General features: G+C 68.2%; 217 protein-coding genes, 3 tRNA genes, 1 other RNA gene and 2 pseudogenes (2 of these 223 cut by a window edge). 85 read left to right on the top strand and 138 right to left on the bottom strand.

Annotated features, from left to right (window positions below; genetic code table 11):
• The 28 genes and pseudogenes from ACFQRE_RS16085 to ACFQRE_RS15950 all read right to left on the bottom strand — a co-directional run.
• Positions 1-90 carry the start of a DNA-3-methyladenine glycosylase gene (locus tag ACFQRE_RS16085; protein WP_380124210.1) on the bottom strand. The gene continues 543 nt to the left of window position 1, outside the view, so the window shows 90 of its 633 coding nt (coding positions 1-90); its start codon is at positions 88-90; the stop codon falls past the left edge of the window.
• Entirely contained in the window at positions 87-1,535 is a 1,449-nt protein-coding gene (argH, locus tag ACFQRE_RS16080) for an argininosuccinate lyase (RefSeq protein ID WP_380124207.1), read from the bottom strand. Before argH ends, ACFQRE_RS16085 begins: the two co-directional genes overlap by 4 nt.
• Positions 1,532-2,035, bottom strand: coding sequence for an arginine repressor (locus ACFQRE_RS16075; protein WP_380124204.1), 504 nt, complete (start codon positions 2,033-2,035; stop codon positions 1,532-1,534). The genes argH and ACFQRE_RS16075 overlap by 4 nt, the downstream gene beginning before the upstream one ends.
• A complete protein-coding gene (gene argF, locus ACFQRE_RS16070; protein ID WP_380124201.1) occupies positions 2,032-2,988 on the bottom strand; it encodes an ornithine carbamoyltransferase in 957 nt (318 codons plus the stop codon). Before argF ends, ACFQRE_RS16075 begins: the two co-directional genes overlap by 4 nt.
• Positions 2,989-3,044: 56 nt before the next feature.
• Positions 3,045-4,259, bottom strand: a complete 1,215-nt coding sequence (locus tag ACFQRE_RS16065) for an acetylornithine transaminase (RefSeq protein WP_380124198.1) — start codon at positions 4,257-4,259, stop codon at positions 3,045-3,047.
• Positions 4,256-5,140: an acetylglutamate kinase gene (gene argB / locus ACFQRE_RS16060; RefSeq protein WP_380124195.1), complete on the bottom strand. Its 885-nt coding sequence runs from the start codon at positions 5,138-5,140 to the stop codon at positions 4,256-4,258. Before argB ends, ACFQRE_RS16065 begins: the two co-directional genes overlap by 4 nt.
• Before the next feature lie 10 nt (positions 5,141-5,150).
• On the bottom strand, positions 5,151-6,302 hold the full coding sequence (gene argJ / locus ACFQRE_RS16055) for a bifunctional glutamate N-acetyltransferase/amino-acid acetyltransferase ArgJ (RefSeq protein ID WP_380124192.1): 1,152 nt from the start codon (positions 6,300-6,302) through the stop codon (positions 5,151-5,153).
• A complete protein-coding gene (locus ACFQRE_RS16050; RefSeq protein WP_380124304.1) occupies positions 6,299-6,706 on the bottom strand; it encodes an ACT domain-containing protein in 408 nt (135 codons plus the stop codon). Before ACFQRE_RS16050 ends, argJ begins: the two co-directional genes overlap by 4 nt.
• A 5-nt stretch (positions 6,707-6,711) precedes the next feature.
• A complete protein-coding gene (gene argC / locus ACFQRE_RS16045) occupies positions 6,712-7,755 on the bottom strand; it encodes an N-acetyl-gamma-glutamyl-phosphate reductase (RefSeq protein WP_380124190.1) in 1,044 nt (347 codons plus the stop codon).
• Positions 7,756-7,801: 46 nt separating this feature from the next.
• Positions 7,802-8,530 carry an SDR family oxidoreductase gene (locus ACFQRE_RS16040; RefSeq protein ID WP_380124187.1) on the bottom strand — a complete coding sequence of 243 codons (729 nt, stop codon included), beginning with the start codon at positions 8,528-8,530 and terminating at the stop codon, positions 7,802-7,804.
• Positions 8,527-11,064 (bottom strand): phenylalanine--tRNA ligase subunit beta, encoded by a 2,538-nt coding sequence (pheT, locus tag ACFQRE_RS16035; protein ID WP_380124184.1) that lies wholly within the window; start codon positions 11,062-11,064, stop codon positions 8,527-8,529. The genes ACFQRE_RS16040 and pheT overlap by 4 nt, the downstream gene beginning before the upstream one ends.
• Entirely contained in the window at positions 11,064-12,158 is a 1,095-nt protein-coding gene (gene pheS, locus ACFQRE_RS16030; protein ID WP_380124182.1) for a phenylalanine--tRNA ligase subunit alpha, read from the bottom strand. The genes pheT and pheS overlap by 1 nt, the downstream gene beginning before the upstream one ends.
• 215 nt (positions 12,159-12,373) lie before the next feature.
• Positions 12,374-13,564, bottom strand: coding sequence for an MFS transporter (locus ACFQRE_RS16025; RefSeq protein WP_380124178.1), 1,191 nt, complete (start codon positions 13,562-13,564; stop codon positions 12,374-12,376).
• 81 nt (positions 13,565-13,645) lie between these two features.
• A complete protein-coding gene (locus ACFQRE_RS16020; RefSeq protein ID WP_380124175.1) occupies positions 13,646-14,731 on the bottom strand; it encodes a PAS domain-containing sensor histidine kinase in 1,086 nt (361 codons plus the stop codon).
• Positions 14,732-14,762: 31 nt separating this feature from the next.
• Entirely contained in the window at positions 14,763-15,557 is a 795-nt protein-coding gene (locus ACFQRE_RS16015) for a TrmH family RNA methyltransferase (protein ID WP_380124172.1), read from the bottom strand.
• A 40-nt stretch (positions 15,558-15,597) separates the two neighbouring features.
• Positions 15,598-15,984, bottom strand: a complete 387-nt coding sequence (gene rplT, locus ACFQRE_RS16010) for a 50S ribosomal protein L20 (RefSeq protein ID WP_380124170.1) — start codon at positions 15,982-15,984, stop codon at positions 15,598-15,600.
• A 42-nt stretch (positions 15,985-16,026) separates the two neighbouring features.
• Complete coding sequence (gene rpmI / locus ACFQRE_RS16005) at positions 16,027-16,221, bottom strand: 50S ribosomal protein L35 (protein WP_009775194.1); 195 nt, start codon at positions 16,219-16,221, stop codon at positions 16,027-16,029.
• 435 nt (positions 16,222-16,656) lie between these two features.
• Positions 16,657-17,235, bottom strand: a pseudogene (gene infC / locus ACFQRE_RS16000) (translation initiation factor IF-3); the annotation flags it as partial.
• A 362-nt stretch (positions 17,236-17,597) separates the two neighbouring features.
• On the bottom strand, positions 17,598-18,284 hold the full coding sequence (locus ACFQRE_RS15995) for an SseB family protein (RefSeq protein WP_380124168.1): 687 nt from the start codon (positions 18,282-18,284) through the stop codon (positions 17,598-17,600).
• Positions 18,281-19,015 carry a bifunctional 1-(5-phosphoribosyl)-5-((5-phosphoribosylamino)methylideneamino)imidazole-4-carboxamide isomerase/phosphoribosylanthranilate isomerase PriA gene (priA, locus tag ACFQRE_RS15990; RefSeq protein WP_380124166.1) on the bottom strand — a complete coding sequence of 245 codons (735 nt, stop codon included), beginning with the start codon at positions 19,013-19,015 and terminating at the stop codon, positions 18,281-18,283. The genes ACFQRE_RS15995 and priA overlap by 4 nt, the downstream gene beginning before the upstream one ends.
• Before the next feature lie 67 nt (positions 19,016-19,082).
• Complete coding sequence (hisH, locus tag ACFQRE_RS15985; RefSeq protein WP_380124163.1) at positions 19,083-19,727, bottom strand: imidazole glycerol phosphate synthase subunit HisH; 645 nt, start codon at positions 19,725-19,727, stop codon at positions 19,083-19,085.
• Entirely contained in the window at positions 19,724-20,350 is a 627-nt protein-coding gene (locus ACFQRE_RS15980; RefSeq protein ID WP_380124160.1) for a hypothetical protein, read from the bottom strand. Before ACFQRE_RS15980 ends, hisH begins: the two co-directional genes overlap by 4 nt.
• Positions 20,351-20,353: 3 nt before the next feature.
• Positions 20,354-20,959 carry an imidazoleglycerol-phosphate dehydratase HisB gene (gene hisB / locus ACFQRE_RS15975; protein ID WP_380124157.1) on the bottom strand — a complete coding sequence of 202 codons (606 nt, stop codon included), beginning with the start codon at positions 20,957-20,959 and terminating at the stop codon, positions 20,354-20,356.
• Positions 20,956-22,089: a histidinol-phosphate transaminase gene (locus tag ACFQRE_RS15970; RefSeq protein WP_380124155.1), complete on the bottom strand. Its 1,134-nt coding sequence runs from the start codon at positions 22,087-22,089 to the stop codon at positions 20,956-20,958. Before ACFQRE_RS15970 ends, hisB begins: the two co-directional genes overlap by 4 nt.
• A 55-nt stretch (positions 22,090-22,144) precedes the next feature.
• The gene (gene hisD / locus ACFQRE_RS15965) at positions 22,145-23,461 is read right to left on the bottom strand and encodes a histidinol dehydrogenase (RefSeq protein ID WP_380124153.1); all 1,317 of its coding nucleotides are present in this window, start codon (positions 23,459-23,461) and stop codon (positions 22,145-22,147) included.
• A gap of 10 nt (positions 23,462-23,471) precedes the next feature.
• Positions 23,472-26,480 (bottom strand): bifunctional [glutamine synthetase] adenylyltransferase/[glutamine synthetase]-adenylyl-L-tyrosine phosphorylase, encoded by a 3,009-nt coding sequence (locus ACFQRE_RS15960; protein WP_380124151.1) that lies wholly within the window; start codon positions 26,478-26,480, stop codon positions 23,472-23,474.
• A gap of 10 nt (positions 26,481-26,490) precedes the next feature.
• The gene (gene glnA / locus ACFQRE_RS15955; protein ID WP_380124149.1) at positions 26,491-27,828 is read right to left on the bottom strand and encodes a type I glutamate--ammonia ligase; all 1,338 of its coding nucleotides are present in this window, start codon (positions 27,826-27,828) and stop codon (positions 26,491-26,493) included.
• Between the two features lie 98 nt (positions 27,829-27,926).
• Positions 27,927-30,245, bottom strand: coding sequence for an immune inhibitor A domain-containing protein (locus ACFQRE_RS15950; RefSeq protein WP_380124146.1), 2,319 nt, complete (start codon positions 30,243-30,245; stop codon positions 27,927-27,929).
• Positions 30,246-30,401: 156 nt separating this feature from the next.
• Between ACFQRE_RS15950 and panB the strand changes: the two genes are divergently transcribed.
• Positions 30,402-31,271, top strand: a complete 870-nt coding sequence (gene panB / locus ACFQRE_RS15945; RefSeq protein WP_380124143.1) for a 3-methyl-2-oxobutanoate hydroxymethyltransferase — start codon at positions 30,402-30,404, stop codon at positions 31,269-31,271.
• A gap of 68 nt (positions 31,272-31,339) precedes the next feature.
• Here panB and ACFQRE_RS15940 read toward each other — a convergent pair whose 3' ends face one another.
• Positions 31,340-31,537 (bottom strand): methionine aminopeptidase, encoded by a 198-nt coding sequence (locus tag ACFQRE_RS15940; RefSeq protein WP_380124141.1) that lies wholly within the window; start codon positions 31,535-31,537, stop codon positions 31,340-31,342.
• A gap of 48 nt (positions 31,538-31,585) precedes the next feature.
• On the opposite strand from ACFQRE_RS15940, the gene map (ACFQRE_RS15935) reads away from it, so the two are divergent.
• Positions 31,586-32,449, top strand: a complete 864-nt coding sequence (map, locus tag ACFQRE_RS15935) for a type I methionyl aminopeptidase (RefSeq protein WP_380124139.1) — start codon at positions 31,586-31,588, stop codon at positions 32,447-32,449.
• 49 nt (positions 32,450-32,498) lie between these two features.
• Positions 32,499-33,269: a polyphosphate--glucose phosphotransferase gene (ppgK, locus tag ACFQRE_RS15930; RefSeq protein ID WP_380124137.1), complete on the top strand. Its 771-nt coding sequence runs from the start codon at positions 32,499-32,501 to the stop codon at positions 33,267-33,269.
• A 133-nt stretch (positions 33,270-33,402) separates the two neighbouring features.
• Here ppgK and ACFQRE_RS15925 read toward each other — a convergent pair whose 3' ends face one another.
• The 4 genes from ACFQRE_RS15925 to ACFQRE_RS15910 form a co-directional block, all read right to left on the bottom strand.
• A complete protein-coding gene (locus tag ACFQRE_RS15925) occupies positions 33,403-33,588 on the bottom strand; it encodes a hypothetical protein (RefSeq protein ID WP_380124135.1) in 186 nt (61 codons plus the stop codon).
• Positions 33,589-33,654: 66 nt separating this feature from the next.
• Positions 33,655-34,305 (bottom strand): MBL fold metallo-hydrolase, encoded by a 651-nt coding sequence (locus ACFQRE_RS15920; RefSeq protein WP_380124133.1) that lies wholly within the window; start codon positions 34,303-34,305, stop codon positions 33,655-33,657.
• Positions 34,306-34,398: 93 nt separating this feature from the next.
• An RNA gene (rnpB, locus tag ACFQRE_RS15915) (RNase P RNA component class A) lies at positions 34,399-34,773 on the bottom strand.
• Positions 34,774-34,886: 113 nt separating this feature from the next.
• The gene (locus tag ACFQRE_RS15910; protein WP_380124131.1) at positions 34,887-36,332 is read right to left on the bottom strand and encodes an RNB domain-containing ribonuclease; all 1,446 of its coding nucleotides are present in this window, start codon (positions 36,330-36,332) and stop codon (positions 34,887-34,889) included.
• Between the two features lie 43 nt (positions 36,333-36,375).
• Between ACFQRE_RS15910 and ACFQRE_RS15905 the strand changes: the two genes are divergently transcribed.
• A complete protein-coding gene (locus ACFQRE_RS15905) occupies positions 36,376-37,122 on the top strand; it encodes a YaaA family protein (protein ID WP_380124129.1) in 747 nt (248 codons plus the stop codon).
• Here ACFQRE_RS15905 and ACFQRE_RS15900 read toward each other — a convergent pair.
• The 10 genes from ACFQRE_RS15900 to ACFQRE_RS15855 all read right to left on the bottom strand — a co-directional run bounded on the left by ACFQRE_RS15900 (position 37,109) and on the right by ACFQRE_RS15855 (position 43,883).
• A complete protein-coding gene (locus tag ACFQRE_RS15900; protein WP_380124127.1) occupies positions 37,109-37,456 on the bottom strand; it encodes a hypothetical protein in 348 nt (115 codons plus the stop codon). The genes ACFQRE_RS15905 and ACFQRE_RS15900 overlap by 14 nt on opposite strands.
• Complete coding sequence (locus ACFQRE_RS15895; protein ID WP_380124125.1) at positions 37,456-38,664, bottom strand: O-succinylhomoserine sulfhydrylase; 1,209 nt, start codon at positions 38,662-38,664, stop codon at positions 37,456-37,458. The genes ACFQRE_RS15900 and ACFQRE_RS15895 overlap by 1 nt, the downstream gene beginning before the upstream one ends.
• 1 nt (position 38,665) lies before the next feature.
• On the bottom strand, positions 38,666-39,076 hold the full coding sequence (locus tag ACFQRE_RS15890) for a rhodanese-like domain-containing protein (protein ID WP_380124123.1): 411 nt from the start codon (positions 39,074-39,076) through the stop codon (positions 38,666-38,668).
• A gap of 43 nt (positions 39,077-39,119) precedes the next feature.
• On the bottom strand, positions 39,120-39,857 hold the full coding sequence (locus tag ACFQRE_RS15885; RefSeq protein ID WP_380124121.1) for a zinc ribbon domain-containing protein: 738 nt from the start codon (positions 39,855-39,857) through the stop codon (positions 39,120-39,122).
• The gene (locus ACFQRE_RS15880) at positions 39,854-40,681 is read right to left on the bottom strand and encodes a Nif3-like dinuclear metal center hexameric protein (protein WP_380124119.1); all 828 of its coding nucleotides are present in this window, start codon (positions 40,679-40,681) and stop codon (positions 39,854-39,856) included. Before ACFQRE_RS15880 ends, ACFQRE_RS15885 begins: the two co-directional genes overlap by 4 nt.
• Before the next feature lies 1 nt (position 40,682).
• Positions 40,683-40,755 (bottom strand) — tRNA-Val (locus tag ACFQRE_RS15875).
• 59 nt (positions 40,756-40,814) lie between these two features.
• Positions 40,815-41,288, bottom strand: coding sequence for a peroxiredoxin (locus ACFQRE_RS15870; RefSeq protein WP_380124117.1), 474 nt, complete (start codon positions 41,286-41,288; stop codon positions 40,815-40,817).
• Between the two features lie 24 nt (positions 41,289-41,312).
• Positions 41,313-41,753, bottom strand: coding sequence for a DUF3052 domain-containing protein (locus tag ACFQRE_RS15865; protein WP_380124114.1), 441 nt, complete (start codon positions 41,751-41,753; stop codon positions 41,313-41,315).
• Between the two features lie 7 nt (positions 41,754-41,760).
• Complete coding sequence (locus ACFQRE_RS15860; RefSeq protein WP_380124111.1) at positions 41,761-43,347, bottom strand: PH domain-containing protein; 1,587 nt, start codon at positions 43,345-43,347, stop codon at positions 41,761-41,763.
• A gap of 32 nt (positions 43,348-43,379) precedes the next feature.
• Positions 43,380-43,883 (bottom strand): PH domain-containing protein, encoded by a 504-nt coding sequence (locus tag ACFQRE_RS15855; RefSeq protein ID WP_380124109.1) that lies wholly within the window; start codon positions 43,881-43,883, stop codon positions 43,380-43,382.
• Between the two features lie 131 nt (positions 43,884-44,014).
• Here ACFQRE_RS15855 and aceE point away from each other — a divergent pair, with 131 nt between their 5' ends.
• Positions 44,015-46,780 carry a pyruvate dehydrogenase (acetyl-transferring), homodimeric type gene (aceE, locus tag ACFQRE_RS15850; RefSeq protein ID WP_380124107.1) on the top strand — a complete coding sequence of 922 codons (2,766 nt, stop codon included), beginning with the start codon at positions 44,015-44,017 and terminating at the stop codon, positions 46,778-46,780.
• 270 nt (positions 46,781-47,050) lie between these two features.
• On the opposite strand, the gene ACFQRE_RS15845 is transcribed toward aceE, so the two are convergent.
• Entirely contained in the window at positions 47,051-48,178 is a 1,128-nt protein-coding gene (locus ACFQRE_RS15845; RefSeq protein ID WP_380124105.1) for a glycerophosphodiester phosphodiesterase family protein, read from the bottom strand.
• A gap of 134 nt (positions 48,179-48,312) precedes the next feature.
• Between ACFQRE_RS15845 and argG the strand changes: the two genes are divergently transcribed.
• The 8 genes from argG to ACFQRE_RS15805 all read left to right on the top strand — a co-directional run bounded on the left by argG (position 48,313) and on the right by ACFQRE_RS15805 (position 56,775).
• Positions 48,313-49,740 (top strand): argininosuccinate synthase, encoded by a 1,428-nt coding sequence (argG, locus tag ACFQRE_RS15840; RefSeq protein WP_380124103.1) that lies wholly within the window; start codon positions 48,313-48,315, stop codon positions 49,738-49,740.
• A 79-nt stretch (positions 49,741-49,819) separates the two neighbouring features.
• Positions 49,820-50,089, top strand: coding sequence for a hypothetical protein (locus ACFQRE_RS15835; protein WP_380124101.1), 270 nt, complete (start codon positions 49,820-49,822; stop codon positions 50,087-50,089).
• Positions 50,090-50,157: 68 nt separating this feature from the next.
• On the top strand, positions 50,158-51,372 hold the full coding sequence (locus ACFQRE_RS15830; protein ID WP_380124098.1) for a PucR family transcriptional regulator: 1,215 nt from the start codon (positions 50,158-50,160) through the stop codon (positions 51,370-51,372).
• 78 nt (positions 51,373-51,450) lie between these two features.
• Positions 51,451-52,629, top strand: a complete 1,179-nt coding sequence (locus tag ACFQRE_RS15825) for an acyltransferase domain-containing protein (RefSeq protein ID WP_380124096.1) — start codon at positions 51,451-51,453, stop codon at positions 52,627-52,629.
• A 5-nt stretch (positions 52,630-52,634) separates the two neighbouring features.
• Positions 52,635-53,636 carry a beta-ketoacyl-ACP synthase III gene (locus ACFQRE_RS15820; protein ID WP_380124094.1) on the top strand — a complete coding sequence of 334 codons (1,002 nt, stop codon included), beginning with the start codon at positions 52,635-52,637 and terminating at the stop codon, positions 53,634-53,636.
• A 117-nt stretch (positions 53,637-53,753) separates the two neighbouring features.
• Positions 53,754-54,002, top strand: coding sequence for an acyl carrier protein (locus tag ACFQRE_RS15815; protein WP_009775234.1), 249 nt, complete (start codon positions 53,754-53,756; stop codon positions 54,000-54,002).
• Between the two features lie 80 nt (positions 54,003-54,082).
• Entirely contained in the window at positions 54,083-55,327 is a 1,245-nt protein-coding gene (gene fabF, locus ACFQRE_RS15810) for a beta-ketoacyl-ACP synthase II (protein WP_380124090.1), read from the top strand.
• Positions 55,327-56,775: an acyl-CoA carboxylase subunit beta gene (locus ACFQRE_RS15805; protein ID WP_380124088.1), complete on the top strand. Its 1,449-nt coding sequence runs from the start codon at positions 55,327-55,329 to the stop codon at positions 56,773-56,775. The genes fabF and ACFQRE_RS15805 overlap by 1 nt, the downstream gene beginning before the upstream one ends.
• 102 nt (positions 56,776-56,877) lie before the next feature.
• On the opposite strand, the gene ACFQRE_RS15800 is transcribed toward ACFQRE_RS15805, so the two are convergent.
• Positions 56,878-57,393, bottom strand: a complete 516-nt coding sequence (locus ACFQRE_RS15800; RefSeq protein WP_380124086.1) for a DUF3145 domain-containing protein — start codon at positions 57,391-57,393, stop codon at positions 56,878-56,880.
• Between the two features lie 420 nt (positions 57,394-57,813).
• On the opposite strand from ACFQRE_RS15800, the gene ACFQRE_RS15795 reads away from it, so the two are divergent.
• On the top strand, positions 57,814-58,995 hold the full coding sequence (locus ACFQRE_RS15795) for a hypothetical protein (RefSeq protein ID WP_380124084.1): 1,182 nt from the start codon (positions 57,814-57,816) through the stop codon (positions 58,993-58,995).
• Between the two features lie 62 nt (positions 58,996-59,057).
• Here the strand turns inward: ACFQRE_RS15795 and ACFQRE_RS15790 are convergent.
• A tRNA-Ile gene (locus ACFQRE_RS15790) sits at positions 59,058-59,131 on the bottom strand.
• A gap of 140 nt (positions 59,132-59,271) precedes the next feature.
• Here ACFQRE_RS15790 and ACFQRE_RS15785 point away from each other — a divergent pair.
• The 4 genes from ACFQRE_RS15785 to ACFQRE_RS15770 all read left to right on the top strand — a co-directional run bounded on the left by ACFQRE_RS15785 (position 59,272) and on the right by ACFQRE_RS15770 (position 62,653).
• Positions 59,272-60,012, top strand: a complete 741-nt coding sequence (locus ACFQRE_RS15785; protein ID WP_380124082.1) for an amino acid ABC transporter ATP-binding protein — start codon at positions 59,272-59,274, stop codon at positions 60,010-60,012.
• Between the two features lie 83 nt (positions 60,013-60,095).
• The gene (locus ACFQRE_RS15780) at positions 60,096-60,938 is read left to right on the top strand and encodes a glutamate ABC transporter substrate-binding protein (RefSeq protein ID WP_380124080.1); all 843 of its coding nucleotides are present in this window, start codon (positions 60,096-60,098) and stop codon (positions 60,936-60,938) included.
• 96 nt (positions 60,939-61,034) lie between these two features.
• On the top strand, positions 61,035-61,712 hold the full coding sequence (locus ACFQRE_RS15775) for an amino acid ABC transporter permease (RefSeq protein ID WP_380124078.1): 678 nt from the start codon (positions 61,035-61,037) through the stop codon (positions 61,710-61,712).
• Positions 61,709-62,653 carry an amino acid ABC transporter permease gene (locus ACFQRE_RS15770; RefSeq protein ID WP_380124076.1) on the top strand — a complete coding sequence of 315 codons (945 nt, stop codon included), beginning with the start codon at positions 61,709-61,711 and terminating at the stop codon, positions 62,651-62,653. The genes ACFQRE_RS15775 and ACFQRE_RS15770 overlap by 4 nt, the downstream gene beginning before the upstream one ends.
• A 64-nt stretch (positions 62,654-62,717) precedes the next feature.
• On the opposite strand, the gene ACFQRE_RS15765 is transcribed toward ACFQRE_RS15770, so the two are convergent.
• The 3 genes from ACFQRE_RS15765 to dnaG form a co-directional block, all read right to left on the bottom strand.
• Positions 62,718-62,790 (bottom strand) — tRNA-Asn (locus ACFQRE_RS15765).
• Between the two features lie 112 nt (positions 62,791-62,902).
• Complete coding sequence (locus ACFQRE_RS15760; RefSeq protein ID WP_380124074.1) at positions 62,903-63,424, bottom strand: hypothetical protein; 522 nt, start codon at positions 63,422-63,424, stop codon at positions 62,903-62,905.
• Positions 63,421-65,385: a DNA primase gene (gene dnaG, locus ACFQRE_RS15755; RefSeq protein WP_380124072.1), complete on the bottom strand. Its 1,965-nt coding sequence runs from the start codon at positions 65,383-65,385 to the stop codon at positions 63,421-63,423. The genes ACFQRE_RS15760 and dnaG overlap by 4 nt, the downstream gene beginning before the upstream one ends.
• A 186-nt stretch (positions 65,386-65,571) precedes the next feature.
• Here dnaG and ACFQRE_RS15750 point away from each other — a divergent pair, with 186 nt between their 5' ends.
• Positions 65,572-66,990, top strand: coding sequence for a phytoene desaturase family protein (locus tag ACFQRE_RS15750; RefSeq protein WP_380124070.1), 1,419 nt, complete (start codon positions 65,572-65,574; stop codon positions 66,988-66,990).
• A 105-nt stretch (positions 66,991-67,095) separates the two neighbouring features.
• Entirely contained in the window at positions 67,096-67,653 is a 558-nt protein-coding gene (locus ACFQRE_RS15745; RefSeq protein ID WP_380124068.1) for a dihydrofolate reductase family protein, read from the top strand.
• Between the two features lie 18 nt (positions 67,654-67,671).
• Here the strand turns inward: ACFQRE_RS15745 and ACFQRE_RS15740 are convergent, their stop codons facing one another.
• Genes ACFQRE_RS15740 through dusB form a run of 3 tightly spaced genes read right to left on the bottom strand, consistent with a single transcriptional unit; the run spans position 67,672 to position 70,809 of the window.
• A complete protein-coding gene (locus ACFQRE_RS15740) occupies positions 67,672-68,898 on the bottom strand; it encodes a deoxyguanosinetriphosphate triphosphohydrolase (protein WP_380124066.1) in 1,227 nt (408 codons plus the stop codon).
• Between the two features lie 27 nt (positions 68,899-68,925).
• The gene (locus ACFQRE_RS15735; RefSeq protein WP_380124064.1) at positions 68,926-69,585 is read right to left on the bottom strand and encodes a YdeI/OmpD-associated family protein; all 660 of its coding nucleotides are present in this window, start codon (positions 69,583-69,585) and stop codon (positions 68,926-68,928) included.
• Between the two features lie 12 nt (positions 69,586-69,597).
• Positions 69,598-70,809: a tRNA dihydrouridine synthase DusB gene (gene dusB / locus ACFQRE_RS15730; RefSeq protein ID WP_380124062.1), complete on the bottom strand. Its 1,212-nt coding sequence runs from the start codon at positions 70,807-70,809 to the stop codon at positions 69,598-69,600.
• A 35-nt stretch (positions 70,810-70,844) separates the two neighbouring features.
• On the opposite strand from dusB, the gene ACFQRE_RS15725 reads away from it, so the two are divergent.
• The gene (locus ACFQRE_RS15725) at positions 70,845-71,705 is read left to right on the top strand and encodes a sulfurtransferase (protein WP_380124060.1); all 861 of its coding nucleotides are present in this window, start codon (positions 70,845-70,847) and stop codon (positions 71,703-71,705) included.
• Here the strand turns inward: ACFQRE_RS15725 and ACFQRE_RS15720 are convergent.
• From ACFQRE_RS15720 to ACFQRE_RS15700, 5 genes are all read right to left on the bottom strand, one after another.
• Positions 71,661-73,340, bottom strand: coding sequence for a sigma factor-like helix-turn-helix DNA-binding protein (locus ACFQRE_RS15720; RefSeq protein ID WP_380124058.1), 1,680 nt, complete (start codon positions 73,338-73,340; stop codon positions 71,661-71,663). The genes ACFQRE_RS15725 and ACFQRE_RS15720 overlap by 45 nt on opposite strands.
• Positions 73,341-73,478: 138 nt before the next feature.
• Positions 73,479-74,138 (bottom strand): FMN reductase, encoded by a 660-nt coding sequence (locus ACFQRE_RS15715; protein WP_380124055.1) that lies wholly within the window; start codon positions 74,136-74,138, stop codon positions 73,479-73,481.
• A gap of 1 nt (position 74,139) precedes the next feature.
• The gene (locus ACFQRE_RS15710; protein WP_380124302.1) at positions 74,140-75,237 is read right to left on the bottom strand and encodes an LLM class flavin-dependent oxidoreductase; all 1,098 of its coding nucleotides are present in this window, start codon (positions 75,235-75,237) and stop codon (positions 74,140-74,142) included.
• 75 nt (positions 75,238-75,312) lie between these two features.
• Positions 75,313-76,143, bottom strand: coding sequence for a hypothetical protein (locus tag ACFQRE_RS15705; RefSeq protein WP_380124053.1), 831 nt, complete (start codon positions 76,141-76,143; stop codon positions 75,313-75,315).
• Positions 76,144-76,221: 78 nt separating this feature from the next.
• A complete protein-coding gene (locus ACFQRE_RS15700) occupies positions 76,222-77,637 on the bottom strand; it encodes a glycine--tRNA ligase (protein WP_380124051.1) in 1,416 nt (471 codons plus the stop codon).
• A gap of 120 nt (positions 77,638-77,757) precedes the next feature.
• Here ACFQRE_RS15700 and ACFQRE_RS15695 point away from each other — a divergent pair, with 120 nt between their 5' ends.
• The 6 genes from ACFQRE_RS15695 to ACFQRE_RS15670 all read left to right on the top strand — a co-directional run bounded on the left by ACFQRE_RS15695 (position 77,758) and on the right by ACFQRE_RS15670 (position 82,486).
• Positions 77,758-78,039, top strand: a complete 282-nt coding sequence (locus ACFQRE_RS15695; RefSeq protein WP_380124049.1) for a DUF6703 family protein — start codon at positions 77,758-77,760, stop codon at positions 78,037-78,039.
• Positions 78,040-78,203: 164 nt separating this feature from the next.
• On the top strand, positions 78,204-79,136 hold the full coding sequence (locus ACFQRE_RS15690) for a metal ABC transporter substrate-binding protein (RefSeq protein ID WP_380124047.1): 933 nt from the start codon (positions 78,204-78,206) through the stop codon (positions 79,134-79,136).
• Positions 79,133-79,945, top strand: coding sequence for a metal ABC transporter ATP-binding protein (locus ACFQRE_RS15685; RefSeq protein ID WP_380124044.1), 813 nt, complete (start codon positions 79,133-79,135; stop codon positions 79,943-79,945). The genes ACFQRE_RS15690 and ACFQRE_RS15685 overlap by 4 nt, the downstream gene beginning before the upstream one ends.
• Positions 79,942-80,958, top strand: coding sequence for a metal ABC transporter permease (locus tag ACFQRE_RS15680; RefSeq protein WP_380124042.1), 1,017 nt, complete (start codon positions 79,942-79,944; stop codon positions 80,956-80,958). The genes ACFQRE_RS15685 and ACFQRE_RS15680 overlap by 4 nt, the downstream gene beginning before the upstream one ends.
• The gene (locus ACFQRE_RS15675) at positions 80,955-81,371 is read left to right on the top strand and encodes a Fur family transcriptional regulator (RefSeq protein ID WP_380124040.1); all 417 of its coding nucleotides are present in this window, start codon (positions 80,955-80,957) and stop codon (positions 81,369-81,371) included. The genes ACFQRE_RS15680 and ACFQRE_RS15675 overlap by 4 nt, the downstream gene beginning before the upstream one ends.
• A gap of 158 nt (positions 81,372-81,529) precedes the next feature.
• On the top strand, positions 81,530-82,486 hold the full coding sequence (locus ACFQRE_RS15670; protein WP_380124038.1) for a hypothetical protein: 957 nt from the start codon (positions 81,530-81,532) through the stop codon (positions 82,484-82,486).
• Positions 82,487-82,563: 77 nt separating this feature from the next.
• Here ACFQRE_RS15670 and ACFQRE_RS15665 read toward each other — a convergent pair whose 3' ends face one another.
• From ACFQRE_RS15665 to recO, 4 genes are read right to left on the bottom strand one after another with little or no spacing between them, the layout of a single operon-like run.
• Positions 82,564-83,349 (bottom strand): TIGR03943 family putative permease subunit, encoded by a 786-nt coding sequence (locus ACFQRE_RS15665; protein ID WP_380124036.1) that lies wholly within the window; start codon positions 83,347-83,349, stop codon positions 82,564-82,566.
• Positions 83,350-83,383: 34 nt separating this feature from the next.
• Positions 83,384-84,454, bottom strand: coding sequence for a permease (locus ACFQRE_RS15660; protein ID WP_380124034.1), 1,071 nt, complete (start codon positions 84,452-84,454; stop codon positions 83,384-83,386).
• On the bottom strand, positions 84,451-85,248 hold the full coding sequence (locus ACFQRE_RS15655) for an isoprenyl transferase (protein ID WP_380124032.1): 798 nt from the start codon (positions 85,246-85,248) through the stop codon (positions 84,451-84,453). The genes ACFQRE_RS15660 and ACFQRE_RS15655 overlap by 4 nt, the downstream gene beginning before the upstream one ends.
• Positions 85,245-85,970 carry a DNA repair protein RecO gene (gene recO, locus ACFQRE_RS15650; RefSeq protein ID WP_380124030.1) on the bottom strand — a complete coding sequence of 242 codons (726 nt, stop codon included), beginning with the start codon at positions 85,968-85,970 and terminating at the stop codon, positions 85,245-85,247. The genes ACFQRE_RS15655 and recO overlap by 4 nt, the downstream gene beginning before the upstream one ends.
• Before the next feature lie 69 nt (positions 85,971-86,039).
• Here recO and ACFQRE_RS15645 point away from each other — a divergent pair, with 69 nt between their 5' ends.
• The 5 genes from ACFQRE_RS15645 (at position 86,040) to ACFQRE_RS15625 (ending at position 93,689) form a co-directional block, all read left to right on the top strand.
• Complete coding sequence (locus ACFQRE_RS15645) at positions 86,040-86,726, top strand: hypothetical protein (RefSeq protein ID WP_380124028.1); 687 nt, start codon at positions 86,040-86,042, stop codon at positions 86,724-86,726.
• An 89-nt stretch (positions 86,727-86,815) separates the two neighbouring features.
• The gene (locus tag ACFQRE_RS15640) at positions 86,816-87,838 is read left to right on the top strand and encodes a peptidoglycan-binding protein (RefSeq protein ID WP_380124025.1); all 1,023 of its coding nucleotides are present in this window, start codon (positions 86,816-86,818) and stop codon (positions 87,836-87,838) included.
• 124 nt (positions 87,839-87,962) lie between these two features.
• Positions 87,963-88,586, top strand: coding sequence for an alpha-ketoglutarate-dependent dioxygenase AlkB (locus tag ACFQRE_RS15635; protein ID WP_380124023.1), 624 nt, complete (start codon positions 87,963-87,965; stop codon positions 88,584-88,586).
• A gap of 237 nt (positions 88,587-88,823) precedes the next feature.
• Positions 88,824-92,279, top strand: coding sequence for a phosphodiester glycosidase family protein (locus ACFQRE_RS15630; RefSeq protein ID WP_380124021.1), 3,456 nt, complete (start codon positions 88,824-88,826; stop codon positions 92,277-92,279).
• 45 nt (positions 92,280-92,324) lie between these two features.
• A complete protein-coding gene (locus ACFQRE_RS15625) occupies positions 92,325-93,689 on the top strand; it encodes an MFS transporter (protein WP_380124019.1) in 1,365 nt (454 codons plus the stop codon).
• Between the two features lie 63 nt (positions 93,690-93,752).
• Here ACFQRE_RS15625 and leuA read toward each other — a convergent pair whose 3' ends face one another.
• Positions 93,753-95,495 (bottom strand): 2-isopropylmalate synthase, encoded by a 1,743-nt coding sequence (gene leuA, locus ACFQRE_RS15620; protein WP_380124017.1) that lies wholly within the window; start codon positions 95,493-95,495, stop codon positions 93,753-93,755.
• Between the two features lie 9 nt (positions 95,496-95,504).
• Positions 95,505-95,669: a hypothetical protein gene (locus ACFQRE_RS15615; protein WP_380124015.1), complete on the bottom strand. Its 165-nt coding sequence runs from the start codon at positions 95,667-95,669 to the stop codon at positions 95,505-95,507.
• A 125-nt stretch (positions 95,670-95,794) separates the two neighbouring features.
• On the opposite strand from ACFQRE_RS15615, the gene ACFQRE_RS15610 reads away from it, so the two are divergent.
• Positions 95,795-96,373, top strand: a complete 579-nt coding sequence (locus ACFQRE_RS15610; RefSeq protein WP_380124013.1) for a hypothetical protein — start codon at positions 95,795-95,797, stop codon at positions 96,371-96,373.
• 12 nt (positions 96,374-96,385) lie between these two features.
• Here ACFQRE_RS15610 and ddaH read toward each other — a convergent pair whose 3' ends face one another.
• From ddaH to ACFQRE_RS15560, 10 genes are all read right to left on the bottom strand, one after another.
• The gene (ddaH, locus tag ACFQRE_RS15605; RefSeq protein ID WP_380124011.1) at positions 96,386-97,153 is read right to left on the bottom strand and encodes a dimethylargininase; all 768 of its coding nucleotides are present in this window, start codon (positions 97,151-97,153) and stop codon (positions 96,386-96,388) included.
• A 20-nt stretch (positions 97,154-97,173) separates the two neighbouring features.
• The gene (locus ACFQRE_RS15600; RefSeq protein WP_380124009.1) at positions 97,174-98,454 is read right to left on the bottom strand and encodes an MFS transporter; all 1,281 of its coding nucleotides are present in this window, start codon (positions 98,452-98,454) and stop codon (positions 97,174-97,176) included.
• Positions 98,451-99,053, bottom strand: a complete 603-nt coding sequence (locus ACFQRE_RS15595; protein WP_380124007.1) for an ArsR/SmtB family transcription factor — start codon at positions 99,051-99,053, stop codon at positions 98,451-98,453. Before ACFQRE_RS15595 ends, ACFQRE_RS15600 begins: the two co-directional genes overlap by 4 nt.
• Before the next feature lie 356 nt (positions 99,054-99,409).
• On the bottom strand, positions 99,410-100,444 hold the full coding sequence (locus tag ACFQRE_RS15590; protein ID WP_380124005.1) for an aspartate-semialdehyde dehydrogenase: 1,035 nt from the start codon (positions 100,442-100,444) through the stop codon (positions 99,410-99,412).
• A gap of 43 nt (positions 100,445-100,487) precedes the next feature.
• Positions 100,488-102,338: a BCCT family transporter gene (locus ACFQRE_RS15585; protein ID WP_380124003.1), complete on the bottom strand. Its 1,851-nt coding sequence runs from the start codon at positions 102,336-102,338 to the stop codon at positions 100,488-100,490.
• A 228-nt stretch (positions 102,339-102,566) separates the two neighbouring features.
• Entirely contained in the window at positions 102,567-103,520 is a 954-nt protein-coding gene (gene era, locus ACFQRE_RS15580; protein ID WP_380124001.1) for a GTPase Era, read from the bottom strand.
• Entirely contained in the window at positions 103,513-104,814 is a 1,302-nt protein-coding gene (locus ACFQRE_RS15575) for a hemolysin family protein (RefSeq protein WP_380123999.1), read from the bottom strand. Before ACFQRE_RS15575 ends, era begins: the two co-directional genes overlap by 8 nt.
• Before the next feature lie 51 nt (positions 104,815-104,865).
• Positions 104,866-105,333, bottom strand: coding sequence for an rRNA maturation RNase YbeY (gene ybeY / locus ACFQRE_RS15570; RefSeq protein WP_380123997.1), 468 nt, complete (start codon positions 105,331-105,333; stop codon positions 104,866-104,868).
• The gene (locus ACFQRE_RS15565) at positions 105,330-106,400 is read right to left on the bottom strand and encodes a PhoH family protein (RefSeq protein ID WP_380123993.1); all 1,071 of its coding nucleotides are present in this window, start codon (positions 106,398-106,400) and stop codon (positions 105,330-105,332) included. The genes ybeY and ACFQRE_RS15565 overlap by 4 nt, the downstream gene beginning before the upstream one ends.
• A gap of 25 nt (positions 106,401-106,425) precedes the next feature.
• Complete coding sequence (locus ACFQRE_RS15560) at positions 106,426-106,773, bottom strand: histidine triad nucleotide-binding protein (RefSeq protein WP_380123991.1); 348 nt, start codon at positions 106,771-106,773, stop codon at positions 106,426-106,428.
• Between the two features lie 50 nt (positions 106,774-106,823).
• Between ACFQRE_RS15560 and ACFQRE_RS15555 the strand changes: the two genes are divergently transcribed.
• Both ACFQRE_RS15555 and ACFQRE_RS15550 read left to right on the top strand, forming a co-directional pair.
• Positions 106,824-107,360 (top strand): SigE family RNA polymerase sigma factor, encoded by a 537-nt coding sequence (locus ACFQRE_RS15555; protein ID WP_380124299.1) that lies wholly within the window; start codon positions 106,824-106,826, stop codon positions 107,358-107,360.
• On the top strand, positions 107,357-108,454 hold the full coding sequence (locus tag ACFQRE_RS15550) for a Gmad2 immunoglobulin-like domain-containing protein (protein ID WP_380123989.1): 1,098 nt from the start codon (positions 107,357-107,359) through the stop codon (positions 108,452-108,454). The genes ACFQRE_RS15555 and ACFQRE_RS15550 overlap by 4 nt, the downstream gene beginning before the upstream one ends.
• 12 nt (positions 108,455-108,466) lie before the next feature.
• On the opposite strand, the gene ACFQRE_RS15545 is transcribed toward ACFQRE_RS15550, so the two are convergent.
• From ACFQRE_RS15545 to hrcA, 3 genes are all read right to left on the bottom strand, one after another.
• Positions 108,467-109,210, bottom strand: coding sequence for a 16S rRNA (uracil(1498)-N(3))-methyltransferase (locus tag ACFQRE_RS15545; protein ID WP_380123987.1), 744 nt, complete (start codon positions 109,208-109,210; stop codon positions 108,467-108,469).
• Positions 109,211-109,215: 5 nt separating this feature from the next.
• Positions 109,216-110,346 (bottom strand): molecular chaperone DnaJ, encoded by a 1,131-nt coding sequence (gene dnaJ, locus ACFQRE_RS15540; RefSeq protein WP_380123985.1) that lies wholly within the window; start codon positions 110,344-110,346, stop codon positions 109,216-109,218.
• Between the two features lie 73 nt (positions 110,347-110,419).
• Positions 110,420-111,451 carry a heat-inducible transcriptional repressor HrcA gene (hrcA, locus tag ACFQRE_RS15535; protein WP_380123983.1) on the bottom strand — a complete coding sequence of 344 codons (1,032 nt, stop codon included), beginning with the start codon at positions 111,449-111,451 and terminating at the stop codon, positions 110,420-110,422.
• Between the two features lie 70 nt (positions 111,452-111,521).
• Between hrcA and ACFQRE_RS15530 the strand changes: the two genes are divergently transcribed.
• Together ACFQRE_RS15530 and ACFQRE_RS15525 are read left to right on the top strand one after the other, a co-directional pair.
• Entirely contained in the window at positions 111,522-112,394 is an 873-nt protein-coding gene (locus ACFQRE_RS15530) for a DUF3097 domain-containing protein (protein WP_380123981.1), read from the top strand.
• A gap of 163 nt (positions 112,395-112,557) precedes the next feature.
• On the top strand, positions 112,558-113,136 hold the full coding sequence (locus tag ACFQRE_RS15525; protein ID WP_380123978.1) for a DUF4870 domain-containing protein: 579 nt from the start codon (positions 112,558-112,560) through the stop codon (positions 113,134-113,136).
• 111 nt (positions 113,137-113,247) lie between these two features.
• On the opposite strand, the gene ACFQRE_RS15520 is transcribed toward ACFQRE_RS15525, so the two are convergent.
• On the bottom strand, positions 113,248-114,015 hold the full coding sequence (locus ACFQRE_RS15520; RefSeq protein ID WP_380123976.1) for an SDR family oxidoreductase: 768 nt from the start codon (positions 114,013-114,015) through the stop codon (positions 113,248-113,250).
• Positions 114,016-114,037: 22 nt separating this feature from the next.
• A complete protein-coding gene (gene hemW / locus ACFQRE_RS15515) occupies positions 114,038-115,264 on the bottom strand; it encodes a radical SAM family heme chaperone HemW (RefSeq protein WP_380123974.1) in 1,227 nt (408 codons plus the stop codon).
• A 293-nt stretch (positions 115,265-115,557) separates the two neighbouring features.
• Between hemW and ACFQRE_RS15510 the strand changes: the two genes are divergently transcribed.
• Genes ACFQRE_RS15510 through ACFQRE_RS15500 form a run of 3 tightly spaced genes read left to right on the top strand, consistent with a single transcriptional unit; the run spans position 115,558 to position 117,896 of the window.
• A complete protein-coding gene (locus ACFQRE_RS15510) occupies positions 115,558-116,496 on the top strand; it encodes an ornithine cyclodeaminase family protein (RefSeq protein WP_380123972.1) in 939 nt (312 codons plus the stop codon).
• A gap of 18 nt (positions 116,497-116,514) precedes the next feature.
• A complete protein-coding gene (locus ACFQRE_RS15505; protein WP_380123970.1) occupies positions 116,515-117,336 on the top strand; it encodes a tyrosine-protein phosphatase in 822 nt (273 codons plus the stop codon).
• Entirely contained in the window at positions 117,333-117,896 is a 564-nt protein-coding gene (locus ACFQRE_RS15500) for an NUDIX hydrolase (protein WP_380123967.1), read from the top strand. The genes ACFQRE_RS15505 and ACFQRE_RS15500 overlap by 4 nt, the downstream gene beginning before the upstream one ends.
• Positions 117,897-117,981: 85 nt before the next feature.
• On the opposite strand, the gene ACFQRE_RS15495 is transcribed toward ACFQRE_RS15500, so the two are convergent.
• From ACFQRE_RS15495 to lepA, 3 genes are all read right to left on the bottom strand, one after another.
• Positions 117,982-118,422 (bottom strand): nitroreductase family deazaflavin-dependent oxidoreductase, encoded by a 441-nt coding sequence (locus ACFQRE_RS15495; RefSeq protein WP_380123965.1) that lies wholly within the window; start codon positions 118,420-118,422, stop codon positions 117,982-117,984.
• 35 nt (positions 118,423-118,457) lie between these two features.
• A complete protein-coding gene (locus ACFQRE_RS15490; protein ID WP_380123963.1) occupies positions 118,458-118,919 on the bottom strand; it encodes a hotdog fold domain-containing protein in 462 nt (153 codons plus the stop codon).
• Positions 118,920-119,056: 137 nt separating this feature from the next.
• Entirely contained in the window at positions 119,057-120,925 is a 1,869-nt protein-coding gene (lepA, locus tag ACFQRE_RS15485) for a translation elongation factor 4 (protein WP_380123961.1), read from the bottom strand.
• A gap of 221 nt (positions 120,926-121,146) precedes the next feature.
• Between lepA and ACFQRE_RS15480 the strand changes: the two genes are divergently transcribed.
• Positions 121,147-121,470 (top strand): hypothetical protein, encoded by a 324-nt coding sequence (locus tag ACFQRE_RS15480; protein WP_380123959.1) that lies wholly within the window; start codon positions 121,147-121,149, stop codon positions 121,468-121,470.
• A gap of 81 nt (positions 121,471-121,551) precedes the next feature.
• Here ACFQRE_RS15480 and ACFQRE_RS15475 read toward each other — a convergent pair whose 3' ends face one another.
• The gene (locus ACFQRE_RS15475) at positions 121,552-122,274 is read right to left on the bottom strand and encodes a FadR/GntR family transcriptional regulator (protein ID WP_380123957.1); all 723 of its coding nucleotides are present in this window, start codon (positions 122,272-122,274) and stop codon (positions 121,552-121,554) included.
• A gap of 98 nt (positions 122,275-122,372) precedes the next feature.
• On the opposite strand from ACFQRE_RS15475, the gene ACFQRE_RS15470 reads away from it, so the two are divergent.
• From ACFQRE_RS15470 to ACFQRE_RS15445, 6 genes are all read left to right on the top strand, one after another.
• A complete protein-coding gene (locus tag ACFQRE_RS15470; RefSeq protein WP_380123955.1) occupies positions 122,373-123,701 on the top strand; it encodes an aminotransferase class V-fold PLP-dependent enzyme in 1,329 nt (442 codons plus the stop codon).
• 8 nt (positions 123,702-123,709) lie between these two features.
• Positions 123,710-125,035 carry an ABC transporter substrate-binding protein gene (locus ACFQRE_RS15465; RefSeq protein ID WP_380123953.1) on the top strand — a complete coding sequence of 442 codons (1,326 nt, stop codon included), beginning with the start codon at positions 123,710-123,712 and terminating at the stop codon, positions 125,033-125,035.
• Entirely contained in the window at positions 125,020-126,009 is a 990-nt protein-coding gene (locus ACFQRE_RS15460; RefSeq protein WP_380123949.1) for a carbohydrate ABC transporter permease, read from the top strand. Before ACFQRE_RS15465 ends, ACFQRE_RS15460 begins: the two co-directional genes overlap by 16 nt.
• Complete coding sequence (locus ACFQRE_RS15455; RefSeq protein WP_380123947.1) at positions 126,006-126,842, top strand: carbohydrate ABC transporter permease; 837 nt, start codon at positions 126,006-126,008, stop codon at positions 126,840-126,842. The genes ACFQRE_RS15460 and ACFQRE_RS15455 overlap by 4 nt, the downstream gene beginning before the upstream one ends.
• A gap of 45 nt (positions 126,843-126,887) precedes the next feature.
• A complete protein-coding gene (locus ACFQRE_RS15450; RefSeq protein WP_380123945.1) occupies positions 126,888-127,331 on the top strand; it encodes a type II toxin-antitoxin system PemK/MazF family toxin in 444 nt (147 codons plus the stop codon).
• Between the two features lie 100 nt (positions 127,332-127,431).
• The gene (locus ACFQRE_RS15445) at positions 127,432-128,181 is read left to right on the top strand and encodes a lysozyme (RefSeq protein ID WP_380123943.1); all 750 of its coding nucleotides are present in this window, start codon (positions 127,432-127,434) and stop codon (positions 128,179-128,181) included.
• Positions 128,182-128,319: 138 nt separating this feature from the next.
• Here the strand turns inward: ACFQRE_RS15445 and rpsT are convergent, their stop codons facing one another.
• The 5 genes from rpsT to ACFQRE_RS15420 all read right to left on the bottom strand — a co-directional run bounded on the left by rpsT (position 128,320) and on the right by ACFQRE_RS15420 (position 135,855).
• Positions 128,320-128,580 carry a 30S ribosomal protein S20 gene (rpsT, locus tag ACFQRE_RS15440; protein ID WP_009775331.1) on the bottom strand — a complete coding sequence of 87 codons (261 nt, stop codon included), beginning with the start codon at positions 128,578-128,580 and terminating at the stop codon, positions 128,320-128,322.
• A gap of 213 nt (positions 128,581-128,793) precedes the next feature.
• Positions 128,794-129,789: a DNA polymerase III subunit delta gene (holA, locus tag ACFQRE_RS15435; RefSeq protein WP_380124297.1), complete on the bottom strand. Its 996-nt coding sequence runs from the start codon at positions 129,787-129,789 to the stop codon at positions 128,794-128,796.
• Positions 129,790-129,874: 85 nt separating this feature from the next.
• A complete protein-coding gene (locus ACFQRE_RS15430) occupies positions 129,875-132,151 on the bottom strand; it encodes an ATP-dependent DNA helicase (RefSeq protein ID WP_380123941.1) in 2,277 nt (758 codons plus the stop codon).
• Positions 132,152-132,346: 195 nt separating this feature from the next.
• A complete protein-coding gene (locus ACFQRE_RS15425; RefSeq protein WP_380123939.1) occupies positions 132,347-133,138 on the bottom strand; it encodes an SDR family oxidoreductase in 792 nt (263 codons plus the stop codon).
• Entirely contained in the window at positions 133,135-135,855 is a 2,721-nt protein-coding gene (locus tag ACFQRE_RS15420; protein ID WP_380123936.1) for an MGH1-like glycoside hydrolase domain-containing protein, read from the bottom strand. The genes ACFQRE_RS15425 and ACFQRE_RS15420 overlap by 4 nt, the downstream gene beginning before the upstream one ends.
• Positions 135,856-135,893: 38 nt before the next feature.
• On the opposite strand from ACFQRE_RS15420, the gene ACFQRE_RS15415 reads away from it, so the two are divergent.
• From ACFQRE_RS15415 to ACFQRE_RS15395, 5 genes are all read left to right on the top strand, one after another.
• Positions 135,894-138,488 carry a DEAD/DEAH box helicase gene (locus tag ACFQRE_RS15415; RefSeq protein ID WP_380123934.1) on the top strand — a complete coding sequence of 865 codons (2,595 nt, stop codon included), beginning with the start codon at positions 135,894-135,896 and terminating at the stop codon, positions 138,486-138,488.
• A gap of 305 nt (positions 138,489-138,793) precedes the next feature.
• Positions 138,794-138,943, top strand: a complete 150-nt coding sequence (locus ACFQRE_RS15410) for a hypothetical protein (protein ID WP_380123931.1) — start codon at positions 138,794-138,796, stop codon at positions 138,941-138,943.
• Positions 138,944-138,967: 24 nt separating this feature from the next.
• Positions 138,968-139,252, top strand: coding sequence for a DUF4279 domain-containing protein (locus ACFQRE_RS15405; RefSeq protein WP_380123929.1), 285 nt, complete (start codon positions 138,968-138,970; stop codon positions 139,250-139,252).
• A gap of 161 nt (positions 139,253-139,413) precedes the next feature.
• Positions 139,414-139,773, top strand: a complete 360-nt coding sequence (locus tag ACFQRE_RS15400; protein ID WP_380123927.1) for a hypothetical protein — start codon at positions 139,414-139,416, stop codon at positions 139,771-139,773.
• 129 nt (positions 139,774-139,902) lie between these two features.
• Positions 139,903-140,574 carry a DUF4304 domain-containing protein gene (locus tag ACFQRE_RS15395; RefSeq protein WP_380123925.1) on the top strand — a complete coding sequence of 224 codons (672 nt, stop codon included), beginning with the start codon at positions 139,903-139,905 and terminating at the stop codon, positions 140,572-140,574.
• A 141-nt stretch (positions 140,575-140,715) separates the two neighbouring features.
• Here ACFQRE_RS15395 and ACFQRE_RS15390 read toward each other — a convergent pair whose 3' ends face one another.
• The gene (locus tag ACFQRE_RS15390) at positions 140,716-141,348 is read right to left on the bottom strand and encodes a PGPGW domain-containing protein (protein WP_380123923.1); all 633 of its coding nucleotides are present in this window, start codon (positions 141,346-141,348) and stop codon (positions 140,716-140,718) included.
• 108 nt (positions 141,349-141,456) lie between these two features.
• On the opposite strand from ACFQRE_RS15390, the gene ACFQRE_RS15385 reads away from it, so the two are divergent.
• The gene (locus tag ACFQRE_RS15385; RefSeq protein ID WP_380123921.1) at positions 141,457-141,738 is read left to right on the top strand and encodes a hypothetical protein; all 282 of its coding nucleotides are present in this window, start codon (positions 141,457-141,459) and stop codon (positions 141,736-141,738) included.
• Positions 141,739-141,837: 99 nt separating this feature from the next.
• Here ACFQRE_RS15385 and ACFQRE_RS15380 read toward each other — a convergent pair whose 3' ends face one another.
• From ACFQRE_RS15380 to hflX, 3 genes are read right to left on the bottom strand one after another with little or no spacing between them, the layout of a single operon-like run.
• Positions 141,838-142,908: a GNAT family N-acetyltransferase gene (locus ACFQRE_RS15380; RefSeq protein ID WP_380123917.1), complete on the bottom strand. Its 1,071-nt coding sequence runs from the start codon at positions 142,906-142,908 to the stop codon at positions 141,838-141,840.
• A gap of 9 nt (positions 142,909-142,917) precedes the next feature.
• Positions 142,918-143,502: a GNAT family N-acetyltransferase gene (locus ACFQRE_RS15375; protein WP_380123915.1), complete on the bottom strand. Its 585-nt coding sequence runs from the start codon at positions 143,500-143,502 to the stop codon at positions 142,918-142,920.
• A 3-nt stretch (positions 143,503-143,505) separates the two neighbouring features.
• On the bottom strand, positions 143,506-144,987 hold the full coding sequence (hflX, locus tag ACFQRE_RS15370; RefSeq protein ID WP_380123913.1) for a GTPase HflX: 1,482 nt from the start codon (positions 144,985-144,987) through the stop codon (positions 143,506-143,508).
• Positions 144,988-145,008: 21 nt separating this feature from the next.
• On the opposite strand from hflX, the gene ACFQRE_RS15365 reads away from it, so the two are divergent.
• Positions 145,009-145,632, top strand: coding sequence for a class I SAM-dependent methyltransferase (locus ACFQRE_RS15365; RefSeq protein ID WP_380123911.1), 624 nt, complete (start codon positions 145,009-145,011; stop codon positions 145,630-145,632).
• A gap of 38 nt (positions 145,633-145,670) precedes the next feature.
• Here ACFQRE_RS15365 and ggt read toward each other — a convergent pair whose 3' ends face one another.
• From ggt to def, 4 genes are all read right to left on the bottom strand, one after another.
• Entirely contained in the window at positions 145,671-147,494 is a 1,824-nt protein-coding gene (gene ggt / locus ACFQRE_RS15360) for a gamma-glutamyltransferase (protein WP_380123908.1), read from the bottom strand.
• Between the two features lie 209 nt (positions 147,495-147,703).
• On the bottom strand, positions 147,704-148,606 hold the full coding sequence (gene dapF, locus ACFQRE_RS15355; protein ID WP_380123906.1) for a diaminopimelate epimerase: 903 nt from the start codon (positions 148,604-148,606) through the stop codon (positions 147,704-147,706).
• Entirely contained in the window at positions 148,599-149,528 is a 930-nt protein-coding gene (miaA, locus tag ACFQRE_RS15350; RefSeq protein ID WP_380123903.1) for a tRNA (adenosine(37)-N6)-dimethylallyltransferase MiaA, read from the bottom strand. Before miaA ends, dapF begins: the two co-directional genes overlap by 8 nt.
• A complete protein-coding gene (def, locus tag ACFQRE_RS15345; RefSeq protein ID WP_380123900.1) occupies positions 149,518-150,171 on the bottom strand; it encodes a peptide deformylase in 654 nt (217 codons plus the stop codon). Before def ends, miaA begins: the two co-directional genes overlap by 11 nt.
• A 110-nt stretch (positions 150,172-150,281) precedes the next feature.
• On the opposite strand from def, the gene ACFQRE_RS15340 reads away from it, so the two are divergent.
• The gene (locus ACFQRE_RS15340; RefSeq protein ID WP_380123898.1) at positions 150,282-150,470 is read left to right on the top strand and encodes an antitoxin; all 189 of its coding nucleotides are present in this window, start codon (positions 150,282-150,284) and stop codon (positions 150,468-150,470) included.
• Positions 150,471-150,534: 64 nt separating this feature from the next.
• On the opposite strand, the gene miaB is transcribed toward ACFQRE_RS15340, so the two are convergent.
• Positions 150,535-152,052 carry a tRNA (N6-isopentenyl adenosine(37)-C2)-methylthiotransferase MiaB gene (gene miaB, locus ACFQRE_RS15335; protein ID WP_380123894.1) on the bottom strand — a complete coding sequence of 506 codons (1,518 nt, stop codon included), beginning with the start codon at positions 152,050-152,052 and terminating at the stop codon, positions 150,535-150,537.
• Positions 152,053-152,155: 103 nt separating this feature from the next.
• Between miaB and ACFQRE_RS15330 the strand changes: the two genes are divergently transcribed.
• Positions 152,156-152,779: a YceI family protein gene (locus ACFQRE_RS15330; protein ID WP_380123892.1), complete on the top strand. Its 624-nt coding sequence runs from the start codon at positions 152,156-152,158 to the stop codon at positions 152,777-152,779.
• Positions 152,780-152,858: 79 nt separating this feature from the next.
• Here the strand turns inward: ACFQRE_RS15330 and ACFQRE_RS15325 are convergent, their stop codons facing one another.
• From ACFQRE_RS15325 to ACFQRE_RS15310, 4 genes and pseudogenes are all read right to left on the bottom strand, one after another.
• Positions 152,859-153,848, bottom strand: coding sequence for a homocysteine S-methyltransferase family protein (locus ACFQRE_RS15325; protein ID WP_380123890.1), 990 nt, complete (start codon positions 153,846-153,848; stop codon positions 152,859-152,861).
• A 76-nt stretch (positions 153,849-153,924) separates the two neighbouring features.
• Positions 153,925-154,488: a regulatory protein RecX gene (locus ACFQRE_RS15320; protein WP_380123887.1), complete on the bottom strand. Its 564-nt coding sequence runs from the start codon at positions 154,486-154,488 to the stop codon at positions 153,925-153,927.
• Positions 154,489-154,680: 192 nt separating this feature from the next.
• Positions 154,681-155,688 (bottom strand): annotated as a pseudogene (recA, locus tag ACFQRE_RS15315) (recombinase RecA); the annotation flags it as partial.
• A gap of 227 nt (positions 155,689-155,915) precedes the next feature.
• The gene (locus ACFQRE_RS15310; RefSeq protein WP_380123885.1) at positions 155,916-156,374 is read right to left on the bottom strand and encodes a GNAT family N-acetyltransferase; all 459 of its coding nucleotides are present in this window, start codon (positions 156,372-156,374) and stop codon (positions 155,916-155,918) included.
• A gap of 35 nt (positions 156,375-156,409) precedes the next feature.
• Here ACFQRE_RS15310 and ACFQRE_RS15305 point away from each other — a divergent pair, with 35 nt between their 5' ends.
• Entirely contained in the window at positions 156,410-157,318 is a 909-nt protein-coding gene (locus tag ACFQRE_RS15305; protein ID WP_380123882.1) for an RNase H family protein, read from the top strand.
• Positions 157,319-157,352: 34 nt separating this feature from the next.
• Here the strand turns inward: ACFQRE_RS15305 and ACFQRE_RS15300 are convergent, their stop codons facing one another.
• Positions 157,353-158,360, bottom strand: coding sequence for a nitronate monooxygenase (locus tag ACFQRE_RS15300; RefSeq protein WP_380123880.1), 1,008 nt, complete (start codon positions 158,358-158,360; stop codon positions 157,353-157,355).
• A 3-nt stretch (positions 158,361-158,363) separates the two neighbouring features.
• Positions 158,364-158,588: a DUF3046 domain-containing protein gene (locus ACFQRE_RS15295; RefSeq protein ID WP_380123878.1), complete on the bottom strand. Its 225-nt coding sequence runs from the start codon at positions 158,586-158,588 to the stop codon at positions 158,364-158,366.
• 120 nt (positions 158,589-158,708) lie between these two features.
• Here ACFQRE_RS15295 and ACFQRE_RS15290 point away from each other — a divergent pair, with 120 nt between their 5' ends.
• From ACFQRE_RS15290 to ACFQRE_RS15275, 4 genes are read left to right on the top strand one after another with little or no spacing between them, the layout of a single operon-like run.
• Positions 158,709-159,296 carry a helix-turn-helix domain-containing protein gene (locus tag ACFQRE_RS15290; RefSeq protein WP_380123876.1) on the top strand — a complete coding sequence of 196 codons (588 nt, stop codon included), beginning with the start codon at positions 158,709-158,711 and terminating at the stop codon, positions 159,294-159,296.
• Between the two features lie 38 nt (positions 159,297-159,334).
• Entirely contained in the window at positions 159,335-160,546 is a 1,212-nt protein-coding gene (locus tag ACFQRE_RS15285) for an MFS transporter (RefSeq protein ID WP_380123874.1), read from the top strand.
• Positions 160,547-160,561: 15 nt separating this feature from the next.
• Positions 160,562-165,316, top strand: a complete 4,755-nt coding sequence (locus ACFQRE_RS15280) for an ATP-dependent helicase (protein WP_380123872.1) — start codon at positions 160,562-160,564, stop codon at positions 165,314-165,316.
• A gap of 42 nt (positions 165,317-165,358) precedes the next feature.
• The gene (locus ACFQRE_RS15275) at positions 165,359-166,225 is read left to right on the top strand and encodes an Fpg/Nei family DNA glycosylase (protein ID WP_380123870.1); all 867 of its coding nucleotides are present in this window, start codon (positions 165,359-165,361) and stop codon (positions 166,223-166,225) included.
• Here the strand turns inward: ACFQRE_RS15275 and ACFQRE_RS15270 are convergent.
• The 5 genes from ACFQRE_RS15270 to rimO all read right to left on the bottom strand — a co-directional run bounded on the left by ACFQRE_RS15270 (position 166,210) and on the right by rimO (position 169,808).
• Positions 166,210-166,806 carry a GrpB family protein gene (locus tag ACFQRE_RS15270; protein WP_380123868.1) on the bottom strand — a complete coding sequence of 199 codons (597 nt, stop codon included), beginning with the start codon at positions 166,804-166,806 and terminating at the stop codon, positions 166,210-166,212. The two genes, ACFQRE_RS15275 and ACFQRE_RS15270, sit on opposite strands and share 16 nt — an antisense overlap.
• Before the next feature lie 11 nt (positions 166,807-166,817).
• Positions 166,818-167,120, bottom strand: coding sequence for a helix-turn-helix domain-containing protein (locus ACFQRE_RS15265; protein WP_380123866.1), 303 nt, complete (start codon positions 167,118-167,120; stop codon positions 166,818-166,820).
• 120 nt (positions 167,121-167,240) lie between these two features.
• The gene (locus ACFQRE_RS15260; protein ID WP_380123864.1) at positions 167,241-167,747 is read right to left on the bottom strand and encodes a CinA family protein; all 507 of its coding nucleotides are present in this window, start codon (positions 167,745-167,747) and stop codon (positions 167,241-167,243) included.
• A 7-nt stretch (positions 167,748-167,754) separates the two neighbouring features.
• Positions 167,755-168,411 (bottom strand): CDP-diacylglycerol--glycerol-3-phosphate 3-phosphatidyltransferase, encoded by a 657-nt coding sequence (gene pgsA, locus ACFQRE_RS15255; protein ID WP_380123862.1) that lies wholly within the window; start codon positions 168,409-168,411, stop codon positions 167,755-167,757.
• Positions 168,408-169,808 carry a 30S ribosomal protein S12 methylthiotransferase RimO gene (rimO, locus tag ACFQRE_RS15250; RefSeq protein ID WP_380123860.1) on the bottom strand — a complete coding sequence of 467 codons (1,401 nt, stop codon included), beginning with the start codon at positions 169,806-169,808 and terminating at the stop codon, positions 168,408-168,410. Before rimO ends, pgsA begins: the two co-directional genes overlap by 4 nt.
• 69 nt (positions 169,809-169,877) lie before the next feature.
• Between rimO and ACFQRE_RS15245 the strand changes: the two genes are divergently transcribed.
• Positions 169,878-171,062 (top strand): dipeptidase, encoded by a 1,185-nt coding sequence (locus ACFQRE_RS15245; RefSeq protein WP_380123858.1) that lies wholly within the window; start codon positions 169,878-169,880, stop codon positions 171,060-171,062.
• 6 nt (positions 171,063-171,068) lie between these two features.
• On the opposite strand, the gene ACFQRE_RS15240 is transcribed toward ACFQRE_RS15245, so the two are convergent.
• Positions 171,069-171,776: an ion channel gene (locus tag ACFQRE_RS15240; RefSeq protein ID WP_380123856.1), complete on the bottom strand. Its 708-nt coding sequence runs from the start codon at positions 171,774-171,776 to the stop codon at positions 171,069-171,071.
• Positions 171,777-171,830: 54 nt separating this feature from the next.
• On the opposite strand from ACFQRE_RS15240, the gene ACFQRE_RS15235 reads away from it, so the two are divergent.
• A complete protein-coding gene (locus ACFQRE_RS15235) occupies positions 171,831-172,895 on the top strand; it encodes a MauE/DoxX family redox-associated membrane protein (RefSeq protein ID WP_380123854.1) in 1,065 nt (354 codons plus the stop codon).
• A 4-nt stretch (positions 172,896-172,899) separates the two neighbouring features.
• Here the strand turns inward: ACFQRE_RS15235 and ACFQRE_RS15230 are convergent, their stop codons facing one another.
• The 6 genes from ACFQRE_RS15230 to dapA all read right to left on the bottom strand — a co-directional run bounded on the left by ACFQRE_RS15230 (position 172,900) and on the right by dapA (position 181,987).
• Positions 172,900-175,674, bottom strand: a complete 2,775-nt coding sequence (locus ACFQRE_RS15230) for an FtsK/SpoIIIE family DNA translocase (protein WP_380123851.1) — start codon at positions 175,672-175,674, stop codon at positions 172,900-172,902.
• 143 nt (positions 175,675-175,817) lie between these two features.
• Positions 175,818-176,594: a succinate dehydrogenase/fumarate reductase iron-sulfur subunit gene (locus ACFQRE_RS15225; RefSeq protein ID WP_380123848.1), complete on the bottom strand. Its 777-nt coding sequence runs from the start codon at positions 176,592-176,594 to the stop codon at positions 175,818-175,820.
• Positions 176,595-176,670: 76 nt separating this feature from the next.
• Positions 176,671-178,536: a fumarate reductase/succinate dehydrogenase flavoprotein subunit gene (locus ACFQRE_RS15220; protein WP_449274550.1), complete on the bottom strand. Its 1,866-nt coding sequence runs from the start codon at positions 178,534-178,536 to the stop codon at positions 176,671-176,673.
• Entirely contained in the window at positions 178,536-179,333 is a 798-nt protein-coding gene (locus ACFQRE_RS15215) for a hypothetical protein (RefSeq protein ID WP_380123845.1), read from the bottom strand. The genes ACFQRE_RS15220 and ACFQRE_RS15215 overlap by 1 nt, the downstream gene beginning before the upstream one ends.
• A gap of 84 nt (positions 179,334-179,417) precedes the next feature.
• Positions 179,418-181,103: a ribonuclease J gene (locus ACFQRE_RS15210; RefSeq protein ID WP_380123843.1), complete on the bottom strand. Its 1,686-nt coding sequence runs from the start codon at positions 181,101-181,103 to the stop codon at positions 179,418-179,420.
• On the bottom strand, positions 181,100-181,987 hold the full coding sequence (gene dapA / locus ACFQRE_RS15205; RefSeq protein ID WP_380123840.1) for a 4-hydroxy-tetrahydrodipicolinate synthase: 888 nt from the start codon (positions 181,985-181,987) through the stop codon (positions 181,100-181,102). The genes ACFQRE_RS15210 and dapA overlap by 4 nt, the downstream gene beginning before the upstream one ends.
• 71 nt (positions 181,988-182,058) lie before the next feature.
• Between dapA and ACFQRE_RS15200 the strand changes: the two genes are divergently transcribed.
• Both ACFQRE_RS15200 and ACFQRE_RS15195 read left to right on the top strand, forming a co-directional pair.
• Positions 182,059-182,850, top strand: a complete 792-nt coding sequence (locus ACFQRE_RS15200) for a thymidylate synthase (RefSeq protein WP_380123838.1) — start codon at positions 182,059-182,061, stop codon at positions 182,848-182,850.
• A gap of 99 nt (positions 182,851-182,949) precedes the next feature.
• Complete coding sequence (locus tag ACFQRE_RS15195) at positions 182,950-183,465, top strand: dihydrofolate reductase (protein ID WP_380123836.1); 516 nt, start codon at positions 182,950-182,952, stop codon at positions 183,463-183,465.
• Here ACFQRE_RS15195 and ACFQRE_RS15190 read toward each other — a convergent pair.
• Complete coding sequence (locus tag ACFQRE_RS15190) at positions 183,402-184,223, bottom strand: FAD-binding oxidoreductase (RefSeq protein ID WP_380123833.1); 822 nt, start codon at positions 184,221-184,223, stop codon at positions 183,402-183,404. The genes ACFQRE_RS15195 and ACFQRE_RS15190 overlap by 64 nt on opposite strands.
• A 33-nt stretch (positions 184,224-184,256) precedes the next feature.
• Between ACFQRE_RS15190 and ACFQRE_RS15185 the strand changes: the two genes are divergently transcribed.
• From ACFQRE_RS15185 to ACFQRE_RS15170, 4 genes are read left to right on the top strand one after another with little or no spacing between them, the layout of a single operon-like run.
• On the top strand, positions 184,257-184,985 hold the full coding sequence (locus ACFQRE_RS15185) for an enoyl-CoA hydratase-related protein (RefSeq protein WP_380123831.1): 729 nt from the start codon (positions 184,257-184,259) through the stop codon (positions 184,983-184,985).
• Entirely contained in the window at positions 184,982-185,599 is a 618-nt protein-coding gene (locus ACFQRE_RS15180) for a GNAT family N-acetyltransferase (RefSeq protein ID WP_380123829.1), read from the top strand. Before ACFQRE_RS15185 ends, ACFQRE_RS15180 begins: the two co-directional genes overlap by 4 nt.
• A gap of 2 nt (positions 185,600-185,601) precedes the next feature.
• Positions 185,602-186,369 (top strand): AzlC family ABC transporter permease, encoded by a 768-nt coding sequence (locus ACFQRE_RS15175; RefSeq protein ID WP_380124290.1) that lies wholly within the window; start codon positions 185,602-185,604, stop codon positions 186,367-186,369.
• Complete coding sequence (locus ACFQRE_RS15170) at positions 186,366-186,680, top strand: AzlD domain-containing protein (RefSeq protein ID WP_380123827.1); 315 nt, start codon at positions 186,366-186,368, stop codon at positions 186,678-186,680. The genes ACFQRE_RS15175 and ACFQRE_RS15170 overlap by 4 nt, the downstream gene beginning before the upstream one ends.
• Before the next feature lie 2 nt (positions 186,681-186,682).
• Here ACFQRE_RS15170 and dapB read toward each other — a convergent pair whose 3' ends face one another.
• Positions 186,683-187,429: a 4-hydroxy-tetrahydrodipicolinate reductase gene (gene dapB, locus ACFQRE_RS15165; RefSeq protein WP_380123824.1), complete on the bottom strand. Its 747-nt coding sequence runs from the start codon at positions 187,427-187,429 to the stop codon at positions 186,683-186,685.
• 169 nt (positions 187,430-187,598) lie between these two features.
• Between dapB and ACFQRE_RS15160 the strand changes: the two genes are divergently transcribed.
• Together ACFQRE_RS15160 and ACFQRE_RS15155 are read left to right on the top strand one after the other, a co-directional pair.
• On the top strand, positions 187,599-187,739 hold the full coding sequence (locus ACFQRE_RS15160) for a hypothetical protein (RefSeq protein ID WP_380123821.1): 141 nt from the start codon (positions 187,599-187,601) through the stop codon (positions 187,737-187,739).
• 162 nt (positions 187,740-187,901) lie between these two features.
• On the top strand, positions 187,902-189,536 hold the full coding sequence (locus ACFQRE_RS15155; RefSeq protein WP_380123819.1) for a hypothetical protein: 1,635 nt from the start codon (positions 187,902-187,904) through the stop codon (positions 189,534-189,536).
• 12 nt (positions 189,537-189,548) lie between these two features.
• Here ACFQRE_RS15155 and ACFQRE_RS15150 read toward each other — a convergent pair whose 3' ends face one another.
• From ACFQRE_RS15150 to ACFQRE_RS15140, 3 genes are all read right to left on the bottom strand, one after another.
• Positions 189,549-189,761 carry a hypothetical protein gene (locus ACFQRE_RS15150; protein ID WP_380123816.1) on the bottom strand — a complete coding sequence of 71 codons (213 nt, stop codon included), beginning with the start codon at positions 189,759-189,761 and terminating at the stop codon, positions 189,549-189,551.
• A 164-nt stretch (positions 189,762-189,925) separates the two neighbouring features.
• Positions 189,926-191,545, bottom strand: a complete 1,620-nt coding sequence (locus ACFQRE_RS15145; RefSeq protein ID WP_380123814.1) for a serine/threonine-protein kinase — start codon at positions 191,543-191,545, stop codon at positions 189,926-189,928.
• Between the two features lie 64 nt (positions 191,546-191,609).
• Positions 191,610-192,464: a glycosyltransferase family 2 protein gene (locus ACFQRE_RS15140; protein ID WP_380123812.1), complete on the bottom strand. Its 855-nt coding sequence runs from the start codon at positions 192,462-192,464 to the stop codon at positions 191,610-191,612.
• Between the two features lie 173 nt (positions 192,465-192,637).
• On the opposite strand from ACFQRE_RS15140, the gene ACFQRE_RS15135 reads away from it, so the two are divergent.
• Positions 192,638-193,939, top strand: a complete 1,302-nt coding sequence (locus ACFQRE_RS15135) for an MFS transporter (protein ID WP_380123810.1) — start codon at positions 192,638-192,640, stop codon at positions 193,937-193,939.
• A 549-nt stretch (positions 193,940-194,488) separates the two neighbouring features.
• Here ACFQRE_RS15135 and ACFQRE_RS15130 read toward each other — a convergent pair.
• From ACFQRE_RS15130 to rpsO, 3 genes are all read right to left on the bottom strand, one after another.
• A complete protein-coding gene (locus ACFQRE_RS15130) occupies positions 194,489-194,704 on the bottom strand; it encodes a hypothetical protein (protein WP_380123808.1) in 216 nt (71 codons plus the stop codon).
• A 221-nt stretch (positions 194,705-194,925) separates the two neighbouring features.
• Positions 194,926-197,322 carry a polyribonucleotide nucleotidyltransferase gene (locus ACFQRE_RS15125; protein WP_380123806.1) on the bottom strand — a complete coding sequence of 799 codons (2,397 nt, stop codon included), beginning with the start codon at positions 197,320-197,322 and terminating at the stop codon, positions 194,926-194,928.
• 151 nt (positions 197,323-197,473) lie between these two features.
• Positions 197,474-197,743: a 30S ribosomal protein S15 gene (rpsO, locus tag ACFQRE_RS15120; RefSeq protein WP_380123804.1), complete on the bottom strand. Its 270-nt coding sequence runs from the start codon at positions 197,741-197,743 to the stop codon at positions 197,474-197,476.
• Positions 197,744-197,918: 175 nt separating this feature from the next.
• Between rpsO and ACFQRE_RS15115 the strand changes: the two genes are divergently transcribed.
• On the top strand, positions 197,919-199,373 hold the full coding sequence (locus ACFQRE_RS15115) for a M16 family metallopeptidase (protein WP_380123802.1): 1,455 nt from the start codon (positions 197,919-197,921) through the stop codon (positions 199,371-199,373).
• Between the two features lie 32 nt (positions 199,374-199,405).
• Here ACFQRE_RS15115 and ACFQRE_RS15110 read toward each other — a convergent pair whose 3' ends face one another.
• Positions 199,406-199,987, bottom strand: a complete 582-nt coding sequence (locus ACFQRE_RS15110; RefSeq protein ID WP_380123800.1) for an arsenate-mycothiol transferase ArsC — start codon at positions 199,985-199,987, stop codon at positions 199,406-199,408.
• 108 nt (positions 199,988-200,095) lie between these two features.
• Here ACFQRE_RS15110 and ACFQRE_RS15105 point away from each other — a divergent pair, with 108 nt between their 5' ends.
• Positions 200,096-200,860 (top strand): hypothetical protein, encoded by a 765-nt coding sequence (locus ACFQRE_RS15105; RefSeq protein WP_380123798.1) that lies wholly within the window; start codon positions 200,096-200,098, stop codon positions 200,858-200,860.
• Entirely contained in the window at positions 200,857-201,114 is a 258-nt protein-coding gene (locus ACFQRE_RS15100) for a hypothetical protein (protein WP_380123796.1), read from the top strand. Before ACFQRE_RS15105 ends, ACFQRE_RS15100 begins: the two co-directional genes overlap by 4 nt.
• A 32-nt stretch (positions 201,115-201,146) precedes the next feature.
• Here ACFQRE_RS15100 and ACFQRE_RS15095 read toward each other — a convergent pair whose 3' ends face one another.
• The 3 genes from ACFQRE_RS15095 to ACFQRE_RS15085 form a co-directional block, all read right to left on the bottom strand.
• Entirely contained in the window at positions 201,147-201,755 is a 609-nt protein-coding gene (locus ACFQRE_RS15095; protein ID WP_380123793.1) for a hypothetical protein, read from the bottom strand.
• A 136-nt stretch (positions 201,756-201,891) separates the two neighbouring features.
• A complete protein-coding gene (locus ACFQRE_RS15090; RefSeq protein WP_380123791.1) occupies positions 201,892-202,167 on the bottom strand; it encodes a hypothetical protein in 276 nt (91 codons plus the stop codon).
• The gene (locus ACFQRE_RS15085) at positions 202,164-203,039 is read right to left on the bottom strand and encodes a nucleotidyltransferase family protein (RefSeq protein WP_380123789.1); all 876 of its coding nucleotides are present in this window, start codon (positions 203,037-203,039) and stop codon (positions 202,164-202,166) included. Before ACFQRE_RS15085 ends, ACFQRE_RS15090 begins: the two co-directional genes overlap by 4 nt.
• Before the next feature lie 89 nt (positions 203,040-203,128).
• On the opposite strand from ACFQRE_RS15085, the gene ACFQRE_RS15080 reads away from it, so the two are divergent.
• Both ACFQRE_RS15080 and ACFQRE_RS15075 read left to right on the top strand, forming a co-directional pair.
• The gene (locus tag ACFQRE_RS15080; protein WP_380123787.1) at positions 203,129-204,085 is read left to right on the top strand and encodes an NAD-dependent epimerase/dehydratase family protein; all 957 of its coding nucleotides are present in this window, start codon (positions 203,129-203,131) and stop codon (positions 204,083-204,085) included.
• Between the two features lie 51 nt (positions 204,086-204,136).
• Positions 204,137-205,138, top strand: coding sequence for an O-antigen ligase family protein (locus ACFQRE_RS15075; protein WP_380123784.1), 1,002 nt, complete (start codon positions 204,137-204,139; stop codon positions 205,136-205,138).
• Here the strand turns inward: ACFQRE_RS15075 and ACFQRE_RS15070 are convergent.
• Complete coding sequence (locus tag ACFQRE_RS15070) at positions 205,091-206,071, bottom strand: GNAT family N-acetyltransferase (protein WP_380123782.1); 981 nt, start codon at positions 206,069-206,071, stop codon at positions 205,091-205,093. The two genes, ACFQRE_RS15075 and ACFQRE_RS15070, sit on opposite strands and share 48 nt — an antisense overlap.
• A 98-nt stretch (positions 206,072-206,169) precedes the next feature.
• Between ACFQRE_RS15070 and ACFQRE_RS15065 the strand changes: the two genes are divergently transcribed.
• Positions 206,170-207,321: a glycosyltransferase gene (locus ACFQRE_RS15065; protein ID WP_380123780.1), complete on the top strand. Its 1,152-nt coding sequence runs from the start codon at positions 206,170-206,172 to the stop codon at positions 207,319-207,321.
• A 6-nt stretch (positions 207,322-207,327) separates the two neighbouring features.
• Here ACFQRE_RS15065 and ACFQRE_RS15060 read toward each other — a convergent pair whose 3' ends face one another.
• The 3 genes from ACFQRE_RS15060 to ACFQRE_RS15050 are packed head-to-tail and all read right to left on the bottom strand — an operon-like array spanning position 207,328 to position 211,034.
• The gene (locus ACFQRE_RS15060) at positions 207,328-208,140 is read right to left on the bottom strand and encodes a polysaccharide deacetylase family protein (RefSeq protein WP_380123778.1); all 813 of its coding nucleotides are present in this window, start codon (positions 208,138-208,140) and stop codon (positions 207,328-207,330) included.
• Positions 208,127-209,455: a hypothetical protein gene (locus ACFQRE_RS15055; protein WP_380123776.1), complete on the bottom strand. Its 1,329-nt coding sequence runs from the start codon at positions 209,453-209,455 to the stop codon at positions 208,127-208,129. The genes ACFQRE_RS15060 and ACFQRE_RS15055 overlap by 14 nt, the downstream gene beginning before the upstream one ends.
• Before the next feature lie 22 nt (positions 209,456-209,477).
• Entirely contained in the window at positions 209,478-211,034 is a 1,557-nt protein-coding gene (locus ACFQRE_RS15050; protein WP_380123774.1) for an AAA family ATPase, read from the bottom strand.
• 205 nt (positions 211,035-211,239) lie between these two features.
• Between ACFQRE_RS15050 and ACFQRE_RS15045 the strand changes: the two genes are divergently transcribed.
• Both ACFQRE_RS15045 and ACFQRE_RS15040 read left to right on the top strand, forming a co-directional pair.
• On the top strand, positions 211,240-212,445 hold the full coding sequence (locus ACFQRE_RS15045; RefSeq protein ID WP_380123771.1) for a glycosyltransferase family 4 protein: 1,206 nt from the start codon (positions 211,240-211,242) through the stop codon (positions 212,443-212,445).
• 13 nt (positions 212,446-212,458) lie between these two features.
• Complete coding sequence (locus tag ACFQRE_RS15040; RefSeq protein ID WP_380123769.1) at positions 212,459-214,228, top strand: ABC transporter ATP-binding protein; 1,770 nt, start codon at positions 212,459-212,461, stop codon at positions 214,226-214,228.
• Here the strand turns inward: ACFQRE_RS15040 and ACFQRE_RS15035 are convergent.
• Positions 214,225-215,118, bottom strand: coding sequence for a class I SAM-dependent methyltransferase (locus tag ACFQRE_RS15035; RefSeq protein WP_380123767.1), 894 nt, complete (start codon positions 215,116-215,118; stop codon positions 214,225-214,227). The two genes, ACFQRE_RS15040 and ACFQRE_RS15035, sit on opposite strands and share 4 nt — an antisense overlap.
• Positions 215,119-215,161: 43 nt before the next feature.
• Between ACFQRE_RS15035 and ACFQRE_RS15030 the strand changes: the two genes are divergently transcribed.
• The 3 genes from ACFQRE_RS15030 (at position 215,162) to ACFQRE_RS15020 (ending at position 218,561) form a co-directional block, all read left to right on the top strand.
• Positions 215,162-216,094: a glycosyltransferase family 2 protein gene (locus ACFQRE_RS15030; protein WP_380123765.1), complete on the top strand. Its 933-nt coding sequence runs from the start codon at positions 215,162-215,164 to the stop codon at positions 216,092-216,094.
• Complete coding sequence (locus ACFQRE_RS15025) at positions 216,091-217,755, top strand: glycosyltransferase (RefSeq protein ID WP_380123762.1); 1,665 nt, start codon at positions 216,091-216,093, stop codon at positions 217,753-217,755. The genes ACFQRE_RS15030 and ACFQRE_RS15025 overlap by 4 nt, the downstream gene beginning before the upstream one ends.
• A gap of 83 nt (positions 217,756-217,838) precedes the next feature.
• Positions 217,839-218,561: a class I SAM-dependent methyltransferase gene (locus tag ACFQRE_RS15020; protein WP_380123760.1), complete on the top strand. Its 723-nt coding sequence runs from the start codon at positions 217,839-217,841 to the stop codon at positions 218,559-218,561.
• A 42-nt stretch (positions 218,562-218,603) separates the two neighbouring features.
• On the opposite strand, the gene ACFQRE_RS15015 is transcribed toward ACFQRE_RS15020, so the two are convergent.
• The 6 genes from ACFQRE_RS15015 to ACFQRE_RS14990 form a co-directional block, all read right to left on the bottom strand.
• Positions 218,604-219,596 (bottom strand): glycosyltransferase family 2 protein, encoded by a 993-nt coding sequence (locus tag ACFQRE_RS15015; protein WP_380123758.1) that lies wholly within the window; start codon positions 219,594-219,596, stop codon positions 218,604-218,606.
• A gap of 28 nt (positions 219,597-219,624) precedes the next feature.
• Entirely contained in the window at positions 219,625-220,626 is a 1,002-nt protein-coding gene (locus tag ACFQRE_RS15010; RefSeq protein WP_380123756.1) for a glycosyltransferase, read from the bottom strand.
• Between the two features lie 87 nt (positions 220,627-220,713).
• Positions 220,714-221,457: a glycosyltransferase family A protein gene (locus ACFQRE_RS15005; protein ID WP_380123753.1), complete on the bottom strand. Its 744-nt coding sequence runs from the start codon at positions 221,455-221,457 to the stop codon at positions 220,714-220,716.
• A gap of 275 nt (positions 221,458-221,732) precedes the next feature.
• Positions 221,733-223,058 (bottom strand): Vi polysaccharide biosynthesis UDP-N-acetylglucosamine C-6 dehydrogenase TviB, encoded by a 1,326-nt coding sequence (tviB, locus tag ACFQRE_RS15000; protein WP_380123751.1) that lies wholly within the window; start codon positions 223,056-223,058, stop codon positions 221,733-221,735.
• Entirely contained in the window at positions 223,055-224,842 is a 1,788-nt protein-coding gene (locus ACFQRE_RS14995) for a polysaccharide biosynthesis protein (protein WP_380123748.1), read from the bottom strand. The genes tviB and ACFQRE_RS14995 overlap by 4 nt, the downstream gene beginning before the upstream one ends.
• Before the next feature lie 199 nt (positions 224,843-225,041).
• Complete coding sequence (locus tag ACFQRE_RS14990; protein WP_380123747.1) at positions 225,042-226,547, bottom strand: amidohydrolase; 1,506 nt, start codon at positions 226,545-226,547, stop codon at positions 225,042-225,044.
• Between the two features lie 53 nt (positions 226,548-226,600).
• Here ACFQRE_RS14990 and ACFQRE_RS14985 point away from each other — a divergent pair, with 53 nt between their 5' ends.
• Together ACFQRE_RS14985 and ACFQRE_RS14980 are read left to right on the top strand one after the other, a co-directional pair.
• Complete coding sequence (locus ACFQRE_RS14985; protein WP_380123746.1) at positions 226,601-226,975, top strand: ArsR/SmtB family transcription factor; 375 nt, start codon at positions 226,601-226,603, stop codon at positions 226,973-226,975.
• Positions 226,972-227,127 (top strand): hypothetical protein, encoded by a 156-nt coding sequence (locus ACFQRE_RS14980; RefSeq protein WP_380123744.1) that lies wholly within the window; start codon positions 226,972-226,974, stop codon positions 227,125-227,127. The genes ACFQRE_RS14985 and ACFQRE_RS14980 overlap by 4 nt, the downstream gene beginning before the upstream one ends.
• 134 nt (positions 227,128-227,261) lie before the next feature.
• On the opposite strand, the gene map (ACFQRE_RS14975) is transcribed toward ACFQRE_RS14980, so the two are convergent.
• Positions 227,262-227,752 carry the 3' portion of a type I methionyl aminopeptidase gene (gene map, locus ACFQRE_RS14975; RefSeq protein WP_380123742.1) on the bottom strand. The gene runs 283 nt beyond the window's last position, so only the last 491 of its 774 coding nucleotides appear in the window; its start codon lies beyond the right edge, outside the window; it ends in the stop codon at positions 227,262-227,264.

Here is a 227,752-nt window from a genome sequence, read left to right as displayed (position 1 = left end):
GACGCCGCCGTGCGTGAGGTGCGCGCCAAGGAGTTCGCGCGTCACGTCGAGGACGGGGCGCGCGAAGAACTCTCTCGGCAGGCGGGTCACCGGATGGTCGGCTGGCTCGCTGCCCAGGTGCGGGCCTCGTCACGGTGGGCTGCGGCCCGAGTCACCTGTTCGGCCACCCGCACCGGTGCAGTTCCACCCTTGGCGTCGCGTGAGGCGAGCGAGCCCTCGACCGTCAGTACCTCGCGCACCGCGGGGGTGAGGTGCCCCGAGATGCCCGCAAGGTCCTCGTCGGTGAGGTCCCACAGCTCGATACCCCGGCCCTCGCAGACCCGCACGCACTCCCCCGCGACCTCGTGGGCGATGCGGAAGGCAACGCCCTCTCGGACCAGCCATTCGGCGATGTCCGTGGCGAGCGAAAAGCCCTGAGGTGCAAGGGATTCGAGGCGTTCTGTGTTGAAGACCAAGGTGTCGACCATCCCGCTGAAGGCCGGCAGCAGGACTTCGAGCGTGTCGATGGAGTCGAAGACCGGCTCCTTGTCCTCCTGCAGATCACGGTTGTAGGCCAGCGGCAGTCCCTTGAGGGTCGTGAGCAGCCCTGCAAGGTTGCCGACGAGCCGCCCTGCCTTGCCTCGAGCGAGCTCGGCGACGTCGGGGTTCTTCTTCTGCGGCATGATGCTCGACCCCGTGGAGTAGGAGTCGTCGAGCGTGACGAAGCCGAACTCCTTTGTCGCCCAGAGGATGACCTCCTCCGCAAAGCGCGAGAGGTCGATCGACACCATCGCGGTGACGAACGCGAACTCAGCCACGACGTCGCGCGCAGCGGTTCCGTCGATGGAGTTCTCGACGGCGGCGGTGAAGCCAAGGTCCGCGGCAACGGCTTCCGGGTCGAGGCCCAACGAGCTGCCGGCCAGGGCACCGGAGCCATAGGGGCTGAGCCCGGCGCGGGCGTCCCAGTCACGCAGACGGTCGACATCGCGCAGGAGGGGCCACGCGTGCGCGAGCAGGTGATGGGCCAGCAGCACCGGCTGGGCGTGCTGGAGGTGCGTGCGGCCGGGCATGGCCACGGTGGGGTGGCGCTGGGCCTGGGCGATGAGGGCGTCGACGACGTCGAGGACCAGGCCAGCGACGGCGCGGGCGTGCTCGCGCAGATACATGCGCACGAGCGTCGCAACCTGGTCGTTGCGTGAGCGACCGGCTCGCAGGCGTCCCCCGACGTCGGCTCCGGCGCGCTCGATGAGGCCACGCTCCAGTGCCGTGTGGACATCCTCGTCGCCGGGAGCCGGCACGAACGACCCCGACTCGACGTCCGTGGCGAGCTGCTCAAGTGCGGCGAGCATCGCAGCCAGGTCGGCGTCGACCAACAGACCTGCGGAATGCAGGACACGGGCGTGTGCGCGCGAGCCGGCGATGTCGTGCAGGGCCAGTCGCCAGTCGAAGTGCGTCGAACGCGACAGCTCCGCCAGGGCGTCGGCCGGGCCGCCGGTGAAGCGACCTCCCCACAGGCTCAGGCCAGACTGAGGCTGGTTGACGTCCGTCGAACTCACGCGTTCTCCTTGCGGGTGTAGGCCATGAGGCGTGCGGCGACCTTGCGGGACGCCGCCGTGCCTGTCGTGATCACCATGATCGTGTCATCCCCGGCGATGGTGCCGACGATGCCCGGCACGGTCGTGTGGTCGATCGCCGAGGCGAGGAAGTTGGCTGCGCCCGGTGGTGTGCGAAGGACGACGAGGTTCGCCGACACCTCCGCAGACACGAGGAGCTCGTGGCAGCGCTGCGCCAGACGGTTCGTCGTCTCCTGACCGTCGGGAGCGACGCGGACGGTGCGGTCACCGCCCTCTCCGGGTACGGCATACACCAGGAATTTGCCCACGCGGACCTTCTCCGCGCCGACGTCCACGAGGTCGCGCGAGAGCGTCGCCTGGGTGACGTCGATGCCGTCCTCGCCCAGGATCTCGAGGAGCTCGGTCTGCGATCGGACAGATCGGCTCGACAGGATCTCGATGATGCGCTGCTGGCGCGCCGTGCGGGTGCCGGAGACGGTCATCGGCGATCTCCGCCGGACTTCTCGATCAGCCAGGACAGGACGGCCTTCTGCGCGTGGAGCCGGTTCTCGGACTCGTCCCACACCACGGACTGCGGGCCGTCGATCACGGAGGCATCCACCTCGAAGCCGCGGTAGGCGGGCAGGCAGTGCAGGAAGATCGCGTCCGGCTTGGCCTTCGCGAGCAGTTCGGCGCTCACCGCGTAGGCCGCGAATGGGCTGGCCGAGCCCTGACGGGACTCCTTCTCCTTCTCGAAACCCATCGAGACCCAGGTGTCGGTCGCGACGACGTCGGCGCCTGCGACGGCCTCGGCGGGGTCCTCGACGATCGTGATCGATCCGCCCTGCGTCGCGGCGATCTCCGTCGCGCGCGTCAGCACGGAGGGGTGGGGCTGGTAGTCGAGGGGCGTGCCGATGCGCACGTGGAGTCCGGACATGGCCATGCCGAGGAGGTAGCTGTGGCTCATGTTGTTGGCGCCGTCACCGACGTAGGCGAACGTGAGACCGGCCAGCGTTCCCTTGTGCTCCTTGATGGTGAGAAGGTCGGCCAGGATCTGGCAGGGGTGGAACTCGTCGGTCAGCGCGTTGATCACCGGCACGCTGGAGTGGGCGGCCATCTCCTCGATGCGCTCCTGCCCGTAGGTCCGCCACACGATCGCACGCGCTTCACGGGTCAGGACTCGGGCGACGTCGGCGATCGACTCACGCACGCCGACCTGGGCGAGCTTGCCGTCGATGACGAGCGGGAAGCCGCCAAGGTGGGCGATGGCGCCGGCGAAGGAGACCTGGGTGCGCAGGGTCTGCTTGTCGAAGAGGACCGCGACGACCTCAGGCCCGGCGAGGGAGCGGTCGCTGAACGGGCGCGCCTTGATCGCCGCGGCGCGGTCGAGGATCTCGGCCTGCTCCTCGGGTGTGACGTCGTCGTCCCGTAGGAAATGTCGGACTGTTGCGGTCATGCGGGGTCCCCGCGAAGTATCGGAGGAGCGAAGCGGGGGAGAACTTTGTGGGGTACTCATGGGGTCGACTCCTTGGCAGTGGCGATGAGGGCCGGCAGAGCGGCGACGAACAGATCGAGCTCGTCGCTCGTCACGACGAGGGGTGGCACGAGGCGAATGGCATTGGGCGCCACCGGATTGATGAGGAATCCGGCCTCGCGTCCTGCCGCCGCGACAGCCGCGGAAAGGTCGGAACGCAGGACGATCGCGCGCAGCAGACCGCGTCCACGCACCCCCTCGATGTCGGGGTGACCCAGCGCCTCGACGGCCCCGACGAGGTGCTCGCCCATCTCGGTCACGTGGTCCAGCAAGCTGTCGGCCTCGATGGTGGCAAGGACGCTCAGACCTGCGGCAGCGACGAGGGGGTTGCCACCGAACGTCGAGCCGTGCTGACCTGCCGTGAGTAGACCTGTGACGGCAGGCCCGAAGGTCACGAGGGCACCGATGGGCAGGCCGCCTCCGAGTCCCTTGGCGAGGGTGATGGCGTCCGGGACGATGCCACTGCTCTGGAATCCGAACCAGTCGCCCGTGCGACCGACGCCGGTCTGCACCTCGTCGATGATGAGCAGGGCGCCCGCCGCTGTGGTGATCTCCCGAGCGGCCTGCAGGTATGCCGGGTCCGCGACGATCGCTCCCGCCTCACCCTGGATGGGTTCGAGGACAACCGCCGCGGTGTCTGACGTGACCGCGGCCCGCAACGCCTCGGGGTCGTTGTAGGGCACGTGCGACACGTCGGGGATGAGTGGTGTGAACGGATCCCGGTAGGCCGCCTTGTGCGTGAGCGCCAGGGCACCGGTGGTCCGTCCGTGGAAGGCACCCTCGGCCGCAACGATTCCAGTGCGACAGGTGCGTCGGGACAGCTTGATTGCGGCCTCGATCGCCTCGGCGCCGGAGTTGGCGAAGAAGACACCGGAACCCTCAGGAGCCTGGGCGATCTCGAGGATCCGCTCGGCGAGCTCAACCTGGACGCGCGAGGTGTAGAAGTTCGAGATGTGGGCCATCTCCCCCACCTGCTTGGAGACGGCGGCGACGAGCGCGGGGTGGTTGTGCCCCAACGCATTGACGGCGATGCCACCGACGAGGTCGAGGTAGCGCTTGCCGTCGGTGTCCCACACCCAGGCACCATCACCTCGCTCGAGGACGAGCTGCGGTGCCCCGAAGACCGTGATGAGTGAGCGGGCGTAGCGGTGAAGGACCGCCTGCTGTGACTCGGTGCTGTCGCTGGTCGTCATGTGTCCTCCTCGATGAGGGTGCCGATGCCGTCGGAGGTGAAGACCTCGAGCAGCAGGGAGTGTGGTTCGCGTCCGTCGATGACATGCGCTTGGGGCACGCCCTCGGCGACGGCCCGGATGCAGGCCTGGAGTTTGGGGATCATGCCGGCGTCAACGGTCTTGACGAGTTCGCGCGCCTGGCTCAGTGGCAGGGTCGAGAGAAGGGAGGACCGGTCGGGCCACGCGGCATACACGCCTTCGACGTCCGTCAGGACGACGAACTTGCGCGCACCGAGCGCGACCGCGAGGGCGGCCGCTGCGGTGTCGGCGTTGACGTTGAGCACCTGTCCCTCGTGATCGAGATTGGGTGCGATGGTCGACACGACGGGGATTCGGCCCACGTCGAGCAGGTCCATGACGGACTGGGTGTTGACCGAGACCACGTCGCCGACGAGCCCGAGGTCCTCCTCGACACCGTCGATGACCACACCGCGGCGGCGGGCTCCGAAGAGCGCACCGTCCTCGCCGGAGAGGCCAACGGCAAGGGGTCCGTGCTGGTTGAGCAGGCCGACGAGCTCACGACCGACCTGGCCGGTGAGCACCATGCGGACAACGTCCATGACCTCTGGCGTGGTGACGCGCAGGCCGCCCCTGAACTCGCTCTCCAGGCCCAGGCGGTCGAGCATGGACTTGATCTGCGGGCCGCCGCCATGCACGACGACGGGGCGCAGACCGGCATAGCGCAGGAACGCGATGTCCTGGGCGAAGGCGAGCTTGAGCTCGTCATCGATCATGGCGTTGCCGCCGTACTTGATGACGACGAGGGCTCCCCGGAAGCGCTCGAGCCAAGGCAGGGCCTCGACGAGCGTGCTCGCCTTGAGCTTGGTCAGGTCGTCGGTCACCGGGGCATCCTCATGAGCTGTAGGCGGAGTTCTCGTGGACGTAGTCGTGGGTGAGGTCGTTGGTCCAGACCGTGGCCGTGGCGTCGCCGGCGTGCAGGTCGATGACGACGCGCACCTCCCGCGGTTCGAGGTCGACGAGCTCCCGGTCGTCACCGATGCTCGCGGCGCGGCACACCTGGACACCGTTGATCGCCACGTCGAGAGTCGTCGGGTCGAACTGCGCCTGCGTCGTGCCCACAGCGGCGAGGACTCGGCCCCAATTCGGGTCCTTGCCAAAGATGGCGGCCTTGAACAAGTTGCTGCGGGTCACGGACCTGGCGACGTCAACGGCGTCGGACTCCGTTGCGGCAGATCGCACTTCGACAGCGATGTCGTGGCTGGCGCCCTCGGCGTCCTCAATGAGCTGACGGGCCAGCGAGTCGCAGACGTCCGTCACAGCGGCGGTCAGTTCAGCCATCCCGACGGTCACGCCTGAAGCGCCGGAGGCCATGAGCACGACCGTGTCGTTGGTCGACATGCACCCGTCGGAGTCGACGCGGTCGAAGGTCACCGCTGTGGCAGCGCGAAGCGCCTCGTCGAGGGCGGCAGCGTCGGTCACGGCGTCGGTGGTGATGACGCAGAGCATCGTCGCGAGGCCGGGCGCGAGCATTCCCGCGCCCTTCGCCATGCCACCCACGGTCCAGCCGTCACCGGTGGCGGTCGCCACCTTGTGGACCGAGTCCGTGGTCATGATGGCGCGAGCGGCGTCGACGCCGCCGTCGCGCCCGAGTGCGACCGAGGTCAGTTCGACACCGTTCTCGATCTTGCCCATCGGCAGGAACTCTCCGATGAGCCCGGTGGAGCAGACGACGACGTCCATCGCACTGCAGGACAGCGCGTCGGCCACGATCTCGGCCGTCCGGTGGGTGTCCTGGAAACCCTGGGGACCGGTGCACGCGTTCGCGCCACCGGAGTTGAGGAAGACCGCGTCGGCCCGTCCGTCGCTGACGACCTGACGGGACCAGGTGACGGGGGCCGCCTCGACCCGGTTGGACGTGAAGACGGCCGCGACGTGGTGGTGCGGACCGTCATTGACGACGAGAGCCACGTCGCTGGACCCCGAAGCCTTGATGCCCGCGGTGGCACCGGAAGCGCGGAACCCCTGTGCCGCAGTGACGCTCACGATCCGCTCCGTCCCGTGAGCACGGTCGGTGTCACGATGAGTCCGGCCTTGCGCCAGACCTCTCCCGCCCTGTCGATCTCCCCCTCGGGGACGAGGATCCAGTCGGTGTCGTAGGTCGACATGGCAAGGACACTGATGCCCGCAGGCACGAGCGGAGCGAGAATGCCCGCCATCACACCAACGGCATCGAAGGCCAGGGGTCCTGCGACCTCGACGGCACGGAACGGGCCCTCGGTCACCACGCCTGCCGGCACGGCGTCCGCGAGGCACACGATGGAGGTCTCCAGGGGTGATCGGCTGAGGGAGGCGAACGGGCCCGCGGTCCAGTCCCACGTCGGCTCGGTGCCGGCGTCGAGCCGCGCCATGCCGAGCGACTCGGGGTGGGTCATGAGGTGCAGGCGCATGGCGCTCACGGCGCCACCCCCGATCCGAGAAGGCCGGTCGACTCAGGGAGGCCGACGGCGAGGTTGAGGCACTGCACCGCGGCTCCGGCAGTGCCCTTGGCGAGGTTGTCGATGGCGGCGACGGCGACCACTCGGCCGACCCGCTCGTCGAGTGCGATCTGGACCGTGACGTGGTTGCTGCCGATGACGTGCGCGGTGGTTGGCCATGTGCCCGGCTGGAGGAGGTGGACGAAGGTCTCGTTCTCGTATGCCGCGTGCCAGGCCTCACGGACCTGCGCAGCGGAGACTCCGGGCACGACCTTGGCCGTGCAGGTCGCGAGAATGCCGCGGGGCATGGGGGCCAGCGTCGGCGTGAAGGACACCGTGACCGGCGAGCCCGCAGCGGCACCGAGGTTCTGCTCGATCTCGGGCGTGTGGCGGTGCCCTCCGCCGACGCCGTAGGGCGACATGGAGCCCATGACCTCGGAGCCGAGCAGGTGCGGCTTGAGCGATTTGCCTGCCCCAGACGTCCCCGACGCCGCGACGACGACGACATCGTCGGTCTGCACCACTCCGGCGGCGAATCCCGGAGCCAGTGCCAGAGTCACTGCCGTGGGGTAGCAGCCCGGAACCGCGATCCGGTTCTGCCCAGCAAGAGCGACCCGCCCAGAGCCACCACCGGTCAGCGCAAGCTCGGGCAGACCGTAGGCCCACGACCCGGCATACGGAGTGTCGTAGAAGGTGGTCCAGGCGGACTCGCTGCGCAGCCGGAAGTCGGCGCCGCAGTCGATGACCACTGTGTCGTCCCCGAGAGCCTCGGCCACCGCGGCCGAGTGTCCGTGAGGAAGGGCGAGCACGACGACGTCGTGCCCGGCCAGGACGTCGGCCGTCGTCTCGTCAAGGACTCGGTCGGCGAGATGGAAGAGGTGTGGGTGGATGTCACCCAACCGCGAGCCGGCGTTGCCACCAGCCGTCACGGCACCGATCGTGACTTCAGGGTGGTGCAGCAGCCAGCGGAGTGCTTCGCCTCCGGCATAGCCGCTTGCTCCAGCAACTGCGACGCTCACCATGTGCATAGTCTTGCATGAGATGGCAACTCTATGCAAAGACGTTTCGTCAGCGCAGGGGGTCGTCGTCTCCCCATGGAACCAGACCCAGGGTCCGATCGCTTTCTGCCAGACCGGCTTCCGCGCGGGCGTGCAGTGATGCCACGGTGTCGCTCCCCGCTCGCATCATCCGGCCACTCCACGCATCGAGCTCTCCTCGCGCGATGGCGAGGAGCAGATCGGTGACCTCTGCGGGGGACGTCCACTCGGTGCGGTCGCGGTGGGCTTCCATGGACTTGGTCATGTCGGTGCGGACCACACCCGGAGCAAGGTCGAAGATCAGGGCTGTGCGATGCGGCCCCAGCCCCAGCCCGGAGGTGATGCGGGCCAGCGCACCCTTGCTCACGTTGTAGGCCGTGGCGATGTCGTAGTTCTTGTAGGCAGCGCCGGAGTTGATGTTGACGATTCGGCCCGCCGGACCAAGGTGCGGCAGGACCGCACGAGTCATGAGGTAGGGCCCGCGCACGTTGGTCTCGACGGTCGCCCACCACTCATCGGGGTCACTGTCGGCCAAGGCCACCTCGGCGTCGATGACACCGGCGTTGTTGACCAGCAGGTCGATCCGCCCGTGGCGTGCCACGACGGTAGCGACCCACGCGTCCACGGCCACCCGATCGGTCACCGGCGCCGTGGAGCGTGAGCCGCGCTCCACGGCATACCCGGTGTCCTGCAGGGCATCGGCGATGTGCGCACCGATCCCTCGTGAGGCTCCGGTGACGATCGCGACCGGCTGGGTCATCGCTGGACGGCTCCCGTTGCCGACGCGGCCGAGGCGACTGCCGCGTCACGCAGGACCGACACCTCGTCGGTCTTGAGGGTGCGATCGGCACGGAAGGTCAGCCGGTAGGCCAACGACTTCCTGCCTGCATCGAGCTGGTCACCGCGGTAGATGTCGAAGAGGGACACCGACTCCAGGGACTCCCCCGCACCGGCGCGCAGGGCAGCCTCGACGTCAGCGGCCGCAGTGGACTCCTCGACGACCAGCGCCACGTCCGTGTGCGCCGCCGGGAAGGTGGACAGCTGGTGCGCCTGAACGGCAGTGCCCGTCGCAGCGACGAGGACGTCGACATCGAGCTCTCCCCCGACGGTCGCCACGGGCAGATCGAGGGCCGCGACGACCTTGGGGTGCAGCTCGCCGACGTGGCCGACTGCTGTGCCATCGGTCAGGGTGATGGCCGCGCACCGTCCCGGGTGGAACGGCGCACGGTCACGGGCTGCGACAACGGACAGCTCGAGCCCCAGGGCGCGGCCCACTGCCAGCGCCCAGCCGACGGCGTCCGAGGCCTCTGCCCGGCGCGATGGCCCCCACGGGCCACCGCGTTCGATGTCGCCCGCAGCAGCGAACGCGACGTGCCGAGGCTGTGCAGGCACGGCCCCGAGAATCTGCGCCAGGGTCGCGTCGTCAGGCCGCGCGTCAGCAGTGGGAACCGGTGCCGACATCGGGGATGCCGAGCCGACCGTCACGAGGCCCACCTCATAGACCGCGACATCACGAGAACCACGGGAGACATTGCGGCGCAGCGCATCGAGCAACGTGTCAAGGATCGAGGTGCGCATGAGCGGCGCCTCGTCGGACAACGGATTCGCGATGCGCACCGTCGAGCGGCGAGCATCGTCCGACGCATAGCCGAGCTGGTCGAACCTGCCCTCGCCGATGAAGGGGTAGGTCAGCACCTCGACGAGACCCTGGTGCGCCAAGGTGTTGGCGACGGTCCGCCGGACGCGCTGCCCGTGGGTGAGGCCACGACCCGCGCTCTTGGGCTGCGGCAGGACGGAGGGGATCTGGTCGTAGCCACGGACCCGGGCCACCTCTTCGACGAGCTCTGGTCCGTCGGTGAGGTCGGGTCGCCACGTCGCTGCTGCAACGGAGACGACATCGCCGTCGCGTTCCTCGACCTCGCACCCGATCGCGCGCAAGGTGGTGAGGACCTCGTCACGCGAGTAGTCCAGACCGATGTAGCGCGTGGGCTGCGTGACGTCGAAGTCAAAGGCTCCACGGTCAATACGGTTGTCGACGTCGGTGACACCGGCATCCGCAGTGCCGCCACCGTGCTCGACGAGCAGGTCGACGGCCAACTGGGCCGCGGCCGCCGTGACCGCCGGGTCCACGCCACGCTCGAAGCGCTTGGATGCCTCGGTCGTGAGCTTGTGCCGACGGGACGAGCGCGCCACGGTAACAGCGTCAAAGTGAGCGGCTTCGATGAGCACGTTGGTGGTCGAGTCACTCACCTCGGAGGACTCGCCACCCATGACCCCGGCGATCGCCAGGGCCGTGTCGGAGCCGTCGACGATGAGCAGGTCCTCGGGGTCGAGGATGCGCTCGACGTCGTCGAGGGTCGTGAGCCTCTCCCCCGCCCTGGCACGACGCGTGCCGATCGACCCCGAAAGTGTGTCGAGGTCGAAGGCGTGCAGCGGCTGGCCGAGCAGCATCATCACGTAGTTCGTCACGTCGACCGCGAGCGAGATGGGACGCATCCCGACCTGGGTCAGGCGCTTCTGCATCCAGGCCGGGCTCGTGGCCGTGGTGTCGACCCCGCGAACGACCCGGGCCACGTAGCGGTCGCAACCCGCGCGGCCGTCGAGCGGACCCTCGTCAGCCAGCGACACGGCATACCCGTCGCCGTTGGCCTCGGCCACGTCAAGGCGAGCCGGGTCACGGAACTCGCGCCCGGTCGACAGGGCGTACTCACGCGCGATGCCACGCAGGGAGAAGCAGTAGCCGCGGTCGGGCGTCACGTTGACCTCGACGACCTCGTCAGCGAGACCGAGAAGGGCGATGGCGTCGTCGCCCGGCTGCAGGCTGGAACCAGCTTCCGCGCCCAGCAACTCGGTCAGCACGATGATGCCGTCGTGGTCCTCACCGAGGCCCAGCTCAGCGGCCGAGCAGATCATGCCGTTGGAGACGTGCCCGTAGGTCTTGCGCGCCGAGATCTCGAAACCGCCGGGCAGCACGCCACCGGGCAGCACCGTGACGACCAGATCACCCGGAGCGAAGTTGTGGGCGCCGCAGACGATCTCCTGGGCCTTGCCCTCGGTGACCATCTGGCCGTGGTCGCCCACGTCGACGGTGCACCAGTTGATCGTCTTGCCGTTCTTCTGGGGTTCGGGCTGGACGGTGAGGACGCGGCCGACGACGAGCGGACCGGCGATGTCACCACCGTGCAGGCCCTCCTCCTCGAGGCCGACGCGGACGAGGGCGGCCGCGATGTCGACACCCTTGGCGTCGGCCGGGACGTCGGCGAGCTCACGCAACCACGAGACGGGGGCGTGCATCAGATCTCCATTCCGAACTGGCGGGAGAAGCGAACGTCTCCCTCGACGATGTCGTGCATGTCACCGATCCCGTGACGCAGCATGAGCGAACGCTCGATGCCGAGGCCGAACGCGAAGCCCGTGTAGCGGTCCGGGTCGATCCCGGCGCTGCGCAGCACGCGACGGTTGACCATGCCCGAACCACCGAGTTCGATCCACCCGGTGCCGCCGCAGGAGCGGCACGACGGGTCCTGACCACGGCAGATCCAGCACTGGCAGTCGATCTCGGCGCTGGGCTCGGTGAACGGGAAGTAGTTGGGTCGCAGGCGCGTGACGATGCCGTCACCGAACAGCCGCTGGACGAAGGCGTCGAGCGTTCCTCGCAGGTGCGCCATGGTGATGCCCTCGTCGACGACCAAACCCTCGAACTGGTGGAACACGGGGGTGTGCGTGGCATCGAGATCGTCGGTCCGGAAGGTCTTGCCCGGGCAGAGGACATAGATCGGCGGCTCGCGATCGAGCATCGAGCGCACCTGGACGGGCGAGGTGTGCGTGCGCAGGACCAGCCCGGAACCTGTCGGCGCGACATAGAAGGTGTCCTGCTCCTGACGTGCCGGGTGATCCGGTCCGATGTTGAGAGCATCGAAGTTCAGCCACTCCGACTCGACCTCCGGTCCCTCGGCGATCTCCCAGCCCATGGAGACGAAGATGTCCTCGACGCGCTCGGAGACGAGGTTGATCGGGTGGCGGGCACCCACCGGCCGACGGCTGACGCGGACCGTGAGGTCCTCGGTCTCCTCGACGAGGACGCGTTCGTCGCGCTCGGCCTCGAGCTCAACCTGGCGCGCGGCGAAGGCCTGGTTGACACGACCGCGCGCCTGACCGACGCGCTTGCCGGCCTCGGCCTTCGCGCTCGGGGGCAGGGCGCCGATCTCACGGTTGGCCAGAGCAAGCGGCGACTTGTCACCGGTGTGCGTGGGGCGCAGGGTCTTGAGGTCGTCGAGCGAGGTCGCTGCGGCCACTGCCTCGAGCGCGCCGGTGACGGCCGCGTCGATCGTCTCGGGGTCGAGAGCTGCAACCTCGACGGGATCGAAGTTCGTGTTGGGTCCAGACATGGCTTCCACTCTCATCGCGGGCGCACCTCGTGGGCGCCCTGCGGGCTGGGACATCGGATGCGTGAAGGAGGTCACGCGCCCCCGGGCCGGACGTGGGACGCCGGCCTTCGATCGGGCGAAGTCAGGCGGTCCGCGTCACCGCGCCCGAGGGCACGGTAAATCGGCGCACGGCACGGGGAGTGCGCGAAGCCGAGGCGGGAGACATGGCAGCCAGCCTAGCGCGCGGGCGCATGCCGGCGTCGGCGGGTTTGTGCGGCCACGGCCCCGAGGACCGCGACGACGAGGCCCACTGCGGCCGGGGCCACGAAGCCTCCACCGGCGCCGACCTCGTCGATGGCGAGACCGGCAAACGGCGCGCCCATCGCGCCACCCAACGTCAACGACGAGCCGTGCCACCCCATCGCCTCGCCGCGCGCCGATGCCGGGACGATCCGGCTGGCCTGGTCGACGCTCGCCGTGATCGTGGGCGCGCAGAGCAGCCCGGCGATGAAGGCCAGCACCGACAACGAGACGAGCCCGTGGGCCAGTCCCATCGGCAGAGTCACGAGGGCGAGGGCTCCGAGCAACCAGAAGGTCGAGATCGGGCGGCTCAAACCTCCGTAGACAAGGGCACCCACCAAGGAGCCGAGCCCCCAGAGCCCAAGGACGATGCCGATGGCCGTGGGCGACCCCAGCTCGCGCATCCGGGCGACGATGCCAAGGTCGGTGCCCGACAACACGAAGGTCGCACATGCCGCCGCGCAGCAGACCGCGATGAACGGCACACCGAACCATGCCGATCGGGGTGGATGCTCCCCCACGCCCTCCTCCTCGGCGTCGCTGCGCAGCGGCAGGTTGACGAGCCACAGAGTCAGCCCGCCGACCACCCCGAGCATCTGGATGGCGAACAGCACCCAGCGGGTGTTCCACTGCGAGGCGGCCCAGATGGAGGCCGCTGGCCCGATGATGAAGGCGATCTCGACGGCCACGGCATCGAGTGAGATCGCGGTCCGACGTTCCTGGCTCGGGACGGCAGCGATGACGGCCTGCCGAATGATCGAGAAGCTCGGGATGACGAACAGGCCTGCGACACCGGCGAGGACGAGCAGTGGCAGGTAGTCGACCCACGGGGCCACCGACCAGCACGCGAGGGCGACCACGGTGGAGGGCAGGACGACCCGGCGCAGACCGATACGGTCAAGGAGGCGTCCACGCCACGGTCCGCTGATGGCCACGGCGATGGTCGCGACGGAAGCGAGCAGGCCCGCAGCGGCATACGAGCGGTCGAGGGTGGTGACGACGTGGACGGTGAGCAGCACGCCGGCGGAGAACACGGGGATGCGGACGAACGACCCGAGCAGCAGGGCCAGCCGCAGGTCTCGGCTCGCCAGCGCCACCCGGTAGGGCGCGATGGACACGACCGACACCGGACACCCCTCTCCCTCAATAGGATTCGTTGCTGATCTCTTGGAGGGTATGCCGTGTGGCTCGGTCAGCCCAACTGTCACTCAGACGGGCTCACTCGGCAGGTAGACCCGGACGACCGCTCCTCCACCCTGGGCGTCGTCGATCTGGGACCAGCCGCCGTGCGCCTCGATGACGCCCTTGACGATGTAGAGGCCCAGACCCGTGCCGGTGCCGCTCGGACCGTGCCAGAAGCGACCAAAGACCGCCCGGCGCTGCTCAGCCGGGATCCCCGGCCCGTCGTCGGCCACGCTGATGACGACTCCGGTCTGACCATCCGCCGAGTGCGGCGCTGCGGAGAGGGTCACCTTGCTCTCGCAGTGCCGGATGGCGTTCTCGACGAGATTGGAGATCACCTGGTCGAGCCGATCGCTGTCGGCGTAGAGCTCTTGGGCTCCGCTCTCGACGCTGACGGAGAAGCTGTCTCGGTCCTGCCCCCCGGCAACGGCGCGGTCGACGTGACGGGTCAGCATCGTCTCGGTAGGGACAGGGACCTCGTGGATGCGCAGCTTGCCGGTGTCGATGCGCGAGACATCGAGGAGATCGGTGATGAGCCGGGTGAGGCGGTCGGCGTCGGAGTCGATCGCCTCGAGCATCGTGATGCGTTGCTCCTCGGTGAACTGGTCCCACCGGCGAAGCAGGGTCGAGCTGAACCCCTTGACGCCGGTCAACGGGGAACGAAGCTCATGGGCGATCGTCGAGATGAGCGCGGCGTGGTCGAGTTCGGCACGCCTGCGCGCCTCGGCGTCGCGCACGCCCACCATGATGGCGCCCAGCGGCCCGGCCCGGCCCGTTCGGAGGTACTTCGAGGTGATGAGCAGCTCCGTGCCGTCTGGCAGGAGCAGGAGCTTCTCGCGGTGACCCGTGCGGATGCGCAGCCCACCCCAGGGATCGGTCAGCGTCCACCACGACTCACCGTTGCGCGTCTCGAGCGGCAGCACCACCCGGATGTCCCGCCCGATGAAGTCAGCGGCTGGACGGCCGAGGATCTGCTCGGCCCGATGGTTCACCAACAACACCACGCCCGCCGCATCAGCGCTGATGAGGCCGTCGGGGAGCATCTCCGCGGCCGACGAGGCAACTGAGCTCGGAACGGTCAGGAAGGATTCGGACGTGGGCGGTGCATCCATGTGGATATCCCACCACGTTCGGCTCGCGTCGTCAGGACCGACGCGTCGCTCCCGCCGACGTGGCCAGGCAGATCGTCGCCGCCATGGCGAGATTGAGGGATTCGACGCGCTCGTGGATCGGCACCCGGACCACGTCAGTGCACCGGTCGCGAATCTCCGCCGGCAGGCCCCAGGCCTCGTTGCCCATCACCCAGGCATGCGGCTGGCTCACGTCGACGTCGGGCAGCGCAGTCGTGCCGACTCCGTCGGCGGCATACGTGCGTATGCCGTGTGCCGCCAGGGCCTCCAACGTCTTGTCCACGTCGAGTCCGGTGACCACCGGCAGGTGGAAGAGGGACCCCACGGTCGAACGGACGACCTTGGGCGAGAGGACGTCGACCGACCCGTCGGAGACGAGCACAGCATCGGCGCCGAAGGCATCGGCACCACGGATGACCGTGCCGGCATTGCCGGGGTCACGAACGTTGGTCAGCAGCACGACCAGTCGCGGCATGTTCGCGAGCACCTGCTCGAGGGTGTGGGCCTGTGCGACAACCACGGCGAGCACACCCTGCGGCGACTCGGTGTCGGACATCGCATCCAGGACGGCGTCATCGGTCTCGTGCAGGTGGATGTTGGCATCCTGCGCGGCGGCGATGAGGCCCTGGTGACGCTCGATCGCATCGGCGGCGACGTAGATGTCGTCGACGCGCTCCGCGGCATACCGGATCGCCTCGCGCACGCCCTGCGGACCGTCGACGACAAAGCGACCAGTGCGCTCACGCGCCGAACGCCGGGAGAGCGATCGCACTGACTTGACCCGATCGGATCGGATGTTGGTCAGCACGGCTCTCCCGGCGTTCGGTGGTGCGAGCGGGCTCGCAGGCTCAGACGGCAGCCTTGTCGACGACCGGCTGGGCCGGAACGTTCGCCTTGGCGATCTCGACGAGGGCCACGAAGGCCGGCATGTCGTTGACGGCGAGCTCGGCGAGCATGCGACGGTCGACCTCGATCTCAGCGATCTTCAGACCCTGGATGAGGCGGTTGTAGGTCATGCCGTTGGCGCGGGCCGCAGCATTGATGCGCTGGATCCACAGACGACGGAAGTCACCCTTGCGGGCGCGACGGTCGCGGTAGGCGTAGCCGAGGGAGTGAGTGACCTGCTCCTTGGCCTTGCGGTAGAGACGGGACCGCTGACCGCGGTAACCACTCGCGCGCTCGAGGACGACCCGGCGCTTCTTATGGGCATTGACTGCCCGCTTCACGCGTGCCACGTGATGCCTCCTTGCTGTTCTTGGACGTTGGGGGGTGCCGGCTCAGATGCCGAGAAGCTTCTTGACCTTCTTGACATCGGCCTTGGACACGAGAACGTCCTTGCTGAGGGCGCGGGCCTTCTGGGGGGTCTTCTCGTGGAACTTGTGGACGTGACCGGCCTGCTCGCGCATGACCTTGCCGGAACCGGTGACGCGGAAGCGCTTCTTGGTGCCGCTGTGGGTCTTGTTCTTCGGCATGGCTGCCGATCTCCTTCGCTGTCGGTGGTGCCGTGGTGCTGCTGTGAAATCTGTGGTTGACGCCTATTCGGCGGCAATGGCCTTCTTGGGGGCCTTGGGCTTCGAGTCGACCTTCACGGCCGGCTTGGGCTTCGCAGCCGGCTTCGGCTTGGCCGGCGCGGCGACCGGCTTGGCCTGGGCGACGGGCTTTGCCTCGACGGGCTTTGCCTCGACGACCGGCTCGGCTTCGACGACCGGCTCGGCTTCGACGACCGGCTCGGGCTCGACGACCGGCTCGGGCTCGACGACCGGCTCGGGCTCGACGACCGGCTCGGGCTCAACGACGGGCTCGGGCTCAACGACCGGCGCGGTCTCGATGACCTCGACGGACTGCTCTGTCTCCATCGCCGCAGCGATCTCGTCATTCAGCTCGTCCTGCGAGTCCTGCACGTCGGCTGCGGCTGCCGAGTTGGCGTCCGCAGTCTCGTCGTGCTTCTTGCGACGCTGCTCGGCGCGAGCCTCGGACTTCTTCTTGGTCGGTCCCAGCACCATGATCATGTTGCGACCATCCTGCTTCGGAGCCGACTCCACGGTGCCCAGCTCGATGACGTCCTCGGCCAGCTTCTGGAGGAGGCGGTAGCCGAGTTCGGGGCGCGACTGCTCGCGACCACGGAACATGATCGTGACCTTGACCTTGTCGCCGCCACCGAGGAACCGAACGACGTGGCCCTTCTTGGTGGCGTAGTCGTGCGGGTCGATCTTCGGGCGGAGCTTGATCTCCTTGATGACCGTGTTGACCTGGTTCTTGCGCGCTTCTCGGGCCTTCATGGCGGCTTCGTACTTGTACTTGCCGAAGTCCATGAGCTTGGCGACCGGCGGCTTGGCCATCGGGGCCACCTCGACCAGATCGAGGTCTGCCTCGGCCGCGAGACGCAGAGCATCCTCGACGCGGACAATGCCGACCTGCTCGCCGTTGGGGCCAACCAACCGCACTTCCGGAACCCGGATGCGGTCGTTGATACGAGGCTCGCTGATGTCGAACTCCTTCTGAAGGGAACTGAAGACTGTGCTGTGGCCCGAAACGAGTCCGCCACTCAAAAATGAGAAAAGAGGCTTCTCGCGCAGCGCACGAGAAGCCTCACATCCGTCCACGAAGAGCACCCACGACACAAACTTCTGCCGTGGACCGTGTGGAGAAACCCGGCGACCTGAGGTCGACGCGGGTGGAAGCGAACTTCACTTGCGCACTGTGTTCATCACCTGGAGGGTGGCGACACAGCCGGTCCGGCAGCAAGGTTAGCAGTCCCCCGCCATGGGACCAATTCGGCGTATGCCGAACCCCTCGTGATCATTCAGAACCGCACGACGCAAGGGGCGAAGCCGAGGGGCGCGGCGGGTCAGGTGATGCGGAAGGCGAGGCCGTCGATGCGGACGCGGAGCTCGCCATCCGTGGCGAGGCGCTCCCCCACCCGGGTGGCGATTTGCTGGATGTCGGCGGGGTCGAGGCCTTCCGTCAGTTCAAGGACGAGGCCCAGGATGCCCTGGCCTGCGGGGGCGCCCTCCTCGATCCGGTGGCTTCTCACGGCGCTCTCCTCGGCGAGGGCTGCTGCCACGGCCTTGTCGACGAAGGGGTCGAGGTGCGGGATGAGCCAGTCGCGTTCCTGGGCGAGGGCCCACACCATCGATGGTCGCAGCACGGTGGTGCGGGGGCCGGCGACGTCGATGACGATGACGTCGCAGAGCTCGCTGACCGCGGCCTGCCCGGCTCGCGCCGAGGTGACGGGGACGGGTCGGGCCTGCGGGTCCCAGGCCGCGAGGGCAGCGAGACCGGTGAAGACGGGCAGGGCGCGTTCGCCGTCGGGGGCGAGGAGGGTGACGGCGGCCAGGTCGGTCTGCTTGTCGACGGCGAGCCCGTCCTGGACCTCGGTCTCCACGGGTTCGGAGACGATCGGCACAAGCAGTCGTGCCCCCTGCAGCGCAGCCATGAGGGCGCTCGGGTCAGCCGCCTCAAGGGCAGCGGCGAGGGCTGGGTCGGCGGCACCGTCGTCGCCCGCGAACCCGGTGAAGACGAGGTCGCGGGTCACGGGCGGCCGGCGACGTCGAGTGCGTCAGGCAGCGTGAAAGCACCGCGGTAGAGCGCCGAGCCGGTGATGGCTCCCTCGACCCCGTCGCCCACCATCGTCCGGAGGGCTTCGATGTCGGCCAGGGTCGAGACTCCGCCGGAGGCGATGATCGGCCGGTCGGTGCGGGCGCAGACGTCGCGCAGGAGGTCGAGGTTGGGGCCCTTGAGCATGCCGTCCTTGTTGACGTCGGTGACGACGTAGCGAGCGCAGCCCTCGGAGTCGAGGCGCGCGAGGGTCTCCCACAGGTCGCCGCCCTCCTGCGTCCAGCCACGCGCGGCCAGGGTTGTGCCGCGCACGTCGAGCCCCACGGCGATGCGGTCACCATGCTCGGCGATGGCGCTGGCCGTCCACTGCGGGTTCTCGAGGGCCGCGGTGCCGAGGTTGACGCGCCGGCACCCGGTTGCGAGGGCCCGGTCGAGGGTCTCCGCGTCGCGGATGCCGCCACTCATCTCCACATCGATGTCAAGCTGTCCGACGATCTGGGCGAGCAGCTCCGCGTTGTCGCCACGGCCAAACGCGGCGTCGAGGTCGACGAGGTGCAACCACTCGGCGCCCTCCTCCTGCCAGCGCAGGGCGGCCTCGACCGGCTCACCGAACTCGCCGCCGGACCCGGCAACGCCCTGGACGAGTTGGACGGCACGCCCTCCGGCGACGTCGACGGCGGGCAGGAGCTGGAGGCGAGGGGTGGTCATGGCACCTTCACTGTTGTGGTCACGCTCTGCGCGTGGGGACGGGGTTATGGCAGTTGGGGGGGCTGGGTCAGAGTGACCGGACCCAGTTCTCGAGCAGGTGCAGCCCAGCCTCGCCCGACTTCTCGGGGTGGAACTGGGTGGCTGACAGGGGGCCGTTCTCCACGGCGGCGACGAAGCGCTCGCCGTGGGTCGCGTGCGTGACTCGGGGTGCGACGGCGGCGAAGGCACCCGTGGGTTCGGGAAGCATCCAGGTGCGGACGGCATACGAGTGCACGAAGTAGAAGCGCTCGGACTCGACCCCGGCAAAGAGCGAGGAGCCGTCAGGCACCTCGACCTCGGTCCAGCCCATGTGCGGGACGATCGGCGCCTGCAACCGCTCGACGGTGCCCGGCCACTCGGCGAGGCCCTCCTCGGTCGTGCGACTGGGCTCGGTCGAGGACTCGAACAGTGCCTGCATGCCGACACAGACGCCGAGCACGGGCCGACCACCGGCGAGGCGAACGTCGACTATGCGGGGAGCTTCGGCTGCACGCATCCCGCGGACGCAGGCATGGAAGTTGCCCACGCCCGGCAGAAAGAGCCCGTCGGCGTCGAGCGCCCGACCGCGATCGGCGGTGAGTTCGACCTGGGCGCCGACCTGCTCGAGAGCCCGAACCGCGCTGTGGACGTTGCCGCTGCCATGGTCGAGGACGACGACCCGGCGGCCACTCATCGCTCGGTCTCCGAGCGGTGCGCTGCCTCCTCGGCGACGAGCGCGTCGAAGGCTGCGATGGATCGGGGGCTGGGGTCGATGCGCTCGTGGCTCTCGTCGGTCGCGCCGAGGAGCAGTTCCTCTCCGGGCAGGCCGAGCAGTCGCATGAGTCCGATGAGGACGTCGATCGGCTGCCCCTGGGTGTCGGCGAAGTGCTCGGTGATCGCGGCGGCGGTGGTGCGGGAACGCGCACCGGCCACGTCGACGACGAGTCCAGCTGGCAGGGCGGGGAGGTCCGGGGTTCGGCGGATACCCGTGCCGGGCTCCCAGACGATCCACCGTTGCTCGAGGCGCCATCCGCGTGCCTGGACCGTCACCACGGCACACCCGTCGATGACGAACAGCCCGATGGCCGGCCGGTGGCGAGTGGGCACGCGTCGGGCGGCGAGGATCTCGAGCCCGACGTCATAGGGCGCGACCGACAGGGCCCGGTCCTCGGCGAGATAGACGCCGGTCCACCCGGAGAGGGGAACGACGCGCACGGCCACGAGACCGCGACGCACCCAGCGAGCCGAGGCCGCAGCCCCACCTCGGACGAGGACGACACCGTGCCCGAGTTCTGGTGTCTGGTCAGGTGTGGCCACGGCTCAGAGCGCACCCTTGGCACTGGGGATGCCGTCGACGCGGGGGTCGCGCTCGATGGCGGCACGAAGCGCGCGGGCGACGGCCTTGAACTGGGCTTCGACGATGTGGTGCGGGTCGCGGCCGGCGAGGACGCGCACGTGCAGCGCGATGCCCGCGTGGTAGGCGAACGACTCAAGGACGTGACGAGTCAGCGAGCCGACATAGTTGCCGCCGATGACGACGTACTCCTGCCCCGCAGGCTCACCCGTGTGCACAACATAGGGGCGACCGGCGACGTCGACAACCGCGTGGACCAGCGCCTCGTCGAGAGGCACGGTGGCGTCACCGAAGCGGGAGATGCCGCTCTTGTCGCCGAGCGCCTCACGCAGGGCGTCACCCAGGATGATGGCGACGTCCTCGACCGTGTGGTGCGCATCGACGTCGACGTCACCCGTGGCCCGAACGCGCAGGTCGATGAGCGAGTGCTTGGCCAGCGAAAGGAGCATGTGGTCGTAGAACCGGACTCCGGTGCTCACGTCGCCGACACCGGTGCCGTCGAGGTCAAGGGTGAGCTCGACGCTGCTCTCGGAGGTGGAACGCGTCACCGTCGCGGTGCGGTTGATGGTCACGACTGTCCTTCCAGGTGTTCGGGGCACAGGTGGTCGGGCGGCAGTGCGGCCACGGCATCGAGGAAGGCTGTGGTCTCCGCCGGTGTCCCGGCAGTCACTCGAAGATAGTGCTCGATCCCCACATCCCGAACGAGAACCCCCCGGTCGAGCAGCGCCTGCCACGTCACGTGGCTGTCGCGCAGTCCGCCGAACAGGACGAAGTTGGCGTCGCTGGGTACGGGGTCGAGGCGCAGATCCGTGAGTTCCGCGACGATCCGGTCACGCTGGTGCTTGATGACATCGACGGTAGCCAGCATGGCGTCGGCGTGCCTGAGCGTCGCGCGAGCGATCGCCTGCGCGGGTGAGGACAGGTGATAGGGCATGCGCACGAGCCGGAGCGCATCGACGAGCTCGGGGTCCGCGGCCAGATAGCCCAGCCGTCCACCGGCGAACGCGAACGCCTTGCTCATCGTGCGCGTGACGACGAGCCGCGGACGCCCCTCGAGCAGGCTCAGCGCGCTGGGCGTCCCCGGCCGGGCGAACTCGGCATAGGCCTCGTCGACGACGATGATCGCCCGCGGCGCGGCATCGTGGACCGCCGTGACCACGTCGAGGGTGAGCGCCGTGCCGGTCGGGTTGTTGGGCGAGCACAGGAAGACGACGTGCGGATCGTGCTGCTGCGCCTGCGCCACGGCGGACTCGACGGAGAGGTCGAAGGCTCCCCCTCCCTCCACGCCACGCAGACCATCGACCCATGTCGTGCCGGTGGTGGCGGAGATGATCGGGTGCATCGAGTACGCGGGAGTGAAGCCGAGGGCGGTCCGTCCCTGGCCACCGAAGGCCTGCAACAGGTGCAGGAGAACCTCGTTGGAGCCGTTGCCGGCCCAGACCTGCTCCGGGCTCACCGGTGTTCCGCTGCGCGAGAGGTATGCCGCGAGGTCACCTCGCAGGTCCGTGAACTCGCGATCGGGGTAGCGATTCAGACCCGAGGCCACCCCGGCCACAGCGGCGACGATCTCGTCGACGACAGCCGGGGGCACGGCATACGAATTCTCGTTGGTGTTGAGGGCGACGGGGACCTCGAGCTGAGGGGCGCCGTATGCCGTCCGGCCGCGCAGGTCCTCGCGCAGCAACTGCTCGATTTCGCTCATCGGGGTCCCCGCGAAGTATCGGAGTGACGAAGGAGCGCAGAACTTCGTGGGGTGATCATGCGAGCTCGGGCAGACGCGCGATGACGGCCTCGCCGTGGGCGGGCAGGTCCTCGGCGTTCGCGAGGGTGACGACGTGGGCGCCGACCTCACGCAGGGCGGCCTCGGAGTACTCGATGACGTGGATTCCGCGCAGGAACGACTGCACCGACAGGCCGCTCGAGTGCGCAGCGCACCCCCCGGTCGGCAGGACGTGGTTGGAGCCGGCGCAGTAGTCGCCGAGACTCACGGGCGACCATGTGCCGACGAAGACCGCGCCCGCGTTGCGTACCCGTGCCGCGACTGCGGCTGCCTGCGCCGTGTGGATCTCGAGGTGCTCGGCGGCATACGCATTGACGACATCGAGGCCGACGTCGACCGAGTCGACGAGAACGACCGCCGACTGGCGGCCCGTGAGGGACTCGATGACGCGCTCGGAGTGCTTGGTCGCGGCGACCCGACGCTCCACGGCGACCTGGACGGCGTCGGCCAGGTCGGCGCTGTCGGTGACGAGGACGGCGGCCGCCAACGGGTCGTGCTCGGCCTGGCTCATGAGGTCAGCGGCGACGTGTTCGGGGTCGGCGGTGGCGTCGGCGAGGATGGCGATCTCCGTGGGGCCGGCCTCGGAGTCGATGCCGATGAGTCCCTTGAGCAGACGTTTGGCTGCGGCGACGTAGATGTTGCCCGGACCGGTGACGAGGTTGACCGGCTCGAGCGGCTCGGCACCGTCGAGTCCGTGGGCGAAGGCCGCCACGGCCTGGGCGCCACCCATGGCCCACACCTCATCCACTCCGAGCAGCGCGCAGGCGGCCAGGATCGTGGGGTGCGGCCAGCCGCCGAAGTCCTTCTGGGGCGGGCTCGCGACGGCAACCGACCCGACCTCAGCGAGAAGTGCCGGGACGACGTTCATGACGACACTGCTCGGATAGACGGCTCGCCCACCGGGGACATAGAGGCCGACCCGATCGACCGGCACCCAGCGCTCGGTGACCGTGCCACCGGTCGTCACCGTGGTGGTCGACTCGGTGCGGCGCTGCTCGGAGTGGACCACTCGGGCCCGGCGGATGGACTCCTCCAGTGCCGCGCGCACCTGCGGGTCGAGATCGACGAGCGCCCCCGCGAGGACCTCGGCCGGGACGCGCAACGAGGCCGGGCGCACGCCATCGAACCGCTCGGAGGCGTCGAGGACGGCTTCACGACCGCGGACGGCGACGTCATCACACACAGGACGGACCGCGGCCAGGGCCGCTTCGACGTCCAGCTCGGCACGCGGCAGGGTGCCCCTGAGTTCGCGGACAGAAGGCGTGCGTCCGCGAAGGTCGAGAACGGTGATCATGGATCCCAGTCTAGGTAGCGTCCCCGTAGAAGACGTGCTCGGCCGCATGTCGGGCACGACGCGCGACCCGGCGGTAGCGGTTGGCCAGCTCCTGTCCCGATCGAGCCGGCAGACCCATGATGCGAGCCATGCCGTCGGCGTCGCGCACGTCCGACGGGACGGAGTCGACCGTCCGCCCTCGAGAGAGCAAACCGGCATTGCGCATCTGGGACGCGAGCCGCCATGCCTCGGCCAGAGCCACGGCGTCTTCAGTCCCGATGAGACCCTCGGCCTGGGCCGCGGTCAGAGCCTCGAGCGTCGACGTGGTTCGCAGACCCTCATGGGCGTGCGCGTGCTGCAACTGGATGAGCTGCACACACCACTCGACGTCGCTCAGGCCGCCGTGACCCAGCTTGAAGTGGGTCTTGCGGTCGGCTCCGCGCGGGAGGCGCTCTGACTCCATGCGCGCCTTGAGGGTGCGAATCTCACGCACCTGTCCGGCGTCGATGCCGCCCTCGGGCCAGCGCAGCGGGTCGATGAGCTCGATGAACGCAGCGCCGAGATCCATGTCGCCCGCCACCGGCGCCGCGCGCAGCAGCGCCTGCGACTCCCACACGAGGGACCATCGTTCGTAGTAGGCGCGATAGGAGTCGAGCGAACGCGTCAGCGGACCGTTCTTGCCCTCGGGTCGCAACCCGGCGTCGACCTCGAGCCGGGGATCGGGCGCCGCGAGACCGAGGAGGCGGATGAGCTCCTTGACGACGTCGAGCGCCTGCTCCTGGGCCGCCCTCGCCTCGACGCCCTCGGTGGGGTCATGGACGAAGAGCACATCGGCGTCGCTGCCGAATGCCGACTCACCACCGCCGAGCCGACCCATGCCGACGACGAGGTGGCGGCTCAGCGGCGGAGCGCCCGTCTGCTTCTCGACCTCCGCGAGCACCACCTCAAGGGTGACGTCGATGAGTGCCCCGCTGAGGTCGGCGAGGGCCCTGCCGAGATCGTCGAGGGTGATGTGCCCGAGGAGCGAGGCCACCGCGAGCCGGAAGAGTTCCGAACGCCGGACGGCTCGCGCGGCGAGCACGGCCGGCTCTGAGCCGTCCTTGCGTCGGGCCGCAGCGCGCATGCGCACCTGGACCTCGTCGCGGGTGCGTGGCCGCAGGCCGGTGGACTCGCCGAGGAACTGAACCGACTCAGGTCCCTGCTCCAGGAGCTCGGCGGCATACCGGCTCCGACCGAGGGTGTGAGCGAGCCGCTCGGCGGCACTCCCCTCGTCGCGCAGCAGCCGCAGGAACCACGGCGTCGTGCCGAGCTCGTCGCTGATGCGTCGGAAGGCGAGGAGACCGGCGTCGGGGGCGGCCTCGTCGGCGAACCAGCCGAGCATGACGGGCAGCAGCTGTCGCTGGATCGAGGCTCGTCGGCTCACTCCCCCGGACAGGGCCTCGAGGTGGCGAAGCGCTCCACGAGGATCCGTGAAACCCAAAGCGGCCAACCGTTCGCGCGCGGCCTCGGGAGCGAGACGCACCTCGTCGGGGCCCAGTCGGGCCACCGCGGACAGCAGCGGGCGATAGAAGATGCGCTGGTGCAGGCGGCGGACCTCGCGAGCAGCCGCCCGCCATTGGGCCGTGACCGAGTCCTCGGGGTCCCGCTGGTGACCCAGCGCCCGTCCCAGCCGCCGCAGGTCGCTGGGGGCCGTGGGCATGAGGTGGGTGCGGCGCATGCGATAGAGCTGGATGCGGTGTTCGAGAGTGCGCAGGAGCCGGTATGCCGCCTCGAGAGTCTGTGCGTCCTCTCGCCCGACGTAGCCACCCTGGGAGAGGGCGGCCAGGGCGGTCAGCGTGGTGCCCGAACGCAACGACTTGTCGGCGCGACCGTGGACGAGCTGGAGCAGCTGCACGCTGAACTCGACGTCACGCAGCCCGCCCGGACCGAGCTTGAGCTGACGGTCCGCCTCACCCGAGGGGACGTTGTCCTCGACGCGACGACGCATTGCCTGGACGTCCTCGACGAAGTTCTCGCGCGAAGCGGCCGACCAGACGAACGGCGCAACGGCCTCGACATAAGTCCGGCCCAGGGCCCGGTCACCGGCGATGGGGCGGGCCTTGAGCAGGGCCTGGAACTCCCACGTCTTGGCCCAGCGCTCGTAGTACGACACGTGGGACTTCAGGGTGCGGACCAGTGGGCCGTTCTTGCCCTCCGGGCGCAGTGCGGGGTCGACCTGCCACAGGGCACCTGCGGCTGTCTGGCTGGAGCAGATCTTGATGATGGCGGTGGCGAGCTCGGTGGCGGCGGCCAGGGCAGCGTCCTCATCACAGCCCTCGGACGGCTCGGCGACAAAGATGACGTCGACGTCGCTGATGTAGTTGAGCTCGCGTCCGCCTGTCTTGCCCATGGCGATGACGGCGAAGCGGCACTGGTCGGCGGTGGGCCCGAGTGCGGCACGAGCCATGACCAGCGCGGCTTCGAGAGCTGCCTCGGCCAGGTCCGCGAGGGCCGCCGCGGTCTCGGGGAGGCGGGCCTGCGGGTCCGGTCGCGACACGTCGAGGGCAGCGATCCCGAGGAGTTGGCGGCGATACTCGATGCGCAGCGCGTCCTCGGATGTGGTGCCCTCGTCGGGACTGGTGACCGCAGCCGTGAGGAGTTCGATCCGTTCCTCGACCTCGAGCTGGACGGCGTCGACGACGGCGGTCCAGTGCTCGGGGCGGGCAATGAGGTGATCACCCAGGGCGGTCGATGCGCCCAGGACGGAGAACAGTCGGTCACGGGCGCGACCGGGCTCGCGCAGAGCGGGGACGAGCGCCTCACGCAGGGCGGTCTGGGCCGGGGTGGCGACGCGTTCCATGAGCCTGACGAGGGTGAGGAGGGCCTGGTCGGGGTCGTTGACCCGGGCCAGCGTCACGGCGAGTCCGTCGGTCTCGACGCGCTCGCGATCCTTGACCAGGGGTGCCAGGGCGGGGTCCGCGAGCAGCGTGTCGGCCCGCCGGGGTTCGGCGAAGCCGAGCCGGGTCAGGTCGCCGGGCACGGACGGCACACGAGCGCTCACAGTGCGCTCCTCACAGTCGCGGGAGGTACCGCTCGAGCTCGAACGCGGTGACCTGTCCGCGGTAGTCGGCCCACTCGGCGCGCTTGTTGCGCAGGAAGAAGTCGAAGGTGTGCTCGCCCAGTGTCTCGGCGACGAGCTCGCTCTCCTCCATGACCTCGATCGCCTCGCTGAGGCTCGCCGGCAGGGGGCGGATGCCCATCGCCTTGCGCTCGGAGTCGGTGAGGCCCCAGACGTCGTCCTCGGTCTCGGGGGCGAGCTCGTAGCCCTCCTCGATGCCCTTGAGGCCAGCTGCGAGCAGCACAGAGAACGCGAGGTAGGGGTTGCACGCGGGGTCGAGGGAGCGGACCTCCACGCGGCTGCTCTGACCCTTGTTGGGCTTGTACATGGGGACTCGCACGAGGGCGGAGCGGTTGTTGTGTCCCCAGGTGAGGTGCGCGGGAGCCTCGCCACCACCCCAGAGCCGCTTGTAGCTGTTGACCCACTGGTTGGTCACGGCGGTGATCTCGGCACCGTGGTGGAGCAGACCGGCGATGAACTGCCGACCCGTCCTGGACAACGAGTAGGGCGCACCCGCCTCGTAGAAGGCGTTGCTGTCACCGTCGAAGAGCGACATGTGGGTGTGCATGCCCGACCCCGGGTGCTCGGCAAGAGGTTTGGGCATGAAGGAGGCGAAGATGCCCTGCTCGAGCGCGACCTCCTTGATGACCGTGCGGAAGGTCATGATGTTGTCGGCCGTCGAGAGGGCATCGGCGTAGCGCAGGTCGATCTCGTTCTGACCCGGTGCGCCCTCGTGGTGGCTGAACTCGACGCTGATGCCCATCGACTCGAGCATCGTGATCGCGGCGCGGCGGAAGTCCTGGGCCGATCCGTGCGGCACGTGGTCGAAGTAGCCGGCCTGGTCGATCGGCGTCGGCTGCTCCCCCGGCCTGAAGCCCCTCTCGAAGAGGAAGAACTCGATCTCGGGGTGTGTGTAGAACGTGAAGCCTTGGTCGGCCGCCTTGGCGAGCGTGCGCTGCAGGACGTGGCGCGGGTCGGCCATGCTCGGCGCGCCGTCAGGAAGGGTGATGTCGCAGAACATCCGCGCGGTCCCCGGGTTGTCGCCACGCCACGGGAGCACCTGGAACGTCGACGGGTCCGGCTTGGCCAGCATGTCTGCCTCGTAGACCCGCGCGAAGCCCTCGATCACCGAGCCGTCGAAGCCGATGCCCTCGGAGAAGGCCCCCTCGAGCTCGGCCGGGGCGACGGCAACGGACTTCAGCCCACCGAGGACGTCGGTGAACCAGAGGCGGACGAAGCGGATGTCCCGCTCCTCGATGGTGCGGAGAACGAACTCCTGCTGGCGATCCATGTTCGGCATCCTAGGGGAGGCAGGCCAAGGGCCCCGAAGCATCTCGCTTCGGGGCCCTTGTCCTTTGTGGCAAGTGATCAGCTCACAGGGAGCTCAGGTCACTTGAAGGAGACCTGCACCTGCAGCTCGCTGCCGTCGGCGCTGGACTTGTTGACCTTCAGGACGGTGCCCGAGCCGGCGACCTTGACCGAGTTCCACGGGTTCGTGGCGTCCCAGTAGGCGTTCGGGTTCGAGTCGTCGAAGGTGGCGATGCCCGGACGCGACGGAACGAGCGTCGGAACACCGTTGCGGTGGAAGGTCACCGCGTCGGTCTTCTCGAGGCCGAACGTGGCGTCGAAGGGCTGACGACGGTTGCCGAGCTTGACCCCTCCGTCGAGCACGACGGGAGCCGGACGAGCGTCGACCGGGAGCGACTGACCGCCACCGGGGTGACCCGACGTGTTGTTGTCGGTGAACTCACCGTTCACGTACCAGACGAGCATGCCGTTCTGGTACGGGAAGCGCTCCACCCAGTCGGGCCGGGTGTTGGCGAACCCAAAGTTGTACGGGCCCGTCCTGAGCGTGGCGTCGTAACCGGTGTAGGTCCGGTTCTCGGCCAGGTAGTAGTGGCTGACGACCTCGGACGTGGAGCCGCCCATGCGGGTGAACCCCTTGGCGGTCCAGCCGTTGGTGCCACCCTCGACGTCGTCGGTGACGGTGGTGCCGCCCACGGTGATGGCCAGGTCATCGAGGAACGGGCCCTGGAAGTGCGTGCCACCGTCGGTGGCGTAGCGGAAGCGGAACTGCACGGACTTGCCGGCGTAGGGCGTGAGGTCCCACGTCTTCTGCGCCCACGGGGTCAGACCCGCGTTGTCGGCCGGACCGGAGATCGGCGCCGCCGCGTCCTTCCAGGTCGCACCGGCGTCGGTGCTGACCTCGGCGTAGAGGTAGTCGTAGTCCTGCTCGATGTTGTACTGCAGCCAGGCCGAGACCGAACCCGTGGTCGCGCCGGTGAGGTCCACCGTGCGGGTCAGGGTGTTGTTGAGGCTGTCGTTGGCCCCACCCCACCACTCGAACGAACCCGAGCGAGGCGTGTTGTAGTCGGCCTTGACCGTCTTGTCCGGCAGGGTCACTGCGAGGGCCTGGTAGCTGGACTTGGAGGCAGGCTTGTCGGCCGGGCCGAGCTTGACCGCAGCGTCCGTGCCGTACTTGACCGTCTTGACGTCGAGCCAGCCGAGCTGGAGCTTCTCGAGCGGGCCCATGTAGCCGGGGGTGGTGCCGATCGAGTCGGTGCCGTGGTTCAGCCACGAGCCACCGGACATGAGGGTCCAGAAACCGGTGCCGTTGTCGCCACCCGCGGTGTCGTAGTAGTCCGGGAGACCGAGGTCGTGACCGAACTCGTGGGTGAAGACGCCGAGGCCACCGTTCTCGGGCTCGGTGGTGTAGTCACCGATCCAGATGCCGGAGTTGCCGAGCGGCACGCCGCCGAGCTTTGCGCCCGCCGGGCCGGTCTTGCCCTGGTCGGTGGAGTAGGCGTACCAGCGGTGCGACCAGATGGCGTTGGTGCCCTGGGCTCCGCCGCCGGCCTCTTCGCCCTCACCGGCGTGGATGGCCTGGAAGTGGTCGATGTAGCCGTCGGGCTCGTTGAAGTTGCCGTCGCCATCGGCGTCGTACCGGTCGACCTTGTCGAACTGCTTGAGGTATGCCGTGATCTGGGCGTCGGTCTTGCCCGCTGCCTTCTCGGCGTTGTACCAGGAGGTGGCGGTGTCCTTGACGTAGTTCCAGTAGCCATCGGCGTCGTTGCTCTTGCCGTAGCGGGCCTCGTTGAACGGCACGGTGACCCAGTTGGAGACGTCGCCCTTGGCGAGGAAGCGGCCGTTGGACTGCTTGAGGTAGAAGTCCTTGAAGGACTCGCCCTCGCCGAACATCATCTCCTGGTAGTGGTCGCGGTTGAAGTCCGCGGTCCACGCCGTCGAGTTGTCGTCGGTGGCGTTGCCGTCCCAGTTGCGGTCGGGCGCGGGGATCTTGTTGTGGACCGGGCCGGGCGTCGCGTCGAAGCCCGCCTTGGTCTGGGTGCCGAAGTCGGTGAGGACGGTGAAGATGTCCTCCTCGCGCTCGACCGGGTAGGAGACGTAGCGGGGCTTGCCCGAGCGGCTGCCCTTGGGAGCGTGCTTGTTGCCGGCGAGCTTGATGACGCGCTGGCCACCGCGCATCTCGGTCGTCGCCTCGCCCTTGACGAGCTTGTCGACGGCCTCCTTGCGCAGGGCGCGCTGGGCGTCGCCGAGCGGGTTGGGCAGGTCGTCCTGCTGCTTGGTCGAAGCCTTGGTGTCCGAAGCCGGGGGCGCGGCGTCCTTCGCCTGCGCACCCATGGGGGCGAGGCTCACCAACAACGCAGCTCCGGCCAGTCCGGCCAGGGAGCGACTGTGTCGTCTTGTCACGGTTCCTCCGAGTGTGATCGCTCGCCAGGGGTCAGGCGTGCCTCTGCAGAGAAACATGTGCAATCGGATTGCACAATGGTTTGTGCGGTTCTTTACCTGCCCTTTACCTTCCGGGCGCGGGGCCGAGCGTGACCGGGACTCTGACAGGATCGGCCCATGAGCGATCAGCCGACTCCCCCCGCCGAGACGATCAACCCCTACGGCACCGGCGCGCAGGCAGCCCCCCAGAGGCGCATCCGCGTCCCGCATCTCCAGAAGATGAAGGAGACCGGCGAGAAGTGGGCCATGCTCACGGCCTACGACATGTACGCCGCCGAGATCTTCGACGAGGCCGGCATCCCCTGCCTGCTCGTCGGTGACTCGGCCGGCAACAACGTCTACGGCTTCGAGACGACCGTCCCGGTGACGGTGGACCACCTCGTGCCGCTGTGCCGCGCCGTGACCTCGGCCGCCAAGCACGCCATGGTCGTCGCCGACCTGCCCTTCGGCTCCTACCAGGCCAGCCCGCAGCAGGCGCTGGCCACGGCCACCCGCTTCATGAAGGAAGGCCTTGCGCACGCCGTCAAGCTCGAGGGCGGCAAGGCGATGGTCCCCGAGATCGAGCTGCTCGTGCGCGCCGGCATCCCCGTCATGGGGCACATCGGCTTCACGCCGCAGAGTGAGCACGTCCTCGGCGGCTACCGCGTCCAGGGACGGGGCGACGGCGCTGACCGACTCCTCGAGGATGCCCTCGCCCTTGAAGCGGCCGGCTGCTTCGCCATCGTCATCGAGATGGTCCCGGCACCCGCAGCCAAGAGGGTCGCGGAGGCGCTGCGCATCCCGATCATCGGGATCGGCGCCGGACCCGACTGCGACGCGCAGGTCCTCGTCTGGCAGGACATGGCCGGGCTGCGTGGCGGCCGCGCCCCCCGCTTCGTCAAGAAATACCTCGACATGCGCACCGACCTCGGCACCGCCGCCAAGGAGTATGCCGCCGAGGTCGCCTCGGGCGCGTTCCCCGCCCCCGAGCACAGCTTCGAGGAGTAGGCGACCCAAGACACCACGAGAGGCGGGTATGCCGGGTGCGCACCCGGCATACGCCCCTCTCGTGTGGTCTAGTCCTCGAGGTCCTCGTCGGTCCCCTTGTCCCAGGCGCGGTCCTCCGCGTCCCACTTCTCGGTGTTCTGGGCGGCGGTGGCCAGGGCGTTGCGCGCCTCGTCCTCGGTGTCGTAGGGACCCAACACGTCGTCGTTGCGGCTGCGGCTCTCGTCGGCCTCAACCTGCTTGGTGGTGGTGTTGTACCAGTACGCCATGGTGTCCTCCTGAGTGTCTGAGCAGGCGCTCTGCCTAGACTCCACCGTATGCCGATGACGTACGGAAGTGTCGCTCCCGGTGAGGTCTCCGCAAGGCGCGCCGTCCCCTCGAGCATCGAGCGCCCCGAGTACGTCGACAAGCCGACGCCGGACAAGAACCTCTCCCCCGAGGTCAAGGACGCCGAGACGATCGAACTGATGCGGGTGGCCGGTCGCATTGCGGCTCAGGCGATGGAGGCCGCGGCCGCTGCGATCGCCCCGGGAGTGACCGCGGACGAGATCGACCGTGTCGGTCACGAGTTCCTCCTCGACCACGGCGCCTACCCATCCACCCTTGGCTACCGCGGCTTCCCCAAGTCGCTCTGCACGTCGGTCAACGAGGTCGTGTGCCACGGCATACCGGACTCTCGTCCTTTCGAGGACGGCGACATCGTCAACATCGACATCACGGCCTACATCGGGGGCGTCCACGGTGACACCGACGCGACCTACCTGTGTGGCGACGTCGACGAGGAGTCGCGGCTGCTCGTCGAGCGCACCCGCGAGGCGATGATGCGCGGCATCAAGGCCGCCATCCCCGGCCGCCAGATCAACATCATCGGGCGAGTCATCGAGAGCTACGCCAAGCGCTTCGGCTACGGCGTCGTGCGTGACTTCACCGGTCACGGCATCGGTCGTTCGTTCCACTCCGGGCTCGTCGTGCCGCACTACGACGCGGCGCCGTCGTACGACACGGTCATCGAGCCCGGGATGACCTTCACCATCGAACCGATGCTCAACCTGGGCACCGAGAGCTGGGAGATGTGGGAGGACGACTGGACCGTCGTCACCGCGGACCGCCAGCGCTCGGCCCAGTTCGAGCACACCATCCTCATCACCGACACCGGCAACGAGATCCTCACCCTCCCCTGACCTCGTCGCCCAGCACCCTCCACCCACACCACGGACGAAGGAGTCCCCCATGAGCAAGAAGAATGTGCTGCCCCTCGGAATCGACGTGGGCGGGAGCGGCATCAAGGGCGCACCGGTGGACCTCCAAAAGGGTGAGTTCGCGAGCAAGCGCAAGCGGATCGACACCCCGGCGAAGTCCACCCCCGAGGCGGTCGGCGACATCATCGGCGAGATCGTCGAGCACTTCGACGACGTGCGCGGCGACTCCCCCATCGGCATCACCATCCCGGGCGTCGTGACCAGGGGCGTCGTGCGCTCGGCCGCCAACATCGACAAGTCCTGGCTCGACTTCGAGGCCGAGAAGATGCTTGAGAAGAAGCTCGGTCACGACATCGTCCTCGTCAACGACGCGGACGCCGCGGGTGTCGCCGAGCTGCACTACGGCGCAGCCAAGGGCCAGAAGGGGCTCGTCATCGTGACGACCCTCGGGACCGGCATCGGCACCGCCCTCATCTTCGACGGCACGCTCATCCCCAACTCCGAGCTCGGCCACCTCGAGATCGACGGATTCGACGCCGAGAAGCGCGCCGCCTCGTCGATCAAGGACGTCGAGGGCCTGACCTATCCCGAGTGGGCCGAGCGCCTCCAGCGCTACTACAGCCACCTCGAGAACCTGCTGTGGCCGGACCTGTTCGTCGTCGGCGGTGGGGTCTCCAAGGACCACGAGCAGTTCCTGCCGCTGCTCAAGCTGCGGACCAAGATCGTGCCGGCGGTGCTCGAGAACAAGGCCGGCATCATCGGGGCTGCCCACCTGGCGCAGGAGTACCACGACTCACACTGACACCTCGACCTCGTGCCCCGCACGGACAAGTCGCTGGCACTCCCCCCTGCTCTTGAACTCGTCTTCGTGCCCCGCACGGACAACTCGCTGGCGCTCGCCGTCCGTGCGGGGCACGAAGACGAGGTGGGTTGGATCAGCGCTGGCGCGCGACGACCAGCGCCTTCTTGGGGATGTTCTTCTCGACCTCGTACTTCGCCTTCTTGCCGGTGGTCAGCTGCTCCGCGTAGCCCATCCTGGAGAGCCGCATGAGGACAACCGGACACGCTTTGCAGCGGGGCTTGTCCTTGCAGCACTTCTTCTTGGCGGAGACCTTGGGCACGCGTCCAGCGTAGGTGAGCCTTACCTACATCTCCAAACCGCGTCCGGCGTGTGGGTGTGGTCAGGCTCAGACGGTGAACGTCGCGGTCCCGGCATCGGCCAGGTCACGGATCTCGGTGTCCGCCCCTCCGAGGAGGTCAGCCTGCCTGAGGTAGAGGGCGCGGCCTGCCTCGCTCAGGAGGCTGTCGTGGATGGGCACCGCCACGGCGGGGTTGAGCCGCCGGAGGAAGTCGGTCATCTCTCGGCTGCGCTGCCACGGGGCGTTGAGCGGGAACGCAATCACGTCGATGGGGCCCGGATCCTGGTCGAGGGCGTCGCCGGGGTGAAACAGGCTGGGTTCCCCGTCGGCGCGCAGGACAACACCGACGTTGGGCACGCGCGGAAGATCGTCGTGGACGAGCGCGTGGATCTCACCCACCGACGTGAGTGTGACCGCACCGATGGCCGCCTCACCCTGGTGGGCCTCGCCGTCGAGCCCGAGTTCGGCGAGCACCTCGACGCTGCCCGGGTCGCAGAGCAGGCGGACCGCGGGGTTCGCGCGCACCAGGGCCGGCAGCCGCTCCGGGTCGAGATGGTCCGGATGCTGGTGGGTGATGACGACGGCCGACAGGTCGTGCAGGTCATCGAACCCGGCACTGAAGTTGCCGGGGTCGATGAGGATGCGCTCGTCACCGATCTCGACGAGGAGGCAGGCGTGGCCGAGGTGCGTCAGAAGCATGCCTTCACGGTATGCCGTGTGGCCGCGGTTGTGCGACCGTCGTCGGGACGCCGATGGCGAACGCGGCACCGCGGAGGATCATCACTGTGAGGGCGGACGAGTCAGTCATAAGCCGGGTTCTGTCGTGTGGCCGGTTGCCCGGGTCACACTGACGGTCATCCATCTCGGACCACTGTTGCCAGTGGCCTCCAGCGCTCTACCCGTGTACTCGGGCGGGCCGCCCTCGAACGCACACTGTCTGAGCTTGCTCCGGGTGGGGTTTACCTAGCCGACTCCGTCACCGGAGCCGCTGGTGGTCTCTTACACCACCGTTTCACCCTTACCGCCCGACCGGAGTCGGGAGGCGGTTTGTTTTCTGTGGCACTGTCCCGCGGGTCACCCCGGGTGGCTGTTGGCCACCACCGCGCCCTGTGGAGCCCGGACTTTCCTCGACGTGGTTGCCCACGCCGCGACCGTCGGACTGACTCGTCCGCCGGCACAGCATACGCGGCAGACGCCGGGCCTCCCCGCAACGTCTGCGAATGTGGCGGCTGGAGCCGCCGAATCCGCAGACGCATCGGAAGGGTTCAGGGTCGGCTGAGTCAGGCGAGGACGAACTTCGTCTGGCCCGCGGTCAGGTCGACCGACTCAAGACGCACGGAGACCGAGGCTCCGAGCTCGGCCTCGCCCTTGGCGCGCACGATGACGGGCAGCTCGAGCAGCTGGACCTCGAGGCCTCGGTCGTCACGCTCGACGACGACCGCGTCGAAGGCCTGACCGACGCGCGGCTGGAGCACCGCGGCCTCGACGGCGTCGGCGCACATGCGCTCGGCTGACCCGGCGCGGCGGGCGGACTCCTTCATGATCTCGGGGATCGTGGGCAGGGCCTCGCGGACCCAGCCGGGGATCTCGGTGCCGCTGCTGATGGCCTCACAGATGACCAGACCGAAGCGGTCGACGAGCCGGCGCAGCGGTGCGGTGACGTGCGCGTAGGCGTCAGCCACTGCTGCGTGTTCGGCCTGCTCGGGCACATCGCCCTCGAACGGCGTGTAGCCGGCCCCCCGGAAGAGCGCCGTCGCGGAGTGGATGAGGGCGAGGTGGTGAGGGTTGTTGCGGTCCAGTTCGCGCAGGAAGTCGCCGTAGTTCTGCTCCGCCGGCCACGGGGCACCCAAGGCCTTGGCCTGGCGTCGGAAACGCGCCACCGCGTGGTGGTCGGCGTCCGGCATCGTGCGCAGGATGCCGACTCCGGCGTGGAGCATCATGTCGGCCGCGACCATGCCGGTGAGCAGCGAGATCTGGGCGTTCCAGTCCTCGGAGCTGCGCGGCGGTCGGAAGGCGAGGGTGAAGCTGCCGTCGTCGCCGAGGTGGACCTCCTGCTCGGGCATGGGCAGGCTCGCGCCACCACGCAGTTGCTCCTGCCGGACACGCTTCTCGCCGATCTCCTTGAGGAGGACCCAGCGCTCGTCGGTCGTGCCGGCGTCGATCTGCTCCTGCACGCCGACGTAGTCGAACCGCTCGACCGACTTCACCAGCGCTCGGTACAGCTCGGCGCCGGTCTGCTCACCCTCGGCGTCGAGCCGGATGTCCCAGACGAACGCCGGCCGGACCTCGCCGGGCAGCAGGCTGGCCGCGCCCTCGCTGAGCACCGGCGGGTGGAGCGGCACCCGGATGTCGGGGCAGTAGATCGTCTGGCCACGCCGGCGGGACTCGGTGTCGATCGCTCCACCGGGCGCCACGAAGGCGGGGACATCGGCGATGGCGTAGCGGACCCGATAGCCCCCACCGTCGCGCTCGAGACACATCGCCTGGTCGAGGTCCATCGACGTCGCGGGGTCGAGCGTCACGAACGGGACCGAGGTCTCGTCCCGCTCCGGCAGTGCGGGCGGGGAGCCCGCGACCTGCTCTGCCTCGGCCTCGACCTCCGGCGGGAAGGCCTCACTCGCCTGGACCTCGGCGCGGATCGCCGCGAAGCGGGCGAGCAGCGCCTCCCTCACGGTGTCGGTCGTCGTGGCGTCGGCCGGGGCAAGGCTGATCTGGCGCTGAGGCATGCCAGCCAACCTACAAGGGGTGCGTCCCGCATAGGGTGACCGCGTGCTCATCGTCCTTCCCCCGTCGGAGTCCAAGTCGAACCGCCGCCGAGGCAAGCCCGTGGACCCGAGCACGTGGTCGTTCCCGGAGCTGGCCGACACGCGCAGCGCCGTGGCCGCCCACTTGCGAACGGCGAGCGAATCCCCCACTGCCACAGTCGATCTCGGCGTCTCCCCCGGGCTCGCCGGGGAGGTCGCCCGCAACCTCATCCTCGACACGGCGCCAGCCACGCCCGCCGCCGAGGTCTACACCGGTGTCCTCTACGACGCCCTCGACCTCGACTCGATGGATGCCTCGGCGCGTCGCCGGGCCAACCAGTGGGTCGTCATCGTCTCCGCACTCCACGGTGCCGTGCGACTCAAGGACAGGATCACGGCATACCGACTCTCCATGGACGTGAACCTCGCCGGGCTCGGTCCGGTCGCGGCCGTGTGGCGGCCGGTCCTTGACGACGTGCTCGCTCCCGCTGCCGGGCGCGAGGTCGTCGTGGACTGCCGAAGCTCGACGTATGCCGCCGCGTGGACTCCCACGGGCGACGTCGCCGACCGCTGGGTGCAGATCCGCGTGCCCGGCGCCAGCCACATGGCCAAGCACACCCGGGGACTCGTGGCGCGCCACCTCTGCCTGAGTGGTGAGCGGGCGCGCACACCGGCCAGGCTCGCCGCGATCGTCGGCGAGGCGTTCGACGTCGAGCTCACTCCCCCGGCTCGCCGTGGAAGGCCGTCGATCCTCGACGTCATCGCTCGCTGATCGCGACCCCCGTGGCCATGAGCCGCCATCTGCGTCCGGGCCCTCGCCGGAGCTCCCAGCGGCCGCAGCGGGCGAACTCGTCGAGGTCGTCGACCAGCACCCCCGCCACCGCCTTGGCCTCCGCGTCCTCCGTGCCCTTCTCGGTAGCCGGCACGAGGAAGCGCAGGTGGAGTTGCGGCTGCGGGCGACTCGAGGTTGCATGCGCGACGTCGAGCAGTCGGTCCTCGACCTGATGCGTCCGCCCGAGAATGCCCTCTGCTGCTGGAAGCACGTCCTGGGGCCGCACTCCCGCACGGACATCGAGGATGTCGACCGTCACGCGGTAGGACGGCATCAGGCCGTGAGCGCCCCGGCCAGCGCCGCTTCGACGTCCTCGATCAGGTCCTCGACGGCCTCGAGCCCGACCGAGATCCGGATGGTGCCGTCGGTGATTCCGACAGCGGCCCGGGCTTCTGGCGTGAGTCGGCGATGGGTCGTCGTGGCCGGATGCGTCACGAGGGACTTGGCATCGCCGAGGTTGTTGGAGATGTCGACGAGCTGCAGGGCGTTCATGACCTTGAACGCGACGTCCTTGCCACCCTCGACCTCGAAGGTGATGACGGTGCCACCGCCCGTCATCTGCCGCTGGGCCAGCTCGTGCTGCGGGTGGCTCTCGAGCATGGGGTAGATGACCTTGACGATGCCCTCTCGCCCCTCCAGGTGCTGGCCGAGCCTGAGCGCGTTGGCGGACATCTGGGCGACCCGCAGCGACATCGTCTCGAGGCCCTTGACGAGCACCCAGGCGTTGAACGGCGACATGGCCGGGCCCGTGTGCCGCATGAGGTTCTTGACGGGACCGTCGATGAACTCGGCCGGGCCGAGGACCGCTCCACCGAGGACGCGCCCCTGGCCGTCGATGTGCTTGGTCGCCGAGTAGACGACGATGTCGGCGCCGTGCTCGAGGGGACGTGAGAACACCGGTGTGCCGAAGACGTTGTCGACGACGACCTTGGCACCGGCTGCATGCGCCAGGCGGGACACGGCCTCGATGTCGACGAGTTCCTGCATCGGGTTGCTCGGCGTCTCGAAGAACACCGCAGCCGTCGGGACGGACAGCGCCTCCTCCCACTGGGCCAGGTCAGGGCCGTCGACGAAGACCGCCTCGACACCGAACCTGGGGAGGATCTCGTCGATGATGACGAAGCACGACCCGAAGAGGGCACGCGAGGACACGATGCGATCGCCCTTGCCGCACAGGGCCGCGAGGGCGACCCAGACTGCGGCCATCCCCGACGCGGTCGCGAAGCACGCCTCGGCACCCTCGAGCAGACGAAGCCGCTCCTCGAACATGCTCACCGTGGGGTTGCCGTAACGGCTGTAGATGAACTTCTCGATCTCGTCCTTGAACGCCGCCTCGGCCTGTTCGGCCGACTCGTAGACGAACCCGGAGGTGAGGAACATCGCCTCGCTGGTCTCGTCAAAATCGCTGCGGGTCAACCCTCCTCGCACGGCGAGGGTCTCGGGGCGGAAGGAACGACCGGCGTCGCTCAGTGCGTCACCCATGTCAGCCCTGCTTCCACGGGAGGCCGGCGACCTTCCAGCCGGCCACGGTGCGGTGGCCCTCGGAGTCGTGCGGACCCTCGAAACCTTCGAGCACGTTGTATGCCGGCCCGAGGCCTGCCGCGGTGGCCGCCTCCGCCGCCGCGATGGAACGCACGCCCGAGCGGCACAGGAAGTAGATGGCATTCCCGTCGCCCACTCCCGCTGCTCGCAACTCGTCAACGAAGGAGTCATTGATGCTGCCGTCGGGGTAGCGCTGCCACTCGACGAGCACCGCCTCGTGAGACGAATCCACTTGCGGGACACCGACATAGGACCATTCGGCGCGCGTGCGCACGTCGACGAGGACAGCGTCCTCGCCCTGGGTCACCGCGGCAAAGGCCTCGGACGGAGTGACATCACCGGCATAGCTCATGGCGCCAGCGTAGGTGCGCCTCTCCAGTTGAGGGAGGGCTGGTTCAGAGACCGGACTCCGCCGTGCGCACGAGAATGCGACGGCATTCCTCGCACCGGTGGACCTCGTCCTGCGGGGCGGACTTGATCACCCGGAGAGCGACCGGGTTGAGCTCCAACTGGCAGCCACCGCAGCGGCGCTGCCGAAGCGGTGCCGCACCCGTGCCGCTCGTCGCGCGGATCTTGTCGTAGAGCGCCACCAGCTCGACACCCGCAGAGACCACGAGATCGTCGCGCGGGGCGGCCACCTCGGCCTCATCGGCGTCGAGTTCGGCAAGGCGCTTGTCGCGAGCCGACTCCAGTTCGGTGAGCCGGTCGGTGATCTCACTGCGGCCCCGCTCGAGCTCGGACACGTCGGACTGGACGGCTTCGGCGCGCTCCATGACCTCGAGCTCGACGTCCTCGAGTTCCGACTGGCGACGCGCGAGCGACTCGAGTTCGTGCTGGATGGCCGTCAGGTCCTTCGCGCTGCCGGTGCCCGAGTCCAGGCGCTGCTGGTCGCGGGTGGCGCGGTCGCGCACCTGCTGCACGTCGCCGTCGGCCTTGATGACCTCGCGCTGGATGTCGCTGAGCTCCGTGCGCGAACGGACGAGCTGGTCATCGAGCAGGCTCGCCTTGCCCTCGAGGTCGGCGATCTCGGCCAGCTGCGGGAGGGTGTTGCGAGCGTGGGCGATCTGGGACAGGCGGGTGTCGAGGGCCTGGAGGTCGAGAAGTTTGGCCTGTTGGCCCGGTTCGGCTTTCACGGCGATCCTCCGGCTGTTGTTGCTCCGACCGTGAAGGTCCACGGGTCGGTGCGCACTGTGCTGATGTCGATGTCCACCCTAAGGGCAGAGGCGAGGGCGTCTCGCACGGTTGGCAGCCACACGGATTCGCTCGACCAGTGGCCCGCGTCGACGAGGTAGGGCGTGCCTCCGCGCGCCTCTTCGCGAGCCTCCAGCGCCGGGTGGTGGCGCAGGTCGGCGGTGACATAGACGTCAGCGCCGCACGCCCGCACCGCGTCGAACTGGTCGTCTCCCGCTCCCCCGAGGACCGCCACGGTCTCGACCAGCGCGTCGGCCGGACCAGCAACACGCAGGCCGGCAGCGGCAGGCGGGAGGGCGGCATACAGGGCCGTTGCGAAGTCGCCCAACGTCATGGGTGAGGCGAGGCGGCCCATGCGACCCAGCGGCTGGTCCTCGACGAGGACGAGGGGCTCGCTGTCGGTGAGGCCGGCCGCGGTGGCGAGGGCTTCGCACACTCCGGCCACTGCAACGTCGGCGTTGGTGTGCGCGACGTACAAGGCGATGTCACCGACGACGAGTCCTGTGACGCTCGCGCCCTTGGCCGTCGTGGTGGCGACCGAGTGGATGCCGCGCAGGAGGAGAGGGTGGTGGGTGATGAGCAGGTCGGCCTGTGTGACACGGGCCTCCTCTATGACCGCGAGAGTCGGGTCGAGGGCGAGCAGGATCCGCTCGACCGGCTGCTCCGGGTCGCCGGTCACGAGGCCCACCTGGTCCCACGACTGCGCGGTGTGCGGCGGGTAGAGGCGTTCGAGAACGGCAACGACATCCCGCAGGAGAAGGGTCATGTGGGCCCGGCCGGCCTCGAACCGACGACACCCGCGGTGTAAACGCGGTGCTCTACCAACTGAGCTACAGGCCCCGACACGGCGCAGGGCCGTGATCGGTCGCCCATTCTGTCAGGCGATGACGAAGATCGGGTCAGGCGTGCGACATCGCCGTGTGATAGCCGCTGAAGTCCCGTCGCTCACCGATGCCCGTGACGAGGGACCAACGGATGACGCCCTCACGGTCGATGAGGAAGGTGCCACGGCGAGCGACCCCCGCCTTCTCGTCGAAGACGCCGTAGGCCTTGGCCACCTGACCGTGGGGCCAGACGTCCGAGAGCAGCGGGAAGAAGTAGCCGTCGCGGTCGGCGTAGGCCCGCAGCGAGAACATCGCGTCACACGAGATCGTGAGCACCTGGACGTCCTCGGAGACGAAGCGTCCGAGGTCGTCGCGGATCTCGGTCAGCTCGCCGGTGCAGATGCCGGAGAACGCCCATGGGTAGAAGACGAGGAGGACGTTGCGTCGCCCGAGATGGTCAGCGAGCGAAACGTCAGAACCGTTCTGGTCGCGCAGCGTGAAGTGAGGGGCGAGCTGCCCCACCTCAAGGCCCGACATGGCGTCCGTCATGCCCTGCAGTCTGCCGCAGAAGGATCAGAGCCGTCCCTTGGGTGCGCCGAGCTTGATCGCGCGCCAGTGGGGGGACGCGTGGAAGGCGCCACCGGAGTGCAGACCGGCGGTGGCCGCAGCCTCGTCGATCTCCGTCGCGTCGACGGCGCCGTCCTTGGCGTCCTTGGGGGTGAGGACGACAACGAAGCCTCCCTCGGCGAGAACTCCGACCAGGTCGACGAGCGCGTCGGTGAGGTCGCCGTCGTCGGCGCGCCACCAGAACACGACCGCGTTGGCCTCACCGGTGTAGTCCTCGTCCTCGAGGTCGGATCCGATGACGTCCTCCACGGCGAAGCGGAAGTCGTCGTCGACGTCGTCGTCCCAGCCGAACTCCTGCACGGTCTGCTCAGCGGCAAAGCCGAGGCGCTCGACGGCACCTGAGCCCTCAGGCCCGGGGTCGGCGGGCGGTGGTGCAGCGGTGTTCACGGTGGGGCTACCTCTCGTCGTTTTCGTCTGGGGGCACTAGTTGACTAGGAAGATCGTCGCTGGTGCAAGCGGTTCTCGACATTTGCCGGGCATCACGCGCTCGCGCGGCCTCGTCCCGCATGAAGTCTGTGGCGGTCCGGAGGTCGAGATGGGGCACCCGGACGTCGACGGGTCCCGGGGTCGAGACCAGCGTGACGCCCGCGAGATCGAGGCGACGCTCGAGGGGCCCCTGAGCGAGGGTGAGGGACTGCACTCGGGCGTGCGGCATGACGGAGACCCGGCGCGACAGGCGCCCGGCTCGGACCATGACCGACTGCGGCGACACGGCAAATCCCGAACGTCGCCAACTCAGCCAGTCGAACCTCTTGGCCCGGGGCGACACGAGGGTCCAGCCACCATCGGAGCCGTCGCCGAGCGCGGCCCGTCGCAGGTCGGCCTCGGAGAGCGCCGGATCGAGCAGGGTGAGGACGTCCAGTGCCTGGTCGAGCGTCCCGACGGGAAGCACCGTCGTCTCGTTGTCGTCGTCGCCCGACGGGTCGTGGGCGATGCCGGCGACGTTGACCTTGACCCGCCACCAGCCGAGCGGACGCCACCACAGCGGCTGCACCATCCCGACCGCCTGGATGCGGTGCAAGGGCACCGTCGTTGTCCGCTTGTCGGTGAGACCGTGCTGGATTCGCACCGATGTGCCGGTGTCGGCGAGACGGAAGTTGCCGTGTTTGAGCAGCTCGCCGATGCGGTTGACCGCGATACCAAAGGCGATGGGCCCCAGGGCCGGAAGGGCGATGGCGGCACCGGTGAGCGCCTCGAACCTGGATCCGTAGGCCGCGAGCGCAACGCTTCCGGTGAGGAGCCCCATGACGCCGAGGAAGATCGTGCCGCCGTGGAGGATCGTCGCGACGAAGAGTCGGGAGTTCGCAACGCGCAGCACCTCACGCCCCTCATCGGTGCCGAACGGCGTGCGCTGGCCAGGGCCCGGGGCGCCCGCCACGTCACTGGCGCCGACAGGTGTGTCCACCGGCCGGGCCGGGCCAGCTTCGTCACGGCGGCCGGCGAGCGCCAGGAGCTCACCGCGGACCTCGTCGGCGCGACCCGCACCGAGGAAGGCGAGTTTGAGTTGGGAGTCGCCACCACCAGCTGACTGGACGATGACCTGGGACAGGCCGGTGAACTGGGCGAGCAGGGGCCGGCTGATCTCGATCGCCTGGACGCGCTCAAGGGGAACCTGGCGGTGTTCGCGGAAGATCCACCCCTTGCGGAACTCGATCTGCCCGTCGGCCACCCGGAACTTCGCGAACCGCCACGAGAGCCAGCCCACGAGTCCGACCACACCGAGGATGGTGAGAAGGACGGCACCGGCGATGAGCGAGTGGTCGAAGAGCACCCCGAGACCCTCACGAAGGCCCGGGTCGGTCTCTTCGTCTCCACCGCCGCCCCCGCCACCCAACGAACGGAAGATGTCGTCGACAAATTGCGTCGCGGCATACCCGAGGATCGCGACGCCGACCACACCGCCACGCAGGATGGGCGACAACGGGTGAAGGTGCTGCCACTCGTGCAGCCCGAGGTCACGCCTGATCGGGGACGACGCCACGACAGGAGTCCCTGGAGCTGAATTGGGCTGTGTCACAAGCCCGCTCGCTGAGCCTCGCCGTGGGCGGCAAGGCGTCCCCGCAGCGCTTCGGCCTCATCAACGGGAAGTCCCGGCAACGTGCCACCGCTCTCGGGAGACGCGGTGTGGAACTCGCACGAAGCGATGCCGCGCGAGCGCATCAACGGACCGGACTCGACGTCGATGTACTGCAGGCGGCCGTAGGGGATGCTCACGAGCGAACGGAACAGTCGCCCCTTGCGGATGACGATCTCGTCAGGCAGCTCGATCCAGGTGATGGCCGAGACCTGTCGGACGATGAGCCACGCGCCCCAGCCGAGGAGCACCGCGGCCACGGCGGCGCCGATGCAGAACCACGGTGACACGAGCATCGCCAGGACGACGAAGCCCACGAGGAACGGCGCGAGCCACGCGAAGAGCGTGATGAGCCGCACCGTGCGCAGCGCCGGACTCACGGGGCGCCAGGGAAGCTCGTCGCCGCGAAGAGTGACAGCGGCCGGGTCGAGCGGAGTGGTCATGGCCCCAGCCTGCCATTCGAACCCGGGGTGCCTGCCATGTGAACCCCACTGTGACCGTCGCCACTCCCAGTGGAAGGATGGATGGGTCGGCCCCACCGGGTCGGGATCCGCAAGCATGAAGGAGCATCGTCGTGACGTTTCGCGAGGAAGCCGGACCAATTCTCAATGGCCTTCCCAGCAGCCTCACCGACATCGACCCCGAGGAGACCTCGGAGTGGTTGGCATCGCTTGACCAGGTGATCGACGAGGGCGGTCGCAAGCGGGCGCGCTACCTCATGCTCCGCCTGCTCGAGCGGGCGCGCGAGAGCCAGATCGGTGTCCCCTCCCTCACGGCGACGGACTACGTCAACAGCATCGACCAGGAGCAAGAGCCCTGGTTCCCCGGTGACGAAGAGGTTGAGCGGCAGTACCGCCGGTGGATCCGTTGGAACGCCGCGGTCATGGTGCACCGCGCTCAGCGGCCCGGCGTCTCCGTCGGTGGGCACATCTCCACCTATGCCTCTGCGGCCACGCTCTACGAAGTCGGCATGAACCACTTCTTCCGCGGCCAGGACCACCCCGGCGGCGGGGACCAGATCTTCTACCAGGGCCACGCCTCCCCCGGCATGTACGCCCGCAGCTTCCTCGAGGGCCACCTCAGCGAGACCGACCTCGACGGTTTCCGCCAGGAGAAGAGCCACATCGTCGACGGCAAGATCCGGGCACTGTCGTCCTACCCGCACCCGCGGATGATGCCGGACTACTGGCAGTTCCCGACCGTGTCGATGGGCATCGGCCCGATGAACGCGATCTACCAGGCGCAGTTCAACAAGTACCTGCAGAACCGTGGCATCAAGGACACGTCCGAGCAGCGGGTGTGGGCCTTCCTCGGCGACGGTGAGATGGACGAGCCCGAATCCCGCGGTCTGCTCCAGCTCGCCGCCAACGAGGAGCTCGACAACCTCACGTTCGTCGTCAACTGCAACCTGCAGCGCCTCGACGGCCCAGTCCGTGGCAACGGCAAGATCATCCAGGAGCTCGAGGCGTTCTTCCGCGGCGCCGGCTGGAACGTCGTCAAGGTCATCTGGGGCCGTGGCTGGGACCCGCTGCTCGCGGCGGACCGCGACCACGCGTTGAAGCACATCATGAACACCACGACCGACGGGGACTACCAGACGTTCCGCGCCAACGACGGCGCCTACGTCCGGGAGGAGTTCTTCGGTCGCGACCCGCGCACCCGCAAGATGGTCGAGAACCTCACCGACGAGCAGATCTGGCACGACCTGCAGCGTGGCGGCCACGACTACCGCAAGGTCTTCGCCGGCTACCAGGCCGCGGTCAACCACACCGGGCAGCCGACGGTCGTCCTCGCCCACACGATCAAGGGCTATGGCCTCGGCAAGGGCTTCGCTGGCCGCAACGCGACGCACCAGATGAAGAAGATGTCGGTCGACGACCTCAAGAACTTCCGTGACGTCCTGCGCCTGCCGATCACGGACGCGCAGATCGAGGAGAACCCCTACCAGCCGCCGTACTTCCACCCCGGCGAGAACGACTCGACGCTCGACTACATGCTCGAGCGTCGCCGGGCCCTCGGTGGCTCGATCCCGCAGCGCCGCAGCAAGTACACGCAATTGTCGCTCCCGGGCGACGAGGCCTACGCCCAGGTCCGCAAGGGCTCGGGCAAGCAGACCATCGCGACGACCATGGCGTTCGTCCGGCTGCTCAAGGACCTCATGCGCGACAAGGAGTTCGGCAAGCGCATCGTGCCGATCATCCCCGACGAGGCCCGCACGTTCGGCATGGACTCGTTCTTCCCGACGCTCAAGATCTACAACCCTCACGGGCAGAACTACACGCCGGTCGACCACGACCTGATGCTCAGCTATCGCGAGTCGGTGTCCGGGCAGATCCTCCACGCCGGCATCAACGAGGCCGGGTCCGTGGCGGCCTTCACGGCGGCCGGCTCGAGCTACTCGACGCACGGCGAGCCGATGATCCCGATCTACGTCTTCTACTCGATGTTCGGGTTCCAGCGCACCGGCGACTCCATCTGGGCCGCCGCCGACCAGCTGAGTCGCGGCTTCCTCATCGGGGCCACCGCCGGGCGCACGACGCTGACCGGCGAAGGCACCCAGCACGCGGACGGGCACTCGCCGCTGCTCGCGTCGACCAACCCGGGCGTCATCACCTACGACCCTGCCTACGGCTACGAGATCGCGCACATCATGCGTGAGGGCCTGCGGCGGATGTATGGCGACGACCCCGAGAACGTCATCTTCTACCTCACCGTCTACAACGAGCCCAATGTGCAGCCGAAGGAGCCCGAGGACCTCGACATCGACGGCCTGCTGCGCGGCATGTACCTCCTCGAGAAGGCCGACACCTCCGGCTGGACCCACACCCCCGCCCGCGCCCAGCTCATGGCGTCCGGCGTCGGTGTGCCGTGGGCCCTGGAGGCCAAGCGGCTCCTCGCGGACCACTGGGGTGTTGCGGCGGACGTCTGGTCCGTGACCTCCTGGGGCGAACTGCGTCGAGACGGTCTCGCGGCGGACGAGGAAGCCTTCCTCCACCCGGAGAACGAGACCCGCGTGCCCTATGTGACGCAGAAGCTCAAGGACGTCGATGGGCCCGTGCTCGCGACCTCCGACTACATGCGTGCGGTGCCCGACCAGATCGCGCAGTACGTCCCCGGTGAGTTCCACTCGCTCGGTACCGACGGGTTCGGTTTTGCCGACACGCGTCCGGCTGCCCGGCGCTTCTTCCACGTCGATGGTCCCTCGCTCGCGGTGCGCACGCTTCAGGTGCTCGCGGCCCGCGGCGAGATCGCGGCCGACATCCCCGGCAAGGCTGCCGAGAAGTACGACCTGCTCGACGTCCGCGCCGGCACGAGCGGCAACGAGGGCGGCGACAGCTAGAACACGTGGACTTCGTGCCCGAGACGGACAGCCGAGCCTTGGCGAGGCTGTCCGTCTCGGGCACGAAGTCGAATGCTCTGGGTATGCCGCTCGCTCGCCTGCGTCGATGAGGCCGAGTTTGCGTGCGGTCGCCACGGCTCCCGTGCGCGAGTCCGTCCGACATCAACCTTTCGGTCGATGGAGGAGCGACTTCGTGCCCGAAACGGACACGCTTCGTCGGCCGTAGGCCTCCATCAGCGTGTCCGTTTCGGGCACGAAGAAGAACAGGTATCAGCGGGTGAGGAAGTCCTCGCGGGCGGCGACGCAGATGTCGGGCTGGTCGCAGAAGACGCCATCGACACCGGCCTCGAAGAAGCGGGTCACCTCGTCGCCCATGCGCCCATGCGTCGCTGGGTTGGTGCCGATCCGGTAGTCCACCGGCAGGAACGAGTTCTCGGCGCGGAAGGTCCACGGCGTCACGTCGAGACCGACCTTGTGTGCGTCGGCAACAAGGCTGGTCGGTGCGCCGAGCGTCCCGTCGGCCTTGCGCGGAATGACCCGGGCCTTGTCGACACCGAGACCGTCGACGTCCTTGACGAGCGCCTTGAGGCTGGCAGGGGTGAGGAGGTCGGTGTAGGTCCGCGGGTCGCCCTGGGCCTCGAGGTCATAGGGGCGTCCACTGGCGCTCACGAGGAAGACGAGCTTGGCCTTGTAGCCGAGCGCGTCGTCGAGTCGGACCAGCGGGGTGAGCTCGAAGCTCTGCACCCAGAGGGCGGCGTTCGGGCGGTTGAGGCCGTGCGCCGAGATCGCCGACATGAGCGCGACCTCGGGGTCGAAGCCCGCCTCGTGGAGGAAAGTCGAGTGCTTGATCTCAGGTATGACGCCGACTGTGCGACCGGTCTGCAGGCTCAGCTCCTCACGCAGGGCAAGAACTTCGTCGAGCGTCGGAACCTCGAACTGGCCGTCGTAGCTCGCGCTCTCCGGACGCTGGGCGGGGAGCCGCTCCTTGGCTCGCAGCGTCTTGAGCTCGGCGAGGGTGAAGTCCTCCACCCACCAGCCGGTGGTCGCCTTGCCGTCGAGCGACTTGGTGACCTTGCGGCCCGCGAACTCGGCATGCGTCGCGACGTCCGTCGTTCCGCCGATCTCCGGCTCGTGGCGGTCGACGAGCACGCCGTCCTTGGTCATGACGAGGTCGGGCTCGATGTAGTCAGCGCCGAGCTGCACCGCCAGCCGGTAGGCCGCGAGCGTGTGCTCGGGGCGGTAGCCCGACGCGCCGCGGTGGGCGTGGACCAGGGGGGTCGTGAACTTCGCTTGGCCATTGGAGGTGGGTGGTGCATCGGCTTGGGCAGGTGCGGTCGCGACCACGGTCGAAAGCGCCAGTCCAGCCGCCACGGAGAGGGAGATCAGGGTTCTCTTCATGCCTGTCAACGTAGGGCGGGGGCGGTCCCACCGCCTGTCGAGAAGATGGACTGAAGGTGACCAGCCCCATACACCTGAGCGCCCGGCATACTCACGCATTTGTGGTTATGCGCTCGACTGTATAGTCTTGCATTGTGTCCAAAGTACTCACGTCCCTGCCCGTCGGCGAGCGCGTCGGCATCGCCTTCTCCGGAGGTCTCGACACCTCTGTTGCCGTCGCGTGGATGCGCGAGAAGGGCGCCGTCCCCTGCACCTACACGGCTGACCTCGGCCAGTACGACGAGCCCGAGATCGACACGGTGCCGACGCGCGCCGGAGAGTACGGCGCAGAGATCGCCCGGCTCGTCGACTGCCGCAGCGCACTCGTGGAGGAGGGCCTGTCGGCGATCGCCTGCGGCGCGTTCCACATCCGCAGCGGAGGCAGGACCTACTTCAACACCACCCCCCTGGGTCGCGCCGTCACCGGCACCCTGCTCGTACGCGCCATGCAGGCCGACGACGTCTCGATCTGGGGCGACGGTTCGACCTTCAAGGGCAACGACATCGAGCGCTTCTACCGCTACGGGCTGCTCGCCAACCCCGGCCTGCGCATCTACAAGCCGTGGCTCGACGCCGCCTTCGTGAGCGAGCTCGGTGGACGTCACGAGATGAGCGAGTGGCTCACCGAGCGCGACGTGCCCTACCGGGCGAGCGCCGAGAAGGCCTACTCGACTGACGCCAACATCTGGGGCGCGACGCACGAGGCCAAGACGCTCGAGCACCTCGACGAGTCCATGGAGGTCGTCGAGCCGATCATGGGCGTCAAGCACTGGGACCCGTCCGTCGTCATCGAGCAGGAGGACGTGCGGATCCGCTTCGTCCAGGGCCGGCCCGTCGCGATCAACGGCAGGGACCTCGACCCCGTCGCCCTCGTCGATCTCGCCAACACCATCGGTGGCCGTCACGGTCTCGGCATGTCCGACCAGATCGAGAACCGCATCATCGAGGCGAAGTCGCGCGGCATCTACGAGGCCCCGGGCATGGCCCTGCTGCACATCGCCTACGAGCGCCTGCTCAACGCCGTCCACAACGAGGACACCATCGCGAACTACCACACGGAGGGCCGTCGCCTCGGCCGCCTCCTCTATGAGGGCCGCTGGCTCGACCCGCAGTCGCTCATGATGCGAGAGGCCATCCAGCGGTGGATCGCGTCGGTCGTCACGGGCGAGGTCACGCTCCGGCTGCGTCGCGGGGACGACTACTCGATCGTCAACACGACGGGCGAGAACTTCAGCTACCACCCGGACAAGCTGTCGATGGAGCGAGTCGAGAACGCCGCGTTCGGGCCCCTGGACCGGATCGGCCAGCTGACCATGCGCAACCTCGACATCGCCGACAGCCGGGCCAAGCTCGAGATCTACGCCGGCCAGCCCGTCGACCAGGGCCAGTTGCTCGTCGAGAACGGCACCCTCTTTGGCGAGCTGCCTGCCGGCGGTTATGACCGCATCGCCGACAACCCGGTCGATGGCGGTCCCGACGACGACGCCCTCGACCGCGCGGCCATGGAGTTCGGCACCGACTGACACTCACGCCTTGTGTGCCTGAGAACGGGAAATACCTCGTTCGCAGGCAGACGAGACGGATGGGGTGGATGCTGGCGGAATGGACGGACGACAGCTCCTCGAGCGAGTGGTTGCAACGCTCGGCGTGCTGGGCCTGATCGCCGCACTCCCCTTCTATGTGTCGTCCGGACTGGTCGCCCCCCTGTGGGCGATCATCGTCCTCCTGCTGATCTGGGCGGTGCTGGCGGTGTGTTCGGTGCGCTGGTTCACCCGGCGTCCGTGGGTCGTCCTACTGCTTCCGTTGATCGCGGCGGCGGTGTGGTTCGCCACGCTCAGCCTCGGCGAGCACCTCTTGGGCTGGCAGGCCTGAGGAGCGGACCGCACGAGACGATCGCGTATGCCGTGTGGTTGTGCACGGCATACAAATAGACTTCCAGCGTGCCCACCTCGAAAAGCCGACCCTCGGCAGCGACCCGGCGTCGGGTCGAGCTCACTGCCGGCGATCTCGGCGCCGCTGCTGTGCAGCAGATGGAGAGCGACCACGAGTGGTACCGCGCCCTGCCCGCCGAGGAACGCTCGTGGGTGGGCCTCGTCGCCCAGGCCGGCATCAAGTCGTTCATCGAATGGTTCAGCGGCAGCCAGGACCACGCCCATGTCACGGCCGACGTCTTCGGCACGGCCCCGCGTGAGCTGACCCACTCGATCAGCCTCGGCCAGACCCTCGACCTCATGCGCACCGTCGTCGACGTCGTCGAGCGCGACTCCATCGGGTTGGCTGCACGCGGGGACGAGACCAAGGTGCGCGAGGCCGTGCTGCGCTACAGCCGCGAGATCGCGTTCTCCGTCGCCGAGGTCTACGCCCATGCTGCCGAGGCGCGTGGCGCGTGGGACGCCCGACTCGAGGCACTCGTCGTCGACGCCGTCATCCGTGGGGAGGCCGACGACTCCATGCAGTCACGAGCATCGGCCCTCGGCTGGGGCACGACGACCGACGTGTGCGTCATCGTCGGATCGACCCCCGGGGCAGGCACGGCACAGGTGGTCGATCAGCTGCACCGTGGCGCCAAACGTCACGGAGTCGAGGTCCTCGTCGCCATTCACGGCCGACGCATCGTCAGCATCGTCGGCCGCGTCACCGATGCCCTCAAAACGGCCTCCCACCTCGGCGAACACTTCGGCGACGGCCCGATCGTCGTGGGTCCCGTTGTCCCGCACCTGTATGCCGCGGGCCGCAGCGCGCGTGCCGCGCTCTCGGGTCACACGGCGGCGCCTGCGTGGCCCGCCGCCCCTCGTCCTGTCCTCAGCGACGACCTCCTGGCCGAGCGGGCGCTCCTCGGCGACCTTCCGGCTCGCGCCGCCCTCGTGTCCAGTGTCTATGCGCCCCTGTCCGCGAGCGGCGGCGGCAACCTGCTCGAGACCGCCGCGGCCTATCTGGACGGCGGACTGGGGCTGGAGGGCACGGCACGCACGCTGTTCGTCCACACCAACACGGTGAGGTATCGACTGGGCAAGATCGCGGACACCATCGGCTACGACCTCACCGATCCACATGATGCACAGACCGTGCGCCTGGCCCTGGCGTACGGGCGAGTGGCCCCGGAACCCTCGGGCCGGCTCACGCGTGCGACTGGGCCTGTCGCTCTCGAATTGTAGGAACCCTACAGATCTCACGCCCGAGAATCGTCGCTGCCGGTTGCACCTACCGGGCCTGATGACGGCCACTCTGAAGAGGTGCTTGTTGTCGTCTGCCCTGGACAGGGCTCCCAGTCCCCCGGCTTCCTCACCCCTTGGCTCGACATCCCCGGTCTGCGCGAGCGGATGGGGTGGCTCTCCGCCGTCGCAGGCATCGATCTCGTCAAACACGGGACCGAGTCCGACGAGGAGACCATCAAGGACACGGCAGTCGCCCAGCCCCTGATCGTCGCATCGGGCCTCGTCTCGCTGCTGGCGCTCTTCGAGCACCCGGCTGACGGCTTCCGTCTCGTCGGCGCCGGTGCGGGTCACTCCGTCGGTGAGATCACGGCCGCTGCTGCCGGTGGCGTGATCTCCGCTGAGCAGGCCATGGTCTTCGTGCGTGAGCGTGGCAATGCCATGGCAGCCGCAAGCGCGGTGCAGCCCACCGGGATGAGCGCCGTCATGGGCGGCGACCCCGGTGAGGTCATCGCCACGATCGAGCGCCACGGGCTCACCCCCGCCAACATCAACGGCGCCGGCCAGGTCGTCGCCGCCGGCACGATGGAGCAGCTGGCAGCCCTCGCGGCAGATCCGCCCGCCAAGAGCCGCGTCATCGCCCTCAAGGTCGCGGGCGCGTTCCACACGCAGCACATGGCTCCCGCGGTCAACGTGCTGGCTGGCTACGCCAAGGCGATGTCCACCCACGACGCCCGCGTCCCCCTCGTCTCCAACCGCGACGGCGCCGTCGTCCACAGCGGACGCGAGGTGCTCGGCCGACTCGTCAGCCAGGTGAGCAACCCGGTGCGCTGGGACCTCACGATGCAGACCTTCACGGAGCTCGGCGTCACCGGGATCATCGAGATCCCGCCGGCCGGCACGCTCGCCGGCTTGGCCAAGCGCACCCTCAAGGACGTCGAGATCCTCGCGCTCAAGTCTCCCGACGACCTCGAGCAGGCCCACCGCATGGTCAAGGAGCACGCCGTGTCGACCGGCGTCGCGCAGGACCCGACGTGGCGCCTCGTCATCAGCCCCGCGAAGGGCATGGTCTCGTTCACGGCGACCGAGCTCGGCACTGCCGTCGAGACCGGCAGCGTCATCGCCACGGTGGGCACGTTGCGCGACAGTTACGACGTCGTCGCACCGCACGGTGGTCGCATCGTCGAGTGGCTCGTCGAGGACGGCGACCCCGTCTCCCCCGGCCAGCCCATCCTCCGCCTGCACCCCCAGGAAGGCTGAGTCAGATGGCCGCAGTCATCGCCTCCACGACGGGGGCCGCGCACACGCGCATCTCCGGGATCGGCGCGTACCGCCCTCGTCGCATCGTCCCCAACTCCGAGATCGTCGACGCGATCGACTCCTCGGACGAGTGGATCCAGGAGCGCTCCGGCATCAAGACCCGCTACCGGGCCGGTGACGGTGAGAGCGTCATCGAGATGTCCGAGGCCGCGTCACGTGGCGCCCTCGAGATGGCCGGTCTGGAGCCGACCGACATCGACGCCGTCATCCTCGCGACGGTGACTCATCCCTACCAAACCCCTGCTGCCGCACCCGCGCTCGCGCACCTCATGGGCATGAGCAACCCGGCCGCGTTCGACATTTCAGCGGCCTGCGCCGGCTACTGCCACGGCATCTCGCTGGCCCACGACATGGTCCGTGGTGGCAGTGCCCGCAACGTCCTCGTCGTCGGGGTGGAGCGGCTCTCCGACTTCACCAGCCCGACCGACCGTGGCACCGCCTTCATCTTCGGTGACGGTGCCGGTGCCGCGATCGTGTCCCCCTCGGACACTCCGGCCATCGGGCCGACCGTGTGGGGCTCCGAGGGCGACAAGTGGGACGTCATCGCCCAGAACGACAGCTGGGTCGACGTGCGCGACCACGATCTCGGCTGGCCGACGATCGGCATGAAGGGCCAGAGCGTCTTCCGTTGGGCCGTCTGGGGCATGGCACCCGTCGCGCAGAAGGCCCTCGACGCCGCCGGCGTCACGGTCGACCAGCTCGACGCCTTCATCCCGCACCAGGCGAACAACCGCATCATCGACGCGATGTGCAAGCAGCTCAAGCTGCCCGAGCACGTCGCCGTCGCCCGCGACGTCATCGACTCGGCCAACACCTCGGCCGCCTCCGTGCCGCTCGCCACCGAGCGGCTGCTCCGCGAGGGCCTCGCCCCTCGCGGTGGGCTGGCCCTGCAGATCGGCTTCGGCGCAGGCCTCGTGTATGCCGCGCAGGTCGTCGTCCTGCCATAGAGACTCCCGCGGTCCGCGGGTCATCACGGACCACCGCATCACCCGCAACATCCGCAACATCCGCAACATCCCCAGAGCGTCCGCACCCGGCGGACCCGAACCATGAAGGAGCACGACATGGCTCAGAGCGAGCAGGAGATCCTCGCGGGTCTCGCAGAGATCGTCAACGAGGAGACCGGACTCGACCCCGAGACCGTCCAGAGTGACAAGGCGTTCACCGACGACCTCGACATCGACTCGCTGTCGATGATGACGATCGTCGTCAACGCCGAGGAGAAGTTCGGCGTGCGCATCCCCGACGACGAGGTCAAGAACCTCCGCACCGTCGGCGACGCCGTCACCTTCATCAAGAACAGCCAGAGCTGAACCCAGCTGATCCGTCGGTGCCGCCCTCACCTGATGAGGGCGGCACCGGGACACCACCCCCACGCCAAGGAGTCATCGACATGAGCACCGAACGTCGCGTCGTCGTCACGGGTCTCGGAGCCACCACCCCGCTCGGCGGAACGATCACCCAGACGTGGGAAGCGATCCTCGCCGGCAGATCGGGTGCCCGCGCCCTGACCCAGGAGTGGGTGCAGCAGTTCGAGCTGCCCGTCACGTTCGCCGCCTCGATCCACACCTCCCCCGAGGAGGTGCTCAGCAAGGTCGAGTGCCGTCGCATGGACCTCAGCGCGCAGTACGCCATGGTCGCCTCCCGTGAGGCGTGGGCCGATGCGGGTTCCCCCGAGGTCGATCCTGAGCGCTTCATGGTCGCGATCGGCACCGGCATGGGCGGGGTCACCACTCTCCTCGACCAGTGGGACAACTTGCGCGAGAAGGGCGTTCGCCGCGTCTTTCCCCTGACGGTCCCGATGATCATGCCCAACAGCCCCAGCGGAAACGTCTCCCTGGCGCTCGGAGCCAGAGCCGGCGCTCACACGGCCGTGTCGGCCTGCGCGTCCGGCGCCGAGTCGATGGCCCTGGCCATGGACCAGATCCGTTTGGGCCGCGCCGACATCGTCATCGCTGGCGGCACCGAGGCCGCCATCCACCCGCTGCCCTTCGCCGGCTTCGCGCAGATGCAGGCCCTGTCCAAGCGCAACGACGACCCGGCGGGCGCGTCACGCCCCTATGACACGGGCCGCGACGGCTTCGTCATGGGTGAGGGTGCCGGCGTCATCGTCCTCGAGTCCGAGGAGCACGCCAAGGCCCGTGGCGCCCGGATCTACGCCGAGCTCAGCGCTGCAGGGATGTCCGCCGACGCCCACCACATCACCGCTCCGGAACCAGAGGGTGCCGGTGCGAGCCGCGCCATGGTCGAGGCGGTCCAGCGCGCCGGACTCACGCCCGCGGACATCGTCCACATCAACGCCCACGCCACCTCGACCCCGGTCGGTGACGTCGCCGAGGCCAACGCCATCCGCCGCGCCTTCGGTGACGCAACGGATGGCATGTGTGTCAGCGGGACGAAGTCGATGACCGGCCACCTCCTCGGCGCCGCTGGCGCCCTTGAGGCCCTGTTCACCATCCTCTCGGTGCACCACCGCATCGCCCCCGCGACGATCAACATCGAGAACCTCGATCCGGCGATCCCGCTCGACGTCGTCAGGGGCGAGCACCGCAAGCTCCCCGACGGCGACATCGCCGCGCTCAACAACTCGTTCGGCTTCGGCGGACACAACGTGGCCCTCACGGTGAAGAGCGCCTGATGGCTCGCCAGCCCAACGAGTCCTCCGCAAGCGCCTCCGCCGCGACGAAGACCAAGCCCGACCGCGCCACCGATCCGCGCAACCCGCGGCTTCGGCTCGAGGCCTTCTTCGACGGCGGCTCGGTCGAGCTGATCACGCCCGAGGACGACTCGGGCATGCTCGCCGCCGTCGGCACCTGCCAGGGCGTTCGCGCAGTGGCCTTCTGCTCCGACGCCACGATCATGGGCGGCGCCATGGGCGTCGCCGGCTGCAAGGTTGTCGTCGCGGCGTACGAACGAGCGTTGGCGGACGGCATACCCGTCGTCGGCATCTGGCACTCCGGAGGCGCACGCCTGCCCGAAGGTGTCGTGAGCCTGCACGCCGTCGGTCTGGTCTTCGCGATCATGACCCGCGCGTCGGGCAAGATCCCGCAGATCTCGGTCGTCATCGGTGCTGCCGCCGGTGGGGCCGCCTATGGTCCCGCCCTCACCGACATCGTCATCCTGGCTCCGGACGGCCGCATCTTCGTCACAGGACCCGACGTCGTGCGCTCAGTCACCGGTGAGAACGTCGACGCCCTGCGCCTCGGTGGACCAGAGCCGCACGGTCGTCGCAGCGGTGTCGTCCACATCGTCACCGACTCGACCGAGCAGGCCTACGAGCGCGGCCGCCAGCTGTGCTCCCTGCTCGCCGACCAAGGCACGCTCGACGTCGCCAAGGTCGACGACTTCGACCTCGAGGCGACGTTCCCCGAATCGGCCAAGCGTGCCTACGACGTGCACCCGGTCGTCGACAACGTCCTCGACAAGGGCGCCGACTCCATTGAGCTGCACCCGCGTTGGGCTCCCAACATCGTCACGCAGCTCGGCCGCTTCGGTGGTCGCACCGTCGGCGTCATCGCCAACAACCCGATGCGCCTCGGTGGCTGCCTCGACTCCCCCTCGGCCGAGAAGGCCGCTCGCTTCGTGCGCATGTGCGACGCGTTCGGGGTGCCGCTCATCGTCCTCGTCGACGTCCCCGGCTACCTGCCCGGTGTCGGCCAGGAGTGGGACGGCGTCGTACGGCGTGGCGCCAAGTTGCTCCACGCGTTCGCCGAGGCCGTCGTGCCCCGCGTGACACTCGTGACGCGCAAGACCTACGGCGGCGCCTACATCGCGATGAACGCCCGCTCACTCGGAGCCACCAAGGTGTTTGCCTGGCCCACCGCGCACGTCGCGGTCATGGGTTCGGTTGCTGCCATCCGGATCCTGCACCGTCGCCGCCTCGCCGAGGTCGATGACGCCGATCGCGCGGCGGTCGAGCAGCAGCTCGCCGAGGAGCACGACGCCCTGTCCGGCGGTCTGGCGCGCGCGGTCGAGATCGGGGTCGTCGACGAGATCGTCGAGCCCAACGTGACCCGTTCCGCCTTGGCGCGGGCGATCTCCGAGGCGCCCCAACGCCGAGGGAACCACGGCAACATCCCGTTGTAGCCGGCGTACCCCTGTGCTTGTTCACGCAAGCGCGAGGCCCGCTCCCCCTGTACGGGAGCGGGCCTCGCGACGTGCGTGAAGGGTGCCGTGGTTCGTTCGGACTCAGCCGACCTTGTGCAGCCAGCGGACGGGTGCGCCGTCACCGGCGTAGCGGAACGGCTCGAGCTCGTTGTCCCAGTCGGTGCCGAGGACCTCTTCGACCATCTCCGTGATGGCCTCGGGTGATCCCTGCGCCAGCATGAGGATCTCCTTGAGGCGTTCCTCGTTGACCACCGCGTCGCCGCTGGCGGACGTCGTGGAGTGGTGGATGCCCAGGCTCGGGGTGTGCGACCAGCGAGAGCCGTCACAACCAGCGCTCGGGTCCTCGGTCACCTCGTAGCGCAGGCCCTGCCATCCGCGCAGCGTGGAGGCGAGGCGCGCACCAGTACCCTGCTCGCCGATCCAGGACCACTCACCGCGGTTGAACCCGGGCGCAGCAGGCTGCGGGGTCCAGTCGATGGAGACGCGCGAGCCCGTAGCGGACTCGAGCGCCCAGTTGATGTGAGGGCACAGCGCTGCCGGGGCCGAGTGGATGAACACCACTCCCCGGGTCGACACACGTCGCGTCGCGACAGACATCCTGGCCTCCTTCACGTGCAAGGGACGTCTTCCCCAACGCCGTCGCACGTGTCTCTTGGAGGCAACAGATTCTGTATGCCGTTCAGCTCGCTGTGGGGGTGCCTCACGCACCGTTGTCAATCGCCCCACGAGCGAACTCGCGAACCGTGAGCCTCATCATGCCGCATGGGCACCAGGAACACCATGCGCGACACACGTTGACTCGGGTCACGCCAGCACCTCACTCTCGCTACCGCGCCTAACTAGTTATAAGGAACGACGTTCTCTAGTGATCATTTCCTACATAGTCCTGAGCACTAATACTCGGATTGACTATTAGGAATGGTCATTACGGGTTGCGCAGCGTGCCTCGGAGCCCCACGATATGAGCGCACCCGGACTTTGGGGCATCCCTGCCAAGACCCTGAGGAGTACCCACGAATGGGAACCCACACCGCCTTCGCCCGTCCCCTGCTGGCAGCGGTCGTTGCTGCCGCCGCCGGCGTCACGTGCCTGTCGGTCGCCCCGGCACAGGCCAAGAGGCCGTCACCGCCCACGCCGCCCACGACCAGCCTCCCGACGTATCCGACCTCCGTGGTCGGTGTGAGCCCGCAGGCAATGGAGAAGCCGAACGCATCCGGCCGGACAATTCGCAGCCTGACGATGGACAACGGCAAGTTCTATGTCGGCTATGGCGACTACATCATCAATGGCGGCCCGACGAAGGTCACCACGTTTGACCCGGCGACGAACGTGTTCGCCGAGTCGGGTCTGACTGCCCCGACCGAGGAGATCACGACCTTCCGCAAGATCAACGGCAAGCTCTACGCCCCCTGGAGCGACCCGACCGGCTCGGCCACCGCCAACCAGGGATATTCGACCAACGCCACTGGCACCTGGACCAACGAGTTCAAGGCTCCGGCGGAGCACGTCTTCGACGTCGCAACCCTCACCGGCTCGGACCTGTGGATGGTCGGATCGGCCAAGGGCGTCGTGGACGGCAAGGGCGGCGCCGCCGCCTACCGGTCCACGGACGGCGGGACCTCCTGGTCGCTCGTGGCCAAGGACACCTCGAGCACCGAGATGGGTCGCGAGCGCTACTACTGGGCCGCGGCGCTGGGCGGAAAGATGTACATGCAGGCCCAGGACGTGCTGGAGGGCGCTCCCCTGCGCGTCTTCAATGGCACCACGTGGTCGACGATGCCCGGCGTGACTCCGTGCTCCACGGTCGAGGCGCGCGCGGTCGAGGTCTTCAAGGGCAAGATCATCTGCACGAAGTACGGCAGCGGAGTCGTCGCGTTCGACGGCACCCGAGCCACGCAGGTGATGCCGCAGACCAACTGGAACGTGCTCGACTTCGACGTCCCCGGTGACGGCTACATCTACGCGCTCTCGCGTGGGGGCGTCTACCGCAGCGCAGACGGACTCAGCTGGAAGGGCCTGACCACCGTGCCCGAGTACGCCTGGGCGATCGGTGTCCACAACGGCACGATCTATCTCGGCGAGCGCCTCAACGGCACGATCCGCAAGGTCGACGGCCTCAACACCAATGCCCTCACGACCAAGACGGCAACGACCACCGGCACGACGACGTGCAACAGGAAGTCCAGCAAGAGCTGCTGACCCACGCTCACGACGAAGGCGGGTCGACCCCATCGGGTCGGCCCGCCTTCTGTCGTCCCAAGTGGGGCGGCTGGGGCTTGAACCCAGGACCGACGGATTATGAGTCCGCTGCTCTGACCAACTGAGCTACCGCCCCTGAAGCGGAGCCGAGCCTACCTGCGGGAGGCGAGCGGACGGCATACCCACTCCTCGAGAAACGAGACGCGACGTTGCGAATCGGTGTCGCATCGGCACGGAGACACGTGACGGGCACCACGTACCGGTAGGTTTCCGCTCATGACTGAGCCCCTGGTCGTCCTCAAGGACGTCAACAAGCACTTCGGCGACCTCCATGTCCTCAAGGAGATCAACATGGAGATCGGCAAGGGAGAGGTGGTCGTCGTCATCGGCCCATCCGGCTCCGGGAAGTCGACCCTCTGCCGCGCGATCAACCGCCTCGAGACCATCGAGTCCGGGACGATCAGCATCGACGGCAACAAGCTCCCCGAGGAGGGCAAGGCGCTCGCCCAGCTGCGCGCGGACGTCGGCATGGTCTTCCAGTCGTTCAACCTCTTCGCCCACAAGTCGATCCTCGACAACGTCACGCTGGGCCCGATCAAGGTCCGCAAGCAGAAGAAGGACGCCGCCGAGAAGCGCGGCATGGAGCTGCTCGAGCGCGTCGGCGTGGCCCAGCAGGCCCAGAAGTTCCCTGCGCAGCTCTCCGGCGGGCAACAACAGCGCGTCGCCATAGCCCGCTCGCTCGCCATGGACCCCAAGGTCATGCTGTTCGACGAGCCGACCTCAGCCCTCGACCCCGAAATGATCAACGAGGTCCTCGACGTCATGGTCGGACTCGCCAAGGACGGCATGACGATGATCGTCGTCACCCACGAGATGGGCTTCGCCCGCAAGGCGGCCAACCGTGTCGTCTTCATGGACGGCGGGCAGATCGTCGAGGAGAGCACGCCGGAGGACTTCTTCACCAACCCCAAGAGCGACCGGGCCAAGGACTTCCTGGCCAAGATCCTCACCCACTGAGAGCCCTGAGGACGTCAGGCTCAGCACTTCACGACTCCACAACACAGGCACGCATGGTGCCGCCACCACAGGAGGAACACCAGATGAACGCACGACGGATCGGCGCCATCGGCGCAGCGGCCGCCCTGGCCTTCGGCCTCGCGGCCTGCGGGAGTGACGACGGCGGGGACAACGCCGGCGGCGGCGGGGACGCCGGCAAGAAGCTCAAGATCGGCATCAAGTTCGACCAGCCCGGTCTCGGCCTCAAGAAGGGCACCGAGGTCACCGGCTTCGACATCGACATGGCCAAGTACGTCGCCAAGGAGCTCGGCACCGCCGAGAAGGACATCACCTGGGTGCAGGCGCCCTCGCCGCAGCGCGAGACGCTCATCAAGACCGGTCAGGTCGACCTGATCTTCGCGACCTACTCGATCACCGACAAGCGCAAGGCTGACGTCACGTTCGCTGGCCCCTACTTCATCGCCGGTCAGGACCTCCTCGTCCGCTCCGACGACACGAGCATCACTGGAGCCGACTCCCTCACCGGCAAGAAGCTCTGCTCGGTCAAGGGTTCAACTCCTGCGCAGAAGGTCAAGGACAAGTACCCCGGCGTTCAGCTCCTTGAGTACTCGACCTACTCCGAGTGCCTCCCGGCGCTCACGAGCAAGAAGGTCGATGCGCTCACCACCGACGACACGATCCTCGCGGGCTACGCCGCGCAGGCCGAGTTCAAGGGCAAGTTCAAGCTCGTCGGCAAGCCTTTCTCCGAGGAGAACTACGGCGTCGGCCTCAAGAAGGGCGACGTCGCGCTCTGCAACAAGGTCACCGACGCCCTCAAGAAGGCGTTCACCGATGGCACCTGGCAGAAGGCCATCGACGCCAACCTTGGTCCGGCTGGCTACAAGCCCGGCCCCGGCAACCCGCCCACCCCGGCCGCCTGCGCCTGACCCCGCGCAGACCGAACCACGGCGTATGCCGTCCGCTCACCTCATAGTGTGCGGACGGCATGCGTGCCCACTCCCAACCCACCTGGAGGGTGATGCATGGGTGACATCCTGAGGGACTACGACGTCCTCGGCGCCTTTTGGATGACGATCAAGCTGGCGTTCTTCTCGAGCTTCGGTGCACTCGTCATCGGCACGATTCTTGCGATCATGCGCGTGTCGCCCGTCGCGGTACTGCGCAACGTGGGCGCGTTCTACGTCAACACTGTGCGCAACACCCCGTTGACGCTCATCCTCGTCTTCCTCTCACTCGGGGTCTGGACCATCCTGGCCATCGACGTCACATCAGCCGAGTCGCAGACCTACATCACGGACACCGCGATCCGCTACGCGATCATTGGCCTCGCGGTCTACCACGCGGCCTTCGTCTGCGAAGCGCTGCGCTCGGGTGTCAACACCGTCCCACTGGGTCAGGCAGAGGCCGCGCGCGCCATCGGCCTGACCTTCATCCAGTCGCTGACGCAGGTGATCATGCCGCAGGCCTTCCGCGGTGCGATTGCCCCGCTCGGCTCGGTTCTCATCGCGCTGACGAAGAACACCACGGTCGCCTCGGTCATCTCCGTGTCCGAAGCCTCAGGTCTGATGAAGGAAGTCATGGAGAACGAGACAGCCTCCATCGGCGTCTTCCTGTTCTTCGCAGCTGGCTTCGTCATTCTCACCCTCCCGACCGGCATGCTCTTCACGTGGATGTCGCAGCGCCTGGCGGTCAAGCGATGAGCGCCCAGAACGTCCTCTTCGACGCCCCCGGCCCCAAGGCCCGCCTGCGCCACCTCATCCTCACTGTCGTCGGCGGCTTGTTCATTGCTGTCATCTTCGGCGCTGTCGTCTGGAAGTTCGATCAGGCCGGGCAATTGGAGGGGGCCCTGTGGAGGCCCTTGGCCACCGCCGATATCTGGACCGAGTACGTCATCCCTGGAGTGATCTCCACTCTGAAGGCCGCGGTCGTCTCGATCGTGCTCGCCATGACCTTCGGCATCGTCTTCGGCATGGGCAGGCTCTCCCAGAACCGCGCCATCCGGTGGTCCTGCGGAGTGGTAGTCGAGTTCTTCAGGGCCGTGCCAGTGCTGCTGATGATGTACTTCACCTTCTACTACTACGCCAGCAAGGATCTCTTCGGCACCGAGAACAACAGTTTTGCCGCGGTCGTCACCGGGTTGACGCTGTACAACGGTGCGGTCATTGCCGAACTCGTCCGATCCGGCGTCTTCGGTCTCCCCACGGGCCAGCGTGAGGCCGGGCTCGCTGTGGGCCTCACGCGGTCGCAGTCCCTGCGCTCGATCGAGCTCCCCCAAGCGCTCACCGCGATGCTGCCGGCTCTGGTGAGTCAGCTCGTTGTCATCCTCAAGGACAGCGCCCTGGGCACGGCCATCACCTATCCCGAGCTGCTCGAACAGGCCAAGAACGTCGGGACGGCCTACGGCAACGTCATCCCGGCATACATCCTGTGCGCGGTGATCTTCATCGCGCTGAACTACGGCCTGACCGTCATCGCCGGTCGCGTCGAGCGTCGGATCAACAAGCGCGGCAAGACGGCTGGCGGCACGATCACCAATGTCATGCCGGGGGCACCCATGGGCACCGGCGTCATGCCGAGCACAGGCCTCGCCGGTGGCAACGTGCAGAACATCGACCCTGCGAACACCGGGGGCGGTCAGTGACTCGTCACTGACCGCCAACCACGAAGGGCCCGGATCGCGATGATCCGGGCCCTTCGTCGTACTGCTCCCCCGGTTGGACTCGAACCAACAACCTGCCGATTAACAGTCGGCTGCTCTGCCAATTGAGCTACAGGGGACTGCGCAAAATCAGCGCCGGCATGGTGCTTACGCCAGCGCGCTGCGCAACGATAGCAAAGGGTGGGGCCAGTCACGAAAACGCCCCGGGTCACCCCGCTCGTGTGACGCCGTTCAGTCGAGCCCGACCTGCTCGCGCAGCCGGTCGAGGGCTGCTCGAGTCTCTTCACGAACACCGGGATCCGTGGAACGCACCCCGCGCCCGAGGATGGTCTGACCCATCAGCGCACCGTTGGCGAGGTCCTTGCGGACGACCACCCGAGCACGTCGCTTCTCCCCGAGGTCAACCTCGTCGGAGAGCACGACGGTGGCCTGGACTCGCTCGCGCAGCACCTGCGGGAAGGTCCCGGGATCTGGGCCCAGCTCCCATACCGAGGCCGGCGCCTTGTCGACCCAGTTGACGGTGATTCGAGCCGTCTCGTCGTCCCACGTGCCCGTGTCGACCATGTGCCACTGACGGTCGAGGACCACGGAACGGTCGCGGACGGCATACACATGAGTCTTTGTCGCAACGACGTATGCCGTGGAGCGCGCATCGCGCACGACCGAGAGGACGTCGGTTGCTCGCTCCCCCAGTGTCGAGGTGACCTCTTCGGGAACCTCGGGTCCACGTCGGCCGAGGCGTCCGAGTTTCATGAGGTGAGCCGATCGCGAAGGCGGGCGCGGTTCATCTCAAGCTCGATGAGTCGACGGGAGCGGGCACGCAGGGCCTCCTGGTCGGGTTCGGGAGTGTTCTGAAGGCGGCGGATCGCAGCGGTCTCGTCGGCGATCTGACGGCTGAGCCCGGAATCGTGGACACCGATGACGAGCGACTCGAGGTAGCGCTGGGGCGGCAGGCCGCTCGTCGGGTCGACCTTCGTCGGCAACGGCGCCACCGACAGCTCCGCCAACAAGCCGCGCACTGCGAGGGATGCGGCTTCGCTCACCGCAGCGACCCATCCCGCCGTCGACAGGTCGGCCGCGCGACCCGCGACCGTGCGCACGCCGTCGAAGATCGCCGAGTGCGCCGGCGCGGTGAAGGCCACCGGCGGGATCGCGTCGATCGTCTCCGTCGTGAAGCGCGTCGGATACTGCAGGAGAGCCTGGAGCAGCTGGCGTTCGTTGTTGACCACGGGGTCGCGCAGGTTCGGCGGGGGCAGCGCCGACGCGCCCTCCTGGGCATTGGGTTCGGGGACGTCGTCGGTCGAGGCGGGAGTGCGATCTGCCGGTCGACCTGACGATCCCATCGGCCCCGACGTCGCGTCCGCGCCCTCACGCGCCTTGATGCGTCCGGCACGCTGCACCTCGTTGCGGACCTGCTCGACCTCGACACCGAGCATGCCGGCGACACTGCGCATGTATTCGGGACGCAGGGATGAGTCACGGATCGAGTTGATGATCGGGGCCACGGCCTGCATCGCCTGGACCCGCCCCTCAGGGGTCTCGAGGTCGAAGCGCTTCATCGTCGTGCGCACGGCGAACTCGAACATCGGCACGGCGTCGTCGACGAGCGCCTTGACCGCCTCACCACCCTTGGCGAGGCGAAGGTCGCACGGGTCCATGCCGTCGGGAGCCACCGCGACGAACGACTGCGACGCCCACCGCTGGTCCTCGCCGAAAGCCTTCATCGCGGCCTTCTGCCCGGCCGCATCACCGTCGAATGTGAAGATCACCTTGGCGGGCACACCGTCGGCCTCGTCGCGCATGATGCGGCGCAGGATCTTGATGTGGTCGATGCCGAAGGCCGTGCCACAGGTCGCCACCGCACCCTCGACGCCGGAGAGCTGCGCGGCCATGACGTCGGTGTAGCCCTCGACGATGACGGCCTGCCGGTCGCCGGCGATGGCCTTCTTCGCGGCGTCGAGGCCGTAGAGCACCATCGACTTCTTGTAGATCGGCGTCTCCGAGGTGTTGAGGTACTTCGCGGCGATGCGGTCGTCGTCGAGCAGTCGTCGCGCACCGAACCCGACCGTGTCGCCGGTGACGTCGCGAATGGGCCACATGAGCCGTCCGCGGAAGCGGTCGTAGAGTCCGCGGCTCCCCCGACCGGACAGACCGGCGGTGACCATCTCGTCCTCGCTGAACCCCTTCTCCCGCAGGTGACGAGTCAGGTTCTCGCCACCACGGGGGGCGAAGCCCATGCCGAACTGCTCGGCGATCGCGCGGTTGAAACCACGGTCGCGGATGAAGTCACGTGCAGGCCGGGCGTCGGGCCGGTCGACGAGCGACGCGGCATAGAACTCCTCCGCCACGCGGTGGGCCTCGATGAGTCGCGAGCGCTTGCCGATGCCACCCTCGCGCGGACCGCCGCCCTCCTCGTAGCGCAGCTCCATGCCGATCTTGGCCGCAAGCCGCTCGATCGTCTCGGAGAAGGTGAGGTGCTCGACCTTCTGGACGAACGAGATGACGTCGCCGCCCTCCCCACAACCGAAGCAGTGATAGGCCCCCACCGCTGGGCGCACGGTGAATGACGGGGTCTTCTCGTCGTGGAACGGGCAGAGTCCCTTGAGCGAGCCGACACCGCCGGGTCGCAGCGTCACGTGGTCACGCACGACGTCCTCGATCGAGGAGCGCTCCTTGACGGACTGGATGTCGTCAGCGTTGATCCGACCCGCCACGCGCGCTCCTCCCGATGTCGTGTGCTCCTGTGTGGACGTTCAGTATGCCGCGCGCCACTTGGGCGCGAGCCGTCTGTCCCCAGCCCCGGCCGTCAGGTGCCGCGAGTGCGGAAGCCGACCACGCGGCATACACGTCACAGGGTTGGCCTGGGCGAAAGCGAGTGGCCATCGGCGTAGGTTGCGCCCATGACACGCGCCATCGTGGTCGGCAGCGGACCGAACGGTCTCGCCGCTGCGCTCACGCTTGCGGTGGCCGGTGTCGAGGTCACCGTCCTGGAAGCTGCTGCCACCCCGGGCGGGGGAACTCGGTCCATCGAGGCGACCCTTCCCGGGGTGCTCCATGACGAGTGTTCGGGCTTCCACCCCTTGGCCGTCGACACCGCCTTCTCACGAAGCGTGGACCTCGAGTCGGCCGGTCTGCGCTGGGCGTGGTCCGACGTCCAGTACGCCCACCCGCTCGAGGGCGGCCGCGGCAGCAGCGTGCTGCGCTCCGTCGACGAGACCGCGGGTGGGCTCGGACAGGACGCCGGTCGGTACCGGCGCGTGTTCGGGCCGCTGGATGGACGCTTCGACAAGATCGCGACCGAGTTCCTCCAGCCGATGCTCCACGTGCCTCGGCACCCGCTCGCCCTGGCGGGCTTCGGGTCCTTGGCGGCCCTGCCCGCGACCGTGCTCGCCCGAAGCTTCCGCACCGAGGAGGCACAAGCGCTCTGGGCGGGCGTGGCCGCACACGCCTTCCGCCCCCTGGGGTCACCCTTCAGCTCGGCCATCGGGGTGGCTCTGGGGACGGCCGCACACCGGTACGGCTGGCCGGTGGCCGTGGGTGGTTCCCGAGCGATCACCGACGCCATGATCACCTTGCTCACCCAACACGGCGGCCAGGTCATCACCGGCGAGAAGGTCACCTCGCTCGAGGCCGCCAAGCAGGAGCACGACGCCCAGCTCGCCCTCCTCGACACCTCACCTCGTGCTGCCGTCGGCATCATCGGCCACCGGCTTCCGGCCCGGGTCCGTCGGGCCTACGAGCGCTACACCTACGGCACCGGTGCGTTCCAGGTCGCCTTCGCGGTGCAGGGGGCCATCCCCTGGACCTACGAGCCCGCGCGCCGGGCCGGCACCGTGCACCTCGGCGGGACCCTTGCCGAGATTGCGTCTGCGGAGCGGGACACCTGGCGCGGGCGCATGCCCGAGCGACCCTTCGTGCTCATGGGCCAGCAGTCGTTGGCCGATCCTGGCCGAGCCCGCGGCGATGTCCACCCGATCGATGCCTACGCCCACGTCCCAGCCGGGTTCGAGGGCGACGCCACGCAGGCGATCATCGACCAGATCGAGCGATATGCACCCGGATTCAGGGACCGGGTCGTCGGGACGGCGGTGCGCTCGTCAACGCAGATCTCGCAACAGAACGCCAACTACGTGGGCGGCGACATCTGCACCGGCGCGAACACGCCACGACAGCTGGTGTTCCGTCCGCGGGCGGCGCTCAACCCCTATGCCACCGGAGTGCCCGGCGTCTATCTCTGCTCGGCCGCGACGCCACCAGGAGCGGGAGCGCACGGCATGTGCGGCTACCTCGCCGCACGCTCCGCGCTGAAAAGTCTCTGAGGCCGCGACTTCTCATCGTGGAGGACGTGTCGTATCCCCAGCCCGGCGTTCGTTGAAGGGGTGACAGCCCACGACCACGCCTCGACAACTGACAGGATCACCATCATGCGCACCCTCATCGTCTCCGAGTTCATCACTCTCGACGGCGTCATCGACTCTCCCGGAGGTGGCGAGCACGCCCACGGCGGCTGGACCTTCAAGGACGCCGAGTTCGACGCGGCCGCCTACGAGATCAAGGCACGCGAGCAGGCGGAGGCCGGCTGCCTCCTCATCGGTCGGCAGACCTACGACGAGTTCGCGCCGGTCTGGCCGACGATGGACGAGTTCGCCGAATACAACGCCATGCCGAAGTACGTCGTGTCCAGCACCTTGACCGACCCCGAGTGGAACAACACGAGCGTCCTGAGGAGCCTGGACGAGGTCGCCGCCCTCAAGCAGAGCGACGAGCCCGGCACGATCCTCGTGCAGGCCAGCGCCACACTCGCCCAAGGTCTGGCGGCAGCTGGTCTCGTCGACCGCTACCACCTCCTCGTCTTCCCCGTCGTGCTCGGCAGCGGCAAGCGGCTCTTCGCCGGGGACGCCGACAAGGCGCGCCTCACGCTCACTGAGCACGCGGCATACGGCAATGGCGTGCAGCTGAACGTTTTCGACGTCGTCCGCTGACTCGATCCGCCTGTCCCGTCAGGCCCACTGACGGTGCAGGTGGAGCGCGCGGACATCGGTGAGTGAGGCGACCTGGTCAATGACGACGCGCAGCGCCTCACCGTCGTCGCGGGCGTCGTCATGATCTGCACGCAGTTCGGGATCGAGCCGGGTCGGGTCGTGCCGATAGGCAGCGACGAGGTCTCCGATGATGTCGCGCTCCCCCGCCATGAGCTCGACCCGCTCGACGACGTTCATGACGAAGTGTGCGGCCGTCGCCTTGAGCACGGCGCACTCGGCGCGCGTGTCGTCCGGCACGACGAGATCGGCCTCATGTCGGACGAGGTCGCCCCAGCCATGCCGCTCGCGGGTCGCTGACTCGACGGCCTGGACGAATCGCCCGATGAGGCGCGATGTCATGTCCTTGAGTCGCGCGAGATCCGCTCGGGTGTTGGCGTATGCCGTGGGCACGGTGCCCGTGGCAATGATCCGTTCCAGCGCCGCACCGAGGGAGTCGCGCGAGAGGTCCGCGGCGTAGGTCGCCGTCGCGACGTCGAGGACGGCCTCGATGTCGACACCGTCTCGAAGACGACGCGGGTCGAGCCGACCGGAGGCGATGGCGTCCTCCACGTCGTGCACGGAGTAGGCGACGTCGTCGGACCAGTCCATGACCTCCGCCTCAAAGGCCCGCTGGGCCGTCGGGGCACCGGAACGGAACCACTCGAAGACCGGCAGGTCATCGGCATACACACCGAATTTGGCTGTGGGAGAAGGTGACTCGCCCCGAGGCCAGGGGTACTTCGTGGTCGCGTCGAGCGACGCGCGGGTGAGGTTGAGCCCGGCAGGTCGCCCGTCAGCGTGGAAGCGCTTGGGTTCGAGTCGAGTGAGGATGCGCAGGGTCTGCGCGTTGCCCTCGAAGCCGCCGATGTCGGCGGCGATGGCGTTGAGCGCTGTCTCGCCGTTGTGGCCGAAAGGCGGGTGACCGAGGTCGTGAGCGAGGCAGGCGGTGTCGACGACATCGGCGTCACAACCGAGGGCGGCACCGAACTCGCGACCGATCTGGGCGACCTCGAGGCTGTGTGTGAGGCGGTTGCGGATGAAGTCGTCGCTGCCCGGCTGGAGCACCTGGGTCTTTGCCGAGAGACGCCGCAGCGAGGCCGAGTGGACGAGGCGGGCGCGGTCACGGGCGAAGTCGTCGCGGTCAGCCCGCTTGTGTGCCGGGTCCTCGGCAACCCAACGTTCGCGGTCGCCGGCGGTGTAGGTCACGCGACTGACCCTAAACGGTGGAACCCGTCACGGTGTCGCCTCTTTGGCTGCGGACGCGGCGCGCTCGACCCACTTGGGTTGGTTGCCGTAGCGCTGGCTCGGGATGAGGCGACCGTGGGCGCAGTCGTCGATGAGCTGGAGAAGGCGCTTCTCGCGGGTCTCCTCACGTTTGGCCGTCGCCACCCAGTTCTCGGCGACCTTGCGATAGGACGGTGTCGCGACCTCCCAGAAGGCCGCCGCGGCCGGGTCAGCGAGCAGTTGCGCCCGTTGGACCTCGGTGAGCTCCTGCCCTGCTTCGTAGGAGTAGATGCCGCTGCGCTCCGGCTTGCGCTTCTCGTAGGCGGCGATCCCGGCCGGGAGCATCTTGCCCTCAGCGGTGAGCCGCTCGACGTGGGCGATGTTGATGGTGCTCCACATGCTCGAGGACTTGCGTGGCGTCCAGCGCTGGCGCCGCGAGTCCTCGTCGATGCCCTGCGAGACGCTGTCGATCCACCCGAAGCAGAGCGCCTCGGGGACGGCGTCCTCCCAGGTGAGGCCGCGGTCGGCCACGTGCCTCTTGTGCAGCCCCATCCACAGCTCGGTCGCGCTCTCGTGGTTGGCCTCGAGCCAGGCCCTGAACTCGGCAGCATCGCGGAAGAAGAGCGCTGGACGCTCGGCCGAGCCACCCGGCATACCGATCTGGGTCATGCAGGCAGTCTGTCAGCCACCCGAGACAGAGAGCTCGGCCTGCGCAATCTGGGCGCGCTGCGCCTCGTTGAGCTCGCGCGACTTCAACCAGTTCTCCGGGAGGGCCACGACTCGGGGCGAACCCGCCCGCCCGCGCTGACCCTCGGCCGGATCGCCCGGCCACGGCGCGTCCAGATCCATGGTGCCGATGAGGTCGTCGAGCGCCTGCAGGCCGTCGACGAGGGCCAGCTGGTTGCGCACGCTCGAACCGGCCGGGAACCCCTTGAGGTACCAGGCGATGTGCTTGCGGATGTCGCGGCAGGCCCGCAGCTCGTCGCCGTCATAGAAGTCGATGAGGTATGCCGTGTGCCGACGCAGCGTCTCCGTCACCTCACGCAGCCCGGGCTGGACGCGCGACGCCGTGCCCGCGAAGGCCGACGCGAGGTCGGTGAAGAGCCATGGTCGCCCGAGGCATCCGCGGCCCACGACGACACCGTCGCAACCGGTCTGGCGCACCATCTCGAGCGCGTCCTCGGCCGACCAGATGTCGCCGTTGCCGAGGACGGGGATCGTCGTGACGGCTTCCTTGAGCCGGGCGATGGCGGACCAGTCGGCCTGACCCGAATAGGCCTGTGCCGCAGTCCTTCCGTGCAGGGCGACGGCGGCAACGCCCTCTCCCTCGGCGATGCGTCCGGCGTCGAGATACGTGACGTGGTCGGCGTCGATCCCGATGCGCATCTTGACCGTGACCGGCACGTTGTAGGGGTTGGCCTCGCGCACGACGGCGCTGACGATGCCGCGGAACAAGTCGGTCTTCCAGGGCAGCGCCGCTCCCCCACCCTTTCGGGTCACCTTGGGCACGGGGCAGCCGAAGTTGAGGTCGATGTGGTCGGCGCGGTCCTCGGTCACGAGCATGCGCGCGGCGAGTCCGGCCGTCACGGGGTCGACCGAGTAGAGCTGCACCGAACGAGGGTGCTCCTCGGGGCCGTGACTGATGAGGCGCATCGTTTCCGGAGTGCGTTCGACCAGGGCGCGCGACGTCACCATCTCGTTGACGTAGAGGCTCGTGGCACCGCTCGCGCCACTTGCTTCCGAACCCGCAGAACCGTATTCACGGCACAGACGACGGAAGGCACGGTTCGTTATCCCGGCCATCGGGGCAAGGACGACGGGCGACTCAATGGTGTGGCGCCCGATCTGCAGCGGGGGCAGGACAGGCTTGGCGGTGGCGACAGATGCACTCATGACCGAACGATTGTCCCACTGGTTGACTGTGGTCCATGTCCACGCTGATCACACCTACAGAGCTCGCCTCCGCCACCGAGGCCGGAGGTGTCCGTGTGCTCGACGTCCAGTACACGTTGGCCGGAGACGGACCAGCCCTGTATGCCGCGGCGCACCTTGCCGATGCCCCTCACCTCGACCTCGACGCCGTGCTTGCCGGGCCTCCGGGTGAGCGTGGCCGGCACCCTCTGCCCGACGCCGAGGTGCTGGAGGCCGGGCTGCGTGCCGTGGGAGTGAGCAACGGTGACAGCGTCGCCCTCTACGACCAGTCGACGTCGCTCGCTGCGGCCCGGGCTTGGTGGGTGCTGCGTTGGGCAGGCCTGTCTGACGTGCGGGTGCTCGATGGTGGCATTGCGGCGTGGCAGGCGGCCGGACTCGAGGTGACGACAGCCGTCCCGACTCCGCGCCCCGGCGACGTGAGCGTCAGCGTCGGATCGGTGCCCGTCCTCGATGCCGAGGGCGCAGCGCGAGTGGCGCAGGACGGCATACTCCTCGACTCTCGAGCGGGAGAACGCTTTCGGGGCGAGACCGAGCCGATCGACGCGGTGGCTGGCCACATCCCCGGAGCCCGCAACGCTCCGATGGCCGAGCAGCTCGAGGCCGATGGTCGGTTCCGGACTGCGGAAGAGCTGCGCGACTACTTCACCGGGCTCGGCGTCGATGTTGGCAGCGAGATCGGCACCTCGTGCGGGTCCGGTGTGACCGCCGCCCACACGGCCCTCGCTCTGCACCTGGCCGGGTTCGAGGCCACGCCCTACATCGGCTCCTGGAGCCACTGGATCACCGATCCCGAGCGCCGCATCGAAACCGGCTCAGGGCGCCAGCGCCACGGTCAGACCGGCCCTGCCCAGGGGTGAGCCCTCGTCGCTGTCCGGGAGGGTGGACACGCGGGTCAACGCGCCAGTGCCCACGTTCCACGCGAGGAGATCGCGGCCGTTCCAGCGGATGAGGACCTGGTCGTTGTAGGCCCAGCCCAGCACTTCGCAGCACCCCAACACCATCCCTTCGCTGCCCGGTGCCAGGAGGAGCCGGGCCGAGGTCACCCCGTCACGGTCGACGGCAAAGACTCCCTGGAACAGCTTGTCGGGCTGCACCGAGTTGGCGAGAACTTCGGCGGACCGGTTGAGGAACCCCCCGGTCGCCAGACGGCTCTCGACGTTGGTGAAGGTGCTCCCCCAGACCTGACTGAGCACTCGCGGACCACCGAGGGTCTTGGTGATGATTCCCCGGTCGTCGGACTCCAGGACGCGCATGCTGCCGTCCTCGTCCACCACGACCTTGTGCCGGCCTGGGCTGGCCCCGACCTGACCCAACCTGTCTGCCGTTCCTGTCGCTGGTGTGATGCGCCACTCGCGGTTCGCGGACCACGCGATGACCGACTGCCCGTCAGGCGTCCATCCGCCGCCCTCAAGGTGCGCGTCGGCCACCACGAAGGTCGTCACCTTGCCGGAAAAGGCGTCGAGCACCAGGACCTTGCCGGGCTGGAGGAACATCACGTGCCGACGGTCGTTGGCGATGGCCGTGACCTCGAGGGGCTCCGAAGAGTTCCCTCCCTCATCCACGTTGGCCACGAGCGTGACCGTGTCCAGGAGCGAGAAGGGTTTGCTCAGCGTCGGCCTCACGAGCACCGGCTGCATCCCCTCGGGCGTGCGCCTCAGGAGCACTGCCCGCACTGGAGCGCTGTTGTTTCCGACCTCGCTGAGGGTGGGCATCACGGTCTCCGGGCCAAAGGTCAACGTTTCTGGGAGGGCCAGCTGGCTCCTCGTGAGGTCGTCGATCTTGGGCAGGGCATTGACCTGGCTGAGATCTGGCCCCACCTGGGTCGTCACGTTGAACAGGCTGAAAGTGGCTGGCTCCCCGTCCGACGGCGGCGCGAGGGAGGTGGGACGGGGACTCGACGGGGACGGTGCGGGATTGGCCCGGTCGGTCGTGGAACCTCGTGGCACGACGACGAATGCCGCCGAGACGAGGGCCACCGCGGCAGCAGCGCCAATCCCAAAGCGGCGGTGCCGCAGCTTCCTCGCGCGGGCGCCCGACCTCGCGGCCTCGACGAAGTCCTGCTCCCCCACCGCTTCGGCGGCATCGAAGAGCCACCCCGCGAGCCCGTCGCCAGCGTGGGCTTGGTTTCGTACGGCGCCGACCGAGATGCCGAGGATCTCGGCCGCCTCGTGTTCGGTGCGGTGCTCGAAGTGCAGCAGGACGGTGACGGCGCGCTGCTTGTGAGTGAGCTGGTCCAGAGCGGGGACATCGTGAGACCCGCTGTGCCGCAACCTCATCGCGTCGCGATAGAGGGCCTCGCGGACGTAGGTGTCGGGAGAGTCGTCCCGGACCTTGCTCCAACGCAGGGCCAGTGCCACGAAGGCCCCGCGCGCGAGGTCCTCGGCCAGCCCCGGATCCCCACACAGGAGGTGCGCCGCCCGCAGCACCTGGTGCTGGCGCGCACGCACGAACTCGGCGAAGTCGTCATCGACCTCGCTTCGCGACGGAGCCACTTCCCCAGTCTCCGGCATACCCAGCCCCCACAGGACGACTTCGTGCCCCGCACGGACACGTCTGGGCGGCCTTCGGCCGGCGGGGCGTGTCCGTGCGGGGCACGAAGTCGCACGAACTGGGGTCGGGGGTGAGAGCGGTCAGTCGGTGACGCGGCGGAGCAGCTCGGCGAAGTCGGTGACCTCGTCGAAGCGGTCGGTGAAGCCCGCCTCGCGTTGTTCGTCGTTCGCAGGCAGGAAGCCCGAGTGAGCCGACCCGGCACCGGCCGTCGCGCCGAGCAGCGCTGCGACGAGCTCGGCGGCCGCGCGGTCGATGCGACGGTCGAGGCCCGGGGTTCCGAAGTCCTCGGTCGCCGCCATGACGCCGGTCGGGACGACCGACGCATGCAGATAGCTGAAGAGCGGCCGCATGGCGTGCTCGAGCATCAACGAGTGACGGGCCGAGCCGCCCGTGGCGCCCACGAGGACGGGTTTGCCGTCGAGAGCGTCGACGTCAAGGTTGTCGAAGAAGCTCTTGAACAAGCCGCTGTAGGACCCGGAGAACACAGGAGTGACGGCGATGAGGGCGTCAGCGCCGATGATCTTCTCGATCGCCGCCGTGAGCTCCCCACTGGGGAAGCGGGTGATCAGCTGGTCGGCGATGAGTCGCGCCAAGGGTCGCAGTTCGACGACCTCGACGCTCACATCCTCACCGTGGGCGGTGACGTGACGCCGGACGGCCTCGGCCAGCGAGTCGGTGAGCAGGCGCGTCGAGCTGGGCTCGGACAGTCCGGCACTCACAGCGACGATGCGACGGGTCATGTCAGGCCTCCACTGGTGTTCCGTCGAGGACCGCGAGGCGCTCGGCGTGCCGGGGTGCGGTGGACGGGACGTGGGTCGGGCGACGAGCGTCCGCGATCCTGCGCAGCTCGGGCACGACCTCGCCACCGAGGATGTCGAGCTGCTCCAGGACGGTCTTCAGGGGCAGACCGGCATGGTCGATGAGGAACAGCTGACGCTGGTAGTCACCCACGTGGTCGGCCATCGTGGCGTAGCGCTCGATGACCTCCTGCGGCGAGCCGACGGTCAACGGGGTCTCGCGCGCGAACTCCTCGAGCGACGGGCCGTGGCCATAGACCGGGGCGTTGTCGAAGTAGGGACGGAACTCAGCGATGGCGTCCTGGCTGTTGGCTCGCATGAAGACCTGCCCGCCGAGTCCGACGATGGCCTGGTCGTGCTTGCCGTGGCCGTGGTGCAGGTAGCGGCGACGATAGAGGTTGACCATCTGCTTGGTGTGCGACAACGGCCAGAAGATGTTGTTGTGGAAGAACCCGTCGCCGTAGAACGCGGCCTGTTCAGCGATCTCGGGGCTGCGGATCGAGCCGTGCCAGACGAACGGGGGTATGCCGTCGAGCGGGCGAGGCGTGGAAGTGAACCCTTGCAGTGGCGTGCGGAACTTGCCCTGCCAGCTGACGTTCTCCTCGAGCCACAGGCGTCGCAGCAGCGCGTAGTTCTCGATCGCGAGGTCGAGACCGTCGCGGATGTCCTTGCCGAACCACGGGTAGACCGGCCCGGTGTTGCCGCGACCCATCATGAGGTCCATGCGGCCATCGGAGAGGTGCTGCAGGTAGGCGTAGTCCTCGGCGATGCGCACCGGGTCGTTGGTCGTGATGAGCGTCGTGGACGTCGAGAGCACGATGCGCTCGGTCTGGGCGGCGATGTGCGAGAGGAGGACCGTCGGGTTGGCGGGCGCGGCGAAGGGCGGGTTGTGGTGCTCGCCCGTGGCGAAGACGTCGAGTCCGACCTCTTCGGCCTTCTTGGCGATGGCGACAGTGGCCCTGATGCGCTCGTTCTCCGAGAGCGTGTGGCCGTTGGTCGGGTTCGTCGTGACGTCCCCGACGGTGAAGATGCCGAACTCCATCTCAGACACTCCTTGCTGGGTAGTTGAACATTCATCTACCAGAACAGGCTACCTCGCCGGGACATTCCCTCTGGGTCATTTCAGGGCGGATCGTGCGGCGTCGAGGCGCTTCTGAACGGCCACGAGCGCCTTGCGCGCCGCACGGGCCGCGTCCTCGGCCGCCTCGAGCTCGAACTGCGCGGCCTTCATCTCCGCTTCGGCTGCGCTGACCTCGACCTCAGCCTCCCGCCGCACCTTCGCCGCGGTCTTGGCTGCCTTGGCATCAGCCACCGCCTGGGCGAGTTCCTCATCCGTCAACTCGTCGTCGTGAGGAGCCTCGGTCTCATCCGTTTCCGGCGTCTTTGCTGCATCGGCAGTCTTGCCGCCCTTGAGGACCGACATGATCGAGCCCGAGCTCGTGACTCCCACCGCGCCGGACAGGTCGACCTCGCCGAACCCGCTGTAGCTCAACGCCCGGGTCAGCTGACCCGACGCCAGCGCCTGCGCCGCCGTCTCGTCGGCCAGCGCAGCGATCGCCGAAGCGCGAACCTCATCGAGACCACTTGCGCTGAGAGCGGCACCTGCCGCTGCGGCCACCTCGGCGACGCGTTTGACGTATGCCGCCACGCTCGCGTCCCGCTCGCCCCTCACCGACGTGAGCACACCGGCGTCCAGACGCGCCTGGGCGGCGCGCATCCGGGCTCCGAGCCCGACGAGGTCGGCGATCACCGAACCCTCCTCGCGGGAGGTCAGGTTCATCGCCCACGCGGTGACCGTCGGCTTGCGCAGCGCGAGGATCTCCTTGGCTGCGGCCGCATCGCCGCCAACCTTCGCGGACGCAGCCAACGCCTTCCGGGAGGTGATGAACTCACCCAGCGGAACGGCATACAGGCTGGCGGCAGCCTCAGCGACCACAACGTCACTCATGCCAAACCTCGCCTTGTGTGCCCCAGCGGTCCCGATGTGGGACCGCTGGGGCACACAAGGCAGGTGTTCATGGCTATTTCAGCAGCCGATGAGGCGCTGCGCGAGATACCCCTCGACCTGGTCGAGGGCGACGCGCTCCTGCGCCATGGTGTCGCGTTCGCGGATCGTCACGGCCTGGTCGTCGAGGGTGTCGAAGTCGACGGTGATGCAGAACGGCGTGCCGATCTCGTCCTGGCGGCGGTAGCGCTTGCCGATGGCGCCGGCGTCGTCGAAGTCGACGTTCCAGCTCCTGCGCAGGGTCGCCGCGAGGTCGCGGGCCTTGGGCGAGAGGTCGGCGTTGCGCGACAGCGGCAGCACAGCAGCCTTGACCGGCGCCAGGCGGCGGTCGAGCTTGAGCACGACCCGCTTGTCGACGCCACCCTTGGTGTTGGGGGCCTCGTCCTCGGCGTAGGCGTCGACGAGGAAGGTCATGAGGCTGCGCGAGAGACCGGCGGCCGGCTCGATGACGTAGGGCGTGTACTTCTCGCCAGTCGTCTGGTCGAAGAAGAGGAGGTCGGTGCCCGAGTGCTTGCTGTGCGTCGACAGGTCGAAGTCGGTGCGGTTGGCGATGCCCTCGAGCTCGCCCCACTCGCTGCCGGTGAAGTTGAAGCGGTACTCGATGTCGACCGTCCGCGTCGAGTAGTGCGACAGCTTGTCAGCCGGGTGCTCGAAGTGGCGCAGGTTGTCGGGGTTGATGCCGAGGTCGACGTACCAGCGGGTGCGCTCCTCGATCCAGTAGTTGTGCCACTCCGCGTCGTCGCCGGGCTTGACGAAGAACTCCATCTCCATCTGCTCGAACTCGCGCGTACGGAAGATGAAGTTGCCGGGCGTGATCTCGTTGCGGAAGCTCTTGCCGGTCTGGGCGATGCCGAACGGCGGCTTCTTGCGCGAGGTCTGCATGACGTTGAGGAAGTTGACGAAGATGCCCTGCGCGGTCTCGGGGCGCAGGTAGTGCAGGCCGCCCTCGTCCTCGATGACACCGAGGTGGGTCTTGAGCATCATGTTGAACTCGCGCGCCTCGGTCCACTGCCCGCGGGTGCCACAGTTCGGGCAGGCGATGTCGGCGAGCTGGATCGAGTCGGGGTCGATCTGCGCGTCGGCGGCGGCCCTCTTGTTCTGCTTGTCGGCGATGGCTTCCTGCATGTGGTCGACGCGGAAGCGCTTGTGACAGCTGAGGCACTCGGTGAGCGGGTCGGTGAACGTGCCGACGTGACCGGAGGCAACCCAGGTCTCACGCGGCAGGATGATCGAGGAGTCGAGGCCGACGACGTCGTCGCGAGCGATGACCATGGACTTCCACCACTGCCGGCGGATGTTCTCCTTGAGCTCGACACCGAGGGGGCCGTAGTCCCACGCCGAACGCGTACCGCCGTAGATCTCCCCACTGGGGAAGACGAACCCCCGACGCTTGCAGAGGTTGACGACGGTATCGACGGTGGAGGTTTCCTTGGCCATGGGCGCAAGGTTACTGGCCGCTGAGCGCCCCTCTCGCATCGGTTTCGTGGGCAGCGGCGGGTTCCGTCCGCTCCTGTCGACCCGCGGGGTATGCCGGTTGCTCGCGTAGGCTCCTCGCTCGTGTCACCCCTACGCGAATCCTTCGAGCGCGCGAGCGCGCCCATCCTCCAGACGCTGGCCGGGCTCCCCCGCGTCGTCCCGTTCCTCCTCGTCCTTGGACTGATGGTCGCGGGCATCGTCATCGAGGGCTGGGGCTGGATCCTCATCGCCGCCGTGACGCTGTTCCTCCTGTGGCTGCTCCTCCTCGGCTGGCCCCGCCTCACGGCACCCGAGCGGCTCATGCGCGTCGCCGTCGTCGCGATCGCCGCAGCCGTCACGGTCACCCAGGCCATCCCCAACTGACCGTCTTCGTGCCCAGCACGGACGGTGAGCGCCAGCGAGTTGTCCGTGCGGGGCACGAAGACGGAAGTGGGACAGGACGGCGAGCGCCAGCGAGTAGTCCGTGCGGGGCACGAAGACGGGTACGGAATTGACAACCATTCTCAACTGAGTTGAGAATGATTGTCATGACGCGTTCCCTTCTCGCCCTGCCGGTCATCGGCGCCCTCGCCCTCAGCGCCTGCGGCGCGTCGGCCGACTCGTCGACCTCGTCCGGGAAGGACGGCACCATCGCGGTCACCGCCGCCTTCTACCCCTTGGCGTATGCCGTGGAGCGCGTCGGAGGCGACCACGTCACTGTGACGAACCTGGCCAAGCCGGGAGCAGAACCGCATGACGTCGAGCTCACCCCGCGCGACATCGTCACGGTCGGGAAGTCGGCGCTCACGGTCTACGAGCACGGGTTCCAGCCCGCCGTTGACGACGCCCTGAAACAGGTGGACTCGAACAAGACCCTCGATGTCGCCGCAGACGTCGATCTGTCCATCGAGGCCACGGACGACGGCCACGAGCACTCGGGTGACGACCCCGCCCACGAGGGCGTCGACCCCCACTTCTGGCTGGACCCCACCCGGTATGCGAGCGCCGTCAAGGCGATCTCCACCAAACTCGGCGAGGTCGACAAGGCCAACGCGGCGGCATACGCCAAGAACGCGGACGCGTTCGTCGCCGACCTGACCACCCTGGACGCGGAGTTCGCGACCGGTCTCAAGACCTGCGCCAGCCGCGACCTCGTCACCGGGCACGCGGCGTTCGCCTACCTGGCCGACCGCTACGACCTGCACCAGGAAGGCATCGCCGGAGTCTCGCCGGACGCCGAACCGAACGCCGCCACGATGAAGGAGATCGTCGAGCACGTGCGCGAGCACAAGGTCACCACGGTGTATGCCGAGACGCTCGTCAGCAAGAACCTCACCGAGACCATCGGCCGGGAGACCGGCGCTTCGGTGGCCGTCCTCGATCCCATCGAAGGGCTCACTGACGCATCGGCCGGCACGAACTACCTTGAGGTCATGCGCTCCAATCTCGCGACCCTCAAGAAGGGCCAGGGCTGTCAGTGACCGTCACCCCCCTCATCTCCCTGCGGTCGGCGTCCTTCGGGTATGCCGACCGCAAGGTCGTCGACGGCGTCACCCTGTCGCAGGGACCGGGTGAGGTCATCGCCCTGCTCGGCCCCAACGGCTCCGGCAAGACCACTCTCGTCAAGGGCCTGCTCGGGCTGTCCGACCACCTCGGGGGCGAGGTGTCGCTCTTCGGGACGCCGCTGGCGCGCTTCCACGACAAGCCGCGCATCGGCTATGTGCCGCAACGGCATTCGCTCTCTGCGTCCGTGCGCGCCACCGTTCGCGAGATCGTGGAGACCGGGCGACTGCCCCTGCGTCCGTGGTGGCGCCCCGCGAACGCCGCAGACTCGGCGGTCGTCGACGAGGCGCTCGACGCCGTCGGCCTGCGGGACCGCGAGCGCGAGGACGTCACCTCGCTCAGCGGTGGGCAGCAGCGGCGGGTGCTCATCGCCCGGGCCCTTGCTGCACAGCCCGATGTCCTCGTGATGGACGAGCCGACGGCCGGGGTGGACCTTGCCAACCAGCGCATCCTCGCCGACGTCCTCTCGGCCCTCGCGACGCGCGGGACGTCGATGCTCATCGTCACCCACGAGCTCGCCGCCCTGAGTGGCGTCGTCACGCGCATCGTCTGCATGAACGGCGGGCACGTCGACTTCGATGGCACGCCCACGGCATACGCCGCAGGCCACCAGGGTCACGAACTCGGCGACGGTCACCACCACGACTCTCCGGCCACGGACGAGCGGCACTCGGGACTCGCGGCCATCGTCACCGACCCGCTGTCGTCGCGGGAGGTCCGCTCATGAGTGACCTGCTGTCCCTCGACTTCATGCGCCAAGCGCTCATCGCGGCCTTCCTCGTCGGACTCGCCGCACCGCTTGTCGGTGCCTTCCTCGTCCAGCGGCGCATGTCGCTCATCGGTGACGGGATCGGCCACGTCGCCCTCGCCGGTGTCGCCGTCGGGATCCTCACCGGCTCGATGCCCGTGCTGACTGCCCTCGTCGCGGCCGTGGCCGCCGCTGTGGGCGTCGAGCTCATCCGGGCGACTGGCCGCACGAGCGGCGACATCGCCCTCGCTGTCATGTTCTATGGCGGCATCGCGCTCGGCGTCGTCCTCATCTCGAGGTCGTCTGCGGCGTCGCCCGGCAACCTCACGAGCTATCTGTTCGGCGCAATCCTCACGACGAGCCGCGCCGACATCATCGTCTTCGCGGTGCTTGCTGTGGTCGTTGTCGGTGTCACCTGGATGCTGCGACACCGGTTCTTCGCCGTCGCCAATGACGAGGAGTACGCGCGAGCAGTGGGCCTGCCGGTCATGGGCTACAACATCGCCCTGTCGGTGCTCACCGCCGTCACCGTCGTCGTGTCGATGCGCGTCGTCGGGCTGCTGCTCATCACGGCCCTCATGATCATCCCCAACGCCACGGCTCAGCTCGTCTCGCGCAGCTTCCGGAGCAGTCTCGCGTGGGCCTCGCTCATCGGCGTCGCTTCGAGCGTCAGCGGTGTCATCGTGTCGTTCTATGCCAGGACGCCCTCGGGCGGGACGATCGTGCTGCTCGCCATCGCGACCTTCCTCGTGGTGAGCGTCGTCAGCGGTCTCGTGACCCGTGCACGCCGCGCCGCCCACGAACGCGCCGAACGGCACGAGCACGAACACGGCCCCGTGTGCGGCCACGAGGCCATCCCCCACGAGGACCACGTCGACTACCTCCACGACGGACACCGGCACGCACCGCACGCCGACCACTACGACGAGCACGACGAGCACGACGGACACGCCCACGCACCGCACCAGGACACCGAGGAGGTCTCTCGATGACGACTGCTTCCACCGATCACGGCACCGCTGCCAGCTCGCGCCGACCCACCCGTCAGCGGGCGGCTCTGGCCGAGCTCATGGCAGCGACGCCGGAGTTTGTGTCAGCGCAGGACCTGCACTCCAAACTGCAGTCGCGCGGCGACTCCGTCGGACTGGCCACGGTCTATCGCAACCTCCAGGCCATGGCCGCCGACGGTGACGTCGACGTGCTGCGGACCGACGACGGCGAGTGCGTCTATCGCTCCTGCGCGACCGACGCCCACCATCACCACCTCGTGTGCCGCGAGTGCGGGCGCACCGTGGAGGTCGAGGGTCCGGCCGTCGAGAAGTGGGCCACCGAGGTCGCGCGCCAGAACGGCTTCGCCGACGTCACCCACACCATCGAGCTCTTCGGCACCTGCACCTCGCACTGAGGCTTCGGCGGCGCCTCACGTCGAGATAGCGCGACATGCCGTGAGCAGGGAATGCCCACGGCAGGTCGTGCTACCTCGACGTCAACCTGAGGCACCACGAACTGGAACTGTGGATAACCCTGCTCCCGGTCGCAGCTGTTCGGGGATGCTTCCGATCCATGCAGCGACTCCCGGACGACCTCGCGGCGCGCCCCTTCTCCACCATGCAGGCCCGCACGCTGGGCGTCTCTGCGCGAGAACTCCGCAGCAAGGAGCTCCATGTCCTGACCCGCGGCTCTCGAGTGAAGAACGAGCCGACCACCCTCACCGAAAGGTCGTTGGCCTATCTGGTGGCGTTGCGCGCCCCGGTGGCCCTGTCCCACATCACTGCGGCCCTGCTGTGGGGCCTGCCGCTCCCAGCGGTCCTCGAGCGGCAGTCGGACCTGGACGTGATGTGCGGTCACCGCTCGGGTCCCGTCAGGCGAAACGGGTGCATCGGGCACCGAGGGCTGGAGCGTCGGCGCGTGGTCCAGCATCCGTCCGGCGTCGCGGTGACAGGTCTCGCTGACACCTGGGTGGACTTGGGCGAGGTGCTCGACCGGGGCCTCGCACTTGACGACCTCGTCGTTGCGGGTGACGTCGCAGCCCGACTCCTGGACAGGTCCAAAGGGGCCGGGAACGGCGTCCGGTTGATGCGGGCGGTTCTCGACGCGCGTGTGAGGCCGAGGGGAAAGCTCGTGCTGGGTCAAGCGCTCGCCTTGGTCTCGCCGCGTGCGAAGTCACCGATGGAGACGCGCGCTCGGCTGATGTTCCACCGCGGCGGGTTGCCCACACCCGAGCTGAACGTGGCGGTGGAGTTCAAGGATGCTGGTGGCGGGGGCGCAGGCTGGATGTTGGAGGGCGACTTCGTGTGGCGCGACCATCGCGTCATCGGCGAGTACCAGGGCAAGCACCACAGCGACATCGGGCAGCGAGCCGTCGATGTTTCGCGCCGCCATCTCGCAGAGGACGAGGGCTGGACCTTCGTGGAGATCTTTGCTGGGGACGTCTACACCCGCCCGAAGCGCATTGCGATGCTGCGTCGACTTGGGCGGGCGCTTGGAGTGCCTGAGTCCGACCTCGACCTGACGCACTGACGGGGATCGAGATAGCACGACATGCCGCGAGCTTCCAGTGCTGACGGCAGGTCGCGCTACCTCGACTTCACCCTCCGCTACTCGTAGGGGTTGGCCGGGGCCGAGATCGGCTGCAGGTTGCTAGCCTCGATCACCGGCAAGGTCTCCGGGGCATCGGCCGGGGTCGCCGCCTTCTTCCACGTGCCCGTGAGCGTCACCCACTCGTTGTCCGCCGGAGCCGGCGCGCCGACCACCCGCACCTTGATGGCCTGGGCGTCTCCGGCGCAGCAGCTGAGCGACATGCGGGTGAGCGCCCACCCTTCGCCGTCGGCGAGTTCGGATGCGAAGCCGGTGAGCGAGAACGTCTTGCCCTCAAGGTTCTTGGGGTCGTCGTAGAGCGCCCGCATGGCGTACTCCCCGACCGCCAGTCCCACCCGTTCGTCGCCACCCTCGAGAGGGTCGAACAGCGGGGGCTCGCCATTGGTGGCGATCCGGCCCGAGTCCCGCTCTGCCGAAAAGGCTCCCAGCGGCCCCGGAGTGGCCACCCCGAGCAGGACGAACGGGACGATGAGCAGCCAGCCGATGCGCGGCCCCTTGCCGTGGTCGTGGCTGTGGCTGTGGCTGTGGCTGTGGGCTCCAGCGTCGCTGTCCTGCCCCGGTTCCATGCTCTCGTAGGGCGCCACCGGTGCGGCCTGGCGGCGGCCGCGCACGCGCTCGTGTCCGATCAGTCCGATGATCGCGACCCCTATGAGGACCAGCGCCGCCGCGATGATCGGCCAGCGCATCACCGGCTTCACGAAGTTGAGATAGAGGCCGCCCAGTGCAGCCACGACGGCGATGACCCCGATGACCGACAGGGCGGTGCTCTGCATCGTCTTGTTCATGCGGCAGCCTCCGGGAGCAGAGTTGGGGCAGTCATCACAGCAGGACCATTCCGGTGACGGCGCCCACGAGCACCGCGACGACGAACGTCAGGGGCGCGAAGACCATGGCGAACCTCCGCCCGAACGTTGCGACCTGCAGGGCGAAGAGCTTCACGTCCAGCACGGGCCCGACGACCATGAAGACCAGGCGCGCCGTCAGGGGGAATGCCGACATGCTCGCCGCCACGAAGGCGTCCGCCTCCGAACAGATCGCGACGATGACGGCGAACACCGCGAGGACGATGATCGAGACGAGCAGGTTGCCAGCGAGAGTGTCGATCCAGGCGCGAGGGACGACGACGTTGACCGTCGCAGCGACAGCCGCGCCGACGACGAGGTAGCCACCGGCATGCAGCACGTCGTGGCTCACCTCGTCGACGAAACGCGCGAGGCGAGATCCGTCGGAACGGGCGCGGCGCGGCATACGGATCACGGAGTCCTTGCCCAGCCGCAACCAGATCCATCCGACGACGATCGCGGTGACGAGCGAGGCGAGGAATCGCGCGAGGACGACGCGCCAGTCCCCCGCGAAGGCGACCGCCGTCGAGGCCAGCACGATGGGGTTGATCGCGGGCGCCGCCAGGAGGAAGGTCAGGGCCACTGCGGGCTGAATACCGCGCGATACCAAGGCTCCTGCGATCGGCACGCTCGCACACTCACACCCCGGCAGGGCCATCCCGGACAGCCCGGCGACGGGCACCGCCACGGCCGGGTTCTTGGGCAGCCAACGACTCAACGCCTCGGGCGGCACGAGCACGGCGACGGCCGCCGACAGTGCGACACCGAGGACGAGGAAGGGCAGCGCCTGCAACGCGATGGACACGAAGACGGTGAGCCAGGCCTGCACGGCCTCGTGGTCATCGAGCAGTGCGGTGAGCCGAGGTCGGGCGAGCGCCAGGACGAGCATGCCGGCCGCGAGGATCCAGACCGCGTAGCCGCCGGTCTCCGGAGGGGGATCGTCGTGCTCCTCCTGATGCGTATGCCGTGGCGAGCGTCGGGCGCGGATCTCACCTTCGTCAGGGGTCGAGAGGGGTGGCGTCTCGACGTGCGGCCGCTCGTGGCTCACTGCGCGGGCGCCTCGTCGGTCGACGTCTGTGCGAGGTCGACGGCCCCGCCGTAGCGGCGGTCGCGGTCGGCATAGATCTCGATGGCCCGCCACAGGTCGCGTCGGTCGAAGTCGGGCCACAGGGTGTCGAGGAAGACCATCTCGGCGTAGGCGCTCTGCCACAGCAGGAAGTTGCTCGTGCGCTGCTCCCCCGACGACCGGATGAAGAGGTCGACGTCGGGCATGTCCGGCTCGGGCAGATAGCGGGCGAGCGTCCGCTCGTCGACGTTCTTGGCCTTGATGCGACCGCGGGCGACGTCCTGCGCCAGCGCTCGAGCGGCATCACCGAGCTCGGCCCGGCCGCCGTAGTTGACGCAGAAGTACAGAGTCAGTCCGGTGTTGTGCCGGGTCAGCTCCTGCGCGATCTCGAGCTCCTTGATGACCGAGGACCACAGACGCGGCCGCCGACCGACCCAGACCATGCGCACCCCCCACTCGTGGAGCTGGTCGCGCCGCCGCCGGATGACATCGCGGTTGAACCCCATGAGGAAGCGGACCTCGTCGGGCGAGCGCTTCCAGTTCTCGGTCGAGAAGGCGTAGGTCGACAGGTGCGTCACACCGGCCTCGATGGCGCCGGCAACGACGTCCAACAGCGCGCCCTCGCCGGCCTCGTGACCCTTGGTCCGCGGCAACCCGCGCTGGTTGGCCCAGCGTCCGTTGCCGTCCATGACGATGGCGACGTGGCCAGGCACCTGTGCCGGAGCAAGGGGCGGCGGCTGCGCGCCGCTGGGGTGAGCGAAGGGGCGGCTGGTCACCGCTCCACCATACGGAGCGAGCGCACGCCGTGTTCGAGGTGCCACTGCAGGAATGCCGTGGTCAGTCCGCTCCCCTCCCGTCGGTGGCGCAGGTCGGAGGCGTCGGCAATGAACCAGTCGCCGGCGAGCAATGCCGCGAGGAGTCGCAGGGTCTCTGGCGCGGGTGCCGCGGACCCGGGCGGGCGGCACGACGAGCAGACCGCGCCACCGGAGACGATGTGGAACGCCCGGTGCGGCCCCTCGGCGCCGCACTTCGCGCAGTCGTGGAAGCTCGGCGCCCAACCGGCGATCGCGAGCGCACGCAACAGGTAGGCGTCGAGGACGAGGTTGGGGTCATGTTCCTTGCCAGCGAGCGAACGCAGGGCGCCGGTCACCAACAAGTACTGCTGGAGCGCCGGCTCGCGCTCCTCGGTGAGCCGGTCACACGTCTCGAGCACCGCGCTGGCCGCCGTCCACGAGTCGTAGTCCCGGGCACAGACGTCGCCCCACGACTCGAGCGTCTCGGCCTGGGTCACCGTGTCGAGGTTGCGACCCTCGTAGCACTGGAGGTCCACGAGCATCCCCGGCTCGAGCCGGGCACCGAAGCGGGACTTGGTGCGGCGCACGCCCTTGCCGACCGTGCGGACCTTGCCCATACTGCGCGTGAGCACCGTGATGATCCGGTCTGCCTCACCCAGTTTGTGGGTGCGCAGCACGATCCCCTGGTCACGGTAGAGCGGCACGCCCCATTGTCTCCCGGCCCTCTGACAATTCGGGTATGCCGTGCCGCCCGTCGCGCTTACCGTGTCGCCATGAGCTCTCGCGCACCGTTCTTCGAGCCACCCCTCCCGCAGCCGGACGAGCCTGAGGAGACGCGCCAGTTCGCCAACGTCCCGTGGGCACCGCCGATCAACGTCGTCCCGGCGGTGGTGCCGATCGAGGTCGACGTCGTCGCGACGGACAACGTCGTCATCCGGGTCATGGACGCCCAGGCCTACGACCGCGGGATGTCCCTGCGCATCGAGACGTGGGTAAACCCGGATTCAGCATCGCGCGCGCAGGACCGCCACGGCCTGCCCGAGGAGCCGCAGGTCGGTTTGCTCCTCGACGATGGGACCAAGCTGGGTGCGGGCGATCTTGGCCACTCACCAGATGTGGGGCCTGACGAGCCGGGCACGGCCGATGCCCCTCTTTTCATTCCAACGGGTGGTATCTCGGGTGAGCTGCGGGCCTCACAGCACATGTGGATTGCGCCCGTGCCCGCGGGTGAAGCCGAACTCGTCGTGGCGTGGTCATCACTCGACGTTCCCGAGACGTTTGTGTCCTTGGACCTGGGTGCAGTGCGAGAGGCCTCTGGCCAAGCGAGAGAGCTGTGGCCACTTCCTGACGTCACAGAGTCGGAGATGGGGTGGTTCGCCTACGCACCCGGCGGGCACACGGCATACACCTCGAGTTTGGGTCTTTCCTTCAATGACGAAGTCGACGACACCCTGAGGTGACGGGGAGTCCTCCCCATGTACGCGCCCGCCGGGCGCTCCTAGGTTCGTTGCGGCAGAGGCACTCCATGCATCGAACGAGGGGTAGAACCATGTGTGAACTTCACGACCAACCAGGACTTCACGACCACGACTCACTCACGCAGACGCCGGACGTGGGGAGGCGGATGCTCCTGCGGGGAGCCGGCGGTCTCGCCCTCAGCGGCGGTCTCGTCGTCGCCGGCGCGAGCGCGGCGCACGCCGCCACGTCGCAGAACGGGTGGCCGGCGAGCAGCAGCGCCAGCTCCATCGGCATCACCGCCCTCACCGTGTCCGGTCACAGCTTCCCGGCGGGGGTCCGGGGCGGACAGGTCCACACGATCCTGGGCTACGTCGCGCGTCGCTTCCACAGTGAGGTCGAGGCGCTGGCCACCCCCGGCTGCTGGGGCTACAACTACCGCGTCATCTCGGGCAGCACGAGCCTGTCGAACCACGCGTCGGGCACGGCCATCGACTGCAACGCGCCCCGGCACCCGCTCGGCGCCTCCGGCACGTTCTCGGCTGCGCAGGTGAGCCGGATCCGCTCGATCCTCAACTACTGCAACGGTGTCGTGCGCTGGGGTGGCGACTACTCGGGTCGCAAGGACGAGATGCACTTCGAGATCAACGTGCGCCCGGGCGACTCGCGCATCGCGCCACTCGTGGCCAAGATCGGCGGCGCCACCCCACCCTCGACCATCGCCTGGTCCACCGTGAAGTCCGGTGCCTCCGGCTTCCGCGTCACCGCCATTCAGCACCTGCTCAAGGCCCACGGACAGTCCCTGACCGTCGACGGGGTCTTCGGTTCGGTCACGGTCGGCAAGGTCAAGGCCTTCCAGACCTCGCGCAGCCTCCTCGCCGATGGCGAGGTCGGACCCAAGACGTGGGCCGCGCTCGTCGTCACGGTGAAGTCGGGCTCCTCGGGTCAGGCGGTCATCGGCGCCCAGAAGGCCCTGACCGCACGCGGCTACACCCTCACCGCTGACGGTGTCTTCGGCTCGGTCACCGTGGGCAAGGCGAAGGCCTTCCAGACCAGTCGCGGCCTCCTCGCCGACGGTGTCGTCGGTCCGGTCACGTGGGCCAAGCTCACGATCTGACCGGGCCCGACGCCCACGAAACGCCCACGACCGCTCCGCGACCCGGGAGCGGTCGTGGTGCACGCGGCATACGCCGCGCGTTTTGCACTAGAACACACGTTCGATTCTTGCTAGGCTCGGCGGCATGGCCGCAGCGCTGCAGCACTCACTCTTCGACACCGGTGACGCCATCGACCTCGGGGCGCTCGCCCCGACCCGCACGATCCTGTCGCGCGGCGCGTGGGTCGACTACCAACCGAGCTGGCTCACCGGCGCCGACCTGCTCTTCGATGCACTCCACGACGACGTGCCGTGGAAGGCCGAGCGGCGCGAGATGTACGAACGCATCGTCGACGTCCCTCGGTTGCTGAAGTTCTACGAATCGGATGAGGCGCTCCCCCACCCCGTCCTCACCCAAGCGCGAAAAACGTTGTCCGACAGGTATGCCGGTGAGCTGGGTGAGCCGTTCGTCACCGCCGGGATGTGCCTCTACAGGGACGGACGCGACTCCGTCGCGTGGCACGGTGACCGGATCGGGCGGGCCAAGGACCAGGACACGATGGTCGCGATCCTGTCCGTCGGATCGGCTCGGTCGCTGATGCTGCGGCCCCGTGGCGGTGGCTCGTCCATCGGCTTTTCGCTCGGCCACGGCGACCTCGTGGTGATGGGTGGCTCATGCCAGCGCACCTGGGACCACGCGATCCCCAAGACCTCCAAGCCGGTCGGGCCGAGGATCTCGATCCAGTTCCGGCCGCACGGGATTCGCTGACAGCTCCCCGACGGGCCCGGCATCGGCATCGAGCCCAACCCCGACGACCACGAGGCGGCGACGACGACGGCGGAAGTCCTGACATTCTGAGGAACGGGCCACCGGGATTCACGGCCGTTCGCTCACCGCGCGCTCGGCAGCAGTCAGTGCCAGACTCGTCATGTGAACAAGTTACGTTTGCCGGCTATTCATCGGGAAATTGTTTCCACCACACTTCGCCGCGGTGGACTTCTCGACATGCCCGCCTCCTCGCGATCGACCCGCTCTCGCTCCTGGAAGGGCCTCGTCGCCGCGACGATCGCTCTCCCGCTCGGCCTCCTCGCTCCCACCGGAGCCCAGGCCTCCCCTGTCGGACCTGACCACGACGGCAGTGCACCAGTCATCGCGGGCGTGGACGCGGCCGCCGGACGCATCGCCGCTGGCAGCTCCGATGTCAGCGAGCCGAGAGTCGTTGCGCCACAGGCGAACCAGATCGACGATCGCCTCTGGCTGAGCGATGTGACCAGGCCTGTGGCACCCGCCGTGTCGCTGCGATCCTTCGAGTGGCTCGATGCCGGCGGGTTCATGCGTGGCGACCTGCTCAAGGTCGACCTGGCGGCAGGTTCGGTCAGGCCCGACTACATCAACGCCGGCAAGGTCGCGGCCGCATCCCCGTTGACGGAGCAGGCCGAACCGCGCCGCGCTGTGGCAGCGGTCAACGGCGACTACTTCGACATCAACAACTCCAGCGCCCCCGAGGGTGGCGCCAAGCAGCTCGACGGCACCGTAGTCAAGGGTCCGAACCCGGGGCACAACCACGCGCTCGGCGTGGGTGACACCAACCTCGGCCAGATCACGTCGATGTTCCTGCAAGGTTCCATTTCCCTGCCGACGGGGTCCATCCCGCTGGAAGGCCTCAACCAGACCGCCATCCCGACGAACGGTGTCACGGTCTTCACTCCCCTGTGGGGTGACTACACCCGGACCCGGGTCACCGGAGGCGCGACGAAGGTCCGCGAGGTCGTGACCCGAGGCGGCGTCGTCGAGTCGGTCGCCACGGTGGCCGGTGAGGGGCAGCTCGACAAGGACCAGCTGGCCGTGGTGGGTCGCGGGACAGGAGCGGACAAGCTCGCCGCCCTCACCGTCGGCGACAGGGTCAGCGTGGACTACGCCCTGCGCAACGAGGGCGCCAACCTCAAGATGGCGATCTCCGGCAACACGATGCTCCTCAAGGACGGCGTCGTCCTTCCTCAGACCGACAAGGCCATCCACCCGCGCACCGCCATCGGCTTCAACGCCGACGGCTCCACGATGTTCGTCCTCACGGTCGATGGACGCATGGCCGCCTCGCGCGGTATGACCTATGCCGAGACCGGTGCCTTCCTCAAGGAGGTCGGAGCCACCTCCGGCATCAACCTCGACGGCGGCGGGTCCTCGACCATGCTCGCCCGCGAGGCCGGCGAGACCGACCTCGACGTCGAGAACCAACCCTCCGACGGACACCTGCGACCGGTCCCCGACGGCGTCGGCCTGTTCGCCGCCGCCGGCTCGGGACAGGTCCGAGGTCTCCGGCTCATCACCACCTCTGACGAAGAGAACGTGGACCTGCGGCGAGTCTTCCCCGGACTCACGCGACAGCTCACTGCCCTGGGACACGACGAGACGTACGCACCCGTGGCGGCCTCACCGGCATACCGGGCACAGGGGAACGCGACCATCTCGGGAACTGGACTGCTGCGCGCGAGTGCGCCCGGCCAAGTCGTCGCCACCGCGGAGATCAAGGCCCTCAAGGAGACCCTCACGCTGACCGTCCTCGGACCGCTGCTGCGACTGCGGCCCAGCGTTGACAAGGTGTCCATCCTCGACCCCGCTGAGCCGTCGACGTTCCGGGTGATCGGCGCTGATGCCAACGGTTTCGAGACGCCACTCGAGACAGGCGACGTCACGCTCGACTACGACAAGGCGCTGGTCGACGTCACGAGCGCGGGTGTCGACTTCACCGTCAGGGCCAAGGCCGGAGTCACCACCGGAGCCGTGGTCATCAAGGCCACCGCCAAGGGTGTCGTCACGCACGTGCCGGTGGCGATCGGTTCGGTGAGCACGACCCTCAGCACCTTCGACGACGCCGCGACGTGGCGGTTCACCCAGGCCCGCGCGGCAGGTTCAGTGGAGCCGGCGCCTGGTCGCGAGGGTGGCACCGGACTGAAGATGAACTACGACTTCACCCTGTCGACGGCGACCCGCGTCGGCTATGCGCGACCGGCCACGCCGATCACGATCACCCAAGGCCAGCCGCTCGCGCTGGGCGTGTGGGTCCTCGGCGACGGCAAGGGCGCGTGGACCTCGTTCGGCATCAGCGACGGTGAGGGCAAGGCCGCCTCGCTCTATGGGCCCTACATCACGTGGACCGGCTGGAAGTACATGGAGGTGCCGGTCCCACAGACTCTCCCGGGGCCGATCACCCTCAACTTCGTGGCGGCCATCGAGACCGGGGCCGCCCGCTCCTACACGGGTGCCGTGGTGTTCGACGACCTCGTCGTCAAGACCGCTCCCCCGGTGAGTGCGCCTGACGGGCCCGTGGTCCAGGACCCGGTGGTGCAGCAGCACACCGCGCTCAGCACGTCGGGTGAGCAGTTCAGCTATGCGGTGATGTCGGACGGTCAGTTCACCGCCGACAACCAGTCGCTCGTGCCGGCCGTGCGTCGCACGATGCGCGAAATCGTCTCCAGCACACCGGATTTCGTGGTCATCACTGGAGACCTGGTGGACACCGGCTACCCCGCCGACTTCGCGCTGGCCAAGAAGGTCATCGACGAGGAGCTCACCGCCAAGGGAGTGAAGTGGTACTACCTCCCTGGCAACCACGAGATCTACGGTCCCGGGTCGACGAGCAACTTCAGCGCGGTCTTCGGCGCGACCCACCACAGCTTCGTCCACAAGGGCACGCGGTTCGTCCTGCTCGACTCCTCCATGGGCACGCTCCGTGGCGGCGGCTTCGACCAGTGGCAGATGCTGCGCTCCGCCCTCGATGACGCCGAGCAGAACGACGCCGTCAACGGTGTCGTCATTGGTTGGCACCACCCGCCGCGCGACCCGAGCCCCGTCAAGGCGTCCCAGATGCTCGACCGGGTGGAGGCCCAGACGGTGGAGACATGGCTGTCCGACTTCCGGGCCAGGACGGGCAAGGGTGCACTCTTCGTCGGCGGTCACGTCGGTGCATTCTCCGCGGGCCGCGTCAACGCCGTGCCCTACGTCATCAACGGCAACTCGGGCAAGGCTCCGTCGACGTCCCCCGACGAGGGTGGCTTCTCCGGCTGGACGACCGTGCGCATCGACCCCGAGGCGCCCCTGACCCCAGCGCCCAAGCTCTATCGCGCCGACCCGGCCGAGCCCGGCCCTCACCCGTGGGCCCGGGTCCAGATCCGTCCGCACGTCGACGAACTGACTGTGAGTATGCCGTCCGTCCCCGTGGGTGCCTCACTGCCCGTGACGACGACGATCAGGCAGGGCACGCGCACCTTCCCGCTCGCCTACCCGGTGAGCGCGTCCTGGAGTGGTCAACGGGTCCACGTCGGAACGGGATCTGCGGCGGCGTCTGCTGTCGCGGCATACAACCCGGTGACCGGGAAGGTGACCGGCCTGCGGACCGGAACGGGAACGCTCACGGTGACCGTCAACGGCGTGAGCCGCACGGCCACGGTGACCGTCGGCTGAGCACGCCGAGTAGCCGACGGGAAGAGCACTCCGTAAAGTCGACCCATGTCTTCAACCACCGTCGGTCGACCGGAGAACACCACTCAGCGCGCTGTCCTCAACACCCTGAAGGGGTCGTCCGGAAACCTCGTCGAGTGGTACGACGTCTACGTCTACACGGTGTTCGCGACGTACTTCGAGCCTGAGTTCTTCGGGGGCGACGAACCCAACGCCGGCATCTTCACCATGGCCATCTTTGCGGTGACCTTCATCATGCGACCTGTCGGCTCGTGGTTCTTCGGACGCTATGCCGACCGCCGCGGTCGCCGACCTGCGCTCGTCCTCAGCATCTCGATGATGGCAGTGGCGTCGATGGTGATCGCCCTGCTCCCCACTCACGACAGCATCGGGTCGCTCGCGATCGTCCTGCTGGTGATGTGTCGCCTGCTCCAGGGCTTCGCGACAGGCGGGGAGTACGGCACCTCGGCCACCTACATGTCCGAGGCGGCGACGGCGGAGCGGCGTGGTTTCTTCTCGTCCTTCCAGTACGTCACCCTCATCGGCGGGCATGCCCTGGCGCAGCTGATGCTGCTTGTTCTTCAGGTCTTCCTCGACGACGAGCAGATGTCTGCCTACGGCTGGCGCATCGCCTTCGCGGTCGGTGGCCTGGCCGCGGTCACGGTGTTCTGGCTGCGCTCGACGATGGACGAGTCGATGTCGGCATCCGACCTGGACTCCGTCGACAAGGAGTCGGGCTCCTTGCGCACGCTCTTCACCACCCACCGCAAGGCGCTGCTCACCTGCTTCCTCATCACCATGGGCGGCACCATCGCGTTCTACACCTACAGCGTCAACGCTCCCGCCACCATCAAGGCGACCTACAAGGGTGAGGGCCTGACCGCGAGCTGGATCAACCTCACGCTGCTGCTCTTCCTCATGGCCCTGCAGCCCATCGGCGGCCTGATCAGCGACCGGATCGGCCGCAAGCCCATGCTGGTCTTCTTCGGTATCGGCGGCGTCATCTGGACGTACTTCCTGATCACCTACCTGCCCCAGATCACCGACCCAATGGGGTCGTGGGCACTCGTCGCGGTCGGCTACGTCATCCTCACCGGCTACACGTCGATCAACGCGATCGTCAAGGCCGAGCTGTTCCCCGTTCGGGTGCGTGCGCTCGGTGTCGGCGTCGGCTATGCACTGGCCAACTCGGTGTTCGGTGGCACTGCGCCGGTCATCTACGAGGCCGCGAAGAAGAGCGACCACGTCACCGCGTTCATCGTCTACGTCACGCTCTGCATCGCAGCGTCACTGCTCGTCTACATCTTCGTGCTGCGCAACAAGAGCGAGACCGAGCTCGACCGTGAGCAGGGTCACGCCTACGCCTCCACGAAGGCCTCACCGGTGACGCATGACGCGGAAGTCGTCAGCTGACGCGGCAACAACCGCGTCACCAGGCGACTTCCGCGTCAGGGCGTCAGGGCGTCAGGGCGTCGGTCAGGAGTCGGCGTCGCGGGCGGCCCGGTTGACCGCCGAGAGCACAGCGGTCAGCGAGGCCCGCACGATCGACGAGTGCATGCCGACGCCCCACAGCACGCGGCCAGCGACGGCACACTCGACGTAGGCCGCAGCCTTCGCGTCACCACCGGAGGACAGCGCGTGCTCGGAGTAGTCGAGAACCCGCACGTCCACCCCGAGCGTCCCGAGCGCGTCGATGAAGGCCGCGATCGGGCCGTTGCCGAAGCCGTCGAGTGTGATCTCCTCGCCGTGGTCGAGCATGACCGCAGTGATGTGGTCACGCCCGTCGCCGGCGCTCACGAGGGTGTGGCTCACCGGGGTGAACCTGCCCCATTCGTTGTGCTTCCCGGGCTTGGCCGGGAGGTACTCGTCGCGGAAGATCTTCCACAGCTCCTTGGCCGTGATCTCGCCCCCCTGCTCGTCGGCGCGGCGCTGGACGACCTGGCTGAACTCGATCTGCAAACGGCGCGGCAGGTCGAGACCGTGCTCGGACTTGAGCAGGTAGGCCGAGCCGCCCTTGCCGGACTGGCTGTTGACGCGGACCACGGCCTCGTAGGAGCGGCCGATGTCGTGCGGGTCGATCGGCAGGTAGGGCACGCCCCAGGCGAGCTCGTTGATCGTCTTGCCGTCCGCCTTGCCTCGACGTTCCATGTCGTCGAGGCCCTTCTTGATCGCGTCCTGGTGCGACCCGGAGAAGGCTGTGTAGACGAGGTCACCACCCCACGGGTGCCGCTCGTGCACGGGCAGCTGGTTGCAGTACTCGACCGTGCGACGGATCTCGGCCATGTCGGAGAAGTCGATCTGCGGGTCGATGCCCTGGCTGTAGAGGTTCATGCCGAGCGTGACGAGACAGACGTTGCCGGTGCGCTCACCGTTGCCGAACAGGCAGCCCTCGATGCGGTCGGCGCCGGCGAGGTAGCCGAGCTCCGCAGCAGCAACTCCCTCACCGCGGTCATTGTGCGGATGCAGGCTCACGACAACGGATTCACGACGATCGAGGTGGCGCACCATCCACTCGATCGAGTCGGCATAGGCGTTCGGCGTCGCCATCTCGACGGTCGCGGGCAGGTTGATGATCATCTTGTGATCCGGCGTCGGGTCGATGACCTCGATGACCGCGTTGCAGATCTCCACCGCGAACTCGAGCTCGGTGCCCGTGTAGGACTCCGGCGAGTACTCGTAGTAGACGTCGGTGTCGGGCACCGTCTCCTCGAGCTTGCGACACAGCCGCGCGCCCTGGAGGGCGATGTCGATGATGCCTTCCTTGGGCAGGTCGAAGACGACTCGCCGCTGCAGTATCGAGGTGGAGTTGTAGAAGTGGACGATCGCCTGCTTGCTCCCCCGGATCGCGTCGAAGGTGCGCTCGACGAGGTGGTCGCGACACTGGGTGAGCACCTGGATCGTCACGTCGTCGGGGATGTGCCCGCCGTCGATCAGCTCGCGACAGAAGTCGAAGTCGGTCTGGCTGGCGCTCGGGAAGCCGACCTCGATCTCCTTGTAGCCCATGCGAACGAGGAGCTTGAACATCCGCATCTTGCGCTCGGAGTCCATCGGGTCGATCAGCGCCTGGTTGCCGTCCCGCAGGTCGACCGCGCACCAACGCGGGGCCTTGGACATGACCTGGTCGGGCCAGGTGCGGTCGGGGAGGTGGACCTCGATCTGGTCCTGGAAGGCGACGTACTTCGACGTCGGCATTCTGGACGACTGCTGGGGGTGGATCATCTTGCGCCTCTACTCACTGCTCGTCGTGTGCTCAGCCATGGGCACAGCGAACTCCGCGACGAGGAGGGCCGATTCAGGCCTCGCCGCGGCAGAGAAGGAGGAGACAGTGCTGCACGACATCGAGTATGCCGTGCGCGCACCGATCCGTCGACGGCCGGTCCGCCTTGTGGTCACCCCCGCACCCTTGCGTCTGCGCCTGTGGTTGCTAGAACCGCCACATCCGCAGACGCAAGAAGAGTCGGATCACGGCCGCCGACGCACGGCGGGCCGGCGCGGCATCCCTCGTCGAGCTGCGTCGGATGCTGGAGGGCAAGGCAGACCGCCCGGCATGGCGAATGGGCCTGACGTATGCCGGTGCCGACCCGCGTGAGGCCCTGCGCGCGACCGCACCCGACGCCGATGAGGTGGCCACCATCCGGGTCCGCCTCGACCGGCTCGACGCGGCCTCGTCGATCGGCCCCTGGACCCGCGCGAGCCTGGCGATCATCGACCGCTCCCCCACGGTGCGCGCCCCTGACCTGGCCGCAGAGCTGGGCCGCGACACACCGAGCTTCAAACGGGACGTGCGCAAGCTCAAGGAGTTGGGTCTGACCGAGTCCCTCGACATCGGCCATCGCCTCTCGCCCCGTGGTGTGGCCGTCGTCGATGCCGAAGCCAGCACGCCTCGACTCGACCGCGAGGCCGCGCCGGCCGGCACGCCCCTCCCGCGCATCGGTGCTCCCGCGACCCGCGCCCTTCGCGCTCAGGGGATCTGGACGCTCGAGCAGGTACGGGACCTGAGCGAGGCCCAGCTCACGGCGATGCACGGCGTCGGGCCCGTCGCGGTCCGATTCCTCCGGGAGGCACTCGCCGAACGAGGTTGGACCTGGTCCGACTGAGCCCCGGACCGATCAGCCGCGGCAGCGGACCGACAAACAGGTGACGCAGCCCTCGAGCTTCTCGAACTCACTGATGTCGACGGTGACGACCTCGTGGCCGCGACCACGCAGCAACTCTGCCGTGCGCGGCGCGCTGGCCGCCATGAGCAGCAGGTTGTCGTCGAGGTGCACGACATGCGCTCCCGGCTCCTCGGGCATGCCTTCATAGACGGGGAACGCTCCGGGCCAGTCCACGACCGGGTCCCAGCCGATGACCGTGCCATCGGGCAACGCGGTCACGGCCGACTTGAGGTGGAGCGCTCGCTCCACGGTCACGGCCTGGGTGCGCAGGCCGACGGTGGCGAAGTGCTCGGCGAGCTGCCGGATCCCCGCACCGTTGGTGCGTCCGCCCAGACCGACGTATGCCGTGTCGCCCACCTTGAGGACGTCTCCACCGTCGAGCGTGCCCGGGTCCTTGATCCGCACGACGCGGTAGCCGAGGTCACGCACCACGGACTCGACCCCAGCCACCTCCGGTTTGCGTTCTGTCGCACCGGGATTCGTCAGGATCGCGAGATCCCCACTGACCACGACGGCGTCCTCGATGAAGACCGCGTCGGGGCAGTCATCGGCAGGAGGGACCTCGAAAGTCTCCCAACCTGCAGAACGCAGGCACGCGGCATACGCCTCCCACTGGTGGAGAGCGAGGTCGAGGTCGATGCTCGACTTCTCGAGGTGGGTGACGAGCCCGTCGGCGAGACGCGAACCGGGGCGGCGGATGAGGGCAGCTTTGCGAGTCACGGAACCGACCCTATGTCCGGTCAGGTTGATCGGGTCACGAGGTCCGGGAAGACGTCGTCGAGCTCCTCGATCGTGCGGGTGCCCGGAATCGGCGACCCGACGAGCCACAGGATGGACAGCGTTCCACCGATGGCTGCGACGACCATCGTCGGTCCGATGCCGAACCACTCGCCGAGGAAGCCACCGAGCACCGCGCCCACCGGTCGGATGCCGTAGTTCACCGTGGTGAAGGCACCCGTCACCCGGCTCCGCACGGCGTCAGGAGTGACAGCGGTCTGCAACGCGTTGAGCGGCACGTCGAGGAGCATCACGCCGAAGCCAGCGATGAACTCCACGAGGCCGAGGACTCCCATCCGCATCCACAGGGGCCCACCGGCCAACGGCAGCAGCGCGAAGGGAGCCGAGAAGAGCACGGCCCCGACACAGATCGTGCGCCCCACCCCGAGCCATCGCGTGACTCGGCCAGCCAGGACTGCGCCAAGAACACCACCCGTGGCACCGATGCCCAGCGCCAGACCGATCGCGCCAGCCGACAGGTCCAGCTGTCGGCTCGCGAAGAGGATGAGCAGCGCTGCCGCGACGAAGTTGAAGAAGTTGATCGTGGTGACGCAGGCGAGGGAGGCACGCAGGTAGGGGTGGCGCAGCACGAGGCCCATGCCCTCCCGCGACCGTCGCCAGAGACTGCCCTCCGACACGGCCACCGGACGGTCCTCGACCTTGACCCGGCCGATGAGGACTGCGGACGCAAGGAAGGAGACGGCGTCGACGAGCAGCGCCACCGGCGCGGTGAAGGCCTGGATGAGACCACCGGCCAGCGCCGGACCACCGACGTAGGAGATCGACCGCGTCGAGCTGAGCAGCCCATTGGCCTCGACGAACTGATCGCGCCGCACGAGAGAAACAAAGAAGCTTGGGTATGCCGTTTGGTACAGCACCTGCCCCAGTCCCGCGACCAGCGCCACGGCGATCAGCTGGCCCATGGTGACGACCCCGAACCAGTGCGCGAGAGGGAGGCTGAGCAGGACGACGGCCCGCAGGAGATCAGCCACGATGAGCAGGCGGCGCTTGCGCGACTGCTGGTCGACCCAGGATCCGATGAAGATCGACAGGATGTTGGGTGCCCACACCGCGGCAGTGAGCAGACCCACCGTGGGAGCACTGGCCTGCAATGTCGTGACGGCGATGAACGGCAGCGCCAGCTCGGTGATCCGGTCTCCGAACTGCGAGATGCCCTGACCGGCCCAGTAGGTCGCGAACCGGCTGTCGCGCCACAGCGGCGCCCGGGTGCCCCTTACACTCACGGCTCCTCCTCGTCGGGCTCCTCGACGACCGCCGTCGGCAGGACGTAGCGCAGCATCCGGACCCGGCGGGTGCCGGTTGCCACCTCGGCGGACGCCTCACCCTTGCGCAGCACGTAGGGCGCCAACACGCTCTCGATCGCGGCTTCGATCTCATCCAGCTCGTCGGACGTTGCCAGGATCGTCGTGTTCGACAACCCCGCCGAACGACGCCACTGTGGCTCGAGCAACGGTTCGACGTCGCGGGCCCATTCGGCCGGCAGGTGCTCGGCCTGGTCGAACATGACGCGCGAGAGCAGGCTCGCCGCATCCTGGCCGACCTCGTCTGCGGGGGGCGTGAACCGGAAGCCCCTCCCCACGGCCTCCCACCAGCGCTGTCGCCCATCCGCCTCGACGTCGGCATCGCGCACGAGACCATGCTCGGCGAGGTGGCGCAGGTGCCAGCTCGTGACCGATGGCGTGGCCCCGACAAGTGGTGCCAGCGCGGTCGCCGTGCTCGGCCCGTACCCCTGGAGGCGGCTGAGGATCGCGAGACGCACTGGATGAGCCAGTGCGCGCATGCTCTTGGGGCTGAGCTCGACGTCGCCGTACGGATTGCTCATCGTCGACCTTTCGCCAATTGTGAGAGAACTGTTTCGAGAGGACTCTCTCACAACTGTCGCGCCGCGACCAGCCCATGCAAATCTCGTCGCAGCCACTGAGCTCGTGGATGCCGGCGAGGTGGCCATCGAGATCGAGGACATCCAGGGCGACTGGGCCGGGGCAGCTTCGACCTCGAGCCGGAGAGCATCGGTATCTGGGACGGTGACCGCCTCGTCGCGGCGGCTGACCACGTCGGGATGCAGGTCACCCAGACCTGGCGCAACTGGATGACCGCCCTCTGACGCTCCGCCCCAGCCCGTTGAGTCTGCGGAAGTGGCGGCTGGAACCACCACTTGCGCAGACGCAAGGTGACGAGTCAGCGGCGCTTGAGGAGTTCTTCGGCGACCTGGACCGCGTTGAGGGCAGCACCCTTGCGCAGGTTGTCACCGACGACGAAGAGTGTGAGCCCCTTGCCCTCGGGCGCTGCCTGGTCGACGCGGACGCGACCGACGAAGACCTCGTCGCGACCGGCCGCTTCGAGCGGGTTCGGGACATCGGTGACGACCACACCGGGAGCCTTGCCGAGCAGCTCGAGCGCCTGCTCGGGCGTGATGTCGTCGGCGAACTCGGCGTGGATGGCGAGCGAGTGGCCGGTGAAGACCGGCACACGCACACACGTCCCCGAGACACGCAGGTCCGGGATGTGCAGGATCTTGCGCGACTCGTTGCGCAGCTTCTGCTCCTCGTCGGTCTCGAGGGAGCCGTCGTCGACGATCGAGCCGGCGAGCGGCACGACATTGAAGCCGATGCGCGCGGCATACAGGGTGGGGTCCGGGATGGTGACCCCGCGACCATCGAGAGCCAGAGCGGCAGGGTCGCCAGCGGCATACCCACCGCGGAGTTGTCCGTCGAGCTCGCGCACACCGGCACCGCCAGAGCCGGACACGGCCTGGTAGGACGCCACGCGAAGTGCGACGAGACCAGCGACGTCGTGCAACGGCTTGAGGGCCGGCATCGCGGCCATGGTCGTGCAGTTCGGGTTCGCGACAATGCCCTTGGGGATCGAGTCGAGGTCGTGCGGGTTCACCTCACTCACCACGAGAGGCACATCCGGGTCGCGTCGCCAGGCCGAGGAGTTGTCGACGACAACGGCTCCGGCAGCGGCCACGCGCGGAGCCCACTCCTTCGAAGCCGTGCCTCCGTTGGAGAACAGGGCGAGATCGAGCCCGGAGAAGTCAGCCGTCGCCGTGTCCTCGACGGTGACCTCGCTGTCCTTCCAGGGCAACGTCGTGCCGGCCGAACGGGCCGACGCGAAGTAGCGCATCTCCTCGACCGGGAAACCCCGCTCCACAAGGAGAGCGCGCATGACATTGCCGACCTGACCGGTCGCTCCGAAGACACCAACTCGCATGGCCCCAGTCTAGGAGCCATGCGAGTCGGGTTGCTTCAGGCGTTCAGGACGTGGGCGTGCTCAGCACCTTCTCGTCGTCGCGCGCCTTGTCGAGGGTGTCCACCACGACCGGTTCGACGGTTGAGGAGGCGCCGGACAAGGTGACGTGCTCGCCGACACCCTCGCCGGGCCTGGACTCCTCGAAGGTGAGGGTGAAGTCGTCGCCGTGCTCGGTCACACCGGCGACGATGGCCTGCTCGACGGCCGCCACGGCATACGCCCGACGGACGACGAGCGGGTCGCTCGACAGGTCCTTCACGAGGGCAACGGCCAGTCCGACCATCACGAAGAGGAACGGCAGGGCCGCCACGATCGTGATGTTCTGCAACCCGGACAGGGCATCCTCGCCACCGACGACGAGCATCACCGCAGCAACGGCACCGGTGGCCGCACCCCAGAAGATCACCGTGGGGCGACTCGGCGCCAAGGTGCCGCGCTCGGAGAGCGTGCCCATGACGATCGAGGCCGCATCGGCGCCGGAGATGAAGAAGATCGCGACGAGCAGCATGACGACGATCGAGGTGACCGTCGACAGCGGCATCGTCTCGAGCATGGAGAACAACGTCGCCTCGGGCGTCTCCGCGCCAGCCAGGTCGGTGCCACCGCGCTGCGTGAAGATCCCGGCGCCACCGAAGATGGCGAACCAGACGAGCGAGACCATGCTCGGCACGAGCAGGACACCGGTGACGAACTGGCGGATGGTGCGACCGCGCGAGATGCGCGCGATGAACATGCCGACGAACGGCGTCCAGGAGACCCACCAGGCCCAGTAGAAGATCGTCCAGCCCGAGAGCCAGGTCTGCATCGCGTCGCCGCCAGCGGCGTCGGTGCGCGCGGACATCATCGCGAGGTCCTGGAAGTAGGACCCCACAGCGGTCGGCACGAGGTTGAGGATGAAGACGGTCGGGCCGACGACGAAGACGAAGACGGCGAGCACGAGTGCCAGCACCATGTTGGTGTTCGAGAGCCACTGGATGCCTTTGGAGACACCGGAGACCGCCGACAGGATGAAGCAGAGCGTCAGGACGACGATGATCGCGACGAGGACGCCGTTGCCCGCACGGCCGATGCCGCCGACGATCTCGAGACCGGAGCCGATCTGCAGGGCGCCGAGGCCGAGCGAGGCAGCCGACCCGAAGAGGGTGGCAAAGATCGCGAGGATGTCGATGACGCGGCCGGCCGGCCCGTTGGCCCGCCTCTCACCGATGAGCGGCGCGAAGGCCGAGCTGATGAGCAGCGAGCGGCCCCGACGGAAGACGCCGTAGGCGACAGCGAGTCCCACGACCGCGTAGATCGCCCACGGGTGGAGCGTCCAGTGGAAGAGGGTGGTCGCCATCGCGGTCTGGACGGCTTCGGGGTTACCGGCCACTCCGGTCCCGGGAGGCGGGGTGACGAAGTGCGCGACCGGCTCGGAGACGCCGTAGAACATCAGGCCGATGCCCATGCCCGCGGAGAACATCATTGCGATCCACGAGACGGTCTTGAACTCAGGCTGCTCGTCGTCGCGTCCGAGCGGGATGCGACCGAACTTCCCTGCGGCAAGCCAGATGACGAAGATGACGAAGCCCGAGGCCACGAGCGAGAACAGCCAGCCCATGTTGTGCACGACCCACGAGAGGCCGCTGTCCGAGGCCGAGCCGAGGGTCTCCGTGCTGACAAAACCCCAGAGGACGAAGCCGATGGCGATGGCCGCCGTGACTCCGAAGACGATCGTGTCGAGCTTCTGGGGGGCGTCTGCCTGGTGCTCCTCGACCGCGTGGTCGAGTGCCGGGTGGAGGCTCTCCTCGAGGAGCGGTCCGTCGAGGATCTCGCGCTCCCCTGCCACGTCCCCTGGGGCTGTCGGGCCGGTGTTCATGAGTTTCTGGTTCACAGGTGATTCGGCGCGAACGCCGCTCCTTCGTTGTTCTCGTCAGTCTCGTACGCGACTCATTTGCCGCCGTGGTCAGGTTCGTGCAACCTGCCCACCATGCCGAAACCTGCCGTCGATCACAAACTGGGGCGCCCTTGCAGACGGCGCCCGGCTCGCACGGTCGTCACCGTCGCTGACGCAACCGGCGTATGCCGGGTGCGCACCTTCGTGGGGTCAGAAACCCAAGCGCTGCAACTGTTTTGGGTCGCGCTGCCAGTCCTTGGCGACCTTGACGTGCAGGTCGAGGTGGACGCGCTGACCGAGCAACTTCTCGATGCCCTCGCGAGCGTTGGTCCCGACCTCGCGCAGTCGTGACCCACCGCGCCCGATGATGATGGCCTTCTGCGAGGAGCGCTCGACGAAGACGTTGACGCGAACGTCCATCATCGGCTTGCCCTCGGGTCGATCCTCGCGAGGAAGCATCTCCTCGACGACGACCGCCAGCGAGTGCGGGAGCTCGTCGCGCACCCCTTCGAGGGCGGCTTCGCGGACGAGCTCGGCGATCATGATGGCGTGTGGCTCGTCGGTGAGGACGTCGTCGGGATAGAGCGGGCCGGGCGAGGACGGGAGGTACTTCGCGATCACCGAGGCGACGGTGTCGACCTGGTCTCCCTTGGTCGCCGAGCACGGCACGATCTCGGCCCACTCGCCGAGCTGGTCGATGGAGATGAGGTGCTCGGCAAGGCGCTGCCGGTCGACCTTGTCGGACTTCGTGGCCAGCGCGATGATCGGCGTGCGCTTGGCCTGCCGCAGCTCGGCGAGCTCACGGGCGATCCACTGGTCGCCCGGGCCGATGCGCTGGTCGGCCGGGAGGCAGAAGCCCACGACGTCGACGTTGAGCAGGGTCTCGCGGACGAGGTCGTTGAGGCGCTCCCCCAACAGGGTCCGCGGCTTGTGCAGACCGGGGGTGTCGACCAGCACGATCTGGCTCATCGGGGAGGTGACGATGCCGCGAATCGTGTGCCGCGTCGTCTGCGGCTTGCTCGACGTGATGGCGACCTTCTCGCCGACGAGGGCGTTGGTCAGCGTCGACTTCCCCGCGTTGGGGCGCCCGATGAGGCAGGCAAAGCCCGCGACATAGCCGGGTTTGGAGGTGTGGCCGAACTCGTCGGTGGCGTCTTCACTCATGGGAACTCCCGGTGTCGGCTGTGTGCATCATCTCGCGGTCCCTTGCTGCGACGCGTTCGACGATGACGGTGGCAATGCGGTGCCGGCGTCCGGCCATGCGTTCGGCGGTCAGTCGCAGACCAGCCACCTCACAGGTGGAGCCGAGGATCGGAACCCGACCGAGGGTCTTGCCGATGAGTCCGCCGACGGTGTCGACCTCGTCCTCCTCGATCGTCACCCCGAGCTCGTCGGCTAGGTCGTCGATGTCCATCGTGGCGTCGACGCGCCACCGGCCGTCCTCGAGCTGTTCGAGGTCTGGGGTCTCGCGGTCGTACTCGTCGGCGATCTCGCCCACGATCTCCTCGATGATGTCCTCGATCGTCACGAGGCCGGCCGTGCCACCCCACTCGTCGATGACGAGCGCGAAGTGGGTCTGGTCGCGCTGCATCTCGCGCAGCAGGGCGTCGACCGGCTTGGACTCGGGGATGAACGGCATCGGCCGCATGAGGTCGATGACGGGTGTCACGGCACTGGCGGGGTCTGCGGTGATGCGACGCACGACGTCCTTGAAGTAGAGCAGGCCGAGCACGTCGTCGGAGTCCTCGCCCGTCACCGGGATGCGTGAATATCCGCTGCGGAGAAAGAGATTCATCGCCTTGCGGGCTTCGCGGTCAGAGTCGATCGTCACCATGTCGGTGCGTGGGACCATGACCTCACGGGCCAGGGTGTCGCCGAGTTCGAAGACGGAGTGAATCATCTGGCGCTCACCGGCCTCGATGAGTGAGGACTCCCCTGCCATGTCAACGAGGTCACGCAGCTCGGACTCACTGTCGAACGGGCCGTCGCGATAACCGCGCCCCGGAGTGACTGCGTTCGCAAAGAGCACGAGCAGGTGCGAGAGCGGGCCGAGGACGCGGCGCAGCCAGATGGCGACAGGTGCCGCGAGCAGCGAGACCTTCGTGGCGTGCTGACCGCCGAGAGTGCGGGGCGAGACACCGACGAGCGCGAACGAAACCACGGCCATGATCGCGATGGCGGTGAGCAGGGGCTTCCAGGCGCCGTCGACGACCCGGTGAACGGCAACGGTCACGAGGACCGCCGTGGTCATCTCGGCGATGACTCGCACGAACGACAGAACGGACAGGTATGCCGCGCTGTCGGCCACGACGGTGGCCAGCGCCCTGGAGCCGGCTCGGCCGTCGTCGTGGAGCTCCTGGGCGCGCACTCGCGACACGCGCGAGAGGGCGGCTTCGGCCGCCGACAGGGCGAAGGCCAGGACGAGCCCGAAGATGCTGATGACGATGAGCCTGGTCATGCGGCCACCGTCCGGGTTCCCGACACCGCGCGGGTGTCGGGACTGGCTGGGTCAGGCACCGTTCCGACCCCTCGTCGCGAGGAAGGTGAGGAGGAGCTGGCGCTGCAGCTCGAACATCTCCCGCTCTTCCTCGGGCTCGGCGTGGTCGTAGCCGAGCAGGTGGAGAATGCCGTGCGTCGTGAGGAGCAGCAGCTCCTCCTCGGTGGCGTGGCCCGCGTCCGCGGCCTGCTTCTGCGCCACGCTCGGGCAGAGGACGATGTCGCCGAGGACACCCTCCTCCGGATCGTCGTCGTCGCTGCCGGGGCGCAGCTCGTCCATGGGGAAGCTCATGACGTCGGTCGGGCCGGGAAGGTCCATCCACTGCACGTGAAGGGTCTCCATGGCTGGCTCGTCGACGAGGCGCAGGCAGAGGTCGGCCTGGGGATGAACCTTCATCTCGCCCATGACATAGCGGGCGCAGGCGACGAGCTCGAGCTCGTCGAGCGCGAAATCAGTCTCGTTGAGGACGTCGATGCTCATGCGCCGCCGTCCCGGTCCGCGGCGCGCGTGGTTCGACGGGTGCGCGAAGGCGTGGATCGCCCGTCCTGGTCGGCATCCCACCGGCCGTAGGCGTCGACGATCTCGCCGACGAGTCGGTGACGCACGACGTCCTGGGCCGTGAGCTCGGCGAAGTGGATGTCGTCGAGGTCGGTGAGGATGTCGCGCACGATGCGCAGCCCACTCGTCGTGCCATTGGGCAGGTCGACCTGGGTCACGTCGCCCGTCACGACCATCTTGGAACCGAAGCCCAGACGGGTGAGGAACATCTTCATCTGCTCGGGCGTGGTGTTCTGCGCCTCGTCGAGGATGACGAACGAGTCATTGATCGACCTCCCGCGCATGAAGGCCAGGGGCGCCACCTCGATGGTCCCGGCCGCCATGAGGCGCGGGATCGACTCCGGGTCGACCATGTCGTGGAGGGCGTCGTAGAGCGGGCGCAGGTAGGGGTCGATCTTGTCGTTGAGCGTCCCCGGGAGGAAGCCCAGCCGCTCCCCCGCCTCGACCGCCGGACGGGTGAGGATGATCCGGTTGACCAGCTTGGCCTGGAGCGCGGCCACGGCCTTGGCCATCGCCAGATAGGTCTTGCCGGTGCCCGCGGGGCCGATGCCGAAGGTGACGGTGTGCTCGTCGATCGCCTCGACGTAGCGCTTCTGCCCCAGGGTCTTGGGGCGGATCGTGCGGCCCCGCGACGACACGATGTTCATCGTGAGGACGTCGGCCGGGCGCTCGGTCGTCTGGGCGCGCATCATCGCGATGGAGCGCTCGACGGAGTCACGGTTGAGCGCCTGCCCGCCGTCGATCACCGCCAACAGCTCGTCGATGACGCGCTCGACGAGGGCCACCTCAGGGCTGGTGCCCGAGATGTGGAACTCGTTGCCGCGCACGTGGATCGAGGTCATCGGGAACTGGCGCTCGATCGTGCGGAGCACCTCGTCCCTCGGGCCGAGGAGGGAGACCATCGGCACGTCAGGGGGGATCGTGACCGTGTGGACGGGGAGGTGCGCCGACGTCTCGGTGGGCGTGGACGGGTGAAGTGCGTCTGTCATGTCACCCCTGAGTCTACGGTTCGGTTCAGCCCGGGGGCCATTTCATTGCCCGGCCACCGAGAAGGTGCAGGTGCGCGTGGAACACGCTCTGCCCGGCACCGGCGCCCGTGTTGAAGACGAGTCGGTAGTCGCCAACCAACCCTTCGTCCTCCGCGACGGACCGAGCCAAGAGGACCAGGTCCTGCAGTTCCTCCGCCGAGGCCTCGGCCAGTTCGCCGGCATTGGCCACGTGCCGCTTGGGCACGACGAGGACGTGCGTCGGCGCCTGAGCGTTGACGTCACGGAAGGCGAGGCTGTGCTCGGTCTCGCCCACGACGTCCGGCTCGATGTCGCGAGAGACGAACGTGCAGAACAGGCAGTTCGCGGAAGACATGTTCCGACAGTAAACCGATCGGGCCATCTGCGCGTCTCACCAGCGTGACAATGACACTCGTGGGCCCACGACGTGACGCGGCAGCGCGCGCGGCAGCCGATGACGGCGTGTCGAGCCTGTATGCCGTGCACTGGCGTCCCATGGTCCGCCTCGCGTGGCTCTTCGTGCACGACGATCTCCTCGCCGAAGAGATCGCCCAGGACGCCTTCGTCGCGCTCCATCGCAAGTGGCACGACGTCCGGGAAGGGCGGGCGGCGGCATACCTGCGTCAGAGCGTGGTCAACGGTGCGCGCTCAGCCCTCCGGCACCACAAGGTCGAGCAGCGCTACCTCGACTCGAACCGCGCCAGGGGCCGGCTCCACGTCGCGAGCGCCGAGGACTCGGCGATGTCCGCGACCGGTGCCGCCGACCTCTTCGCGCGCCTCCAGCGCCTTCCTGCACGACAACGAGAGGTCCTCGTCCTGCGCTACTACCTCGACCTCAGCGAGGCCCAGATCGCCGAAGCGTTGGGCATCGCGCCCGGATCGGTCAAGGCACACGCCCACCGCGGCCTCGCCGCCCTGCGCACCCAGATGGAGGAGCGATGACGACCCAGGTGGATCCGTCAGACACGGAGCGCGAACTTCGTGATGCCCTCGCGGCCCGAGCGCGCGAGATCCGTCCAGCCGACCGGCTCGACGCGATCCTCGCGGCGGCGCATGAGCCCGAGGTCTCCGGGTTTCGGGGCCGGTGGCTCGCCGGCGTCGGTGTCGCCGCAGCCGCGGCAGTCATTGCGGGCACGGTCTGGGCCGCTCGCCCGGAGACGGAGGGCACCCTCCCAGTCGCGCCGCCGTCGCTGACGCCCAGCCCAACGAGTCCGACGAGTCCGACACCCTCGCCGACGACGAGTCCGTCCCCCAGCGCCACTGCCAGCGCCTCGACGACACGCTCGCCTTCGTCCTCGACCACGACGCAGCCCCAGACCAGCTCCACGGGTGCGCTCGCCATCTATCGGGTCGGCACCAATGGTGGGGCGACGAACCGCCCCGGCCTGGTCCGCGAGTTCTGGTCGCCTTCGCTCGGCCGGACCACCGAGTCGCAGAAGGTCACGGCCGCGGTCGCCGAGGCGCTCAAGCGCACGGAACTCTGGCGCGGTGTCACGGTGCGTGACGTCACCGTGACGAAAAGCCGTATCTCGCTGAGCCTGTCGAGTCCCGGTGCGAGCGCCTCCTCGGCGGACTCGGCCCAGTTGGGAGTGTCGGCACTCGTCTGGACGGCCCAGGGAGCGGTCGGGCGTGGAGATGTGCCCGTGCGGATCACCACCGTCGCCGGCGGCCAGCTCCTCGGCCATGTCGGGACCGGTTCGAGCTTCACGCGGTCATCGACGCCGCAGGACGACCTGTGCGACATCTGGATCGACAGCCCCTCGCCCGGTGCGTCCGTGCGCGCCTCGGATCCACTGGTCGTGCGTGGGCAGGCCGTCGCGTGGGAGGCGAACGTCGAGTGGGAGCTGCAGTCGGGCGCCTCGACGGTGCAGGACGGCTTCGCCACGGCCTCGATCGGAGCACCCAGCCGCGGAACCTTCACCATCGACCTCGGACGTCTGGCTCCGGGGACCTACACGTTCCGGGCGTTCACCACCTCGGCGGAGGACGGAGCCAGGGTCATTGCCGACCGTCAGGTGACCTTCACGGTGAAGTAGTCAGCACGCCAGTCAGCGCCAGCGGGCTGCAGCGCTGAGGACGGCGAGCGCCGCGGGTCCGGCACTCGACGAGCGGAGCACCGTGTCCCCGAGCCGGACGATCGATGCCCCGGCGTCCTTGAGGGTGCCGAGTTCTTCCGGTGCGATGCCACCTTCGGGTCCGACGATGACGAGGACGTCGCCCTCGCTCGGCAGGGTGAGGGCGGCGAGCGGTTCGTCGGCGTCTTCATGCAGGACGTATGCCGTGGCTCCGGTCGCGATGCGATCCGCAAGCGCCGACGTGGTCGTCGCGGGCGCAAGGACCGGACGACGTGGCCGACGCGACTGCTTGGTCGCAGCCACGAGCACGGCGTCCCACTTGGCCCACGCCTTGGCACCGCGATCGCCTCGCCACTGGACGATGCTGCGACGGGCCTGCCACGGGACGACCTCGTCCACTCCGAGCTCGGTCGCGGCCTCGATGGCCTGGTCGTCACGGTCCCCCTTGGCGAGAGCCTGGACGAGAACGAACCGTGGGCGGGGTTCCCTCACGTCCTCGATCGACTCGGCCCGCAGGGTGAGCCGGTCCCGCTCGACCGACGCGACCGCACCCGTGACGACTCGACCCACGCCGTCGGAGAGTCGGAGCCGCTCGCCCACCTTGGTGCGCTTCACCGTCGCGGCGTGGCGCCCCTCAGGTCCGTCGAGGACCACGACGTCACCCGGACTGGTGGTATCGAGCGCCCCCGGAGCCACGAGATAGAGCGCGAGCGTCATGGTGCTCAGCGGGCCTTGAAGGCGTCGCGGAGCTTGCCGAAGAGCGAACCCTCCGAGGGGTTGGTGATGCGACCCGTCGGCTGCTCCTCCTCACGCAGCCTGGCGAGCTGTCGGAGCAGATCCTCCTGCTCGTGACTGAGCTTCGTGGGGGTCTGCACCATCGCGTGGATGATGATGTCGCCGCGTCCGGAGCCGCGCAGGTGCGTCACCCCGAGCCCCCGCAGGCGGATCTGCTCACCGGACTGGATGCCGGTGCGCACGTCGAGGTCGCTCACGCCGTCAAAGGTCTCGAAGGGCACGCTGGCCCCGAGCGCAGCAGCGGTCATCGGGAGCTCGAGCGTCGCGTGCAGGTCATCGCCCTGGCGCTGGAAGCGCGTGTCGCGACGCACCGCCACCTCGACGTAGAGGTCGCCGGGCGGACCGTCTCCGGGGCCCACCTCGCCCTCGCCCGCCAACTGGATGCGAGTGCCCGTGTCGACACCTGCAGGGACGCGGATGGTCATCGTGCGACGGGTGCGCACCCGACCGTCGCCGGAGCACTCGTAGCAAGGAGCTTCGATGACCTGACCTGTCGCCTGGCAGTTGACGCACGGACGCGAGGTCATGACCTGACCGAGGAAGCTGCGCTGCACCTGCTGGATCGAACCGGAGCCCTGGCAGGCGTCACAGGTGCGGGTGCCGGTGCCGGGCTGGGTGCCGGCACCGTGGCAGGTGGAGCAACCGACGGCGGTGTCGACGACGAGTTCCTTCTCGGCACCGAAGACGGCGTCGACGAGGTCGAGGTCGAGGCGCACGAGCGCATCCTGGCCGCGCGACTGGCGCGAACGCGGTCCGCGGCCCTGCGCCTGACCGGCGCCCTGACCGAAGAACGCGTCCATGATGTCGCTGAACGCGAAGCCCTGGCCGAATCCGGCGGCTCCACCGGCATACGGGTCGGAGCCCATGTCGTAACCGCGTCGCTTCTCGACGTCGGAGAGCACGTCGTAGGCCTGCGAGACCTTCTTGAACTGTTCCTCGGCCTCGGGCCCCGAGTTCACGTCGGGGTGGAGCTTGCGGGCCGCGCGGCGGTAGGCCTTCTTGATGTCGTCGGCGGTTGCATCGCGGGCCACGCCAAGGTCGGCGTAGTAGTCGTTCACTGTGGTGGACGTCCTTCGCTGGGGTCTGTTGGGGTCACGTGTGGATGGCTCGACGTTGAGCCGTCATGCTGGGTCATTCGGCCAGGATCCGGCTGACGTAGGTGGCGACCGCGCGAACGGCAGCCATCGTCGTGGGGTAGTCCATGCGGGTCGGGCCCACGACACCGAGTCCGGCCACGAGGTCGGATCCCGCGCCGTAGCCGGAGGTGACGAGCGACGTGGACTGCAGCCCGGCATACGGGTTCTCGGCACCGATGCGCACGGCGACGGCATCGCCCTGCTCGGTGACGGTGCCGAGGAGCTTGAGGAGGACGACGTGCTCTTCGAGGGCTTCGAGGACCGGCCCGATCGAGGTGGGGAAGTCTTCACCGGCGCGCACGAGGTGCGACGCGCCGGCCATGACGACGCGCTCCTCACGCTGCTCGACGAGGACCTCGGTCAGCTCGGCCGCGATGGCAGCGAGAAGCCCGCGCGCACCCGGGTCGACCTGCATCGGCAGCTCCCCGAGCCCGCCGGCGGCGTCGGCGAGGGTCTTGCCGACCGTTGCTCCGTTGACGTCGGAACGCAGCGACGCGAGCATCCGCTCGGCTGCGGGGTCGGCGAGGTCCAGGCCCGTTTCGAGGACACGCTGCTCGACTCGACCGGTCGTCGTGATGAGGACGACCAGGAGGCGCGAACCGCCGATGGGGACGAGCTCGATGTGTCGCACGGACGAGCGCGTGAGTGAGGGGTACTGGACCACCGCGACCTGGCGGGTCAGCGAGGCCAGGAGCCGAACCGTGCGATCGACCACGTCGTCGAGGTCGATCGCGCCGTCCAGCAACGTGCTGATGGCGCGCTTCTCGGCGCCGCTCAACGGTTTGACCCCGCTGATCCGGTCCACGAAGAAGCGGTAGCCCGCATCGGTCGGGATGCGACCGGCGCTGGTGTGCGGCGCGGCGATCAGACCGTCCTCCTCGAGGGCGGCCATGTCGTTGCGCACCGTCGCCGCCGAGACCCCGAGGCGGTGGCGCTCGAGCAGGGCTTTGGAACCCACGGGCTCGGACGTCTCGACGTAGTCCTGCACGATGGCGCGCAGCACCGCGAGCCGACGTTCGTCACTCATCCCCGACACCTCCCGTCCTCACTGGCACTCATGCTTGGTGAGTGCCAATTCTACGTCTACCCTCGCGCAGGTGACTGATCGCTACGGCCGGGACGTGCTCTCCGGCGACTGGAAGGCACCTCGCGGGGGCCGCTCCACGCCTCTTGCCGCCGAGATCGGCGTCGTCGTCGAGGACGTCGAGACCGGCTGGGTCGGGGCCGTCGTCCGCGTCGAGAAGGCCGGCGGCATACACGTCGTCCACCTCGAGGACCGGCGCGGCAAGACCAAGGCCTTCCCCCTCGGACCTGGCTTCCACGTCGACGGCCGCCCGGTAACGCTCACCAGGCCGACCGCTGCAGCTGACGCGAGGCTCACGGCAGCCCGCGCCACCGCCTCCCGCACGGCGAGCGGATCGCGCACGGTGACCAACGCCCCGGCCAGGGTCGCGAGCGCCTCGCGGATCTTCGTCGAGGGCACCCATGACGCCGAGCTCGTCGAGAAGGTCTGGGGCCATGACCTGCGGGTCGAGGGCGTCGTCGTCGAGCCCCTCGGCGGAGTCGACGACCTCGAGGCCGCGATCCGTGACTTCTCCCCTGGGCCCGGCAAACGGATGGGAGTCCTCGTCGACCACCTCGTGCCCGGCACCAAGGAGACGCGCGTTGTGGACGCCGCGTCCCGCCTCAAGCCCTGGGCGCCGCACGTCCTCATCGTCGGTCACCCCTATGTCGACGTCTGGCAGTCCGTGCGACCGGAGCGCCTCGGCATGGAGCAGTGGCCCGTCATCCCCCGCGGCACGTCGTGGAAGCACGGCATCTGCGCGCACCTCGGGTGGCCCCACAGCGACCAGGCCGACATCGCCCGCGCCTGGAAGCAGATCCTGGGCACGGTGCGTTCCTACGCCGACCTCGAGCCCTCGCTCCTGGGCCGCGTCGAGGAGCTCATCGACTTCGTCACCGTGCACTGAGGGACGGCAGCACCCTTCGGGCCTGTCGGGGTGTGCCGGGCGCTCACCCTGCGCGGCAGGGTCGCCCCTGACCACACCCTGATCTCACCCCGAAGTGGGGATCATTCGGCCTCCGGATGGGTTTGACTGGATGACAGCACCCCGTCCCCTGAAGGAGGACACCATGACCACCACCCCGCAACCCGAGGTTCCGCAGGGGCAGGACCCCCAGCAGTCGCCGCCCGCTCCCCCGCAGCCGTCCCACGGTGAGCAGCCGCCGCCCCCTCCCCCGCAGCAGCCCTACGAGACGACGTTCCAGCAGCCGCAGCAGTCGGCCCACCAGCAGCCAACCCCCGGTCAGGCCTACCCGGGCCAACCCGTGGCCCACACCCCGCAGCAGGTCCTCGACCCGGCCCAGCAGCGCCAGTGGGGCATGCTCAGCCACCTCATCGGCCTGGCCGGCATGATCTTCAGCGCCGGTGTCGCGGGCTTCGTCGGTTCTCTGGTCGTGTATCTCCTCTTCAAGGAGCGGGGCGACTTCGTCAAGCGGCACTCGGCAAACTCGCTCAACGTGCAAATCATGGCGGGTATCGGGAGCTTGGTCTCTTGGCTACTCATCGCGACGCTCATCGGCGCCATCATCGGCGTTCCACTGCTCATCGCCGTCAACGTGTGGGCCTTCGTGGTGCATATCATCGGCGCGGTGAGGGCCAACAAGGGCGAGCTGTGGGACCCGCCCCTGACCTACGCCTTCGTCAAGTGAGGTACTCCACGTCCTGACTCGATTCGAGACAGACCGACGCGCCGTGCCAGCCATCGCTCGCACGGCGCGTCGGTCTATCTCGACTGTGAGACAGGCGAGTTCAGTCGATTTTCAGACGCCGCCCTTGAGGAGCAGGCCTCCGTCGACGACGATCAGCTGGCCGGTCATCCAGGCCGCATCGTCGGAGAGCAGAAAGGCGACGACGGCAGCGATGTCCTCGGGCACACCGAGTCGGCCGAGCGGGTATCCCGCCGCCACCTTCTCCTCGCGCCCTTCGTAGAGCGCGGTCGCGAACTGGGTCTTGACGACTGCAGGAGCGACGGCGTTGACGCGCACCGTCGGGCCGAGCTCGACGGCGAGCTCCTCGGTGAGGTGGGTGAGCATCGCCTTGCTCGCGCCGTAGAACCCGATGCCCGGCGCCGGGCGCACGCCTGCCACCGACGACACGTTGACAATGGCTCCCCCGCGTTCCTCGAGTCCGCCGGCGACTGCCTTCTGGATCCACGAGAGCGCGGCGATGCAGTTGACCTCGACGATCTTGCGGGCGGCGTCGAGGTCGAGGTCGACCAGCCGTCCGTATGCCGGGTTGATGCCGGTGTTGTTCACGAGCAGGTCGACGGGGCCGAAGGTCTCGGCCACCTTTGCCAGCACCTCGTCCTGGTGCACCGCGTCGTCGGCACGCCCAGCGACCGCCATGGCGACCTCAGGGCCGCCGAGTGACACGACCGCCTCGTCGAGCGCCTCCTGCTTGCGGGCCGTGATGCACACGCGCGCCCCTTCGGCGACGAGGCGCTGGGCGATCCCGAGGCCGATCCCGCGACTGGCCCCGGTGACGATGGCGGTGCGGCCCTCGAGCCGCCGCAGATTCGTGGAAGTCATGCGCGCCACCCTAGAACCGCGATCAGGCGTCGACGCCCAGGAGCCGCCGGACCACCGTGTCGGCGAGCAGCCGACCGCGCAGCGTGAGCACGACGCGGCGGTCGCGAATGGCCGCCGTCCCGTCGACGAGCCCATCGGCAACCAACCCCGCCACGGCGCGCCGTCCGATCTCGTCGAGCTCGTCCACCAGGAGGCCGTCGCGAACCCTCACCTGCAACAGCACCTGCTCATCGCGGACCTGCTCGGCCGTCAACGTCTCGCGCCCCGCTCCCGGAGACAGACGCTCGGCCAGCCGGGCGGCATACGCCCGGGGGTGCTTGACGTTCCACCAACGCACGCCGCCGACGTGACTGTGGGCTCCGGGACCGACGCCCCACCAGTCGCCGCCAGTCCAGTAGCCGTCGTTGTGGCGGCATCGACCAGCCGGGGTGCGCGTCCAGTTGCTCACTTCGTACCAGTTGAAACCGGCTGCCGACAGGACCTCCTCGGCGATCTCGTACTTCGTCGCCTCGTCGTCGTCATCGGGCCGCGCGACCTCGCCGCGACGGACCTGGGCCGCGAGCTTCGTGCCCTCTTCGACGACGAGCGCATAGGCCGAAACATGTTCTGACCCAAGGGAAATCGCTTGGTCGAGGCTGCGCCGCCAGTCGTCGACGGACTCCCCCGGTGTGCCATAGATGAGGTCGACGCTCGTCACCATCCCGGCGTCCTGCGCGGCCCGAACGGCCTTCTCGACACCGGCTGGATCGTGCGTCCGGTCAAGGGTCGCGAGGACGTGTGGGACGGCCGACTGCATGCCGAGAGAGATGCGGGTGAAGCCGCCGTCGGCGAGCTCGCGCAGCGAGTCCGGCGTGACGGAATCGGGGTTGGCCTCGGTGGTCACCTCGACGTCATCGGACAAACCAAAACGCTGGCGTATGCCGTCCACGGCCTTCACGAGATCGGCTGCGGCAAGCATCGTCGGGGTCCCTCCGCCGACGAAGATCGTGTCGACGCGAGGGGCCGAGGCCCCGAGCACCGCCTGGGCGAGGTCGAGCTCGGCCAGGGTGGTGTCGATGAACGTCGAGGTGCTCGCCCCCGGCCCCAGCTCGGTGAGGGTGTAGGTGTTGAAGTCGCAGTAGCCGCAGCGCACCCGACAGAACGGGACGTGCAGATAGATCCCGAACGGGCGCTTCCCGAGGGTCTCCAGGGCCGTACCCGGGAGCTCCCCCGAGTCCGGGGCGGGGTCTCCGTCAGGCAGGCGAGGCATGGCGCAGATCCTCCCATCCCTGTCCGCTCCGGCCCGCGCCGCCCGTTCACGCCGGGCCGATCAGCTGCGATGGATACACGCGGCGTGTCCAGCGTGACACGCCGTCAGGCGCGAGAAAGACGGAAGAAGTTGGGGTCGAGGGGTTGCGCCCTCCCGGGTCGCCGACTAGAAATATCCCTACGCACTCACCTCGGTGAGAGCGTCAGAGGAAGAACTTCGGTTCGGAATCTGCGAGGGCCTCGGAAACTCATACTTTCCGAGGCCCTCACCTATTGGCCCACTAGGTTTGCGTCGTGCGCATCCTCACCGACGACGACGTCCGCGCCTGCCTCCCGCCCCTGGTTGAGGTGGTTGACCTCGTCGCAGACGCCCTCTCCGCATTGGCGCAGGGCCGCGTCGACGTCCCGCCCAAGCCGACAGTCCGGACCTCCCCCGGCATGTTCGCCAACGCCATGCCTGCGGCCTACCCGGAGCGAAACCTGTTGGGCTGCAAGTGGATCAGCGTTGTGCCGGACAATTCGGTGCGCGGTTTGCCGACCGCCAGCGGGGTCATGATCATCAACGACGGGACCACGGGCGCACCCCGCGCTCTCCTCTCCGCCCACGAGCTCACCGCCATCCGAACGGCTGCCGTGACCGGCGCTTGCGTCCGCGCCCTCGGAGGCGACGAAGGCCCGATCGCCTATCTCGGCGCCGGCCTCCAGGCCCGGTCCCACCTCCGCATCCTCGAGGCCCTGGGGCACACCGAGGTGCATGTCTGGGCGCGCCGCCGGGAGGCGATCGACGCCTTGGTGAGCGAGACGGCCAAGGTGGCGCCCGGCATACGCATCGTGGCTTCTCCGTCACGCGAAGCGGCTGTCAGGGACAAGGCCGTCGTCATCAGCGGGCTGTCGATCGGGCTCACTGACATGGCCATTCCCGTGACGTGGCCGCGCGACGACGCGCTCCTCCTGCCGATCGACTACGCCAGTTCGGTGGGGTCGGATCTCGCCGACAGCGCCGTCCTCGCCGCCGACGATCCGCAACAGTTCGCCGCAGTCCGGGCGGTGCGCGGCAAGCTCGATGGCTACCCGACGCCGACAACGTGGACAGGGCACCTTCTCCACGCGGCACGCCCCGAGGGCAGACTCGTCGTGCAGAACCTCGGCACGGGCATCACCGACCTCGTCGTCGCGAGTGCCATCATGGACCGCGCCGAGGCGACCGGAACTGGTCAGCTCCTCGACATCTGAGCCACCTACGATGGCGAGGTGAGCGACGCGAGCGACCACCCGACCTCCGACAGGGCCCCGGACGAGAGCCGGCCAGAGCGCTGGATCCCGCTCGAGGGTGTCGTCAACATGCGCGACTCGGGCGGCCTCCCGACCCGGGACGGCGGCACGATCCAACCTCATCGGCTCCTGCGCTCCGACAACCTGCAGGACCTCACAGAGGAGGACGTCCGCCAAGTCGTCGACGTCCTCGGCGTGAGCGACATCGTCGACCTGCGCAGCGACACCGAAGTGAGCACCGAGGGACCCGGGCCGCTCTGGCACGTCGAGTCGCTGACGCATCACCACCACTCGCTCTTCGGCGACGGCCGCGCCGTCACCGCTGAGCAGGCCCTCGCCATGCCGGAGCACTCGACGAGACCTGTGCGAGATGCCGGCTTCTGGTCCGACCACTACCTCGGCTACCTCGCTGCCCGACCGGACTCGATCTCCGCCGCGCTCGACGTCGTGTCGCGCAGCACGGGTGCGACGGTGATCCACTGCGCCGCCGGCAAGGACCGCACGGGCACGGTTGTCGCGCTCGCGCTGGACGTCGCCGGCGTGCCGCACGACGCCATCGTCGAGGACTACGCCCTGACGGGTGAGCGGATCGAGAAGATCATGGCCCGGCTCATGCCCCGCGATCTCTACGGCAACGCCCTGCGCCATCAGAGCGTCGATGACCAGCTGCCGCGCCCTGAGACGATGCGCACGATCCTCGACACCCTGCAGAGCGAGTTCGGTGGAGCCGAGGGCTGGTTGCGTGCGCAAGGGTGGCGCGACGCCGACATCGAGCGACTCGTTGCCAGGCTGACGTCGTGACCGCTCCGCGGCCGGCGCTCCCCGCACCCGTTCCGGACTCGCGCCGCCGCCACCGGCGGCGCGCCATGCGGGTTCTCCTCGTCGACACCGAGGACCGCCTGTTGCTCTTTCGCGACAGCGACCCGGGCATCGTTCCTGCGCCGACGTTCTGGATCACTGCTGGCGGCGGCGTCGACCCGGGCGAGACCGACCTCAAGGCCGCGGTCCGCGAAGTCGCCGAGGAGACCGGACTGACCATCACGCTGGCCGACCTCGTCGGACCGCTGGCCGAGCGGGTGGTCGTGCACGGCTACAGCGACGTCGTCACGACCCAGGACGAGTTGTTCTGGTTCGTGCGCTGCTCACCGTTCGAGATCTCGACCGAGGGCCACACCGAGGACGAGATCGCCACGATGACCTCTCACCACTGGTGGACCCGCGCCGAACTCGAGCAGTCCGACCAAGACATCTGGCCCCGCGACCTGCTGGCCGTCTGGGATCAGGTCGGCCCGCACGACGCCGTCACAGCGGCGCCACTCCCGCTGGGCGAGGTCGACGAATCCACGGTCGCGCCAGCCTGACCACTGCCAGTCGAGAGGAGAGAACACGCCGGGCGTCAGACAGCACACGCAGCGTGTTCTCTCCTCTCGGCTGGTTCCGGAAGGGTCAGCTGGCGTCGACCGGTTCCAGAACGAAGACCGGGATCAGCCGCTCGGTGTTGACCTGGTATTCCGCGTAGTTGGGAAAGGCCGCCACGCAGCGGGTCCACCAGGCATCGCGCTCGGCGTCCTCAAGTTCACGCGCCTTCGCGACCCAGGTGCGGGTCCCGTCCTGGAGCTCGAGGATCGGGTTCTTGCGCAGGTTCGCGTACCACTTCGGGTGCTCGGGGGCGCCACCCTTGCTGGCCACCGCGGCGTAGACGCCGTCGTGTTCGACCCGCATGAGCGGGACCTTGCGCACCGTGCCCGTCACACCGTTCATCGTGAGGAGCACGACCGGTCGCCCCTGGATGTCCACGGACTCGGTGGTGCCGGACTCCTCGATGGTGTCGACCTGCTTGCGCACCCAGTCACTGGGGCTCGGAACATACTCGCCGGTGATCGTCATACCGACCACAACACCACAGTCGGTCGAAGTATTCGCTACTTCTTCTTGTCGCTCACGTAGATCGTGATGATGCCCTCGACGACGGGAGTGCCGTCCTCGCGGATCGCCTTGACCCGCACCCTGACGTCACCCGTCTGCTCCCAGTCGGCCGGGTCGGTGTCCGCGGTGCAGAGCAGGTCGGTCGTCGACTTGGCCGTGTAGGCGACCTCCATGCCCTTGGGGATCCAGCGGCGGTCCTTGGGCGTCGTCGCCTCGGCGAGCAGCCCCATCGCCGCCTCGAGACCGTTGCACACGGCGATCGCGTGGACCGTGCCGATGTGGTTCTGCACCGCGCGCCGCTTCTTGATCGTGAGCTCGGCATGGTTCGGTCGCACCTCACGAACCTGCGGACGCACCGTCCAGAAGTACGGAGCCTTCTGCGCGAAGAGGAACGAGAAGGCCTGCTTCCCGAGGGGCAGGGAGGTGAGCTTGCGATACAGAGCGAAGGTGTCCGGCATACCCAGATGTTACTTCTCGGTATGCCGTGCGCTCGCCACTCGTGTCCGCCCTCACCACCCGACTTCGTGCCCCTCACGGACATGCGAGGGCAGCGAGCGTGTCCGCGAAGGGCACGAAGTCGGAAAAGAAGAGCGGGCTACTTCTTCTTGGTCTCGCCGCCCTCGTCGGAGGACAGGGCTGCGATGAAGGCTTCGGGCGGAACCTCGACGGTACCGATGTTCTTCATCCGCTTCTTGCCAGCCTTCTGCTTCTCGAGCAGCTTGCGCTTGCGGCTGATGTCGCCGCCGTAGCACTTGGCGAGGACGTCCTTGCGGATGGCGCGGATGTTCTCGCGGGCGATGACCCTGGCGCCGATGGCGGCCTGGATGGGCACCTCGAACTGCTGGCGCGGGATGAGCTCTTTGAGCTTGCCGGCCATCATGTTGCCGTAGGCGTAGGCCTTGTCCTTGTGGACGACAGAGCTGAAGGCGTCGACGTTCTCGCCCTGCAGCAGGATGTCGACCTTGACGAGATCAGCGGCCTGCTCCCCAGCTTCCTGGTAGTCGAGCGAGGCGTAGCCGCGCGTACGCGACTTCAGCTGGTCGAAGAAGTCGAAGACGACTTCGGCAAGCGGCACGGTGTAGCGCAGCTCGACGCGGTCCTCGGAGAGGTAGTCCATGCCCTGGAGCTGTCCGCGCTTGCTCTGGCAGAGCTCCATGATCGCGCCGATGAACTCACTGGGCGCCAGGATCGTCGCCTTGACGACGGGCTCGCGCACCTCGGCGATCTTGCCGTAGGGGAACTCGCTCGGGTTGGTCACGACGATGACCGACCCGTCGTCCATGGTGACGTCGTAGATGACGTTGGGCTGGGTCGAGATGAGGTCGAGGTCGAACTCGCGCTCGAGGCGCTCACGCACGATCTCGAGGTGCAGCAGGCCGAGGAACCCGCACCGGAACCCGAAGCCGAGCGCGACCGAGGTCTCCGGCTCGTAGACGAGCGCCGCGTCGTTGAGCTTGAGCTTGTCGAGGGCGTCGCGCAGGAGGGGGTAGTCCGACCCGTCGATCGGGAAGAGCCCCGAGAAGACCATCGGCTTGGGGTCGCGGTAGCCGCCGAGGTCCTTGTCGGCGGGCTTGCGCTCGTTGGTGACCGTGTCGCCGACGCGCGACTGCCGCACGTCCTTCACGCCGGTGATGAGGTAGCCGACCTCACCGACGCCGAGGCCCTTGCCGGGCACTGGTTCCGGCGAGATGACACCGATCTCGAGCAGCTCGTGCGTGGCCCGCGTCGACATCATGATGATCTTCTCGCGCGGGTTGAGGTTGCCATCGACCACGCGCACGTAGGTCACGACGCCGCGGTAGGTGTCGTAGACGGAGTCGAAGATCATGGCGCGCGCCGGAGCGTCGGGGTCGCCCACCGGGTGCGGGATCTGCCGGACGATCGCGTCGAGCAGATCCTCGACGCCGGCGCCGGTCTTGCCGGAGACGCGGAAGCAGTCGTCGGGCTCGCACCCGATGAGGTGGGCGAGCTCCTCGGCGTACTTCTCCGGCTGAGCGGCAGGAAGGTCGATCTTGTTGAGGACCGGGACGATCGTGAGGTCGTTCTCCATCGCGAGATACAGGTTTGCGAGAGTCTGCGCCTCAATGCCCTGGGCGGCGTCGACGAGGAGCACCGCACCCTCGGACGCAGCGAGCGAGCGCGACACCTCGTAGGTGAAGTCGACGTGCCCCGGAGTGTCGATCATGTTGAGGATGTAGTCGCCCGAGGTGCCGTCGGCACGAACGCTCTCCCACGGCATACGCACCGCTTGGCTCTTGATCGTGATGCCACGCTCGCGCTCGATGTCCATGCGGTCGAGGTACTGTGCGCGGGCCGCGCGGTCGTCGACGACGCCAGTGATCCCGAGCATCCGGTCAGCGAGGGTCGACTTGCCATGGTCGATGTGGGCGATGATGCAAAAGTTGCGAATCGCCTCCGGCGGCGTGGCGTGCGGCTGCAGCACGGTGCGGGCGCGGGGAGACACAGTCGGTTTAGTCCTCGAGGTGGTGGAACGGGAGTCGGGACAGTCTCCCACGTCACAGACCCTCACCAGAGACACGAAGGCTACTCGTAGGTAGCCTCCCTCCGACGCGGTCGTTCGACCGCCACCACTTCTCCCTGGCGGACGACAATGACGTCACGCCGCACCGCGGAGCTGAACTACTACGCGGACGTGACGTCGACGATCAAGAAGCTCAACCAGACGTGAACTTTCCCCGGGGCACGGCATCGACCTCACTGAACCTGAACGCCATCTCGGTCACGCAGAAGTTCAACATTCGCATCACCCGGGTGGAGGCTCTCGGCATCCCCATCAACCTCGTCCCCTCGTCCTGCGTCACGTCGACGCCCGTGACCGCCGTCCTCTCCGGCAAGCTCGGCGGCTTCTACGACCCGTACACATTGAACGGCACCTACACGATCCCGAAGTTCAAGGACTGCGGCCCCAATACGGCGCTGCTCAACCTCGCCATCCCTGGCGCCGGCAACACCCTGAAGGCAACCTTCCGCCTCCAGCCGGCCTGGTGACCGCGAGCACCAACTGACGAGAGAGGCGTATGCCGTGGAGACCCCACGGCATACGCCTCTCGTCTCTCTTCCGGGTCGTGATCACGGTTCCTGGGGGCTGGGTTGGAGCAGCCGCAACCACTGCTCCGTCTGAGCGACGTGATCCGCCGCCGCGGCCTGGGCCGCGCCCGGGTCCTTGGCGAGCATGGCCCGGTAGATGGCCCGATGCCCCCGATCGCTCGCCCGCTTCACCTCGACCGTGTCCGGGCCGTAGAAGATCGGGTATCTGCGCCCGCGCTGCCGGAAGACATCCAACAGGGTCGTGAGCGTGGGGTTGCCCGCTGCTTCATCGATGAGCGCGTGGAACCGGTTGTCCAGCACGGAGGCGCGGGCAGGCTCTTCGACCTGCTCGAGCTCGGTGAGGATGGTGTCGAGCTCGGGCATGAGCTCGTCCGGACGGCGTGCAGCTGCCTGGCCGATGGCATGCCCCTCAAGAACCCGCCGCAGTTCGTAGACCTCGAGGACGCCCTCCAGGGGGAGCAGGCCCACCGTGAGACGAAGCGACGAGATGAGGTCGACGGCCCTGAGGTCACCGACGTAGGTCCCGGACCCGTGCCGGACGACGAGCACGCCGAGCGCTGACAACATCCGCACGGCCTCGCGCAGGGAGCTGCGCGACACGCCCAACCGAGCGCACAGCTCGGCCTCGGCCGGCAGCCGGACCCCGGGACCGAACTCCCCGCTCGCAATGGCGCCGCGCAGTCCGTCCAGAGCTTTGTCGAGGGCGGTGGGGCGAACCGATGTTTCGTGCTCGGGTGCAGTCATTGGGGAACATCCTGTCTGATGACTTTGTCTGATTTGCTGAGATTCTTTGTCTGTAACCCTTGCCAAGAGCATAGTCATCAGATGACTATGTGTTGGCCATGACACTCTCATCCAACGCCGAGCCGGTCCGCATCGGCTCCACGCCCGCTCACCTGCTCACGCGCTCAGGCAAGCCGGCCACCAGTCTCTTCGCTCTTGACCCGACACTTCGCCACCTCAACCACGGATCATTCGGCGCGCCGCTCGCCGCCGTGCTCGTCGAACAGGAGAGGTTTCGCCGCGAGGCTGCCGCTGCCCCCGTGCGTTGGTTTCCGGGCGCGGCCGCAAGAGTGGCGCAGGCCCGGGCACAGGTGGCGCCACATCTGGGTGTCACCCCGGACCAGCTGGCGCTCGTGGTCAACGCGAGCGCCGGCGCGAGCGCGGTCTTCGGCTCGCTCGACCTCCCGCAGGGCGCCGACATCGTGGTGACCGACCACGGCTACGGCGCCGTGACGATGGGGGCAGAGCGCCTGGCCCGACGGGTCGGCGGTCGAGTCGTCGTGGCCGGTGTGGCCCTCGACGACTCCCCCGAACAAGCCGCGTCCGCAGTGCTGGACGCCTTCACCGACCGCACTGCCCTGGTTGTCGTCGACCACGTGACCAGCCCCACCGCTCGTGAGCTCCCGGTCGCGCAGATTTGCGCCACCGCCCGCGAACGCGGGGTGGTCTCGCTCGTCGACGCCGCCCACGCGCCCATGCTCATCGAGGACGCGGCGACCCTGGCCGACGCGGACTACTGGGTCGGCAACCTGCACAAGTTCGGGTGCGCCTCCCCCGGCGCCGCGGTCCTCGTGGCCCGTCCCGGTCTCGAGGACCGCCTGTGGCCGCTCATCGACTCGTGGGGAGCAGGGCATCCGTTCCCCGAACGCTTCGACCACCAGGGCACGCTCGACATCAGCGCCCTGATCACTGCCGGCCTCGCCCTCGACCTCATGGAGGACGAGCTGGGCTGGGACAGGGTGCGCGCCCACATCGGTACCCTCGCCGATGCCGGGGAGCACCTCGTTGCGGACGCCATGAGCCGGGCCACGGGAGTCGACTGCCGGGCCGCAGTGGCCTCGCCCGTCACGGCAATGCGACTGGTCGTCCTGCCCGCCGGACTGGCGAGGACCGTCGACGAGGCCAACGAGCTGCGCGACCGCGTCCTGGCGGACCTCGGCATCGAAGCAGCGTTCACGAGCTGCCGCGGCCAGGGATACGTGCGCCTGTCCTTCCACGCCTACAACGTCCTCGAGGACTACGCCGACTTCGCCGACCGGGCCGTCCCCTACCTGGTCGACCTGGCCCGTCACGAAGGTGATGCGGCCACGCCGACTGGAGCCCACGGCATACCCACTGCTTTCCTGCACGACCGTGACGTCGCGTCCGCGGCGTCACCCACCACCTGAGGAGAACCATGAACGCTCGTCGAACTGTGACCCGGCGTCTCGCGCTGGGCCTTGCCGGATCGCTCACCGCCGTCGGTACTCTCGCCGCCTGCAGCGGCTCGGGCTCGGGCTCCGGCTCGGGCTCCGGCACCACGCTGCAGATGGTCGAGAGCCTCTCCAGCCCCGAGCGCACGGCCGTGCTCAAGACGCTCCTCGCCGACTTCACCAAGGCCAACCCGGACATCAAGGTCCAGCTCGTCACGCCCCCGACCGAGCAGGCCGACAACAAGCTCCAGCAGATGCTGCAGGCCGGAAGTGGCGTCGATGTGCTGGAGGTGCGCGACCTCACCGTCGGCCCGTTCGGCAACAACGGCTGGCTCTATGACATGACCAAGGAGACCGAGTCCTGGGCCGGGTTCGAGAACCTCACGGAGAACGCGCAGAAGTATGCGAAGACCGAGGACGGCAAGACCTACTTCATCCCCTACGGCTTCTACGGGCTCAGCCTGTTCTATCGCACCGACCTCGTGAAGGAGGCCGGGTTCGCAGCGCCGCCGAAGACGTGGGATGAGCTGCTCGCGCAGGCGAGCAAGATCCAGGACACGGGCAAGAACCGTTACGGCTACGCCTTCCGAGGGGGCAAGAACGGCTTCACCAACGTCGTCGCTGCGATCGAGGCCTACGTCGGTGACGACCTCGATGTCGAGAACGCGTTCAAGACCAAGGACGGCAAGACGATCTTCGCCAGCCCGCAGGCCAAGGCGGCGGCGGACACCTACTTCCGTCTCTTCAAGGAAGCGTCGCCGCCGTCGTCCGTCGCCTGGGGCTACCCCGAGATGGTCGAGGGTTTCAACAACGGCTCGACGGCCTTCCTCCTGCAGGACCCCGAGGTGATCGCCGCGATCTCGAAGTCGAGCGCCGTCAAGGCCGACCAGTGGTCCACCGCACCGCTCCTGCTCGGACCGGGCTCCAAGGCTGCTCAGCCGGTCGCAACGGCTGGCTGGGGTGTCGCCGCCAAGAGCAAGAACAAGGCGGCCGCGGTCAAGCTCGTGCACTTCCTCTCCGAAGGCCAGGCGTCCTCGACCTTCACGAAGAAGAACTCGCTCGTTCCCATCATCAAGGAGGCAGCGACCGACGAGTTCTACACCTCTGGCCCGTGGGCGTCGTACCTCACGATGACCGAGAAGCCCGACACCTGGCTCACCGTCGTCCAGCCTCGCGGCGTGGCCTGGTGGACCGAGTGGAGCACCAAGGCCGACGCCGACGTGCAGCGCGTCCTCATCGGCAAGATGACGACCGAGGAGCTGCTCTCCGACTGGGATTCCTACTGGACCCAGAAATGGGCCACGAAGTAGTGGCCGACGACATCCTCACCCGCGCGGGTGACGACGGGGCCGGTGCAACAACCCCTGCACCGCAGCCCCATCGGCCCACCGAGCGGCGTCGACCACCGTTCACGACCGAACGCGGTCTGACGATCCTGGGCTTCCTGGCTCCCGGAATTCTCGTGGTCGCGGTGTTCACGTACTACCCCATGATCCGCGGCGCGCAGATGGCCTTTCGCGACTGGAACCTCTTCGACCTCACCAGTACGCCATGGGTGGGTTTCGGCAACTTCCGCACGATCTTCGCCGACCCCAACTGGGGCACGATCGTGTCCAACACCGTGATCTGGGTCATCGGCTCGCTCGTCCCCCAGTTGGTCATCGGCTTCGGGCTGGCACTTCTGTTGCGGCGTCGCTTCCGCTTCCGTGGCACCTACCAGGCGCTCGTGTTCTTCCCGTGGGCCGTGTCCGGCTTCCTCATCGGAATCCTGTTCAGGTGGATGTTCAACGGCGAGTTCGGCGTCATCAACGACCTGCTGCTCAAGGCCGGTCTCATCGACGCCAACCTCCCCTGGCTGGCCGACCCTGAGCTGGCCCGCGTCTCGGTGATCATCGCCAACGTCTGGTACGGCGTCACGTTCTTCACGATCATGATCCTCGCGGCGCTGCAGTCCGTCCCCGACGAAGCGGTCGAGGCCGCTGCTCTGGACGGCGCCGGCAAGGTGCGGACGCTGTGGTCGGTGATCATCCCCTACATCCGCACCACTCTCGCCCTGACGATCCTGCTGCGCGTCATCTGGATCTTCAACTTCCCGGACATCATCTACGCGATGACCAACGGCGGTCCGGCATCCCAGACCCACATCGTGACCACCTACATGATCACGCTCACCCAGCAGGGCAGCTACGGGCAGGCGTCGGCGCTCGGCCTGCTCGTCGTCGGGGTGCTCGGTGCCTTCGCCGCGTTCTATCTCCTGGCCACCAAGGAAGGGGCACGGTCATGATCAACCGCGAGGGACCGGCATACAAAGTCTTCCGAGGGGTGGTCCTTGCCGTCTGGCTCGTCATCACGCTGTTCCCCTTGGCGTGGATCCTCATCACGTCGTTCAAACCTGCGGGCTCGATCGCCAGCTATCCCCTGCAGTACCTTCCACGACCGTTCACGCTCGACAACTACAAGCAGCTGTTCTCCACCGGTTCCTTCGGGACGTTCGTCGCCAACAGTCTCATCGTCTCGATCCTCGCGGCCGCCGTCGCGACGGCCATCGCCCTGCTCGGCGCCTACGTCCTTGACCGGTTCAGCTTTCGTGGTCGTGGGGCGCTGCTCATGGCCTTCCTCGTGACCCAGATGATCCCGGCGTTCATCGCCCTCGGTCCGCTCTATGCGCTCATGGTGCAGTTCCGGCTCGTCGACTCACGCGCCGGACTCACCCTGGTCTACGTGGCGATGTGCATCCCGTTCTGCACGATCATGCTCCGCGGCTTCTTCGCCAATGTCCCTGCGGAGCTGGAGGAGGCGGCGATGGTCGACGGCTGTGGGCGCCTGCAGGCCCTGATGCGGATCATCGTGCCGGTGATGGGACCAGGGCTCGTGGCGACGTTCATCTTCAACTTCGTCAACTGTTGGAACGAGCTCTTCCTCTCGGTGACCCTCATCAACACCGAGACCAGCAAGACCATCCCGGCGGCCCTCAACGGCTACATCTCCAGCTTCAACATCGAGTGGGGGCCGATGTCTGCGGCGGCCGTCCTCGCCATCATCCCGACGATGGGACTGTTCGCACTCGCCTCGCGATACATCGTCCAGGGCCTCACGTCGGGTGCGGTCAAGGGCTGAGTGGCCCACGGCCGCGGCGGGCTGGCGCGCGGATAGCCTCGAGCCATGCCCGCCAACCCCGGAGACTTCGACGGACCGCTGGACCCGAGCTACCACCCCGATCCGGACGGCGCGCCGGACCCCGGCGAGGTCGTGTGGGCGCGCGTCCCCTACGAGGAGGACGCGACCCAGGGCAAGGATCGGCCGGTCCTGGTGCTCGGGTGGGATGGAGACTGGGTGCTCGGCCTGTATCTCACGAGCAAGGACCACGACCGCGACCATGAGCAGGAGCTGCGCGTGGGTCGCATCTGGGTCGACGTCGGCGCGGGCGGCTGGGACAGCAAGGGCCGCCCGTCGGAGGTGCGGGTCAACCGCATCGTGCGCGTCGACCCGACGACGATCCGGCGCGAAGGCGCAGTGCTCGACCGCGCCCGCTGGGACGAGGTGATGGCAGCACGTCGAGCGTTGGGCGCGCCGGAGTCCAACGACCGGGGAGACCTCCCCGGTTAAAGACTTGGTCAGTTCCGGCTCCCCCGGTTGCGGGGATTCGCCGGTGGCCCTTGGCTGGAGGAGCGCCCGGATCTCCCGCGCGCCAACCCAAGGAGCGCTCATGATCAGCCTCTTCAGTCGCGTCGCCGGACTCACCGTTGCGGCCGCCCTCGCACTCACCCCGCTCGCGGTGCAGTCCGCCACCGCGAAACCGTCGCCCGACGGCTTCCGGCAGGCCTCGACGGCCGCGGTAACCCAGACGCTGGGCATGGATGTGGCCTCGCACCAGGGCAACGTCGACTGGGCCTACTGGTGGGGGCAGGGCCGGAAGTTCGCCTACGTCAAGGCGACCGAGGGCACGAGTTACACCAACCCCTACTTCGCCCAGCAGTACAACGGGTCCTACAACGTCGGGATGATCCGCGGCGCCTACCACTTCGCCCTGCCCGCCAACTCGACCGGCACGGCGCAGGCCGACTGGTTCGTCAACCACGGTGGCGGCTGGTCGGGTGACGGCAAGACCCTGCCGGGCGTCCTCGACATCGAGTACAACCCCTATGGAGCCACCTGCTACGGCCTGACCCAGGCCGGGATGCGGAGCTGGATCGCCGCCTTCACCTCCCGCTACAAGGCTCGCACCGGGCGCGACGCCGTGATCTACACGACGACCGACTGGTGGACCCAGTGCACGGGCAACACCAGCCAGTTCGCCTCGCTCAACCCGTTGTGGATCGCGCGCTACAGCAGCTCGGTGGGGACGCTGCCGGCCGGCTGGTCCTACTACACGTTCTGGCAGTACACCGACAGCCCGCTCGACACCAACCGCTTCAACGGTGATCTCACCCGCCTCAGGGCCCTCGCTCTGGGCTGACGCCGGACATGCGCGAGGGCCCGTCACCGAGATGGTGACGGGCCCTCGTGCGTTGCTCAGCCTTGCGGCTCAGCTGGAGTCAGAGACTCAGCAGTTGATCCAACTCAGCCGTGAATCAAACTCAGCAGTGAATCAAACTCAGAGGCTGGCGGCCTTCTTGGCCATGGCCGACTTCTTGTTGGCCGCGTTGTTCTTGTGAAGAACACCCTTGCTGACGGCCTTGTCGAGCTTGGTCGACGCAACCTTGAGCGCGTCCTTGGCCTCGTCGACCTTGCCGGCCTCCGCGAGGTCGCGGAACTTGCGGGCAGCGGTGCGGACGTCGGACTTGACGGCCTTGTTGCGCTCGGTCGCGACCTTGTTGGTCTTGATGCGCTTGAGCTGGGACTTGATGTTTGCCACGAAGAAACTTTCTGGTGAGGTCGGTAATTGCCGTAGAGGGCGGCAGACGCGGTTCGGGACCGGGAGTGGGGACACCCTTGCGTGAACCGCTTCTGGATGAAGCAGCGAGCGCGCACGACCTGAGCGCGCACGCGAAGGGCAAATCTACCAGCGGGTCAGCGTGACAAGCAAAACGACGAAATCGCTGGGGTATGCCGCGTGCTCGCCTGCCGCTCAACCGTCACCGTTCGCCTTCTCCCGGGTGATCGTCAGGACCGCCCGCTCAACGGCATACACGGGGTCGCGTCCGCCACCTTTCACCTCGAAGTCGGCGGCAGCGACGGCCTGGAGGGAGCGCGCCAGTGCCTCGGCGGTCCAGCCCTGGAGTGAGCGACGGGCCTTGTCGACCTGCCACGGGGCCATGCCCAGGTCGCGGGCGAGGTCGGCTGATCGGCCCCGACCGGCGGAGCCGACCTTGATGAGCTGACGGATCTGCTGGGCGAGGACGGCGACGATCGGCACGGGGTCGACGCCGACTGCGAGGGCGTGGCGAAGCAGTCGCAGGGCTTCCCCCGCATCGCCGGCGACGGCAGCGTCGGCGACCTTGAAGCCGGTCGCCTCGACCTTGCCGCCGTGATAGGTCAGGACGACCTGTTCGTCGATGGTGCCGGTCGTGTCGGCGATGAGCTGCTGGCAGGCAGAGGCAAGCTCGCGCAGGTCCTTGCCGATGGCGTCGACGAGGGCCTGGACGGCCTCACCGGTCGCGCGACGCTTGGCTCGGCGGAACTCGTTCATGGCGAAGTCGGCCTTGTCGCGCTCGGTCTTGATCGCGGGGGCGTCGATGAGTCGCGCTCGGGCCTTCTTGAGGGTGTCGAGGACCTTCTTGCCGCGGTTGCCGCCCTTGTGGATGACGACGAGGGTGACGTCCTCGGGAGGCGCAGCGAGGTAGGCGAGCAGGTCCTGCTGGAGCTCGTCGGTGGCCTCGTCGAGATCGTGGACGACGACGGCCTTGTCCCCGCCGAAGAGAGACGGGCTGGAGTGGACCATGAGCTCGCCCGGCTCGTAGGCACCGGCGTAGAGGCGGATGACCTCCACGTCGGGGTTGTGCTCCTTGATCGACTGAACCGTCTCGGCGAGGCCGCGCTCGGCGAGGACCTGCTCGGGCCCGGAGATGAGGACGAGCGGCGGAATCCGACGCTGCACCTCGACAAGATCACTCACGGGCCTCAGCCTGCCACGGACCCCCGACTGTCTTCGTTGCGTCTGCGGATGCGGTGGCTAGAGCAGCCACATCCGCAGACGCAACGCGTGAGAATCAGTCGAAGCTGAGGGTGGAGCCGGCGCCGGCCTTGAGGCCGAGGCCTTCCAGCCGGGCAGCAATGACGTCGGAGGGCAGCTCGATGGACTCGCTGAGCTCCTCGAGGTCGAGGCCGAGCTCGACACCGTCGCGCAGTTCCTCGTCCTCCTGGTCGGTCCAGGCGTGACCTTGAGTCACGGCAGTACGGGCTGCGGGTGCGGGCGGCGGCGCCGTCGCCACGGGACGGGTGTCGGTTGCGTCGATCTCACCCTTGACTTCTGCGTCACCCATCGTCGTGCCCTTGACGGCACCGGTCAGCCCACGCAGCGCCGGGTCGGCGACGTCGAGGGGCGGTGGCGCCGTCTCGTCGAGCCGCTTCAACGCATTGAGGACGAGGGCACGGTCGGACGTCGGCCAGAAGGGCGGCAGCGAACGCTGGAGGAACCCGGCATACCGAGCGCTCATCATGCGGGAGTCGAGGAAAGCGACGACCCCGCGATCGTCTCCACGACGGATGAGACGGCCCGCACCCTGCGCCAGACGCAATGCGGCGTGGGTCGCGCTCACCGCCATGAAGCCGTTGCCACCCATGCGCGCGATGGCCTGCGAGCGCGCGGACGCGAGCGGATCATCAGGACGCGGGAACGGGATGCGGTCGATGATGACGAGCTGGCACGACGACCCTGGGACGTCGACGCCCTGCCACAGGCTCAGGGTGCCGAAGAGGCAGGTGCGCGGGTCGCGGGCGAACTGGCGGACGAGGGTCGAGATCTGGTCCTCGCCCTGGCAGAGCACCGCGATCTCGCCGTCGAGATCCTTGAGCCGCTCGCGCATCTCGTCGGTCGCTGCTCGCGCAGCACGCATCGACGAGAAAAGCCCGAGGGTGCGCCCGCCCGCCGCGCGCACCAGGGCCTCGATCTCGTCCATGGTCTCGGGCGCCGCTCCGTCCCGCCCCGGCGCCGGCAGTTGCTTCGCGACGTAGGCGATGCCCTGCTGCGGGTAGTCGAAGGGGCTGCCGACATCGAGGCCGGTCCACTTCGGGGCCCCCTCGCCGCGCAGACCGATCGTGCCAGCGACGGCGTCGAAGGTTCCGCCGAGTTCGAGCGTCGCCGAGGTGAGGACGACGGTGCGGTCCTCGAAGATCTTGTCGCGCACGAGCATCGCCACGCTCATGGGCGCGACCCGCAGCACGCTCCCACGTCGCGGGTCCTTGCTCACCCACACGACGTCGAGGTCGCGCTGCTCGAGGACGCGTGAGGCGTTGTCGTTGAGCTCGTCGATGGCTGCGCGCGCGATCTGACGGGCACCGTCGACCTCCTGGCCGGGCGGCGGCTTGAGCTCGGTCTGCACCTGACGGGTCGTGTCCCTCAGGCGTGCCAGGGCAAGACCGAGATTGTCGGGTATGCCGGTGAGTCGCCCTTCCGGGATCTCGTCCAGCACCGATTCGAGGAAGGTCCCGGCGTCATCAACGGTCTCGCTCGAATCTGCCTGTCGCCCAGCGCGTTTGGCCGCGTTGCGCACCATGGCCGGGGTGACCTCGTCGGTGATTGTCGCGGTGACGCGATCAACGAGCTCGTGGGCCTCGTCGATGACGAGGACGTCGTGCTCGGGCAGCATCTGCCGCCCCTCGAACGCGTCGATCGCCATGAATGAGTGGTTGGTGACGATGACGTCGACACCCTTGGCGGCTTCGCGGGATCGCTCGACGAAGCACTCGGCGACCATCGGGCACTTGCCGCCGAGGCACTCGTGCGCACTCACCGACACCTGACGCCAGGCGCGCTCGGAGACACCGGGGACGAGCTCGTCACGGTCGCCGGACTCGGTCTCGTCGGCCCACTCGCGCAGCCGCACGACCTCCTTGCCAAGGCGACCGGCCTGCTGGTCGACGTCGCCGACACCGAAGAGGCCTTCTTCGTCGTCGGGGAAACCGCCCTCGAGCTTGTGCGCGCAGAGGTAGTTGCGCCGGCCCTTGACGATCGCGTAGGTCGGGCGGCGGCCGAGCAGCGGTTCGAGCGAGTCGGCGACGCGGGGCATGTCGCGGTCGACGATCTGGGCCTGCAGCGCGAGGGTCGCCGTCGCGACAACGGCGGGCTTGCCTGCGTCGATGGCGTGTTGGACGGCTGGGACGAGGTAGGCGAGGGACTTGCCGGTGCCGGTGCCGGCCTGGACGAGGAGGTGCTCCCCGGTGTCGATGGAGTGGGCCACGGCCTTGGCCATGCTCACCTGACCGGGGCGTTCACTGCCCTTGACACCGCTGACCGCTGCGGCGAGGAGGACGTCGAGGGTCGGCACCGAGTCAGCCTATGCCGACCCACGGACAGCTCCGACCCACCATCCACAGGCGAGTCGCCCGGACGGCGAGGGGTCCACGGGACGCGAGCGGACGGCATACCGGCGTGTCTGTCCCGAACTCACCCAATTGGACGGTTGGGGACGTTGAAAACTGAATGTCCCCAACCGTCCAATTGGGTGAGTTCGGGACGGGGCTCAGACGGCGCCGGGCTTCTGCATGAGTCCGCCGTCGGCGATGATCGTCGTCGCCGTGATGTAGGACGCGGCCTCGCTCGCGGCGAAGCAGACGACCTTGCCCATCTCCTGCGGAGAACCGATGTAGGACAACGGAATTGCGTCTTCGAGCGCCTTGGTCTCCGCAGGGGTGTCGTGGGCGTTGATGGGCGTGTTGATCGCGCCCGGGCCGACACCGACCACGCGGATCCTGTCGGCACCGAGCTCGACCCCGGCCGTGCGCGTCAGCATGCGCATGCCGCCCTTGGAGATGCAGTAGGCGAGGTCGCTCGGCATCGGCCAGTCCTCGTGGGTCGAGGTGATGTTGACGATGACGCCACCGTCGTCCTGCGCGCGCATCTGCTCGGCCGCGAGCTTCGATCCGAAGACGGCGCCCTTGAGGTTGACGTTCATGAGGAGGTCGTACTTCTCCTCGGAGAGGGTCGCCAGTGTCTCGCCGAACTCGACGCCCGCATTGTTGACCATGACATCGAGGCGTCCAAAGGTGTCGACGGCGGCGGCGATGAGCTTCTTGAGGTCGGCGACCTTGGAGACGTCCGCCTCGCAACCCACGGCCTCTCCCCCAGCACCCTCGATGGCCTTGACGATCGCGTCGGTTGCCTCGGGATGCGACACGTAGTCAATGACGACCTTGGCTCCCTGGGCCGCGGCCTCGCGCACGATGCCCTCGCCGATGCCGCTGTTGCCACCGGTGACGATGACGACCTTGCCCTCAAGAGGTCGGGCGGCAGTGCTCTTGCTGGTCGGGCTCATGAGTCGATCTCCTCGCGCAGGGTGTCGGGCGTGGTGCAGATGAGGTGAGCAACGAGCGCGGTCCACCCTGTCTGGTGTGAGGCGCCGAGGCCGACGCCGTTGTCGCCATTGAAGTGCTCGCTGAACGTCGGGTTCGCATCCCAGAGCGGACCCGGAGGATGCTCGCGGGGAGTGCCCGGCCTGCGCCCACCCTCGCCGGGCAGGAAGAGGGAGATGAGCCGGTCCCGAATCCCGAAGGCGGCCTCTTCGAGCGCGACCTTGTGACCCGAGCCGGTCGGGAACTCGACCTGCAGGTCACCATCAGCCCCATCGGCGATGACGATGAGCGCGTCGAGGATGAGGACGTTGGTGGGGAACCAGATCGGACCGCGCCAGTTGGAGTTGCCGCCGAACATGCCGGTCGAGGACTCACCGGGGTCGTACTGGATGTGCACCGAGGTGTCACCCACCGCGATCTCGGCACCACCGCGATAGGCCGCCGACAGCGAACGTATGCCGTGGGGCGAGAGGAACTCGTCCTCGTCGAAGAGCCTGCGGAGCAACGCCTCGAGCCTCGGGCGGACCACCGGCGTCAGGCTGTTGTGCACGACGTCGCCGTCCTGGCTGTGCAGGAGCGAGTCGGTGAGGTCGGGGCGGCGATCCTGCAACCACTGCAAGCGCGACGTGAAGTCGGTCAGCTCGTCGAACGCCCACGCCGGGACATTGGCCACGGCGATGAGCGGCAGGAGCCCGACGAGCGAGCGGACCCGCACCGGCGACCCCTTGCCGGCCTCGTCGACGAGGACGTCGTAGAAGAACTCGTCGGTGTCGTCCCACAGGGAGACGCCTTCGGTGCCGAACGTCTCCATCGCCTCGGCGATCGAGAAGAAGTGCTCGAGGAACGTTGTCGCGAGACCGTCCCAGTCACGATCGACCCGGCTCAGCTCGAGCGCGATCCGCAGCATCTGCAGACAGGTGAACGCCATCCAGCTCGTCGCGTCGGACTGCTCGAGCCGCCACCCGTCCGGCACCTCGCGGGACCGGTCGAAGACGCTGATGTTGTCCATCCCGAGGAACCCACCCTCGAAGAGGTTGGACCCGTCGGAGTCCTTGCGGTTGAGCCACCACGAGAAGTTGAAGAGCAACTTGGTGAAGACGCGGACGAGGAAGCCGCGGTCCTGCGCACCATCGAGGACGTAGACGTGCCAGGCCGCCCACGCGTGGACGGGCGGGTTGACGTCACCGAACTGCCATTCGTATGCCGGGAGCTGACCGTTGGGGTGTTGGCTCCACTCCCTGCACATGAGCATGAGCTGGTTCTTGGCGAACGCCGGATCCATGTGGGCGATTGCGACGGTGTGGAAGGCGAGGTCCCAGGCGGCGAACCAGGGGTACTCCCACTCGTCGGGCATCGAGATGATGTCGGCGAGCGCGACGTGCGTCCATGAGGTGTTGCGGGCGTAGGGCTCTCGAGCCTTGCGCGCCTCCGGTGGCGGCGGCCCTGCGGGGTCGCCCTCGAGCCACTCCCGCACGTTGTAGCGGTAGAGCTGCTTGCCCCAGTTGAGGCCGGCGAACGCGCGGCGGGCAACGAGCCGCTCCTCTGCACCGGTGTGCTCGGGGATGACCGCGCCGTAGAAGTCATCGGCCTCCGCGCGGCGGGCGGTGAGGACATCGTCGAAGCCCTGGTCGAACGCGCCCTCGAGTGGCGGCGCGTCCGGGGCACCGTCGACCCACGCGTCATCGTGGAGCCGCAACCGGACTCGCACCGTCTCGCCGGGTGCGACGGCGTCGAAGTGGTAGCGCAGGGCCACCTTGGTCCCGCGCCCATCGGTGGCGAGAAGGCTCGGGTCGGAGTGGACGATCGCACGGTCGACGGCGTTCTTGGGGTGGGGGCTGAGGCTCTCGCCCTGGCCGAAGACCTCGGACACGTTGGTCTCGTTGTCGCAGACGAGGGCCTCGGGTGTGCCCTCGGCGGTGACGTGGATGACGCCGATGTGGGCGTGGGTTGCGCGCAGGACGACGGTCCCCTCAGGTGCATCGCCCAGCACTTCGATGACCGGCTTGCGATCGTCACGGCCCCAGGCCCAGGTGTTGCGGAACCAGAGCTGCGGGACCAGATCGAGGGGTGCCGCCTCGGGCCCGTGGTTCGTCGCCTCATAGGTCACGCAGATGTCGCCGGGGGCACCCTTGGCGTGCGTCGTGACGACGTCGAAGAAGCGGTCCTCGTCGAGCACACGGGTGTCGACGAGCTGGATCTCGGGCACATCGCGACCGGAGGACGCATTGTTCGCGCGCAACGCGGCATACGGGAAGGGCTTGTGTGGGTAGCGGTAGAGGTGCTGCGCCCAGCTGTGCGTGGGGGTTGCGTCGAGGTGCCACCAGTACTCCTTGGCGTCCTCGCCGTGGTTGCCCTCGCTGTTGGTGAGGCCGAAGTAACGCTCCTTGAGGCGGTCGTCCTGCCCGTTCCACATCCCGATGGCGAGGTTGAGGAACCCGTAGCGGTCGCAGAGGCCAGCGATCCCGTCCTCACCCCAGCGGTAGGTGCGGGCGTGAGCGTGGTCGAACGGGAAGAACGACCAGGCCTCGCCGTCGGCCGAGTAGTCCTCGCGGACCGTCCCCCACTGACGACCCGAGACGTAGGGACCCCACGCGCGCCAGGCGTCGCCGTCGTGCGGCGAGGCGTCGAGTCGGAGGTGCTCCTCGGTCTGGGGGCGCCCCTCGGGCTCGACAGACGTCATGGACTCCACCTTGGCATGTGGCTGCGAGAATGAGCCCAATGACTTCGCATCCGTTGGCCGAACGCGCACTGTCGTCCGTGACCACGGACGCCGACACCTTGTATGCCGTGTTCTCGGCCTGGGCGGTCGAGTCCGGGATCGAGCTCTATCCCCACCAGGACGAGGCCATGATCGAGGTCGTGTCCGGGCGCCACGTGGTGCTGGCGACACCGACTGGCTCGGGCAAGTCGCTCGTGGGGGTGGCGGCGCACTTTGCTGCGTTGTCGGGCGACCGGGTGAGCTTCTACACAGCGCCGATCAAGGCCTTGGTCAACGAGAAGTTCTTTGCGTTGTGCGACGTGTTCGGTGCGGAGAACGTGGGCCTGTTGACCGGCGACGCAGCAGTCAACGCCGACGCCCCCATCATCTGCTGCACGGCAGAGGTATTGGCGAACATCGCTCTGCGAGAGGGCAGTTCGGCCGATGTGGGGCTCGTCGTCATGGATGAGTTCCACTACTACGCCGACGGTCAGCGCGGATGGGCGTGGCAGGTTCCGCTGCTCGAGCTGCCGCAGGCCCAGTTCTTGTTGATGTCGGCGACATTGGGCGAGATGGCCGAGATCCGCGAGGACCTCGTGCGGCGCACGGGGCGTGAGGTCGCGGTCGTCACGACGGCCGAGCGGCCGGTGCCCCTGTCGTTCACCTGGTCGCTCACCCCGCTCCCCGACATGGTCGAGGAGATCGTCACCACGCACCAGGCACCCGTCTACGTCGTTCACCCCACGCAGCAGCTCGCGGCCGAGCACGCGGCGTCGCTCACGACGTTGAAGCTCCTCACACCGGAGGAGAAGCTCGCGATCGCCGAACGACTCGCGCCGGTGCGCTTCGCTGCAGGTTTTGGCAAGACGCTCTCTGCGCTGCTGCGCAAGGGAATTGGCGTGCACCATGCCGGGCTGCTCCCCCGCTACCGCCGTATCGTCGAGCAGCTCGCCCAGGCCGGACTGCTCAAGGTCATCGCCGGAACCGACACTTTGGGCGTCGGAATCAACGTGCCCATCCGCACCGTGCTCTTCACCGGCCTGGCGAAGTTCGACGGACAACGCGACCGCGTCTTCCGCTCACGTGAGTTCCACCAGATCGCTGGTCGGGCCGGGCGTGCGGGCTACGACACGAGTGGGTCGGTGGTCGTCCAGGCGCCGCCACACATCATCGAGAACGAGCGCAACATCGCCAAGGCCGGCGACGACCCCAAGAAGTTGCGCAAGGTTCAGCGCCGCAAGCCGCCTGAGGGCTCGATCGTGTGGACGGAGCAGACCTTCGACAAACTCGTGTCGAGCGAACCCGAAGCCCTCACCTCCAAGATGCGCATCGACAACTCGATGATCCTCGCGCTCATGGCCCGTTCCGGGGACCCCGTCGCTGCTCTCAGCGCTCTCGTACGCCAGAACCACGAGTCCCCCGCGGGTCAGGCCCGACTCGCCTTGCGGGCGATCCGGCTGGGTCGCTCACTGCTCGACTCGGGGGTCGTCGTCCGGCTCCCCGAACCCGCCGCCGACGGACGCACGGTGGAGCTCACCGTGGACTTGCCGGCGGACTTCGCACTCAACCAGCCCCTCGCGCACTTCGCGCTGGCGGTGCTGGACCTGCTCGACCCCGAGTCCCCCACGCACTCCCTGGACGTCGTCTCGATCATCGAGTCCGTCCTCGACTCCCCACGTCCTGTCCTGCGTGCTCAGCAGTGGACTGCCCGGGGCGAACGCATCGCCGAGCTCAAGTCCGAGGGCGTCGAGTACGACGAGCGCACCGCGATCGTCGAAGAGATCACTTGGCCGCGCCCGCTCCTGGACATGTTGGAGCCGGCCTACGAGACCTACCGCCAGACGCACCCCTGGCTCCCCGACGAGGCACTCGACCCCAAGAGCATCGTCCGCGAGATGTGGGAGCAGGCGATGAGCTTCGGCGACCTCATCCGTCGCTACGGGCTGACCCGCTCCGAGGGTGTGGTGCTGCGCTACCTGTCCGACGCCTACCGGACCCTGCGCCAGACTGTCCCCGAAGCACACCGCGACGAAGAGCTCGACACCCTCATCGAGTGGCTCGGCGAAACCATCCGCCAGACCGACTCCTCGCTCATCGACGAGTGGGCCGCGCTGACCGACCCTGAGTCCGTGCGCAACGCTGCAGCCACCCACGGCGAGGCGCCTCCGCCTCCCCGCCCGATCACCGCCAACGAGAGGGCCTTTCGTGCAATGGTCCGCCAGGCGATGTGGCGTCGCGTCGAACTGGCTGACCGCGACAACGTCAACGCGTTGGCCCTGCTGGAAGCCGCAGCCGCAGCAGTCCCCGAGGACGGGCGCGCTGCTGTCATGACCTACACGGCCTGGGACCAGGCTCTTGCTGCCTATTGGGACGAGCACGGCTCCATCGGTCTCGACGGAGACGCCCGTAGCCCACAGCTCCTCCAGATCGAACCAGACAAGGCCGAGGTCCCCGGACTCGAGGACGAGACCGAGCACCGCATCTGGCGCGTCCGTCAGGTGCTGGCCGATCCCGCCGACGACCGCGACTGGGTCATCGAGGCCGTCGCCGACCTCGACGCCAGCGACGCCGCAGGCGAGCTCGTCATGACCGCTACAGCCCTCCGCCGCCTCTGACCATCCGGAGTGACCGCGGCAATGCGGGTCCACCGTTCCCTCGGCGTTGCGTGAGCAAGAGCCGAGATGCAGCGAAAATGCTGTGCGCGAAGTTCTCTGACGCATGCCTGAAGGTCGATGTGTTGCGGCCGACAGGGCACTTTCCCGCTACGCCCAGCGCCCATGTGGCACCTGCCAACTCGCGCTCATGCCGAGTTCCGGTATAGCCCCGCGGCGTGACGGAAGTCCTGAAACTGCCGATGCGTGCTCGCCGGTCCTGCCGGAACGTGCAGCAGCGGCAACGAGGCGGCGATAGGTTTTGGCGCATGGGCATCAACCAGTACGTCTACTTCGCCCTCAACAGCGATCACCTGTCCGCGGACCAGATCGCGGAGCATGTTGGACTCGAGCCCGACGAGCGCGTAGTCCGAGGTTCGCGTACGCCGAAGCCCCCTGTGCCCGCGACGCACTCGTAGAAGCTGGTGTGTCGGAAGGCAGGCATGCGGATCGATGAGCAGGTCGAGAACGTACTGGCACGTCTTGAGCCCGTCAGAGACAACATCCGGACTCTGACGTCGGGGGGCGAGGTGTGCGCCGTCCTGCAACTCGTCCGGTACTTCCAGGACGAGAACGCGGCTCCCGCCCCGTTCGTTGAACTCTGGGGCGAGAACGGCGTCGAGCTTGGCTCTGAGCCCAACTATCTGCTCGGCTTCCACCTGCCAGTTGACCGGCTGCGTCTCTTGGCGGACATCCACGCTTCTATCGACTGTGACGAGTACTCGTAGTCCTCTGGCGGTCACAGCCGACGGCCATCTCGACGGACCCTGCGGTCCTAGCGCATCGTGGCCCGCCGAACATGATTGCCCGGATTTGCCGCGATCCGCGCGGTCGTGCCGATGACCGTAAATCAGGCACCCGGTCTGTCGAAGGCTGTCAGGCTTGGTCCATGAGCAGTTCTGGGCGACCCGCGGACGATGACAAGATGAGACGGAGGGCGGCTAAAGCACGACGTCGCGAAGCGTCCGCCGATAAGAGAGAACTGGTCCAAGCCGTCTCGAAGGCTATGTTTCGCGCCGACCCCGTTGGCATCAACTTCGAGACCAACACAGATGAATACGACCCCGAAGCCGAGACACTCGTGATCGCCTTGCCCGAGACGAAGGGTCCCGAAGACGTCATGGTCCTGACACACCAGTGCTTCGTCGAGTGGTTCGACGAAGAGACGGCCGGACCACCCAGCCGCTACACGGCTGTCGCTGAAGAGATCTGGGACCTTTGGCAACGCCATACGCAACACGGGCGCTAACTGACGGGAACGCGCTGACATGCCGCGATCCGTTTGCTGGGGAAGCGGCGTCCGCTGGCTGGACGCGCGCCCGCTCCTTCCTTCCCCGGATCTCAGGATGTGTCGGTAGGGAAGTGTCACAATCCTTTGATGTTGGCCAGGGATGCATTGAAGTTAGCCGTCAAAGCCAACGTTGTGCCGACGCTGCGGGCTGCCGGCTTCAAGGGGACGTATCCGACGTGGCGGCTGGAGCATGACGGGGACACTGCCGTGGTCAGTATTCAGTCCGGTCAGTACAACGAGGGCACGTACGGGTCCTTCTACGTCAGCCTTTCCGTCGTTCCACCTTGCTGGTGGGTGTGGACGCACGAGTGCGCCCAAGAGACGCCTTGGGGAAGCTCCAGCAAACCCGGTCGGGCACTCCCTTGGGACGGCCTGTATCGAGGTCTGTTGATCCCCCCGGGGAAACGTAACCACGACTCGACCGAATGGACGGTGGATTCACTTGCTCAGGCGAGGGCCGCCTCGGCTGAGATGACCGCCGCCCTGCAAGACGTGGGTATAAGAACGATGCTGGGCCTCATGGGTCCGGGTCGGATGCTCACTGCGCTCAGATCTGGCGCGATAGACGCAACTAGCCCAGTCCTCGACCGCCCGGGCATGAGGGACGTAGTGCTCGCAGTGCTGCTGACAGACGTAGGTGGCCCTGAACTCGACAAAGTTTGCCGACGCTTGGATCAATGGGCTGGTCGCGAGTTCTCAGAACTGCCCTTGACCACGGCGTCTTGGGCGCGTCGTCGCGCCGCGTCGATAAAGGCATGAATCCCCCATCGGGCCCATGTCCAGCCGGGGCTGGCAGGGTGCCAACGTCCACCAGAGAACGTCCGCATCTGCCGCGAGTGGTGCACAATCCTGATAGTTGGCCGACGCCAACCCAGCAGCTGAGGGCATCTTTCCTACCGGTTAGGCCCGACGTTTAGCGAGCACGACTCGTGCCGCCGTGCCCGCGACCAGTAGCAGGGCGCCGGCCGCAACGAGCAACCAGCCCGGTCCTGGGAGTGGAACCAATACGACGCCGATAGATACGAAAGTCCACCCGATCACTGTGTCTGGATGCAAGCTCATCCATCGGAAGCGGGCGGAGCGTCGTTGCGCCTTGACCTCCAGCCAAGGCTTGAGTCGGTCTGGGCCAGTAATGCTGACCACTGCAGGCAACTGCTTCGAAGCGACTCCCACTGTGGTCACAACGCCGTCATCCACACTCAAGATCTGACGACCCTCGCGGTCCCACACCTCACCGTCGATGGACCAAGGCATGAACGTCACGTAGGCGTCCCACAGCTCTGAATCGGTTGCGTCCAGCCATCCGGTCGTGGCGTAGTCACGGTCCTTCTCGGAGGCCTTACCCGCCGCGATCCTCAGTGCATCGGCGGCGGCGTGAACCCCCGGCGGGTCCGTGGGTTGTAGCGCGGGAATGTCTGTTTGGAACTGGGCCGCGTCGGGCCGGAGGACCTGCAACAGTGCCTGCCCCATCGCATCTCGTTCCGCGGTCGACAGGTCACCTCCATCGATGAGGTACTCCACGAACTCGGGCACCGTCGCAGTATTGCCCAGACACGCCAAATCGTCCGGATCTGCCGCGCTGGGGTCATCGCCGACGCCGGGTGATGGTCCGGTCGGCGTCCAGTCGGTAACCTCGCTTGCATGTCCAGCAAGGCTGAGCGGTGGGCTGCGCGAGAGATTGTTTCCACGTATCACGAGGCCCGTCTCACCGAACTTGTTCAGCGGGTAGGTGACGCCGTGGACAGCCTGCGCGCCGGCGAAATCGACGCTTTCGAGGTCGACCACGTCATCTTCCAATACAGCCGTGCGGCCAAAGAGCTCTGGAAGTTCTGCAATCTGGCGGACATCCAGATCACCGCACGCGCCATAGGCGACAGCCCACCACTCGATTGGTGGCAGCGGGGTGCGCCCAGCCGTCGCTGACCTCGCGGAGGGGCGGCCCACAAGATCCGCACGCCCATGCCGCGATCCGCGCGGATGGGACGGTGGCGAAGCGCTCTAATGCACGAACAACACCAGAGGTCAGTTGCGGGCGTCCGGGGTGAGGGCGGCCTGGTCGAGGCGTCTTGTCATGGTGATGTCGTCGCGCTCGTCGCCGGGGGCGACCCGGATGGCTCCGAGGACTCGGCCGGACTCGTGGTAGCCGCAGGCCTCGTAGAACTGCGATGTGCCGGTGCCGCTGCGGACGCCCAGCGAGAGGATCTCGACACCGAGGTCGCGAGCCACGCGGTGGGTTCCCGCCATGAGCAGGCGGCCCAGGTTGCGGCCACGGGCGTCGGGGTCGGTCATCACCGTGTAGACCCAACGGCCGTGCGAGAGAATGGGATTGGGGCCCTCGGAGAGGAACGCCAGTCCCAGGACGCGGTTGTCGGCAGCGGAGCGTTGGACTACGGCGACTCTCATGCCTGCGTCCATGTCGCCCTCGGCCGCTGACAGGCGGGCATCGACGTCGGCGCGCGGCGCGCCCGGAATGAAGCCCACGGCTCCCCCGGCGTCGTTGGTGCGTACCCAGAGATCGAGGATCTGCTCGCGGGTGTCGGCGTCGAAAGACGTCACGGCCTCGGTCCTCGGAGCCTCGAAGACCGTTGACGGCGGCTCGTCCGGGAGGTCGTCGTTCAGCCTGCGGATGCCGACCCGTTCGAACCCGGAACCCAACGCGGTCTTCACGGAGGGGGTGTTGATCTCCTTGACGAGGGCCCGGACTGGCAGTTGCGGCAGGAACTCGGCAGCGTGAGCCGCGGAGGTCCTGGACATCTCCTTGCCCAACCCGCGACCAAGGCTGTCGAACGTCAACCGGTAGTAGAGGTTGAGGAACGCGCCCTTCGCGCCCGTGATCTCCTTGAGGCCGCACACTCCGATGACGTCGCCACGTTCACGAGAACGCGCAACCCAGAAGCCGAATCCGTGCTCTTCCCAATGCTTTCGGGACGCGTCGAAGAACTCCTCCGCCGCCTCGTCGCTCGCTGACATGGCGTGCGGCGCGTGCCAGTAGGTGCGCGGATCGCGATGTAGGGCAATCCACTGGTCACGGTCAGCAGAGGTGGGTGGACGAAGCGTCAGGCGAGCGGTCTCGACGACAGGAGCGAACGGCATACCCAGATCTTATTGCAAGTAGTTCGCAACACCAGCGGACGCCTCCCAGTCCGAGCGGATCAGCCCGAAGACCCAGGAGTCGGACACGTCACCGTCGACGATGCAGTCCTGTCGCAGTGTCCCCTCCTGCACGAATCCGACCTTCTCCAGGACCCTCGCGCAGGCGGCGTTGCGTGTGTCGGCCTCGGCCTGGACCCGGTTGAGGTCCAAGGCGGAGTAGGCCCACTGCAGTACGGCCAACGCCGTCTCGGTGGCATGGCCCTGCCCCCACGCCGCCTGCGTGAAGCAGAAGCCCAACCCCGCGCTCCGGAAGTCAGAGTTCCATCCGGTCAGAGCGCACCAGCCGAGGAACGCCCCGTCCTCGAGGCGATCGACGGCCCACCGAGCCCCTGTGCCATCCTGCGCCAGTTGCCGACACCTCTCGATGAACGCCTGCGCACGCGCGCGTTCGGTCCAGGGCGGCGAGTCCCAGTAGCGCAACACGTGGGCGTCGCTGTGCAGGGCAAACAACGCCTCGGCATCGCTGTCCTCAAAGGGGCGCAGCCGCAACCGATCGGTGTGCAGCGTGGGTGTGCCCAGGACGTCGGGTGCCATCGGTCAGACTCGGTATGCCGCCAGCTCGGCTGCAAGGTCGGCGTTCACCCGAGCGGTGACGTGCGTCCCTTCGCTCACGTGCTCGCTCGCGAGGATCTCGCCTTCTTCGTGCAGCCGGCTGACGAGGTCGCCCCGGTCATAGGGCACGAGGACGTCGACGCTGATGTCGGGCTGCGGGAGCTCCTCGGCGATGAGCGCCACGAGGGCGTCCATGCCCGCACCGGTGCGGGCCGAGACCACGATGACGTGCTTCTCGTTGCGACGCAGGCGATCGATGACCTCTGGGTCGGCGATGTCAGCCTTGTTGACGACGATGACTTCCTTGACATCGGTCGCGTCGACGTCGGCGAGCACCGTCCGCACAGCAGAGATCTGGCCTTCGGGATCGGGGTGCGAACCGTCGACCACGTGGAGCAGCAGATCGGACTCCGCAACCTCTTCGAGCGTTGATCGGAACGCCTCGACGAGCTGGTGAGGCAACTGACGGACGAAACCGACCGTGTCAGTGAACGTGAACTCGCGACCATCGGGGGTCTCACTGCGACGCACCGTCGGGTCGAGGGTGGCGAAGAGCTGGTTCTGCACCAGGACGCCAGCACCGGTGAGGCGATTGAGGATCGAGGACTTGCCGGCGTTGGTGTAGCCGGCGATCGCGACACTGGGAATGGCGTTGGCTCGACGCGAGCCACGCTTGGTGTCGCGGTGGGTCTTCATCCCCGCGATGTCGCGCTTGAGCTTGGCGACGCGCGTGTTGATGCGGCGACGGTCGAGCTCGATCTTGGTCTCACCCGGGCCACGGGAACCCATGCCCTGACCACCGGCGGCCTGTCCACCGGCCTGCCGGGACATCGACTCACCCCAACCACGCAGGCGTGGAAGGAGGTACTGGAGCTGGGCGAGCTCGACCTGCGCCTTGCCCTCACGGCTCTTGGCGTGCTGGGCGAAGATGTCGAGGATCAGCGCGGTGCGGTCGATGACCTTGACCTTGACGACGTCCTCGAGCGCACGGCGCTGCGACGGCGCCAGCTCACTGTCACAGATCACCGTGTCAGCGCCCTCGTTGATGACGATCTCACGCAGTTCCTCGGCCTTGCCCTTGCCGAGATACGTTGCGGTGTCGGGCTTCTGGCGTCGCTGCATGACACCCTCGAGCACCTGCGCCCCAGCGGTCTCGGCCAGGGCGGCGAGCTCGCGCATGGAGTTCTCGGCGTCGACGATGGTGCCCTCGCACCAGACGCTCGCGAGGACGACGCGCTCGAGCCGCAGCTGGCGGTACTCGACCTCGCTGATGTCCTCGAGCTCCGTCGAGAGGCCTTGGACGCGGCGCAGGGCCGCACGTTCCTCACGCTCGAGCTGGTCACCGTCGTAGAGCGCCGAGGGCGCGCCGTCGTCGCTGTCGCCCTCGACCAGGAACCCGTCCTCGTCAAAGGCATCGTCGGAGAGGGCATCAGCCTGCCCAGAGAAGATGTGATGTCTCTCAGTCATGTTCCGTCTAGGGTCTCACCTATGACCGACTCGGGGCGAACGGATTCGGGAGACCACTACTTCACCGCTTCCCCAGCGAGCCCGGATGAGCGCCGCCCGCTGCCCGTCACGCTCGCTGGACGCAACGTCACGGTCGAGGTCGCACCCGGCATCTTCAGCCCCGGTGGCGTCGACAAGGGCACGGCCGTCCTCTTCGAGGAGGTGCCCGATCCCCCGCCCTCCGGCCGCTTTCTCGACATCGGCTGCGGCTGGGGTCCCCTCGCGCTCACGCTCGGGCTTCTTTCGGAGCACGCCGACGTGCTGGGTGTCGATGTCAACGAACGCAGCGTCGACCTGACCAATCGCAACGCGGCCGCGCTGGGACTCGCCCACGTCACAGCGATGACCCCCGACGCCGTCGACAGCAACACGACCTACGACCTCATCTGGTCCAACCCGCCGATCCGCGTCGGCAAGGCCGCCCTGCACGACCTCCTGCGCCTGTGGCTGCCGCGCCTCGCACCCGGCGGCACGGCATACCTGGTCGTGCAGCGAAATCTCGGTTCGGACAGCCTGCAGCGCTGGATCGAGTCAGACCTGGGTATGCCGTGTGCTCGCCTTGCGTCGAGCAAGGGCTTCCGCGTCCTCAGGGTGGACAAGAGCTAGTCACGAGCCCCTGCCCACCCCGAGGGGCGGTTCGAGGGCTACTGCGGGTCAACCACCATGGCCGAGCCACCACCGCGACGGGTCGGTTCCGCAGCCGCCGTCCACAACGACGGGGACAGGCTACGGATGGCCGTGCCGTTGCCGATGACCGGAGTGTCGCGCAGCACGTGCCCCTTGGCCCTGAGCTCGGCCCCGATCGCCGTGCCGAAGATGGCGCGCTCGGCATCCTCGACGCCGTTGCGCGACGAGATGCGCGGCGCCGCGACGGCGTCACCGACCGGCAGACCGCGGTCGACGACCCCGGCGATGATCTGGGCGACCGTCGTGATGATCGTGGCGCCACCGGGACTCCCGGCGGTCAGGTACGGCTTGCCGTCCTTGAGGATGACCGAGGGGCTCATCGAGCTGCGCGGGCGCTTGCCTGCGCCCGGCAGGTTCGGATCCGGAACCCCGGGGGTCGTCGGCGCGAAGTTGAAGTCGGTGAGCTCGTTGTTGAGCAGGAAGCCCCAGCCCGGGACGACCATGCCGGAGCCGCCGTACTGCTCGATCGTCAACGTGTAGGTGACGACGTCGCCCCACTTGTCGGTGACGGTGAGCGACGTCGTCGAGTGCCCGTCCTTGGGCAGGAGCGAGGTGCCGGCGGGCGTGCACTCCCCGTTGTAGCTGCCGTCGGGTGAGCCGAAGGGCACCGGGCGCGTCTGGGCCCGGTCAGGGTTGAACAGGCACGAGCGCTCATCGGCGAACTCCTGCGAGGTGAGCTCGCCGGTGGGCACGCCCGCAACGTCGCCGACATAGCGGTTGCGGTCGGCGAAGGCCATCGCCGACGCCTCACTGAACCAGTGCAGGTACTCCGCCTCCGAGAGGTCTGCCACGGACGTGCCGGTGCGCTCCTCGAACGCCTCGAGAAGGTTGAGGATCTCCGAGACTGCGATGCCACCACTGCTCGGGGTGTCCATGCCGTAGACGTCGAGGCCCTTGTGCTCGCTGTGGGTCGGCGCCTTGTGATTGACCTTGTATGCCGCGAGGTCGGCTGCGGTGAGCTGCCCCTTGGGCACCGTCACTCCGGGCGCCGTCGTGGGGTTCTGGACCTCCTTGACGACGGCTGCGCCCAGGCGACCCGTGTGCAACGAGGCGATGCCGTGGGTGCGCAGCTCGCGGTAGGCCTTGGCGAGGTCCGGGTTGCGCTGCACGCCACCGACCGGCACGGGCGCCCCACCGGGGAGGTAGATCGCGGCCGTCGTCGGGAACATCGCGAACCGCTTCGCGTTCCCCAGCGTGTCCGCGTAGAAGGTCTTGTCGACGACGAAGCCCTTGCGGGCGATCTCCTCGGCCGGCTTGAGGATCTGGTTCAGACTCATCGTCCCGTAGGTCTTGAGGGCCGCATCCCAGGTGGCCGCCGTGCCCGGAGTACCCACGGAGAGGCCGGAGTTCACCACCGTGTTGAAATCCATCGGGGTGCCGTCCGGGTTGAGGAAGACCTTGTCGTGGAACGTCGCCGGCGCAGTCTCGCGCCCGTCCAGCGTGCTGACCTTGCCGGTCTGCGCGTCGTAGTGCACGAAGAACCCACCACCCCCGATGCCCGACGAGTAGGGCTCGACCGTCGCCACGGCCGCAGCCGTCGCCACGGCAGCATCCGCAGCGGTCCCACCCTTCTCCAGGATGTCGATGCCCACCTGCGAGGCAATGGGATCCACGGACGCAACGGCTCCCCCACCACCCGTCATCACCGGCACCTTGGGCAGCTCATGCCCCACAGGCGGCGGCCCGCCCCGAGGTTGTGGAGCTGCCGTGGCAGGCACGGCAAGTGCCGCAGCGACACCACCAGCAGCAACGAGAGCGAGGACTGTCGTGGGAGTTCTCATGCTTCGACGCTACGAGTGACTCACGAGTACCGCATCCCGAGCAGGTCTGCGCCGCGTCGCCCGCCCTTGCGCATGGTTGTGCGCGCTAGCCGCCCTACAGGCTCCGCGCGCAGTCCGTGGCCGGCTGCACCTTCTCGCGTTGGGCGCGCTCCGCCCTCCGGTCGGACGCACGCACAACCATGCGCTGCGGTTGGCGTGGGTCGGCTGGCTCAGAGCGCGGAGAGTTCCACGGTGCCGTCGGCGATCAGGGCTGCGGGGCCGGCGAGCTCGACCTCGTGGTCGGGCAGTCCTCGGACCCGCAGGCGCCCCCCGGGGACGTCGACGGTCCAGTCCTGAGTGGGTGCGGCCTGACCGGCCCAGAAGCTCGTCGCGAGGGCAGCGGCGCACACGCCGGTGCCGCAGGACCGGGTCTCGCCGACGCCACGCTCGTGGACGCGCATGGCGATGTGGTCGGGCCCGACGACGCGGACGAACTCGACGTTGGTGCCGTGTGCCGGCACGGGCCGAACCTCGGGCACGTGGAAGAGATCGAGGGTGGCGAGGTCGACGGTCTCGGGCAGGGCGACGACGGTGTGCGGGTTGCCCATGTCAACGGACAGGGCCGACCAGGGGTCCTCGGCCAGGGGCCGCTCACGCAGCAGGACGAGGGAGTCGAAGCCATCGGCCTCTGCCTTGGCCGGATCGGTGAAGCGCCACGGGCCCATGTTGGTGGCGATCGTGGCGTGCTCGCCGGAGATCTCGAAGCGGATGCCCTTGATGCCACCCCGGGTGGCGATCTCGAACTCGTCGGCCGTTTCGAGACCTTCACGACGCAGGTATGCCGCGAACACGCGGGTGCCGTTGCCGCACATCTCGGCGACGGAGCCGTCGGCGTTGCGGTAGTCCATGAACCAGGGGGCGCGACCCGCCTGCGCTCGCACGGTCTCCTCGGTGGACGAGGCGGTGGGCACCACCCGGATGACACCGTCACCTCCGATGCCGGCCTGTCGATCCGCCAGCCGTCGCACGAGATCGACATCGAGGTCCAGGCGCGCATCGACGTCGGGCAGCAGGACGAAGTCGTTCTCGGTCCCATGTCCCTTGGTGAAGCGCAGCGTGGTCATGTCAGTCATTGTCCGCGATCGCGCGCTCGACGTGGGCGACGGCTTCGTCCAGCGCACCCTCGGTGGTCGGGTCGAACCAGCTGATGCGGGGGTCCGGGCGAAACCAGGACTCCTGGCGTCGCGCGTAGCGACGAGTCATCTGGGCCGTCTGGCCCTGCGCGTCAGCCTCGCTCATGGTGCCGTCGATCTCGGCCAGCGCCTGCGCATACCCCAGAGCGCGAGAGGCGGTCCGGCCCTCACGAATCCCCCGGGGCACAAGGCCTTTGACTTCGTCGATGAGGCCGTCGCGCCACATCCGGGCAACTCTGGACACGATGCGTTCGTCGAGCACCTCACGCGGTGGGCGCAGCCCGATCATCACGGTTGGGTGCAGGTGACGCCGCTCGGGCATCGACGCGCTGAAGGGTCGACCAGTGATCTCGATGACCTCGAGGGCCCGCACGAGCCGGCGCACGTTGTGGCGGCCGATCGCCTGCGCCGCGGCCGGATCGCGTTGCAGCAGAGCGGCATACGTCGCCGCCGCGCCCTGCTCCTCCGCTTCGGCCTCGAGGCGGACCCGCACGTCCGGGTCGGTCGGCGGGATGTCGAGGTGGTCGATCGCCGCCCTGACATAGAGTCCGGAGCCGCCCGCGACCACGGGATGCAGTCTGCGGGCACGGACGTCGTCAATGGAGACCCTCGCCTCGCGCTGGTAGCGCGCGATGGTCGCATCGTCCCTGACGTCGAGGACGTCGATCTGGTGGTGCGGCACCCCCCGACGCTCACTCACCGGAAGCTTGGCCGTGCCGATGTCCATGCCGCGATAGAGCTGCATGGCGTCGGCGCTGACGACCTCGCCACCAAGGGTCTCGGCGATCCGCAGGGCGAGATCGGACTTGCCGCTGGCCGTCGGGCCGACGACCGCGATGACGAGCGGGTCGTCAGCGGGCAACTTCGTCCTCGGACCTGGCACGGTCCTGCGAATGCCCGCCCTCCGCCTCGAACTCATCTTCATCAACATCGTCGTGACCGAACGGGTCGCGATCCTGGCCGGGCATCCAGGTCAGGCCTGGCTTGCCCCACTCGTTGGCCTTGACCGACTTCTTGGCCTTGCGCGCCCACTTCCCCTGGAGTCGGTCGACGTAGAGGAAACCGTTGAGGTGGTCGTACTCGTGCTGGAACATGCGCGCGAACCAGCCCGTCGCGGCATACGAGACCTCGTTGCCGTCGATGTCGAGACCGGTGAGCGTCGCGGTCTCGCCCCGACGCAGGGGAAAGGACTCCCCCGGCACCGAGAGGCAGCCCTCGGACTCGTCCGCGGGGATGGGGTCGCCAGCGACCGGCTTGCTCGCCGTGACGAAGGGGTTGATGACGACTCCGCGCGGCGGGATGCCGTCGTGGTTGTCCATCTGCCAGGTGAAGATCCGCAGCCCCACGCCGACCTGCGGCGCGGCCAGTCCGACACCGCGGGCAGCATCCATCGTCTCGAACATGTCGGCCACGAGTTCGCGGATGCCGTCGTCGATGACTTCGACCGGTTCGGCGCGGCGATGGAGCACCGGCTCGCCGGTGATGGTGATGGGGCGAATCGTCATGAACCCATTGTCGCAAACTGTGGGCAAATGCTCCGACCCCACTCTGTCTTTGCCATGGATCGTCGGGCAGAGTTGATCCTGCCCGTACCCCCGAGTAGCGAGGAGCCCCCATGAGTTTGTTCGACAAGGCCAAGGACCTGCTCGGTGAGCACGCCGACAAGGTCGAGGACCTGAGCGACCAAGGTCTCGACAGGGCTGGCGAGTTCGCCGAGAGCAAGGGGCTCGACGCCGACAGGGTCAACCAGGGGCAAGAGTTCCTGGACGGCAAGATCGGCGAGGCCGGCCCCGACCGGGTCTGAACCACGAAAGGCCCCGCCACATGGTCGGGGCCTTTTCGCTGCGCGAAAGAGGTGAGTATGCCGGTCAGGCGCCGCAGGCGGGAGCGCTCGCCGGCGCTGTGGCCGGCTTGCCGATCGACGGCATGCCGAGGCTGACGCCGGGCTTGCCCGGGACGGGCGCGCCTTGGAGCGACGCCCAGGCGTCGCCGCCGGCGGTGCGACGCACGGCATACGTTCCGCCGTGCAGCGCCCCGTCAGCGACGAGGTGATGCGGCGCGCCGTAGGTGACGTCGCAGCTGACCATGTCGCCGGGGCGTGCGACCTCACCGCCGCTCGGGATGGAGAAGTGGACGAGCCGGTTGTCGCGGGCACGCCCACTCATGCGTGACGTCGCACTGTCCTTGCGGCCCTCCGTGGGAGCGACGAGCACCTCGACGGTCCGGCCCTCCAGCGCTCGGTTCTCGGCCCACGAGATCTCGTCCTGGAGCTTGACGAGGCGCAGGAACCGCTCTTGGACAACGTCCTTGGGGATCTGATGCGCCATCGTGGCCGCAGGAGTGCCGGGTCGGATGGAGTACTGGAAGGTGAACGCGCTCGAGAATCGTGACTGCTCGACGACCCGCAACGTCTGCGCGAAGTCCTCCTCCGTCTCGCCCGGGAAGCCCACGATGATGTCGGTCGTGATCGCGGCGTTCGGGATCTGCTCGCGCACTGAGGTGATGATGCCGAGGAACTTCTCGCTCCGGTACGAGCGGCGCATGTCCTTGAGGACCTTGTCGGAGCCGGACTGCAAGGGCATGTGCAGGGTCGGCATGACGTTGGGTGTCTCCGCCATCGCGGCGATGACGTCATCGGTGAACGCTGCGGGGTGCGGGCTCGTGAAGCGCACTCGCTCCAGGCCCTCGATCTCGCCACACGCCCGCAGGAGCTTGCCGAAGGCGAAACGGTCACCGAACTCGACGCCATAGGTGTTGACGTTCTGGCCCAGCAGGGTCACCTCGACGACGCCCTGGTCGACGAGCGCCCGGATCTCGGCAAGGATCTCGCCGGGACGGCGGTCAGCCTCCTTGCCGCGCAGGCTCGGCACGATGCAGAAGGTGCAGGTGTTGTTGCAGCCGACCGAGATCGAGACCCACGCGGCATACGCGGAGTCACGTCGGGTCGGCAAGGTCGACGGGAAGCGCTCGAGGGACTCGAGGATCTCGACCTCGGCACGCTTGTTGTGGCGCGCCCGATCCAGGAGTGCCGGGAGGCTGCCTATGTTGTGGGTGCCGAAGACGACGTCGACCCAGGGGGCGCGCTGGACGATCGTCTCGCGGTCCTTCTGAGCCATGCAGCCACCCACGGCGATCTGCATCTCAGGGTTGTTGTTCTTGGCCTGACGCAGCTGACCGAGGTTGCCGTAGAGCTTGTTGTCGGCGTTCTCTCGCACCGCGCACGTGTTGAACACCACCACATCGGCGGCTTCCGGGCGCTGGTCGCCGGTGATGCTGGCGACGTCGACATAGCCCGCCGTCTCGAGCAGGCCGGCAAGGCGCTCGGAGTCGTGGACGTTCATCTGGCAGCCGTGCGTGCGCACGTCGTAGGTCTTCAGCTCACTCATCGCATCGTCCAGAGTACGTGCTGAGCCCAATACTTGACACAACAACTAATCTCCTGCAGACTGTCGTTGAAGGTTCAACCACACAACGACGAAGGAACTCATCATGGGACTGTTCAACCGCTCCGCCGACACCTCCAGCTCCGCCGCTGCCGCCGCCCCCGAGCAGTCCACGAGCTTCGTCTCCGACCTCGCCGGCGACTACACGATCGACCCCAGCCACTCGCGCCTCGGCTTCTCGGCCCGCCACGCGATGGTCACCAAGGTTCGCGGCAGCTTCGACGAGTTCGAGGGCACCGCCCACATCGACACCGCCACCCCTGCCAACTCGAAGGTTGACGTCACCATCCAGGCCGCCTCCGTCACCACGGGCAACGAGCAGCGCGATGGTCACCTCAGGACCCCTGACTTCTTCGACATCGCGCATTACCCGACGCTCACCTTCACCTCGACCGACGTCGCTCGCGACGGCTCCGAGTGGGCCATCACCGGCGACCTGACCATCAACGGTGTCACCAAGCCCGTGACCATCGACTTCGAGGAGACCGGCTCGGCCAAGGACCCCTTCGGCAACACCCGCATCGGCTTCGAGGGTGCCACCACCATCGACCGCACCGAGTGGAACCTCAGCTTCAACGCCGCGCTCGAGACCGGCGGCGTGCTCGTCAGCGAGAAGGTCAAGCTCGAGTTCGACATCTCGGCGATCGCCCAGGTGCCCGCACAGATCTGATCGACAGCACCAGCTCAAGGGCGAGGACCATCCGGTCCTCGCCCTTGCCGCGTTCCACCGCCGGGTGCTCTGCGGTGCGTCAGGCCTCCACGCCCCACAGTGCGGCCACGTGCCTCACGTCGGTGCCACAGCACCCTCCGACGATGTCGAGTCGGGGCAGGCGCGCCGCGAGCTTTTCGTGCTCGCTGACGAGGTCGCCGATGTCGCCTTCGTCGAGTTCGGCGGCATCGTCGAGCTCGGCGTGCGACCGCCGCGAGGCGTTGACGCGCAGCCCGGTGACGTGTTCGGTCCAGCCGTCGTCGGGTGTCAGCGCGGCGGCGATGTGGGTCGGGTGAGCGCAGTTGACCAAGAGGTCGTCGGGCGCGGCCTGGAGTCGGAGGAGCTCAATCGCCTCGCCGAGGGGCGTGCCATCGGGTAGTCGACCGTTGGTCTCCACCGTGAAGGAGACCGCGACGGCGACTCCCTGCGCCCGGGCCGCCTGCACCACGCCCACTGCCTCGGCAACCGTCGTCAGGGTGTAGGCCGTGACCCTGGCGGCGCCACTTTGTGCGAACGCTGCGATCTGGGCCCAGTGGTAGTCCCCGAACTCGTCGGCACTCGTCGGCTCCCCGGCGACGTAGCCGTCGCCTCGAGGCCCGAGCACGCCGCAGACCCGGACGTCGGGTCCGTGACCACTGCCGTCGTAGCCCGCTGCCCCACCCGGTGAGACCCCGTCCGAGACCAGGATCTCGGCGAGCCCGGCCAGGAAGATCACACTCTCGAGGTTGATCCGCCGCACGTCACGGCGGGAGCCCCCGAGCGCCTCGACCCAGCCGGCACTGGCCCGCCACGTCGGCGTCTCGAGTAGGAGGCCTGCGCCAGCCTTGCTGGCGACGTGCGCGAACCCGGTGTAGTAGCGGGAGAGCAGTGTCCGCCCCTCCAGTGAATCGAGGAGTGGGTAGGCGGCGAAGCCGGGCAGGTCCACGCCGTGGTGGTAGATGAGATCGGTCTCGAGGCCGCCGTCGGTCACCCACCGAGGCCGCGTGGTCCGTCGACCAAGGACCGCCTGCGCCGTGTCCACGTCAGTCATGACCGAACCGCCCTTCCCGCGCATCGGACCTCAACGGTCCCTCACTCGGTCACACCTCCACCAGAGCCCGGATGGGTCAGTCGCGGTCGTGCTCCGGGGTGGCGGCGAGGGCCTCACGGATCACCCGCATGGACACCTCGGACGGATAACCCTTGCGCGCGAGCATGCCTGCGAGCCGACGCTTCTGCACGATGACGTCGAGTCCGTGGAGGCGCCGCAGCCGTTTGTCGACGAGCTCGCGGGCTCGTTCCTCCTCGGCGGTCGGGTCGACCGCGTCGAGCACGGACTCGGCCACCTCGTCGGTGACCCCCTTCTGGCGCAGGTTCTGGGCGAGGGCGCGTCGGGCCAACCCGCGCCCGGCCTGCTGCGACCTGACGAGCATCCCGGCGTAGGCCTCGTCGTCGACCAGACCCACTTCTTCCAGGCGATCCAGGACCGCAGCAGCAACGTCCGGGTCGCAGTCCCGCTTGGCCAGGGCCTGCTCGAGCTGGGCGCGTGACTTCGGGGAGTTGGTCAGTTGGCGCAGCACGATCTGACGGGCGAAGTCGTGGGCATCGGGTTCGGCGCCCTCGACGGCAGCGTCCGGTGGTGGCGGCGCGAAGCCGGGCTTGGCCTCACGCCCGGACGTGGGCGTGGGCATGGGCGTGGCCTTGGACGTGGGCTTGGACGTGGACGCGGGTGGACGCACCTCCACCCATGAAGGTGGAGGTGCGTCCGAGTCAGTGAATCCCACTGTGACGAAACCGTTTCGAGGCGATCAGGTGCGCTGGTCGACTCAGAAGTCGACCGGGACCTCGGGGACCACCTCGAGGGGGGTGTCGACCTGCGGGCCGATGCCCAGCTTCTGCTTGATCTTCTTCTCGAGCTCGTCGGACAGGTCGGGGTTGTCCTTGAGGAAGGCGCGGGCGTTCTCCTTGCCCTGGCCCAGCTGGTCGCCCTCGTAGGTGTACCAAGCGCCGGCCTTGCGGACGAAGCCGTGCTCGACGCCCATGTCGATGAGGCCTCCCTCACGGGAGATGCCCTGCCCGTAGAGGATGTCGAACTCGGCCTGCTTGAACGGCGGGGCGACCTTGTTCTTGACGACCTTGACGCGGGTGCGGTTGCCGACGGGGTCAGTGCCGTCCTTGAGGGTCTCGATGCGACGCACGTCGAGGCGGACCGAGGCGTAGAACTTGAGCGCCTTGCCACCGGTCGTGGTCTCGGGCGAGCCGAACATGACGCCGATCTTCTCGCGGAGCTGGTTGATGAAGATCGCGGTCGTGTTGGTGTTGCTCAGGGCCCCGGTGATCTTGCGGAGCGCCTGCGACATGAGCCGCGCCTGAAGGCCGACGTGGCTGTCGCCCATCTCGCCCTCGATCTCGGCGCGCGGCACCAGGGCTGCGACGGAGTCGATGACGATGATGTCGAGCGCGCCGGAGCGGATGAGCATGTCGGCGATCTCGAGGGCCTGCTCCCCCGTGTCGGGCTGGGACACGAGCAGGTTGTCGGTGTCGACGCCGAGCTTCTTGGCGTATTCGGGGTCGAGGGCGTGCTCGGCATCGATGAACGCCGCAATGCCGCCCGCGCGCTGCGCACTGGCCACCGCGTGCAGGGCGACCGTGGTCTTGCCCGAGCTCTCGGGGCCATAGATCTCGACGACACGGCCGCGGGGCAGCCCGCCGATGCCGAGCGCGACATCGAGGGCGATCGAGCCGGTGGGGATGACCTCGATGGGGGCACGGACGTCGTCGCCGAGACGCATGATCGCGCCCTTGCCGTGCGACTTCTCGATCTGTCCGAGGACCAATCCGAGGGACTTGTCGCGGTCGTTCGCGTTCCTGACGGCTGCTGTTGCTGCCATGTCGGCACCTGCTCTTCCTGTGTCGTTCGATGTGCGCGTCCGCCGGCGACCCATGCTCGCGGTCGGTCTCGTCGCGATCTCGGGTCAGACGCTAGGTCGTCGTACCGACAGTCGTCTGCAGCTGCCGTGGAGGCTGTGGACGAAGTCATCGGATCTGGCGACCTGTGGACAACAGTAGACGAACACGTGTTCGACGCTGGGAGGTCCGTCAGCGACACGCCGGAACGTCAGGCGCCGCCCACCTCACGCCGCATCGGAACGTGCGCGATGCCGTCCTCGTCCGCGTACTCCGCGCCGGTCACGACGAAGCCGAACGCGACATACCAGTCCAACAGGCGCGCCTGCGCGTCGAGGACGATCGCGCGGTCCGAGCACAGCGCAAGAACGGCCAGCATCATCGCAGCCGCCAGACCGCTCCCCCGCTGACCCCGCACAGTGGCGACCCGACCCACTCTCCACACCTCGTCGTCATCGAGCACGCGCAACGTCGCGACCGGCATACCCACGTCGCCTGCGCACCAGAAGTGCCACGTCCCCGGTTCGGTGTCGCGGCCGTCGAGATCCAGATAGGCCGCCTCCTGTTCGACGACGAACACCTCAGAGCGCAGCGCCCAGAGCCGATACGCGACGATCGGGTCGAGGTCGGCAAAGCGTTGGTGACGAACGTCCGGCGATGACTGGTCCACGTCGCCAGCCTAGGCAACTGGCAGACTCCTGCGCCGTGACGATCATTGCGGCAGCAGACGGCTCGGCCCTCGGAAATCCCGGACCTGCAGGTTGGGGTTGGTATGTCGATGAGGACCACTGGGCCTGCGGGGGTTGGCCGCACGGCACCAACAACATGGGCGAGCTCACTGCCGTGCTCGACCTGCTCGAACAGACCGCGGAGGTCGACGACGAACTCGTCATCTACTGCGACAGCAAGTACGCGATCAACTCCATCACCCAGTGGATGCCGGGGTGGAAGCGCAAGGGGTGGAAGAAGGGCGACGGCAAGCCCGTCATGAACGTCGAGATCATGCAGGCCCTCGACCGCGCGATGGCCGGCCGCAAGAACGTCCGCTTCGAATGGATCAAGGGCCACTCCGGGCACGCGCTCAACGAGGAGGCGGACCGACTCGCGAACGGTGCCGCGACGGCATACCAAAAGGGCTCTGTCCCCGACGCCGGCCCCGGTTGGGCCGGACGAGGCACTCCCGCGCCCGAGCGCACCTCCCCCGCCAGCGCACCCTCGGCGCCAGCGAGCACGCCTGAGCCTGACCTCTTCTCGGAGCTTTCGGACGCCCCGGTGGTCACGGACGAGGAGCAGGTCATCGCCCTCGAACGCCAACTCCTCGAGGACGACACCCGCTCGGACAGCGCCGCCGTCGCCGCACTTCTCCACCCCCAGTGGTCCGAGATCGGACGCTCCGGCCGCCTCTGGACCCGAGAGGAGATCCTCGACGAGATCGGTCCCCTGGGCGAGGCAGTGAACCTTGAGGTCCTTGCCTGTATGCCGGCCGGTCCCGACACGATGCTGCTCACGTGGCGCGCGGTGCGCGACACGGAGACGACCCTGCGTTCGTCGCTCTGGGTCCGCGTTGCCGGTCACTGGCGGCAGCTGTTCCACCAGGGCACCCCCGAGGCCTGACCTTCGCTCGGGCGCGACCCCAAGGGGCCAGCGGTCAGAGTCGGGACGACAGGTGCTCGACGATCTCGCTCGCCGGACCCTCTCGGGTGGCACGGTGCCCCGTGCCCGCCCAGAGGTGGACGAGGTCGGGCTGACCGGTCACCTTGCCGTGGGCGCGCAACGGCGCCGTGAGGTGATGGACCTGCGGGTAGGCCGCGGGTGCAACCTCGGTGAACACCTCGGTCCACGACGTGACCAGCGCTCGAGCGCTGCGACCGGTGAAGGCGCGGGTGACGACGGTGTCGGGGCGGTGGGTCAGCTCGTGACGGTGGACCTCGGCCGTGCCTGCTTCGTCGGCACGCAGGAAGGCGGTGCCGCACGCAACGGCGTGCGCGCCGGCGGCCAGGAGCCCGGCGAGGTGGGTCGGGTCAGCGACTCCGCCGGTGGCGACCACCGGCAGGGTCGTCACTGCGCGGATGCTCTGCAGCAACAACCTCGTCGGCGCCTGGTGGTGCCCCGAGTCGACCGGACCGCCGCGGTGCCCGCCGGCTTCCCAGCCCTGGGCGACGAGTCCGTCGACGCCGAGCTCGTCGGCCCAGCCGGTCTCGCTCGCATCATTGACGGTGACCCACACCTCGATCCCGGCCGCACGCAGACGGTCCACGACATCGGCGGGTGGCCACGCGAAGGCGAAGGACACCGCGGCGGGGCGTTCAGCGATCAGGACCTCGATCTTGGCGTCGAACGAGTCGTCGTCGTGGACCGGGTCCCCCAGCGGGATGCCCGCCTTGTCAGCGAGGGGCTGAAGTCGCGTGGCGTACTCGAGCACCCGGGCGGCACTCCCCGGCTCGTAGGGGTTCGGTGCAAAGAGGTTGACCCCGAACGCTGCCCCACCGACCGCCGACCGCAGCAACACGATGTCGTCGCGCAGCCGATCCGGGGTGACATAGGCACCGGCGAGGAAGGCGAAACCGCCAGCGGCAGTGACCGCTGTCGCCAGGTTGACAGTGCTCGGCCCTCCCGCCATCGGCGCGAGGACGACCTTTCGGTCGAGGACCGTCACCGGTCAGCCACGCCTCGGAGCATCGACCCGACCGAGCCGGCGTTCCTGCGGTACGTCCATGTCGTCGCAGAGGGCGAGCCACACCAGACGCGGGTGCATGCCCACATCGAGGGCTTGCATGACGCTGCGTCCGCCGAGGACTCCGAGCACGTGGTCACGCGCAAGGGTGGGTGCGTAGGTCTCACCGAACTCGTCGTTCATCAGCGTCCAGAAGTGGCTGATCCTCATGGTCGCGAGTCTGTCACACGGCCGCTCCGGGGCCGCTTCAGCGGTTGACCGTTGCCAGGTGGGCACAACGCGTGAAGACTCATCCTGCGATCGCAGACATTCCTTTGTAAGGTCAACGACATGCCGGAGCCTTTCGAACCCGACCCTCGTCGGGACGTCGTCCTTGATGCGACGACTCTCAAGGCGCTGACGCACCCTCTCCGACCCCGGATCCTGAGTGCGTTGCGTCTCCACGGCCCAGCCACGGCGTCGCGTCTCGCCGCACACCTGGGCGTCAACACCGGCGCCACGAGCTACCACGTCAGGCAGCTCGCCGAAGCGGGTTTCGTCGTCGAGGCCACCGAGATGGGCAATGCCCGCGACCGGTGGTGGAAGGCTGCTCACGCGCGCACCTACTTCGACACGCACGACGCGGATCAGGCGACGTCCGCGGCCTACCTCTCCGCCGTGGCAGCGGGATACGCCGAGAACGCGCAGCGCGCCATCGCCGAGATCGCCACCCTGCCTCCCGAGTGGGAGGACGCAGGGACGTTCAGCAACTACACCCTTCGACTCACGCCCGAGGAGACGTCCGCCCTCATGCGTGACGTCATCAGCGTGATCCGCGGCTACCGGCCGCACCAGGGCACGGAAGACGCCCCCGAGACGGCACGCCCCGTCTCGGTGAACCTCGAGGTCTTCCGGGCCCCCGGGATGTCCTCGGAGTGAGCCGGCACGCGCGCCCGAGTCGGCGCAGTCTCTACGGCATGCTCTTCGCCTCGAGCGTGTCCATCGCGGGCACCCGCATCTCGACGGTCGCCCTCCCCTGGCTCGTCTACACCGAGACGAAGTCGGCCCCCCTGACGGGTTTGGTGCTTGCGGCCGAGATGGCGCCCTACGTCATCTCCAAGGCGCTCGGCGGACCCCTGGTCGATCGCCGTGGTCCGCGCGCCATCAGCGTGGCCGGCGACCTCCTCAGCGGCGCGTTCCTGGCCTTCATCCCCATCCTGTATGCCGTCGGGCAGCTCTCGCTCCCCGAGCGGATTCCGCTGTTGTTGACCCTGGTGGCCCTCGCCGGTGCCTTCCGCGGTCCCGGTGACGGCGCCCGCAACGCGATGGTCCCCGCCGTGGCCGATGCGTCGGGCGTCCCCCTCGAACGCATCACCGGGCTCGACACCACCGTGGACCGTGCCAGCGCGCTGCTCGGTGCAGGCATCGGCGGGCTTCTCGTGGGTGCTCTGGGCGCGGCCCAGACCGTGGCCGTCACCGCGGGGGCCACATTCATCAGTGCCGTGGTCGTCGCGGTGTTCATCCCTCGCGTCGTCCTCGGTGACACGAACGAAGAGGGGACCTACCTCTCACGACTGCGCACCGGCGTCGACTTCCTCCGTCAGGACCGGCTGCTGCGCTCCATCCTCACCATGATCACCGTGACCAACCTGCTCGAAGCCGCCTACATCTCGGTGATGCTGCCGGTGTGGGTGCACGACCAGGGCCACGGTCCGGAGCTCATCGGGCTCCTCGGAATCCTGTACGGCGGCGCCGCCGTCGCGTCGAGCCTCGCCGCAACCACGATGGCGGGCCAGTTCAGCCGGCGCACGGCATACCTGTTGGGGTTCACCCTGGCCGGAGCACCTCGCTACCTCGCGCTCGCGCTGGACGCGCCCCTGTGGGCGATCATCGCGTCCAACGTCGTCGCCGGACTCGGCAGCGGATTCATCAGCCCGACGCTCGGCGCGATCTTCTTCGAGCGGGTCCCGCGGCCCATCGTCGGTCGGGTGGGGTCACTGGCCGACGCCTTGGCGTGGGCGGGCCTTCCCGTGGGCGGCATGGTGGGCGGTGCAGCCGTTGCGGCCATCGGCGTCGCGCCCGCGCTGGGGCTCGCCGGAGCGGCCTACCTCGTCGCGACGACCGGGACGGGACTGAGGCCCGAGTGGCGCGACATGGATCGAAGAAGGACGCGTGTCAGTCGCGAGTGAGAGGCTTGGCCCCTCATGACGACTGACGTTCTCGCACGTTTCTCCCCGGCCACCGCGGCGTGGTTCCGGGACTCCTTCAGTGCGCCCACGCAGGCCCAGGCGGGCGCGTGGGAGGCCATCAGTTCCGGGCACCACGCCCTCGTCGTCGCACCGACCGGCTCCGGCAAGACGCTCTCGGCCTTCCTCTGGGCGCTCGACCGCCTCGGCACCGAGCCGATGCCCGAGGAGAAGCTGCGACGCTGTCGCGTCCTCTACATCTCGCCGATGAAGGCCCTCGCCGTGGATGTCGAGCGCAACCTGCGCAGCCCACTCGTGGGCATCGGGCACGCCGCCACCCGGCTCGGGGTGCCGCAGCCCGACATCACCGTCTCGGTGCGCAGCGGCGACACCCCGGCCAACGAGCGCCGCACCTTTGCCCGGGCACCGAGCGACATCCTCATCACGACCCCCGAGTCCCTGTTCCTCCTGCTCACGTCCCAGGCACGCGAGGCCCTGCGCGGGGTCGAGACCGTCATCCTCGACGAGGTCCACGCGGTTGCGGGCACCAAGCGCGGCGCCCACCTGGCACTCTCGCTCGAGCGCCTCGATGCCTTGCTCGACCAACCAACCCAGCGCATCGGGCTGTCCGCGACGGTCGAGCCGGTCGACGAGGTCGCGCGCTACCTCGCCGGCGGTCGGCCGGTCGACGTCGTGCGCCCACCGTCGACCAAGGAGTGGGACCTCGATGTCGTCGTCCCCATCCCCGACATGTCCTCCCTCGGAGAAGTCGTCGAGGACGACCTCAGCGGACCCGCATCCGGCGCCGAGCGGCGCGCCTCGATCTGGCCGCATGTCGAGGAGCGCATCGTCGATCTCGTTGCGGCACACCGCTCCACACTCGTCTTCGCCAACTCGAGGCGGTTGGCCGAGCGGCTCACCGCACGTCTCAACGAGATCTGGGAGGAGCGCCTCGAGGCGGCCGCAGCGGACCCCTCGGGAGCCGAAGCTGACGCGGTCACGCAGGTGGGCGCGGGTCCCACGCTCGGCGTGGGCCGGCATACCGGATCGTCCCGCACCCCGGCACAGGTGATGGCGCAGTCGGGAGCATCCCACGGTGCCGCACCCATCCTTGCCCGCGCACACCACGGCTCGGTGAGCAAGGAGCACCGTCAGCTCATCGAGGAGGACCTCAAGGCCGGGCGTCTGCCTGCCGTGGTCGCGACATCCAGCCTCGAGCTCGGCATCGACATGGGTGCGATCGACCTCGTCATCCAGGTCGAGTCGCCGCCGTCCGTGGCGAGTGGCCTGCAGCGGGTCGGGCGCGCCGGCCACCAGGTCGGTGCAGTGTCGCGCGGGATCCTCTTCCCCAAGTTCCGTGGCGACCTCGTGCAGACCGCTGTGGTCGTCGAACGCATGCGCGCCGGGGCCATCGAGTCCCTGCGGGTGCCGGCCAACCCGGTCGACGTCCTCGCGCAACAGATCGTGGCAATGACCGCACTCGACGACTGGGCCGTCGACGACCTCGAGCAGGTCGTGCGTCGAGCAGCCCCCTTCGCCGCTCTCCCCCGCTCGATCCTTGAGTCCGTGCTCGACATGCTGTCAGGTCGCTACCCGAGTGACGAGTTCGCCGAGCTGCGCCCCCGCATCGTCTGGGACCGCGTGGCCGGAGTCCTCTCCGGGCGACCGGGAGCCCAGCGCCTCGCCGTCACCTCCGGCGGCACGATTCCGGACCGCGGTCTGTATGCCGTGTTCCTCGCCACCGGTGAAGGCACCGGTCGGCGAGTGGGTGAGCTCGACGAGGAGATGGTCTACGAGTCGCGCATCGGTGACGTCTTCACCCTGGGCACGTCCACCTGGCGCATCGAGGACATCACCCACGACCGGGTGCTCGTCACGCCGGCGCCGGGGCAACCGGGGCGCCTGCCGTTCTGGAAGGGCGACCAGCTGGGGCGGCCGGCCGAGCTCGGCAAGGCCGTCGGCGCGTTCGTGCGCGAGGTCGCCGGCGCCACCCCGGAGCAGGCGCGTGCCCGCGTCTCCGCAGCCGGGCTCGACGCCTGGGCCACCGACAACCTCGTTGCCTACCTCGAGGAGCAGCGCGCAGCCACTGGCCACGTCCCCGACGACCGCACCATCGTCGTCGAGCGGTTCCGTGACGAGATCGGCGACTGGCGCGTCGCGGTGCACAGCCCGTTCGGCGGGCAGGTCCATGCGCCCTGGGCCTTGTGTGTGTCCGCGCGGATGCGTGAGCGGTTCGGCGTCGATGTGCAGGCCATGCACGGGGACGACGGCATCGTCTTCCGCCTCCCCGACCTCGAGCTCGACGGCGACGGGTCCTCCGGGCGTGGTGCTGCGGCCGAGCTTCTCGATCTCGTCCGGCTCGACCCCGACGACGTCCACGATCTCGTCACCGGTGAGATCGGCGGGTCGGCGCTGTTCGCAGCGCGATTCCGTGAGTGTGCATCGCGTGCGCTGCTCCTGCCACGGCGACGCCCCGACCGACGCCAGCCCCTGTGGCAGCAACGGCAGCGGGCGGCCCAGCTGCTCGAGGTCGCCAGCCAGTACGCCTCGTTCCCGATCGTCCTCGAGACGGTGCGCGAGTGCGTCCAGGACGTCTTCGACGTGCCAGGGCTCACCACGCTCATGTCGTCGATCGCCTCGCGTGAGGTGACGATCGTCGACGTCGAGTCCGCCCAGCCCTCCCCCTTCGCCCGGTCGCTGATGTTCGGCTACATCGCCCAGTTCCTCTACGAGGGCGACTCCCCGCTCGCCGAGAAGCGCGCCGCCGCACTGTCGCTCGACCCGACCCTGCTCGCCGAGTTGCTCGGTCGAGGCGAGGGTCTGTCGCTGCGAGACCTCCTCGACCCGGAGGCGATCGCCCGCACCGAGGCCGAGCTGCAGCGGCTCGCCGAGGACCGCAGGTGTCGTCACGCGGAGGACGTTGCCGATCTCCTGCGCACGCTGGGGCCGTTGTCCCTGGTCGAGATCGAGCGGCGCACCCGTGAGGACGTGGCGACCCGCGACATCGGTGGATGGCTCGTCGACCTCGAAGGTGGTCGCCGGGTCATCCGGGTCCGTGTCGCGGGCGAGGAGCGCTGGGCCGCGATCGAGGACGCCTCTCGGCTGCGCGATGCCCTCGGGGTCTCCCTCCCGGTCGGTGTCCCCCAGGCGTTCCTGGAGCCGGTGCCCGACCCTCTCGGTGACCTCGTGGCGCGCTACGCCCGCACCCACGGACCCTTCCCCGCCCACGACGTCGCGCGGTGGTGGGGCGTCGGTCCGGCCGTCGCCCTCGACGCCCTGCGCCGCCTCGTCGCCACCGGCCGCGTGGTCGAGGGTGAACTGCTGCCGACCGAGAGTGGCGGCGGACAGCACGGACTCGACCACTGCGATGCCGAAGTCCTGCGCACCCTGCGACGACGGTCGCTCGCCGCCCTGCGCGCCGAGGTCGAGCCGGTCGCGGCGGTCGAGCTCGCCCGGTTCCTCCCGCAGTGGCAGTCCGTCGGTGGAGGGCTGCGTGGGCGGGAGGGTCTCATCCGAGCCATCGAGCAGCTCGCCGGAGCCGTGCTGCCAGCCAGCGCCATCGAATCCTTGGTGTTGCCGGCGCGCGTCGTCGGCTACTCCCCCGCGCTCCTCGACGAGCTCATGAGCGTCGGCGAGGTCGTCTGGCGCGGCCACGGCTCGCTCCCCGGCGATGACGGCTGGGTCTCGCTCCACCTCGCCGAGAACGCCGACGTCACCATGACGGCCCCGGACGACGGCGAGCTCGGTGACCGGGCGCAGGCCATGCATGACGTCCTCGCGGGCGGCGGCGCCTACTTCTTCCGGGCCCTGGCCGACCTCGCCGAAGGCACCGACAACGACGTGGTGGACGACCTCTGGTCACTGGTCTGGTCGGGCCACGTCTCCGGCGACACCTTCGCCCCGGTGCGGGCCCTGCTCGCCGGGGGTCGCACTGCGCACAAACGTTCTGTGACGGGCCCACGAACCACCCGGTATGCCGGTCGCGCCGGTTCCCTGGGCACCCTCGGTGGTCGTCGGGGCGCCTCCCGACCCATCGGGGTCGCTCGCTCCGCACCGGCGATCGTCGCGGGCCGCTGGGCCCTGCTGCCCGAGGTGGAGACCGATCCGACGGTGCGCACCCTGGCCACGGCCGAGGTCCTGCAGGACCGCTACGGCGTCCTGACCCGGGGCAGCGTCGTTGCCGAGGACGTGCCCGGGGGCTTCGCGGCGGTCTACCGGGTCCTCGCTGCGGCCGAGGACTCGGGGCGAGTGCGTCGCGGCTACTTCGTCGAGTCGCTGGGCGCGGCGCAGTTCGCGACCACCGGGGCGATCGACCGTCTACGGGCGCACGCCCGGCAGCTCGGGGCCAGTCCCGACGCCGAGGCCCAGCGAGCCCTGGTGCTCGCCGCCACGGACCCGGCCAACGCCTATGGCGCGGCCTTGCCATGGCCCGATCGTCCGGTCACAGAGGGCGCCGAGGAGGCACCAACGGCAGGTCGACGAGGACACCAGCCGGGCCGCAAGGCCGGGGCGCTCGTGATCCTCGTCGACGGCGACCTCGTCCTCTATGTCGAGCGCGGCGGCAAGACGCTGCTGTCGTGGACCGACGACACCGTGAGTCTCCAGGCGGCAGCGGACGCCCTGGCCCTGGCCGTGCGCGAAGGCGCCCTCGGCAAGCTCACCGTCGAGAAGGCTGATGGTGGCGCCCTCCTCGGCTCGGGGCATCCGCTCGTCGACGCCCTGGCGCAAGCCGGCTTCCACGCGACACCCCGCGGCCTCCGACTCCGCCGATGACGCCCACGCGACCGCGGTCCGCGCAGCCGAGGATGGGTGCCCATGCCTGAGGGCGACACCGTCTGGCGCACGGCAGACCGACTGCACCGGGCCCTCAGCGGCGAACCAATCACGCTCAGCGACTTCAGGTTTCCCGAGATCGCCACGGCCGACCTGCGAGGGGCGGTGACCACCGAGGTCGTGAGTCGCGGCAAGCACCTGCTGCACCGTGTCGACTCCGGACTGACCGTCCACTCCCATCTCAAGATGGAGGGACAGTGGCGGGTCGAGCGCGTCGCGGACACCGCACGATGGCTGCGCCGTGCAGACCTGCGTGCTGCCGTGGGCACCGACACCTGGTCGGCACTCGGCCTGCGGCTCGGGATGCTGGAGATCGTGCCGACCTCCCGGGAGGGCGACATCGTCGGGCACCTCGGCCCCGACGTTCTTGGACCCGACTGGGACGCCGAGCGAGTGGTCCATCGGCTTCTGGCTTCGACCACCGTCATCGGTGCCGCCCTCCTCGACCAGCGGGTTCTCGCCGGAGTCGGGACGTTGTGGGCGTCGGAGTCCCTCTTCATCGAGCGGATCGGACCGTGGTCTGCCGCCGCCGAGCTCGCGCCCGAGCGCGCGCAGGCCCTCGTTGCGCGAATCCATCGCCTCATGGACGCCTCGCGACACCACGCCGTCCAGTCGAGCACCGGCGTGCGGCGGCGCGGTGAGGAACACTACGTGCACGCGCGCTCGGGACGGCCGTGTCGGCGCTGCGGCAACATGATCCGGGTGTCGATGATCGGTCCGCCGGGGCGCGAGCGGACGATGTTCTACTGCCCGTCGTGCCAAGGAGGCATCGCTCCCGGCGACGACGGTCGGGTTCAGCGGCCCCTGGGCTCGTCGGGCGGCCGCAGCACGCCCTACCGACGGGCCTGAGCGACCTTGGCGAGGATGCCCTCGACGACCTCTGACTTGGCGTCGGCGTAGTCCTGCACATAGCGCCAACGGCGACTCGCCAGCTCACGTTTGACGGCGGCATACCGGTCGCGGTCCTGCGGGTGGGTCCGGAGCCAGTCGCGCAGGCCGAGCAGGCGTGCGATCTCCTCGGCCCCTGAGGCCGTTGAGAGCACGTGAAGGTTGATGTCGTGGGGTGACCCGCGATCGATCCGCTGGTAGAGCACGCGGTGCTCCAGCCACTCGGGCTCGCGGATCTGCAACCAGTAGCCGCGATCCGTCAGCGCCGGAACGTAGGCCGCCTCATCGGACGAGTCACGCACCTGCAGCAGGATGTCGATGATCGGTTTGGCGAGAAGGTGCGGCACTGACGTCGAGCCGACATGGTCGATCGCGAGGGCGTTCTCGCCGAGGGCAGATCGAATGGCGACGGCGTGCGATGCGAAAAGCGTCGGCCACGAGGGGTTCGGGTCGTGCAACACGACCGGAACCGAGAACGGTTGCGGACGCTCGCCGACCACTGGGTCCGGCTGGTCGCCTTCCTGCTGGTCGCGGTCCGGCACGAGCGGCTCGGTCAGGCCGCGGAGGCCGAGACCACGCCGGCGCGCTCACCGACCGGCAGCGAGACCGGGGCACTCATCGACTCGACTCGGGCGACGCGGCGGCTGACGTCCTCGAGCACCATCGACATCGGGATGTCGAGCGCATCGCAGATGGCGCCGAGGAGCTCCGAAGAGGCTTCCTTGACGCCACGTTCGACCTCGCTGAGATAGCCGAGGGAGACGGCGCCGGCCGCGGCCACGTCGCGCAGGGTGCGGCCCTGTTCCTGGCGCCGCTCGCGCAGCACCTCACCGAGCTCGTGTCGGAGCAGGATCATGATCGGGCCTCCCTTCGGCGTTTCATCCAGTCGATGGTGTCCACGCTACATCGCGGAGCACTCATCACGTCGAAGTGTTCTGCAGGAGGACCTATTCCCACTGGTGGTTCGGCGTGGCGCTCAGGGGGCGCCCGGTGTGTCGACGGCGACCGATTCCCCGAGCAACTCGAGCAGCAGAGCCAGGACGGCGGCCACGCTCGCAGCGCGAACCTCGTCACGCGTCCCGTCCAGGGCGAGGGCTCGCGTCGTGGGGCTGGAGGGCCACGGTCCGGCGGCCGCGATGAAGACGGTGCCGGCCGGCATACCCTCCGACGGGCCGGGGCCGGCCACCCCTGTCGTCGCGAGACCGACATCGGCTCCCACGAGACGACACACACCTTCGGCCATCTCGGCGGCAACGGTGGCGTCGACCGCACCCACCTCGGCCAGGCGTCTTGGGTCGACTCCGAGCAGATCGGCCTTGACGTCGCTGGCGTAGGACACGACTCCCCCACGCACCGTGTCGGACGAACCCGGCACCGAGGTGAGGGCCGCGCACACGAGGCCTCCGGTGAGGGACTCCGCCGTGGCCACGGTCCACCCGCGCTCGATGAGCGCCGCCACGACCATTGCAGACAGAGGGGTCACCGGAACATCACGGCTTGTGCCGCTGCTCCCGGGCCGCGGCTCGGGCCGCGCGCTTGGCGAGCGCGCGAGGACTGGTCTGCCGCAGGCGCAGCGCGTCGATGGCGTAGTCGACACCCGTGACGACAGTCAGGACCAATGCCGCGACGAGAGTCACCCAGGCAATGGCGTCCAGGGCTTGGCTGAAGGGCAAGGAGAAGCGTGGGATGACGAAGAAGCCCAGCGCGAGGGCCTGGAGCAGGGTCTTGAGCTTGCCGCCCCGGCCGGCCGCCATGATGCCGTGCCGGATGACCCAGAAGCGCATCGCCGTGATGCCCCACTCGCGCACCACGATGACGACGGTGATCCACCAGGGGATGTCGCCGATCATGGACAGACCGACGAGCGCCATGGTCACGAGCGTCTTGTCGGCGATGGGGTCGGCGACCTTGCCGAAGTCCGTGATCAGACCGCGACTGCGGGCGATGTCGCCGTCGATGCGGTCAGTGAGCATGGCCACGAAGAAGACGGCGAAGGCCCACCAGCGGGTCGACGCGTCATGACCATCGCCCCACAGCAGCAGCCAGCCGAACACCGGGACGAGGAACAGCCGCAGGACCGTCAGCCCGTTGGCGATGTTCCACGCGCTCGGCGCGATCCGAGCGACCGGCGAGGGCCGCTCAGTCATGCCAGATCCGCGACGAGGTCGATGCCTTCGGTGCCGACCACGGTGGCGAGGATGGTCTCACCGATCACGGCCTGCGCACCCACCACGCGGGTGGTGCCGTCGACGTCGGGGCCCTGGTGCTCGGCCCGACCGATCACGTCGCCGGTCTCGTCGTCGATCTCCTCGATGAGAACGCGAACGCTCTCGCCGATGCGGTCCTCGGCGCGCTGGGCGGTGAGTTCCTCGATCAGGTCGGTGATGCGGGCAACCCGATCGGCGATGTCCTGGGCGTCCACCTTGTCGGGCAGCAACTCGCCCTCGGTGCCGTCCTCGTCGGAGTAGCCGAAGACGCCGACGACGTCGAGCCGTGCGGCAGTCAGGAACTGCGCCAGCTCGTCGACCTCGGCCTCGGTCTCACCGGGGAAACCGACGATGACGTTGCTGCGGATGCCGGCGAGGGGCGAACGGCGACGCACGTCGTCGATGAGCCCGAGGAACGGCTCGGTGCCACCGAAGCGGCGCATCCGACGCAGGAGCGGTGCCGAGGCGTGCTGGAAGGACAGGTCGAACCACGGCATGACCTCGGGGATGGCGACCATGGCGTCGAGCAGGCCGGGGCGCACCTCGGCCGGCTGGAGATAGGACACGCGGACGCGCTCGATGCCGTCGATGTCGGCGAGTTCGGGCAGGAGGGCGTCCATGAGGGCGAGGTCGCCGAGGTCCTTGCCGTAGGACGTGGAGTTCTCACTCACGAGGAAGAGCTCGCGCACTCCCTGCGTCGCGAGCCAACGCGCCTCTTCGAGGACGTCAGTGGGGCGACGCGACACGAACGAGCCGCGGAACATCGGGATGGCGCAGAACGCGCAACGTCGGTCGCAGCCACTGGCGATCTTGAGCGGCGCCCAGGGGCCGCTGTCGAGGCGGGCCCGCGGTGCCGAGTGGCCCGGGAGCGCGACGTCGGCGGACGCCTCCTGCCGGGTCACGGGCGAGAGCGGCAGCAGCTTGCGGCGGTCGCTGGGCACGTGGCTCTTGACGGTGCCACCGTCGAGAATGGTCCGCAGGTGGGTCGACATGTCGGCGTAGGAGTCGAAGCCGAGAACGGCGTCGGCCTCGGGCAGCTCGTCTGCCAGCGTCTGGCCGTAGCGTTCCGCGAGACAGCCGACGGCCACCACCTTTTGGGTGCGGCCGGTCTCCTTGAGGGCGGAGGCCTCGATGAGGCTGTCGATCGAGTCCTTCTTGGCCTGCTCGACGAATCCGCAGGTGTTGACCACGGCCACATCGGCCTCGGAGGCGTCGTCGACGAGGGTCCAGCCACCAGCCTTCAGCCGACCGGCGAGCTCCTCGGAGTCGACGTCGTTGCGGGTGCAACCCAGGGTGACGACGGCCACCGAGCGCGTGGTGGTGTCGGGTGCAGGCATGCACCCACTCTAGTTGCGCGCGAGCCGCTCTCTCGACGACGCCGGATGGACGTGTCCTAGGTTGGGGTGATGACGTCGACGTCCCAGCGCATCACCGACCTGCTCGCCACCCACCCCGTGTGGGACGGCCACAACGACCTTCCGTGGGAGGCCCGCGACCAGGTCGGTTACGACCTCGACCGCCTCGACATCGCCAGTGAGCTCACGACCACTCACACCGACCTCGTCCGCATGCGCCGCGGAGGCATGGGCGCGCAGTTCTGGTCGGTCTACGTCGACGCCAAGTGGGCCGGCGAGAAGGCCGTCACGGCGACGCTCGAACAGATCGACTTCGTGCGGGAAATGACCAGCCGGTATGCCGGTGAGCTGGCTCTCGCTGTCAGCTCGGCCGACGTGCGTGCGGCGCGGGCCTCCGGCCGCATCGCCTCCCTCATGGGCGCCGAGGGCGGGCACAGCATCGACTCCTCCCTCGGGGCATTGCGCATGCTTCACGCACTGGGAGTGCGATACATGACGCTCACCCACAACGACAACGTGCCGTGGGCCGACTCCGCGACCGACGAGCCCGTGCTCGGCGGTCTTTCACCCTTCGGTCGTGAGGTCGTGCGCGAGATGAACCGGATCGGCATGACCGTCGACCTGTCGCACGTCTCGGCTGACACGATGCGCGATGCTCTCGCCACCTCAACTGCGCCGGTGATGTTCTCGCACTCCTCGGCCCGGGCCGTGTGCGACCACCCCCGCAACGTGCCCGACGACGTCCTCGCCCAGCTCCCGGTCAACGGTGGCCTGTGCATGGTCACGTTCGTCCCCAAGTTCGTCTCCCCCGCCATCCGGGAGTGGGACCTCGAGGCCGCAGATGTGGCGGCGGGCGAGGGGATCGACTCGGCCGACCACGCGGCATACTCGGCGTTCCTCATGGGCTACCGCGAGACGCACGCCCAGCCGGTGGCCACCCTCGACGACGTCGTCGCTCACGTCGAGCACGTTCGCGACGTGGCCGGTATCGACCACATCGGGCTGGGCGGCGACTACGACGGCGTCGACATCCTGCCGGTGGGGCTCGACGACGTGTCGGGCTACCCCGTGTTGCTGGACGCTCTCGCCGAGCGCGGCTGGTCCGATGACGACCTGGGCAAGCTGACGTGGAGCAATGCCCTGAGGGTGCTCGAGGGCGTCGAGGCAACCTCGCGCGAGCTCAGCGCGACCCGTGGTCCGAGCACGGCGCGGATCGAGGACCTCGACGGCCAGTGAGCCGACTCAGGCCTTGTTGCGCATGACCGTGAGCGCGACGAGGCGCGAGATGACCATGGCGATGTACATGACGCCACCGAGCTGCTCGAGGATCGTCACCGACCGCGCCTGCGCTCCCACGGCTCCGACGTCGGACAGGCCGACGCTTGTGAGGTTGGCCGCCGAGAAGAAGAGCAACTCGAGGAAGTTCTTCTGGGTGGCCTCGCTGTGCCCGATGAACGAACCCGGCCAGACCTCCTGGATGGCGAGGAAGAGGTAGGCGAAGGCGAACAGGAGCACGGTGAAGGCAGCGCCGACCGCGAACAGCTCGTCCTTGGTCACCCAGGCGTCCTCGAACATGTAGGCGACGAGGCCGTAGGCCGTGTAGAAGTAGAAGAGCGCCAGAGCTGCGTGCGCGAGGGCGACGATGGCGATGTTGTCGGTCGCGATGGAGGACCAGATCTCGAGGACGCCGGCAGGGAGGCCCAGCAGCACGGAGAGCCAGGTCATGGCGGGGGTGCTGCGCACGGTGAAGACGGCGACCGTGAGCGCACACAGACTGAGGACAGTCAGGGCGACGCGGCCGTACCTGAGATCCTGGAGCCACGGCAGCAGGATGATGACGAGCAACTGGACGGCGAGGAGGAACGCCGAGGGCTGCTTGCGCAGAACTGCGGCCCACCGCTGCGAACGGGTGGGGGGCTCACGCAGGTCGTCCCAGAGCTTGGTCTCCATGGCCGTCACTCTAAGCGGCCACGACGGTGTGAGGTCCCGACCTACGATGACGACATGCAGCACGCCGCCTGGGTGATCGCGCCTCTCATCCTCATCGCCGTCGTCGGTCTGAGCGCGTCGACCAAGGTGGGCAAAGGTGACACCCTCCGGTCCGTCATCGCCAACCTCCACCTCCCCGCGTGGGTGCTTCCCCCGTGGCTGGCCCGCTCGATCCCGGGCATCGAGATCGCGCTGGTCGTCGGCCTCCTCTCCCCCTGGTCTCCCCTGTTCAAAGTGGCCGCGACTGCGGCGCTCCTCCTCATGCTTGCCTACTGGGCCCTCATCGCCCGGGGACTCACGATCACGCCCCGACCCTCGTGCGGTTGCTTCGGTGAGATCGACCAGCCGATCTCGCGGCGGACCCTCATGCGCAACACCCTTCTCGTCGCGGCCGCTGGTGCTGGGGTGGCGCTGGCCGGATCGGGCCGGACCGTCTGGTCGGTCGTGTCCGGCGCAGGGACCGCGGACTGGCTGTGGCTGGGACTCACACAGGTGGCCTGTGCCGTCACCGCACTCGTGCTCGGCGCCAAGGTCGAGGTTGCGTCACCCCTCGTGTGGCTGGAGCCTTCTGCGGACGTGGCTGCCGACCCCGCCGTGCACGCCCAACATGTCCACGCGAGTGAGGTGGAGGAGGGCGATGACTATGTCCGCACGCCGACTCCGGAGCTCCTGCTCCACGACCCCGAGTCCGGTCCGGTCACCCTCCCGGAGTTGTCGGCCAAGCAGGCCCAGCTCCTGATCTTCGTCAACTGCTACTGCGCCTCGACGACGGAAGTGGTCGCCCTGATCGACGGTTGGCAGGAGCAGCTCACCCACGTCGATCTGCGCCTCGTCTTCTCGGTGCCGATCGCCGGGCGCTTCGTGGGCAACGTCCCGCCCGGGACGCTCGTCGACCATGCAGCGGTCGCCTGGCGTCGTCTTGGCCTCGAGGACTCACCGAGCGCACTGCTCCTCGGCGCCGACGGCTACCTCGCCGGGGGTCCGGTGCACGGCATCGACGAGGTCCGCGAGTTCGTCGAGGACGTCCGCGACGCCCTGACTGAGGCCGTGGCTTGCATGGACGGCGTCGGTCAGGAGTGAGTGCTCACCGGTGACCGGTGAGCTCCCACGCGTCCTCGCTGTCGTCCTCGTCCTCGTCCCATGCCTCGACCGGGGGTCGACTCGCCAGACCCGCGGCGACGGCGTCGGGGCCGTAGCGGTCCGTCGGGACCTGCTGGGTCGGCGCGCTCCCGGGCGTCACGGGTGTCACGGGCGGCGCATCGATCGACGGGACGCCCGCCTGGGGCACGTCGTCGCTGGCCTGGTTGTCGAAGGCCGGGTCCTCGTCCGGGATGTCGTCGCCGCGGAGCAGCGCGAGCGTCGTCTCCAGGTCGTCGGGTCGCACGAGCACGTCGCGCGCCTTGGAGCCCTCTGAGGGTCCGACGACACCACGGGACTCGAGCAGGTCCATGAGACGCCCGGCCTTGGCGAAGCCGACGCGCAGCTTGCGCTGGAGCATCGACGTCGAACCGAACTGGGTCGTCACGACGAGCTCGGTGGCCTGCAGCAGCAGGTCGAGGTCGTCGCCGATGTCGTCGTCGAGGTTCTTCTTGGGTGCGACCACGGCGACGTCGTCGCGATAGGTCGGCTTGAGCTGACCGGTGACGTGGGCGACGGCGTCCTGGATCTCGGTCTCGGTGACCCAGGCACCCTGAACGCGCATCGGCTTGCTCGCGCCCATGGGCAGGAACAGGGCGTCACCCTGGCCGAGGAGCTTCTCGGCACCGGGCTGGTCGAGGACGACGCGGCTGTCGGCGAGCGAGGACGTCGCGAACGCCATGCGGCTGGGCACATTGGCCTTGATGAGGCCGGTGACGACGTCGACCGAGGGACGCTGGGTGGCGAGCACCAGGTGGATGCCGGCGGCGCGGGCCAGCTGGGTGATGCGGACGATGCACTCCTCGACGTCACGAGGGGCAACCATCATGAGGTCGGCGAGCTCGTCGACGACGACGAGCAGGTACGGGTAGGGCTGGATGACCCGCTTCGAGCCCGGCAGCGGCTGGACCTTGCCGGACTTCACCGCCTTGTTGAAGTCGTCGACGTGCTTGTAGCCGTAGGCCGCGAGGTCGTCGTAGCGCTGGTCCATCTCGCGCACGACCCACTGGAGGGCCTCGGCCGCCTTCTTGGGGTTCGTGATGATCGGCGTGATGAGGTGCGGAATGCCTTCGTAGGCCGTGAGCTCGACGCGCTTGGGGTCGACGAGCACCATGCGGACCTCGTCGGGCGTCGCGCGCATGAGGATCGAGGTGATCATTGAGTTCACGAAGCTCGACTTGCCCGAGCCGGTGGCGCCGGCGACGAGCAGGTGGGGCATCTTCGCGAGGTTGGCGATGACGTAGCCACCCTCGACGTCCTTGCCGACGCCCATGACCATCGGGTGGTGGTTGTCGCGCGCGACCCGGCTGCGCAGGACGTCGCCGAGGCAGACCATCTCCTTGTCCGGGTTCGGGATCTCGATGCCGATCGCGGACTTGCCGGGGATGGGACTGAGGATGCGCACGTCAGCCGAGGCGACGGCATACGCAATGTTCTTGGACAGCGCGGTGACGCGCTCGACCTTGATGCCCGGGCCGAGCTCGACGATGTAGCGCGTGACCGTCGGTCCACGGGTGAAGCCGGTGACCTGCGCGTCGATGCCGAACTCGTCCAGGACGTTGGTCAGCGACTCGACGACCCGGTCATTGGCCTCGGAGCGCTCCTTGTGCGGCGCACCCTGCTTGAGGACGGAGTTGTCGGGAAGCGTGTAGGTCACGTCGCCGGCGAGCGAGAGCTGCTCGACGCGCTGCGGCAACGGCGTGGTCGGCGGCGCCTCGAGCCGGGTGGGCTCGAGCGGTGCCTTGACGGTCGCGGACGGAGCGAGGACGCCCGGAGCCGTGGGGCGCTTTTGTCCCGGACGCGGGCCACCCTCCTCGGGGACAGGGGTGGCGTCCACGGTGGGACGGTTCTTGCGACCCTTGCCACCGACGCGGTCCTCGTAGGCGACGATCGCGGCCTGTTCGAAGGCCTCGTCGCCGACGAGCGGTTCGTCGGCCTGGGCGCGGCTGCGACGCGGCTTCTTGACCGGCAGGCCGTCCGTCTCGTCACTGTCCTCGGCGTATGCCGGGTGGCCCAGGAGCGTTGCGCGCAACTGGTCGAAGCGGTCCGGGATCTCGTGCACGGGCGTCGCCGTGAGCACGAGCAGGCCGAAGATGCCGATGAGGATGAGGAGCGGGATGGTGCCGTAGATCGACACTGCTGCCTCGAGCGGACTCGATGCAAGGAACCCGATGATCCCGCCGGCGGCGCGCATGCCTTCGGCACCTGCCGGGGGCTCGGGGATACCGGCAGCGACGTGGACGATGCCCGTGGCGGCGAAGGCGAGCAGGGCGGTGCCGATGGCCATGCGGTTGGTCGCGGGGTGCTCACGCGGGGTGCGCCACAGGTGAAGTCCGAAGAGAAGAAGAACGATGGGGACGGCATACGCGACCCGACCGAAGGTGCCGGCGACGACGGCGTGGGTGATCTCGCCGACGATGCCGTTCAGGCCCCACCACTCGCGAGCGGCGACGACGACGGCCAGAGCGATGAGGGTCAGACCGGCTCCGTCACGACGGTGCTCGGGCTCGAGGTCCTGACCGGCGTGCGAGACCTTGCGGACCGTGCCACCGGTGGCATGAGCCAGGCCCATCCAGGCTCCGCGCACTGCTGCGACGGGCATGGGCGCACCGCCCTTGGCGGGGGCCTTCTTGCGGCTCGTGGGACGGGCGGGTGCGCGGCGGTTCGCCGGCCGGCCGGAAGCCGGGCGTGAGCGCGCAGGAGAAGTCGAACGGGAGGCCATGCTCCGCACCCTAGGGGAAAGTCACCCCAGACACACGTGTCACACGCGCAACAGCCCCAACCCGACTTCGTGCCCCGCACGGACACGGAAGCGGAGGCCTTCGGCCGACGACCGTGTCCGTGCGGGGCACAAAGACGGGGGTTTCAGACCTCGGTGCGGCCGTCGTTGTCCTTGTTGCGGACGCCGATCTTGCTGCCCAACCAGACCAGTGGGTCGAACTTGCGGTCCACCACGCGTTCCTTCAGCGGGATGATCGCGTTGTCGGTGATCTTGATGCCCTCGGGGCACACCTCGGTGCAGCACTTGGTGATGTTGCACATGCCCAGGCCCGCCGCCTCCTGCGCGAGGGCCCGCCGATCGTGGGTGTCAAGGGGGTGCATGTCGAGCTCGGCGTAGCGCAGGAAGAAGCGAGGGCCAGCGAACGCCTCCTTGTTCTCCTCGTGGTCGCGCACCACGTGGCAGGTGTTCTGGCACAGGAAGCACTCGATGCACTTGCGGAACTCCTGACCACGCTCCACGTCGACCTGCTGCATGCGCCGCTTGCCGTCGGCGTCGCGCTCCGGGGGCGCGAAGGCCGGGAGCTCCTTGGCCTTCTCGTAGTTGAACGAGACGTCGGTGACCAGGTCGCGGATCACCGGGAAGCTGCGCATCGGCGTGACCGTGATGACCTCGTCCTCCTCGAAGTCCGAGAGCCGACACATGCACATGAGACGGGGCCTGCCGTTGACCTCGGCGCTGCACGAGCCGCACTTGCCGGCCTTGCAGTTCCAGCGCACCGCGAGGTCGCCGGCCTGGGTGCCCTGAACGCGGTGGATCGCGTCGAGCACGACCTCGCCCTCGGAGACCTCGACGGGATAGTCCTTGATCTCCCCTCCGGAGGAGTCCCCGCGCCAGATCTTCAGCTTCAACGTGTAGCTCATGCGCGTACTCGCTTCGCTCCGTGCGCGCATGAGGCACATGTCGCGCTGTGTTGGATGACTCGCTCGCTGCGCTCGCTCATGCGAAGTACCCCTTCAGCTCTTCGGGCATCTCGGGCAACGGCTTCTCGTGGAGGTCGACCCCTGTGCCTTCGGCGTTGAGGTTGACCACGAGGTTCTTGGTCCCCCACTCGGCATTCGGCCCGGGGAAGTCGTCGCGGGTGTGACCCCCGCGCGACTCCTCGCGAGCGAGGGCCGCCTTGGCGATGCACTCGCTGACGATGAGCATGTTCCGCAGGTCGAGGGCGAGGTGCCAGCCGGGGTTGTACTGCCGATGCCCCTCGACGACCATCGTCATCGCCCGCGCCTTGAAGCCCTCGATCTCGCTGAGCGACTCCTCAAGCTCGGTGGCCGTGCGGATGATCCCGACGAGGTCGTTCATGGACTGCTGGAGGTCGGACTGGATGGTGTACGGGTTCTCGCCGCCCTCGACCTCGAACGGCGCCAAGGCGCTCGTCTGGGCCGCCTTCACGTCCCCCTCATCGACCTTGGGTCGCGCGTCGCGAAGCGATTGGGCGTATGCCGTCGCGGCCTCACCGGCCCGCCTGCCGAAGACGAGCAGGTCACCGAGGGAGTTGCCACCGAGGCGGTTGGAGCCGTGCATGCCCCCCGAGCACTCCCCCACGGCGTAGAGCCCGGTCACGGCACTCTGCTGGGTGTCGGCGTCGACCTCGACGCCGCCCATGACGTAGTGGCAGGTCGGGCCGATCTCCATCGGCTCGGCGGTGATGTCGACGTCGGCCAGCTCCTTGAACTGGTGGTACATCGAGGGCAGGCGCTTGCGGATGAACTCGGGCGTGCGCCGAGAGGCGATGTCGAGGTAGATGCCGCCGTGCGGAGTGCCCCTGCCCGCCTTGATCTCGGAGTTGATGGCGCGTGCGACCTCGTCACGCGGCAGCAGTTCGGGTGGCCGACGGTTGTTCTTCTTGTCGTCGTACCAACGATCGGCTTCCTCGACCGTGTCCGCGGTCTCCGCCTTGAAGAAGTCCGGGATGTAGTCGAACATGAAGCGCTTGCCCTCGGAGTTCTTGAGGATCCCGCCGTCGCCACGGACGGACTCGGTGACCAGCAGGCCCTTCACCGACGGGGGCCAGACCATGCCCGTCGGGTGGAACTGCACGAACTCCATGTTGATCAGGCTGGCCCCCGCCCGCATGGCGAGCGCATGGCCGTCGCCGGTGTACTCCCAGGAGTTGGAGGTCACCTTGAAGGACTTGCCGATGCCGCCTGTCGCCAGGATGACGCTGGGAGCGTCGAAGACGATGAAGCGGCCGGACTCACGCCAGTACGCGAACGCGCCGGCGATCTTGCCGTCCTCCTTGAACAGGTCGGTGACCGTGCACTCCATGAAGACGTCGATGCCCAGCGCGACCGCACGCTGCTGCAGGGTGCGGATCATCTCGAGTCCGGTGCGGTCACCGACGTGGGCGAGACGGGCGTACTTGTGGCCGCCGAAGTCACGCTGGCTGATCAGCCCGTCCTCGGTGCGGTCGAACAGCGCCCCCCAGTCCTCGAGCTCCATCACCCGCTCGGGCGCCTCCTGGGCGTGCAACTGTGCCATCCGCCAGTTGTTGAGCATCTTGCCGCCGCGCATGGTGTCGCGGAAGTGCACCTCCCAGTTGTCCTCGGGGTAGACGTTGCCCATCGAGGCGGCGATGCCACCCTCGGCCATCACGGTGTGGGCCTTGCCGAGCAGCGACTTGCAGATGATCGCGACCCGGGCGCCGGAGTCGTGGGCAGCGATGGCTGCCCGGAGCCCGGCACCACCGGCTCCGACCACGACGACGTCGTAGGTGTGGCGTTCCATGCCGCCCTCGGCGTCGCCGGACATGGCGTTGCCCGTCATGGGGTGCCGGCCCTCGCCGGGCGCGGAGGTGTCAGTCATCAGAAGAACCTCACGTCGTCGATCACGCCGGCTGCCAGCAACCAGATGTAGAGATCCACCAAGGCCACCGAGAACAGCGAGAGCCACGCGTACTTCGCGTGATGGACGTTGTGCTTCGAGACCCAGGTCCACAGCTTGTAGCGCACCGGGTGCTTGGAGAAGTGTCGCAACCGCCCGCCCACCGCGTGACGGCAGGAGTGGCACGAGAGCGTGTAGAGCCAGATGAAGACCACGTTGATCAACATCAACAGCGTGCCCAGGCCCATGTGGCCCCACTCGTGCTCGGCGTTGCGGAAGGCCAGGACCACGTCAAAGCTCAGGACCGCAGCGACCACCAGGGCGGCATACCAGAACCAGCGATGGAGGTTCTGCAGGATCAGTGGGAAGCGCGTCTCACCGGAGTACGACGAGTGCGGCTCGGCCACTGCGCACGCCGGCGGAGAGAGCCAGAACGCCCGGTAGTAGGCCTTGCGGTAGTAGTAGCAGGTCATGCGGAAGCCCAGCGGGAAGATCAGGATGATCAGCGCCGCGGAGAGCGGAAAGGCCTTGAAGGGCTGCCCGAAGTCCGACGCCCCGTCGACGCAGTCGCCCAGACAGGGCGAGTAGAACGGCGACAGGTAGGGCGAGGCGTAGTAGTCCCGACCCATGAACGCCCGGACCGTCGCGTACACCACGAAACCGGCGAACACCACGAACGTCACCAGCGGCGCCAGCCACCAGCGATCCTCGCGAAGGGTGCGCGCCTCGATCCCGGCCCGCGTCGGTCCTCGTACGCCGGTCAGCTCCGGAGTCGCCACCGCCACACCTCCTTGTGTTGGCTACACCTTGGTAGAAAAGCCAGCACAAGGGAAGGGCGCCACGCGGGCCGCCCCGCGGCGGCCTCAGGTCTCGATGACCACCGGGATGATCATCGGGCGGCGGCGGATCTTGCGACCGACCCAGCCCCCGACCGAGCGGCGCATGACCTGCTCGAGCTGGTAGCTGTCGTTCATGCCCTGGGCGGTCGCGTCGTCGAGAGCCTTGACCAGGCTCGGCATGACGTCGTCGAAGACCATGTCGCCCTCGACGAAGCCGCGCGCAGCGATCTCGGGTCCGGCAACGATCTTGCCCGTCGTCGAGTCCATGACGACGATGACCGAGATGAAGCCCTCGTCACGCAGGATGCGACGATCCTTGAGCAGACCCTCGTCGGCCTCCCCCACGGACGAGCCGTCGACATAGACATAGCCGGCCTCGACAGCACCGGCCACGCGGACCTTGCCATCGACGAGGTCCACGACCACACCGTCCTCGACGACGACGACACCCCTGGGGTGAACACCTGTCGCGAGCGCCAGGTCGGCGTTGGCCCGAAGGTGGCGCCACTCACCGTGGACCGGCATGACGTTGCGGGGCTTGACGATGTTGTAGCAGTAGAGGAGCTCGCCGGCGCTGGCGTGACCGGAGACGTGCACCTTGGCGTTGCCCTTGTGCACGACGTCCGCGCCGAGACGCATGAGTCCGTTGATGACGCGATAGACGGCGTTCTCGTTGCCGGGGATGAGCGAGGAGGCCATGAGGACGGTGTCGCCCTCGCCCACCTCGATCTGGTGGTCGCGGTTGGCCATGCGCGACAGGGCCGCCATGGGCTCACCCTGCGAGCCGGTGCAGATGAGCGTCACCTTGTTGTCGGGCAGGTTCCCGAGCTTCTTGAAGTCGACGAGGATGCCGTCGGGCACGTGGAGATAGCCCAGGTCTGCGGCGATCCCCATGTTGCGGACCATCGAGCGGCCGACCATCGCCACCTTGCGGCCGGACTTCTCGGCGGCGTCGAGGACCTGCTGGACGCGGTGCACGTGCGAGGAGAAGCACGCGACGATGACCCGGCGGCGGGCGTCCCGGAAGACACGGTCGATCGCCGGGGCGATGTCCTTCTCCGGCGTGGTGAACCCGGGGACCTCGGCGTTGGTCGAGTCGGTCATGAAGAGGTCGACGCCCTCCTCCCCCAGCCGCGCGAAGGCGCGCAGGTCGGTGAGGCGCCCGTCGAGGGGCAGCTGGTCCATCTTGAAGTCGCCCGTGTGCAGGATCGTGCCGCCCGAGGTGCGCACGAAGACAGCGAGTGCGTCGGGGATGGAGTGGTTGACGGCGACGAACTCGCAGTCGAAGACGCCGAACGTCTCGCGCCCACCCTCCTTCACTGCCAGCGTGTAGGGCTTGATCCGGTGTTCCTTGAGCTTGGCCTCGATGAGGGCGAGCGTCAGGTTGGAACCCACGAGGGGCAGGTCGGGCTTGAGGCGCAGGAGGAAGGGCACGGCACCGATGTGGTCCTCGTGACCGTGGGTGAGGACGATCGCCTGGACGTCGTCGAGCCGGTCGGCGATGTAGCTGAAGTCCGGGAGGATCAGGTCGATGCCCGGGTGGTGGTCGTCCGGAAAGAGGACGCCACAGTCGATGATCAGCAGCTGGCCCTTGTGCTCAATGACGGCCATGTTGCGACCGACCTCGCCGAGGCCACCGAGCGCAACGATGCGCACGACGCCGTCGACGAGAGGCTGAGGCAGGGAGAGCTCGGGATGCGGGTGACTCACCGCAGACCTGCTGCCGCGAGACCCTTGCGGAGGATCTCGAGGTCCTCCGGTGGCGACTCGACGAGTGGAAGTCGCACGAAGGCGGAGTCGATCACGCCCAGCTCCACGAGCGCGGCCTTGGCCATGATCGCGCCCTGTGAGGTCGTCATGATCGCGTCCACGGCCGGGATGAGGCGGCGGTGGATCTCGCGCGCGGTGGCGAGGTCGCCGGCGTCGACGGCAGCGATCATCGCGGCATACTCCTTGCCGGCAACGTGCCCGACGACCGAGACGCAGCCGACCGCGCCCTGGGCGAGGTGGGCCAACGTGAGCACGTCGTCTCCGCTGAACCAGAGCAGGTCGGTCGCGGCCATGACGTGGGTCGATGCCCAGAGGTCGGCCTTGGCGTCCTTGACCGCCGCGATGCGCGGGTGCTGCGCCAGCTCGAGGAGCGTCTGGGTGCTGAACTCGACGCCGGTCCGGCCGGGGATGTCATAGAGCATGACCGGCAGCTCGGTGGAGTCGGCCACGGCGCGGCAGTGCGCCACGAGCCCGGCCTGGGTCGGCTTGTTGTAGTACGGCGAGACGAGCAGCAGCGCGTCCGCTCCGACCTCGGCGGCGCGGGCCGCCATGTGGATGCTGTGGGCCGTGTCGTTGGAACCGATGCCGGCGGTGATGGCTGCCCGGTCTCCCACGATCTCCTTCGACAGACGGACGACGTCGATGCTCTCGTCGTCCGAGAGGGTCGAGGCCTCCCCCGTCGTGCCGTTGACGACGATGCCGTCGTGACCGTTGGCGATGAGGTGCTCGACCACGGCGCGCAGGCCCACTTCGTCCACGGATCCGTCGGGTCTCATCGGGGTGACCATGGCCGTGATGACCCGGCCGAAGGGGTTCGTCGTCATGACCCTCAGGGTAGTCGTTGCCACCCGGGTGGCTTTGCGCTGTGGTCAGTGGTCGCGGTTACGCTCTCGCCATGCGCCAGTACCACGACCTCCTCAACCGCATCCTCGACGAGGGCGTCGACAAGGCCGACCGCACGGGCACAGGCACGCGCTCGGTCTTCGGGCACCAGATGCGCTTCGACCTGTCGCAGGGCTTCCCGGTCGTCACGACCAAGAGGCTGCACCTCAAGTCGATCATCGGCGAGCTCCTCTGGTTCCTGCGCGGGGACACCAACGTCGGCTGGCTCCAGGAGCGCGGCATCTCGATCTGGGACGAGTGGGCCGACGAGAACGGCGACCTCGGGCCCGTCTACGGCCACCAGTGGCGCTCCTGGCCCACCCCCGATGGCCGTCAGGTCGACCAGATCGCCAAGGTCATCGAGGGCATCCGCACCAACCCCGACAGCCGCCGGCACATCGTCAGCGCCTGGAACGTCGCCGACGTCGACGACATGGCGCTGCCCCCGTGCCACGCCCTCTTCCAGTTCTATGTGAGCAACGGCAAGCTCTCCTGCCAGCTCTACCAGCGCTCCGCCGACGTGTTCCTCGGCGTCCCGTTCAACATCGCCTCCTACGCATTGCTCACGATGATGGTTGCCCAGCTGACCGACCTCGAGCCCGGCGAGTTCGTTCACACCCTCGGTGACGCGCACCTCTACTCCAACCACCTCGAGCAGGCCCGCCTCCAGCTGACCCGTGAGCCGCGCGACCTGCCGACGATGTGCATCGCGCCCAGGACCGCGATCGACGACTTCGACCTCGACGACTTCGAGCTGGTCGGCTACGACCCGCACCCGGGCATCAAGGCACCGATCGCGGTCTGAGCCACGTCCTTCGGACAACAACGATCCGGTATGCCGCCCGCGCACCTGAGTGCGCGGCATACCTGCCGCTCTGCCTGCCCCGGCAATAGGGTGAGTGGCATGACCCAGGTGACGCTCATCGCGGCGGTCGGACGCAACGGCGTCATCGGCGCGGACAACGACATGCCGTGGCACCTGCCCGAGGACTTCGCCTTCTTCAAGCGCACGACCATGGGGCACGCCATGGTCATGGGCCGCAAGACCTTCGACTCGATCGGGCGAGCCCTCCCTGGGCGCCGGACCATCGTCATCACCCGGCAGCCGGACTGGCACCACGCCGACGTCGAGACGGTCCACTCCCTCGACGACGCGCTCGGTGTGGCAGGTCCCGTGGGTGAGGTCTTCGTTGCTGGCGGCGGCGAGATCTATGCGCAGGCCATGCCGTTCGCACACCGGCTGCTCATCACCGAGGTCGACCAGGAACCTGCTGGTGACGTGCGTTTCCCCGAGATCGACCCGGTGCAGTGGCAGGAGACTGCCCGCGAGGAGCGCGACGGCTTCGCCTGGGTGACCTACGAGCGTGAGGGCTTCTTGCGAGGGTCGACCGGTCCGGTCGAGGTGAACCGCTCGCGGTGAATGTGTTCGGCGCTGACGCCAGAGCCACCGAGCCAGGCCTCGACATCGGCGATGAGCCCCTCCGGCCCGCACAGCCACCAGTCGTCGACGCCCTCGATGCTGCCGACATCCTCGAGCACGGCGCGGATGATGAGCGGATCGATGCGCCCGTGTCGGACGCCGTCGACCAGCTCGCGACTCAGCACGTGTTCGACGCGCAGGCGCCCACCCGACGTGGCTTCGAGTTCGGCCACCTCGCGCCCCAGGACCGTCGACTCGCGGGTGCGGTTGGCGATGATGAGGTCAAACGTCGATCCAGCGTGCTGTTCCAGGGCAGCGGCCGCAATGGCCAACACCGGCGTGATCCCGGAGCCACCGACGACGCCGGCGTGGTGCCGCGGGCCTGCAACCTCGTCGAGGACGAACTCCCCCAGCGGCGGCAGCACCCCCATGACCTCGCCGACCGCCACCTCTGACGCGAGCCACGGTGACATGCGCCCGCCCTGCACGGCTGCAGCGGCGACCCGGATGATGCCTTCGCGGCGAGCGCGGCTGGGCGGCACCCAGATCGAATAGGACTGACGCACGTCCTCACCACCCACGAGGGCCCGCAACGTGACGTACTGGCCGGCGCGATAGTCGAGGAATCCCGGCATCTCGCTCACGTCGAACCCGATCGAGACCGCATGCTCGGCGACCGGATCCACCTCGGCCACGGCGAGGGGGCGGAAGACCGGATGCGGCTTCGAGGGGCGGCGGAGCAGGGACACGCCGTCCATCCTCACAAACGCCTCACCGTTAGGCTCAACCGCGTGGCGATTCACTCACGTACTTCCGACCGGGTCACCGTCCTCACGATCGACCGGACGGAACGACGCAACGCACTCAACCATGACGCCCTCGAGGAGCTGGACGACGCCATCACGGCGGCGATCGGGACCTCGCGCGCCATCGTCGTCACGGGCGAGGGCGGGCATTTCTGCGCCGGTGCCGATCTGACCGAGCTCGAGGACGTGGGCTTCACAGACCGTCTCGCCGACGTGCTCGAACGCCTCGCGCAGGCCCCCATCACGACGGTCGCGGCCATCTCGGGTTCGTGCATGGGCCTCGGGATGCAGCTCGCCATCGCCTGCGACCTGCGCGTCGTCACCGATGACGCCAAGTTCGCGGTGCCCGTGGCCAAGCTCGGGCTCATGGTCAACCACTGGACCCTCGAGCGCGTGACGCGCTTCTGGGGTGAGGGCGCCGCCCGCCACATGGTCCTCACGGGCGCGGTGCTCACGGCCGACGACGCCTGGCGCCTCGGCTTCTCGCAGGTCCGCGGCGACCTGGACGCGGCCATCGAGTTGGCCGGCAGGGCTGCGGACCTTGCCCCCATGACCCAGGCAGGCTCCAAGCTCGGCTTCGACGCCCACGGCGGCAACCACGCGGAGGTGGCGCGCTACGAGGCCGCCTTCGCCGAGGCTTGGTCGAGCGACGACCTCACCGAGGGTCGCTCGGCCTTCCGCGAGCGACGCACCCCGCAGTTCCAGGGCCGATGAGCCAGGACCACGGCGGTGCCGACCACGCGCACGCAATGGGCCCCACGGCCGATGCCAGTGTCCGAACGGCCAAGCCGACCGACGCCCCTGCCGTCGGTGTCGTCCAGGCCGCTGTCTGGACGCAGGCGTATGCCGGCCGCCTGCCTGACGAGGTCATCGGCCTTTTTGAGGCGCCCGCCTTTGCCAAGGCGTGGCGCCAGTCCCTCGAGAGCCCACCCGAGGGCGTGCACCGACTGCTTGTCGCCCGGGCCGGTGAGCAGGTCGTCGGGTTCGCGGCGATCGGCCCCAGCCAGGACCCCGACTCCGGGCAGGCTTGCGGCGAGGTCACCGCGATCGGTGTGCACCCCGGCGCCCGTCGCATGGGTCACGGCTCCCGCCTGCTCAACGCCTGCGTCGACACCCTGCGTGGTGCCGGCGCCGAGGACATGGCCATCTGGGTCCTCGCCGATGACGAGGCGACGCGCGCGTTCCTCGTCGGCTCCGGGCTCGGACCGGACGGCGCCTTCCGCGACCGCGTCGTCTCCGCCGACGGCGACACCTTGCGTGAGGTCCGCCTCGTCGCCTCCCTCGCCCCTGAGGGCACCGAACTCGAGGAGACGGAGCGACCCGCGTGACGATGTCGACGGCCAAACCGCCAGGTGAGGATCCCGCCGAAGGCGAGCACACGGCATACCCCCCACTTGAAGGCGCGAAGCGCAAAGCCGTTCTGCGACAGTCACTTTCGGTCGGGATCGCGACCGGGGCGTACGGCATCAGCTTCGGCGCGCTCGGCGTCGCCTCGGGGCTGAGCACCCTCCAGACCGTCGCCCTGTCGATGCTGCTCTTCAGTGGCGGGTCGCAGTTTGCCCTCGTGGGCATCCTCGGTGCCGGTGGTACGGGATCGGCGGCGGTCGCGACCTCGACGCTGCTCGGGGTGCGCAACGGGCTCTATGGGCTGCAGACCTCGCGGATCCTCGAGGTGCGCGGGTGGCGGCGGTTGCTGGCCGCCCACCTCACCATCGACGAGTCGACCGCAGTCTCCGTGGGACAGGACGATCGGCGCGCCGGGCGGCTCGGGTTCTGGGTCACCGGGATCGCCGTGTTCGTCTTCTGGAACCTCATGACCCTGGCGGGCGCACTCGTGGGCAACGCGCTCGGCGATCCCCAGCGCTACGGCCTCGACGCTGCCGCCGCAGCAGCCTTCACCGCCCTGCTCTGGCCACGACTGCGCAGCCGCGACGCGGCCGCGACGATGGTGCTCGCTGTCGCGATCGCGCTGCTCACCTCTCCACTGCTTCCCGTGGGCGTGCCCGTGATCCTCACCGTTCTCGCCGCTGTGGTCATCGGGCTGAGCGGCGGCGGCCGGCACGAGCGGGCCACCGAGGACCCCGAGGTCGCGTCATGAGCTCGTGGACGATCGTGCTGCTGGCGTCCGGACTCGCCTACGCGACCAAACTCGCCGGCTATCTCGTGCCCGGAACCTGGGTGGAGGGACCGAAACGCAGCCGGGTGCTGACGCTGCTCCCGGTCGCGCTGTTGGCCGGGCTCGTGGCGATCCAGACCTTCGGAGGAGATGGCGGTTCCCTGCACGTCGACGCTCGCCTTGCGGCTGTGGGGGCGGCGATCGTGTTGCTGCTCCTGCGGGCGAACTTCCTGGTCGTGGTCATTGGGGCCGCGGCCGTCGCTGCCGGGTTGCGCGCGTTCGGTTGGGGCTGAACTCAGGCGATGCCGAGGTAGTGCTCGAGCCCGACCGTCAGTCCGGGGTGCTCGCTGACCTTGCGGACGGCGGCGATGACCCCCGGCATGAAGGACACCCGATCAAACGAGTCGTGCCGGATCGTCAGCATCTCACCGGTCTGTCCGAAGAGAACTTCCTGGTGCGCGACGAGTCCGCGCAACCGAACCGAATGCACGGGTATGCCGTGTGCCCGCGCTCCGCGCGCTCCATCGGGGTCGCTCGTGGTCGCATCGGGGACGTCGGCGAGGCCGGCCTGCTCACGGGCTGAACCCATGAGTTCCGCAGTTCGGGCGGCGGTGCCAGACGGGGCGTCGACCTTGTCGGGGTGGTGCAGTTCGATGATCTCGGCGGACTCGTAGAACTCAGCGGCCTTCTGGGAGAACGCCATCATGAGCACGGCGCCGATGGCGAAGTTGGGCGCGATGAGAACTCCGACGTCGGGGTGCTGCTCAAGTCGGGTCGCGAGGTCGGCAAGTTTGTCCTCGCTCCACCCCGTCGTGCCGACAACGACGTGGACGCCCTGGTCGACGCAGTGAGCGACGTTGAGTGCCGAGGCGTCGGGGACGGAGAACTCGACGACGACGTGCGCTCCGGCGAGGTCACCGAGGTCGTCTCCCATGTCGAAGCGACCCACGAGCTCGAGGTCGTTCGCCGCCTCGACTGCCCGGCACACCTCCGAACCCATGCGTCCGGATGCGCCGATGACCGAGACCTTGGTGACACTCACGCCTGAACTCTAGTGGTGCCTCTCAGGGGGCCGAGCAGTCGAGCCGACTGTGCGAGTCGTTCACCTTCTGTTCACTTTTCTGCTATCTTTGGGTGAACAGAAGGTGAACGACCATCGGAGGCCTGTGCCCCCGATGTCGCCACCACCGCAGGTCCTCAAGGAGTCACCCATGAAGAAGGTCGCCACGACCGTCACGGGTCCGGCCTGCCTGACAATGCGTTGGGTGCCGGTCACGAAGGACGGTCGCACTCAGATGGAGATGCGCTGGAGCGCACCCGCCACGGTCAGTCGCATTCCGCAGGTCGCCTGACCCACCACACCACTGAGAACTGCCCCCGCCGACATCGGCGGGGGCAGTTCCGTTGTGGGCCAGCCCACCCCTGTGGATGACGACCGGCGGAGCCTCGCGCCAAATGGCACACTGGCTCACCTGGGGGGCCAGGGAGGGTCCCCGACGTCTGAGGGGAATGACATGAAGAAGTTCTTGGGGATCCTGCTTGCCTTGGTCGGCCTCTTGCTCACGGCCGCTGGCATCGCGGGTGTCATCCTGATCGGGAGCGACGACACGATCGACTCACCCACCACGACCATCACGCTCGGCGATGCGAAGGCGCTCGTGTCCACGCCAGCACTGCTCGCGTTCAAGGACACGACGATGCGTCTCACCGCCGAGAGCACCGGCGGATCGGTCTTTCTTGGCCAGGCGCACCCCATCGATGCCAAGAGCTATCTCTCGGCCGCCCCCACGTTCGCCGTGACCAAGGTCGGCACCTCCGGCATGAGCGGGGAAGTGGTCAAGGGCGATGCCAAGACCACGCTCCCCGACCCGACCAAGCAGACGTTCTGGACCGCCAAGGCCACCGGCGCGGGCAAGCAGACGCTCGCTCTGGAACTCGACGGCACGCCGACCGAATACGTCGTCATGCCCATCGGTAAGCCAGGCGACGTGACCGTCACCAGCGGCATCCAGATCGACAACGGCTTCACCCTCTCCATCGGCGCCATCGTGCTGGGCGTCCTCGCATTCATCGCAGGTCTGTTGCTCTGGCGTCGACGCAGAGCCCAGCTCGTGAACCGCCAAGCAGCGAACACGACCGACGAGACGGTGGGGGCGAACGACGTGCCGGCGCCGGCGCGCACCATGAGCAGGATCGTGGGCATCGGCGTGATCGCTGCGGCCGTGCCCACCCTCGCCGGGTGCGGCATGGTCCCGATCAAGGTCGACACGTGGAAGGGCGACACCCTCACCAAGCCCGCCATGGCCAACCGGGCCGAGGCAGTCGCTGCGATGAAGGACTACGACGTCCGCAACAACGCCGCCATCACTGCCATTGCCAAAACCTTCAAACCAGCTGTCTGGGAGGGCGTCGACTCGGGCGTGGTCCTGGCCGGCGACCGTCTGGACACGCGCTATGCGGCGTTGACCAAGAAGTGGGAGGTCCAGCCCGTCACGACGACCGTCAAGGACGTCTACGCCTCGCAGTGGGGCAGCTACCCCATGTATGCCTTCGTGTCTGCGTCGACACAGGTGAAGGGCGATGAGCCGCAGGACGTTTTGGTCACCATGCGTCGAGCAAGCGCCGCGTCGTCGTGGGTCATGGATTCGAAGGCATGGCACGACGCTCCCCTGCCCAAGCCAGCCCGGTCCGCGTCACCCTTGGGTGCGGCCGACCAGAAGACGGCGATGAAGGTCGCCAACGCCGCGATGACCTCGCTGAACGGCGGCAAGGGCGGGCCCGCTCTGCCCAAGCAGGTCACCGAGTACCTCGCGCAAGAACGCAAGCTCGAGACCGGTCTGGCCACCGCCACGGCGAAGGCCGATTTCTTCAACACCACGCGACCGGACCAGATGCTGCCGGACGGCTCGGTGCGGGCCGTTCGGCTCGACGAGGGCCTGCTGGTCCAGGCCTCGTACAGCGTCCAGTCCGAGCAGACCACCAAGCCGAACTGGACCACGAGCCTGAAGGACAAGAAGTACGCCGCTGTCTCCTACCAAGAAGGGGATCGGACCTCGATCCGTTCGACCATGGCAGTGACGCTCACGATGATCGTGGATCCCAAGGGCGCGACCAAGGTCGTGGGTCGCGGCTTCCAGTTCGTCATCTGACGCCCTCGCGTCCTACGTGCCCTTGGCCGGCCCTACGCCGTTCCAGACGCGCGCCAAGGTGTTGAGGTCGGCGGCGACGTCCTCACGGTAGGCGTTGTAGAACGGGTCGAAGGGTGTGCGCATGTGCGCCCAGATGGTCTGGGCCTGCACCGACACAAGCTTTCCGCTGGCTCGTGAGAAGAAGTCGCGGTGGTCCACCATGCGCAGCCGCTCGTCCCACCGCACGGCCTGGATCGACGCCGTGCGAGCGAGATGGAGATGCGCTGAAGCGCACCCGCCACCGTCATTCGCATTCCCCAGGTCGCCTGACCCACGAGTCGCACGGCGCGGCTTTCGACGTCGCCCACTCAGCCCAGACTGGGGTGGGCGACGTCATGTCGGACGTGCACTCAACCGGGCGGGGGGTCAGAGGCGACGAGCCAGCGGTCGCCGCTGCGCTGCACGGTCCACCGGTGCACCTCGGTCGACGTGGCCCCGTTCTTCGGACGGAAGACCAGTCGCAGGTCGACCGTCGACGCACCTGCATCGGCGTCGATCGCGGTGACCCGCACCGACTCGATGGTCTTCCAGAATCCCTCATACCCCCGACGTCCGCCGGCGGCTCGCTGCATTGCTGGCGTCAGCTGGGCAAAGGTGTCATCGCGGCGGCCCGCGTCGGTGACCGCGCCGTAGTAGTCGCGCGCGAACGCAGCCAGCGCGGCATCGTCACGTCCCGCGCTCGGGGAGGGGGAGCGCGACGGGGCCGGGCTGGAGGGGGTGCTGCTCGGTGTCTTTGTCGCGGAAGGCTGCTGGCTTGTCGCCTTCGGTGTGCTCGACGGGGTGGACGACGCCGGAGGGGTCGTCTGCGATGTGCTGGTCGTGCGATCAGGGCTGGCAGTGTCCGGCTCGTCGAAGTTGACCAGCTCGGCGAGGAGATACGCCCCACCGGCGAGCAGTAGCGCCAGGAGGAGGACGAGGGGCCAGCGTTGCCGCCGTCCGCCTCGCTGTCCAGTGCCCTCCTCGACCTCGCGGCGGGCGGCGAGACCACCACCGGCGGTGGCTGCCTCGCGCACGGTGGAAGCCGACCGCGCCCCAGACAGGGCGCCAGCATGTGGGTCGTCTCCTGGGTCAGCTCCCGGTGGGGCACCGAGGAGGCCGTCGAGCTCGTCCAACCCGGTCGTGGCGGGGGTCGCAGAGCTCACCGGCACCGGCAGGACAGCCGTGGGCACCCGTCCGGCTGCGATGTCGTCGAGTTCGCTGGCGGCCTGTGCCATGGTCCAACGCCGGCTCGGATCCGGATCCATCATGGCCTCGATCGCCCGAGCGAGCGGGCCGGCGTTCACCAGCGGACGCAACCGGCCGGCCAGGACGTCCTGGAGCACAGCGAGCGGGTTGTCACGCTCCTCGAACGGCGGCCGCCCCTCGACCGCATGGAAGAGGGTGGCCCCAAGGGCCCAGGTGTCGGAGGCGGGTGTCGGGTCCTCTCCGCGAGCGAGCTCTGGTGAGAGGAATCCGGGCGTTCCCGTCATGTGTCCGGTGAGGGTCAGCTGAGCGTCGGCGGCGCCGCGTGCGATTCCGAAGTCGCTCAGTTTCGGGGTGCCGGATCGGTGCACGAGGATGTTGCTCGGCTTGATGTCGCGATGCACGATGCCCCGGTCGTGGGCCCGGTCGAGCACCGTGGCCAGCGCGCTCCCCATCTCTGCGGCGCGGATCGGGGACATCGGTCCCTGGTCGCGAACGAGTTCCGCCAGGCTCGCCCCGTCGACGTACTCCATGACGAGCCAGTGAGCGTCGTCGACATCGATGATGTCGTAGACGGCCACGGCATTGGGGTGGTTGAGGGACGCGGCGATCCGCGCCTCGCGCATCGCCCGCGCCGCAGCCGCCGACTCGCCGGGGAGGGCCCCGATCCGCTTCACGGCGACCTCACGCTCCAGGGTGCGGTCGAGGCACAGCCAGACGGTGCCCATGCCACCTTGGCCGACGGCGCGAACCACCTCGTAGCGTCCAGCAATGACCTGCGGGTCCACGGTGTCCTTTCGTCGTCGTTCTGGCGTCTCTCACCCTACGTCCGCCCGGAGTGCAGCTCCGATTTCAGCCGGGGTCGCTACCGCTCCAGCTCGTCGAGAGGGTGTGCAGGTCTGCCGCAACGTCCTCGCGATAGGCGTTGTAGAACGGGTCGAAGGGTGTGCGCATGTGGTACGCCCGGATCGTCTGGGCCTGCACCGACACGATCCGGCCGCTGGCCCGTGAGAAGAAGTCGCGGTGGTCCACCATGCGCAGCCGCTCGTCCCACCGCACGGCCTGGATCGACGCCGTGCGCGCGAGATAGAGCTGCGGCGTCTTGGGCACGACAGGCAGCCCGTCGATGAGCGTCCCGAACGGCACTCGGGGTTCGGCAGCACCAGGGAACAGTGCGTCGACGCCGGCAGCCACAGTGCGCCAGCGGGGCAGGTCGACGCGAGTGAGAGCCACGAGGTCGACGTCGGAGTGGTCATCGAGGAAGTTCATGGCCGCGACGATGTCGCTCGCTGGAGTGAAGACCACGTCGTCGTCCGTCACGAAGACGAACTCGGTCTCGACGGCATCCAGCGCTGCATTGCGGCCAACGGAAACCCCGCTGTTGAACGGCATCGCGATGATGTCGATGCCAGCGCCGAGGTCCCGCACGGGCACGCGCGAGTCGTCGGCGACCACGATCCGACCGTCGAAAACGGCACGCACACTGGCGAGGCACCGACGCAACACGTCGGGTCGTTCGAAGGTCTTGACGGTCATCGTCACCCGTCGAGCCACCTCGGCCCGCTCCTCGCTCGTCAGCCGGCCGAACTCCGCCCGATCGACCTGGCGCACCACCGCCACCTGGGCCCGCTCCACGCCGCGATAGGCCAGCCGCAACGGCCCCCCGAAGCGCCCCCGCATCACGCGCTTGACCTGCTGAGTGTCCACCAGCCCCATCCCTTCGACCCTGCTGCCCTCATCATGACGCACCCGCAAAGCCGACGGGGCGGCATACCCAAAAGGTATGCCGCCCCGACCCACCCCTGGGCGACTCCGGAAGCACTGCAGTTCACTCGTTCGCCCACGCGCGCTCAGGGTGTAGGCCACGTAACATCACCTCGATGGAGGGGGACGAGATGAACTCGCCCGCACGAGCGGGGATGCCGCCGTACGCGCAGGTCCTCCGGACCACGGGATTCTTCCCTGCCTTCGTGGCACTCAGCATCTCCACGTGGGGTGACTACATCGCCCGCATCGCCGTGGCCTTCGTGGTGCGTGAGCGGACCGGTTCGGACCTGGCCATGGCAGCGACCTTCACGGTCAGCCTGTTGCCGAGCGTCCTCGGACGCAGCCTGCTCAGCCCCTTGGCCGATCGCATCCCCTACAAGCACGTCCTCGTCGGGTCGGATGTCATCCGAGGGGTTTTCGTGCTGGCGATCACGGCTGCCATGGGCCAGGGAAGCCACATATCGATCCTGCTGGGGCTCCTCTTCGCGCTGGAGCTCTTTGGCGGCCCGGCCAATGCTGCCTACCAGATCCTGATGACCGACCTCTTCACCGATCGTCGAGCCTTCCTGCGGGCTCGCGGGATCTCCACCCTCGCCGAGCAGTTCAACCAGGTCATCGGCCTCGTCGTCGGCGGCATCATCGTGACCGCCCTGTCCGCCCGCGGTGCATTGGCCGTCGACCTGATGACGTTCGCCGGTTCCGCCGTGCTCTTTGCCGTCGCGGTGAGGGCTCGGCCGGTTCGAGGCGAACCCAGTCCAGGGATCATCGGCTTCTTCCGCGACATCGGAGAGGGTGCCCGATACTTGGCCGGCCACCGCGTGCTCGTGTCGCTACTCGTCCTCAGCCTGATCGCCACCTGGGGCATGGCTGCGCCCGAGGCCGTGGCGATTCCCTATGTGCTCGACCACGACCTCCCGACGTGGCTCGGCGGGGTTCTCATGGCCGCACCCGTCATCGGTGCCGTCGTCGGCGTCATCATGGTCGGGCGGTGGCAACCCGAGGTCGCAAGTGCACGGATCATGACCATGGCCCTCCTGATGCCGATACCCCTGCTGTTCACCGTGGTGCTGCCGCCGACCGTCGAGTGGCTGCCTCTGACCTGGATCCTGTGGTTCACCTGTGGCGTTTTGCAGGCGTTCGTGCTGCCGTTGCAAGCCACCTTCGCGTTGGTGGTCACAGCAGAAATGCGTGGTCGGGTGATCGGGCTGGCGGGCGCCGCAACCATGACCGCCTCCGCAGTGGCATACCTCTTGGCCGGTTGGCTGTCGGAGACGTTCTCCCCGGGAGCAGCCGTGGCCATGTGTGCCGCACTCAGCCTCGCGGGCATCAGCCTGACTGCGGCACTCTGGCCCAGGCAGTCGCTGGACCTCGCGGTCCAGAAGGCATTCAACGACTCGACCGTCGAAGGGGCATGATGACTGGGCTCGACACTCGTCAAGCAGAGCCGGGGGGTCAGCCGACCGAAGGAAGCCGCCAACGGCTGCCGGTCACGGGGCCGGAGATGAGGTTCTTCCACTTCTTCCCTGACGGGCCGATGCCCGTGCCGGCTCGCGACGTCCTGCGCGACCTGCTGCCTTCCAAGGCGGTGAAACGACGCCCTCCGGTCACCTCCGCCAGCTCCTTCGGTTGGTTGCTGTTCCCGCCAACCTCCTTCGCAGTTCGCTGGGTGAAGGATCGTCTCGAGTTCACGCTGACGGATGACCGTGGAGGGCTCGGTCCTGGGAGGTCTTGGGAGCGGGCCGCCCTGCGCTGCAGCCCCGCGCAGTTGCAGCGCTTGCAGGGGTGCCGTCAGCGCGCAGGGATGAGCTGAGGGACTGCATCGACGACGAGGGGGTTCCCCTGGTTGATCCGAATCCCGCTGATCCTCGAGAGTTTCAGATCTTCACCGGTGTCACGGCACGCACGGCTCCTGGGTGGGCCTCGCTGGTGCGCCCCATTCCCAACCTGCCGATGCCGCCCGAGACTCATGACGTCGTCGACGGCGTGGTCGAGACGGCCTGGTACGGCGACGGTCTGCCCGTCATGGTGCGGTTGCGGGCGCGCGATGAGGTCGTGCGCTTCTCCCGCTCGATGCCGATGGCCGCCGTCCAGCCCATCCCTGTGGCCTCACTGGCCACCGAAAATGCCGATGCGAAGCGGGTGAGCCCGGCGTCGGCAACTGGCCGGACGACGAGTGGCAACGCTTTGTCGCCACGCGGCGCAGGCGCTTGGACCCACTGCCGGGTTCGTACCGTCGCGCCCAGCACGCGTATCACCGCGAACCACCACCCCAACAGGACTGGGGCAACGCCGACACCACCGTCTCGCGCGCTGGCGCGGGATACCCACACAGGCCGACGGGGCGGCATACCCAAAAGGTATGCCGCCCCGTCGTCGTACGTGCGTACGTGCCTGACTCAGGTCACGCGTCGCCGAAGGCGTCGCCCGCGTCCGAGCGCTGGCCGCGACCGCGACCGCCACGACGACGGCTGCGCTGGCGGCGCTCGCCACCCTCGGTGTCGGAGTCGCTCGACTCGGTGGTGTCGTCACCATCGGTGTCGTCGTCCTTGACCGGGGCGTCGTCGTCGGAGTCGTCGTCCGCCGGGGCGTCATCCGCGGCCTGAGCCGCAGAGTCGTCGTCAGCGAGGACCGCACCGAGCGACAGCTTGCCGCGCGGGTCGATCTCCTTGAGCTCGACCTGGACCTTCTGGCCCACGGCGAGGACGTCCTCGACAGCGTCGATCCGCTTGCCACCGACGAGCTTGCGCACCTCGGAGATGTGGAGCAGACCGTCCTTGCCGGGCAGCAGGGAGATGAACGCGCCGAAGGTCGTCGTCTTGACGACGGTGCCCAGGAAGCGCTCGCCGATCTCGGGCATCTGCGGGTTCGCGATGGCGTTGATCGCCGCGCGAGCCGCTTCGGCCGAGGGACCGTCGGTGGCACCGATGTAGATGGTGCCGTCGTCCTCGATGGAGATCTGGGCGCCGGTCTCGTCCTGGATCTGGTTGATCATCTTGCCCTTCGGGCCGATGACCTCACCGATCTTGTCGACGGGGACCTGCACCGAGATGACGCGAGGAGCAAACGGGCTCATCTCGTCGGGGACGTCGATGGCCTCGTTCATGACATCGAGGATGTGGAGGCGAGCCTCACGGGCCTGGGTCAGCGCGCTGCCAAGGACCTCGGCGGGGATGCCGTCGAGCTTGGTGTCGAGCTGGATGGCCGTGACGAACTCGCGCGTGCCAGCAACCTTGAAGTCCATGTCGCCGAACGCGTCCTCGGCGCCGAGGATGTCGGTGAGTGCGGCGTACTGCGTCACACCGTCAACCTCGGCGGAGACGAGACCCATCGCGATGCCGGCAACCGGCGCGCGCAGCGGCACACCAGCGTTGAGCAGCGACAGGGTCGAGGCGCAGACCGAACCCATGGAGGTCGAGCCGTTGGAGCTGAGCGCCTCGGACACCTGACGGATCGCGTAGGGGAACTCCTCGCGGGTCGGCAGGACCGGCATGAGCGCACGCTCGGCGAGCGCTCCGTGGCCGATCTCACGACGCTTCGGCGAACCCACGCGACCGGTCTCACCAGTCGAGTAGGGCGGGAAGTTGTAGTTGTGCATGTAGCGCTTGCGCGTCACCGGCGACAACGTGTCGAGCTGCTGCTCCATGCGGAGCATGTTGAGGGTCGTGACACCCATGATCTGGGTCTCGCCACGCTCGAAGATCGCCGAACCGTGCACGCGCGGCAGAACCTCGACCTCGGCGCTGAGCGCGCGGATGTCGGCGAGGCCACGGCCGTCGATCCGGACCTTGTCGGTGAGGATGCGCTCACGGATGAGCCTCTTCTGCACCGACTTGTATGCCGCAGACAGTTCCTTGTCGCGACCCTCGAACTGGTCGGCGAGGGCTTCCTTCATGGAGGCCTTGATCTCGTCGAGACGGTCCTCGCGCTCCTGCTTGCCCGCGATCTGGAGAGCGGCAGCAGCGTCGTCGGAGACCTTGGCCTCGACAGCGGCGTACGCGTCGTCCTCGTAGTCGAGGAAGATCGGGAACTCCTGGATCGGCTTGGCAGCCTTGGCGGCCAGGTCGGCCTGTGCCTCGCACAGGACCTTGATGAAGCCCTTGGCGGCCTCGAGTCCCTGGGCGACGACGTCCTCGGTGGGAGCGGTCTTGCCCTCGTTCTTGACGAGGTCCCACGTCTGCTCGGTGGCCTCGGCCTCGACCATCATGATCGCGACGTCGTCCCCGGCGATGCGTCCGGCGACAACCATGTCGAAGGTCGAACGCTCGATGTCCGAGAACTGCGGGAAGGCGACCCACTGGTCGTTGATGAGCGAGACGCGCACCGCACCGATCGGGCCCGAGAACGGCAGGCCGGAGATCTGGGTGGACGCGGACGCCGCGTTGATGGCGAGGACGTCGTACTGCGCGTCCGGGTTGAGCGCGAGCACCGAGATGACGACCTGGACCTCGTTGCGCAGACCCTTCTTGAAGGTCGGGCGCAGCGGGCGGTCGATCAGACGGCAGGTGAGGATCGCCTCGGTGGAGGGGCGGCCCTCACGACGGAAGAACGAACCGGGGATCTTGCCCGCGGCATACATGCGCTCTTCGACGTCAACGGTCAGCGGGAAGAAGTCAAAGCCTTCACGCGGGTGCTTTCCAGCGGTGGTGGTGGAGAGGAGCATCGTGTCCTCGTCCAGGTAGGCGCTGACTGCGCCTCCGGCCTGCTTGGCCAGGCGTCCGGTCTCGAACCGGACAGTGCGGGTGCCGAACGAGCCGTTGTCGATGGTGGCTTCGGCGAAAGTGATCTCAGGACCCTCCATGTGGGTCCTCCTTTTCTTGAGTTCATCTGTCCACGTGCATCGTCGTTGTGCACGGGCGTACTCGGTGTTGGTCAGTCCAGTGTGGAGTTGTCCAACACATCCGAAAGAGCGGCCCTCCCAAGGGAGAGCCGCTCCGACGGAAGTCGTGGGTTCAGCGTCGCAGGCCGAGGCGCTTGATCAACGAGCGGTAGCGCTCGATGTCGATGTCCTCCAGGTAGCGAAGGAGGCGACGGCGCTTGCCGACGAGCAGCAGCAGGCCGCGGCGGCTGTGGTGGTCGTGCTTGTGCTCACGGGAGTGCTCCGTGAGGTCGAGGATGCGCTGGGTGAGGAGCGCGATCTGGACCTCCGGCGAACCGGTGTCGCCCTCGACCGTGGCGTACTCGGTCATGATCTTCTGCTTGACGTCTGCGTCCAAAGGCATGGGCGAGGAGACTCCTTCTGATGTGGTTGCGCGGCGCTTCCGGGCTGGTTCACCGGGGCACTCTTTTTCCGCGGCCGATGTTCACGGCGAGACAAGATTAGCAGCGGGCTCCCCCCACCCCTAATCCGGAAACTCCCCCGCGGGACGGGCGCGCGGTCCACTACAGTCCGGCACCATGCAGCCGACCGAGGTCGATGGTGTTCCCACCTTCTGGGAGCAGGGACCCGAACCCTTCAGCGCCACCCTGATCTTCTTCGCGGGAGATCGCCACGAGACCTTCCGCACCCGCGGCGTGGCCCACCTCGTCGAACACCTCGTGATGTCGACCCTCCCGCGAGATCATCTCGACAAGAACGCCTCCGTGGACGTCGACGCGATGCGCTTCTATGCGACCGGCCCGCGTGACGAGGTGGTCGCCTTCCTTCACGGGGTATGCCGTGCACTCACCTCCCTGCCCCTTGATCGCCTCGAGCGCGAACTGAAGGTCCTTGCGGCCGAGGATGGTCGGTCGTGCGAGCCTCACCTCGGCTGGGCCCACGCCGTGCGATCAGGACCCGTGGGCCCCGGGTTGCTCGGTGAGCTTCAACGTGAGGATCGTGCACCGAGTGCGCAACACGCCATCGAGTTCGCGCGCACCCATTGTGTCGCCGCGAACGCCGCGTTGGTGCTGTCGGGCCCCGTGCCGGAGGACCTGCACCTCGACCTGCCGAAGGGGACGCGCGCAGCGGACACCGCGTGGCGCCCCTCGCCGTTCGAGACGCCGGGCCTGATCGCCGGCCAGATCCCTGTCGTGGCCCTGTCGTACCTCCAGCCGCGCCTCCACGAAGCACTCACCATGACTCACATTCTCGTGCAACGCATCGAGGACGAGGCTCGCCACAACCTCGGGCTGACCTATGAGGTCAGCGACGACGCCAGCGGGCTCACCCCCGACCTCGGCCTGGTGAGCATCTCGACCGACGGGGCGGAGGAGGACAGCGACGAGATCGTCCATGTCGTGTGGTCTGCACTGACGGACCTGGCGGCGAACGGGCCTGGTGAGGAGGAGCTCGCGCACGAGAAGGCGGGCTTCACGGCGTTCCTTGCAGACCCGCGGGCGACGATGGCCGTCCTCGAGGTCGAGGCCATCCGCTTCCTGCGCGAGGGTCGCGTTCGCACGCGGGCCGAACTGCGCGACGCCTACGACGCCGTCACGGCCGACCAGGTTCGCGAGTGGGCCCGTGCGGCGATGGAGAGCGCGGTCGTGGGCGTGCCGGAGCTCCCGAAGTTGCCACTGCCCGGTGTCGTGGACCGCACGGACTGGGAGTTCCCCAGCCGTGCACCGATCGCGGGGCAGGTGTTCAAGCGTCGACTCACCGCAGTTGTGCCGCCACGGGATCTCGCCGTCCACGCTGGGGACGAGGGCATCACGGTGACGGCAGCGGGGACGACGATCGGCGGCACCTGGGCCGAGGTCGTGGGTGTCGGTCGAGCGGACGGGTTCCGGTTCCTCCACTTCGCCGACGGTGCGAGCGGACCCCTGTGGGCCAAGCACGTCAAGGACGGTGGCCGACTCCTGGCACTCATCGACGAGCACACGAGTGGCGTCGCGTGGGAGACGACGGTGGATGCCGCGCTCGATCTCGACTAGGCCTCGATGGGGTCCGACCGTGCGGGTTCTGGTCAGCGGGATCCCGTGCGGACGGGAGCTCCGATGAGTGCGGGGACGATGACGGCAAGGGCCTCATCGATGGTGTCTGCGCAGGCGCGGGCAGCGGCCTTTCCCCTCTTGTAGGGGTCGGGAATGTCCCAGGCCAAACTGTCCGGGCGAGCAGCAGCAAGAGCTGCGTCGAGGGCTGCCAGGCCCCCGGCGGATGTGGGGATCCGCTCGAGAGCGTCCGCGAGCTGGGCCAACCCAAACACCTTGGGTGCGTGCTCGGGCCAGGCCTGGGCGATGCGCAGGCGTTGGCCGAACTCGACGGTGATCACGACATCGGCGTCCTCGAGGACCGCAGAAGTGACTGGTCGGCTCACGTGGCCGTGGGCTTCCCCACCTCGCCTGGCGAGCTGGGCAGCCATGGCTGGGTCCATGCCCTGGCCGGCCGAGCCGGGAACACCTGCACTGGCGAACCGCATCGAGGGTTCAGGCTCGCCTGCCAGCACGTGTGCGGCTCTGCGTTCGGCATACGGAGAGCGCGAGATGTTGGCCGTGCACACGAAGAGGACGCGCAGCGGTTCCTCGCGGCGCTCGGCTCGGGCTCTCACCGGCTCAGGCTAACCGCGCAGACCGGCCCCGCCCATGGGATCCGGTGGATATGGTTCGGACAGGTCTGCGGGCATGAGGTCACGCACCCAACAGGAGGGGTCACGTTGGTGAGCGACGTGCTTCGGCTGCACGGTCTGGGCGCCGTCGTCGAGGTGCGCTGCACAGGTGACGCCGCCCCCGAGTTCCAGACCGCCATGACCACAGCGTGGTCGCGCTGCCTCGTCGTTCCACACCAGTCCCCCGTTGAAGCCCTCCCTCTCGAGGTTCGCCTCGATGACACGGCGCAACTCCCCCGGCGGATGATGCTGACCACCCAACAGGTGACCAAGAGCCTCATCCAGGCTCGGGCCGGTGAACTCGTGATGTTGCACGCCGGCGCGGTGAGTGATCCAGCGACGGGCCGAAGTCTTGTCTACATCGCCCGCGGAGGCACCGGGAAGACCACCCTGAGCCGGCTCCTCGGGCGGCGACTTGGCTATCTCACGGATGAGTCGGTGGGCATCGACGCCGCTGGAGTGATCCACCCCTATCCCAAGCCGTTGTCGGTGAGACGGGCCGCGACCCCAGAACTCAAGGACGAGGTCTCGCCGGACGCCTTGGAACTCCTACCAGCCCCGGAGGTGTCCCGAGTGAGCCGGCTCGTGTTGCTCGACCGACAGCCCGCGATCACCTCACCTGACCTGGCGGAGGTCCCCTTCATGGATGCCGTCATGGCCATGGTCGAGCAGTCGTCCGCGTTGTCCGAGCTACCGCTTCCCCTGAAACGTCTGGCAGAGCTCATCGACGAAACCGGCCCGGTGACTCGGCTGACCTACAGCGAGGCCGCGCATCCCGAGGAGTCGCTCATCGCCCTGGTGAGGGAGGCATCGTGAAGGTGCAGCGCTGGGAGCCCACAGACGAGCTCTTCCACGACGGCGAGGTCGCGGTGCTCATCCGCGGGAGCGTCGTCCGGCTCAGTGCCCTCAGCACGGCCATCTACACCCTGACCGAACAACCACTCGACGTGGACGAACTTTCCAGAGAACTCCAGTCCCGCTTCGGTGTGCCACCGGACAGCTCGACGCTGCAAAAGACGAAGGATGCCGTCGCGGAACTCATCCGCTTCGGCATCCTTCATCGCGTCTGACGCCAAGCGTCGGACCTTTGGTCAGTGACCGATCAGGGCTTGCAGTTGACGCACGGCGGGGTCGAGGCGAACGAGAACGGGATCGTGAACCATCCCTCGCCCGGCGGGTTCGTCGGCGGTGCCGGCGTGTAGGGGTGGTCCGGGTCGGCGCCCTGGACGACGGTGTGTCCCCAAGCGATGACGAGACGACCGCTGGCGTCCGTGTTGGCACTGTTGGAGTTCGTGCCAGCGTTGACGATGATCTGGACGCTGCCACCAGCGGGGATCAGGAGTGCGGCCGGGAGTGGCGCGCCGATGGCGCCACCGGTGTAGAGCCGGGCCGTGCTGTAGGAGAACGGCACGGACGAGGTCACCGCGAAGTAGGGGTCCAACGTGCCATCGACCGTCGGGTAGATGTAGAGGTCGACCGCCGTGGGGTTGTTGATCGTCACGAGGAACGTATAGCCCTTGACGAAGCCGTACTGGTTCTGGCAGCTCGAACCAGGCTGCTTGCAGGCGTTGGTGATGACACCGTTGGGCCCGCCCGCGGACGTGGCGTAGGCCGGCGTGGCAACAACGAGCGGCACGGCGGGGATCGCCCATGCTGCTCCCTTGGCGATGGTGCGGCGTGAAATTCGCCGGTCCTCGCGCTGTTCAGTCATCGACTTTCCCCTTGCATAGACCTCAACGGATTCAGTGCCAAAGGTATCGCGTGCAAAGTGGCCGCAAGACCGAATCGAGGAACTCCAAGGGAGGGTATTTCACCCCTTTGACCCGCCCCAAAGGGCTATGAAGAGCCTAGTCACCGCGATGCGTGAGCAGTCCGCGATCCACCAGGTCGGCCAAGAATGTCCGGACCTTCTCCTCCATCTCGGTGAGGTCACCCCCGACGACGTCACGCATCGCGGCACCGACATCAGGTTCGCCATCCGCTGCCAGCACCCAGATCACTGCCGAGACGTCGTGCAGCACCACGGGTGGTCCGTCGGGCAACGGCATGAGGAACACCGTGGGGGCGTCGACCTCGTCAGGGACGACAAAAGCCAGCCGTCGAGGCACCGCGTACGCGGTCATCGACCGCGCCGCTCGGTCGCCACGGATCGCAGGAAGCCCGCCAGTTCGCAGGCACCACCCCGGGCGCTCGCGACGTATGCAGAGGCCACCTCCCGGGCCGTGGGTCGCCGACCGAGGCGCGCCTCCATCCGGTGACGGTTCGGCATGACGAGCCGGACGGCGGTGCGCAGCGCGGCGCGCTTCGTCGGCGCCGCCCTGACCCGGGCAGCCCAGATCCTGGCCCGGGAACGTTCCCCTGTGGAAAGGACACGCCACAGCTCGTGACCGGGGTGACCGACGAACTCCTCGAGGCGGCCGGTCCCAGCGGCCAGCGCGACGCCGGCCCCGATGTCGTCGGCCAGCTGGCTCACCGCGTCACGCTCGAAGGCGGGGGCGCGGGTCCAACTGGTGTCGATGTCGGGATGCGTCAGCCGACCACCGCGCGCAGCGTGGGCGATGAGGATGAGCCGTTGCGCGGTCACGGAAGGGACGGCACACGGCATACCGGCAAGGTCTGTGACGTGTCGATCCGCCCAGAGGCGCTCGAAGGCAGCAGCCGGATTCTGGTCGATGCCCGGGAAGCGGCGATGTACGTCGACGGGTGCAAGGAATGGATGGACCAAGGTCGACGCGTGCTCGAAGGCCGAGCCGTCCTCGAACAGGTACTGGGTCTTCCAACCATGGAGGTGCATCGCGGCGAGGAGGCGGTCGACGTGCGACGGACGCACCAGCACGTCGGCGTCGATGCTCTGCCGGGTGGCACCGCCGAGGCTGTCGTCGACAGCAGGTCCCTTGATGTGGAGGAGGTCGACGCCATGGTCGTCGGCGAGCGCCTGAAGAGCCGCGTGGGAGAAGCGAATCCCCACTGACCAAGGCATCGTCGCGGCGTCCACAGCCCGACCCTACCCAGTCTGGGATACCCCTGTCCGCCCGGTGGTAGCGTGCGGAAAACGGGCGCATCTCGCAGCGCCACCACTTGGACATGGGGGAACACGTGAAGGTCGTGGTGACCGGCGGGGCCGGGTTCATCGGCTCCAACCTCGGGCGCGAGCTGCTCGCCCGACCCGAGATCGACGAGGTCGTCGCGATCGACAACCTGTCCACGGGGTCCCGAGCCAACCTCGACGGCACCGGAATCACGCTGCTCGAGGGGACCATCCTTGACCCGGACGCCCTCGACGAGGCCTGCAACGGCGCGAGCGCCGTCGTGCACCTCGGCGCACTGCCGTCGGTCCCGCGCTCCGTCATCGACCCGCTCGCCTCCCACCACGCGAATGCCACGGGCACCCTCGAGGTGCTCCAGGCCGCCCGTCGCGCCGGTGACCTTCACGTCATCTCGGCATCGTCGTCGTCGGTCTACGGCGCCAACCGTGAACTGCCCAAGCGCGAGAGCATGCGCACGGCGCCGATCTCGCCGTACGCCGTGAGCAAGCAGGCGACCGAGGCCTACACGTTGTCGTTCGGGCACACCTATGGCATGCCGACCCTCGCCTTCCGCTTCTTCAACGTCTACGGACCACTCCAGGCCGCCGGACATGCGTATGCCGCGGTGCTGCCGGCGTTCATCGACGCAGCTCTGCGGGGGGTTCCGCTCACGATCCACGGCGACGGCGAGCAGACCCGCGACTTCACCTATGTCGGCACCGTGACGCGGGTGATTGCCGACGCCGTGGTCCGGCGCGTCAGCGATCTCGAGGCGATTAACCTCGCGTTCGGCAGCCGCACGTCCCTCAACGGAGTCGTCGACGAGCTCGCCGACATCCTCGGTGAACGCCCTGCCGTGGAACACGTGGAGACCCGGGCGGGTGACGTCCGTGACTCGCAGGCCGACAACTCGCGACTTCTGGCGCACTTCCCCGAGGTCGCGCCCGTTCCGTTGCGCGAGGGCCTGCAGGCGACCGTCGACTGGTTCCGCACCCTGCCCGACTACCAGGCCTGAGTCTCGGCGGCCGTGTTGCGACGGGCGGTGGCCTCCGTCGGGTGGCCCGGCGTGGCTGGTCTCGTCCTGCTGGCCGCGTGGATCACGTGGTCAGCGGTGGTGGGCCTACGTCTGGACCAGGGGTTCTCGCTCACGTCCCCCTACCTCGTGGCGCCGATCGCTCTCGTGCTCGGGGTTGCGGGGGGTCAGGCCCTTGCCCGGTATGCCGGTGACTCGCGTCTGCATCTCGCGCTCGCCCTGGCAGGTGTCGTGCTGGTCCTCGGGGTGCTCCTGACGAAGGAGCCGGGCAAGGAGCCGCTCGGCTACGCCAACGCCAACGCGGCACTCGCCGTGCAGCTCGTCGCGATGTGCGGCCTGGGCCTGCTCTCCACGCCTCGCGGTCGGCGCGGGAGCCTGCTGGCCGCACTGGGCCTTGCCGTGGTTGCGGTGGCTCTCAACCGCTCGGCGGCAGGGGTCGCCGTGTGCCTTCCCCTGGTGCTCGTCATCGGTGGCGTGTGCTGGCGGAAGCCGGTGCATCGCTGGTGGTCCGTGGTCCTTGGGACGCTCATTGCCGTCGGCGGCGCCGCGTTCATCCTGCGCCTCGCGCAAGGACCGACCTTCCCCTCTTGGGCCCGCGGCACCTTCGACACCGTCCGGGAGCAGCTCTGGCACGACGCGGTGGCGCTCTGGGAGCGTCGACCCATCACCGGGTCGGGTCCGGGCTCGTTCCGTGACGCCACAGCTCTCTCGAACGACCCCGACACGTCCACGGCCCACTCGTCGGTGCTCCAGATCGGCGCCGAGACGGGCTGGGTCGGCGTGACCCTCTTCGGGCTCGTCGGGTTCGCCGGACTCCTCTGGGCGGCGCGGGGCAAGGCTCCGCAGGCCGTCGTTGCGGCGGTCGCCTGGACCGCCCTGCTCGTCCACTCCTACGCCGACCACCTGCTGGAGTTCGCTCCGGTCGTCCTGACCGCCGGTGTCGTCCTGGGATGGGCAGCGGCCAGCATCCGCTCGGGACAGGCAGACTCAGAAGAGCTCGACGTCTCCGAGGGTGAGCGCCCAGTCACCCGGTGACGGTGCTGAGGCTGCGAGGGGCCGTGTGGTGAGCAGCGGACCCTGACGAGGCAGCGGCACGAGGCCGGCCGAGGGCCCGGTGCGCAACCCGATGGCATAGTCCGCACCCGTCTCCCGCAGGACACGACGCACGAGCAAGGCTCCGGTGCGACGGTCCGGCACGAGCTGCTCGACCATGGCGGCCTCCACGGCCTCGCCTCGGCGACGCAGGCGGAAGATCACGCCGCCTCGAGCGGGATCGGAGTCATCCACGAGCAGCAGCCGGTAGCGCAAGGGCGCGAAGGCGGTGCGCCACGCGAGGTACTCGGGGGTGCGGTTGGTCCGGACCCCCTTCGCCGGTGCGTGGCGGATGAGCGATTCGGCGATGCCGCGATCGGCCAGCGCCACCGCGGCGTCGAGGCCGACGTCCGTGGCCTCCGACCACAAGGAGGCTGGCACCCGCGAGGTCAGCATCGACACCATCGACCGCGGTCCCCGCGGCATGACACCGACCGGAAGCTGGCGCGCGAGGCTCCAGCCCATCTTGAGATATCCCGGTCGGCTCTGGTCGTTGGGCGTGTTGAAGACGATGCCGTCGCCGGCGAGGGTCAGCTCGCTGACGCCCTGCAACGTGAGAGTCCGGAAGATCCCGACCCCTCTGTATGCCGGGTCGGTCGCCGTGTCGACGGCGCGCACCGCGCGCAGAACGCGGCCGTTGTCGGTGAGGAACTCCCACCGCAGGAAGGTGCGATAGCCGACCACGACGCCGTCGTGCAGCGCAACCCACGCCGGCGAGACGCCGAAGGGGTTCGCTCGGTGCTTCCACTGCAGGAACGCCTCGTAGTGAGGGTCCTCCACCTTGCCCAGTGAGGCCCGAAGCATCGGGAGCGCCGCGGCGTCATCCTCGGGCTCGGCCGCCCTGATGACGAGATCCTCCGGCTTGACCGAGCTCATCCGTGTGCCCCTGTCGTCGTTGGTACCCTCGATCGAGTTTAGGCCGCGCCCGGATGCCGCGTCGGCGATCAGCATCGCGAGCACCCGGGAGGGACACTATGGGGACCGCCCAGCCATCCGCTGACCGCATCCGCGTTCTCTGGCTCGTCAAGGGCCTGGGGCCGGGGGGTGCCGAGCAGCTACTGCTCCTGGCCGCGGGCGTGGTGGACCGGGACCGCTTCGACTATCGGGTCGCCTACGTGCGTCCTGACAAAACTCACCTCGTCCCTGAGTTCGAGGCCAAAGGCCTTGCCCCACAGCGACTTGGGGCGAATGCGTCGGGGCCAGCCTTGCGGGCGGCGTGGGTGGCAGACCTGCGTCGGGCGATGGCCGACACCGACATCGTCCACGCCCACTCCCCCGTCCTGGCTTCGGCTGCGAGGCTCATCGCCCGTAGCCTCCCCCGGGCCCAGCGGCCGTCCGTCGTCACCACGGAGCACAACGAGTGGACGAGCCACCGCACGCCGACCCGATTGCTCAACGGCGTCACCTCACCGCTCGACGCCCACCACTGGGCGGTCTCGGACCAGGTCAGGTCGACCGTGTGGAACTCGCGGCGCGAGGGCTACGACGTCCTCATCCACGGCATCGACCCGGCTGCGGTGAGCCCGGCCCCGGGAACCCGGGATCGGCTCCGATCCGAGTTGGGCATCGGGGCCGGTGAGGTCCTGTCCCTCACGGTGGCCAACCTGCGGGCCAACAAGGACTACCCCAACCTCCTGCGCGCCGCCCGGGCCGCCCTCGACCTCGAGCCACGACTGAGGTTCGCTGCCGTCGGCCAAGGTCCGCTCGTGGATGAGGTGGCGGCCCTGCACGCATCGCTCGACCTCGGCGACCGCTTCCTGCTCCTCGGTTTCCGACGTGACGTCCACGACCTCATGGCCGCCGCAGACGTCTTCACTCTCGCGTCCGCGCACGAAGGCCTCCCGGTTGCCGTGATGGAGGCGTTCGCGGCGGGTCTGCCCGTCGTCGCCACGGAGGTCGGCGGCCTCCCCCAACAGGTCACCGCGGGCGTCGAAGGACTCCTCGTGACCCCTGGCGACTCCGAGGCCCTGGCCGCAGCGCTCGTGGCCGTCGCTCGTGACGATGCCATGCGACGGCGCATGGGCGCGGCCGCGCTCGGACGGGTCGCGGACTACGACATCCGACGCGCCGTCACCGAGCAGGAAGTGGTGTATGCCGCCCTGGCTGCACCTTCGCGACCTACCTGATCTCGCCTAGCCGCGCAGTCCGGCGGCCTTCCCGAGACGGACGGCTGCGGCATACGCCCGCTCAGGACCGAGACCTCCGGTGAGCTTGGCCGCAAAGAAGGGTTCAGGATCGGACTGGCGCACGGGCACGCGCACGAGCCGCATCCGGTTGGTGTCCGGCAGGTTGCGACCGAGCTCTCCCGTCGATGCACTGCGAAAGCGCGCGCGCAGCTGGCTCTGCATGGCGGGCACCGGGATGCCCCACGGATAGGTGAAGTGGCGCGGGGTGACACCGAGATGGTTCTCGACGGCCTCGGTGCACGCGTCGAGCTCGGCCTCGGTGAGCATCTCCGGTCGGACATGGCTGTGGGTGTGGTTGCCGATGGTGCACAGCCCGGACTCCATGAGCTCGGCCAGTTGGTCCCACGTCATGCCGCGACCGGTGGCGCCCTTGGCCGTCGAGCCCTCCCACAGCATCGATCCACCCACGTAGCCCGAGGCCAGATAGACCGTGAACGGCAGGCCTCGCTCGCGCAGGAGCGGCCAGGCGTTGGCGTGGACGTCGTCGAAACCGTCGTCGAAGGTCAACACCACAGACGGGCTCGTGTCGCCGACGTCGAGCCGATCGAGCGCGGCGTCGAGGGACATGACGTCGTGCGACGCAAGGACGTCGAGCTGCCGCCGGAAGTCGTCGGTGGTCAGGTCCAGCTCGTCGGAGGTCCCACCACCGATGCGGTGGTAGATGAGCAGACTGGCCCCCGCCGCCGGGGCGGTGCGGCCGGCACGGGCGAGGGCCTGCTTGAACCGACGGCGGCCGCCCTGGGACTCAGCGGCGGGCACGAATCAGCTCCCTCACCGTGCGGTCGTCCGGTGCCCGCCATCGCCCGACCTCGGGCAGTGCCAGGAGGACGACGAAGAACGGGATCATCAGCACGCGCTGCCTGGCCAGGATTCCGAAGTTGCCAAAGCCGGAGAAGGCCCAGATGAAGGCCGCCATGTAGACAACGCAGAAGGTCACATAGGGGTTGGCCCTCATGAGGCTTGGCAAGCGGCGCAGCCGCGGCCACGCGCGCATGACGAGGACGATCAGCAGCAGGCCTTCGAGGCCCTGAATGAGCATCTGGGCATTGCGCGCCTCGAACGGGAACGGTCTGAAGAGCACGGTGATCACGGCGCCCGGGATGTCGGCCGGTGACTGGATCGGACTCGCCTCGAACGACGAGTTCCCCTCGCTCGCTTGAGTGCTCGCGGCGCCGACGGAGTCCGACACTGCTTGATACGAGAAGTCGTCGATGCCCAGGAACGCCGCTGACTGGGACGTGAGGACAAAGGCCGCAGCGCCCAGCACGAGCACGCCGGCGACCTTGGTGAGGATCCCTGTGCTGCGGGCAGCCGTCGGCCGGAACAGTTGGGCGACGAAGAGTGCGGCGAAGAGAAGCACTGCCAGGTGCGGCCGCAACAGTGCGGTGCCTGCGGCCCCCACCAGGAGGAGAGGGATCGCGCGGCTGCGGTGCGCAAACAGATAGGCCGCGCCGAGGGCCGTGACGCCGACGAAGAACATCAGCCACGCCTCCTTGCCGATGCTCGACGGCCAGTAGAGGAGCGAGGGAAGCAACAGGACGAGGGCGGCATACCGCTTGTGGTTGCCGTCAGGAAGTGCCGTACGGAACGCCTTGAAGAGGAAGTACTGACCCCAGAAGGCGAAGGATGCAAAGACCACGAACGCCGCGAGGGGTGACGGCCCAATCACGGTGTAGAGCGCGGTGGTGATGACCTCCATCCACTGCGTGCCCTGCTTGCCCCCGAGCTCAAAAACGATCACGCCGTCGCGCCACTGCTTGTAGTAGGTCGCGGCGTAGAGGTTGTAGCGCTGGGCGTCCGCGGCACCGGCATACACGATGTAGGCGACGTAGTAGCGCCCCATCGCTCCCACGAGCTTGAGGGCAAAGGCCGTGCCGAGCAGCCCCGGGAGCCAGGATCCCTTTTCCTCATCCCGGGTCACGCGTCGAATCAGGACGACATTGACGGCGATGACGATCGGGATGACGATCGCCGCACCCCAGAAGTTGTAGGAGTCGGTGCGCACCGCCATCCTGAATCCGGCGGCAACACCCAGGCCGGCAAGCACCGCGAGACAGCCTGCGGCCAGGCGCATCCGCGCGGAGTGCATGTTCGGCTCAGGCGGACGAGGCGCGGCGCGTGCGACGGCTGTCGCGGCTGGCGTCGTCACGGAGATCAACAGGCTCGGGTTCGCTCACGACCGGCACCTCCGGGCGCCGCTGCTCGGCGAGCTTGCGACCACGCTTGACCTTCTTCTTGGTCTTGCGCGCGTCGCCGTAGCCGTAGCCGTAGGTGTCGCCGAGCTTGGCGCGCGCACCCACGATGATGACCCCGCTCACGGGGACCTGGAAACGGCCCACGAGCTCGGCCACTCGGTTGCCAGCGACCTCGGTGAGGCGCCCGTGGCGCACCACGAGAAGCAGGGTGTCGACCATCGGCAGGACGTCGAAGACATCGCTGGCCTCCAGCAGCGGAGCGGTGTCGATGAGGACGACATCGGCCATCTCGCGGGCTTCCTCGAGGAGGTGGCCCATGCGGCTCGCCAGCGAGGCAGGGTGCGCGAGGCTCGTGCCGGCCGTGATGATGCGAACGCCGGGGACGCTCGTGGGACGAACGATCGCACTGAGACTTCCCTCGCCGGGGTCGGTGAGGAAGTCCGAGATTCCGGCGCCCTGCGGCACGTCAAAGGCATTGTGGGCGTCCGGGGATCGGAGGTCGGCATCGAGCACGAGCACCTGCTGGCCGGTCTCGGCGAAGCTTGCGGCGAGGTTGGCCACGCTCGTGGTCTTGCCCTCCGAGGCGTGCGCAGACGTGATGAGCACCAACCGGGCACTGTTGGTGGCCCGCCGCGGTTCGACCGCCGACCGCCGCGGGGAGTAGTCGCCGGGCATGACCTGTCCGGCAGTGTGGGTGAGGGCCGTTCTGGCGGCACGGTAACCATCGGCATACAGGCTCAACGGGTCCTCAAGGACACCGAGGGTCGCACGGTTGCGCTGCGACCGCTTGAGGCGCGGGACCTCGGCGATGATCGGCATCCGCAAGGCGGAATGGATGTCAGCGCGCGAGCGTAGCCGCGAGTCGAGACGGTCAAGGATGAGTGCCGCGCCCAACCCCACGAAAAGGCCGAGCAGCGTGGCCATGGCAGTGCGGGGTCCCCGCCCCGGCGGCACGACGAAACCTCCGTCAGTGGTGGCGCTGGGAATGGGGGTGGCCCGCTGGAGCACTTCCAGCGTCGCGTTCTCGGCCCCGGGCCGCCTGGCCTCAGAGATGTACTTCACGATCTGGTCGGCAAAGGCGTTGGCGACTGCTGCGGCCTGTTTGCCGTCCGAGGCGGTGGCCGAGACCGTCAATGCTTGCGCCACGATGTCAGGCGTCACGGTCAGGCCATTCGCGAGCAGCGCGGGGTCGCCCTCGAACCTGACGACGGCGGCAGCCCGCTTGGGAACCTCGCCCGTGGTCAGGTACAGCGCGATCCTCCCGAGATTGGGTGAGACGCCCTCCACGTCCTTGGAGCCGACGGTGATGGTTGCGGTCGCCGTATAGGAACCGACCTTTTGTGTGGTGTCGGCGCTGGCAGGCGTGATGAACCACGTCACCGCGCCGGCCACAAGTGCGCAGATCAAGATGACCGGCCAACGGTGGCGGAACACCTTGATGTAGTCCTGCAGTGTCACGCGGTCACTCCCTGCCTGATGCCATGTGCGTCCCCCCGCGTCAGCATGAACAACACCTTCCGCTCGGTGGGGCAGTCAGTCTCGAACTGTATCCGGCGGACCTGAGAGTCGCGGCCTGTTTGCCGAACCCGACACCGCTGACGGGGTTCTTTTGTCAAGATGGCATCTCGTACGTGACCAACACGGGGAGAGGGTGCGGCACACCATGCGCATAGCCCACCTCACGACGATCGACATGAGCCTGGCGCTGCTTCTCTCCACCGAGCTCGAGGTCGACGTCGCCGCCGGACACGAGGTCTTCGGTCTCAGCGCACCCGGTCGATACGTCACGGGCATCGAGTCGCTGGGCGTGACCCATGTGCCGCTGAATGCTCTGACCCGCTCGTGGAATCTCCGGCAGGACGCCGCGGCATTCCGCGACCTCGTCCGCACCCTCCGCTCACTCGACCTCGACGTGCTCCACACGCACAATCCCAAGACCGGGGTGATGGGACGCATCGCCGGGCGACTGGCCGGCATACCCGTCGTCGTGAACACCTGCCACGGACTGTGGGCGCGTCCCGAAGATCGATTGCGCAAGCGCGCCTTCGTCTACGGAGCCGAAGCGCTCGCCATCCGCTTCTCCGACTACGAGTTCTTCCAGAACGCTGCTGATCGCGACACTCTGCGTCGGTTTCTCAAGCCGGGGCGACACGAAGTCGTGGGCAACGGCGTCGATCTCGAGCGCTTCCACCCCAGCCCTGAAGGTCGCCGTAGGGTGCGCGAGGAACTCGGCCTGACACATGACGACCTGCTCGTCGGCACCATCGGGCGCCGGGTGCGCGAGAAGGGGCTGGTCGAGTTTGCCGAGGTCGCCGCACGGCTCGGTGACCGCGCAACGTTCGTCTGGGTGGGACCCGAGGACGGACCCGACACCCACATCTCGGACCCCCACGAGGACGCCGTGCGCTTCCTGGGCGAGCGATCCGACATGGAGGACGTCTACTCCGCCATCGACGTGTTCGTCCTCGCCTCCCACCGCGAAGGATTCTCCCGGGCGTCGATGGAGGCCGCCGCGTGTGGTGTGGCCATGGTGCTCACCGACATCCGCGGCTGCCGCGAGATCGGCACCCATGACGAACACGTTCTCTTGGTGCCGGTCAACGACCCGCAAGCCTTGGGACATGCCGTGGAACGGCTTCTCAAGGACGCTCTCCTGCGTCGTCGACTGGGGGCTGCCGCGCGCAAGCGCGCCACGGCTGCATTCGACCAGCGCGTGGTGGCACGACGGTCACTGGAGACCTACGCCCAGGTCCGGTCACCGGGCCGCCGGTGGCCGCGCGCACGTCCCCACGGCGACGACGACACGCGGCGGCCTATTCTCGGTGTGGCCCAAGGACCCCCACCCGGGGCGCCCGACCGAAATCGATGAAGGACACGAACTGATGGCCACGAAGGCGTCCAGCCCTCCGCCTGCTGGAGGGTGGTCGGCACTGTGGCGGCTGGGAACAGGACACCGGCGCCGCATCACCCTGTTGTCCGCTGCGTCGTTCGGGGCGGCCATGGTCGAAGCGGGCTTCCTCGTCCTGGTCACCGGACTGCTCCTGGCACTCACGAGTGGTCGCGACGTCATAGGTCCCGTGGGTGGACGCGAACTGTCCATCGACCTCGCGCTGATCGCTGCCGGGGTCGGTCTCGTGCTGCGATTCGTTCTGAACATGGTGGCCCTGCGCCAGTCCGCCGCGCTGAGTGCCCTCGTTCGGACGGGACTGCGTCGTCGCCTCTCACACGCCTACCTGGGGGCCGCGTGGTCGGTGCACAACTCAGAACCCTCGGGTCGGCTGCAAGAGCTCCTGACTTCGTTCATCGGACGGGTCCTCGTGGCGGTCGCGGGAGCCATCCAGGGGCTGACGGCCGCTCTCGGAGTCGTGGCCTTCTTGGGAGCCGGGCTGGCCATTCAACCCCTCGCGACCCTCGCCGTGCTGGCCTTCCTCGCCGTCCTCGCGGCGCTGCTCGGCCCGCTGCGAGCTGCCATTCATCGGGCGGCGCTGCGGTCCGGTGCCGCAGACCTCGACTTCGCGACCTCCGTCTCCGAGCTGGGTGGCCTCGGCCGGGAGATGCAGGTGTTCGGTGCACGACGCGCATTTCTTGAGCGTGTCGACCGTCTGACCGACGTGGCCAGTGAGCGCCAGCGCAAGGTGCAGGTGCTCTACGGCTCGCTCTCCCCCACCTACACCCTCTTCGCCTACGGCGCGATCCTCGTGGCCATCACCGGCCTCAGCTTCGTGGATGCGCGCGACCTCACGACCGTCGGCGCCGTCACACTGCTGATGCTGCGATCGCTCACCTACGGTCAACAGTTGGTGTCGGTGCACGGCTCGGTGGTGTCCTCCCTTCCCGCTCTGTCCGAGGTCGAGGACACCGCCCGCCGCTACGAGGCACTTCCAGCAGCGGGGGGCACCGCACGTCCTGACGCGGTCCTCCCCCTCGTCATGGACTCTGCGACTTTCTCCTACGACGGGCACCGCCCGACTCTCGAGGACGTCGACCTCATCCTGGATCGGGGCGAGGTCCTCGGAATCATCGGTCCGTCCGGCGCAGGGAAGTCGACGATGGCCCAGCTCCTGCTCGGCCTGCGCGAGCCGGAGTCCGGAACGCTCACCGTCGGCGGTGTCCCGCTGTCCGACGTTGACCGCGACTGGTGGACCCGGCACGTGTCGTTCGTTCCTCAGGACCCGGTGCTCTTCACCGGCACAGTGGCCGAGAACATCCGCTTCTTCCGCGAGGGCATCGACGACTCGGCCCTGCAGCGGGCGGCAACGCAGGCGAACGTCCTTGCCGACATCAGCGCGCTCGCGTCGGGATTCGACACCCATCTGGGTGAGCGCGGCAGTAGCCTCTCGGGGGGCCAGCGACAGCGTCTGTCGATCGCCCGCGCCCTCGCGGGCTCCCCCTCACTCCTGATCCTTGACGAGCCGACGTCAGCCCTCGACGGGCACAGCGAGCAACTCATCCGCGACACCATCGTCGCCCTTCGCGGACAGGTGACGGTGGTCATCATCGCCCACCGCATGTCCACCATCGACATGTGCGACCGCATCATGGTGATTGAGGGTGGCCGCGTCACTGCTCTGGACACCCCTGACGCCCTCAGGTCGACGAGTTCCTTCTATCGACGCGCGTTGTCGACTGCTGGACTCGGCGGAGGGGTCTAGTCAGACGAAGCTGAGTCCGATCGGCGACGCACGACATAGACAAAGGTCTCGCCGACGAAGACCGCCCCGCGCGGACCATGGGTCGATGGCAGGGAGGGCCCTGCTTGGATCCGCACGGGTTTCTCTGGCCCCCGAGTGGCGAAGCCGAGCCGCAACCACGCGGTCCCCCGAAGATGGCGTCGCACCTGACGGGCCATCTCGAGCGGTCGTCGGGATCGCGCCTCCGGTCGGGTCGTCGTGGCCTCGCTCAGAATGAGGCCGTTGCGTTCTGCCAGCTCGGCGATGCCGCTGGGAAATGCCAACATGATGTGATCGGCGTTCTCCCAGCAATCCCCACGCTGGCCCGCCGCCACGCGGTGGGGCGCCCAGGGGTTGGGCGTGGTGATGATGAGTTCCCCGTCGGGCCCGAGCAGGTCGCGAGCAGCGGTGAACAACATGTCGAGAGCCGGGACATGCTCGATGAGTTCCCCAGCGACAATGACGTCGAACCGTCCGGCGTCGGCCAATGGCCCCGGACCCTGCGTGAGGTCGTGGGTCACCACCTCATAGCCAGCCTCGACCATGCGCGCCACCCCCTCGGGCAACACGTCCACCCCGAGGCAGGAAGACGCCGCAGCGGCCACCCTGCCGTGCAGCCACTGGGGTGACTTCATCCGCTCGACGTCGTGGGCCACACACCCGATGTCGAGGACGCGCCGGCCCGTGCAGCGGTCCACGATGAACTCTGCGCGATCAGCGATCGGTTCGCGCCAAGCTGCCCGCAGAGTCCGGGCGCGACCTGCCAGGGCTCGAACGTCGTTGGGATCGTCCGACGCGTCGGACCAGCGCCCGGGGATGGGCCGATCTTCGGCCAAGGCCTGCGAGATCCTCTGTGACGCAACGTTCTTCATGATCCTCCAGACGCCCACACCTGCCTGACATACCATCAAATACGTGTCACAGACTACGGGGGGCGGAGCCATCTGGGCGGTGGTCGTGACCTTTGCCCGACCGGCAACTCTCGACTCCATGCTCTCGGCGCTCGGGCGCCAGACTCGCCGGCCCGACCACATCCTCGTCGTCGACAACGGGTCCGACGCAGAGGTGTCACGGGTGGCCGCGTTGCACGGTGCCGAGTACGCCGACAGCGGTGACAACATCGGGCCGGCTGGAGGCAACGCTCTGGGAATGTCGTTGTTGCTCCCACGTGCAGCCGCTGGGGACTGGCTCCTGTTCATCGACGACGACGACGAGCCCGCGGACGATTCGCTCCTGCAGCGTCTCGAGATCTTCGGGAAGGACGCTGCAGACTCGGACCCGCGACTGGCAGGTGTGGGAATCGGCGGAAGTCTCTACCGTCGACAGTGGGGTGTCTTCCACCGCCTCGAGGACCACGAGCTCACCGGAGCAGTTGAGCTCGACGTCCTCTTCGGCGGATCACTGCCCATGTATCGGGTCGACGTGATCCGCGAGGTGGGCGCGTTCGACGAGCAACTGTTCTGGGGCTTCGAGGAGGCAGAGTTCGGCTTGCGCCTGCGGAGCCTGGGTTATCGGTTGTGCGCACCCGGACCACTTTTCCTACAGGCTCGGCGTCGGGCTGGCACCGAAAGCGACTCGGGTGGGCCACGTCGAACCCCTCTCGACAAAGCCGCCTGGCGCCGGTACTACTCGGTGCGCAACTCCACTGTGCTGGCGCGACGTTATGGCGGACCCGCAGCCTCCACGATCGCCGGAGTCGGTGGCGCCGCCAAGGGAATGCTCGCCCTGGCGCGGGGACGTCGGCCGTTCGCCGAGATCATCCTTCCGGCCAGGGGTGCAGTAGATGCCTACCGAGGGCGTCTGGGTCGCCGCATCGACCCGGGCCTGAACTCGAAGGTGTCGGCGTGAGCCCCGAAGTCGACCGGGTCAGTGTTGTCATCCCGGTCTACAACGTCGTTGACTACCTCGAACAATGCCTCGATTCTGTCGTGGCACAGACGCATGAGTTTCTGGACGTCATCCTGATCGATGATGGCTCCACCGACGGGAGCGGCCCACTGTGCGACAACCTCGCGGCTCGCGACCCACGCTTTCGGGTCATCCACCAGGCCAACCACGGGCTCAGCCATGCCCGCAACGTCGGGATCGCTGCGGCCACGGGGACGTTCGTCACCTTCCTCGACTCGGACGACTGGTGGGATCCCACCTTCGTCGCCACACTCGTGCGGGCCATCGACGCTCGTCCTGAAGCGGGTGCGGCGATGTGCTCGTTCATCCGGGTCCCGGGCAAGGCATACGATCCGGGAATCGAGCGGACGCGACTCCTCACCCCCGCCGAGGCCATCACCGAGTTCGCGGGCGCGTACCACTCCCTCTTCGTCATCTCGTGCGCCAAGCTCTTTCGGCGTGATCTGCTGCCCCCCGACCTTTTCCCAGTGGGGCGACTGGCCGAAGACGCCTTCACCACCCATCGGCTGCTCATGAAGGCCCCAGTCGTCCAGGTCCCCCAGCCCCTCTACCTGTACCGGCAACGGCCCCACTCCATCACGTCACAGACCTTCACCGTGGCTCGGCAGCTCGATGAGGTCGAGGGCAGTGAGCGTCAGGTCCAGGACTTCGCCGATGCCGGGCTGTTGCGCGCCGCCGGGTGGTCGGCGGACCAGGCCTTCAGGAAGCGCGCCAGACTCATCGCGGCCATGAAGTCCATGAGGACGCCGGGAGCCGAGGAGCAGTACGCCGCCTTGGCTCGGCAGTCGCGGTCGTCGAGGGTGATGCCACGACATCCGGTTTTCCGGGTCCTCGCCACGCTGGCCGGCCTGAGCCCACGGCTGGCAGTCGCGGTCTTCGGGGCCTTTGCATCCGCATCGCTTCGGACCCGGGCCACATCGCGATCGACACAGCGCATCGCGCTCACCTTCGACGATGGTCCAGCGTCAGACACTCCGGCGCTCGTGCAGTTCCTCCTCGATCAATCAGCCCAGGCCACCTTCTTCCTCCGGGGCGACAGGAGTGAGGAGTGCCCCGACGTCGTTCGGCTCCTGCACGCGTCCCCCGGCATGGAGATCGGCACCCATTCCCACACCCACCCGGATCTCCACCTCCTCCACGCCGATGACATCCGTGCTGAGCTCCGTCGCAGCAACGAGGTCATCGCCTCGATCACCGGGACCGTACCTGCGGTCTTTCGGCCGCCCATGGGTCATCGCAACCGCCTGATCGACTCGATTGCCGGTGAGCTCGGTCAATCCGTGATCCTGTGGTCGGTGAACTCCATGGACTTCAAGGACCCCGCGTCGGCCACCACCAAGGTCCTCGCCGACGCCCAGGACGGGGACATCGTCCTCCTCCACGACACGTCCACGCAGACCATGGCCACGATCAGCAGCCTCGTTCCCGCCCTCCGCAGCCGAGGTTTCGAGTTCGTGACGGTGAGCGCCCTGCTCGATCGCGTGTCGCCGGGAACGGTGTACACGGGAGCCAATTCCCGACGCATCCGGCTCCGACGCTGGGTCCATCTGCAGCGGCTCCGGATCGCTCGACGCACGAGGCTGCTTCGGGCCCGCAGCTGACCTGGCAACTGCGAGACAGGCTCTCTCCCCCTTGATCCTTTCGGTTCGCGGCGCGGCGCGACCTGGCGGTCTACTCTCCAGTGGTGAGAATCTTGTCGTCACGGCCTCGCCAGATCGCTGGACGCGTCGGTGGCCGTACGGCCACCGCCGCGCGAGCGGCGTACTACGCCACGGGGTTTCGCCTCCCGTTCCCTGGCAAGGAGGCGTTCGAGGACCGCCTGCACCGATGGGAGTCGACCGCCGGACGAGGAGACGTGCCGCAGGACGAGTCACGGTGGAACGAGCAGTATGACCGTGGGCGGTGGGTCTTCCTCTCGGGCATCGAGGAGATGGCGCACTATGCCGTGATTGTCGGCTATGCCTCCTTCCTCAAGCCGCACTCCGCCGTCCTCGATGTCGGGTGTGGTGCCGGAGTGCTGCACGAGCGGTTTGCCGCTGTCGGCTATGCGCGCTACACCGGAATCGACATCTCCGAGGTCGCCATCAGCTCGCTGCAAGGTTCCGCCCCCTCCAACGCGACTTTCGTCGCGGCAGACGCTGCGACGTTCACGCCGCCGAGCACGTACGACGTCATCGTCTTCAACGAGTCCATCACGTACTTCACCGATCCGATCGGGGTGTTCGCGCGCTATCAGAACTTCCTGTCGCCGGGGGGCATCGTCGTCGTCTCGTGCCACATCCAGTCGGCCCGCGCCCACGCCATCCTCCGCCAGCTCGAACGCGACCACCACGTTCTCGACGTGACGGTCGTCAGGCAGGGCAAGACTTCCTGGCGATGCGTGGCATTCGCAGGAGAAGCCATCTGAACCACGTGTTTTGTCGCGAAGATGGCGCGAGGTGGTTCGCGGCTACCGCCGGCGGAGCTGTGGGAGAAGGGTCGCCTTCAATCGACGTGCGAGCCCGAAGATCGACACGAACCCCCGTGGCGAGACCGCTGAGATCGCCAAAGCCGTCTTGTAGGCCAATGACAGGTCTGTTGATTGACGCACGTCCCCCATCGCGCCACGTAACAGCTCCCGGTAGGCCTGATCAAAGTCGTCTTCGCGCGTCGATTCTCGATCAGCCTGTCCCTCCAGCGACTTGGCCGCGTGGAGGACATATCCCACAACCAGTCGCTGCGCGGAGGCCGAGCTCGACCCGTGACGCCTTCGGGCATCCGCGATGTTCAGAGCCAGGACGCGGAGCAAATCTGTCTTGACGACCCGTTGGTGTCCACCTTCGGTGCTGTCCGCATGGCGCCTGTACCCATATCCGATCGCATCAGTCTCGGCCACGAGTGTCGCGGCGGCGAAGAGCGCGGGAAGGACGCCGAGATCCTCGAAGGGCAAGCCGCTGCGATAGCGCACGCTGTCGAACACGTGCGCGCGCATGAGCTTGCCGCACGAGGAAAAGCCGACACCCGTGGTCACGATCCTCTGCAGCATGGCATCGGGTGCGCAGGTCACCACCGACGTGGGTGCCCGGTACAGGGGCTGTCCACCGTCCGGGTACTGGCTCAGGCCGGAAACGACCAGATCAGCCCCGGTCGCCCGAGCGGCGGAAAGGAGGTCGGCGACGTAGCGCGCATGGACCACGTCGTCCGCGTCGACGAAGGTGACGTAGTCCCCCGCCAACATCTCCAGACCCGCATTCCGCGCCGAGGCCGCCCCCGCATGAGGACTGCGGATCACCTCGACACGAGCGTCACGCGACGACCACGCCGTCGCGATGTCCGCACTGGCATCGGGGGAACCATCGTCCACGACAATGACTTGCAGAGCCGTATGAGTCTGGCGGAGGACACTGCCCAGGCACTCGTCGACATAGGCCTCCGCGAGGTACATCGGGACGATGATCGTCACGAGGGTGTCGGGCTGATGGCCCTGCCCGTCACCAGTCGGCGTCATGTGCAATGTCATGAAGTCGTGCCCGGAACCGACTCGGCTCGAGCAGGGAGAGATCGCGCGTCCCAGGTGGTGCCGCTGAGGCCAGAACGGAATCCCAGCAAATCTCTTGGGGTGAGGACACCAAAGTCACGCCGGGTTGTTGTGCCGCCGGGTTGCTGAAGACGCCCACGGCGCGGGTCACCACGGCCTGCGAGTAGCGGAGGGCGTCCGCTGTGCTCCAACCGAATCCTTCACTGAGGGATAGTGAGAAGTAGGCGGCGCATCGTTCGTACAGATACCGCAACTGCTCTGGGGATGCGTCTGTCACATGGACGATTCGATCGTGAAGCAGTAGTTCTTCCGGAATCTCGAACCGCACCGTCGCCTCGCTGTGACACCACACGATCGGCAAGGGTGCCTCATCAGCAGCACGTGCGAGGTCAGACAATCCCTTGATCGGGTCGTAGGGGTTGAAGACCGTCAGGAGGAACTCATCTGGGATGTCCTGGCTGGGTGCCTCGGCCCGGGGGGCCAGGTCGAAAACGGGCGGAGGGAGGAGGGTGGACTTCATGCCTGGTGGGACGAAGCGAGTGTTGTCCGGTGCCTGCATGGCGATGGCCGTGAAATGTGCCCGCATGGCTGCGGGCACGACGTTCCCGGACGGAATGACAAGCCGCACTGGCGCTCGAACGGCCGAAGCCAGGTTGGCACCCGCCATGGTTTGGATGTAGACGTCATAGCGACGCGTGAGCATCCTCCGGATCGGGTTTGCCACCAACTGCAGCACCCGTCCCTTCACTCCGGCCTGGTGCCCCGCGCCGTACCACATGACTGACTCACTGGTCGCGACCCGGGTGGCCGAAGGTACCCGTGACCACGGACCATCCAGGTGCTCGCGGACCACCACCTGCACCTCTTCGACCTCCAACGCACGCACCATCGAGTACAACGCGCGTTCTGCGCCTCCGGCACCGCCGAGCCAACCGGCGCTGATGAGGACCCTCACAGTTGGGCCCCGACAACGAATCGTCCGATTCCTTGCCATCTGACCGGGAATCGAGGCGGGTGTGCCACCGTGATCCGCACTCCTGGATCAGTCCCCATTGCTCCGCCGCCCACTCCATACCCGCAGGATGTCAGTGAGGTCGTCGAGCTTCTGGGCATGGCCTGAGTCTGCCGCCCAGTTCGATCCGTTGATGAGGTGCAGCCAGAGGTCGTCGAGCACGGTGACCGCCTCAGTCTGAAAGGCCAGCGGTGTCGAGGTCTTGACGTAGGAGCGTGATGGATCCTTGGCGTGGAAGTCATTGATGGTCATGGCGCGAAGGGCATCGAGGTCCATCTTTGGGTAGATCGACGTACAGTTTCCAGCGCCTGTGTCGCCGTAGTGACGTCCCAACCACCGCGGCTGGAAGTCGTAGGTGCCCTGGGAGAGAAACTTCCGCGTGAAGAACATCAACCCTGGCCAATAGAACCGGTGTTCGCCAGCGCGCTGGAAGTGCCCGTAGGAGCTCTGCTCCTGCAAAACTTCTGCGTAGGAGCAAGGCGCGAATGGGAAGATGTCGTGATCCAGGAAGCCGAAGTATTCGGACTGGGACCGTCTCAGGACGTTGGTCGTCGCCCAGTTCAGCGCCAGTCCGTGCGACTGGGACCCGGTGGTGGCATGCGATGGCGGGAGCGAGACATACTCAGCGCCAGCGTCCTCGCACAGAGCGCGTATTTCGCGCCTGGCATCCTTGAGCGTGGAGTTGTCAACGACCACGTGGACGAACGAGTCGCTGAAGTTCTCCTGCAAGGCATCTGCCTGACGGGCGATCAACGCAGGGGTGTTGAACGCCACGGTGACGAGGGTCGCACGAACCTGAGCCGACCTGGCCGCGATGCGTTCCAGAGTGGGCAGATCACGTCCCGCCCGCTCGTAGCGACGACTCTGGGCAAGATGTGCTCGATAGACGAGGTGTTGACGGGCCGCCCACACGCGAAGCCGGAGCGCGCTGGGCTCCCGGACCACATCGTGTTTGGTGGCAGTCTGCCGTTCGATCACGTCGTCATCCTCGCAGGCGAGCGCGCGGGCGTGGACGAGGGCCTCAACAGGTCGTGCGTCCTACCAGAAACTCACAGACGCAGGTCAGACTCAGACTTGTCGAGGATGTACTTGAGGTCGTAGAGCACGTGCCCGTTCGGGTCGCCGAAGGCGCGGATCTGCTGGGCGCCCATCTCGACGAACTCCTTGTGGGCGACCGCGATGACAACGGCGGCATACGAACCGGCCTCGGGGCTCTGCACCAAGTCGATGCCGTAGTGGATGTTGGCCTCCTCGGGGCGCGCCCACGGGTCGTGGACGTCGACGGCGATGTCGTACTCGGCGAGTTCCTTGAGGATGTCGACCACGTGCGAGTTGCGCAGGTCGGGGGTGTTCTCCTTGAAGGTGAGTCCGAGGACGAGCACCCGCGCACCGCGGACCGGGATGTTCTCCTTCGTCATGCGCTTCACGAGCTGTGAGGCGACGTAGGAACCCATCTGGTCGTTGAGTCGACGCCCGGCCAGGATGATCTCCGGGTGGTAGCCGACCGCCTGCGCCTTGTGGGTGAGGTAGTAGGGGTCGACGCCGATGCAGTGCCCACCAACGAGGCCGGGACGGAAGCCGAGGAAGTTCCACTTGGACCCGGCCGCCAGCAGCACCTCCTCGGTGTCGATGTCGAGGCGGTTGAAGAGGATGGCGAGCTCGTTGATGAGCGCGATGTTGACGTCGCGCTGCGTGTTCTCGATGACCTTGGCGGCCTCGGCCACGCGGATCGACGAGGCGCGGTGGGTGCCTGCCGTGATGATCGAGCCATAGAGCGCGTCGACGAAGTCGGCGGCCTCGGGCGTCGACCCGGAGGTCACCTTGACGATCGTCGGGAGTCGGTGCTCCTTGTCGCCGGGGTTGATCCGCTCGGGGCTGTAGCCGACGAAGAAGTCGACGTTGACGAGGAGGCCGGACAGGTCCTCGAGGATCGGCACGCACTTCTCCTCGGTCGCTCCGGGGTAGACCGTGGACTCGTAGATCACGACGTCGCCGGGCAGCAGGACCCTGGCGATCGTCTCGGTCGCGGAGAGCACCGGCGAGAGGTCCGGCTGTTTCGCCGCGTCGATCGGCGTCGGCGTCGTGACGATGAAGACGTTGCAGCTCGCGATGTCGGCGGGGTCCTCGGTGAATCGCAGTCCGGTCGCTGAGGCGAGCTCCTCGTCGCTGACCTCGAGCGTGAAGTCGGTGCCCGTGGTCAGCTCCTTGACGCGGCCTCCGTTGATGTCGAAGCCGACGACGTCCATGGTCTTGCCGAACTCGACGGCGAGCGGGAGACCGACATAGCCCAGGCCGATGACGGCGAGTCGAACCCCACCGGGCAGGGCCGGAAAAGCCGGGGCGAACGAGGCTGCGAGCTTGGCGAATGTTGTCATCGAGACCCCCTCCCAGAGGCGTTGTGGTGATCGGGTGCTGCTGCTGCGGCGTGGAGCCGAGAGAAGTCGACGTTGTCGAGGTGGTCGACGTGCCCGGCGAGCACATCGGATGGTTGGACGTGAGGGACGGACACTTGCGTGATGAGGGGGTGCCCTGTCGGGCTCCCCTGCTCGGCGGTGCTGAGCAGCACCTCGTGGAGCTTCTCTCCGCCACGCAGACCGGTGAACGTGACCTGCACGTCCTTTCCGGACTCCTCGATGAGGCGGCGAGCGACGTCGATGATGCGCACCGGCTCGCCCATGTCGAGGACGAGGACGTCTCCGGGGTGGCCGATCGCGGAGGCCTGGAGCACGAGCTCGCACGCCTCGGGGATGGTCATGAAGAAGCGGCTGACCTCAGGGTCGGTGACGGTGACGGGGCCACCGCGTTCGATCTGGGCGCGGAAGGTGTCGAGGACCGACCCGCGGGACCCGAGCACGTTGCCGAAGCGCACCGAGAGGAAGCGCAGTCCGGACTCCGCGGCATACCAGGCAGTGAGTCGCTCAGCGACCCGCTTCGTCTGTCCGAGAACGCTGGTCGCGTCAGCGGCCTTGTCGGTCGAGATGTTGACGAAGTGCTGGACGCCGTTGGTGGCAGCGCACTCGAGAACGTTGAGGGTGCCGAGGACGTTGGTCTTCCAGCCCTCTTCGGGGAAGCGCTCCAGCATCGGCAGGTGCTTGAGAGCGGCGGCGTGGAAGACGACCTCGGGGGCAAGCCGGCTGAAGACCGAACAGACTGCGTCCTTGTCGCGGATGTCGCAGAGAACCGTGTCGTCGGTGTCGAGGAGCCCGTTGCCGTCGATGGAGAGCTGGGCTGCGTGCAGGGCCGACTCGTCGCGGTCAAGGAGGATGAGCTTGGCGGGATCGAGCTGGCGCACCTGGCGTGCGAGCTCGGACCCGATGGAACCGCCCGCCCCGGTGACGAGCACGACCTTGCCGGTGATGTGTTCGGCGATGGCGGAGAGGTCGGTCTCGATCGGGCGACGGCCGAGCAGGTCGGCAACGTTGAAGGCGCGCAGAGTGTCGAGCTCGAGGCGACCAGAGATCATCTCGCGCAGCGGCGGGACGACGACGAGCTCGAGGCCAGCCTCCGTGCAGTGGTCAGACACCTTCTGGATGAGTTGAGAGCTGGCCTGGCTGACAGCGAGCACGACGACCTGGGCTCCGGTCACCCGGGCGGCGCCCACGAGGTCACTCCCCTGCCCCAGCATGCGATAGCCCCGCACGCGCAGGAACCGCAGCTTGGGGTCGTCGTCGATGAACCCGACGATCGCGTAGGGCGAGTCGGGCGAGCTGTCGACCAGGCCTGCGAGCTGGTGTCCGGCGTCGCCGGCACCGTAGATGAGGGCCGGGACACCCGACGTCTCGCCGCTGCGGCGGTGGTCACGGGTCCGGGACATGCGGAAGACCCAGCGTCCTGCGGCCATGAAGAGGAACGCCAGAGCCGGCATGACAAAGGCGATGCCGCGGGAGAACAGCGGTGCCGCGATGTAGAAGGTGGCACCGAGGCCCACGCTGATCGCGATCACGAGCTGTCCGAGCGAGGTCACCTCATCGAAGCTGCCGACCTTGGAGCGGCCCAGGTAGAGGTGGGTCCAGAACCCACCGATGACCTGGAGCGCGATCGCCGCGACGACGTAGGCCCCGACGATGACCCACACCCGCTCACTGAGCGAGAACTCGTGCCGAACCAGCAGGAATCCCAGGAGGGCGAGCAGCCACGAGCCGGCATCCCAGCCGATCATGACCGATCGCCTTGCGAAGATCTGCGACCTCGACATCCTGCACCCCTGAAACGCTGTCTTTTCGCCAATAACATGACGACGCGAACGACGCTAGGGCGGTGCCAGCAACGGCGAGCGACGAACTTTGAGAAGTCCGCCCAAGGTGCAGAAATCGTGGCCACACTGACTAGTCACAACTAGTCCGAACTGACCAGTAACCTCACTGAACGACCTGTCCGGCGATGACGGTGGCATCCACGACCATCGCTCGCAGGTGCGCCGCGACCTCGGCTCCGGACTCCCCCGCAGCCCGGGGATCGGACTCGACGATGGCGAAGTCCGCCAAGCTGCCGACACCGACCGTCGGTGCTCCGTCCACGCTGGCCGCGAGCGCCTGGGCAACGGTGATCGTCTCGGCGGCATTCCACTCCTCGCGCTCGTCCCCGCTGCGGTGGACCGCCGCGGCCATCGCCTCCCACGGGTCGAGCGGCGCGACGGGAGCATCGGAGCCGAGCGCGAGCGTGACGCCGGCGTCAAGCATGGACCGCAACGCGAAGCAGCGGTCCGCCCGATCGGGCCAGCACTGGTGGGTGACATCTCGGTCATCGAGCAGGTGCGCCGGCTGCACGCTGGCAGTGACACCAAGAGCGGCCATCCGCTGGACGTCAACTGCTGCGACGAGCTGGGCGTGCTCGATCGTTCCGCGAGCGCCTGTGTGTGAGAACGCATCCAGCGCGATTCCCACGGCTGCGTCACCGATCGCATGCACCGCAACCTCGAGCCCGTTGCGGGTCGCCACGTCGAGGAGCTCGCCAAGTTCCTCGGGTGAGTTGTTCGCGCGCCCACGCGGAAACTCGAGGACGTCGTCGCCGACGTAGGGGTCGTAGCAGAACGCCGTACGCGTGTTGAGGGACCCGTCGCTGATGATCTTGAGCGGCCCCATCGTGATGAGCCCGGCCCGATCGAGAACGTCACCACTGCGACGGCCGGCGGCGATCGTGTCGGCCAGCCCAGCGGCATACGTCGCGGTGCGCACCCGGACCACAGCGAGACCCGAGTTGGAACGCTCGGCCCAGTCGGTGGCGTTGTCGGCCCACTCAAATTCGCGCACGCCGACGACGCCGCGGCGCACGGCCGCGTCAAGAACCTTGGCGTATGCCGTCCGCCTGCCTTCCGCGGTCATCGTCGCCTCGTCGAGACGGGCGAAGACGGGGAACCACTCGTTCTCCTCGACGACACCCTCGCGGGGCGGGACGTCGAGCAGGCGCAGGGCCGCGGAGTTGAGCCAGCCGTGGTGGGCATCGCCGCTGATGAGGACGACGGGGATGTCGCCGCTCACGGCGTCGAGCTCGGCAACGGTCGGCTGGCGATCCCAGGCGGCCGCGCGGTGGCCGAACCCCTGGATCACCGCGTCCGGCGCTCCGCCACGGCGAGCACCAACCTCGGCACCGACGAGGCGGACGGCGTCCTCTGGACTCGTCGTGGACGAGAGGTCGAGCCGACTCGCTGTCGCGGCCCACTGCCCGAGGTGGACGTGCTGGTCCCACAGTCCGGGGATGACCCAGCGACCCTCGGCGTCGAGCACCTCGTCGTCGCTCGTCGCCCTCAGATGGGGTGCGACCTCGACGACCCGGTCGCCGATGATGCGCAGGTCGACCTCGCCCTCGGGGGCCGGGCCGTCACCGATGCGAACGATCCGCACGCGGCGGAGTACCAACGACGTCATCGCGGAAGCGTAGGGCCTCTTGACATGTGACCTTTCGGTCACATAATGGATCCGTGAACACCGAGCAGTCCGTCTTCCGGGCACTCGCCGACCCGACCCGGCGAGCCATCCTCGACGCCCTGTTCGAGAGCGACGGGCAGACCATGGGTCAGCTCGTCGCGCTCTTCCCCGACGTCACCCGCTTCGCGGTGATGAAACACCTCACCGTCCTCGAGGGCGCCGATCTTGTCGCGACCCACAAGGTCGGCCGCGAGAAGCGGCACCACCTCAACCCCGTACCCATCGCGCAGATCGCGGATCGCTGGGTCAGCAAGTACGCGCAACCCTTCACCCGCACCCTCCTCGACCTCAAGGCTGCCGCCGAGGCCGCCACCGGCAGCGCTGCGGGGACGGCTGCGGGGAGCACCGAAGACAAGGACCAGCCATGAGCACCGACCACGTCTACCAGCTCTACATCCGCGCCGAGATCGATGACGCGTGGCGCGCCCTCACCGACCCCGAGTCCACGCGTCAGTACTTCCACGCCACGCACTGGATCTCCCCGCCCGTCCTGGGCAAGGCGTTCCAGACCCGGGCCTGACCCACCTTCGACTCACCCATGGTGCGCTCGAGCAGAGTCCACTCACGTCCGAGGACGTGCGCGACGGCTGGGTCTTCATCCTCGACTCCCTCAAGACGCTGCTCGAGACGGGATCTCCGCTCCCCCACCCTCCCTCATGCCCTGGGCAGGGTGAGGATCTCCGCTCCGTCGTGGGTGACGGCGATCGTGTGCTCGCTGTGCGCGGTGCGGGATCCGGTCGCGCTGCGCAGCGTCCAGCCATCGGCATCGGTGACGAGCTCGTCCGTGTCGGCCATGACCCACGGTTCGATCGCCAACAGGAGGCCGGGTCGCAGTCGATAGCCACGGCCCGGTCGTCCCGAATTCGAGATGTGCGGGTCCTGGTGCATCGTCGACCCGACTCCGTGCCCACCGAACTGCGTGTTGACCCGAAAGCCTGCCTCGGTGAGGACCTGGCCGATCGCGTGGGAAAGGTCGCCCACGCGCGCATCGGGTCCGGCGGCGTCGATCCCTGCCTGGAGCGCCCGCTCGGTGGCGTCGATCATGGCGAGGTCCTCCGCCGCGGGGGCGTCCCCCACGACGAAGCTGATCGCGGAGTCCGCCACGACCCCACGCAGGGAGACCGCGAGATCGAGCGACAGCAGGT

The organism is Knoellia pratensis, from assembly GCF_042666395.1.
Taxonomy (GTDB): domain Bacteria; phylum Actinomycetota; class Actinomycetes; order Actinomycetales; family Dermatophilaceae; genus Knoellia; species Knoellia pratensis.
Note: the sequence above shows the minus strand (reverse complement) of the source record. Positions and strands in the feature narration are given on the sequence as shown.

Bases quoted from the DNA above. Each gene is read 5' to 3' on its own strand.
- ACFQRE_RS16075 (WP_380124204.1), bottom strand. From the start codon at position 2,035: ATGACCGTCTCCGGCACCCGCACGGCGCGCCAGCAGCGCATCATCGAG.
- argF (WP_380124201.1), bottom strand. From the start codon at position 2,988: ATGACCGCAACAGTCCGACATTTCCTACGGGACGACGACGTCACACCC.
- ACFQRE_RS16065 (WP_380124198.1), bottom strand. From the start codon at position 4,259: ATGACGACCAGCGACAGCACCGAGTCACAGCAGGCGGTCCTTCACCGC.
- ACFQRE_RS16050 (WP_380124304.1), bottom strand. From the start codon at position 6,706: ATGCGCCTGCACCTCATGACCCACCCCGAGTCGCTCGGCATGGCGCGG.
- argC (WP_380124190.1), bottom strand. From the start codon at position 7,755: ATGGTGAGCGTCGCAGTTGCTGGAGCAAGCGGCTATGCCGGAGGCGAA.
- ACFQRE_RS16040 (WP_380124187.1), bottom strand. From the start codon at position 8,530: ATGACCCAGCCGGTCGCGATCGTCACCGGAGCCTCACGAGGGATCGGT.
- pheT (WP_380124184.1), bottom strand. From the start codon at position 11,064: ATGCACGCCCCCGTCTCGTGGTTGCGTGAGCTCGCCGACGTCCCGGCC.
- pheS (WP_380124182.1), bottom strand. From the start codon at position 12,158: ATGTCTGGACCCAACACGAACTTCGATCCCGTCGAGGTTGCAGCTCTC.
- ACFQRE_RS16020 (WP_380124175.1), bottom strand. From the start codon at position 14,731: ATGGATGCACCGCCCACGTCCGAATCCTTCCTGACCGTTCCGAGCTCA.
- rpmI (WP_009775194.1), bottom strand. From the start codon at position 16,221: ATGCCGAAGAACAAGACCCACAGCGGCACCAAGAAGCGCTTCCGCGTC.
- priA (WP_380124166.1), bottom strand. From the start codon at position 19,015: ATGACCACCCCTCGCCTCCAGCTCCTGCCCGCCGTCGACGTCGCCGGA.
- hisH (WP_380124163.1), bottom strand. From the start codon at position 19,727: ATGAGTGGCCGCCGGGTCGTCGTCCTCGACCATGGCAGCGGCAACGTC.
- ACFQRE_RS15970 (WP_380124155.1), bottom strand. From the start codon at position 22,089: ATGAGCGAAATCGAGCAGTTGCTGCGCGAGGACCTGCGCGGCCGGACG.
- hisD (WP_380124153.1), bottom strand. From the start codon at position 23,461: ATGATCACCGTTCTCGACCTTCGCGGACGCACGCCTTCTGTCCGCGAA.
- glnA (WP_380124149.1), bottom strand. From the start codon at position 27,828: ATGGATCGCCAGCAGGAGTTCGTTCTCCGCACCATCGAGGAGCGGGAC.
- panB (WP_380124143.1), top strand. From the start codon at position 30,402: ATGAGCGATCAGCCGACTCCCCCCGCCGAGACGATCAACCCCTACGGC.
- ACFQRE_RS15940 (WP_380124141.1), bottom strand. From the start codon at position 31,537: ATGGCGTACTGGTACAACACCACCACCAAGCAGGTTGAGGCCGACGAG.
- map (WP_380124139.1), top strand. From the start codon at position 31,586: ATGCCGATGACGTACGGAAGTGTCGCTCCCGGTGAGGTCTCCGCAAGG.
- ppgK (WP_380124137.1), top strand. From the start codon at position 32,499: ATGAGCAAGAAGAATGTGCTGCCCCTCGGAATCGACGTGGGCGGGAGC.
- ACFQRE_RS15920 (WP_380124133.1), bottom strand. From the start codon at position 34,305: ATGCTTCTGACGCACCTCGGCCACGCCTGCCTCCTCGTCGAGATCGGT.
- ACFQRE_RS15910 (WP_380124131.1), bottom strand. From the start codon at position 36,332: ATGCCTCAGCGCCAGATCAGCCTTGCCCCGGCCGACGCCACGACGACC.
- ACFQRE_RS15900 (WP_380124127.1), bottom strand. From the start codon at position 37,456: ATGCCGTCCTACCGCGTGACGGTCGACATCCTCGATGTCCGTGCGGGA.
- ACFQRE_RS15895 (WP_380124125.1), bottom strand. From the start codon at position 38,664: ATGGGTGACGCACTGAGCGACGCCGGTCGTTCCTTCCGCCCCGAGACC.
- ACFQRE_RS15890 (WP_380124123.1), bottom strand. From the start codon at position 39,076: ATGAGCTATGCCGGTGATGTCACTCCGTCCGAGGCCTTTGCCGCGGTG.
- ACFQRE_RS15880 (WP_380124119.1), bottom strand. From the start codon at position 40,681: ATGACCCTTCTCCTGCGGGATGTCGTTGCCGTTCTCGAACGCCTCTAC.
- ACFQRE_RS15870 (WP_380124117.1), bottom strand. From the start codon at position 41,288: ATGACGGACGCCATGTCGGGCCTTGAGGTGGGGCAGCTCGCCCCTCAC.
- ACFQRE_RS15855 (WP_380124109.1), bottom strand. From the start codon at position 43,883: ATGACCACTCCGCTCGACCCGGCCGCTGTCACTCTTCGCGGCGACGAG.
- ACFQRE_RS15845 (WP_380124105.1), bottom strand. From the start codon at position 48,178: ATGAAGAGAACCCTGATCTCCCTCTCCGTGGCGGCTGGACTGGCGCTT.
- ACFQRE_RS15835 (WP_380124101.1), top strand. From the start codon at position 49,820: ATGGACGGACGACAGCTCCTCGAGCGAGTGGTTGCAACGCTCGGCGTG.
- ACFQRE_RS15820 (WP_380124094.1), top strand. From the start codon at position 52,635: ATGGCCGCAGTCATCGCCTCCACGACGGGGGCCGCGCACACGCGCATC.
- ACFQRE_RS15815 (WP_009775234.1), top strand. From the start codon at position 53,754: ATGGCTCAGAGCGAGCAGGAGATCCTCGCGGGTCTCGCAGAGATCGTC.
- fabF (WP_380124090.1), top strand. From the start codon at position 54,083: ATGAGCACCGAACGTCGCGTCGTCGTCACGGGTCTCGGAGCCACCACC.
- ACFQRE_RS15805 (WP_380124088.1), top strand. From the start codon at position 55,327: ATGGCTCGCCAGCCCAACGAGTCCTCCGCAAGCGCCTCCGCCGCGACG.
- ACFQRE_RS15800 (WP_380124086.1), bottom strand. From the start codon at position 57,393: ATGTCTGTCGCGACGCGACGTGTGTCGACCCGGGGAGTGGTGTTCATC.
- ACFQRE_RS15795 (WP_380124084.1), top strand. From the start codon at position 57,814: ATGGGAACCCACACCGCCTTCGCCCGTCCCCTGCTGGCAGCGGTCGTT.
- ACFQRE_RS15785 (WP_380124082.1), top strand. From the start codon at position 59,272: ATGACTGAGCCCCTGGTCGTCCTCAAGGACGTCAACAAGCACTTCGGC.
- ACFQRE_RS15780 (WP_380124080.1), top strand. From the start codon at position 60,096: ATGAACGCACGACGGATCGGCGCCATCGGCGCAGCGGCCGCCCTGGCC.
- ACFQRE_RS15775 (WP_380124078.1), top strand. From the start codon at position 61,035: ATGGGTGACATCCTGAGGGACTACGACGTCCTCGGCGCCTTTTGGATG.
- ACFQRE_RS15770 (WP_380124076.1), top strand. From the start codon at position 61,709: ATGAGCGCCCAGAACGTCCTCTTCGACGCCCCCGGCCCCAAGGCCCGC.
- ACFQRE_RS15760 (WP_380124074.1), bottom strand. From the start codon at position 63,424: ATGAAACTCGGACGCCTCGGCCGACGTGGACCCGAGGTTCCCGAAGAG.
- ACFQRE_RS15750 (WP_380124070.1), top strand. From the start codon at position 65,572: ATGACACGCGCCATCGTGGTCGGCAGCGGACCGAACGGTCTCGCCGCT.
- ACFQRE_RS15745 (WP_380124068.1), top strand. From the start codon at position 67,096: ATGCGCACCCTCATCGTCTCCGAGTTCATCACTCTCGACGGCGTCATC.
- ACFQRE_RS15735 (WP_380124064.1), bottom strand. From the start codon at position 69,585: ATGACCCAGATCGGTATGCCGGGTGGCTCGGCCGAGCGTCCAGCGCTC.
- dusB (WP_380124062.1), bottom strand. From the start codon at position 70,809: ATGAGTGCATCTGTCGCCACCGCCAAGCCTGTCCTGCCCCCGCTGCAG.
- ACFQRE_RS15725 (WP_380124060.1), top strand. From the start codon at position 70,845: ATGTCCACGCTGATCACACCTACAGAGCTCGCCTCCGCCACCGAGGCC.
- ACFQRE_RS15715 (WP_380124055.1), bottom strand. From the start codon at position 74,138: ATGACCCGTCGCATCGTCGCTGTGAGTGCCGGACTGTCCGAGCCCAGC.
- ACFQRE_RS15710 (WP_380124302.1), bottom strand. From the start codon at position 75,237: ATGGAGTTCGGCATCTTCACCGTCGGGGACGTCACGACGAACCCGACC.
- ACFQRE_RS15705 (WP_380124053.1), bottom strand. From the start codon at position 76,143: ATGAGTGACGTTGTGGTCGCTGAGGCTGCCGCCAGCCTGTATGCCGTT.
- ACFQRE_RS15700 (WP_380124051.1), bottom strand. From the start codon at position 77,637: ATGGCCAAGGAAACCTCCACCGTCGATACCGTCGTCAACCTCTGCAAG.
- ACFQRE_RS15690 (WP_380124047.1), top strand. From the start codon at position 78,204: ATGACGCGTTCCCTTCTCGCCCTGCCGGTCATCGGCGCCCTCGCCCTC.
- ACFQRE_RS15680 (WP_380124042.1), top strand. From the start codon at position 79,942: ATGAGTGACCTGCTGTCCCTCGACTTCATGCGCCAAGCGCTCATCGCG.
- ACFQRE_RS15675 (WP_380124040.1), top strand. From the start codon at position 80,955: ATGACGACTGCTTCCACCGATCACGGCACCGCTGCCAGCTCGCGCCGA.
- ACFQRE_RS15670 (WP_380124038.1), top strand. From the start codon at position 81,530: ATGCAGCGACTCCCGGACGACCTCGCGGCGCGCCCCTTCTCCACCATG.
- ACFQRE_RS15665 (WP_380124036.1), bottom strand. From the start codon at position 83,349: ATGAACAAGACGATGCAGAGCACCGCCCTGTCGGTCATCGGGGTCATC.
- ACFQRE_RS15645 (WP_380124028.1), top strand. From the start codon at position 86,040: ATGAGCTCTCGCGCACCGTTCTTCGAGCCACCCCTCCCGCAGCCGGAC.
- ACFQRE_RS15640 (WP_380124025.1), top strand. From the start codon at position 86,816: ATGTGTGAACTTCACGACCAACCAGGACTTCACGACCACGACTCACTC.
- ACFQRE_RS15635 (WP_380124023.1), top strand. From the start codon at position 87,963: ATGGCCGCAGCGCTGCAGCACTCACTCTTCGACACCGGTGACGCCATC.
- ACFQRE_RS15630 (WP_380124021.1), top strand. From the start codon at position 88,824: ATGCCCGCCTCCTCGCGATCGACCCGCTCTCGCTCCTGGAAGGGCCTC.
- ACFQRE_RS15625 (WP_380124019.1), top strand. From the start codon at position 92,325: ATGTCTTCAACCACCGTCGGTCGACCGGAGAACACCACTCAGCGCGCT.
- leuA (WP_380124017.1), bottom strand. From the start codon at position 95,495: ATGATCCACCCCCAGCAGTCGTCCAGAATGCCGACGTCGAAGTACGTC.
- ACFQRE_RS15610 (WP_380124013.1), top strand. From the start codon at position 95,795: ATGCTGGAGGGCAAGGCAGACCGCCCGGCATGGCGAATGGGCCTGACG.
- ACFQRE_RS15595 (WP_380124007.1), bottom strand. From the start codon at position 99,053: ATGAGCAATCCGTACGGCGACGTCGAGCTCAGCCCCAAGAGCATGCGC.
- ACFQRE_RS15590 (WP_380124005.1), bottom strand. From the start codon at position 100,444: ATGCGAGTTGGTGTCTTCGGAGCGACCGGTCAGGTCGGCAATGTCATG.
- ACFQRE_RS15585 (WP_380124003.1), bottom strand. From the start codon at position 102,338: ATGAACACCGGCCCGACAGCCCCAGGGGACGTGGCAGGGGAGCGCGAG.
- era (WP_380124001.1), bottom strand. From the start codon at position 103,520: ATGAGTGAAGACGCCACCGACGAGTTCGGCCACACCTCCAAACCCGGC.
- ACFQRE_RS15575 (WP_380123999.1), bottom strand. From the start codon at position 104,814: ATGACCAGGCTCATCGTCATCAGCATCTTCGGGCTCGTCCTGGCCTTC.
- ybeY (WP_380123997.1), bottom strand. From the start codon at position 105,333: ATGAGCATCGACGTCCTCAACGAGACTGATTTCGCGCTCGACGAGCTC.
- ACFQRE_RS15565 (WP_380123993.1), bottom strand. From the start codon at position 106,400: ATGACAGACGCACTTCACCCGTCCACGCCCACCGAGACGTCGGCGCAC.
- ACFQRE_RS15560 (WP_380123991.1), bottom strand. From the start codon at position 106,773: ATGTCTTCCGCGAACTGCCTGTTCTGCACGTTCGTCTCTCGCGACATC.
- ACFQRE_RS15555 (WP_380124299.1), top strand. From the start codon at position 106,824: ATGACACTCGTGGGCCCACGACGTGACGCGGCAGCGCGCGCGGCAGCC.
- ACFQRE_RS15550 (WP_380123989.1), top strand. From the start codon at position 107,357: ATGACGACCCAGGTGGATCCGTCAGACACGGAGCGCGAACTTCGTGAT.
- ACFQRE_RS15545 (WP_380123987.1), bottom strand. From the start codon at position 109,210: ATGACGCTCGCGCTCTATCTCGTGGCTCCGGGGGCGCTCGATACCACC.
- hrcA (WP_380123983.1), bottom strand. From the start codon at position 111,451: ATGAGTGACGAACGTCGGCTCGCGGTGCTGCGCGCCATCGTGCAGGAC.
- ACFQRE_RS15525 (WP_380123978.1), top strand. From the start codon at position 112,558: ATGACCACCACCCCGCAACCCGAGGTTCCGCAGGGGCAGGACCCCCAG.
- ACFQRE_RS15520 (WP_380123976.1), bottom strand. From the start codon at position 114,015: ATGACTTCCACGAATCTGCGGCGGCTCGAGGGCCGCACCGCCATCGTC.
- hemW (WP_380123974.1), bottom strand. From the start codon at position 115,264: ATGCCTCGCCTGCCTGACGGAGACCCCGCCCCGGACTCGGGGGAGCTC.
- ACFQRE_RS15495 (WP_380123965.1), bottom strand. From the start codon at position 118,422: ATGACGATCACCGGCGAGTATGTTCCGAGCCCCAGTGACTGGGTGCGC.
- ACFQRE_RS15490 (WP_380123963.1), bottom strand. From the start codon at position 118,919: ATGCCGGACACCTTCGCTCTGTATCGCAAGCTCACCTCCCTGCCCCTC.
- ACFQRE_RS15475 (WP_380123957.1), bottom strand. From the start codon at position 122,274: ATGACTGCACCCGAGCACGAAACATCGGTTCGCCCCACCGCCCTCGAC.
- ACFQRE_RS15470 (WP_380123955.1), top strand. From the start codon at position 122,373: ATGACACTCTCATCCAACGCCGAGCCGGTCCGCATCGGCTCCACGCCC.
- ACFQRE_RS15465 (WP_380123953.1), top strand. From the start codon at position 123,710: ATGAACGCTCGTCGAACTGTGACCCGGCGTCTCGCGCTGGGCCTTGCC.
- ACFQRE_RS15460 (WP_380123949.1), top strand. From the start codon at position 125,020: ATGGGCCACGAAGTAGTGGCCGACGACATCCTCACCCGCGCGGGTGAC.
- ACFQRE_RS15455 (WP_380123947.1), top strand. From the start codon at position 126,006: ATGATCAACCGCGAGGGACCGGCATACAAAGTCTTCCGAGGGGTGGTC.
- ACFQRE_RS15450 (WP_380123945.1), top strand. From the start codon at position 126,888: ATGCCCGCCAACCCCGGAGACTTCGACGGACCGCTGGACCCGAGCTAC.
- ACFQRE_RS15445 (WP_380123943.1), top strand. From the start codon at position 127,432: ATGATCAGCCTCTTCAGTCGCGTCGCCGGACTCACCGTTGCGGCCGCC.
- ACFQRE_RS15425 (WP_380123939.1), bottom strand. From the start codon at position 133,138: ATGAGCCCGACCAGCAAGAGCACTGCCGCCCGACCTCTTGAGGGCAAG.
- ACFQRE_RS15420 (WP_380123936.1), bottom strand. From the start codon at position 135,855: ATGACGTCTGTCGAGCCCGAGGGGCGCCCCCAGACCGAGGAGCACCTC.
- ACFQRE_RS15415 (WP_380123934.1), top strand. From the start codon at position 135,894: ATGACTTCGCATCCGTTGGCCGAACGCGCACTGTCGTCCGTGACCACG.
- ACFQRE_RS15410 (WP_380123931.1), top strand. From the start codon at position 138,794: ATGGGCATCAACCAGTACGTCTACTTCGCCCTCAACAGCGATCACCTG.
- ACFQRE_RS15405 (WP_380123929.1), top strand. From the start codon at position 138,968: ATGCGGATCGATGAGCAGGTCGAGAACGTACTGGCACGTCTTGAGCCC.
- ACFQRE_RS15400 (WP_380123927.1), top strand. From the start codon at position 139,414: ATGAGCAGTTCTGGGCGACCCGCGGACGATGACAAGATGAGACGGAGG.
- ACFQRE_RS15395 (WP_380123925.1), top strand. From the start codon at position 139,903: ATGTTGGCCAGGGATGCATTGAAGTTAGCCGTCAAAGCCAACGTTGTG.
- ACFQRE_RS15385 (WP_380123921.1), top strand. From the start codon at position 141,457: ATGTCCAGCAAGGCTGAGCGGTGGGCTGCGCGAGAGATTGTTTCCACG.
- ACFQRE_RS15380 (WP_380123917.1), bottom strand. From the start codon at position 142,908: ATGCCGTTCGCTCCTGTCGTCGAGACCGCTCGCCTGACGCTTCGTCCA.
- ACFQRE_RS15375 (WP_380123915.1), bottom strand. From the start codon at position 143,502: ATGGCACCCGACGTCCTGGGCACACCCACGCTGCACACCGATCGGTTG.
- hflX (WP_380123913.1), bottom strand. From the start codon at position 144,987: ATGACTGAGAGACATCACATCTTCTCTGGGCAGGCTGATGCCCTCTCC.
- ACFQRE_RS15365 (WP_380123911.1), top strand. From the start codon at position 145,009: ATGACCGACTCGGGGCGAACGGATTCGGGAGACCACTACTTCACCGCT.
- ggt (WP_380123908.1), bottom strand. From the start codon at position 147,494: ATGAGAACTCCCACGACAGTCCTCGCTCTCGTTGCTGCTGGTGGTGTC.
- dapF (WP_380123906.1), bottom strand. From the start codon at position 148,606: ATGACTGACATGACCACGCTGCGCTTCACCAAGGGACATGGGACCGAG.
- def (WP_380123900.1), bottom strand. From the start codon at position 150,171: ATGACGATTCGCCCCATCACCATCACCGGCGAGCCGGTGCTCCATCGC.
- ACFQRE_RS15340 (WP_380123898.1), top strand. From the start codon at position 150,282: ATGAGTTTGTTCGACAAGGCCAAGGACCTGCTCGGTGAGCACGCCGAC.
- miaB (WP_380123894.1), bottom strand. From the start codon at position 152,052: ATGAGTGAGCTGAAGACCTACGACGTGCGCACGCACGGCTGCCAGATG.
- ACFQRE_RS15330 (WP_380123892.1), top strand. From the start codon at position 152,156: ATGGGACTGTTCAACCGCTCCGCCGACACCTCCAGCTCCGCCGCTGCC.
- ACFQRE_RS15325 (WP_380123890.1), bottom strand. From the start codon at position 153,848: ATGACTGACGTGGACACGGCGCAGGCGGTCCTTGGTCGACGGACCACG.
- ACFQRE_RS15320 (WP_380123887.1), bottom strand. From the start codon at position 154,488: ATGCCCACGCCCACGTCCGGGCGTGAGGCCAAGCCCGGCTTCGCGCCG.
- ACFQRE_RS15295 (WP_380123878.1), bottom strand. From the start codon at position 158,588: ATGAGGATCAGCCACTTCTGGACGCTGATGAACGACGAGTTCGGTGAG.
- ACFQRE_RS15290 (WP_380123876.1), top strand. From the start codon at position 158,709: ATGCCGGAGCCTTTCGAACCCGACCCTCGTCGGGACGTCGTCCTTGAT.
- ACFQRE_RS15285 (WP_380123874.1), top strand. From the start codon at position 159,335: ATGCTCTTCGCCTCGAGCGTGTCCATCGCGGGCACCCGCATCTCGACG.
- ACFQRE_RS15280 (WP_380123872.1), top strand. From the start codon at position 160,562: ATGACGACTGACGTTCTCGCACGTTTCTCCCCGGCCACCGCGGCGTGG.
- ACFQRE_RS15275 (WP_380123870.1), top strand. From the start codon at position 165,359: ATGCCTGAGGGCGACACCGTCTGGCGCACGGCAGACCGACTGCACCGG.
- ACFQRE_RS15265 (WP_380123866.1), bottom strand. From the start codon at position 167,120: ATGATCCTGCTCCGACACGAGCTCGGTGAGGTGCTGCGCGAGCGGCGC.
- pgsA (WP_380123862.1), bottom strand. From the start codon at position 168,411: ATGACTGAGCGGCCCTCGCCGGTCGCTCGGATCGCGCCGAGCGCGTGG.
- rimO (WP_380123860.1), bottom strand. From the start codon at position 169,808: ATGCCTGCACCCGACACCACCACGCGCTCGGTGGCCGTCGTCACCCTG.
- ACFQRE_RS15245 (WP_380123858.1), top strand. From the start codon at position 169,878: ATGACGTCGACGTCCCAGCGCATCACCGACCTGCTCGCCACCCACCCC.
- ACFQRE_RS15240 (WP_380123856.1), bottom strand. From the start codon at position 171,776: ATGGAGACCAAGCTCTGGGACGACCTGCGTGAGCCCCCCACCCGTTCG.
- ACFQRE_RS15235 (WP_380123854.1), top strand. From the start codon at position 171,831: ATGCAGCACGCCGCCTGGGTGATCGCGCCTCTCATCCTCATCGCCGTC.
- ACFQRE_RS15230 (WP_380123851.1), bottom strand. From the start codon at position 175,674: ATGGCCTCCCGTTCGACTTCTCCTGCGCGCTCACGCCCGGCTTCCGGC.
- ACFQRE_RS15225 (WP_380123848.1), bottom strand. From the start codon at position 176,594: ATGAGCTACACGTTGAAGCTGAAGATCTGGCGCGGGGACTCCTCCGGA.
- ACFQRE_RS15220 (WP_449274550.1), bottom strand. From the start codon at position 178,536: ATGACTGACACCTCCGCGCCCGGCGAGGGCCGGCACCCCATGACGGGC.
- dapA (WP_380123840.1), bottom strand. From the start codon at position 181,987: ATGACGACGAACCCCTTCGGCCGGGTCATCACGGCCATGGTCACCCCG.
- ACFQRE_RS15200 (WP_380123838.1), top strand. From the start codon at position 182,059: ATGCGCCAGTACCACGACCTCCTCAACCGCATCCTCGACGAGGGCGTC.
- ACFQRE_RS15195 (WP_380123836.1), top strand. From the start codon at position 182,950: ATGACCCAGGTGACGCTCATCGCGGCGGTCGGACGCAACGGCGTCATC.
- ACFQRE_RS15190 (WP_380123833.1), bottom strand. From the start codon at position 184,223: ATGGACGGCGTGTCCCTGCTCCGCCGCCCCTCGAAGCCGCATCCGGTC.
- ACFQRE_RS15180 (WP_380123829.1), top strand. From the start codon at position 184,982: ATGAGCCAGGACCACGGCGGTGCCGACCACGCGCACGCAATGGGCCCC.
- ACFQRE_RS15175 (WP_380124290.1), top strand. From the start codon at position 185,602: ATGTCGACGGCCAAACCGCCAGGTGAGGATCCCGCCGAAGGCGAGCAC.
- ACFQRE_RS15170 (WP_380123827.1), top strand. From the start codon at position 186,366: ATGAGCTCGTGGACGATCGTGCTGCTGGCGTCCGGACTCGCCTACGCG.
- ACFQRE_RS15160 (WP_380123821.1), top strand. From the start codon at position 187,599: ATGAAGAAGGTCGCCACGACCGTCACGGGTCCGGCCTGCCTGACAATG.
- ACFQRE_RS15155 (WP_380123819.1), top strand. From the start codon at position 187,902: ATGAAGAAGTTCTTGGGGATCCTGCTTGCCTTGGTCGGCCTCTTGCTC.
- ACFQRE_RS15135 (WP_380123810.1), top strand. From the start codon at position 192,638: ATGGAGGGGGACGAGATGAACTCGCCCGCACGAGCGGGGATGCCGCCG.
- ACFQRE_RS15125 (WP_380123806.1), bottom strand. From the start codon at position 197,322: ATGGAGGGTCCTGAGATCACTTTCGCCGAAGCCACCATCGACAACGGC.
- rpsO (WP_380123804.1), bottom strand. From the start codon at position 197,743: ATGCCTTTGGACGCAGACGTCAAGCAGAAGATCATGACCGAGTACGCC.
- ACFQRE_RS15115 (WP_380123802.1), top strand. From the start codon at position 197,919: ATGCAGCCGACCGAGGTCGATGGTGTTCCCACCTTCTGGGAGCAGGGA.
- ACFQRE_RS15095 (WP_380123793.1), bottom strand. From the start codon at position 201,755: ATGACTGAACAGCGCGAGGACCGGCGAATTTCACGCCGCACCATCGCC.
- ACFQRE_RS15090 (WP_380123791.1), bottom strand. From the start codon at position 202,167: ATGACCGCGTACGCGGTGCCTCGACGGCTGGCTTTTGTCGTCCCTGAC.
- ACFQRE_RS15080 (WP_380123787.1), top strand. From the start codon at position 203,129: ATGGGGGAACACGTGAAGGTCGTGGTGACCGGCGGGGCCGGGTTCATC.
- ACFQRE_RS15070 (WP_380123782.1), bottom strand. From the start codon at position 206,071: ATGAGCTCGGTCAAGCCGGAGGATCTCGTCATCAGGGCGGCCGAGCCC.
- ACFQRE_RS15065 (WP_380123780.1), top strand. From the start codon at position 206,170: ATGGGGACCGCCCAGCCATCCGCTGACCGCATCCGCGTTCTCTGGCTC.
- ACFQRE_RS15055 (WP_380123776.1), bottom strand. From the start codon at position 209,455: ATGCGCCTGGCCGCAGGCTGTCTCGCGGTGCTTGCCGGCCTGGGTGTT.
- ACFQRE_RS15045 (WP_380123771.1), top strand. From the start codon at position 211,240: ATGCGCATAGCCCACCTCACGACGATCGACATGAGCCTGGCGCTGCTT.
- ACFQRE_RS15040 (WP_380123769.1), top strand. From the start codon at position 212,459: ATGGCCACGAAGGCGTCCAGCCCTCCGCCTGCTGGAGGGTGGTCGGCA.
- ACFQRE_RS15035 (WP_380123767.1), bottom strand. From the start codon at position 215,118: ATGAAGAACGTTGCGTCACAGAGGATCTCGCAGGCCTTGGCCGAAGAT.
- tviB (WP_380123751.1), bottom strand. From the start codon at position 223,058: ATGACAACATTCGCCAAGCTCGCAGCCTCGTTCGCCCCGGCTTTTCCG.
- ACFQRE_RS14995 (WP_380123748.1), bottom strand. From the start codon at position 224,842: ATGATCGGCTGGGATGCCGGCTCGTGGCTGCTCGCCCTCCTGGGATTC.
- ACFQRE_RS14990 (WP_380123747.1), bottom strand. From the start codon at position 226,547: ATGACGTCGTTGGTACTCCGCCGCGTGCGGATCGTTCGCATCGGTGAC.
- ACFQRE_RS14980 (WP_380123744.1), top strand. From the start codon at position 226,972: ATGAGCACCGACCACGTCTACCAGCTCTACATCCGCGCCGAGATCGAT.